This is a genomic window from Mucilaginibacter mali (genome assembly GCF_013283875.1).
GTDB classification, from domain to species: domain Bacteria; phylum Bacteroidota; class Bacteroidia; order Sphingobacteriales; family Sphingobacteriaceae; genus Mucilaginibacter; species Mucilaginibacter mali.
Window position 1 is genome coordinate 5,701,736 of the sequence record NZ_CP054139.1, and the last position, 230,686, is coordinate 5,932,421.

At 46.4% G+C, this 230,686-nt stretch carries 178 protein-coding genes, 3 tRNA genes and 3 rRNA genes (2 of these 184 cut by a window edge); 96 read left to right on the top strand and 88 right to left on the bottom strand.

Translation table 11 applies throughout. From position 1 onward, the window contains the following. Nucleotides 1-344 carry the 3' portion of a TfoX/Sxy family protein gene (locus tag HQ865_RS24255; RefSeq protein WP_173417387.1) on the top strand. The gene continues 25 nt to the left of window position 1, outside the view, so 344 of the gene's 369 nt are visible here — the last part of the coding sequence; its start codon lies beyond the left edge, outside the window; its stop codon occupies nt 342-344. Here the strand turns inward: HQ865_RS24255 and HQ865_RS24260 are convergent. After that, nucleotides 341-670 (bottom strand): hypothetical protein, encoded by a 330-nt coding sequence (locus tag HQ865_RS24260; RefSeq protein WP_173417388.1) that lies wholly within the window; start codon nt 668-670, stop codon nt 341-343. The two genes, HQ865_RS24255 and HQ865_RS24260, sit on opposite strands and share 4 nt — an antisense overlap. Nucleotides 671-928: 258 nt before the next feature. Between HQ865_RS24260 and HQ865_RS24265 the strand changes: the two genes are divergently transcribed. Further along, the gene (locus HQ865_RS24265; protein WP_173417389.1) at nt 929-4,240 is read left to right on the top strand and encodes a vitamin B12-dependent ribonucleotide reductase; all 3,312 of its coding nucleotides are present in this window, start codon (nt 929-931) and stop codon (nt 4,238-4,240) included. Between the two features lie 224 nt (nt 4,241-4,464). On the opposite strand, the gene HQ865_RS24270 is transcribed toward HQ865_RS24265, so the two are convergent. Continuing rightward, nucleotides 4,465-4,896, bottom strand: a complete 432-nt coding sequence (locus HQ865_RS24270; protein WP_173417390.1) for an SPW repeat domain-containing protein — start codon at nt 4,894-4,896, stop codon at nt 4,465-4,467. Nucleotides 4,897-5,071: 175 nt separating this feature from the next. Between HQ865_RS24270 and HQ865_RS24275 the strand changes: the two genes are divergently transcribed. Beyond that, nucleotides 5,072-5,866 (top strand): DUF3108 domain-containing protein, encoded by a 795-nt coding sequence (locus tag HQ865_RS24275; protein ID WP_173417391.1) that lies wholly within the window; start codon nt 5,072-5,074, stop codon nt 5,864-5,866. Nucleotides 5,867-6,062: 196 nt separating this feature from the next. On the opposite strand, the gene HQ865_RS24280 is transcribed toward HQ865_RS24275, so the two are convergent. From HQ865_RS24280 to HQ865_RS24290, 3 genes are all read right to left on the bottom strand, one after another. Further along, nucleotides 6,063-7,958 (bottom strand): tetratricopeptide repeat protein, encoded by a 1,896-nt coding sequence (locus tag HQ865_RS24280; protein WP_173417392.1) that lies wholly within the window; start codon nt 7,956-7,958, stop codon nt 6,063-6,065. A 140-nt stretch (nt 7,959-8,098) separates the two neighbouring features. Further along, nucleotides 8,099-9,058, bottom strand: a complete 960-nt coding sequence (locus tag HQ865_RS24285; protein ID WP_173417393.1) for an EamA family transporter — start codon at nt 9,056-9,058, stop codon at nt 8,099-8,101. Nucleotides 9,059-9,175: 117 nt separating this feature from the next. Continuing rightward, on the bottom strand, nt 9,176-9,892 hold the full coding sequence (locus HQ865_RS24290) for a DUF4397 domain-containing protein (RefSeq protein WP_173417394.1): 717 nt from the start codon (nt 9,890-9,892) through the stop codon (nt 9,176-9,178). A 298-nt stretch (nt 9,893-10,190) separates the two neighbouring features. Between HQ865_RS24290 and HQ865_RS24295 the strand changes: the two genes are divergently transcribed. The 5 genes from HQ865_RS24295 (at nt 10,191) to HQ865_RS24315 (ending at nt 15,295) form a co-directional block, all read left to right on the top strand. Continuing rightward, complete coding sequence (locus tag HQ865_RS24295) at nt 10,191-12,050, top strand: PAS domain-containing protein (protein ID WP_173417395.1); 1,860 nt, start codon at nt 10,191-10,193, stop codon at nt 12,048-12,050. 79 nt (nt 12,051-12,129) lie between these two features. Then, nucleotides 12,130-13,197, top strand: coding sequence for a sensor histidine kinase (locus HQ865_RS24300; protein ID WP_173417396.1), 1,068 nt, complete (start codon nt 12,130-12,132; stop codon nt 13,195-13,197). Next, on the top strand, nt 13,194-13,940 hold the full coding sequence (locus tag HQ865_RS24305; RefSeq protein WP_173417397.1) for a LytR/AlgR family response regulator transcription factor: 747 nt from the start codon (nt 13,194-13,196) through the stop codon (nt 13,938-13,940). Before HQ865_RS24300 ends, HQ865_RS24305 begins: the two co-directional genes overlap by 4 nt. A gap of 280 nt (nt 13,941-14,220) precedes the next feature. Continuing rightward, the gene (locus HQ865_RS24310; RefSeq protein ID WP_173417398.1) at nt 14,221-14,661 is read left to right on the top strand and encodes a hypothetical protein; all 441 of its coding nucleotides are present in this window, start codon (nt 14,221-14,223) and stop codon (nt 14,659-14,661) included. A gap of 31 nt (nt 14,662-14,692) precedes the next feature. Then, a complete protein-coding gene (locus tag HQ865_RS24315) occupies nt 14,693-15,295 on the top strand; it encodes a class I SAM-dependent methyltransferase (RefSeq protein ID WP_173417399.1) in 603 nt (200 codons plus the stop codon). 148 nt (nt 15,296-15,443) lie between these two features. Here the strand turns inward: HQ865_RS24315 and HQ865_RS24320 are convergent, their stop codons facing one another. After that, a complete protein-coding gene (locus HQ865_RS24320) occupies nt 15,444-17,420 on the bottom strand; it encodes an alpha-ketoacid dehydrogenase subunit alpha/beta (RefSeq protein WP_173417400.1) in 1,977 nt (658 codons plus the stop codon). 71 nt (nt 17,421-17,491) lie between these two features. On the opposite strand from HQ865_RS24320, the gene HQ865_RS24325 reads away from it, so the two are divergent. Continuing rightward, a complete protein-coding gene (locus HQ865_RS24325) occupies nt 17,492-18,346 on the top strand; it encodes a DUF4198 domain-containing protein (protein ID WP_173417401.1) in 855 nt (284 codons plus the stop codon). Between the two features lie 101 nt (nt 18,347-18,447). On the opposite strand, the gene rimM is transcribed toward HQ865_RS24325, so the two are convergent. The 6 genes from rimM to HQ865_RS24355 form a co-directional block, all read right to left on the bottom strand. Then, nucleotides 18,448-18,972, bottom strand: a complete 525-nt coding sequence (rimM, locus tag HQ865_RS24330; protein ID WP_173417402.1) for a ribosome maturation factor RimM — start codon at nt 18,970-18,972, stop codon at nt 18,448-18,450. Nucleotides 18,973-19,143: 171 nt separating this feature from the next. Further along, a tRNA-Val gene (locus HQ865_RS24335) sits at nt 19,144-19,218 on the bottom strand. A 138-nt stretch (nt 19,219-19,356) separates the two neighbouring features. Beyond that, a complete protein-coding gene (locus HQ865_RS24340) occupies nt 19,357-20,685 on the bottom strand; it encodes a right-handed parallel beta-helix repeat-containing protein (protein WP_173417403.1) in 1,329 nt (442 codons plus the stop codon). A 180-nt stretch (nt 20,686-20,865) separates the two neighbouring features. Next, a complete protein-coding gene (locus tag HQ865_RS24345) occupies nt 20,866-21,297 on the bottom strand; it encodes a hypothetical protein (protein ID WP_173417404.1) in 432 nt (143 codons plus the stop codon). Between the two features lie 303 nt (nt 21,298-21,600). Further along, a complete protein-coding gene (locus tag HQ865_RS24350; protein ID WP_237073577.1) occupies nt 21,601-25,566 on the bottom strand; it encodes a Pls/PosA family non-ribosomal peptide synthetase in 3,966 nt (1,321 codons plus the stop codon). A 144-nt stretch (nt 25,567-25,710) separates the two neighbouring features. After that, complete coding sequence (locus tag HQ865_RS24355; protein WP_173417405.1) at nt 25,711-26,037, bottom strand: hypothetical protein; 327 nt, start codon at nt 26,035-26,037, stop codon at nt 25,711-25,713. Nucleotides 26,038-26,388: 351 nt separating this feature from the next. On the opposite strand from HQ865_RS24355, the gene HQ865_RS24360 reads away from it, so the two are divergent. The 6 genes from HQ865_RS24360 to HQ865_RS24385 all read left to right on the top strand — a co-directional run bounded on the left by HQ865_RS24360 (nt 26,389) and on the right by HQ865_RS24385 (nt 31,158). Beyond that, nucleotides 26,389-26,868, top strand: a complete 480-nt coding sequence (locus HQ865_RS24360; protein WP_173417406.1) for a helix-turn-helix transcriptional regulator — start codon at nt 26,389-26,391, stop codon at nt 26,866-26,868. A gap of 111 nt (nt 26,869-26,979) precedes the next feature. Next, nucleotides 26,980-27,507 (top strand): DUF4199 domain-containing protein, encoded by a 528-nt coding sequence (locus HQ865_RS24365; protein ID WP_173417407.1) that lies wholly within the window; start codon nt 26,980-26,982, stop codon nt 27,505-27,507. A 150-nt stretch (nt 27,508-27,657) separates the two neighbouring features. Further along, complete coding sequence (locus HQ865_RS24370; RefSeq protein WP_173417408.1) at nt 27,658-28,110, top strand: SRPBCC family protein; 453 nt, start codon at nt 27,658-27,660, stop codon at nt 28,108-28,110. After that, nucleotides 28,091-28,414 (top strand): ArsR/SmtB family transcription factor, encoded by a 324-nt coding sequence (locus tag HQ865_RS24375; RefSeq protein ID WP_173417409.1) that lies wholly within the window; start codon nt 28,091-28,093, stop codon nt 28,412-28,414. The genes HQ865_RS24370 and HQ865_RS24375 overlap by 20 nt, the downstream gene beginning before the upstream one ends. A gap of 5 nt (nt 28,415-28,419) precedes the next feature. Then, on the top strand, nt 28,420-28,872 hold the full coding sequence (locus tag HQ865_RS24380) for an SRPBCC family protein (RefSeq protein WP_173417410.1): 453 nt from the start codon (nt 28,420-28,422) through the stop codon (nt 28,870-28,872). A gap of 174 nt (nt 28,873-29,046) precedes the next feature. Continuing rightward, nucleotides 29,047-31,158, top strand: coding sequence for an ATP-binding protein (locus HQ865_RS24385; RefSeq protein WP_173417411.1), 2,112 nt, complete (start codon nt 29,047-29,049; stop codon nt 31,156-31,158). Here the strand turns inward: HQ865_RS24385 and HQ865_RS24390 are convergent. Continuing rightward, complete coding sequence (locus HQ865_RS24390) at nt 31,141-31,890, bottom strand: LytR/AlgR family response regulator transcription factor (RefSeq protein WP_173417412.1); 750 nt, start codon at nt 31,888-31,890, stop codon at nt 31,141-31,143. The two genes, HQ865_RS24385 and HQ865_RS24390, sit on opposite strands and share 18 nt — an antisense overlap. A 388-nt stretch (nt 31,891-32,278) precedes the next feature. Here HQ865_RS24390 and HQ865_RS24395 point away from each other — a divergent pair, with 388 nt between their 5' ends. Continuing rightward, complete coding sequence (locus tag HQ865_RS24395; protein WP_173417413.1) at nt 32,279-33,448, top strand: DUF1624 domain-containing protein; 1,170 nt, start codon at nt 32,279-32,281, stop codon at nt 33,446-33,448. 86 nt (nt 33,449-33,534) lie between these two features. Further along, the gene (locus HQ865_RS24400; RefSeq protein WP_173417414.1) at nt 33,535-33,747 is read left to right on the top strand and encodes a hypothetical protein; all 213 of its coding nucleotides are present in this window, start codon (nt 33,535-33,537) and stop codon (nt 33,745-33,747) included. A gap of 95 nt (nt 33,748-33,842) precedes the next feature. Here the strand turns inward: HQ865_RS24400 and HQ865_RS24405 are convergent, their stop codons facing one another. Continuing rightward, complete coding sequence (locus HQ865_RS24405; RefSeq protein WP_173417415.1) at nt 33,843-36,683, bottom strand: M16 family metallopeptidase; 2,841 nt, start codon at nt 36,681-36,683, stop codon at nt 33,843-33,845. Between the two features lie 191 nt (nt 36,684-36,874). Then, nucleotides 36,875-38,260, bottom strand: coding sequence for a methyltransferase RsmF C-terminal domain-like protein (locus HQ865_RS24410; protein ID WP_173417416.1), 1,386 nt, complete (start codon nt 38,258-38,260; stop codon nt 36,875-36,877). 734 nt (nt 38,261-38,994) lie between these two features. Here HQ865_RS24410 and HQ865_RS24415 point away from each other — a divergent pair. The 8 genes from HQ865_RS24415 to HQ865_RS24450 all read left to right on the top strand — a co-directional run bounded on the left by HQ865_RS24415 (nt 38,995) and on the right by HQ865_RS24450 (nt 51,754). Further along, a 16S ribosomal RNA gene (locus tag HQ865_RS24415) occupies nt 38,995-40,516 on the top strand. 203 nt (nt 40,517-40,719) lie between these two features. Then, a tRNA-Ile gene (locus HQ865_RS24420) sits at nt 40,720-40,794 on the top strand. A 92-nt stretch (nt 40,795-40,886) separates the two neighbouring features. Continuing rightward, nucleotides 40,887-40,960 (top strand) — tRNA-Ala (locus tag HQ865_RS24425). A 275-nt stretch (nt 40,961-41,235) separates the two neighbouring features. Further along, nucleotides 41,236-44,112, top strand: a 23S ribosomal RNA gene (locus HQ865_RS24430). Between the two features lie 203 nt (nt 44,113-44,315). Then, nucleotides 44,316-44,427 (top strand): 5S ribosomal RNA (rrf, locus tag HQ865_RS24435). The 16S, 23S and 5S rRNA genes sit together here with 2 tRNA genes alongside, the layout of an rRNA operon. A gap of 334 nt (nt 44,428-44,761) precedes the next feature. Further along, the gene (locus tag HQ865_RS24440) at nt 44,762-45,400 is read left to right on the top strand and encodes a hypothetical protein (RefSeq protein WP_173417417.1); all 639 of its coding nucleotides are present in this window, start codon (nt 44,762-44,764) and stop codon (nt 45,398-45,400) included. Between the two features lie 165 nt (nt 45,401-45,565). Continuing rightward, nucleotides 45,566-51,448 (top strand): alpha-2-macroglobulin family protein, encoded by a 5,883-nt coding sequence (locus HQ865_RS24445; RefSeq protein WP_173417418.1) that lies wholly within the window; start codon nt 45,566-45,568, stop codon nt 51,446-51,448. Between the two features lie 117 nt (nt 51,449-51,565). Next, a complete protein-coding gene (locus HQ865_RS24450; RefSeq protein WP_173417419.1) occupies nt 51,566-51,754 on the top strand; it encodes a hypothetical protein in 189 nt (62 codons plus the stop codon). A 1-nt stretch (nt 51,755) separates the two neighbouring features. Here HQ865_RS24450 and HQ865_RS24455 read toward each other — a convergent pair whose 3' ends face one another. The 3 genes from HQ865_RS24455 to HQ865_RS24465 all read right to left on the bottom strand — a co-directional run bounded on the left by HQ865_RS24455 (nt 51,756) and on the right by HQ865_RS24465 (nt 55,548). After that, a complete protein-coding gene (locus tag HQ865_RS24455) occupies nt 51,756-52,910 on the bottom strand; it encodes a CapA family protein (RefSeq protein WP_173417420.1) in 1,155 nt (384 codons plus the stop codon). Nucleotides 52,911-52,962: 52 nt separating this feature from the next. Next, on the bottom strand, nt 52,963-53,541 hold the full coding sequence (locus tag HQ865_RS24460; protein WP_173417421.1) for a C40 family peptidase: 579 nt from the start codon (nt 53,539-53,541) through the stop codon (nt 52,963-52,965). Between the two features lie 339 nt (nt 53,542-53,880). After that, a complete protein-coding gene (locus HQ865_RS24465) occupies nt 53,881-55,548 on the bottom strand; it encodes an LIC_10190 family membrane protein (RefSeq protein WP_173417422.1) in 1,668 nt (555 codons plus the stop codon). 120 nt (nt 55,549-55,668) lie between these two features. On the opposite strand from HQ865_RS24465, the gene HQ865_RS24470 reads away from it, so the two are divergent. The 7 genes from HQ865_RS24470 to HQ865_RS24500 all read left to right on the top strand — a co-directional run bounded on the left by HQ865_RS24470 (nt 55,669) and on the right by HQ865_RS24500 (nt 64,920). Continuing rightward, on the top strand, nt 55,669-56,148 hold the full coding sequence (locus HQ865_RS24470) for a hypothetical protein (protein ID WP_173417423.1): 480 nt from the start codon (nt 55,669-55,671) through the stop codon (nt 56,146-56,148). A 213-nt stretch (nt 56,149-56,361) separates the two neighbouring features. Beyond that, on the top strand, nt 56,362-56,919 hold the full coding sequence (locus HQ865_RS24475; protein ID WP_173417424.1) for an alpha-amylase family protein: 558 nt from the start codon (nt 56,362-56,364) through the stop codon (nt 56,917-56,919). Between the two features lie 54 nt (nt 56,920-56,973). Continuing rightward, nucleotides 56,974-58,809: a rhamnogalacturonan lyase gene (locus HQ865_RS24480; protein WP_173417425.1), complete on the top strand. Its 1,836-nt coding sequence runs from the start codon at nt 56,974-56,976 to the stop codon at nt 58,807-58,809. Between the two features lie 253 nt (nt 58,810-59,062). Beyond that, complete coding sequence (gene thiL, locus HQ865_RS24485) at nt 59,063-60,112, top strand: thiamine-phosphate kinase (protein WP_173417913.1); 1,050 nt, start codon at nt 59,063-59,065, stop codon at nt 60,110-60,112. Nucleotides 60,113-60,307: 195 nt separating this feature from the next. After that, entirely contained in the window at nt 60,308-62,203 is a 1,896-nt protein-coding gene (locus tag HQ865_RS24490) for an alpha-L-fucosidase (protein ID WP_173417426.1), read from the top strand. Nucleotides 62,204-62,294: 91 nt separating this feature from the next. Next, nucleotides 62,295-63,482 carry a glycoside hydrolase family 88 protein gene (locus HQ865_RS24495; RefSeq protein ID WP_173417427.1) on the top strand — a complete coding sequence of 396 codons (1,188 nt, stop codon included), beginning with the start codon at nt 62,295-62,297 and terminating at the stop codon, nt 63,480-63,482. 73 nt (nt 63,483-63,555) lie between these two features. Further along, nucleotides 63,556-64,920, top strand: coding sequence for a polysaccharide lyase 6 family protein (locus HQ865_RS24500; protein WP_173417428.1), 1,365 nt, complete (start codon nt 63,556-63,558; stop codon nt 64,918-64,920). A 4-nt stretch (nt 64,921-64,924) separates the two neighbouring features. On the opposite strand, the gene HQ865_RS24505 is transcribed toward HQ865_RS24500, so the two are convergent. Further along, complete coding sequence (locus tag HQ865_RS24505) at nt 64,925-66,085, bottom strand: MFS transporter (protein WP_173417429.1); 1,161 nt, start codon at nt 66,083-66,085, stop codon at nt 64,925-64,927. 212 nt (nt 66,086-66,297) lie between these two features. On the opposite strand from HQ865_RS24505, the gene HQ865_RS24510 reads away from it, so the two are divergent. Next, entirely contained in the window at nt 66,298-66,993 is a 696-nt protein-coding gene (locus HQ865_RS24510; RefSeq protein ID WP_173417430.1) for an ankyrin repeat domain-containing protein, read from the top strand. A gap of 91 nt (nt 66,994-67,084) precedes the next feature. On the opposite strand, the gene ftsH is transcribed toward HQ865_RS24510, so the two are convergent. Next, entirely contained in the window at nt 67,085-69,208 is a 2,124-nt protein-coding gene (ftsH, locus tag HQ865_RS24515) for an ATP-dependent zinc metalloprotease FtsH (RefSeq protein WP_173417431.1), read from the bottom strand. Between the two features lie 69 nt (nt 69,209-69,277). Beyond that, complete coding sequence (gene rsfS / locus HQ865_RS24520) at nt 69,278-69,652, bottom strand: ribosome silencing factor (protein ID WP_173417432.1); 375 nt, start codon at nt 69,650-69,652, stop codon at nt 69,278-69,280. Between the two features lie 45 nt (nt 69,653-69,697). Between rsfS and HQ865_RS24525 the strand changes: the two genes are divergently transcribed. The 3 genes from HQ865_RS24525 to HQ865_RS24535 are packed head-to-tail and all read left to right on the top strand — an operon-like array spanning nt 69,698 to nt 72,642. Next, nucleotides 69,698-70,468: a biotin--[acetyl-CoA-carboxylase] ligase gene (locus HQ865_RS24525; RefSeq protein ID WP_173417433.1), complete on the top strand. Its 771-nt coding sequence runs from the start codon at nt 69,698-69,700 to the stop codon at nt 70,466-70,468. Between the two features lie 19 nt (nt 70,469-70,487). Continuing rightward, nucleotides 70,488-70,937, top strand: a complete 450-nt coding sequence (locus HQ865_RS24530; RefSeq protein WP_173417434.1) for a protein-disulfide reductase DsbD N-terminal domain-containing protein — start codon at nt 70,488-70,490, stop codon at nt 70,935-70,937. 7 nt (nt 70,938-70,944) lie between these two features. Beyond that, entirely contained in the window at nt 70,945-72,642 is a 1,698-nt protein-coding gene (locus tag HQ865_RS24535) for a protein-disulfide reductase DsbD family protein (RefSeq protein ID WP_173417435.1), read from the top strand. Between the two features lie 66 nt (nt 72,643-72,708). On the opposite strand, the gene HQ865_RS24540 is transcribed toward HQ865_RS24535, so the two are convergent. After that, the gene (locus tag HQ865_RS24540; RefSeq protein WP_173417436.1) at nt 72,709-72,891 is read right to left on the bottom strand and encodes a DUF5808 domain-containing protein; all 183 of its coding nucleotides are present in this window, start codon (nt 72,889-72,891) and stop codon (nt 72,709-72,711) included. A gap of 392 nt (nt 72,892-73,283) precedes the next feature. Between HQ865_RS24540 and pfkA the strand changes: the two genes are divergently transcribed. Then, a complete protein-coding gene (gene pfkA / locus HQ865_RS24545; RefSeq protein ID WP_173417437.1) occupies nt 73,284-74,261 on the top strand; it encodes a 6-phosphofructokinase in 978 nt (325 codons plus the stop codon). Between the two features lie 8 nt (nt 74,262-74,269). Here the strand turns inward: pfkA and HQ865_RS24550 are convergent, their stop codons facing one another. After that, entirely contained in the window at nt 74,270-74,716 is a 447-nt protein-coding gene (locus HQ865_RS24550) for a DUF4920 domain-containing protein (protein WP_173417438.1), read from the bottom strand. Between the two features lie 155 nt (nt 74,717-74,871). On the opposite strand from HQ865_RS24550, the gene HQ865_RS24555 reads away from it, so the two are divergent. Then, on the top strand, nt 74,872-76,263 hold the full coding sequence (locus tag HQ865_RS24555; protein ID WP_173417439.1) for an NHL repeat-containing protein: 1,392 nt from the start codon (nt 74,872-74,874) through the stop codon (nt 76,261-76,263). 277 nt (nt 76,264-76,540) lie between these two features. Here HQ865_RS24555 and radA read toward each other — a convergent pair whose 3' ends face one another. From radA to HQ865_RS24570, 3 genes are all read right to left on the bottom strand, one after another. Beyond that, nucleotides 76,541-77,995, bottom strand: coding sequence for a DNA repair protein RadA (gene radA / locus HQ865_RS24560; RefSeq protein WP_173417440.1), 1,455 nt, complete (start codon nt 77,993-77,995; stop codon nt 76,541-76,543). 459 nt (nt 77,996-78,454) lie between these two features. Then, complete coding sequence (locus HQ865_RS24565; RefSeq protein WP_237073579.1) at nt 78,455-79,717, bottom strand: alpha-1,2-mannosidase; 1,263 nt, start codon at nt 79,715-79,717, stop codon at nt 78,455-78,457. A gap of 70 nt (nt 79,718-79,787) precedes the next feature. Then, complete coding sequence (locus HQ865_RS24570; protein ID WP_173417441.1) at nt 79,788-80,327, bottom strand: hypothetical protein; 540 nt, start codon at nt 80,325-80,327, stop codon at nt 79,788-79,790. Between the two features lie 253 nt (nt 80,328-80,580). On the opposite strand from HQ865_RS24570, the gene HQ865_RS25890 reads away from it, so the two are divergent. The 3 genes from HQ865_RS25890 to HQ865_RS24580 all read left to right on the top strand — a co-directional run bounded on the left by HQ865_RS25890 (nt 80,581) and on the right by HQ865_RS24580 (nt 82,188). Continuing rightward, nucleotides 80,581-81,426 carry a hypothetical protein gene (locus HQ865_RS25890; RefSeq protein WP_202020427.1) on the top strand — a complete coding sequence of 282 codons (846 nt, stop codon included), beginning with the start codon at nt 80,581-80,583 and terminating at the stop codon, nt 81,424-81,426. Beyond that, nucleotides 81,347-81,958: a DNA/RNA non-specific endonuclease gene (locus HQ865_RS25895; RefSeq protein WP_202020428.1), complete on the top strand. Its 612-nt coding sequence runs from the start codon at nt 81,347-81,349 to the stop codon at nt 81,956-81,958. The genes HQ865_RS25890 and HQ865_RS25895 overlap by 80 nt, the downstream gene beginning before the upstream one ends. Nucleotides 81,959-82,035: 77 nt before the next feature. Continuing rightward, nucleotides 82,036-82,188, top strand: a complete 153-nt coding sequence (locus tag HQ865_RS24580; protein WP_173417442.1) for a hypothetical protein — start codon at nt 82,036-82,038, stop codon at nt 82,186-82,188. A 201-nt stretch (nt 82,189-82,389) separates the two neighbouring features. On the opposite strand, the gene HQ865_RS24585 is transcribed toward HQ865_RS24580, so the two are convergent. From HQ865_RS24585 to HQ865_RS24600, 4 genes are all read right to left on the bottom strand, one after another. Then, nucleotides 82,390-83,916 (bottom strand): IS1182 family transposase, encoded by a 1,527-nt coding sequence (locus HQ865_RS24585; RefSeq protein WP_173413881.1) that lies wholly within the window; start codon nt 83,914-83,916, stop codon nt 82,390-82,392. A gap of 111 nt (nt 83,917-84,027) precedes the next feature. Then, nucleotides 84,028-85,578, bottom strand: a complete 1,551-nt coding sequence (locus HQ865_RS24590) for an Rne/Rng family ribonuclease (protein WP_173417443.1) — start codon at nt 85,576-85,578, stop codon at nt 84,028-84,030. A gap of 220 nt (nt 85,579-85,798) precedes the next feature. After that, the gene (locus tag HQ865_RS24595) at nt 85,799-86,647 is read right to left on the bottom strand and encodes a tetratricopeptide repeat protein (RefSeq protein WP_173417444.1); all 849 of its coding nucleotides are present in this window, start codon (nt 86,645-86,647) and stop codon (nt 85,799-85,801) included. Between the two features lie 12 nt (nt 86,648-86,659). Further along, nucleotides 86,660-86,959, bottom strand: coding sequence for an HU family DNA-binding protein (locus tag HQ865_RS24600; protein ID WP_173417445.1), 300 nt, complete (start codon nt 86,957-86,959; stop codon nt 86,660-86,662). Nucleotides 86,960-87,116: 157 nt separating this feature from the next. Here HQ865_RS24600 and mutY point away from each other — a divergent pair, with 157 nt between their 5' ends. After that, nucleotides 87,117-88,160 carry an A/G-specific adenine glycosylase gene (gene mutY, locus HQ865_RS24605; protein ID WP_173417446.1) on the top strand — a complete coding sequence of 348 codons (1,044 nt, stop codon included), beginning with the start codon at nt 87,117-87,119 and terminating at the stop codon, nt 88,158-88,160. Nucleotides 88,161-88,183: 23 nt separating this feature from the next. Next, nucleotides 88,184-88,606: a single-stranded DNA-binding protein gene (locus HQ865_RS24610; RefSeq protein ID WP_237073591.1), complete on the top strand. Its 423-nt coding sequence runs from the start codon at nt 88,184-88,186 to the stop codon at nt 88,604-88,606. Nucleotides 88,607-89,397: 791 nt separating this feature from the next. Here HQ865_RS24610 and HQ865_RS24615 read toward each other — a convergent pair. Genes HQ865_RS24615 through HQ865_RS24625 form a run of 3 tightly spaced genes read right to left on the bottom strand, consistent with a single transcriptional unit; the run spans nt 89,398 to nt 91,756 of the window. Next, nucleotides 89,398-90,543, bottom strand: a complete 1,146-nt coding sequence (locus HQ865_RS24615; RefSeq protein WP_173417447.1) for an NAD(P)/FAD-dependent oxidoreductase — start codon at nt 90,541-90,543, stop codon at nt 89,398-89,400. Nucleotides 90,544-90,554: 11 nt separating this feature from the next. Further along, nucleotides 90,555-90,947, bottom strand: coding sequence for a hypothetical protein (locus tag HQ865_RS24620; RefSeq protein WP_173417448.1), 393 nt, complete (start codon nt 90,945-90,947; stop codon nt 90,555-90,557). Nucleotides 90,948-90,973: 26 nt separating this feature from the next. Beyond that, complete coding sequence (locus tag HQ865_RS24625; protein ID WP_173417449.1) at nt 90,974-91,756, bottom strand: S1/P1 nuclease; 783 nt, start codon at nt 91,754-91,756, stop codon at nt 90,974-90,976. Between the two features lie 274 nt (nt 91,757-92,030). On the opposite strand from HQ865_RS24625, the gene HQ865_RS24630 reads away from it, so the two are divergent. The 21 genes from HQ865_RS24630 to HQ865_RS24725 all read left to right on the top strand — a co-directional run bounded on the left by HQ865_RS24630 (nt 92,031) and on the right by HQ865_RS24725 (nt 126,056). Then, a complete protein-coding gene (locus tag HQ865_RS24630; protein ID WP_173417450.1) occupies nt 92,031-93,158 on the top strand; it encodes a FecR family protein in 1,128 nt (375 codons plus the stop codon). Between the two features lie 135 nt (nt 93,159-93,293). Beyond that, nucleotides 93,294-96,656, top strand: coding sequence for a SusC/RagA family TonB-linked outer membrane protein (locus HQ865_RS24635; protein WP_173417451.1), 3,363 nt, complete (start codon nt 93,294-93,296; stop codon nt 96,654-96,656). Between the two features lie 6 nt (nt 96,657-96,662). After that, a complete protein-coding gene (locus HQ865_RS24640; RefSeq protein WP_173417452.1) occupies nt 96,663-98,102 on the top strand; it encodes a RagB/SusD family nutrient uptake outer membrane protein in 1,440 nt (479 codons plus the stop codon). A 21-nt stretch (nt 98,103-98,123) separates the two neighbouring features. After that, nucleotides 98,124-98,927 (top strand): DUF4843 domain-containing protein, encoded by an 804-nt coding sequence (locus HQ865_RS24645; RefSeq protein WP_173417453.1) that lies wholly within the window; start codon nt 98,124-98,126, stop codon nt 98,925-98,927. 26 nt (nt 98,928-98,953) lie between these two features. Further along, a complete protein-coding gene (locus HQ865_RS24650; RefSeq protein WP_173417454.1) occupies nt 98,954-100,507 on the top strand; it encodes a PKD-like family lipoprotein in 1,554 nt (517 codons plus the stop codon). A gap of 76 nt (nt 100,508-100,583) precedes the next feature. After that, on the top strand, nt 100,584-101,960 hold the full coding sequence (locus HQ865_RS24655) for a TlpA family protein disulfide reductase (RefSeq protein ID WP_173417455.1): 1,377 nt from the start codon (nt 100,584-100,586) through the stop codon (nt 101,958-101,960). Nucleotides 101,961-102,052: 92 nt separating this feature from the next. Then, entirely contained in the window at nt 102,053-103,231 is a 1,179-nt protein-coding gene (locus HQ865_RS24660; RefSeq protein ID WP_173417456.1) for a retropepsin-like aspartic protease, read from the top strand. Between the two features lie 238 nt (nt 103,232-103,469). After that, complete coding sequence (locus HQ865_RS24665) at nt 103,470-104,048, top strand: RNA polymerase sigma factor (protein ID WP_173417457.1); 579 nt, start codon at nt 103,470-103,472, stop codon at nt 104,046-104,048. 97 nt (nt 104,049-104,145) lie between these two features. After that, nucleotides 104,146-104,457 carry a hypothetical protein gene (locus HQ865_RS24670; protein ID WP_173417458.1) on the top strand — a complete coding sequence of 104 codons (312 nt, stop codon included), beginning with the start codon at nt 104,146-104,148 and terminating at the stop codon, nt 104,455-104,457. Nucleotides 104,458-104,548: 91 nt separating this feature from the next. Further along, nucleotides 104,549-104,863: a DUF6660 family protein gene (locus HQ865_RS26165; RefSeq protein ID WP_394353364.1), complete on the top strand. Its 315-nt coding sequence runs from the start codon at nt 104,549-104,551 to the stop codon at nt 104,861-104,863. Nucleotides 104,864-104,940: 77 nt separating this feature from the next. Further along, complete coding sequence (locus HQ865_RS24675; RefSeq protein ID WP_173417459.1) at nt 104,941-109,308, top strand: CusA/CzcA family heavy metal efflux RND transporter; 4,368 nt, start codon at nt 104,941-104,943, stop codon at nt 109,306-109,308. Nucleotides 109,309-109,310: 2 nt separating this feature from the next. Then, the gene (locus tag HQ865_RS24680; RefSeq protein WP_173417460.1) at nt 109,311-110,495 is read left to right on the top strand and encodes an efflux RND transporter periplasmic adaptor subunit; all 1,185 of its coding nucleotides are present in this window, start codon (nt 109,311-109,313) and stop codon (nt 110,493-110,495) included. Between the two features lie 33 nt (nt 110,496-110,528). Continuing rightward, complete coding sequence (locus HQ865_RS24685) at nt 110,529-112,553, top strand: heavy metal translocating P-type ATPase (protein ID WP_173417461.1); 2,025 nt, start codon at nt 110,529-110,531, stop codon at nt 112,551-112,553. Nucleotides 112,554-113,267: 714 nt separating this feature from the next. Further along, nucleotides 113,268-114,290: a hypothetical protein gene (locus tag HQ865_RS24690; RefSeq protein WP_173417462.1), complete on the top strand. Its 1,023-nt coding sequence runs from the start codon at nt 113,268-113,270 to the stop codon at nt 114,288-114,290. Between the two features lie 23 nt (nt 114,291-114,313). Continuing rightward, entirely contained in the window at nt 114,314-117,286 is a 2,973-nt protein-coding gene (locus tag HQ865_RS25990) for a hypothetical protein (RefSeq protein WP_237073593.1), read from the top strand. Between the two features lies 1 nt (nt 117,287). Further along, nucleotides 117,288-119,279: a hypothetical protein gene (locus HQ865_RS24700; protein WP_173417463.1), complete on the top strand. Its 1,992-nt coding sequence runs from the start codon at nt 117,288-117,290 to the stop codon at nt 119,277-119,279. A 116-nt stretch (nt 119,280-119,395) separates the two neighbouring features. Continuing rightward, the gene (locus tag HQ865_RS24705; protein WP_173417464.1) at nt 119,396-121,081 is read left to right on the top strand and encodes a hypothetical protein; all 1,686 of its coding nucleotides are present in this window, start codon (nt 119,396-119,398) and stop codon (nt 121,079-121,081) included. 5 nt (nt 121,082-121,086) lie between these two features. Then, entirely contained in the window at nt 121,087-121,431 is a 345-nt protein-coding gene (locus HQ865_RS24710; protein WP_173417465.1) for a hypothetical protein, read from the top strand. 8 nt (nt 121,432-121,439) lie between these two features. Next, complete coding sequence (locus HQ865_RS24715) at nt 121,440-122,714, top strand: Ig-like domain-containing protein (protein ID WP_173417466.1); 1,275 nt, start codon at nt 121,440-121,442, stop codon at nt 122,712-122,714. Between the two features lie 916 nt (nt 122,715-123,630). Further along, a complete protein-coding gene (locus HQ865_RS24720; protein WP_173417467.1) occupies nt 123,631-124,257 on the top strand; it encodes a hypothetical protein in 627 nt (208 codons plus the stop codon). Between the two features lie 572 nt (nt 124,258-124,829). Then, a complete protein-coding gene (locus tag HQ865_RS24725; RefSeq protein WP_173417468.1) occupies nt 124,830-126,056 on the top strand; it encodes a hypothetical protein in 1,227 nt (408 codons plus the stop codon). A 3-nt stretch (nt 126,057-126,059) separates the two neighbouring features. On the opposite strand, the gene HQ865_RS24730 is transcribed toward HQ865_RS24725, so the two are convergent. From HQ865_RS24730 to HQ865_RS24815, 18 genes are all read right to left on the bottom strand, one after another. Then, entirely contained in the window at nt 126,060-126,344 is a 285-nt protein-coding gene (locus HQ865_RS24730; RefSeq protein ID WP_173417469.1) for a hypothetical protein, read from the bottom strand. A gap of 2 nt (nt 126,345-126,346) precedes the next feature. Continuing rightward, nucleotides 126,347-126,619, bottom strand: coding sequence for a helix-turn-helix domain-containing protein (locus tag HQ865_RS24735; RefSeq protein ID WP_173417470.1), 273 nt, complete (start codon nt 126,617-126,619; stop codon nt 126,347-126,349). A 17-nt stretch (nt 126,620-126,636) separates the two neighbouring features. Beyond that, nucleotides 126,637-126,933: a hypothetical protein gene (locus HQ865_RS24740; protein ID WP_173417471.1), complete on the bottom strand. Its 297-nt coding sequence runs from the start codon at nt 126,931-126,933 to the stop codon at nt 126,637-126,639. Between the two features lie 13 nt (nt 126,934-126,946). Then, entirely contained in the window at nt 126,947-127,813 is an 867-nt protein-coding gene (locus tag HQ865_RS24745; RefSeq protein WP_173417472.1) for a hypothetical protein, read from the bottom strand. A gap of 55 nt (nt 127,814-127,868) precedes the next feature. After that, entirely contained in the window at nt 127,869-128,978 is a 1,110-nt protein-coding gene (traM, locus tag HQ865_RS24750; RefSeq protein WP_173417473.1) for a conjugative transposon protein TraM, read from the bottom strand. 12 nt (nt 128,979-128,990) lie between these two features. Further along, nucleotides 128,991-129,608: a conjugative transposon protein TraK gene (gene traK / locus HQ865_RS24755; protein WP_173417474.1), complete on the bottom strand. Its 618-nt coding sequence runs from the start codon at nt 129,606-129,608 to the stop codon at nt 128,991-128,993. Nucleotides 129,609-129,610: 2 nt separating this feature from the next. Further along, nucleotides 129,611-130,741, bottom strand: a complete 1,131-nt coding sequence (gene traJ / locus HQ865_RS24760; protein ID WP_173417475.1) for a conjugative transposon protein TraJ — start codon at nt 130,739-130,741, stop codon at nt 129,611-129,613. A gap of 3 nt (nt 130,742-130,744) precedes the next feature. Further along, the gene (locus tag HQ865_RS24765; RefSeq protein WP_173417476.1) at nt 130,745-131,392 is read right to left on the bottom strand and encodes a TerB family tellurite resistance protein; all 648 of its coding nucleotides are present in this window, start codon (nt 131,390-131,392) and stop codon (nt 130,745-130,747) included. A 26-nt stretch (nt 131,393-131,418) separates the two neighbouring features. Continuing rightward, nucleotides 131,419-132,072 (bottom strand): hypothetical protein, encoded by a 654-nt coding sequence (locus tag HQ865_RS24770; protein ID WP_173417477.1) that lies wholly within the window; start codon nt 132,070-132,072, stop codon nt 131,419-131,421. A gap of 11 nt (nt 132,073-132,083) precedes the next feature. Continuing rightward, nucleotides 132,084-132,764, bottom strand: a complete 681-nt coding sequence (locus HQ865_RS24775) for a conjugal transfer protein TraI (RefSeq protein WP_237073595.1) — start codon at nt 132,762-132,764, stop codon at nt 132,084-132,086. Between the two features lies 1 nt (nt 132,765). Further along, nucleotides 132,766-135,216 (bottom strand): TraG family conjugative transposon ATPase, encoded by a 2,451-nt coding sequence (locus tag HQ865_RS24780; RefSeq protein WP_173417478.1) that lies wholly within the window; start codon nt 135,214-135,216, stop codon nt 132,766-132,768. A 37-nt stretch (nt 135,217-135,253) separates the two neighbouring features. After that, complete coding sequence (locus tag HQ865_RS24785; RefSeq protein WP_173417479.1) at nt 135,254-136,048, bottom strand: hypothetical protein; 795 nt, start codon at nt 136,046-136,048, stop codon at nt 135,254-135,256. After that, a complete protein-coding gene (locus tag HQ865_RS24790) occupies nt 136,038-136,379 on the bottom strand; it encodes a DUF4133 domain-containing protein (protein WP_173417480.1) in 342 nt (113 codons plus the stop codon). Before HQ865_RS24790 ends, HQ865_RS24785 begins: the two co-directional genes overlap by 11 nt. Then, nucleotides 136,360-136,902 carry an RsmD family RNA methyltransferase gene (locus tag HQ865_RS24795; protein WP_173417481.1) on the bottom strand — a complete coding sequence of 181 codons (543 nt, stop codon included), beginning with the start codon at nt 136,900-136,902 and terminating at the stop codon, nt 136,360-136,362. Before HQ865_RS24795 ends, HQ865_RS24790 begins: the two co-directional genes overlap by 20 nt. Continuing rightward, the gene (locus tag HQ865_RS24800) at nt 136,899-142,538 is read right to left on the bottom strand and encodes a helicase-related protein (RefSeq protein ID WP_173417482.1); all 5,640 of its coding nucleotides are present in this window, start codon (nt 142,536-142,538) and stop codon (nt 136,899-136,901) included. Before HQ865_RS24800 ends, HQ865_RS24795 begins: the two co-directional genes overlap by 4 nt. A gap of 30 nt (nt 142,539-142,568) precedes the next feature. Continuing rightward, nucleotides 142,569-143,000, bottom strand: a complete 432-nt coding sequence (locus HQ865_RS24805; RefSeq protein WP_173417483.1) for a DUF1896 family protein — start codon at nt 142,998-143,000, stop codon at nt 142,569-142,571. An 11-nt stretch (nt 143,001-143,011) separates the two neighbouring features. After that, a complete protein-coding gene (locus tag HQ865_RS24810; RefSeq protein WP_173417484.1) occupies nt 143,012-143,341 on the bottom strand; it encodes a DUF4134 domain-containing protein in 330 nt (109 codons plus the stop codon). Nucleotides 143,342-143,558: 217 nt separating this feature from the next. Beyond that, the gene (locus HQ865_RS24815; protein ID WP_173417485.1) at nt 143,559-144,038 is read right to left on the bottom strand and encodes a hypothetical protein; all 480 of its coding nucleotides are present in this window, start codon (nt 144,036-144,038) and stop codon (nt 143,559-143,561) included. A gap of 227 nt (nt 144,039-144,265) precedes the next feature. On the opposite strand from HQ865_RS24815, the gene HQ865_RS24820 reads away from it, so the two are divergent. Next, a complete protein-coding gene (locus HQ865_RS24820; protein WP_173417486.1) occupies nt 144,266-144,562 on the top strand; it encodes a hypothetical protein in 297 nt (98 codons plus the stop codon). A gap of 28 nt (nt 144,563-144,590) precedes the next feature. After that, nucleotides 144,591-145,121, top strand: a complete 531-nt coding sequence (locus HQ865_RS24825; protein WP_173417487.1) for a hypothetical protein — start codon at nt 144,591-144,593, stop codon at nt 145,119-145,121. 40 nt (nt 145,122-145,161) lie between these two features. On the opposite strand, the gene HQ865_RS24830 is transcribed toward HQ865_RS24825, so the two are convergent. The 15 genes from HQ865_RS24830 to HQ865_RS24900 all read right to left on the bottom strand — a co-directional run bounded on the left by HQ865_RS24830 (nt 145,162) and on the right by HQ865_RS24900 (nt 164,125). Continuing rightward, a complete protein-coding gene (locus HQ865_RS24830; RefSeq protein WP_173417488.1) occupies nt 145,162-145,407 on the bottom strand; it encodes a hypothetical protein in 246 nt (81 codons plus the stop codon). Between the two features lie 801 nt (nt 145,408-146,208). After that, the gene (locus HQ865_RS24835) at nt 146,209-146,838 is read right to left on the bottom strand and encodes a TetR/AcrR family transcriptional regulator (RefSeq protein ID WP_173417489.1); all 630 of its coding nucleotides are present in this window, start codon (nt 146,836-146,838) and stop codon (nt 146,209-146,211) included. 6 nt (nt 146,839-146,844) lie between these two features. After that, the gene (locus HQ865_RS24840; RefSeq protein ID WP_173417490.1) at nt 146,845-148,101 is read right to left on the bottom strand and encodes an aminotransferase class I/II-fold pyridoxal phosphate-dependent enzyme; all 1,257 of its coding nucleotides are present in this window, start codon (nt 148,099-148,101) and stop codon (nt 146,845-146,847) included. Nucleotides 148,102-148,225: 124 nt separating this feature from the next. After that, on the bottom strand, nt 148,226-149,116 hold the full coding sequence (locus HQ865_RS24845; protein WP_173417491.1) for an RteC domain-containing protein: 891 nt from the start codon (nt 149,114-149,116) through the stop codon (nt 148,226-148,228). A 409-nt stretch (nt 149,117-149,525) separates the two neighbouring features. Next, nucleotides 149,526-150,476: a TlpA family protein disulfide reductase gene (locus tag HQ865_RS24850; RefSeq protein WP_173417492.1), complete on the bottom strand. Its 951-nt coding sequence runs from the start codon at nt 150,474-150,476 to the stop codon at nt 149,526-149,528. A gap of 116 nt (nt 150,477-150,592) precedes the next feature. After that, a complete protein-coding gene (locus HQ865_RS24855) occupies nt 150,593-151,945 on the bottom strand; it encodes a protein-disulfide reductase DsbD family protein (RefSeq protein WP_237073597.1) in 1,353 nt (450 codons plus the stop codon). 53 nt (nt 151,946-151,998) lie between these two features. Then, the gene (locus HQ865_RS24860) at nt 151,999-152,247 is read right to left on the bottom strand and encodes a hypothetical protein (protein WP_173417494.1); all 249 of its coding nucleotides are present in this window, start codon (nt 152,245-152,247) and stop codon (nt 151,999-152,001) included. Nucleotides 152,248-152,249: 2 nt separating this feature from the next. Beyond that, the gene (locus HQ865_RS24865; protein ID WP_173417495.1) at nt 152,250-153,284 is read right to left on the bottom strand and encodes a PLP-dependent cysteine synthase family protein; all 1,035 of its coding nucleotides are present in this window, start codon (nt 153,282-153,284) and stop codon (nt 152,250-152,252) included. A gap of 372 nt (nt 153,285-153,656) precedes the next feature. Then, on the bottom strand, nt 153,657-154,118 hold the full coding sequence (locus HQ865_RS24870; RefSeq protein ID WP_173417496.1) for a protein-disulfide reductase DsbD domain-containing protein: 462 nt from the start codon (nt 154,116-154,118) through the stop codon (nt 153,657-153,659). 9 nt (nt 154,119-154,127) lie between these two features. Further along, nucleotides 154,128-155,153, bottom strand: coding sequence for a Gfo/Idh/MocA family protein (locus tag HQ865_RS24875; protein WP_173417497.1), 1,026 nt, complete (start codon nt 155,151-155,153; stop codon nt 154,128-154,130). Beyond that, nucleotides 155,140-156,501, bottom strand: a complete 1,362-nt coding sequence (locus HQ865_RS24880) for an alkaline phosphatase family protein (protein ID WP_173417498.1) — start codon at nt 156,499-156,501, stop codon at nt 155,140-155,142. Before HQ865_RS24880 ends, HQ865_RS24875 begins: the two co-directional genes overlap by 14 nt. Nucleotides 156,502-156,523: 22 nt before the next feature. After that, the gene (locus tag HQ865_RS24885; protein ID WP_173417499.1) at nt 156,524-157,888 is read right to left on the bottom strand and encodes a TlpA family protein disulfide reductase; all 1,365 of its coding nucleotides are present in this window, start codon (nt 157,886-157,888) and stop codon (nt 156,524-156,526) included. Between the two features lie 100 nt (nt 157,889-157,988). Continuing rightward, nucleotides 157,989-159,401, bottom strand: a complete 1,413-nt coding sequence (locus HQ865_RS24890; protein WP_173417500.1) for a RagB/SusD family nutrient uptake outer membrane protein — start codon at nt 159,399-159,401, stop codon at nt 157,989-157,991. A gap of 20 nt (nt 159,402-159,421) precedes the next feature. After that, nucleotides 159,422-162,688, bottom strand: a complete 3,267-nt coding sequence (locus HQ865_RS24895; RefSeq protein WP_173417501.1) for a SusC/RagA family TonB-linked outer membrane protein — start codon at nt 162,686-162,688, stop codon at nt 159,422-159,424. A gap of 300 nt (nt 162,689-162,988) precedes the next feature. Further along, nucleotides 162,989-164,125 carry a FecR family protein gene (locus tag HQ865_RS24900; protein WP_173417502.1) on the bottom strand — a complete coding sequence of 379 codons (1,137 nt, stop codon included), beginning with the start codon at nt 164,123-164,125 and terminating at the stop codon, nt 162,989-162,991. Between the two features lie 223 nt (nt 164,126-164,348). On the opposite strand from HQ865_RS24900, the gene HQ865_RS24905 reads away from it, so the two are divergent. Beyond that, nucleotides 164,349-166,943: a hypothetical protein gene (locus HQ865_RS24905; protein WP_173417503.1), complete on the top strand. Its 2,595-nt coding sequence runs from the start codon at nt 164,349-164,351 to the stop codon at nt 166,941-166,943. 13 nt (nt 166,944-166,956) lie between these two features. On the opposite strand, the gene HQ865_RS24910 is transcribed toward HQ865_RS24905, so the two are convergent. The 4 genes from HQ865_RS24910 to HQ865_RS24925 form a co-directional block, all read right to left on the bottom strand. Beyond that, complete coding sequence (locus HQ865_RS24910; RefSeq protein ID WP_173417504.1) at nt 166,957-167,565, bottom strand: RNA polymerase sigma factor; 609 nt, start codon at nt 167,563-167,565, stop codon at nt 166,957-166,959. Between the two features lie 83 nt (nt 167,566-167,648). Continuing rightward, the gene (locus HQ865_RS24915; protein WP_173417505.1) at nt 167,649-167,834 is read right to left on the bottom strand and encodes a hypothetical protein; all 186 of its coding nucleotides are present in this window, start codon (nt 167,832-167,834) and stop codon (nt 167,649-167,651) included. A 300-nt stretch (nt 167,835-168,134) separates the two neighbouring features. Then, entirely contained in the window at nt 168,135-168,914 is a 780-nt protein-coding gene (locus HQ865_RS24920) for a competence protein CoiA (RefSeq protein WP_173417506.1), read from the bottom strand. Nucleotides 168,915-168,984: 70 nt separating this feature from the next. Then, the gene (locus tag HQ865_RS24925; RefSeq protein ID WP_173417507.1) at nt 168,985-170,688 is read right to left on the bottom strand and encodes a DUF262 domain-containing protein; all 1,704 of its coding nucleotides are present in this window, start codon (nt 170,686-170,688) and stop codon (nt 168,985-168,987) included. A gap of 170 nt (nt 170,689-170,858) precedes the next feature. Here HQ865_RS24925 and HQ865_RS24930 point away from each other — a divergent pair, with 170 nt between their 5' ends. Together HQ865_RS24930 and HQ865_RS24935 are read left to right on the top strand one after the other, a co-directional pair. Continuing rightward, entirely contained in the window at nt 170,859-171,938 is a 1,080-nt protein-coding gene (locus HQ865_RS24930) for a hypothetical protein (RefSeq protein ID WP_173417508.1), read from the top strand. 237 nt (nt 171,939-172,175) lie between these two features. After that, nucleotides 172,176-172,910 (top strand): DUF6615 family protein, encoded by a 735-nt coding sequence (locus HQ865_RS24935; protein WP_173417509.1) that lies wholly within the window; start codon nt 172,176-172,178, stop codon nt 172,908-172,910. A gap of 10 nt (nt 172,911-172,920) precedes the next feature. Here the strand turns inward: HQ865_RS24935 and HQ865_RS24940 are convergent, their stop codons facing one another. Then, the gene (locus HQ865_RS24940) at nt 172,921-174,024 is read right to left on the bottom strand and encodes an HNH endonuclease domain-containing protein (RefSeq protein ID WP_237073599.1); all 1,104 of its coding nucleotides are present in this window, start codon (nt 174,022-174,024) and stop codon (nt 172,921-172,923) included. 76 nt (nt 174,025-174,100) lie between these two features. Between HQ865_RS24940 and HQ865_RS24945 the strand changes: the two genes are divergently transcribed. Both HQ865_RS24945 and HQ865_RS24950 read left to right on the top strand, forming a co-directional pair. Next, a complete protein-coding gene (locus HQ865_RS24945; protein ID WP_173417510.1) occupies nt 174,101-174,967 on the top strand; it encodes an RES domain-containing protein in 867 nt (288 codons plus the stop codon). Nucleotides 174,968-175,366: 399 nt separating this feature from the next. Further along, nucleotides 175,367-175,684 (top strand): OB-fold nucleic acid binding domain-containing protein, encoded by a 318-nt coding sequence (locus HQ865_RS24950; protein WP_237073601.1) that lies wholly within the window; start codon nt 175,367-175,369, stop codon nt 175,682-175,684. Nucleotides 175,685-175,747: 63 nt separating this feature from the next. Here the strand turns inward: HQ865_RS24950 and HQ865_RS24955 are convergent, their stop codons facing one another. After that, nucleotides 175,748-178,957 carry an ATP-binding protein gene (locus HQ865_RS24955; protein WP_173417511.1) on the bottom strand — a complete coding sequence of 1,070 codons (3,210 nt, stop codon included), beginning with the start codon at nt 178,955-178,957 and terminating at the stop codon, nt 175,748-175,750. 265 nt (nt 178,958-179,222) lie between these two features. Between HQ865_RS24955 and HQ865_RS24960 the strand changes: the two genes are divergently transcribed. Together HQ865_RS24960 and HQ865_RS24965 are read left to right on the top strand one after the other, a co-directional pair. Beyond that, nucleotides 179,223-180,284, top strand: coding sequence for a hypothetical protein (locus HQ865_RS24960; protein ID WP_173417512.1), 1,062 nt, complete (start codon nt 179,223-179,225; stop codon nt 180,282-180,284). Next, entirely contained in the window at nt 180,271-181,047 is a 777-nt protein-coding gene (locus HQ865_RS24965) for a TauD/TfdA family dioxygenase (RefSeq protein ID WP_173417513.1), read from the top strand. The genes HQ865_RS24960 and HQ865_RS24965 overlap by 14 nt, the downstream gene beginning before the upstream one ends. 484 nt (nt 181,048-181,531) lie before the next feature. Here HQ865_RS24965 and HQ865_RS24970 read toward each other — a convergent pair whose 3' ends face one another. Further along, nucleotides 181,532-186,982 carry an RNA-directed DNA polymerase gene (locus tag HQ865_RS24970; protein ID WP_173417514.1) on the bottom strand — a complete coding sequence of 1,817 codons (5,451 nt, stop codon included), beginning with the start codon at nt 186,980-186,982 and terminating at the stop codon, nt 181,532-181,534. Between the two features lie 370 nt (nt 186,983-187,352). On the opposite strand from HQ865_RS24970, the gene HQ865_RS24975 reads away from it, so the two are divergent. The 3 genes from HQ865_RS24975 to HQ865_RS24985 are packed head-to-tail and all read left to right on the top strand — an operon-like array spanning nt 187,353 to nt 192,388. Continuing rightward, on the top strand, nt 187,353-187,676 hold the full coding sequence (locus tag HQ865_RS24975; RefSeq protein WP_173417515.1) for a helix-turn-helix domain-containing protein: 324 nt from the start codon (nt 187,353-187,355) through the stop codon (nt 187,674-187,676). Then, nucleotides 187,666-190,737 carry an Eco57I restriction-modification methylase domain-containing protein gene (locus HQ865_RS24980; protein ID WP_173417516.1) on the top strand — a complete coding sequence of 1,024 codons (3,072 nt, stop codon included), beginning with the start codon at nt 187,666-187,668 and terminating at the stop codon, nt 190,735-190,737. Before HQ865_RS24975 ends, HQ865_RS24980 begins: the two co-directional genes overlap by 11 nt. 4 nt (nt 190,738-190,741) lie before the next feature. Further along, nucleotides 190,742-192,388, top strand: coding sequence for an Eco57I restriction-modification methylase domain-containing protein (locus HQ865_RS24985; RefSeq protein ID WP_173417517.1), 1,647 nt, complete (start codon nt 190,742-190,744; stop codon nt 192,386-192,388). 123 nt (nt 192,389-192,511) lie between these two features. Here HQ865_RS24985 and HQ865_RS24990 read toward each other — a convergent pair whose 3' ends face one another. Then, the gene (locus HQ865_RS24990) at nt 192,512-192,796 is read right to left on the bottom strand and encodes a hypothetical protein (RefSeq protein WP_237073603.1); all 285 of its coding nucleotides are present in this window, start codon (nt 192,794-192,796) and stop codon (nt 192,512-192,514) included. Between the two features lie 117 nt (nt 192,797-192,913). Here HQ865_RS24990 and HQ865_RS24995 point away from each other — a divergent pair, with 117 nt between their 5' ends. The 11 genes from HQ865_RS24995 to HQ865_RS25045 all read left to right on the top strand — a co-directional run bounded on the left by HQ865_RS24995 (nt 192,914) and on the right by HQ865_RS25045 (nt 209,901). After that, a complete protein-coding gene (locus tag HQ865_RS24995; protein WP_173417518.1) occupies nt 192,914-193,864 on the top strand; it encodes a toprim domain-containing protein in 951 nt (316 codons plus the stop codon). Nucleotides 193,865-194,048: 184 nt separating this feature from the next. Then, nucleotides 194,049-194,438: a plasmid mobilization protein gene (locus tag HQ865_RS25000; protein ID WP_173417519.1), complete on the top strand. Its 390-nt coding sequence runs from the start codon at nt 194,049-194,051 to the stop codon at nt 194,436-194,438. Continuing rightward, complete coding sequence (locus HQ865_RS25005; protein ID WP_173417520.1) at nt 194,426-195,718, top strand: relaxase/mobilization nuclease domain-containing protein; 1,293 nt, start codon at nt 194,426-194,428, stop codon at nt 195,716-195,718. The genes HQ865_RS25000 and HQ865_RS25005 overlap by 13 nt, the downstream gene beginning before the upstream one ends. A 40-nt stretch (nt 195,719-195,758) precedes the next feature. Then, on the top strand, nt 195,759-197,735 hold the full coding sequence (gene mobC / locus HQ865_RS25010) for a conjugal transfer protein MobC (RefSeq protein WP_173417521.1): 1,977 nt from the start codon (nt 195,759-195,761) through the stop codon (nt 197,733-197,735). Between the two features lie 181 nt (nt 197,736-197,916). Beyond that, nucleotides 197,917-200,193: an ATP-dependent endonuclease gene (locus HQ865_RS25015; RefSeq protein ID WP_202020429.1), complete on the top strand. Its 2,277-nt coding sequence runs from the start codon at nt 197,917-197,919 to the stop codon at nt 200,191-200,193. After that, nucleotides 200,175-202,088 carry a UvrD-helicase domain-containing protein gene (locus HQ865_RS25020; protein ID WP_173417522.1) on the top strand — a complete coding sequence of 638 codons (1,914 nt, stop codon included), beginning with the start codon at nt 200,175-200,177 and terminating at the stop codon, nt 202,086-202,088. Before HQ865_RS25015 ends, HQ865_RS25020 begins: the two co-directional genes overlap by 19 nt. A 30-nt stretch (nt 202,089-202,118) precedes the next feature. Then, the gene (locus HQ865_RS25025) at nt 202,119-203,600 is read left to right on the top strand and encodes a DUF3375 domain-containing protein (RefSeq protein ID WP_173417523.1); all 1,482 of its coding nucleotides are present in this window, start codon (nt 202,119-202,121) and stop codon (nt 203,598-203,600) included. A 5-nt stretch (nt 203,601-203,605) separates the two neighbouring features. Then, complete coding sequence (locus HQ865_RS25030; protein WP_173417524.1) at nt 203,606-204,196, top strand: DUF4194 domain-containing protein; 591 nt, start codon at nt 203,606-203,608, stop codon at nt 204,194-204,196. Between the two features lie 82 nt (nt 204,197-204,278). Further along, nucleotides 204,279-207,587 (top strand): ATP-binding protein, encoded by a 3,309-nt coding sequence (locus tag HQ865_RS25035; RefSeq protein WP_237073604.1) that lies wholly within the window; start codon nt 204,279-204,281, stop codon nt 207,585-207,587. A gap of 2 nt (nt 207,588-207,589) precedes the next feature. Then, the gene (locus tag HQ865_RS25040; protein WP_173417526.1) at nt 207,590-208,732 is read left to right on the top strand and encodes a Wadjet anti-phage system protein JetD domain-containing protein; all 1,143 of its coding nucleotides are present in this window, start codon (nt 207,590-207,592) and stop codon (nt 208,730-208,732) included. Between the two features lie 101 nt (nt 208,733-208,833). Beyond that, the gene (locus tag HQ865_RS25045; protein WP_173417527.1) at nt 208,834-209,901 is read left to right on the top strand and encodes a hypothetical protein; all 1,068 of its coding nucleotides are present in this window, start codon (nt 208,834-208,836) and stop codon (nt 209,899-209,901) included. A gap of 39 nt (nt 209,902-209,940) precedes the next feature. Here HQ865_RS25045 and HQ865_RS25050 read toward each other — a convergent pair whose 3' ends face one another. The 3 genes from HQ865_RS25050 to HQ865_RS25060 form a co-directional block, all read right to left on the bottom strand. Beyond that, a complete protein-coding gene (locus HQ865_RS25050; protein WP_173417528.1) occupies nt 209,941-211,182 on the bottom strand; it encodes a site-specific integrase in 1,242 nt (413 codons plus the stop codon). A gap of 532 nt (nt 211,183-211,714) precedes the next feature. Then, nucleotides 211,715-212,572, bottom strand: coding sequence for a nucleotidyl transferase AbiEii/AbiGii toxin family protein (locus tag HQ865_RS25055; protein WP_237073606.1), 858 nt, complete (start codon nt 212,570-212,572; stop codon nt 211,715-211,717). Then, the gene (locus tag HQ865_RS25060; protein WP_173417529.1) at nt 212,559-213,206 is read right to left on the bottom strand and encodes a type IV toxin-antitoxin system AbiEi family antitoxin domain-containing protein; all 648 of its coding nucleotides are present in this window, start codon (nt 213,204-213,206) and stop codon (nt 212,559-212,561) included. Before HQ865_RS25060 ends, HQ865_RS25055 begins: the two co-directional genes overlap by 14 nt. Nucleotides 213,207-213,522: 316 nt before the next feature. Between HQ865_RS25060 and HQ865_RS25065 the strand changes: the two genes are divergently transcribed. Together HQ865_RS25065 and HQ865_RS25070 are read left to right on the top strand one after the other, a co-directional pair. Continuing rightward, the gene (locus tag HQ865_RS25065; RefSeq protein WP_173417530.1) at nt 213,523-214,128 is read left to right on the top strand and encodes a ParA family protein; all 606 of its coding nucleotides are present in this window, start codon (nt 213,523-213,525) and stop codon (nt 214,126-214,128) included. Nucleotides 214,129-214,186: 58 nt separating this feature from the next. Beyond that, on the top strand, nt 214,187-214,459 hold the full coding sequence (locus HQ865_RS25070) for a hypothetical protein (RefSeq protein WP_173417531.1): 273 nt from the start codon (nt 214,187-214,189) through the stop codon (nt 214,457-214,459). On the opposite strand, the gene HQ865_RS25075 is transcribed toward HQ865_RS25070, so the two are convergent. Further along, nucleotides 214,439-214,624 (bottom strand): hypothetical protein, encoded by a 186-nt coding sequence (locus HQ865_RS25075; protein ID WP_173417532.1) that lies wholly within the window; start codon nt 214,622-214,624, stop codon nt 214,439-214,441. The genes HQ865_RS25070 and HQ865_RS25075 overlap by 21 nt on opposite strands. Before the next feature lie 303 nt (nt 214,625-214,927). On the opposite strand from HQ865_RS25075, the gene HQ865_RS25080 reads away from it, so the two are divergent. The 4 genes from HQ865_RS25080 to HQ865_RS25095 all read left to right on the top strand — a co-directional run bounded on the left by HQ865_RS25080 (nt 214,928) and on the right by HQ865_RS25095 (nt 220,185). After that, nucleotides 214,928-215,101: a DUF3606 domain-containing protein gene (locus tag HQ865_RS25080; protein ID WP_173417533.1), complete on the top strand. Its 174-nt coding sequence runs from the start codon at nt 214,928-214,930 to the stop codon at nt 215,099-215,101. A 66-nt stretch (nt 215,102-215,167) separates the two neighbouring features. After that, a complete protein-coding gene (locus HQ865_RS25085) occupies nt 215,168-215,389 on the top strand; it encodes a hypothetical protein (RefSeq protein WP_173417534.1) in 222 nt (73 codons plus the stop codon). Nucleotides 215,390-215,392: 3 nt separating this feature from the next. Then, nucleotides 215,393-218,248: a DNA ligase D gene (gene ligD / locus HQ865_RS25090; protein ID WP_173417535.1), complete on the top strand. Its 2,856-nt coding sequence runs from the start codon at nt 215,393-215,395 to the stop codon at nt 218,246-218,248. 62 nt (nt 218,249-218,310) lie between these two features. Then, complete coding sequence (locus tag HQ865_RS25095) at nt 218,311-220,185, top strand: PAS domain-containing sensor histidine kinase (protein WP_173417536.1); 1,875 nt, start codon at nt 218,311-218,313, stop codon at nt 220,183-220,185. On the opposite strand, the gene HQ865_RS25100 is transcribed toward HQ865_RS25095, so the two are convergent. The 7 genes from HQ865_RS25100 to HQ865_RS25130 form a co-directional block, all read right to left on the bottom strand. Next, nucleotides 220,182-220,547, bottom strand: coding sequence for a response regulator (locus HQ865_RS25100; RefSeq protein ID WP_173417537.1), 366 nt, complete (start codon nt 220,545-220,547; stop codon nt 220,182-220,184). The genes HQ865_RS25095 and HQ865_RS25100 overlap by 4 nt on opposite strands. Nucleotides 220,548-220,747: 200 nt before the next feature. Beyond that, complete coding sequence (locus HQ865_RS25105; protein WP_173417538.1) at nt 220,748-221,290, bottom strand: YciE/YciF ferroxidase family protein; 543 nt, start codon at nt 221,288-221,290, stop codon at nt 220,748-220,750. Between the two features lie 55 nt (nt 221,291-221,345). Then, nucleotides 221,346-221,831: a DUF421 domain-containing protein gene (locus HQ865_RS25110; protein ID WP_173417539.1), complete on the bottom strand. Its 486-nt coding sequence runs from the start codon at nt 221,829-221,831 to the stop codon at nt 221,346-221,348. Beyond that, nucleotides 221,815-222,306 carry an inorganic diphosphatase gene (locus tag HQ865_RS25115; RefSeq protein ID WP_173417540.1) on the bottom strand — a complete coding sequence of 164 codons (492 nt, stop codon included), beginning with the start codon at nt 222,304-222,306 and terminating at the stop codon, nt 221,815-221,817. Before HQ865_RS25115 ends, HQ865_RS25110 begins: the two co-directional genes overlap by 17 nt. Further along, nucleotides 222,296-223,495, bottom strand: coding sequence for a DUF2252 domain-containing protein (locus HQ865_RS25120; protein WP_173417541.1), 1,200 nt, complete (start codon nt 223,493-223,495; stop codon nt 222,296-222,298). Before HQ865_RS25120 ends, HQ865_RS25115 begins: the two co-directional genes overlap by 11 nt. Beyond that, nucleotides 223,492-223,950: a low affinity iron permease family protein gene (locus HQ865_RS25125; RefSeq protein ID WP_173417542.1), complete on the bottom strand. Its 459-nt coding sequence runs from the start codon at nt 223,948-223,950 to the stop codon at nt 223,492-223,494. Before HQ865_RS25125 ends, HQ865_RS25120 begins: the two co-directional genes overlap by 4 nt. Continuing rightward, on the bottom strand, nt 223,947-226,148 hold the full coding sequence (locus HQ865_RS25130) for a glycoside hydrolase family 88 protein (RefSeq protein ID WP_173417543.1): 2,202 nt from the start codon (nt 226,146-226,148) through the stop codon (nt 223,947-223,949). The genes HQ865_RS25125 and HQ865_RS25130 overlap by 4 nt, the downstream gene beginning before the upstream one ends. Nucleotides 226,149-226,328: 180 nt before the next feature. Between HQ865_RS25130 and HQ865_RS25135 the strand changes: the two genes are divergently transcribed. From HQ865_RS25135 to HQ865_RS25145, 3 genes are all read left to right on the top strand, one after another. Continuing rightward, on the top strand, nt 226,329-227,264 hold the full coding sequence (locus HQ865_RS25135) for a manganese catalase family protein (protein ID WP_173417544.1): 936 nt from the start codon (nt 226,329-226,331) through the stop codon (nt 227,262-227,264). An 86-nt stretch (nt 227,265-227,350) separates the two neighbouring features. After that, nucleotides 227,351-227,935, top strand: coding sequence for a DUF4142 domain-containing protein (locus HQ865_RS25140; protein WP_173417545.1), 585 nt, complete (start codon nt 227,351-227,353; stop codon nt 227,933-227,935). Nucleotides 227,936-228,065: 130 nt separating this feature from the next. Continuing rightward, nucleotides 228,066-228,473, top strand: a complete 408-nt coding sequence (locus HQ865_RS25145; protein WP_237073612.1) for a CinA family protein — start codon at nt 228,066-228,068, stop codon at nt 228,471-228,473. On the opposite strand, the gene HQ865_RS25150 is transcribed toward HQ865_RS25145, so the two are convergent. The 3 genes in view from HQ865_RS25150 to HQ865_RS25160 are tightly spaced (each overlapping or abutting the next) and all read right to left on the bottom strand, a layout consistent with a single transcriptional unit that may run on beyond the window. Then, entirely contained in the window at nt 228,460-229,188 is a 729-nt protein-coding gene (locus HQ865_RS25150) for a DUF3891 family protein (protein ID WP_173417546.1), read from the bottom strand. The two genes, HQ865_RS25145 and HQ865_RS25150, sit on opposite strands and share 14 nt — an antisense overlap. Continuing rightward, nucleotides 229,185-230,165, bottom strand: a complete 981-nt coding sequence (locus tag HQ865_RS25155) for an SDR family oxidoreductase (protein WP_173417547.1) — start codon at nt 230,163-230,165, stop codon at nt 229,185-229,187. Before HQ865_RS25155 ends, HQ865_RS25150 begins: the two co-directional genes overlap by 4 nt. Then, nucleotides 230,162-230,686, bottom strand: the 3' end of a protein-coding gene (locus HQ865_RS25160) for a glycoside hydrolase family 130 protein (RefSeq protein WP_317170041.1). It continues 534 nt past the right edge of the window; only the last 525 of its 1,059 coding nucleotides appear in the window; its start codon lies off the right edge, out of view; its stop codon occupies nt 230,162-230,164. Before HQ865_RS25160 ends, HQ865_RS25155 begins: the two co-directional genes overlap by 4 nt.

Below are 230,686 nucleotides of genomic sequence, written 5' to 3' on the forward strand. Positions count from 1 at the left end.
ACCAGGTACGCGAAATGATAGCCGAACGTACCGATAACGTAGTTGAAAAAGTGATGTTTGGCGGCTTGTGCTTTATGGTGGAGGATAAGATCTGCATCGGCGTTAAAAAGGACACTCTGCTGGCCCGTATAGCGCCCGAAGTTTATGATGCTGAGGTAGAAAAGGATGGCCGCGCGCCCATGATACATGGCGGCAAACCGGTAAAAACCTATCTGTTTGTAAATTTAGATACAATACACAACTACCAGGACCTGGCCTGGTGGGTAAAACAATGCCTGGATTATAATCCCATCGCGCCGCTATCGCAAGCTAAGCAAAAAGCTAAAGCAAAATCAAAGGACTAAATTTCCCACAAGGATGGGTTTTCGCGGTAATGAGTTATCGTTTCTATGATCTCCTGTACCTCGCCGCTGTTCAGGTCCTGCTGCCCATCGGCCGTATAACTGAACAGTTTGCCCGGCTCCTCGAAAGTAATATAACCCATATAATCGGGATTGGAGGATTTGGTTAACTGCATATCCTGCTTTATTGGGCCGGCCTTCCCGTGTTTGCCGTTTTTAAATATGTTATAGGTATAAGTTAACACAGGATGCCCGTCAAGATGTGTTTTAACATCAGGCAATATCATTACAGGCATACCGGAGCCAACATTAAAGTATAAGGGCTGCATGCATATACTACATTCATCGCGCGGGTAAAGTTTTCTTTAATAACATTTGGTGGTGGGTTTGCCAGTCTCGCTGGTGTTTTTTCCACAAGTGCTAAGCGGCGGTAAATCAATTTATACAGGAGGCCCCCATCCACCTGTTGATATGTGGAAAAGTCTGAATTGATGCGTGTTTTTGTGTAACATAAATTTGACTTCAACCCTCCTTCACAATTCCTTAACGGCCTCTTGATTATTTATTTATAAAGACACGGAATACCTATGAGCAAAAAACCTACCAACAAAAAAGCCGCTGCAAACAGTAAGGGTTTAAAACTGAGCCGTTACTTTACCAGGGATGGTATACCCGTTTACAATTTGTTTAATTATGATAAACGTTCATCAGTTATCCGCAATCCCTCGGGCGACGCGGTTTTTGAGATGAACGATGTGGAGGTTCCCTCTACCTGGTCGCAGGTGGCAACGGATATCCTGGCGCAAAAATACTTCCGCAAGGCAGGTGTGCCGCAGCCCAACGGCAGCACCGGGTCCGAGAAAAGCATCAAGCAGGTAGCCCACCGCATGGCCAACTGCTGGAAGGAGTGGGGGCAGAAATACAATTATTTTGCTTCTGATGCCGACGCGCAGATTTTTTACGATGAGATCGTTTATACCATCGTCGGTCAGCTGGCAGCGCCAAACTCACCGCAATGGTTCAATACCGGTTTACATAGCAGTTACGGCATAACCGGCAAGCCGCAGGGGCATTATTATGTAGACCCCGTTACCGAAAAGCTGTGCAAATCCACATCAGCTTATGAGCGCCCGCAACCCCATGCCTGCTTTATCCTTTCGGTTGATGATGATTTGGTGAACGATGGCGGCATTATGGACCTGTGGGTGCGCGAGGCCCGCATTTTTAAATACGGATCGGGCGTGGGGACCAACTTTAGCAAGATTCGTGGCGATAACGAGAAGCTTTCGGGCGGCGGGTATTCATCGGGACTGATGTCGTTCCTCAAAATCGGCGACCGTGCCGCCGGGGCTATCAAATCGGGTGGTACTACCCGCCGTGCAGCCAAAATGGTTTGTTTAGATCTGGATCACCCCGAAATAGAACAGTTTGTAAACTGGAAGGTAGAAGAGGAGAAAAAAGTAGCCGCGCTGATAGCTGCCGGTTATTCATCCGATTATGAGGGTGAAGCCTACCGCACGGTATCGGGCCAAAACTCAAACAACTCGGTGCGTATCCCCAATGCGTTTTTCCACGCACTGAAAGGGGGCAACGCCTGGGACCTGATCAGCCGGATGAGTGGTAAGCCCATCAAATCAATCCAGGCGCAAAAACTTTGGGATGATATTTCCTTCGCGGCCTGGGCCTGTGCCGATCCGGGTGTGCAGTTTGACACGACCATCAACGAATGGCATACTTGTCCGCAGGGCGGCCGCATTAACGCATCGAACCCATGTTCGGAATATATGTTTTTGGATAACACGGCCTGCAACCTGGCCTCCATCAACCTCGAACATTTCTTCGATAAGCAAACCCGCGCCTTTGATGTAAAAGGCTTTGAACACGCCTGCCGCATCTGGACCATCGTGCTGGAAATCTCGGTGCTGATGGCGCAGTTCCCGTCAAAGGAGGTGGCGCAGCTATCGTACGATTACCGTACGCTTGGCTTAGGTTATGCCAATTTAGGTTCGGCGCTGATGGTGAACGGCATCCCTTATGATAGTGATAAGGCCCGTGCTATTGGCGGCGCTATTACGGCCATCATGACCGGCACTGCCTACGCAACCTCGGCCGAGATGGCTAAGGAGCTTGGTGCCTTCAGCCGTTACGAAGAAAATAAAAAGCACATGCTGCGCGTAATGCGCAATCACCGCTACGCGGCTTATAACTCTACCGAGAACTACGAGGGGCTGGAGATCGCCCCTCCCGGCATCGACCCTAAATACTGCCCCGATTACCTGCTATCGGCCGCTTGCAATGCCTGGGATAAGGCTTTGGAGATGGGCGAGCAATACGGCTACCGCAACGCGCAAACCACCGTTATTGCCCCAACCGGCACCATTGGTTTGGTGATGGATTGCGATACCACCGGCATCGAACCCGATTTCGCGCTGGTGAAGTTTAAAAAGCTATCGGGTGGTGGCTATTTCAAGATCATTAACCAGGCCGTGCCCGAAGCGCTGCGCAATTTGGGCTATGCCGAACACGAGATCACCACTATTGTAAACTACGCCAAAGGTGCCGCCACCCTGCAAGGGGCGCCGCATATCAGCCTGCAAAGCCTGAAGGCCAAAGGCTTTACCGACGGCGAACTGGATAGGCTGGATAAAGCCATGGTTTCGGCTTTTGAGATCAGTTTTGGCTTTAACGTTTGGACCGTTGGTGAGGACTGCCTGAAGCGCTTAGGCTTTGCCGCCGACCAATATAACGCGCACGACTTTAACCTGCTACGCGCCCTCGGCTTCAGCAAACAACAAATTGCAGAGGCTAACGAATACATCTGCGGTACCATGACCATTGAGGGTGCGCCCTATCTAAAAGATGAGCATTACGCCATTTTTGATTGCGCTAATAAATGCGGAGCCAAAGGCGAGCGCTACATCCATGCGCACGGGCATATTAAAATGATGGCCGCCGCGCAGCCGTTCCTTTCGGGAGCCATATCCAAAACCATCAACCTGCCCAACGAGGCTGTGGTTGATGAGATCAAAGACTGCTACGAACTTTCGTGGGCACTGGGATTAAAGGCTAACGCGCTGTATCGTGATGGCTGTAAGTTGTCGCAGCCGTTGTCTACCAAATCGGATGTAAAGGAGGAGGTTGACGACAAGCTGGAAACCGTGGAAGAAGTATTGGGCGAAGCGGCCAACGCAAAGCTAAGCGACCTGACACCCGAGCAGGTGATAGAAGCTGCCATGGCCATTATGGAAAAATCGAAGGATACGATGTTTATGCGCGAGCTTTCGCGCGTGGTGCAAAAGAAGAGCCTGCCGGCCAAACGCCGCGGCTTTACGCAAAAGGCCACCATCGATGGGCAAAACGTGTTTGTGCGCACCGGCGAATACGAGGACGGCACCCTGGGCGAGATATTTGTAGATATGCATAAAGAGGGCGCTACGTTCCGCTCGCTGATGAACTGCTTTGCCATAGCGGTATCGGTAGGGCTGCAATACGGCGTACCGCTGGAGGAGTATGTAGAGAAGTTTACCTTTACCCGCTTTGAGCCGGCAGGTATGGTGATGGGGCACGATAATATTAAAAGCGCCACCTCCATTATCGATTACATCTTCCGCATGCTGGGTTACGAATACCAGAACCGTACCGACCTTGTGCATGTAATTACCGAACAAAACGGAATTACCGGCAATCCGCAGCTAAGTAACGATGATTTTAACCCCGATCAAAGTAATGTATACGAACCGGTTGCCGTGAATGCCGCCCCCGCTAAAAAGTTAAGCTTTGATGTAAGTATGGGCGTACAAAGCGATGCGCCGGCTTGTAATGTGTGCGGGCATACAACAGTTCGCTCGGGTACCTGCTATAAATGTTTGAACTGCGGTAGTTCGATGGGATGCTCCTAAAAAGGAGAAAGGTTAAAGGCAAAAGGTTTTAAGCCTTTCGACTTCCCCTTTAACCTTTTGCCTTTATTTATATTTTTAGTTTAATGTTTGGGGCCACGGGTTACCGTGGCCTTTTTTATGTTGGGATACTTAAGGCTTGTTTTCTATACCATATCAAATAAAAAGGCCACGCGTAACGTGGCCTTTTTGGTATATCTTTTTTCAGGCTTGTGCCTTTAAATTTATTAGTGCATTAAGCGGCTTTCGTGCGAATCGATAGATTGCATGCCGTGCTCTTCTTCCATTTGGTGTGGCTCGTTAATGATCGGCGAGTTCTTAGTATTGGTGCCTAAAATAAGGATGATCAGGCCGAAGATCACGTGTGGTGCCCAAACGCCTTTACCTGCAAAGCCGTACATCCATGGAGTGATCATCAGTACAAAACCGGTAACGGTATCCAAAAAGCAGTGCATCTGGATTGGGAAGATACCTACCATACCGCCTTTAGCTTTGCTGAAGATAGCCATCAGCAACTGGTGCCAGCCGAACATGAACGGAAAGAACAAGGCAGCGCCGCCAACATGTACAAAGCCGAATAACCATGGCGATACCATCATGAGGATAGCCAGCAGGTAGTTAAAGTAGCCGAAGAATGTAGTTGAAATAGAGCCTTTCATATAAATGATGATTTAGAATAATCTTTTTTTTGCAAAAATATAATTTTGAATGGATTTGTCCACCAATAAGTTTGATTTTATAAGTCAAAATCACTTTTTGTTGGATATCGACTTATCGCGCTGTAACAAAGTGCGATACCTATTGGTCTCAACATCCTAACCAACACAAAGTTTTATGCGCAATTACTTTTACGCCATTGCCACCGGCATCCTGTTATCGGCGGGCCTTTCAACCGCCCAGGCACAAAAGATCGATACCATCGATTTCAAAAACCACGGGTTAAACACCTCATACCTGAAACCAGGCTTGAAGCAATATATGGTGTACTTTCAGCAACCGGCACAGAAAAAGGTATTACGCTTTTGGCTTTGGCTGCGCGATATCAAAACTGGCACGCGCGACGGGCACCAGGTGTTCAATATCAGCCAGCATTGGTATGGCAGTGATACGCTAAGTTATCGCACCGTGTATTCGGTAAACAGCGCTACTAATTTCGCGCCGCTTTATCATGCCGAAACCATTGGCGGCAAGACTAAGGCTTATAACTGGGCAGCTAATAAAATAACCAGCGCCGATACCGTTGCCAACAACCTGGCCAAAGCATTCGCGCTTAACTTTGATCAGCCTAATTTTAACTGGAACCTGGATATAGAAACCTTCGAGATGCTACCGTTGCGCGAGGGTAAAACCTTTGCCATTAACTTTTACGATGCCGGCTTGTCGCCGCCCAAATATGTACTGTACAAAGTAACCGGCAGCGAGGTGATCACCCTGCTGGATAACACTAAGGTTGATTGCTGGAAGCTATATGAAGAGGGTAAATCGCCCAACGGCAGCACCTATTCCGAAACATTCTGGATCAGTAAAAAAGGCCACGAGTTTTTAAAGGAAGAGGATGAGTTTGGCGGATCGTATCGTTACAAGATAAAAATGCCTGCTGCTACGCCCGATGTGTTGAAGAAGTTTTGAGTATTACCACCAAGTTGTCATTGCGAGAGGCGGAGGGAGGAATTGTGTAGTGGCGCGACGCGGCAATCTCGTAGCTTGAACTGCGAACGACGAGATTATTAATATTTTAATTGTTTTTTTAAGGCATTAATGAGCTCCCGTTGGTCGGTTGTCCGCGCTATCGCTCGCAATGACAAACTGTTTTAAAATATCGGCACTACTTCTTCGGAAACGAAAAATAAAACGTAGTACCCTCGCCCTCCTTGCTTTGCAGCCAGATGCGGCCGTGGTTGGCAATCATAAACTCTTTGATCAGCAGCAGCCCCAGGCCGCTGCCTTTTTCGCCGCCGGTGCCGAAGCTTACGCTCAGGTTACTTTTTAAAAATGCCTTTTGTTGCAACTCGCTAATGCCTATGCCGGTATCGCGCACGCCAAATATCATTTCCTTATCGTTTTCGGTCGAGCTGATAAAGATATGCCCGCCGATGTAAGTAAATTTAATGGCGTTTGATAACAGGTTGCGGATAATGAAATCAAAATGGTTAGGGTCGGCAAATACTTTAGTGTCGGCAGGCGTATCATCAGTTATGTTGATGTTTTTTAAACCCGCCTGTTGCGATAACAGGGTAATGTTTTTGTTGATGATGGATTTGCTGTTCAGCACTTCGGGCTGTACGCGTACCCCTTGCAATTGCGATCGCCCCCATTCAAACAGCGAGTTCAGCAAATCGAACGACGCGGTGGTTTGCGCCCGCAATTCGGATAACATCACCCGCAGTTCCTCCTCGCTAAAATCGCCATCCTCCATCATGCCGAACAATTGAGCGGCGCTTCCGGCCGGCCCTTTCAAATCGTGCCCGATGACTGAAAATAGCGTGTCCTTTATTTTGTTTGATGCCTGCAACTCGCGGTTAAGGCGGTTTACCTTGCGCGCGTAGAAATACAGTAATACCAGGATCACCAGCGCGGCGGCCAGTATCACAATGCCCAGGCTAATTTCATTGCTTTCCTTTTTATTTACCTGTTGTAGTTGCCCCACCTTTTCGCGTTGACTCTCGAGGGCGTAGCTGCTGTCTAACTCGGCAATATCCTTGGTGGTATCGGCCCCCAGCAGGCTGTCCAGCAGGCGGTGATGCTCTTCCAGCGCCTCCATCGCCTCTTTATAATCTTTTTGCTGTTGGTAAACCGATGCCAGTGCCTGGTAAATATTGGCCTCCAGTTTGGGTTGGTGCAGGTCGCTGGCAATTTTTAGGGCTTGCTTTAAATCGGCCAGGCTTTGTTGGGCGTTTTGCTTTTTCAGTATGCCGGCAATGTTGATCAGGGCCTGCGCTTCTTCCTGTGGGCGGTTATATTTTTTGGCTTCCTGCAGCGCTTGTTTATAGGCAGATAGCGCGCGCACCCTTTCGCCCTCTTTTTCAAAAACTTTGCCCTCTTCATCAAGCAGGGTAATTTCGGTGTCGCGGTCTTTTTGTATATTGCTGTTGCGCACACCTTCCTCCAGGTAACGCAGCGCAGTTTTGCTGTCGCCTTTCTGCACATATAAATGGCCAATGCGTTCCAGCAGCACAAAATAAGCTTCGGGTTTAATGGCGCGGTGCTCGTACTGCACCAGGGCGCGCAGGTAATAGGTGAGCGCTTTTTCTATTTCGCCTTTTTGCTCGTAAACGGCGCCCATGCCGTGATAAGTTTCCAGTATCCCCGATGTATCGTGCGAATCCTCGTAAAACTTCATGGCCTTGGCCATATCCGTAGTGGCCGATGTGATATCTTTTTGCAGGCCATCCAGCAAGCCCAACTGATCGTAAGCCATGGCAATACCATCGGGTTGGTGCAGCGTACGGAATATTGAAAGCGCCTCGTTGGTGAAGCGGCGGGCCAGGTCGGCGTGGTGGTGCAGTTCGTTAATGCGGCCCAGTTCAAGCAGTATCAGGGCTTCATCGCGGCGGTTGTTTTGCTTTTGCGCAAGCCGCATGGCCCGGTTGCAATAATCAACGGCCGAATCGGGTTGGGCTTCAGCATAAATTTTACTGATGGCCAGGCAGGTTTGTATCTTATCGCTATCCGCGCCCGATGCTAAGCGGGCATGTAATTGGGTTACCGTTTGCTGTGCCATGGCAGCAGTGGTAAAAAGGAAAAAGAATATGTAAAAACTGTAGCGCATAATAAGGCCGGGAAAGCTTTTAACGCTGAAAGGGGTAAAATTGTTCAGCGGGGGATGAACTAATTAAACACTAAGGTATGCTTTTCCGGCTGTTATGCAGCATCCGGGTGGAATTGTTCGGCAGTTTTTTTACGGAACGAATATTTGCTGAAGTTAACCAGCAACACACTGAACAGGATAACCAACAAGCCGCCCAGTTGCAGCAGCGAGATACTTTCGTGCGCGAACAATACGCCCAATATTACGGCTATTACAGGGTTTACATAGGCATGGGTGCTTACCTGCGCGGCCGGTTTTACAGATAAAAGCCAAACATACGCGCTAAATGCTACAATTGAACCAAATATCACTAAATAAGCCACAGCCAGCCATGCCTTTAACGGAATACTGCTAATGTGAAAAGCATTCAATTCGCCATGCATAACTGCAAGTGGTATATAAAATATGCCCCCTATAAGCATTTGCCAGCCGGTATTTAACCGGGCGGGGATATTGCTTCCCTTATATTTTGAATACAACCCGCCTGCCGACCATACTATAGGTGCAAATAATACCAAAATTAACCCGGTTATTTGGCCTTTGTCCAATAAGCCGTTTATTGATCTATTTACAGCTTCGCCAAATAACAGGAACACACCTCCAAACCCTAAAATAAGCCCGGCTATAGTTGTTTTACTTTTTAGGTTTATATGCCAGTGAGCTTTATCAATTATCACTATCCAAATAGGCCCGGTGGCCGCTATAATGGCCACCATGGCGCTTGGCACAGTTTGCTCGGCCCATATTACTATCCCAATACTACCAAATAGCATTAGCAAGCCACTGATACCGGCCGGAACAATATCTTTTTTTTGCCAAATATTATCGCCCTTAATTTTACACCAGCTTAGCATCAGCACACCCGCAATTAAAAAACGGGTAGCGCCCATCAGCATAGGCGGAAAACCGTGGATGGCCATCTGTATAAAAAAATAAGTAGAGCCCCAAACCACATACACAAGGGCGTAGGCTATAACAACAAGGGCTGGCGATACGGGTTTTGGACTGTTCATAAGGGATAAGTCAAAGATAGCAAATCGCTAACAATTTTAGCTAAACTTTGCCAGGTATCACCAAAAAAAATCCCGGCTGGAGTAATAGCCGGGATCTGAAAAAACAAACAAGAGCAGTTAATAGTAGTAAACGTTTTGCTGTAAACCCGCCGCCAGTTTAGTTTGATCGGTAGCGTTTTTTAAACCCTGCAGCCAAACGGTATAAACCGAGTTGGCGTAAATGCCTGCTTTAGTTAAGGTGGCCAATACAGTGGTGGTGCCTGCCTGGCGTATCTCAAAATCGTAGTTGCCATTGCCGCTGATGCTTACAAAGGCCGAAGCATCCTTGTAATTCATGCCTGAAGCCAACACTGTGTTGTTGCTAACCAAGTCAACCGCGCCAACATCCGGACTTAGGTTAACCAGGCGAATGGTGGCCTTACCTAATTCGGGCTGGCTGATGGCATCCTTAATGATAACAATATCAGGATGGGCAACCACATTGGCCAGGTAAACCGAGTAATACTTGTTGGCTACAACAGTAAGGGTGTCTGACTTGGTTAGCGTTTGGGTACCCGCGGTGTAAAAATTAAGGGTGCGCTTGCCGGTGTAGGCGCCAGAATAATCGAGGCCATGGCCGTAAGCAATTGGGTTAAGATTTACCTTGTTGTTGTTCAGGTAAAAATCCTGCGCGGGTGCATCGGGCGAGGTGTTGATGACCGTAATCAAACCGGCCGGGGTAACCACATCATCACTATTGTTGTGCTTTAAACATGAGCTGAATAAGGCTGCTGTCAGCAAACAAATCATCCCGATCATGCCTGCCTTTCCAAAAATTTGCTGAATTTTTTTCATACTGGTAAAATTAAATCTCAATTGGCTATACGCAGCGAACAGGCCATTCGCTACTTATTGATTAAAAAAATAATTCGGGGTTTTGTTTTAAGGTTAAAACATTGCCAGTGTGTGCTTTTGACTGCCGTTTGCAGCCCGGGTTTAAGTATCCGTTAATTTTTTATAGAACTATAGGTTGGTTTTTGTGTTTTAAAGGTTACATTAGCATAAGCCAATTATTCTCTGAACCTATTCATTGTGCATACGTAAAAAAGAATAAAAAATATTAGCCGACACCATCCCTGATCACAAAGCAGCCATGGAATACACGCAGCAGGAGTTAATGAATTTTTTTAACGCGACGGATGATGTGTTCTTTTCGGCTGACCGCATAACTTTTCGCTTAACAAAGATCTCTAACGCCTGTAAAGCCCTGTTTGGTTACGAGCCAGACGAGCTGCTGGGCGACCTTGAACTATGGTTTAACCTGGCCCATCCCGAAGACAGGCACCTGGCTGTACACAGCCACGAACAACTTTTGCGTGGCGAACAGATAAAAAGCCGCTACCGCATTATCCGTAAAGATGGCGCCATCCGCTGGGTAGAGAAAAAGGTGATCCCTGTTTTAAATGATAATGGTGAGGTGATACAGGTTGACGGCATGGTGCGCGATATTACCGAGAGTAAAATAGCCGAGGAGAAACTGCGGGAGAACGAAGCCCGTTACCGTCGTATTGTTGAAACATCGCAGGAGGGGATATGGACCATAGACGAGCATAACAAAACAAACTTTGTAAATAAAAAGATCTGCGAATTACTGGGTTACACTCCCGAAGAAATGCTGGGGCGCAGCCTGTTTGATTTTTTTGATGACGAGGAAAGAATATCGGCCGCAACCCGTATGGACAACCGGCGAATGGGCGTAAAAGAGAATATCGATATCCGTTATAAAACCAAAAGCGGCGAAAACCTGTGGACCAACATATCGGCCAACCCTATATTTGATGACACGGGGAGATACAAGGGATCGTTAGCCATGATCACCGATATCAGCAAGCGCAAAAAGGATGAGGAGGCGTTGAAAATATCGGAAGCCAATTTGCGTACGCTTTTTAACAATACCGATTCATCGTACGTATTGTTCAATTCCGATTTGAAGATCGTTTCGTTCAATAACCTGGCACAGCAGTATTCCATCGCCCAAAACAATAAAAAACTTGAGGTAAACCGGTCGGTTAAGGATTACTTTACCGAAAAGCGCTGGCCTTTTATACAGGAAATACTGGATAAGGTAAAAAACGAAGGCAGCGCCGAGTACGAACTAAGCTTTATTAGTAACGGCGCGGCTAAATGGCACCATGTGCGCTGGCTGACGGTAAAGAACGATGACCAGGAAAACTGGGGCTTTATATTAGCTAATAAAGATATCACCGAAGCCAAAACAGCCGCCCTTGAGCGCGAACGCATCACTACCGACCTGATACAGCATAATAAGGACCTGGAGCAGTTTACCTATATCATATCGCACAACCTGCGCTCGCCGGTGGCAAATATTTTGGGCCTGGCCGAGTTGCTGAATGCCCGCACCACATCGGCGGCCGAAAAGGATATGGTGTTTGAAATGGTGGCATCAGCCGTGAGGAACCTGGATACCATCATCCGCGATCTGAACCATATTTTGCAGGTGCGCGAACCAATGAACGAGAAAAAAGAAATGGTGCTGTTTAAAGATGTGGTGGAGAGTATAGAGACCACCATCCTGAACTCCGCTATAAAAGAGAACGTGCTGATAGATTGCGATTTTGCTGAAATAGAGAGCATGTATACCATCCGCAGCTACCTGTATAGCATTTTTTATAACCTGTTATCCAACAGTATCAAATTCCGAAAGCCGGGCATCCCCGCGCGTATCAGCATTAAAAGCCATCGCTATTTATTGAATGACAGGTTAGAACTGCGTTTTAAAGATAACGGCAAGGGGATAGACCTGGCTAAAAACACCGCCAACCTGTTTGGCCTTTACAAACGCTTTGATACCAGCACCGAAGGCAAAGGCATGGGCCTTTTTATGGTGAAAACGCAGGTAGAGGCATTGGGTGGCACCATCCACATTGAAAGCCAACCCGACGAAGGTACCGAGTTTATTGTGCAGTTTGGGTTACAGGCGCCAATACACTAAATCAACCAAATATCCGCCCTATTATACCATTCATCTTTTTTTATACGGATATTCACATTGCTTTATTCAGTTTTGAAGCATGAAGGAAACCGTATTCAGGGAGAAGAACCGCAGTTATTTAAAAAGCAATATTCGCCACGCTGTTATAGGGGTAGTGGTGGGCCTGGTGATTGTTGTTTTTAAATCGGCTTTTATAGGGCAGTTCCTAAATATCCAGGCGATACTTATTAACTGCATGTTTGCTGTGGTAATTACCCTCAGCATTGCTAACAGCCTTTTTATATTCGAGATGCTGCTGCTGAAAGAAAAAGTGCCATCGTGGCAGCTGATACTGGTTTACTATAGCTGCAATGCGGTTGGTATGTTAATAGGGATAGAGATATCGTACGGATTGGTATCTCTCATCTTTCAGGAACCCTTCCGTTTTTTACAACATTACCAGGAGTACCGCTTTAGCGGGGTGATTGTTTTGGTGGTGGGTACGCTTATTTATTTTTATTATGCCCAAAAAGGCCGGATGGAAACCCGCCTGAAAGAAAAGGAGATGGACATGGCCAAAATGATGCACCTGAAAACCCAGGCCGAACTGCAAACGCTGCAATCAAAAATTAACCCGCACTTTTTATACAATTCACTAAACTCCATTGCCAGCCTGATACACGAGGATGCCGATAAGGCCGAGGACATGACGCTGAAGCTATCCAGGCTTTTTCGTTACAGCATCAATTCGCAACAGGAAAATATGGCCAGCGTTGCCGATGAAATAGAGATCGTAAACACCTATCTTGATATTGAAAAGGTACGCTTTGGCGACCGCATCAACTTCATCATCCAAATAGCGCCCGAAGTAAAAGGCATATATATCCCCCGCTTTTTGATACAACCGCTGGTGGAGAACGCGCTAAAGCACGGCCTGAATAACCGCGCTAACGATGGCATACTGCAAGTCGCGATCGCGCTTGAGGATGGCGAGATCGCTATTACCATCAGCGATAACGGACAGCCATTCCCCGATGATATTAACATGGGCTATGGCCTGCAAAGTACCTACGATAAACTGGCGCTGTTGTATGGCGATGCCTATCGGATCCAGATCAGCAACCATCCGCAAAAAAATATAAAAATAAACATACCGGCAGCACGATGAGCAAAGTTTGGAAAACCCTGATCATAGACGACGAGCAACTGGCCCGCCAGCGCCTGAAGCGATTGCTAAAGCCTTACGACGAACTGGACATCATCGGCGAAGCCGCAAACGGCGCCGATGGCCTGGAGCAAATACAGGCCCTGCAACCCGACCTGATCTTTCTTGATATTGAGATGCCGGTATTAAACGGTTTCGAAATGCTGGCCAAACTGGATAAGCAGCCAAAAGTTGTTTTCACCACCGCTTACGATCAGTATGCTATTAAAGCTTTTGAGGAGGATTCCATCGATTACCTGTTGAAACCCGTGGAAGCCGAACGCCTGGAAAAAACCATTAAGAAGCTGCATCAAACCCAACAATCGGCCCCGTTGCCACTGGAGGCATTGATGAAGCAGCTACTGGTGAAAAAGGATATCAAAACCCTCACCGTTAAGATCGGCGACCGCATCCTGCTCATCAAGCTCGATGATATCCTGTTTATCGGTGCCGAGGACAAATACGTTTTCCTGCATACGGCCGATGGCAAAAAGCACTTAACCGATTTTACCATCAGTTCGCTGGAAGATAAGCTGCCCGGGCAATTCCTGCGCATCCATCGCGGTACCATTATCAATACCGATCAAATTAAAGAGATACGCAAGGGCTTTAACGGTGCCCTGGTGTTTTACCTTAACCATACCGATGCCAAAGTAACATCCAGCAGATCCAACGGGGATATGCTGCGCGATAGGTTTGGGATATAGATTAATAAGGCTGTCATTGCTGCGAGCAGCATGTGCGGGGGAGCGAGCGAAAGCGCAACGTGGCAATCTCATAGTGAGCAGGGCAATGCGAAGAGGTTGCCACATTGCCCCACCTCACATTCCCTCCCTGGGCTCCTCAATGACAAGTTGTGTTACACAAGCCCACCTTTTATTATTTTAGCCTAATGACCACACCCGACGATCTGGGGGCAACTACATCTTTTTGTTTTAAATATGAAGCTTTCGGGGGGTATTTGATATTTTTACAGATATTTCACAGATGAAAGCCAAACCTGTCATTTTTATCACACTTGTGGCGCTTGGTCTCGCCCTTAGTTCGTGCAAAACATATTTTATACCTGTTGATAGTTTTAAACAACAATTTGCCGGCTTAGATCAGAACCGCAGGGTACATACAAAAGACCCATATGGCGCTATCGAAGCTTATGAGACCTACCCTATAGATAGCATTAAATGTGTTGATGATAAAGGCACGTGGTATTTACTGGGTAACAGCCCATCGATAGAGATACGCTTTAAAGAAATAAGCGGCAGACGGACCACTTTTTATTTCGACAGGCTCATCTTCGGCAAAACATGGGTCTCGGGCCAGCGGTCGCATTTCTTTCCTTCGCTAACCCGAACGATACAGTTAGATTCGGTTAAATTAATAGAGGTACAGGATGGGCGAAAAAGATACAGGTATATTAAAATAGAATAAGCATGCGTGGCCTTTTTATTGTTTTAGCCAAATGAGTACACTCGACGACTCTGGCGCGATATTTCGTTATCACCGGGATATGGCGGCTTTACATGGTGCAGATAGTAGTTATGCGTTGGGCTGGCGCAGCGATCATGATCAGCAGATAAGGTTTGTTGCATTAGCCAAGATCGCCCCGCTTAATGGCAAGACCATACTGGATGCAGGCTGCGGCTATGCCGACCTGTTCAGCTACCTGCGCGATCGCTTTGCCATTACCCATTATTACGGTGTTGAACAAATCCCCGAATTAGTGGATATCGCTATCAGCCGTTACGGCCATTTGCCCAATGCGCGTTTTATATCCGGAAGCTTTTTAAGCCGGGAATTGCCTGTATGTGATTATGTTTTTGCCAGCGGATCGCTCAACTACAGCAGCAGCGACCCCGCCTTTATCTATAAAGCCATCAGCAAGCTTTACAATTACTGCAGCGAAGGCCTGGCCTTTAACCTGCTCAGCACTGTTTCGGCTCCGGGATTTTTAACAGCTTATGCGCCGGAGGATATTCTTGCTTATTGCCGCACTTTGAGCCGTCGGGTTACGTTGGATGATTCGTACGCGGCTGAGGATTTTACTGTGTTTATGTACAAGTAATGCTATGTCTGTTATTGCGAGGAGCCTGTGCGGGGAATGAGCGAAAGCGCGACGCGGCAATCTCGTAGTGGATAAGGCAGCTCGACGAGATTGCCGCGTCGCCCTACCTCACATGCTCTCGCTGCTCCTCGCAATGACAAAAGGCTGGTCAGCAACTCAGCAAACGCTGCATCGTTTCATCCAATCTTGCCTTAGCCAAAAAATCGTTCTCCAAAACAATATTCATCGGGATGGCGGTATCCAGGCTGGCGCAGCGCATCACCGGGGCGTCGAGGTGATAAAAGCAATGCTCGGCAATGTGCGCGGCAATCTCACCGCCGAATCCGCTGGTTAGCGTATCCTCGTGCAGTACCAGTACGCGGCCGGTTTTGCGCACGCTGTCTTCCACCGCCTGTTTATCCCATGGCTGCAAACTGCGCAGGTCGACGATCTCTACCGAATACTGTTTATGCTTTTCGGCCCATTCCAAAGCCCAGTGCACGGCCAGTCCGTAGGTAATGATGCTGGCTTGTGTGCCTTGTCGCACAATGTTAGCCTTGCCTATCTCAATCAGGTGGTCATCGTCGGGCACATCGCCGCTCAGGCTGCGGTACAGATATTTATGCTCAAAGTACATTACCGGGTTCGGGTCTTCAATGGCCGCCATCAGCAAGCCCTTGGCATCGGCAGGGAAGGCGGGGTATACTATCTTTAGTCCAGGGGTTTTGGTAAACCAGGCCTCGTTACTTTGCGAGTGGAACGGCCCCGCGCCGGTACCCGCGCCCGTAGGCATACGGATCACCACGTCGACATTTTGCCCCCAACGGTAATGCGTTTTAGCCAGGTTGTTGACTATCTGGTTAAAACCCTCGGTTACAAAATCGGCAAACTGCATTTCCATTACGGCCTTATAGCCGTTCAGTGCCAGCCCCATTGCCGTACCTACAATGCCCGATTCGCAAAGTGGCGTGTTGCGCACACGCTCCTTGCCAAACTTTTGCACCATGCCGTCGGTAATTTTAAAGGCGCCGCCGTATTCGGCAATGTCCTGGCCAAGCAATACAAGGTTGTTGTACTTGTTCATGCTTTGGCGCAGCGCATCGCTAATGGCATCAATAAAACGCTTGCTGGTAAAGTTGGTGGGCTTTTTTATGCGTGGCTGTATGTGTGGCATAAACATGTCGGCCACTTCGCGCGCGGCATTGGCATGTATTTCCCGCTCACGGAAGGCCGATTCAATTTCCTTATCAATCAGCGGCGCGAACTCATTCTTCAGGTACGGGATCCATTCCTCGCGCAAAATGTATTCGTTCACCAGGTATTGTTCAAAGCTTTTCACCGGGTCTTTGGCGGCCCATTCTTCAATCAACTGTGGCGATACATATTTGGTGCCCGATGCCTCCTCGTGCCCGCGCATACGGAAAGTGATGCATTCTAACAAAACCGGCCGCGGTGTTTCGCGCATGGAGGTGGCCAGTTCGTTTACCGCATGGTAAACTTCCAGTATGTTGTTGCCGTCAACCGTGCGGCCCTCAATGCCGTAGCCGGCGGCCTTACCGGCCAGGCTGCTGCATTTAAACTGCTCGCTGATGGGTGTCGACAACGCGTAACCATTATTTTCTATCAAAAAAATGACCGGCAGGTTCCACACGGCGGCAATGTTTACGGCTTCGTGAAAATCACCTTCGCTGGTGGCGCCTTCGCCGGTAAACACCAGCGTTACCTTTTTTCGGTTGGCCAGCAGATCGGCCAAAGCAATACCATCGGCCAGCGACAGTTGCGGGCCTAAGTGGGATATCATCCCGATGATCTTATGCTGCTGCGAACCGAAGTGAAAGGAGCGGTCGCGCCCATTGGTAAAGCCGCCGGGTTTGCCCTGCCACTGTGCCATTAAGCGCGACAGCGGGATGCCCCGCGAGGTGAACACGCCAAGGTTGCGGTGCATGGGTAAAATATACTCATCTTTTTGCATGGCCAGCGTAGCGCCCACGGCAATAGCCTCCTGGCCTATCCCCGAAAACCACTTGCCAATACGGCCCTGGCGCAGCAGGATCAGCATTTTTTCTTCGATAGTGCGGGGCCACAAAAGCGCCTTATAAAAAGACAAAAGGGTGTTTGAATCGAGATTTTTTCTGTCAAAAATCATTAGGCTAATCTAATCAATTTTTAAAACTTTGTATGTTTGAGCATCCGTATCGTTACATTTACGATAATTTTATGAAATATAGGAACCTGCTACCCCTTGCCATTTTATTGTTAGCCGTTTTACGGGTTAACGCCCAGGATAGTTACTTATCTACCCGTACTTATTTTTTGCACAAAGGCGAAAAACTGGACGTATATCTTATGTATGGCGACCAGTTTAAAGATATTGACGAGTACAAGTACGACGCGGCCAAAGTGAAGAAATTTATGCTGTACGATGGCGGCAAAAAGATAAATCTGATGACTGCGGCGAAAGACAGCGCATCGCCGGTGATGAGTAGTGTGATGAACAACCCGGGGATCTCTGTAGTGGAAATGACCTACGATATCCCGGTTACCGCTATCGACCGCGAGGTTTACGGCCAATACCTTAATAACGAGGGCCTCACCAAACTGGCTGAGACGGTAAATAACAGTAACCAATCGCGCTTTCGCGAAAAAAAGACATCGTATGTAAAGCTGGCAGTGATGATAGATAAGCCAGGCAGCGGCGAATTTGATAAACAGCTGGGACAGGATTTTGAAATTGTATTTAAGCAAAACCCCTACAAGCTTAACTACGGCGATGATTTTACCGGTACACTTTATTACAAAGGCAAACCGTTGAAAGGCGCGCCGGTAGATATATTTTTAAAGGTGCCATCGGGCAATATCTACCCGGATAGGGTTACCACTAACGATAAGGGCGAATTCTCGACCACTGTTACCCGCGAGGGCGTTTACCTGTTCCGCAGCGTGCGTACCGAAGCATCTAAAGGTACCGATACCGATTTCGAGACCATCCAAACGGCGTTCACCTTCCTGTTTAACAGCAGCAACACCCGCACCATGGATTTTAAAAGCTTTGGGTTAAGCGACAGGCATTAACGAATGTGCAAGTGTGCGGATGTGCAAATATGCAGATGCCGTCCGCTTTTCATTTGCGCATCAAAATCATTTGCACATCTGCATATACACACATTTGCACATTATTCTAAGTAAATATCCAGCAAGCCTTCGGGCAGGTCAACTGTAACTTCGTTTCGTGCTACGTCGATGCCTTTAATGGTGCTTTCATTTAGCGGGAACAGGATCTCGGTGCCATCATAATCGCAGGCGGCAATGATCTGTTGCGGGTATTCGTGCACGGCGGTGATGATGCCCAGTTCGCCCTCGTCAATATCAACAGCCAGGAAGCCCTCCAGATCGAACAGGGTGAAATCTTCTTCATTCTTTACCGGTTTTAATTTATTGGGCAGGTAAACTTCCTTTTTTAAAAGCGCGGCGGCCTTTTCAATGGTATCCACATCTTCCAGGTAGAGGTAAGCCGTGTTTTTGATGGATGGTTTATACGATGCCACAAAATAGGGCACCAGCTTACCGGCAATATCAATAAACAGGGCGTTGAATTTGATATCCTCCAAACCCGCAAAATCAACGTATAACTGCATCTCGCCCTTAAGGCCCTTGGTTTTGCCAATGGTGGCCACTTTAAAATGGTCGGGGAATTTCATATGATCATCAATCAATATTTAACCACAGAGGGCACAGAGGTTTGCACAAAGAACACAGAGACAAGTATTAAAGTATAAAAAGCGCTGTGTTCTCTGTGATTTTTCTTTGTGCCCTCTGTGGTTGAAATTTAAATATAAAACAAAAAAACCTCACATTTCTGTGAGGTTTTGTGGGAGTTACTGGGTTCGAACCAGTGACCCTCTGCTTGTAAGGCAGATGCTCTGAACCAGCTGAGCTAAACTCCCTTTGCTTTGCTTATCTTTATCAGATAAACTTCCCTTTGTTTTGGGACTGCAAATATAGAAGTAACGATCTATTCTTCAAAAAATATTTTAAAATAATTAGCAAGTGGCTTATTTCAAGCTAATTATTTTTTAAAAGCTTTATTTACCCGATTCGAAAGCACCTAAATCCGGCGCTTTACCTTTAAAGGGGAAGCCAATATCAACACCTTTATCTACAAACTGGCTGCCGGGTTTTAGTTTCATAAAGCCGTTATCGGGCAGGCTGCCGTCGGCTTTGCGGGGGGCGGTCAATAGTTTTTCGTCCAGGCTTACAAAGTCATCCGCAGTGGCGGTCAGGTTCATATCAAAGTAATTGTGGCTCAGGTCGCACTTACTGACATCCAGCATATCGGTTTCCTTCCTGCCTGCAAAACCCAGGTTATTGCGCATTTTATGACCATAACCGGGCACATCGGCGTTCACTTCATCCTTCAGGCGGTTTAGCATGTTGAAGTTAACGGTGTTCTTATAGGCGCTGTTGTTATACCAAAAGCTGCCCACGATGTGGTGATTTGAATAAAAGCCATTGGCCTTATTGCCAACCGACAAACAAAACTGTATGGTATTTTGCGGAATGGGGTTAGGCAATTCGCTGGCCGGGCGACGGGCATAACCACCGGCCTTAAAGCCGTTACCGTCACCAGCGCTTTTAAAGTTGCTGTCCATGCCGTTGTACATGGCCCAGCAATGATCAAAAACTGTCGCCTCGTAAGCGTTGATGCAGTCGTAACCATCGTCGCTGTTAAACCAGGCGCGGCAGCCCCTAAAGATATTACCTTTACTGCCGGGCTGCGGATGGTTACCAAAACCATCGGTATTGCCACCGCGGCCGTTCTCCGAAAAATTATCGTAGTTGCGGTAAGCATCGCAGTTCAGAATCAGGTTGTCCGATCCATGCAGCAGGTAAAAGCCAATGGCCATACCATCGTGCATGCTCAGTTGCTCGTAAATATTGTTGCTGCCGTGGTTCTCAAAGCATTCTGACTGGGTATGCGTTTTAATGGTTACCTGTACGCCGGTTACCTCGAAGCCTTTCAGGTGTATCCACGATCCGGTCACATAAAAAGCGGCCACACGGAAATTAGCCGGCTTTACGGCCGAGTATTCAAACACCGGTTTTTCTTTATCTTTTGTATACGCCCAGTAGTTGATGCGTTTGCCGGGTTCGCCGCTTTTATCAAGAAAGCTAACACAGGCATAACCCCGCAGTTTCTGGCTGATCTGGTCTTCGGTCATGTGATAAACCCCGCCGCGTATATAAACCGTATCGCCGGGGGCTACCAGCGATTGTGCCTTTTGTATAGTAGCCAGCGGCTTAGTGATGGTGCCGGGATTATCGTCCTTACCATCGGTGGCCACATAATAAACCTTGGCGAAGGCAAACACGCATTGCGCGCTAAATAAGGCCAGCAGTATCAGTTTTTTCATTTTACAGGATAATTGGTAAAGTAAATTACCGCCTTTCAGGCTGATTGTCCATCCTGTTGCATCCTGATTTTGAGGTAACAAACGTGATAGGAAAAGCAGTAGAGACACGATACTTCGTGTCTTTCATCGATATATAAAAACAGGTGGGATACAAAGTGGGAGGCACGAGGTATCGTGTCTCTACAGATCGAACCGGTGGGTAGCGTCTTTAATGGGATGCAATTTAAAAAGAAACACGCATGCCGGGATGGCTACGCTGCCTATCAGTATAAAATCAAAGCACGATGACCAGGTAGTGGCCCTGTCGCCCAAACCGTGGATAATAACGGCGAACAGCACCAGCATTAAGGTTTGCAGCATCCCCCAGGATATCAACTTTTTGGTAGACATGGGTAGCTCCGTTTTGCAAAGTTTGTCGAGCATCAGCCAAAACACAAACCAGCCGGGCAGGGTAATCAGCAGGCTCTCCAATATCAGCACCAGGTAAGCGCCCATGGGCAGGTAAGCCCCTATACCCCGCGAAGCGAAAAAATACATAATGTATACATGCGGCACTACAATGGCTGTAGTAAACCATATCCGTAACGAATATTGAAATGAATTGTAATACATTGGCAGGTTGCGTTATGCAAATATAATAATGATAGTGTTTTAGCGCAAATTATCTCATTCCGTCATCGTGAGCGATAGCGAACGATCCCAATTAGGCAGAGCAAACCTGCATCCCGGGGATCGTTCGCTATCGCTCACGATGACATGTTTGTTTTTCCGCTGAAGCCTCACCCTGCCCTTTCCAGAGGAGAGGGTTCCAAAGTCTCCCCCTTTGGGGGAGATTTAGAGGGGGCTTTCATCGGCAAGTCATAAAAACCATTAGAGGCCGCCGGGATTATATTACTCAGCATGACGTATTTTTTACTACACCGCATTAACCGGGCTACCCGCCCAGCTTGTACCCGGTGCCAGACGTTCGCCCTTCATCACCAGCGATAGTGGCTCGATATTGTTATCGTTACCTACCTCGCTATCGTAAAGGATAATGGTACGTGCGCCTACATTTACCCGCTCGCCAATTTTTACATGGCCTATCTTCATCACCCGGTCTTCAAAAAGGTGCGTTTGCGGGCCGCAATCCTCGTTAAGGGCGGTGTCGTCGCCAATCTCTATCATGTCGTGCTCGGTAAAATCGGTGGTGTTTAGCCAAACGCGCTTGCCGGTTTTCATGCCCATCAAGCGCAGGGCGATGGGGAGCCATGGAGTGCCTTGCAGGTATTCCAGTAAAAAGGGAACGGCTAATGCCTCGTATGTGGTGGTAATGGCCTCACTGCGCCAAACCTTCCAGGTCCACATGGGTTTTTGCTCGGCTTTGTATTTGCCAATGAAGACCCACTTCAAAGCTACGGTGAGCAAAAAGGCAGGGATCCCCATTATCCCCAAATAGTAGATCGGGAACCAAAAAAATCCCTCCCAGAAAGATTTATCAACGATAATGTCGTGCCCATAGGCAATGAACAGGATACTAAAGCAGATGATAGCAGTTTCGGGCAGAATGATACGTACCAGCTCCACCGAGCCACGGGCCACTTTGCGTTTAAGTGATGGTTTGGACACCAGCGACGCATCGAACGCATTACTCTCCTGCCGGCGCGGGATGGCGATGGCAGGTGAACCAAACCAGTCGCGGGCATCGTTACCGGCCATTTGTTCGGGCGTTGGCGGGGTGGAAAGTACCCCGATCAGCATATTTGGCGGCAAGGTATATCCTTGTGGGATAAGGGCGCTGTTGCCTACAAAGCTGTTATTATTGATGGTTGTTTTAGCCAGTATAAGTTGCTGTGCACGTACGTCGGCCTCGCCAAGGGTAACCGCATCGGCCACAAAGGCGTTATCGCCAATCTCCAACAGGGGGTGGGTAACGCTACTTGCGGTGGATACCTCGGTGTTTTTGCCCACTTTAGCGCCTAATGCCCTGAAGAACGAACCGATATAAACCGTAGCGTAAATAGGGTGCATCACCACCAAACTTAGCGACATCAGCTGATCGGCAAACCATTTGCGCACATACATCAGGCTGTAAACCGGATATTTGCCGGGCTTGATGTTGTGTTGCAGCAGGCGGGTTAGCACAATGGTCTCCAGCGCGAACAAGGCGATATAAATAGCTGCCAGCCCCGGCACGTGGATCATATAATTGAAATTATAATCGGGTGCGGCATTATCCAGATTGTTAACGGTAACAATGGTAGGCAGCAACGGCACCAGGATAATGAACGGGAACACAAATATGGTAAGTGTATAAAGCAGCTTATATTTAACGCGGGTAGCTTTGCTAACCGGCAAGGGCTGCGGCAGATCGGCAATATTTTTGGTTTCCTTTAAAACCGCCGGGCTACCCTGCCAAACTTCGCCGGGTTTGATGATTTTACCGGTTTGCAGGTAACTCAAGTCCTGCAATTCCGACCAGTCCTCCATTCGCGCGTCGCCGGCTATCAGGGCGCTGCTGCCAATGTATGCGTGATCGCCCAGGCTAATACGGCGCAGCTTCAGCCAGCCATCTTCAACAAAGGCATTGTTCAGCACCGCGCCCGAACTGATACTGACATCGCTGCCGATGCTGATCAGGTCTTCGGCGCCAATGGTCATGGCGCTTAGCTGTGCATCGGGGGCAACTTTGGCGCCCATTAATCGCAAATAAGTTGGGTAAAGCGGGGTGCCGGTTAAAAACTGCACAGGCAACAGGTTTTGCAGCGTGCGCACAAACCACCACCTAAAGTAATAGCTGCCCCAAAGCGGATAATCGCCCTCCTTCATGCGGCCTATCAGTATCCATTTTGATATAATAGCGATGAGTGTAAAAAACGGTGGCAACAGGCAGAACAAGCCCAACGCGGTGGCAATGGCGTATACCTTGCTTTCCAGATCCTGCTCTATATAATAATAACCCAGGTAGGGGATAAACACCTGTATGGCAAACAAACCGTATATGATAGGCAGCGATAGCGTTTGCGCAACCCAGCAGGTGTAATAGCGCCAGGTTTTTACTTTATTATATTCCCTTGGGGCTTTTTCTTCGATAACCTTGCTCTCCCAACTGGCGGCCAGTGCGCTTAAGGGGCGGTGCATATATACATCCTTTAGTGATGCCTGGGGCATACCGGCGTCCCTGCGCAGGCGCGAAACAAAGGCGGCGGCAAGCAGCGAGTGGCCGCCCAGGTCGTTAAAGAAATCCTGTTCGGGCGATATGGTTTTGCCGGGAAATATCTTGTTAAGTACCGCATAAAATCGGTCGGAAACCGGGGCGTTCATGTCGATGGCATCGGCCAAAGGGTTATCGTAACTAACCAGCAATTGCGGCGGTACGGGCAGGGCCTTGCGGTTGATCTTGCCGCTGGGCATCCGGGGCATTTCGGGCAGGGTAACAATAACGGCAGGCACCATGTACGATGGCAGCACTTTTCCCAGTTCGGCGCGGAAAAGGCTTTCTTCGATATTCAGCATATCCTTCAGCACTACATAACCTACCAGATGCTCTTGATCGGCGGCATCCTTTTTAACCGCCACCACGGCTGATGCCACGCCGTCGAAGGCGTTCAGGCGTACTTCTATCTCACCCAGCTCAATGCGGTAGCCACGCAGTTTTATCTGGTCGTCAAAGCGGCCATGCAGGTCGATGCTGCCATCGGGTTTAATGCTGGCCGCATCGCCGGTACGATAAATGCGGTCGCCGGGCATATTTGCCAGGCCTGCGGGTTTATCTACAAATTTTTCGGCGGTTAGCAGTGGCAGGTTCACATAACCAATGGCCAGTCCCGGTCCGCTGATGATGAGTTCGCCCTGCTCGCCTTGTGGTACCAGGTTCAGTTGCTCATCAACCACAGCCAGGTTATAATTAGGCAACGGATCGCCGATGGTGATCTCATCACCTGCCTGTAAACGGGCAATGGTGGCCGTTACTGTAGTTTCGGTAGGGCCATAGCTGTTATAAAATGCCCGGTTGGGGTTTGCGCCCCAGCGGTTAAGTACCTGTTTGGTGCAGGCTTCGCCACCGGCGTTTATTAATCTTAGGGTCGGTATATCATCATCCATCACCGCCAGCAGGCTGGGCACGGCGTGTAATATGCTGATGCGCTGCTCTTTTAGCGTAGCGGCCAGTTCGTCGATAGCCTTGGATGTGGTATTGTCGGCTACCCAAATGGTAGCGCCTGCAAGATAGCTTACCCAGGTTTCCTCGCACCACATATCAAACGAAACCGAGAAACCCTGGTAAACCCGGTCGGAATCTGTTATATTGAAGACGCTCTGTTCGGCACGTATTAAATGGCAAATATTACGGTGGCTGATGGGGATCCCCTTGGGCTTGCCCGTACTACCAGAGGTATACAGCACATAAGCCCCGTCATCCGGCTGCGGACCGGTAGTTAATTCGACCTCTTCGTCATCCGCAGGCATAGGCGGCACGGTGAATAGCGGGCAGCTTAAGTTCAGCAGGTCTTCGGTAAAGCAAGCCGATGCGCCAACCTCGGTCATTACCAGTTCGGCACGCTCGGCCGGTTGTTCACGGTCGATGGGTACGTAGGCAGCTCCGGCTTTTATGATACCTAAAATAGCCACATGCAACTCGATACCGCGCTTATGCCAAACGCCAACCGTGTTTCCTGGTACTATCCCGATTTGTGCAAGTTGCAGGGCTACAGCATCGCTCCAGCGATTAAGTTGGGCGTAGGTTATGCTTTGATCGTTAAAAATAAGGGCGGTGTTGCCCGCGTGTTCTGCAGCGCTTTGCCTGAAAAGAGAGGCCAGCGTTTCTTCGCGCAGCAGATCGGGCCGGTCATCACCACGGATGATGCCGGTATGGGTAGCCAATAGCGTTAAATCAGGGTTCACAGCGGGGTATTTAAGGTTTGCCTGGTTATGACACTCAATAGTAAGCAATGTTTAACGCCAAAACTATTTTTAACAAAATTTTAACAAAAAGGCCTTTCCTTAGCCTCTCTCCGAAGAAGAGGGGGACTTAAAGATAATAGTATCTTATTTCTGCTTATTGGCCGCCACGTTGCGGCCCGCGCGCGGGTTTTCGGGCAGGATCTCCATTTCGGGATAATCGATATAACTGGCATACCATTGTATGGCGTCAATTACATCAAGGGCGTCGTCGGGGGTAACGTTAATGGTCTCGAAAGCGTATAGCTTGCCGTTGGCGTAGGCGTATAGCTGTATCTCGTCGGTATCGGGCGTAAAAGGTTCTTCGTCGATACAGAAGACATTCATTTTCAATCCGGTATCCCGCGAATGTATCACATCCCGGCAGGGGTTCCGGGGGTCGGTAAGTAACAGGTATACATTGTGGTCCATCATACCAGTTTAACAACATATTTACAGGTTGGTTTAAAATATCTGCTTAATTTCCCGGGATATTCTTTTAATTAAAAACTCTGCTTTTTAACTAAATTTAATTGTTCTGTTATCAATGTGTTAAAACTTCCACAGGTTGTGGAAGTTTTTCCATTATGGGAATATGGCAGGAAAACATGAAAGCCTGTTTTAATAGCATTCAGGGTTGTTTTTATAATTGGCACTACAATTGGATATAGCTAAATGCCCTTCCAAAAGGGCTGTTTTTCATAGGTAGATGTAGGGCCGGTAATACTGCGAGAGTGTTTCCGGTCTTTTTTTTGCCCCGGCATCCCTGTATATTTGAACAAGCTAATGACGTTTATAAAAAGCATATACATTAAAACAAGGCATATCACCTTCTACGCCTTGCTCATGGCCGTTTTAGTGTTCGCGCTTAAATGGCTGGAATGGAAATTCCTGCTGCTGCAAAATGCTATCGAAATTTATATCGGGTTGATTGCTCTTGCTTTTACCGTGCTGGGCGTATGGGTAGCCGGTCAACTGGCCAGGCCAAAGGTTGAAACGGTGGTAGTTGAACGTGAGGTATACCTGTCGCGACCTGGCGAAACTGAAATAAACGAAGCCGAATTAAAAAAACTAAATCTCAGTAATCGCGAGTATGAAGTGCTGCAACTGCTAAGCAAAGGTTATAGCAATGCCCAAATTGGCGAGCACCTGTTCCTCTCGTTAAGTACGGTTAAAACCCATGCATCAAACCTGTTTGTTAAGATGGATGTAAAAAGCCGGGCGCAGGCGATCGAGAAGGCCAAAAGATTACGGATCACGGCGTAAGGGCATTCGTACTTTGGTACCGAAACACCCCGGAAATGCAAATTGGTACTAAAGTATGAACGGCGTTTGCTGCCCGGTTTTAGTTTTGCAGCATATTTAAACCATAAAAAAATGAAAAGGAACGTATTGATCTTTGGCCTGGTACTGGGGGCCATACTGTGTGGAAATATGATCTACATGGTTCACTTGTGTTATACCAATCCCGATTTTAAAAGTAACGATGTTGTTGGCTACGCGGCCATGATCGTTATTTTTTCGCTGGTGTTTTTCGGGGTGCGGAATTATCGTAATAAGGAGCTGGGCGGAATGATCTCCTTCGGGCAGGCGTTTAAAACCGGCGCGCTGATTGCCCTGGCCGGCGCTACCATGTATGTGCTGGTTTGGTTGTTTTATTATTATTTGTTTGTGCCCGATTACCTGGATAAATACATAACCCATGTACTAAAAGAGGTGGCACAGGAAAAACCTGCCGAACTTGCCGCGAAAACCAAAGAGATGGCCGGCTTTAAGGATATGTATAAAAATACCTTTTTTGTAATTATCATCACCTATGCCGAAGTATTGCCCGTGGGATTGGTGGTGGCACTGGTGAGCGCCCTGGTATTAAAAAGAAAGAACAAAGCTGTGGTAACCGCTTAAGCAGATCATTGCCAACTTTGTAGTAGAAAGCGCTGTCAGAAAAACAGCGCTTTTTTTTATGCCGTAAAATATTTCATCAAAAAAAGTGAAAATAAATTTGTGTAACTCATAAGTTACGCATACATTTGAGTAACTTCAAAGTTACGTATTATGGCAAAAATGATCCAACACCAATTTTTTTACCCTCACCCGCCCGAGCTGGTTTGGGAGTACATGACCACTGCCGAACTGATAGCGCAATGGATGATGAAAAACGATTTTAAACCCGAAGTAGGGCACAAATTTCAATTCACGGCTAAACCCATGCCCGAAATGGATTTTGATGGAAATATCTACTGCCAGGTTTTAGAGTTAACCCCGTTTAAAAAGCTATCCTACTCGTGGATGTTTGGTCCGGGCGATGGTGCCCCGCAAACCGAATCGATAGTACACTGGACGCTGACCGCTAAAGAAAACGGCACCGAATTGCTATTGCAGCATCGCGATTTTAAAGGGCTGAACTTCTCGGCCATGTTCGATTCGATGAACAAAGGCTGGCAGGTGCTTATGGAAAAGATACTGCAAACCATAAACGCCGCCAACGATGGAACAGCAAAGGCTTGACGCGTTCCAGGTAATAGCCGACCCCAGCCGCAGGCAAATATTGTACCTGCTATCTAAAGACAGCCTGACCATTAACGCCCTGGCCGAGAACTTTGATATGAGCAGGCCGGCGGTTTCCAAACACATTAAAGTGCTGGATAATGCCGGCTTTATATCGATACAGGATGTGGGCCGCGAGCGTTACTGCAGCCTGAAGCAGGACGGCTTTAACGAACTGAACAAATGGCTGGAATATTATGATAGCTTCTGGGAGCGGAAACTGAAGAACCTGGGGGCATTATTAAACGAACGGAACAAAAAATAAAAAACATGGAAGATCAGAATTTCAGTAAAACCTTTACGGTAGACAAAACACCGGAAGAGGTATTCAACGCCATCAGCAACGTGTGCAGCTGGTGGACAGAAAATTTAGAAGGCGCATCGCAAAACCTAAACGATGAATTTGAGGTGCGCTTTGGCGATGTGCATTATTCGCGGCAAAAATTAAGCGAAGTGATCCCCGGCAAAAGGATGGTTTGGCTAATTACCGATAGCAAACTAACTTTTGTGGAAGACCATCACGAATGGACGGGCACCGAAACCGTTTTTGAAATATCAGCAGTTGATAACAAAACACAACTAACGTTTACGCACAAGGGCCTTACCCCTAAATTTCAATGCTACAACGGCTGCTCATCGGGCTGGACCTATTATATCAACAGCCTGCACCAGTTTATTGAAACCGGGAAAGGTGTGCCTGATGAGCGGGTAATGACTGTATAATATGCAGATATAACCTTTTAATTATATTTTTTTACAGACCGGCCCGGTTTATACCGGCCGGTTTTTATATTCCTGCCAGTTTTAATATCTTTAGGGCCTCCCGGGCCCTTATATCACAATTTTATAATCTTTATTAAATTTTTTAGTGAACTATGATGAAAACGCGTAGCGGTAATGTATATAAATAAAACAGGTACTTCATTTTTTAATTTAAAAGTACTGCCGGCTTTTTGCGCCGGTGTTTTGATCATCACCGCTATTTTATCATCGTGCAGGCAAAGAGGCGACCTTGACGCGCGTATGGACAAGGAAGCAGACAGTATATTTTTCCCCAGTCATGATCTATTGTCAAAAGGGCCGGACAAAGCCCTTATTTCGGCCAAGGCCGTTTACAAAGGCCAAAAAACAAAAAACATTGCATTAAAGCTGCATTACTACAACTATGTGGCTTACTTATACAGTTTGTTAGGGAAAACTGACAGCGCGGTGCTTTATGCCGATTCGGGTATTTTAATTACCGATAACCATTCGTTAACCGACAGCGGGTGGGAGCTTAAATATACATCAAGGCACTTTACAAAGGCCAACATATTGTATAATGGAGGCCGTGTACAACCCGCTATCGATGAGTTTTTTAAAGCGAAAGACCGGGCCGAAAAATTTAAAAACCAGTGCGACGCGAATTTAATATATCATTTGTTGGGGCTTGCTTTATATAAACAACAGCGTTATGATGTTGCCAAACAATACTTTCAACGCACGCTAAATATTGTAAAAGGCTGCGATATTCCATCTAAAAATCAATACTTCGACCTGGAGGTACAGGAACTTATAAGCGATATAGCACTTTGTTATCATAAACAGCATATTAACGACAGCGCACGTATTTACTATTCAAAAGCGCTAAAACAGATAAGCCTGTCTGAAAGCAGGCACAGATACAACACTGATACAATGGTTAACAGGGTAGTGGCCCGTCGTAACCGGGGCATCGTATACGGAAATATTGCGCAGGTAATGGTGAAGGAAAACAAGTTAGATTCGGCCGAACTGTATTTCAAAAAAAGCCTCAATATAACCAACAGTACAAGCTGGGGAGAACTGTATGACGCCCAGTTAACGCTGATGCACCTGGGCGATATGTACCTGCAACAGCGGCAATTGCCCAAACTAAAGCAAACGCTGGATAGCCTGGACAAAACATTAAAAGTAAACAAATTTAATAACGAAGACGCCATACTGGGCTGGAAACGCCTGATGTACCAATATGCTGCCGCTTATAACCTGCCCCTGCAGGAGCTAACCTATTATAAAAACTACATTGCCATGCGCGATTCGATGGCAACTGCTAAAAGAGAAAAAACAGATACCGACCTGAATAAAGAACTGAATGCCAGGAGCCAAAAGCTGGAGATCAGCCTGTTGAAAAAAGACAATCAGCTCAACAGGATCTACCTTTGGATAGTGATCTCGCTTTCGGTAATGGCCGTTGTTATTATTGTATTGGTGTTGTATAACTATCGCCGCAGCCGCCGGAACGTGAAAGCCTTAACCCAATTAAATAACCAGGTAAGCAGCCAAAAAACCGCTTTAGAGAAAGCCAATAAAGATAAAGACCGAATATTGAACGTGGTAGCGCACGATTTGCGCAACCCGGTAGGCGTAACCGGCTTTCTGGCCGAAAGTATGCTGATGGAGGAAAGCGTAGATGAAAGAACGGCCGAATCGTTAACCATGGTAAAGCGCGCATCAGAAAACGCGCTTGGCCTGATTAATGAATTGTTGAGCTTACGCGCTGATGATAGTGAAAATATGGTGCGGGAAACAACAGATCTCAACCAGTTGATAAAAAGCGCTGTTAACTTGCTGGAGTTTAAGGCGGCAGAAAAGCAACAGCGGCTCGTCTTTAATCCATCACCCGGGCTGTTGCCGGTATTGGTTGTTCCGGAACGGGTATCCCGGGTGGTCAGCAATTTGGTTACCAATGCTATCAAATTCAGTTACGAAGGGAAGGTAATTGAGATTGACGTAAAAAGGGAAAATAAGCGGGCTTTATTTACAATACGCGACAATGGCGTAGGTATCCCCCAAAACTTGCAGGCCAATGTATTTGATATGTTTACCACTTCTAAACAATACGGTACATCGGGCGAAAAATCCTTTGGCCTGGGCTTGTCCATCTGCAAACAAATTGTTGATGAACATAGTGGCGATATCAGCTTTGAAAGTAAAGTTGGGCAGGGCACTACCTTTACCGTCAGCCTGCCTTTAAGCGATAATGTTTAGCTGCTTCTTCAGGTCCCTGATGTAATTCTCGCTAACCGTAAAGGTTTTATATGGCGTGTATACTTCATCAGCAATTAATTCGGTTATGAAAGATAACTGAACAGTTTCGGCACGGTTAACCTGTATAAACTTGCCTTGCAAATGTTTGGGTACAATATATTGCAGGGTACGGTTCATGGAACTGCGGATATAATATTCGGTACCGTCAACAGCATTAAATATTACCGTATAGTTTTTGTCGGATGTTAGATAAACTACGTCTTTCCAGTTTATTTTTTTGTACTTATCGCCCAGCTTCACAAAAAACGAATCGCTATCGGTTTCGCCTGGTTTAGCGGCAATGGCTACTGTTTTATTGTTGAAGTTATTAATAGCGCTTTGTATAGTTACATACAGCGAAACCGGGTTTACCGGTTTGGTTAAATAAGCCGATGGTTTGGCTTCAACAGCCTGGTCCATCGTTTGTTTATCAAAGTTGCCGGTGATAAAAATAAAAGGCTTGCGATATAAATTGGTTAGCATCTTCCCCAACTCTATCCCCTCGTTCCGGGTATGCAGGTTGATATCCAGCAAAGCGATATCATAGTTAAGGCTATTTAACGCGGTTATGGCGTTTTGGAAAGTATTAGGAGTACCAACTACAGTAAAGCCAAAATCAACCAGGTTGTTTTTCAGGCTTTGCGACCACATGGCATCATCTTCAATAATCAATATCGAAATATCATGCTGCATGGTAATAGTTTAATAGTTTTAATGTGATAAATAGGGGCATTGTTATGTTGATATAGCAATGCGATAAAAGTACTGTTTTTTTTTAATTTACAATTAAACCTGTTTCATCATCACAAACACCCTCGTTCGTCCCCACAATGGCATATCAGCCCAATATTTTTTAAATATTTAACTATTGATTTTCCGATCGGCCAACCTAAACCTTATCGGGGAAGATAACACAATTCATCCAAACCAAAACACAATTAAACAAGGCAGGGCCGCCAGGTTTAATGTGCCCTCCTGTTCTGCCGGGAGGGCTTTTTGTTTTTATAAACCCAGGCAGGTAAAGTAATTAGCTGCGTATTCCGTAATTTATTATCTTCATACTTTCATCAAATTAATATATATGGAAGCAGCTATACCACAACAAACCGCCCGTATCCACGCTATCGATATCCTGCGGGGTATTATTATGGTGATCATGGCGCTTGATCATGTGCGCGATTTTTTTTCGAACTCGCCAGTCGACCCGCTCGATCTTGAAAAAGCTTCAACCCTGCTTTTCTTTACCCGGTGGATCACGCACTTCTGCGCCCCTGCATTTGTTTTCCTGTCGGGCGCCAGCGCCTTTCTGTCCTTATCTAAAAAGAAGACAAAAAAAGAGGCCTCGCTTTTTTTATTGAGCAGGGGTATATGGCTGCTGGTTTTAGAACTGACCATCATTGGCTTCGGCTGGCAGTTTGATATCGGCTTCCATACCATATTCGCGCAGGTGATCTGGGCCATCGGCTGGAGCATGATCATCCTTTCGGCGCTGATATTTTTAAAGCCGGTTTATGTGGGTGTGTTTGGCTTGATATTGATATTTGGTCATAACGCCTACGATTATGTAAAGGCCGATAGCTGGGGGGAGTATAAGTTTTTTTGGATGTTTTTACACGAAACAAACTTTTACAAAATAAACGATTACGAATCGATATTCCTGCTATATCCGCTGGTGCCCTGGGTAGGGGTAATGGCCGCCGGGTATGCTTTTGGCACCCTATTTAAACTTGAACCGGCAGAGCGCCGCAAAGCCTTTATCAGCATAGGTATCAGTAGCCTTATCCTTTTTATAGCGTTCCGCGGGTTTAATGTTTATGGCGACCCGATACCCTGGCAAAAGCAAGCCACCCTGTGGCGCGATGTGCTGGCCATTATTAAATGCCAGAAATATCCGCCATCCCTGGCCTACCTGTTAATGACTTTGGGGATATCCATACTGGCGCTGGTTGCCTTTGATAAAACCGATAATAAACTGAGCCGGTTCTTTACTGTATTTGGCCGGGTGCCCTTGTTTTATTACGTATTGCATATTTACTTAGTGCATAGCGCCGAGATATTTGTTGCAAAGCTGGAGCATCTTTCGGCAAAGGATTTCCAAACAGTGGGGCTTGGTTCGCTTGGGCCGCATGGCTTTGGGCTTGTGGGGGTTTACCTGGTTTGGCTGGCCGTTATAGTGATACTGTATTTCCCTTGCCGCTGGTATATGAAGTATAAACAAACGCATAAGCAGTGGTGGCTGAGTTATTTGTAAAACCGGTGGTGTAAATATTACACAAAATAAAAACTTGTTTTTATCGTTCAATACTATTATCTTACCTAACATTAAAAACGCACCGCATGAACAAGAGATCGATAGGGCCATTTATCACCGCCATCTTGTGCCTGGTATTTGATATCGGAGTGTTGATACAAGGCATTATGCAGCAGCAAAAAGGGCGCATTGTGCTGGCTGGCTTGGCCCTTGTGGGTATCATCGGCTACATATATTTTCTGTTGCTTTGCCATAACACCAACCGCCTGAAGCCGGTACGTGTGCGCAGCAGAAATTAAAGATGTTTGAAATAATTAAGATCCGGATTTAAGCAAATCCTTAATAAAAAAGCCTGTTATTTAAATAACAGGCTTTTTTATTAACTGCGGATCAATTATAACTTACTGATCATATTCCCATCAGCATCCAGCTCAATTAACTCGTAATTGTGCTTTTTCAGATCGGGCAGTATGCGGGCCTTATCGCCTACCAGCAAAATATTCAACTTATCGGTTGGGATGTATTTGTTAGATATCGCTTTTAACTGAGCAGCCGTAACATTCTTCAGTATCGCAGCCTGCTGCTCCAAATAGTTTGGCTGCAGGTTATAGTTTAACAGGCGCGATGCGAAGCTGGCTTTTTGCGCGCCGGTTTCGTAACGCAGGGCATTACCCTGGCCAATGGCCTTTTTCAGGAAGCTCACCTCATCGGCAGTTGGGCCGGTGCTATTGTAGCTGTTAATGCCATCAATCAGGGCCACCAAAGCGCTATCGGTAGATGGCGCACGGATCCCCGAGCTAAAGGTAAACTCGCCCGAGTACTTATCGTTAGTAAAACGGCTGCTGGCGCCATAGGTCCAGCCCTTGGTTTCGCGCAGATAGGTATTTAACCGGCTGGTAAAATCGCCGCCCAATGGGTAGTTAGCCAATACGGTAAGATACGAATCGCCAATCGGGCTATAATGCAGATCGGTACCGTAGCCTACATAAAACTGGGTTTGCGCGGCCTTAGGCACATCAATCAAATAAATTTTGGTTTTGCCTACAGATACAGCAGGGCCCGGGATTTGCAGATCGATCTTTTTATTAGGCAGTTTATCCAGAAAAGCCAGTTGGGCCAAAGCTTCGGCTTCGGTGATGTCGCCCACAATTACCACTTTGGCACCGTTAGATGTGATATAGTTTTTGCAATAGTTCTCAATATCGGCCAGTGTGATGTTGGCTACCGTTTTTTCGGTACCACCGGCAGATACACCCAATACGTTATCAGGCCCGTAGTTGATCTTGTCGTAAACCACCGGCGCGATAGAAGCCGGCGCCGCTTTTTGCGATTTGAAAGCTTCCAGTTTTTGTTTCTTGTTCAGGTCGAATGCCTGCTGGGTAAATTTAGGGTTGAAGATGCGCTCCTGAAGCAAGGCCATGGTTTTACCGAAATTGCTTTTCAACGATTGTACCGAGAAGGTAGTACCATCCGTACCACTGCCCACACTAACACGGCTGCCCAGCTTTTGCAGTTCTATCGAGAACTTTTCGGCCGTGTAGTTTTTGGTATCCTCGTTCATCATGCTGGCAAAGAAAGATGCCAGGCCAGCTTTAGACATATCCTTAGCATCAGACAAATGGCCACCAGGCATCGTAAGCGAGAAGGTAACCAGCGGGATCTCGGTATTTGGCACACCGATCACCTGCGCGCCGGCAATATCCTTGCGCCAGAAGACCGGTGTTTTCACAACCGGTACAGGGCCCAGCGGTGGAGTAATGGCGCGGTTAAAGTTATCCTTAGCTTTTACGTATTTCAGTTTATCATAGCCATAGTTTGGCGCTACGTAATGTGTGGTGTCAACGGTATAGTTATCGGGTTTAGCCGGGCTAACGTTGCCAGTTTTGGTCAGTACGCTTACAATAACCGAATTTTTATTTTTAATGTAAGTGTTATAAACCCGCATTACATCGGCCTTGGTAACCGAGTTGTACATTTTAATCAGTTCGGCGGTTTTGTTAGGGTTGCCGGTGAAAGTTTGAAATTGGGCCAGTTGCGATACTTTGCCCGATACGCTTTGTAACCCGTTTACAAAGTTAGACTGTACACTGCCTTTAAACTTGGCCAAGTCCTCGTCGGTAACGCCACGGCGCTCAAAGGTATCAAGCGCGGCACGGAACATGCCCTCCATATCGGCCAGGGTTTTACCCGGCACCGGCACAAAACGGAAGGTCATCACACCGGCTAATTCGGCCTGGTCGCCAAAAGCGCTCGCCTGTAATGCCTGCTGTTTTTTAACCATGGTTTGGTACAATACCGAGTTTTTACCCTGCCCCAGTATTTCGGCAAGGCAATCAAGCGGCACCATATCCTTATCATAATCTTTTACGGTTGGGTATGTGATAGAAAGTAAAGGCAATCGCGCGTAGTTATCGGTGTACGATACATAGCGGTCGGCAGTTAGGTGTACAGGTTCAACCACTACCGGTTTCACTTCCGGGCCGCGCGGTATAGCACCGAAGTATTTCTCTACCATTTTCATGGTAGCCTGCGGGTTAATATCGCCGCCGATGGTTAGTGTAGCATTGTTAGGGCTGTACCAGCGCATAAAGAAGTTCTTCAAATCGTTTACATTGCTACGGTTCAGATCTTCGATATAGCCGATGGTCAGCCACGAGTATGGGTGGCCGTAAGGGTACAGGTTTTTGTTGGTATACTGGCCAACCAAGCCATACTGACGGTTATCATAGTTTTGGCCGCGTTCGTTCTTTACGGTGGCGCGCTGTACTTCAAACCTGTCCTGTGTTACCTGACCAAGCAGAAACCCCATACGGTCGGCTTCCAGCCAAATACACTGTTCCAGTACGTTTTTTGGTTCGGTCTCGTAGTAGTTGGTCCGGTCGTTATTGGTCGATCCGTTATTGGTACCACCGTTACCCAAAGTAATTTTATCGTGGATGCCTTTATGCGCATGGTCCGACCCCTCAAACATCATATGCTCAAAAAAATGCGCGAAGCCCGATTTACCCACCTGCTCGCGCGCTGAACCTACATGGTAGGTTACGTCAACATGTACAACAGGGTCTGAATGATCTTCGTGCAGGATAACGGTCAATCCGTTAGGCAGCACATATTTTTCGTAAGGGATCACCAGTTCGGTACCTTTTTGGGTAACCTTTTGCACCAGTTTGGCCTGTCCGAAGCCAATACTTGCAACAGCGCACAATGCGGCAGTGGTAAGGATAAGTTTTTTCATTGTTTAGTTTTCTGTTGCGATAAAGATAGTTATTAATCTTGGTGTCTCGAACGAACTTCGGGGGATGAGCTTTGGGTTGAGGAGAGGTCTTATACGCGCAGTTGGTTGCAGATATATATCCGGTCAAGAGATAGTTCTCTTTCGCCCGCCTTCAGCATCCCGCCACATGTGCTATCGGAATGACAAAATAGTTAGAGGGCCGGGGGGCTTGCCAGTATCCGCATTTCCTTAGGATAATAATTATTTATACGATTAGGCAGCAGTTTAGCCCATCCCAAAGGTTGATTTTCGAAAGTCATCAAACTCCAGCCTTTTTCGGTAGGATCCAGATCGGGGATATTGTCGCGCCTTAAATAAGCGATGGCCTGTTCGCGGGTTAGTCCGGTTTGCAAAACAGCATCCTTATTAATAATAAGGCTAAGTGCCAGTTCATGATCGGGCACCAGGTCTTTACCGGCGATGCTTCCCAGGCGCACCCCCGATTTTTTCAGATACAGGTGCTGCTGTAAAATACCCAGCGCGTCTTTGTGTTCACGGTCGATGGCCAGCCAATCGTCGCCCACCTTAAAATAATAGTAGTTGTCGGCATCCTTTATATAAGGCTTCAATAAGTCTATCGATTTATAGTCGGGCTTTTGCGTGTTCTTGTTCTTATAGTTTGATGGATTGCTTCCTGTTGCTGTCGTTTTACGCAGACATGCCGCAAATAAGCCTTCGCCTTGTACCTTACCGGGATAAAAGCGATATCCCCATGCTTTGTGCCGGTCGCTCTGACTTTCTACAATCCCCCATTCCTTATTTATAGATATCCGGATACTTTCCAGATCAAATTCGGTACAAAGCCAATCAAGCACGGCCTCATTCTCGGCTACCGAATAAGAGCAGGTACTATATATAAGGTATCCATCGCCGGCCAGTGCGGGGTAAATATCGGCAAGGATGCGTTCCTGGCGCTGGTGGCAAAGGTTAACATTGGCCTCGCTCCATTCGTTCATCGCATCGGGATCCTTGCGGAACATGCCCGAGCCCGAGCAGGGCGCATCAACTAATATGATATCGAAGAAACCCTTCAGGCGGTTAAAATCCTTCGGGTCGTTATTGCTGGCTATGATGTTTGATGGCCCCCACTTGGTCAGGTTATCTGTTAATATCGGTACGCGGGTTTTGATGATCTCGTTTGCTACCAGCAGATCATCGCTGTTTAAAGCCGAACTAAGCAACGTGCTTTTGCCTCCGGGAGCAGCGCATAGGTCAAGCACCTTTAGCGTATCATCATTTTCACTCCTTATATATTGTAGTATATGGGCGATGAACATGCTCGACGCTTCCTGCACATAATAGCAGCCGGCATGAAAAAGCGGGTCGAAAGTGAACGACGGTCGCTCGGCCAGGTAAAAACCCTCCGGGCACCAGGGTACCTGCACACCTTTATATATAGGTGCAGGTTTATATGGATTGGCGCGTATGGTAGTAGGCGAGGGCGAATTTTGATGCGCCGCGATGAATTTTTGCGCGTCGAAACCGGGGGCATTGCTTAACGAGTTAATAAAATTTGCAGGAAATTGGATATTGCTCATACAGTATCAAAGGTACAAAATAATGCTGCAGTGCGTTGCAGGAGCCGATCGTGCAATTTTTAAGCAAAATAGGCGACTTAGTTATCAGTGAGTTAACAAATAGTTTTCATTATTTTAAAATACTTTTTTGCAGGTGTCAAAAATCTCCTTACATTTGTGTCCGCTTTAGAAAAAGGCGTTGTTTTTTAACATATTTAAGAGGTAAAAATAAAGTTTTAAAAAAGTGAAAATAACACTTGACAAAACAAAAAATAATCCTCACCTTTGCAACCCGCAAACGAAGGAAAGAAAAGGCCGAAAGGCTTTGAAAAACGAAGAAAACGGGAAGTGAAAAAAAATAAAAAATAAATTTTGAGAATGTAAAAAAGGTTTCTACCTTTGCAGTCCCAAAAGGAAAACAAAACCGAAAGCAATTTTCGGTTCACAAAATCAGAAAAGTTTAGCATCGCAATGATGGAAAACATACAGCCGGTACCGGGATGGGAAAGCGAAAAAGTTCTTAGAAAGATAAAGAGACAAAAATAAATCATGAAGCAAAGCGGGGCTTTGAGTAAGATCAAAGTAACTGTCAATTTAACTCGGAAGCTTGGGATTTGTATAAAGATAACATAGCTAAAAGCGCAAAGCTAAAAGCAAAAAGCTGTCAAAGGCTTTCAGCTTTAGTCTTTCAGCTTTCAGCTCAAATACAGATTTCTATTTTGAGTAATAGGGTCTGGATACAAACAAAACATTTTACAATGGAGAGTTTGATCCTGGCTCAGGATGAACGCTAGCGGCAGGCCTAATACATGCAAGTCGGACGGGATTTGGGAGCTTGCTCCTAATGAGAGTGGCGCACGGGTGCGTAACACGTATGTAACCTACCTTGTTCAGGGGGATAGCCTCTCGAAAGAGAGATTAAGACCGCATAACGTTATGATGTGGCATCACAATATAACCAAATATTTATAGGAACAAGATGGGCATGCGGAACATTAGCTAGTTGGTAAGGTAACGGCTTACCAAGGCTACGATGTTTAGGGGATCTGAGAGGATGGCCCCCCACACTGGTACTGAGACACGGACCAGACTCCTACGGGAGGCAGCAGTAAGGAATATTGGTCAATGGGCGGAAGCCTGAACCAGCCATGCCGCGTGCAGGACGACGGCCCTATGGGTTGTAAACTGCTTTTGTACGGGAATAAACCTTGATACGTGTATCAAGCTGAATGTACTGTAAGAATAAGGATCGGCTAACTCCGTGCCAGCAGCCGCGGTAATACGGAGGATCCAAGCGTTATCCGGATTTATTGGGTTTAAAGGGTGCGTAGGTGGCCTGTTAAGTCAGGGGTGAAAGACGGTAGCTTAACTATCGCAGTGCCCTTGATACTGATGGGCTTGAATGGACTAGAGGTAGGCGGAATGTGACAAGTAGCGGTGAAATGCATAGATATGTCACAGAACACCGATTGCGAAGGCAGCTTACTATGGTCTGATTGACACTGAGGCACGAAAGCGTGGGGATCAAACAGGATTAGATACCCTGGTAGTCCACGCCCTAAACGATGAACACTCGATGTTGGCGATATACGGTCAGCGTCTAAGCGAAAGCGTTAAGTGTTCCACCTGGGGAGTACGCCCGCAAGGGTGAAACTCAAAGGAATTGACGGGGGCCCGCACAAGCGGAGGAGCATGTGGTTTAATTCGATGATACGCGAGGAACCTTACCCGGGCTTGAAAGTTAGTGAATGTGGCAGAGACGCCACAGTCCTTCGGGACACGAAACTAGGTGCTGCATGGCTGTCGTCAGCTCGTGCCGTGAGGTGTTGGGTTAAGTCCCGCAACGAGCGCAACCCCTATGTTTAGTTGCCAGCATGTAAAGGTGGGGACTCTAAACAGACTGCCTACGCAAGTAGAGAGGAAGGAGGGGACGACGTCAAGTCATCATGGCCCTTACGTCCGGGGCTACACACGTGCTACAATGGTCGGTACAGAGGGCTGCTACCTGGCAACAGGATGCCAATCTCTAAAAGCCGGTCACAGTTCGGATCGGGGTCTGCAACTCGACCCCGTGAAGTTGGATTCGCTAGTAATCGCAGATCAGCAATGCTGCGGTGAATACGTTCCCGGGCCTTGTACACACCGCCCGTCAAGCCATGGAAGCTGGGGGTGCCTGAAGTCGGTAACCGTAAGGAGCCGCCTAGGGTAAAACCGGTAACTGGGGCTAAGTCGTAACAAGGTAGCCGTACCGGAAGGTGCGGCTGGAATACCTCCTTTCTGGAGCAAGTCCGTAAGCCTATAGGTTATATAGACAGACCTGCTTTGCCCATGTTTATTTTTGTCGCTTTAATAAAGATAACCCAGGAAAGATGAAGCCATCGGTTGGGCCTGCCAGGGCAGGGACAATAAGTGGCAGTAGCAGTAGTAAGTAGCAGAAATAAAACGCTGCCACTGCAACTAAATACTGCAACTTATAATAAAGTCCCGTAGCTCAGTTTGGTTAGAGCACTACACTGATAATGTAGGGGTCAGCAGTTCAAATCTGCTCGGGACTACAGTGCAGCGAAGCTGCAGGTTAAAAGAGAGCGGTTGAATAAGTTAAGTAGTTAACTACTCACCAATCAACTACTCACTAATCACTATCCTTGGGGGATTAGCTCAGCTGGCTAGAGCACCTGCCTTGCACGCAGGGGGTCAACGGTTCGAATCCGTTATTCTCCACGCTGTTTAGGTAAAAGGCCAAAGGCGAAAGGAAAAAGGTATCAAAACCTTTCACCTTTAAGCTTTCACCTTTCACCTCAAACAAAACGTTCTTTGACATATTGGAAGAAGTAATTGAAAAAAAGAGAAAACAACAGTAGGGACGTTGTTGATCAGAATCAAGAGTACAGAATCAGGGATCAGGACTTGTCTTGACTCTTGGCTCTAAGAATCCTGAATCTGTGAAATGACTCTCAATAAAGCATACGCTGCCGAGCAAAAGCGGCAGATGTAGGAAGAAAGTAAATAAGGGTACACGGGGGATGCCTTGGCTCTCAGAGGCGATGAAGGACGTGATAAGCTGCGATAAGCCGCGGGGATCAGCAAATATGAATTGATCCGCGGATTTCCGAATGGGGAAACCTAACTATCTGAAGGATAGTTGCAATAGCGCGAACCTGCTGAACTGAAACATCTAAGTAAGCAGAGGAAGAGAAAATAATAATGATTTCCAGAGTAGTGGCGAGCGAAATGGAAGAAGCCCAAACCCATAATGTTACGGCATTATGGGGGTTGTAGGACCACGACATTGGATATTAAACTGAACCGGAAGGGGGTGGGAAACCCCGCCATAGAGCATGACAGCTGCGTACGGGTAAGGAATAATAACATAGTGGTATCCTGAGTACCGCGAGGTCGGAGACGCCTTGTGGGAATTTGCCGGCACCATCCGGTAAGGCTAAATACTCCTGAGAGACCGATAGTGAACCAGTACCGTGAGGGAAAGGTGAAAAGAACCCCGAACAGGGGAGTGAAATAGAACCTGAAACCGTGTACTTACAAGCGGTCGGAGCCTGGCAACGGGTGACGGCGTGCCTTTTGCATAATGAGCCTACGAGTTACTCCTCACTGGCAAGGTTAAGTGTTTCAGACACGAAGCCGAAGCGAAAGCGAGTCTGAATAGGGCGTGCAGTCAGTGGGGGTAGACGCGAAACCTTGTGATCTACCCATGGACAGGTTGAAGGTGCCGTAACAGGTACTGGAGGACCGAACCGATAAACGTTGAAAAGTTTCCGGATGATCTGTGGGTAGGGGTGAAAGGCTAATCAAACTGGGAAATAGCTCGTACTCCCCGAAATGTTTTTAGGAACAGCGTCGTGGTAGAGTTAAATAGAGGTAGAGCTACTGATTGGGTGCGGGGGAGTCAAATCCTACCAAATCCAGACAAACTCCGAATGCTATTTAATATACACGGCAGTGAGGCTATGGGTGCTAAGGTCCATGGCCGAGAGGGAAAGAACCCAGACCATCAGCTAAGGTCCCCAAATTATTGCTAAGTTGAACTAACGAGGTCCGATTGCACAGACAGCTAGGATGTTGGCTTGGAAGCAGCCATTCATTTAAAGAGTGCGTAACAGCTCACTAGTCGAGCGATCGGGCATGGATAATAAACGGGCATCAAGCAGTATACCGAAGCTATGGATTTGCAGCAATGCATCTGGTAGGGGAGCATTCTAACGCCGGTGAAGCAGGAGCGACAAGCAACTGTGGAGGTTTTAGAAAAGCAAATGTAGGCATAAGTAACGATAAGGCGGGAGAGAAACCCGCCCACCGAAAGACTAAGGTTTCCTGATCAACGCTAATCGGATCAGGGTTAGTCGGGGCCTAAGGTGAAGCCGAAGGGCGTAGCCGATGGACAACTGGTTAATATTCCAGTACTTTTTATAACTGCGATGCGGTGACGGAGTAGTGAAACTGACGCGAACTGACGGAATAGTTCGTTAAAGGCCGTAGGTATAGGATCTGTAGGTAAGTCCGCAGATCTTGCTGAAAGCCGATAGTACTCGGAACCTTCGGGGGATGGGATAGTTCAGGTAATCAGACTTCCAAGAAAACCCGCTAAGCTTCAGGTTATAAAAACCCGTACCGTAAACCGACACAGGTAGTCGAGGAGAGAATCCTAAGGTGCTCGAGTGAATCATGGCTAAGGAACTCGGCAAAATGGCCCTGTAACTTCGGGAGAAGGGGCGCTGTCAGCAATGGCAGCCGCAGTGAAAAGGCCCAGGCGACTGTTTAACAAAAACACATGGCTTTGCAAAATCGAAAGATGACGTATAAGGCCTGACACCTGCCCGGTGCTGGAAGGTTAAGAGGGGATGTTAGTCGCAAGGCGAAGCATTGAATCGAAGCCCCAGTAAACGGCGGCCGTAACTATAACGGTCCTAAGGTAGCGAAATTCCTTGTCGGGTAAGTTCCGACCTGCACGAATGGTGTAACGATCTGGGCGCTGTCTCAGCCATGAGCTCGGTGAAATTGTGGTATCGGTGAAGACGCCGGTTACCCGCAACGGGACGGAAAGACCCCATGCACCTTCACTACAACTTAACATTGATATCGGATACAGGATGTGTAGGATAGGTGGGAGACTGTGATCCGGCTTCGCCAGGAGTCGGTTAGTCAACGTTGAAATACCACCCTTTCTGTATTTGGTGTCTAACCCTGCAAAGCGGGGGACATTGTTTGGCGGGTAGTTTGACTGGGGTGGTCGCCTCCAAAAAGGTAACGGAGGCTTTCAAAGGTAAGCTCAGTACGCTTGGTAACCGTACGCGGAGTGCAATAGCATAAGCTTGCTTGACAGTGAGACAGACAAGTCGAGCTGGGTCGAAAGACGGATATAGTGATCCGGTGGTTCTGCATGGAAGGGCCATCGCTCAAAGGATAAAAGGTACGCTGGGGATAACAGGCTGATCTCCCCCAAGAGCTCATATCGACGGGGAGGTTTGGCACCTCGATGTCGGCTCGTCACATCCTGGGGCTGGAGAAGGTCCCAAGGGTTGAGCTGTTCGCTCATTAAAGTGGCACGCGAGCTGGGTTCAGAACGTCGCGAGACAGTTCGGTCCCTATCTGTTGTGGGCGTTGGAAGTTTGAGTGGGGCTGACCTTAGTACGAGAGGACCGGGTTGGACTAACCTCTGGTGAATCTGTTATGCCGCCAGGTGTACTGCAGAGTAGCTACGTTGGGAATAGATAAGCGCTGAAAGCATCTAAGTGCGAAACTAGCCACGAGATGAGACTTCCTTATAGGGTCGTAGCAGACTACTACGTTGATAGGTTACAGGTCTAAAGGTAGTGATATCAAAGCCGAGTAATACTAATAGCCCGAAGCTTTCTCATAGCAGGTAATTAAGGGGCCTGAGCTAACGCTCGGCCCCGAACACAAAGCTGTTGTTTTCTCTATATTCAATTCCTTCTTTCAATACTTGTCATAGATTAGCTAAAAGCAAAAAGCGTAAAGCAGAAAGCCGGAAGCCTATCTAATACCGAATTGGCTAAAAAGCTTTATGCTTTCGGCCTTGAGCTTTCAGCTCAAAAGAAATTCAGGTGCCTATATCGGCGGTGTCCACCTCTTCCCATTCCGAACAGAGAAGTTAAGCCCGCCAGAGCCGATGGTACTGCAGTAAAATGTGGGAGAGTAGGTCGGTGCCAAACCTTATCGTCTGACCGACGTTAATGTTAAGCCCCTCATTATTGCGATGAGGGGCTTTTTTTGTGCGCTAAATTCTCTGCGAAGAGCGATATTCCTGAAATAGCGGCTACCGATCATTATAAACCCGATAGCAGCGGAAAACCAGTAGCTTGGGCAGACCGCGTTCGGGCAAGCGAGGCTTTGCAGCGGATAGCGGGACTGAACCGCCGACATTGGCATAATCGTTCATTTTCAAAACAACCTATTTTGCTTTTCATACCGGGCCATTAGGTAGAATTTACTTCGCAACTAATATCAACTTATTGGTGTTGTTTGCTAAATGTGTAATTTACGGTTATGATAATAAAAAGAAAGACCGCCCTTTTTTTCGCAGTTATTAATTTTCTTTTTTGTGCTTACAATGCAGGTAGGTTCTTTTTATTGCATCAAATTATTTTAGAGGATTTTTCACATCTGCCTGTACGAATGACCAATGGGGATGTCGTATTATTTATGGTTATACCTGGCTTGGTAGCAATTATATTATACGTAGGTCTCTTTTGGGTAATGCGAACTTTTAAGGAACAAAAGTGGATGCAATCGGGGCTTATTGTCTTTTTCTTATGCAGATTGCTTTCAATTATCGCACCCTGGATAATTCTTGCTCTAAATTGGAGTGCCCGATATTTCATTGTAGGATCTTACTTAATGAATTTTAGCCTGCTTTATATGGTTTTCACATTTGTGTTTGTCCGCACAAGCAGTATTAGGAAATACTATTGGGCATTTGCAGGGCTCATGTTTTTTTGTTTGGTGCGCATCTATGCTGCGCCTGCTTTATATGGGATGTTTAGGTATCGTTGGCTGTTTATTAATCAAGAGTTGTTGTTTAGCTTGCCATTTTTAGCATCTCTTATGTTGTTTGTTGATGTTTATTATCTATCGTTCAGAACAACTTCCGATAATGAGGCAATGCGTGTAAGGGACAACTACTAATCAGAAAACGCTCTATAGAGTTCATTAATCGCATAGGTTTTATTAAAAGCCAACTCCGATCCTGTAATAAATCGACCATCCACCCCAATAAATCGACATCACATTTTTTCTGCGATATTTTATGGAATAATTTGGCTCTTGTCATCTTAACCTAAAATATCGCTTATGAAAAAGCTTTTACCAGGCTTATTATTCTTCCTTACCTGTACCACATCATGGGCACAAAAGCCGCTTAGCAATAGTATCAATCGCAGTACTTATACCTATCTCTACCGGCTGAATGACGCGGCCGTAAAACTATTCTATACCAACGGCAGGCAAAAGCCCGATGACAAAGTTTTGGGCAGCCCTATCGATTCCTTCCGTACCGGCCATTATAAGGCGTGGCAGGTGTCACCGGGTAATTATATTGAAGTTTACGCGGGTAATAACCAACTCAATTATGAATTGATCGAGCGTCGCTCCGCATACCTGAAACTACTGGATGATAAACGTGAGCTGCATTTTGTACTACTGGATACAAATGACCATGAAATTAGCAATGCTGTTGTATTGGCGGGTAAGCGTCGCATTCCGTACGATACCGACATGCACCTTTATCATGCGGCCCGGCATAAAAAGGATAGCCTGCTGAACGTGAAGTACGCGGGGGTCAGCAACTTTTATAAGGTAAAACCCGATAACGAACTGCGGCCGCGCAGGTATTTCAATAATCAAAACTGGTTGAAGCGATTTTGGGTAAGCGTTAAAACGAGATTCCGAAGGATGTTCGCGCATAAACCTGTTAACAATTTATCGTACCAAAGGCCGAACCCGGGATATACAGTTTTTAATAAACCAAAATTTAAACCTGGTGACACCGTGAAGTTTAAATCATTTCTGCTGGATCCTAAATCGCTGAAACCAATTAGTGATGAGCGCCTGCAGGTCCGCCTGTTGCAAAATACCTATAACGATGCCGGTAAGGTATTGGGCTATGTAAAAGCCTATAATAAGGGTGGATTTGAATACAGCTTTGTTTTAGCCGACAGCCTGAAGCTGCAACTGGACCGTTATTATTATATCAGCCTGGAAACTGCCGATAACCCGTACGACCTGGTTAAGGAAAAAGAGGCTTATATGGCTCATCGCAAGGTATACGAAACCGCCAACTTCTATTACGAAGATTATGAATTGAACGGCACCAAATTTACGGTGCGGGCAGATAAAACCGATCATAGCATTGGTCAGCCGGCTTCTATATATCTCCGTGCTACCGATGCCAATGGGCTGGATATCCCCGACGGGCGTGTAAAGGTGCTTTTACGAACCAGCAGCGTATCGCAATTTACCGGGAAGCACGTTTTTGTACCCGATACCCTTTGGAACTATGAAACACGCTTAGACCCGGTTGGCGAAACCAAACTGGTAATTCCCGACAGTATTTTCCCCAATGCCCGCATCAGGTATATGGCCGATATCACTTTATTGACCAGCAATAACGAGCGCCGGCAGGAAACGCTATACTTTAATTATGATAATGATGCTTTTCAAATAACGCACCGGTTAGACGTGGATACACTGAAGCTGGATTATTTGGTTAAGGGTAAATCGCAAACTAAACAAGCAACACTTTATCGGTTGGATGACTATAACGATACGCTTTATCGCAGCCGGATTATGTTGCCTGCTAAATTAAGGATCGACCCAGCGGTGGCGCAGTACCAGGTGGAGGCAGATAGTGTGGATGAAAACATCAATATGGAAGAAGCGCAATCGCCATTACACGGTACGGCCGAATACAAAGGTGATACCCTGCTCATCAACGTAAACAATCCAGCACGCCTGCATTTTTGGTATAATGTGTTTTATGGGGATAAAGTGATTGATAAGGGTGAGGGCACTGAATTAAATTATAAGAAGCTACAAATGGGCCATGCGGCAACCGTAGTCTTAAATTATGTGTGGGGAGGCAAAATGCGGTCGGATGAGTTGACGGCTTACCTACAGGAAAAGCATTTGCAGATAGATGTAAAACAACCGCCGCTCGTTTACCCCGGCCAGCAGGCTGATATTAAGATACATGTAAGCGATGCCATGGGTAAACCGGTTGCTGGTGCCGATTTGACGGCCTACGCCATCACCACCAAATTCGAAAATTATCATCCACCCATGGTGCCTTATCTTGGCCGTAACTATCCGGGCCGGAAGCCGGGCATTCCGTTGGGAGTTAACCGGCTGCAATCAACCGGGCAGTTTAAACTCAACTGGCAGCGCTGGAGCAGGCAAATGGGTTTGGATACCATCGAATATTATCGCTTCACGCATCCCAATAATATTTACAAAATGTATGAGGCTACGCCCGACAGTACCACCCAGGTGGCGCCTTTTGTAGCTAAGGATGGCGACATTATCCCGGTGCATATCTTATATGTGGATGATGTGCCGGTATACTTTAGTAAAACTACCGATGCGCAGCGCTATAGCTTTATGGTGAAGCCGGGCAGCCATGATTTTCGCTTCCGTACGGCCAATCAAAATATCGTGATGAACGGTGTTTACGTTGAACTAAATCATAAGTTGATCTTATCATTAAATGCCGATACCGTGGCTAACAAGCAGGCCCGGTTTAAAGCCATGCCCGATACGCTGACCACTTATGAAGCCGACCTCATCAACAAATATCTAATAAGCGTTGTCCCCAATTTTGGCGACAGGCTGGCCACCATCAGTCAAAATGGGCGCATCTTTTTGTTGGGAGGGGCAAACCTTAACAACACGGGCACTACACCTTACTACATCACCCGTAATACCACAAATTATGTTGTTGCGGGCCCGGTGGCCGATAATTACCTCACTTATAGCGTAAGGGGCGAAGAGCCGCGCATTTTTATGACCGAACCGGGCTATACATTCCAGTTCGAACCGGGATTGCTTAAGCAAAAATCATTACTGGTAAAATATCCTTTCACTAAAAAACTGTTTAATCAACCAGGGATAACCGATTACCGGCAATATGCCCTTACACAAAAAGGCATAGATACACTTTGGCAAAACTACCTGGATATGCGCAGCCATAACACCGACCTGTTTGGTTATAATTATGATTATAACCGCAGCTTTGCCAACCTTACCATAGGCGTTGGTAAAACCGCCGATGGCAAAACACCGTTTATAAAAAGCATCATCATCTATAAAAATGATGAACCCGATTATGCCAAAATATTTGCCGGTATCCGTACCGATCTCGGTAATTATGCCCCCGGCAAATATCGCCTGATGTACCTGTTAAAAGATAACAGTTACTTTTTGCAGGAGGGAGTTGTCATCAAACCGCATGGACGAAACTATTACCACACGGGTACTATTGTTCCGCACGCTAAGGATTCTACCAGTTTAAAAATAGCGGCCATTATTGATAATTATCAGCCCAACAGCTATAACAAACAGGATATTCAACAAATAAAGGAAACGTTTAACCAGCAATACCTGGATGCGGGCGCGCTAACCGGTGAAATGACAGGCCATATTTATGCAAAAGACGATAAACAGCCGATAATCGGTGCTTCGATAAGGGTACGCGGAATTGCATCGGGGACGATAAGCAACGTTGATGGCTTTTTCAGGTTAAAGGTTCCCGAGACCGGGAGGCTGATCATCACTTCGCTTGGATATACGTCGGAAGAGGTGGTTACACACCCGGGCCAGGATATTAAAATATATATTAATGCGGCTAAGGCTATGCTAAATGAAGTGGTGATTGTGGGCTATGGCACACAAGCCAGGCGTGCACTGACTGGATCTGTATCAACTGTTACTTATAAAATGGATACTGTAGCCTATTCTTCCAGTGCTTATAAAGTGAGGGATATTAGCCAAGCCTTAATGGGGCGGGTGCCAGGGTTACAGGTAAATGATGCCGGCGAATTTATATCTGCTGGCCGGGCGTTAAAAGAAGTAAGGATAAACGGGAAACAGTTTGCAAACGTTAACGGTATGTTGAAAAACCTGCCCGCTGATATCATTGAAAAAGCAGAACTAATTGATGATTACGGCGATCAGGCCAGTTTTACTGGCAGTAAGGGAAAAATACTCAACATTATCCTCAAGTCAGATCCGTCATTAAACGATCCGGCCTTGCTGGCTATGCAATCCATCCGCAAAAACTTCTCAGATTATGCTTACTGGCAGCCTAAGCTTATTACCGACGCGCAGGGTAACGCCAGTTTTAAAACCACCTTCCCCGATGATATTACCGGCTGGCAAACCTTTGTGCTGGGGATGACCGGCAACCGTGAATCGGGGGTTGTGGCGGGTATGGTTAAATCTTACAAACCACTGAGCGCTAACTTCACCGCGCCGCAATTTGCCATCAGGGGCGATGAGTTACATCCTATCGGCAAGGTGATGAATTATACTACCGATACTGTAAAACTGAAGCGCACCTTTAAATTTAACGGCGAATTACAGGGCGAGAAGGATATCGTGCTGAAAAATTCGCTGATAGATACCTTTAAGGTGACTGCCGCCGGAAAGGACAGTTTGAATTTCGAATATACCGTGCGAAAATCGAACGGGTATTTTGATGGCGAACGGCGCTCCATCCCGGTATTCGAGCAGGGATCGCTGGAAACCAAAGGCACTTTTGCCGCGCTGGAAAAGGATACTACGCTTACCATTAAACTCGATCCCAAACTGAAAGAGGGCACTTTCCGTGCCGAGGCATCGGTGCTGCCATCATTGTTAAGTGAGACCGAGCACCTGCGCGATTACGAGTACCTCTGTAATGAGCAACTGGCGTCGAAGCTGATCGCTTTGTTATCCGAAAAAAAGATACGTACCTATTTAGGTGAGCCATTTAAGTACGATAAAAACATTGGCGAGATCATTAAAAAACTACAGGAAGCCCGTGGTGCTAAAGGTACCTGGGGCTGGTGGAAGGATACCGACGAGGAACTTTGGATCAGCCTGCACGTAACCGATGCGTTATTGCAGGCCGAGACACAGGGTTTTAAAACCCAATTGGATAAGCAACGCCTTACCGAATACCTGCTTTACCAGGCCGCGGCCTATCGTGGCGAGGATAAACTGACCGTAATGTTGTTACTACAAAAGCTGGGCGCCAAAGCCGATTACGATGGGTTTATTAAGGAATACCTGAAGCAGCTGGATCCGAAGGTGAAACCATCACATTACGATCAGTTGCGCCTGATGCTGATACGTCAGCAGAGCGGGCAAGCCCTGCAAACCGACAGCCTGATGAAGTGGATGAAGTACACCATGTTTGGTAATGTGTACTGGGGGCAGGATAGCTACAGCTTCTTCAATAATTCGATACAGGAAAGCGTGCTGGCCTACCGGATATTGAAAGCGGACGGTAAACACCCTGAACTGCTAAGCAAGCTGCGTAACTACTTTTTAGAACAGCGCAAGGATGGTTACTGGCGTAATACCTACGAGTCGGCGCAAATCCTGGAAACCATCATGCCCGATCTGCTCATCGGTAATAAAAAGCCTGAACCGTCAGTAATTACCCTAAGCGGCGATAAAAACGAGACTGTTACACAATTCCCTTACACCGGCACATTAACAGGCGGCGGGCAGTTAACGGTTAAAAAAACGGGCACCATGCCGGTATACATTACCGCTTATCAAAAATTCTGGAACTCAACTCCTGAAAAGGTAAGTAAGGACTTTACAGTGGATACCAAATTTGAGAAAAGCAGCAGTACGGTAACAAAAGCTAAAGGCGGCGAAACGATTACCCTGCGGGCCGAAGTTACCGCCCGGGCCGATGCCGATTTTGTAATGATAGAGATCCCCATCCCGGCAGGCTGCTCGTACCAGGATAAAAGCCAGGCTTACGGTAACGGCGAGGTGCACCGCGAGTACTTTAAAAACAAGGTGAGTATATTTTGCCGTAAACTAACACAGGGTAAGCATACGTTCTCGGTTACGTTAACGGCCCGTTACGGTGGCAATTACCACGTAAATCCTGCCAAAGCAGAGATGATGTATTTTCCTGTGTTTTATGGTAGAGAGGGGATGAAGATGTTTGTGATTGAGTAGTTTCTACGTGTTTATCGTCATGCTGAGCGATAGCGAAGCATGATGATGGGGTGAGGAGAGCGCATTTTGGTTTGCAATTTGTATTACTACCTCAACAAATTCAAATAAACTGAAACTATGAACTTAAAACGAACTTTCGGCGCTATACTTACCGTGTTAGGTATCGTCGGTTTGATCTATACAGGGGTTGGTATTGTACAGCATAGCGTACAATCTGTCACCCTGATTGTAGTAGGTATTATCTCGATATTGTTTTTCTTTCAGGGTATTAGCCTGGTGCGTAATACGGCGGATACCGCCAAGTAAATTATTGTATCCCTGCTGCTACGCCTACCTGCTGTGGCAGCGGGGTTATTACGCCATCAAGCGTGATGGTAAGTCCCGAGGCCGGGAAGTCGGCATCGGTAAGTTGTTTGATCTTGTCAATTACCCGAAAGGTACTATCGCGCGTTAGTCCGTCAGCGTGGGTTTGTTTAAAAGGAATGATCCGGGCTGATAGAAATTCGCCCTTTTTATTCAGATAAACTTTTAGCAGGGGCGCAAGACCGGATACGCCCTCAACACTTACGCATTTATAAGTGCAAAAATTACCAAGACTATAGGCAATCAACCGGCCGTTGTACAGTTCTACCGCGCGGTTAACATGCGGGCCATTACCCAGAACCAGGTCGGCGCCGGCGTTAATAGCGGTATGCGCAAACTCATACACATTTCCCCGCCTGGCGCCCATGTAGGTTTCCATCTGCCGGGGCACATGTTCGAATGTTGGCCCCTCGCCGCCGCCGTGAAAGGAAACGATAACGACATCGCAACGGCTTTTCAGGCTACGCACCTCTTGTTTAACAAATTTCAGATCGGTAATGGGTAAGGTTTGCGCATTTGGGGCAAACGAACAAAAGCCATATTTCACGCCACTGATAGTGATCACTGTATCAGGGCGACTGATCTGCCCCGCATAGGCAATGCCTATCGAATCTAATACGCGCATGGTATTGAGCCGCCCCCGGTCGCCAAAATCGCCAATGTGGTTGTTGGCCAGGCTGAGCAGGTTGAACCCCGCATTTTTAAATATCCCACTGTAAACAGATGGCATACGGAACAAGTAGGCAGTGCTTTTTAAATGCATTTTAAAACTCGCGGGCGCGCCGCCATCAAGTAATACGCCCTCCAGGTTGCCAATGGTGATATCGGCTTGCTGCAGGTCGGTTAGCGCGGCATCAAAGCTATGTAAAGCGCTGTCGGGGGGGAGCGTGCTATTATTGGGGTATGATGTACCTAACATGATATCGCCAACGGCAGCTATGCAAAGCGTATCGTGTGTAGTTTTAACTAAGTGTTTTTTTTCAGCGATGAGATTTTTTGACGGCTTTTTAATAGCGGTTGCCATCTCCGGTTGCTGGAAAACGCAGGAGGATAAGGCGAATAAAAAAAGCAGGCCGGCCAGCGGCGCACGAATGTTCATTGCAAAAAAAATCCCTCCGCTTTTACGGAGGGATCAAATATCTTGTTTTTTCTTATTTACTATCCTGTTCTTCCGTTTTGCCCGACATCAGCTCGTCTTTAAACGATGCCAGCATGCGGCCTCCGCGGTAGAAGTAACGGCTGTAATATGAGTCGCCAATATTGTTTATCGCTACCCCGCGCGATGAAGCGTGGGCAAAGCGGCCATCGCCAAGATAAATACCTACGTGCGATATGCTGCGGCTATGGATCTTAAAGAATACCAGGTCGCCCTGTTTCAGGTCGTCTTTAGCAACCGGGGTAACCATGCTGAAAATATCGCGCGAATTGCGTTTAATATCCAGGTTGAAAACCTTTTCGTAAAGCTCTTTAGTAAAGGCCGAGCAATCGATACCTTTTTTTGATGAACCGCCAAAACGGTAAGGGGTACCGATCCAGTCGTAAACAAATTGAAACAATTTCACATTAGAGGTAGCATTTAAGGCCACACCCATAATTTGCGACATGTAATCTTTGGCTAAACTTTCCTGATCGTCCTCTTTTTCAGGAGCTTGTGCTGGAACGGTTTTTGTTTGCGCGTGTGCAGCTAAAATGCTGAGAAATAGCGCAATAACAAGAGAAAATTTCTTCATTAATCCTTAGTTTGTTCGGGTTAACTGTACACAGTGTTTACTAAATAATACACCCCATCTTTAATCGAACACAAAACTATACAAATTATCCGGATTACCAAATGTTGAAAAAAAATTTTTTCGTCGTTAAATTGCTAATATTTTTAAACTATTGTTAATAAAGTTTCTCTAAAGTGTGTGTTTTTGATTGGTGTATTTCTTGTTTATTTGGAATAATATCCTGCAAAGAAAATGACTTTTTAAACATCACTTACAGGCCGGTAATAATTATTAAGCTATGCAATATTAATGTTACAAGATGCTTATTTGTTCAAAATGAAGGGCTTACGCAGTTTGCATTTATTTCCTTTCGATCCGGAAACCCTCCGTGATAGTTTTGCCGCGTAAGGTAAGGGCCGAGTCGGGAAATACGGAACAGGGGATGTTGCAATCGCCTATTTCCCAATGGTCTTCGCCGGGGTTATTATGTACAATATTTATCTTCAGCCCCGACCTTGTGGTAAATATCCCGGGGTTATTTATTTTCGGCACATCGCCTATGGGCTGCATATCTAAATTGCGGTTTTTGTACATAACAGCACAGGCGCAAATAAAGATCACCACGGGCATAGCCTTTAACCACTTGTAGTTAAAACCTGCTATTAAAAATGCCAGCGGGGCCAGTCCCAGCGCCCAAAAGGTAAACGGCGCGAAGCGGATATCGGGCGCCATAAAAAACCAAAACGCCAGCGTAATAAGTACAGGTATCAAAAACAGGTTCAGTTTACGGGTGTTGGTGCGCCTGATCCTAAACCATACAATAAGCCCGATGCATAAACACACAGGCAGCACGGCGCCGAGGGTGCTAAGCATGCGGATAATCCAATCGTGTACCCAGCTATAGTTATGTGCTGCTTCAATAGCCGGCGGCCCATGCAGGTGCGAGCGGGCAAAGCCCTTAATATAATCGGCAAAATTGATTACGTTTCCTTTAAGTATTAGCCAATCTACCGGTAGCGGGAATAGTGTCAACGGGAAGCCAAGGTACCCCGAGGCGATGCCGCCCCTTACTATCCATGGTAGCACTAACAGTGCGTATATGCCAATGGAGGGCCATATTTGCGCGGCCTTCCACCGTTTGGTTTTGATGAGCCAGTAAAGTGCCATGAACAACAATCCGAAGCCAATCCCGGCGAAGCTTAGCTTCATGACCATTCCAAACAAGGCATAAAAGGCCAATAGGAAGATATCCTGGAAGGTAATTTGTTTGGCTTCAATGCAGCGGATCACATCGCACAAAACTTTAAACGTAAACACATTCACAAAAACATCGGGCGTGGGGCTGCTTAGGTTTTGTACCCCCGCGTTAATACAGATAGGCAGGAACAATAACTGGAAGGCCGACAGGAAATCTACCTTTTTCTTGCCACTGAAACAGGCTTTTGTGTTACAAATAATTTCGGTGCAGATGGCGATGGTCAGTAACCCGTTGGATGCGCAGGCGCCGGCGTAATGCCCCCATAAACCATTGAGAAAAGCGGCATATAAAAAGTACGATTGGTTAACGGCAAGGTAAATGTACAGGTTGGCAGCTCCCGGTGTAGATGGATAATGGTTAGCCCAGTTGATACAATAAAAATGATAAACAATGGTATCGTAAATAAAGGAGTTATCCAGGCTCGAGGTGATCAGGAATACGGCGACCAACAGCATCAGCACAACAGTTATCCAGCCGGGAAATTTTACCGAACTGAAGAACCTGGCTTTTATCATTTCCCTTAGTCCATCTAAAGCGATGGGTAAAAGAATAGCCCAACAAAAAAAATTAACAGGCGCGAATAAATTCCATAGCTGAAGAAATAAAATACACTTGCCCAGGCCGTACCAAAAATAATTGAACTTGTTTTCGGTCAGCACCCCGTTTTGCGTGCGGAAGGGAATGCGTGCAAAACCTATGGCGGTAATAAAAGCGAAAGCCAAAAGCCAGAATGCCAGTAAGGTGATGGATTGAAGCAGTAAGTGTGGCATTTTAAAATAATAGGCTTGCTAATTTAACACTACCCCAAATATACTGCATTTGCATTATTGATTTGCGCCCCGTAAACCAGGTGCTTTGTACCAGTAACAAGTAACAAAAAACACATCATCATGAAAAAACTCATTACCTTAATGGCCCTGGCAGTTGCATTTTGCAGCGCCTGCAAAAAAGACAAATCAGAAACAGCATCTGGCGATAATAGCTGGACACTTGCCGGTACTACCTACAAAACCGCCATTACTTATAAAACCACTACATCGGGTGGTACGGCAACCATCCTGTATAACTTTTGGGATGCCACACCATCGGCCACGGTAAAAGTGAACTCGCTGGCTTTAAGCTTTGTGGAAGCGCCGTCGGCAAGCGGTACCTACCAGTTGGTGGCAACCGGGCAGGCCAAAACCGCCAGACAGTTTGAAATATCTGCAGGCACCACTGCGCCTTTGTACTATGCCTATATCGGTACTTCGGTTGATGTGCAGGTTACAGTAAGCAGCGGGAAAATAAAGGTAACCTTACCCGAAGTAAGCCTGAAATGCACCACATCAAGCCCCGACGCTAAGTTGACAGGAACTGTGCAGGAAATGTAGGCCTTTCCCTAACTTCCATCTGATGGAAGGGAGCCTAAATATTAACGCTCTCGCCTTGCCGAATTACGGCAAGGCTTTTCTGTTTATTAGGCAGGATGCCTACCAGTATGGTGTAATTTTGTTGTGCGGCAAATAAATACAAACTTGTAAGCTGATAACATTTGTAAACCATATCGCCGCTAAACGCCTGTCGCGCGGTGTAACCCAGCTTTAATGAAACGCATTTTTACTTTAGCGCTTGTTGCCGCGATGTTTGGCGCAATCCATTTGAAGGCGCAGGATAACAGTCTTAAAAAAGCGATACAGGACCTGGTCGTTGCTGTATGCCAGCAAGGAAGCCAGAAGCTATCGCCCGAACAAAAAACGCAAATGGCCGATTGGCTGAAGGTAAACGGCGAGGCTATTGCCGATGTGCATCCATCCGAATTTAAAGGAGAAGGCCCGACCATGACCGACCCGAAAGCCGCCTATAGCTGGCGCGATGTGCGTTTTGCCGAATCGAAAGACGCGCTATATGTGTTTGTGATGGATGTGCCCCAGGGCGATATGAAGATAAAGGAATTATGTACCCGCATTGGCGGGCGAATCATCGGAACGGTGAAGCTGTTAGGTTCGGACGAGCGTATGTCGTGGGAAATGGAGGAGCGGGAGCTTAACCTGGAGAAGCCGCATGTGCTGCCAAAGGATGGGGTAACGGTATTTAAGATCACCTGGACCGAATACTATAAGGAGCGCCCGGTTGACCCCTCCATTAAAATTTTGAAGCCGTAAACGATATCCCTTACAACCAATTGTCAGATCATTATTTTCTTCGCAACGCATTGTATGAAATTAAAATATACCTTATTAACAGCCCTGATAATATTAACCGCCAACGCCCTGATGGCTCAGCGCATGATGGAAAAACTATCGCGCGGCATCGTCGCCGTACGCAAAAGTACCGATACAGCTTTTGTAAGCTGGCGCATGCTGGGTACCGAACCTGATGCTATAGCCTTTAACCTGTACCGCAGCGCCGATGGGCAAGCGCCGGTAAAGCTGAACGCGCAGCCCATTACCGACGGCACCAATTTTAACGACACCAAAGCCGATCTTTCTAAAACCAATACCTACACCGTAAAGGCGGTGTTGAACGGCAAGGAGCAGGAGGCAGGTAAGCCCTTTGTATTGGCGGCCAACTCGCCGGTGCAGCAATACCTTAATATCCATTTGCGTACGCCGCAGGGTTACCAGCCTAATGATGTTTCGGTGGGCGATTTGGATGGTGATGGCGATTATGAGTTGATCGTCCACATGACTGGCCGTGGCAGGGATACCCCGTCAAACGGTGTTACCGATCCGCCGATATTCCAGGCTTATAAGCTGGACGGCACCTTTTTATGGGAGATAAATTTGGGTAAGAACATTCGCGAGGGTGCGCATTATACGCAATTTATGGTAGCCGATCTGGATGGTGACGGCATAGCCGAGTTTGCCTGCAAAACCGCCGATGGTACTACTGATGCTAAAGGAAAAGTGGTTGGCGATGCCAGTAAAAACTGGGTGAACGATCGTGGCAAAATTGGCGATGGCCCCGAGTATTTCTCGGTGTTCAGTGGCAAGACCGGCGAAGTGCTGGCCACCACCGATTATATCCCAAGCCGTTACCCTACCGGTGGCTGGGGCGGTTGGGGTGGCAATGCCGGTAACGATGATAACCTGAACCGGGTTGACCGATTTTTGGCCTGTGTAGCTTATTTAGATGGCAAACTACCAAGCGTAGTAATGTGCCGGGGATATTACGGTCGCACCGTGTTGGCCGCCTGGGATTTTCGTGGTGGGAAGCTGACCTCGCGCTGGGTGTTTGATAGCAAGGATGGCAAGAATATCTTCTCGGGCCAGGGTTATCATAATTTAAGCGTAGCCGATGTGGACGATGACGGTAAAGACGAGATCATTTACGGATCGATGGTAATAGATGACAACGGCAAAGGCCTTTACTCAACCATGCTGCGCCATGGCGATGCCCTGCACGTTGGCGATCTTGACCCTGATCTGCCCGGACTGGAAGTATTTGGCATCCACGAGAATGAGACGAATAAGACCGGTGCAGGAGCGGCCTTGTACAGTGCAAAGACCGGTAAAATTATTTGGGAGGGATCGATGGGTGAGGATATCGGGCGAGGCGTAGCAGAGAATATAGATCCAACCAGTCGCGGTGCTGAAGTTTGGTGGAGCGGGTCGGGCGGTTTGCGCAATATTAAGGGCGATATCATTGGCCCTATGCCGCCGTCAACCAATTTCCTGATCTGGTGGGAGGGCGATCTTACCCGCGACCTGCTGGACGGTAACCATATCGATCGTTACCGCAAAGGCCGGGTTTTCACCGCCGAGGGCTGTACCTCAAACAACGGTTCCAAATCTACCCCGGCCCTTAGCGCCGATATATTTGGCGACTGGCGCGAGGAACTGATCCTGCGTACTACCGATAACCAAAACCTGCGGATCTACACCACTACCATCCCAACCAAACACCGCTTTTATACACTGATGCACGATCCGCAATACCGAAACTCTATCGCCTGGCAAAATGTGGCCTATAACCAGCCACCGCACGTGGGCTTTTATATTGGCGAGGACATGAAACCGGCGCCGAAACCTAATATTACGACGAGGAAGTAAGGTACGTATATTATTAATTTCTTGTCATTTCGATAGAGCCGGGTGGGAAATTGTGTGGGCGCGAAAGAGAAATCTTGTACGCGCGACAAGTATGTTGTATAAGATTTCTCCTCATACCCACCGTTTCTTCCCCTGCTGATTCGTTCGAAATGGCAAACTTCTTTTAGTATTGCGTGGGACATGAGCATAGCAAACAGCAGGACAAAGCTCCCGCTCAATTCCGCGCATCTTTTTGTATTTTTGCGGCATGGACATGTTTGATAATAAAGAAACAACAGGGATAAACCATTTGGGCGAGTTTGGCCTGATAGATCACCTGACCAAAAATATAGAACTAAAACAGCCTGGCACCTTAAAAGGTATTGGCGATGATGCCGCCGTGTTGGATTTTACCGGCAAAAAAACATTGATTTCTACCGATATGCTGTTAGAGGGTATTCACTTCGATCTGGCCTACACCCCCTTCAAGCACTTAGGCTATAAAGCCATCCAGGTAAACCTGAGCGATGTTTACGCCATGAATGCCACACCGTCGCAGGTAACGGTATCCATAGGTGTATCCAGCAAATTCCCGCTGGAAGCCATTGAAGAATTGTACCAGGGTATTTATGTAGCCTGCGAAAAATACAATGTTGATTTGGTGGGCGGTGATACCTCGGCATCGAAGCAGGGCCTCATTATTAGCGTAACCGTTTTAGGTTATGCCGATGAAGCGGACATTGTTTACCGCAACACCGCGCAGGAAGGCGACCTGATCTGCGTATCCGGCGATCTTGGTGGCGCTTATACCGGTCTGCAACTATTGGAGCGCGAAAAGCTGGTTTATTTGGAAAACCCAAACATTCAACCCGATCTGGAAGGCAAGGATTATATTGTGGAGCGCCAGCTGAAACCGGAAGCACGTAAAGATATAGTTGAACTATTAAAAGCCTGGAGCGTAACACCTACCGCTATGATCGATGTATCAGACGGCCTGGCATCCGAGGTATTGCATATCTGCACTCAAAGCAATAAGGGCTGCAACCTGTACGAAGAGAAGATCCCTATCGACCCGATGACCTACGAGACCGCCCGTGAGTTCAACCTCGATCCAACCATTTGCGCTTTAAGCGGCGGCGAGGATTATGAGTTGCTATTCACCATTAAACAAGCAGATTACGATAAGTTGAAGAATCATCCGGATATCAGCATCATTGGCCACATTACCGAAGCATCGGCCGGGCGTAACCTGATCACTAAAGCAGGTGCGGTACACGAGTTGAAAGCGCAGGGTTGGAACGCGTTTAAAAATTCGCAGGGCTAACAACCGTCATACCGAAACAAGTTCGGCATGACCATTTATTTTGTTCCTTGTAATTTATCAGCCCTATTTACACTCATCCTATCAAATGACTGTTCCGTACGTTAATTTAGCTGAATGTTTAGCCAAATGGCCGAAAAAATAAGCCGGGAAATAATCATCTATTAGCGGTACCAATTTAGTTTACCAACAACAGGTATGATGATCAACTACAAGAAACTGCTCTACGGCGCCCTTGTGCTGTCGGTGGCCGGCTTATGCTTACCCGCCAAAGCTCAAAACACCGGCGATGAAGCCGGCATGCAAAACCAGGCTAAAGCCCGCGACCAAAAACAAATAGACAAGGCTGTGAACGGCTGGTGGACCGCCAGTATGAAAAATCACGATGCCCGAGTAGCGTGGTGGCGCGAAGCCCGTTTCGGCATGTTTATCCACTGGGGTATCTACTCGCTGCCCGGTGGCGAGTGGAAGGGCAAACAGGTAACCGGTTATGCCGAACACCTGATGCGGAAAGAACGCATTCCCCGTGCCGAATACCTGGAGCTGGCCCACAAGTTTAACCCTGTAAAATTTAATGCCGATGAATGGGTGCGCACCGCTAAACGTGCCGGGATGAAGTACATGATCATCACTTCAAAGCATCATGATGGCTTCGCGATGTATAATTCGGGTGTTACGGATTATAACGTAGTAAAACAAACCGCCTGGCACCACGACCCAATGGCCGACCTGAGCGCGGCCTGCAAAAAATACGGCCTGAAGTTTGGCTTCTATTACTCGCACGCCTTTGACTGGGAGCACCCTGATGCGCCGGGCAACGATTGGGAATACGGTAACCCCGGCGGCGATCAGAAACTGTTCGGTGGCGATAACTGGTACGATGTGCACCCCGAGCTATTGCCAAAAGCCATTAAATATGTAAACGAGAAGGCTATCCCCCAGGTGCAGGAGTTGATTCGTTTATATCACCCCGATATCCTTTGGTTTGATACGCCGGGCAAATTGCCTTTCAGTGAGAATTTGCGTGTATTGGAAGCTATTCGCGCTATCGACCCAAATGTGGTAGTGAACGGCAGGCTGGCCCGCAACGGCAGCATGAATTACGGCGATTATCAAAACACCGCCGACCGCCCTGCCGAGTTCTTTCCGGTAGAGGGGGATTGGGAAGCGATACCGACAACTAACGAATCTTACGGGTATTCTAAATACGACCATAGCCATAAACCGGCCAGTCATTTTATCCGCCTGGTGGCTAACTCGGCTTCAAGAGGTGGAAATTTGTTGCTGAATATCGGTCCGAAGGGCGATGGCGAGTTCGATGCTAAAGACCAACAGATCCTGGACAGCATCGGCAAATGGATGGACGTAAATGCAGAAAGCATTTACAAAACCACCAAAACGCCGCTGCCGTTCCAAAATTGGGGTGTATCTACACGTAAAGGCAACCTGCTTTACCTACAGGTATTCAACTGGCCTAAAGATGGTAAACTGGTTATTGGTGGCTTAAAAAGCGATATCAAAAAAGCATATTTATTAAGCGATGCATCCAAAAAACCGCTGGCCATTAAACGTGTCGATCCGATGGATGTCCAACTGAGTGTCCCGGCCAACGCGCCTGACCAGGTAAGCAGCGTCATCGTTGTGGAAACAAGCGGCGATATTGTAACTGACCCGGTACGCGTTTTGGATGCAAAGGACTATGCCAACCGCATGCTGGCGTTCGATTCGGATATGAGGCCGGGCGAGTTCCATTTTGGTGATGGCAAAACCGGTAAGTATTTTATCGACCGCTGGAACAAAAAGGACAAGGTGGTAAAATGGCAGTTCAGGCTGCTGACAGCAGCAAAGTATAAAGTGATCATCAAGTACGCTGCCGATGCGGATAACGCTGGTACTTACGAATTAAGCCTGGGCGATCTGAAGAAGACCGGGACCGTAGCCACTAATGATAAAGGCGATAAGATCATCGACCAAACCATCGGCGAGGTGAGCCTGCAGCCGGGTACGCATACATTGAAGATCACTCCTGTAGAAATTCAAAAGCAGGGATTGATGAAAATATTGGAGGTTGCTTTAGTACCTTTGAAAAAATAGAAATACACAGTCAGCCCCCTCTAAATCTCCCACGGGAGGGGGAGACTTAAGAAAATAGCCCTCCCTACTGGGGGGGGGTGGGGCTTAAATTATGAAGAAAAAATATATACTCCCTATCCTGTTTGTGGCCTTAACCGGCACTACAGCCATGGCGCAGGACCAAACAGCCAAAGGCTTTGCCTTTGCCGCCAAACAAACCGACCTGATGCTGAAAGAAGTGGCCGAAGCAAAGAAAACCGCCAAGCCCGATATGGCATCGCCCCGCTCGCTGGAGAAAGGCGAACTGGTGCTGGTGCCATCAAAGGACTGGTGCAGCGGCTTCTTCCCGGGCGAACTGTGGTTTTTATATCAATACACTGAAGATCCAAAATGGATGACTGAGGCCAAAGCCTATACAGCCAACATCGAACAGGAAAAAACTAACGGCGGCACGCACGATATGGGCTTTAAGGTTTACAGCAGTGTAGGCAACGGCTATAAACTAACCAAAGACCCGCATTATAAAGAGGTATTACTGGAAGCCGCCAAAACCCTGGCCACCCGTTTTAACCCAACGGTAGGCTGTATCAAATCGTGGGATAACCGCAAGAACTGGAAGTTCCCGGTGATCATTGATAATATGCTGAATTTGGAGCTACTGTTTGAGGCCAGTAAACTATCGGGCGATAAAACGTTTTATAACATCGCAGTTAGTCACGCCAATACGACCATGAAAAATCATTTCAGGGAGGATAACTCATCGTTCCATGTGATCGATTATGATCCGGAGACCGGCAAAGTGTTGCACAAGCAAACACACCAGGGCTACGCCGATGGTTCGGCCTGGGCGCGTGGACAAGCCTGGGGTTTGTACGGTTATACCATGTGCTACCGAGAAACCAAAGACAAAGCGTATTTGCAGCAGGCCGAAAAGATCGCCAAATTCATTTTTAGCAATCCTAACTTGCCTAAAGACCTGGTGCCATACTGGGATTATAACGATCCGGCCATTCCAAACGCTCCGCGCGATGCGTCGGCTGCTGCGGTAACTGCTTCGGCTTTGTACGAGTTGAGTACCTACAGCGCAAATGGCGCGACATACAAATCGCTTGCCGATAAAATTGTAAAGAACCTGACCGATAGCTATCAGGCAAAGCCCGGCGAAGCCAAAGGTTATATCCTGCTGCACAGCACCGGCAACAAACCGGCCAATGGCGAAATTGACGCGCCGATAAGCTATGCCGATTACTATTACCTGGAAGCCCTGTTAAGGCAAAAGGGCGGGGTGAAATATCAATAAAGATGACCGATAGTTTGTAACAAAAACACAAATTAAAATCTAATATCTTAGCCGATCATTTTTGGTGCCCCGAATGAACCGTTATTGTTTAATTATTGTATCCGCCTTTATCGCTTGTGTCAGCGCATCTTTTGCACGGACGCGTGGGCATGATCATACCATCCGTTCGGCTGCTGAGTTAGCCGCGCTTAACCTGCAGCCCGGCGACCGCGTGATTTTGCAAGCGGGCGACTGGAACAGTCAGCAATTGGTGTTTAAAGGTAAAGGTACTAAGGAAGCGCCGATCACCTTAATTTCGGCAGAGCCGGGTAAAACCATCCTAAAGGGAAACTCCAACTTACTGATAGACGGCCAGTATCTGATAGTGGACGGCCTGAACTTTACCCAGGGGGCATCGCAAAAAAAGGATGTTATTCTGTTTAGTAAAGAAACCTCCTACTGTCGCCTGACCAACACGGCTATTGTTGATTTCAACACGCCCGATAAAAAACAGGATTACAAATGGGTATCGCTCAACGGCGATCATAACCGGGTAGACCATTGCTATATCAAGGGTAAAACCCACCAGGGTACCACGCTGGTTGTTTGGGTGGCCGATAAACCCAACTATCACCAGATAGACCATAACTTTTTTGATTACCGCCCAGATCTTGGCGTTAACGGCGGCGAAACCATCCGCATAGGCACCAGCCAGGTATCCATGGACGATTCGTACACCACGGTAGAGGATAACATCTTTTACCAGTGCAATGGCGAAATGGAAGTGGTCTCTAACAAATCGGGTCATAATACCATCCGTAATAATTTGTTTTACGAGTGTGTGGGCACCCTCACCCTGCGCGAGGGCAACTTTGCCGATGTGTATGGCAACTATATGGTTGGTAACGGCGTTAAGGGCACAGGTGGCATCCGCATTATTGGCGAGGGGCACCGGGTGCATCATAATTATTTAACCGGGCTGACGGGCACAGGACTAAAAGCAGCTATAAGCGTAATGGATGCCATACCCAATTCGGCATTGAACGGATACATGCAGGTGAAGGGTGCGGTAATCAGGAACAACACCATTGTTAACTGTGCCGAGGCCATTGAAATAGGCGCCGGCAAGCGCGACGACCGTGGCCTTCCGCCCATGAATATCGCTATTATTGGAAACGTTGTTTTGGCGTCGGACCCGATAGTTTATACCGATCAGCCGCAAGGGATCAAAATAAAAAGAAACCTCCTTTATAATATCAAACTGCCCGGAGATCTGCCTGATGGCTTTGACATGAGGGATCCGAAACTGATTCGTGATGGTTTGAATATCTATCAGCCCGAGGATCTCCGTAAGATCGGTGCGCCGGCCTTAAACAACGAGCAGCATCAGTTATTTGATGGTCTGGGCATTGGCCCAACCTGGCATAAGGGCGTTCCGCCGATCAGGGTGAAGTTGTAATTGGCTATTCTTTATCCCTAAATAAGGCGATCAATCCCAGCACCGGGCCAATACCCAGCAGCATATAAATGTATTTCGCGTTAGCATCGGTACGCAGCGCGTTGATCAATTGTATACTGATAATGGTAATGGCAAAGCCGATACAATTTACAATAGTAAGCGACGTGCCTTTGGTTTCGGCGGGGGCAGTGCGGGCTACAATAGTAGAGAACATAGGCGAATCGGCAATGACCGATGTTGCCCAGATAAACATAAAGCCGATAAATACAGCCGTTGCCGGAATGAAAAGCACTAAGGGCGACAGGATGCAGCAAATGCACGATATCGTTAATGCAACAGTCGCCGTTCGCTTTGCACCAATACGCTGCGAGATCCATCCGCTGAAAACACAAGCCAAACTGCCCGATGCGATGATGAAAAAAGCTAACAGCGATACATTAAATCGCGCCGCGGGGTAGTTGATTTTATAAGCCGCTAATATCACCGGCACAAATACCCAAAAGGCATACAACTCCCACATGTGCCCGAAGTAGCCAAATGCCGCGGCGCGGAACCGGCTATTGCGAAAGCCATTTAAAAAACCGGTAAAGTTGAGTTTTTGTCCGGCTTTACGATAGGGGCCGTCGGGTACCAGTAATACCATGGCTACGCCGCCCAATGTAGCTAATGTTGATGTGGCATAGATGACGTATCGCCAGGGTAGGCCAGCGGTCATGCCTTTTAAAAAGTGCGGAAATGCTGTACCCAAAACCAACGCGCCTACCAAAAACCCTAATGATTTACCCAGGCCCTGTTCGTAATGATCTGCTGCTATCTTCATGCCTACGGGATAGATTCCGGCAAGGAAGAAGCCGGTCATGAAGCGGATAGTGATCAGTTCGGACGAGTTGATGGCGCGGGTGCATAAAGCCATGTTGATCAGCGCGGCAATGATGGCGCAAAAAAAGAATACGCGCGAAGGCGAAAACCGGTCGGCGATACTCAATATGGCAAATATGAGCGTACCTGTAATAAAGCCCGATTGCACCGCGCTGGTAAGATGTGCAAGGTAGCCGGGCTCCAGGTTGAATTGTCGGGCAATATCGCCCATAATAGCATTCCCCGCAAACCATAGCGACGTACAGAAAAACTGGGAGATAACAATTACGGGTAATATTCGCTTCATTCAGATCAGTAGTTTAAGCCGTTTTCTCGTTTTAATTAGACTGTGGTAATGCGCATTTTGTTGCAAAGCTAATGGATAAAAATTTGCATAGCGGCGTTCAAGTTGCTTTTACGATAAATCCGTACCCGAAGTTGCTTTGCCGATCACGTAAAAGGTTATATTTAAATTAGTTTGAAAAAAATGTACCTTGAATTATGCTATAACGTAAACCAATGAATAAGTTTATACAAGCGATCAGAAATTTAGATCATCCTGCAGTGGAGGTATTGCTGGAAAAGGATGATAAATGGTTAAACTATGCCGAGGATGGTAGCAAGAACGCACTCCATTATTTGGGCGGCGTAGCAGTAAGCGACGAGGCAAAAGCCGATACCAGTTTACAGATCCTAAAATTACTTTTAAGCAAAGGGATGGATATGAACAGTGTTCATCAAATTAAGGATGGCGGCTGCTTTTTTCCGGCTACGCCGCTTTGGTATGCTTACACCCGCGGACGTAATAAATTACTGTATGCTTACCTGCTGTCGGCAGGGGCCAACCCGCAAAACTGCATGTTTGCCATTGCCTGGTATAACGATGTGGAAGCCGCCGCGTTGTTTAAACAGCACGGCGCCGATATTGAAGCATTGGCAGGAGAGGATACACCATTCCTCGGGGCTTTTCACTGGCGGCGATTTGAGGTAGCAGAATGGTTTTTGCAAAATGGGGCCAATGTAAACCATCCCCGCGGCGACGGCAATACCGCGCTGTTTTATGCTGTTAAACGAAAATATAAACCCGAACAGGTGCAACTGCTGCTGCGGTACGGCGCCGATCCCGACCATGAAAACCATGCGGGCATATCTCCCCGCAAACTGGCGGAAGCTAACCGGCAAATGAAGTTATTGGGGATGTTTAATGCGAAGTAGTTTATCACAACGTCATTGCAATGACGTTGTTGTATAGAAGCGAAAAGCCGCACCTTTTGGTGCGGCTTTTCGCTTCTATGTTTAATGCTGATTACTCCGCAGCATTGGCATCCTTTTCTTCAGGATTGCGGTTGAAGGTGCCGGAATGATCCCCCACCCCTTCGTGCACTAAGTTTTGCGCGGCTAAGTCCTGGTTACCCGGGTCATCGGTGCCGTTTACAAACTCATCGTAAGTGGTGCGGTTTTCAAACGGACGCTTGCCTAAAATTTCCTCTAGGTCGCTTTGGAACAGGATCTCTTTTTCAAGCAGCTTGTTGGCCAGCTTTTCTAAACCTTCGCGTTTCTCTATCAGCAGCTTTTTGGTAGTGGCATATACATCATTTATCAGCGTGCGCACTTCAGAGTCTATCAGTTCAGATGTTTTTTCTGAATATGGTTTGTTAAACTGGTACTCGCCCTGTGTATCATTGAACGATACGTTGCCTACCTTGTCATTCATACCGTAAACGGTAACCATGGCATAAGATAGTTTGGTGATACGTTCCAAATCGTTTTGTGCACCTGTTGAGATACGGCCAAAGGTGATATCTTCGGCAACACGGCCGCCCATGGTCATACACATGCCGTCGATCAGTTGCTCGGTAGTGTACAGGAACTGTTCTTTTGGCAGGTACTGCGCGTAACCTAAAGCGGCAACACCACGCGGAACGATAGATACTTTCACCAGCGGATCGGCATGCTCAAGGAACCAGCCTGCAATGGCATGACCAGCCTCGTGGTAGGCAACGATACGTTTTTCTTCAGGAGATATGATCTTGTTCTTCTTTTCCAAACCACCAATTACACGGTCGATAGCGTCCTGGAAATCCTGCATATCTACCGCCTCTTTATTTTTACGGGCGGCTATCAGGGCCGCCTCGTTACAGACGTTGGCTATCTCGGCACCGGCAAAGCCCGGGGTTTGGGCAGATAGTTTCTTGGCATCAACACCCTCGGCCAGTTTAACCGGTTTTAAGTGTACTTTAAAGATCTGCTCACGACCGATCAGATCTGGCTTATCGATACTTACCTGGCGGTCGAAACGTCCCGGGCGCAATAAAGCCGAATCCAGTACATCAGGGCGGTTGGTAGCAGCCAGGATGATAATGCCCGAATCGGTACCGAAACCATCCATCTCTACCAGTAACTGGTTCAGCGTGTTTTCGCGCTCATCGTTACCGCCTACAATATTATTCTTGCCACGGGCACGGCCTATGGCGTCAATCTCATCAATAAAGATAATACATGGCGCTTTATCCTTAGCCTGGCGGAACAGATCGCGAACACGCGATGCGCCCACACCCACAAACATCTCCACAAAGTCGGAACCCGACAGCGAGAAGAAAGGTACCTGCGCCTCGCCGGCAACGGCTTTGGCCAACAAGGTTTTACCTGTACCCGGCGAACCTACCAGCAATGCGCCTTTAGGGATTTTACCGCCCAGGTTGGTGTATTTTTTAGGGTTCTTCAGGAAATCTACAATTTCCATCACCTCCTGCTTGGCTTCTTCCAAACCAGCCACATCGTTAAAGGTAACGCTTACCTGCGCTTCCTTATCAAACAGGGTGGCTTTAGATTTACCGATATTGAAGATCTGACCGCCGGGACCGCCGCCCGCGCCACCGCTCATGCGACGCATAATAAACATCCACACGCCAATAAACAGGATCACCATTACCACCGCCTGGAACAGCCAGTTGGTAAAGATATTATCGCGCACTATAAAGTTCAGCGGGGTTTTTTGCGTGTCGGGTACATCCTTTTCGGCATCGGTGATCGATTTTTTCAGGCTTTCATAAGTAGCATCAGTAAAAGTATATTGCGGGCCCGCAGCGTTTGGCACACCAAAACTGCGCTGGTCGCGCACCTTGGCATATTGTGGTTTTTTCTTTAAACTGTCTTGTTTAATATAAACTTCTACAACTATCAGGTCGCCGTTTTTGTAGGCTACCAGTTTTTCCACGTCATGCTGCTTCAGCATTTTGGTTTCAAATTCCTGGTACGATATTTCCTGCGTGCTGCTAACGCTTAAGAATTGTGCAGCTAAAAATATACCCAAAATAATAACGGCATATATCCATACGAAATTGAATTTCGGTGGTTTAGGGGTTATCTTTTTATTGTTGTTAGGTATCTTACGTATCGGTTTTGGTTTTTCCAATTGATTATCTTTCATTTTGTTGTTAGGCTTAAACGCATCATCACGTTTATAAATTATATTAGGGATACAAAATCGACAGATTGTTTAAGCGCTTTTGTAATTTTTAATTTCGGCATCCCCCCACAAATCCTCCATCCCGTAAAACTCCCGTTTGTCGGTCCTGAAAATGTGGACTACCACATCTACATAATCCAGCAGTATCCATTCGGCATGTTCCAGGCCTTCCTTGCGCCACGGCTCCTGTTGGGTGGCTTTATAAATTTCCTCTTCCACACTGTTGGCTATTGCCTTTACCTGTGTCCCCGAGTCGGCGTTGCATACCACAAAGTAATCTGATACAGAACTGAAGATATTTCTAAGATCCAGCCTCACAATATCGTTCCCCTTTTTCTCCTGCATGCCATGTATGGCTAATTCCGACAAGTATGCCGACTCTTTTAACGCTTTATTTTTTACCATTAAAAAGGTTTAATTTTGACCCAATTTGATAATTGCTAATATACATTGCAAAATAACATATTTTCATCATTATTTGTTGGACAAAATTTAGTTACACTAAAAGAAGCCGACTCTACAAATAACTATTTAAAGGAATTACTGTCAAATTCCAAGCCAGTTGCCGATGGAACGGTCATTATGGCAGAAAGCCAGTATGCCGGGCGCGGCCAGCAGCAAAATAAATGGAATAGCGAACCGGGTAAAAACCTGACATTCAGCGTGCTGTTAAAGCCTTCGTTCCTGCCCCTGCAACAGCAATTTTACCTCACACAGACAATCAGCCTGGGCGTAGTAACTGCCATGCAGCAGGTAACCGGTTTGCCCATCCAAATTAAATGGCCCAACGATATTTATTATGGCGATAAAAAGCTGGGCGGTATACTGATAGAGAACATGGTGCAGGGTAGCGGTATCAAAAATTCGGTAGTGGGTATCGGGCTTAATATTAACCAGGAAGTTTTCCCCGATTGGGTACCCAACCCTGCTTCGGTAAAACAGATATTACATAAGGATTATGAACTATCCGCATTATTATTACAAATTTGCGGAAGTATAGAAGCCTGGTATTTAAAATTAAAGGCCGGGCGGCTGGATGAGATACACCGGCAATACTTAGCCAATTTATACTGGTTAAACCAGGAGCGGGATTTCATGTCAGACGGTGTAGCCTTTAAGGGCCGCATTACCGGTGTAAGGAATACCGGCTTTTTGGTACTAAGTACCGAAAGCGGGGAAAAAGAGTTTAATTTGAAGCAAATCGTATTTTTAAACAAATAACAAACAAGCATATCATATAATGAAAAAGTTACTGTTAGTATTAATTGTGATGTTTGCGGGCCGCGGCGCTTTCGCGCAGATTGAAGGTCACGTGAACTGGGCTTACGCTGCTAAAAAGGTAAGCGCTACCGAGGCCGTAGTTTTATTAAAAGCTACTATTGACGACGGCTGGCATATCTACTCGGCTTATATTAAAGAAGGCGGACCGATAAAAACATCGTTCAAGTTTGCTAAATCGGGCGACTTTACGCCGGAGGGTAAAATTATCGAGCCAAAACCTATTAGCCAATATGATAAGAACTTTGGCATGACCCTTACCTATTTTGAAAATGCGGTAGTGTTTCAGCAAAAAGTAAAACTGAAAGGCAAAAAAGCCACTGTTAAAGGTACACTGGAGTTTATGACCTGTAACGATCAGAAATGTCTTCCGCCCGAAACTGTTGACTTTTCGGTTAACGTAGCGCTGTAAACCACCAATGAGGAATTTCATTAAGCGTGGTTTAAAGCCACTTGTTTTATTAATCGCACTGCTGGCTTTTACAGCCAGTGGCGTTGCCTTTGCGCAAACAGATACGATAAGCACCGCCGATGTGCAGTTTACCAGTATCCCAACCAAAGCCGATAGCATCAAGGCTTTTAAAAAGAAACAGGACAGTATTAAGAAGGCCGATGCCGCAAAGGTTACTACTGCTCCAAAAAAATCGGATGAAAAACCGAAAACGCTTTGGCAGATCTTTATCGCCGGCTTTTTAGGAGGCTTCGCGGCGTTTTTAATGCCTTGCGTTTACCCGATGCTGCCATTAACGGTGAGCTTCTTTACCAAAAAGGGAGGCAGCAGGAGTAAGGCCATCGCGCAATCGGCGCTTTACGGCCTGTCTATCATCGTGATCTATGTGGCCCTGGGCTTTCTGATCACCTTGTTGTTCGGTCCGTCGGCCTTGAATGCGCTGGCAACCAACGGGATATTCAATTTCTGCTTCTTCCTGCTGCTGGTGGTGTTCGGCGTGTCGTTTTTAGGCGCGTTCGAGATCACCCTGCCAAGTTCGTTGGCCAATAAAATGGACGAGAACTCGGATAAGGGCGGTTTGATCGGTATCTTCTTTATGGCGGCTACGCTGGTGGTGGTATCATTCTCGTGTACCGGTCCCATCATTGGTTCGGTACTGGTTGAGGCCGCTACCAAGGGCGAGCGTTTGGCACCTGCTATTGTGATGCTGGGCTTCTCGCTGGCGCTGGCATTGCCGTTTACGATATTCGCTATGTTCCCGTCGGCGCTGAAAAGCCTACCAAAATCGGGTGGCTGGCTGAATAGTGTTAAGGTTATACTGGGCTTTATCGAGATCGCTTTTGCGTTGAAATTTCTTTCAAACGTCGACCTGGCTTATCATTGGAACTGGTTCGACCGAGAGGTGTTCCTGTCGCTGTGGATAGCCATTGGTATACTGATGGGCCTTTACCTGATCGGTAAGATCAAGTTCTCGCACGATAGCGACCTGGCTTATATGTCGGTGCCGCGTACCTTCATCGCCATGGTGGTGTTTGCCTTTGTGGTATATATGATCCCGGGCTTATGGGGCGCTCCCCTGAAATCCATCAGCGCGTTCCTGCCTCCGTTGAGTACACAGGACTTTGATCTGTCTGGTGGGGCCGGTGGTGGCAGCGCTCCTGCCGCAGCAAGTTCGTCATCCATCAAAATCAAAAAATACGAAGAGATATTTAAGCGGATGCCAAAGGTTAAGGGTATTGACGACTGGTACGATTACGACCAGGCCGTTGCCGTTGCCAAAGAGCAGCACAAGCCCATCCTGATAGACTTTACCGGCTGGAACTGTGTAAACTGCCGAAAAATGGAAGCTGATGTATTGCCATCGCCCGAGGTGCTAAAACGTTTAAAGAACGATTTTGTAGTAGTGCAGTTGGTGATAGACGATAAAACCGTTTTAGAACCGTCAGAACAATTTACATCGGCGCTTACCGGGAAAAAGATCACCGAGTTGGGCGCTAAATGGCTGGACCTGGAGATATCTAAATACAATTCTAACGCGCAGCCGTACTACGTAATTATTAACGAGAAGGGCGACGCGCTGGTACCGCCGCAAGGCGCCAATTTTCATGTTGATGAATATGTAAAGTACCTGGATAGCGGAATTGCCGCCTATAAAAAAGGTAATTAAACGTGATGTTTTGCGTTTTAAAGGCGATGCGGTTAGCATCGCCTTTTTTGCATTTATAAAGGGGGGTTAAAACTTGATCTCGCCTTTGCGGTATAGCCAATGGGCAATAACCAGCAGCCCAATAACGCCGATTATCACAAACGATTCCCAGCGGGCAAAGTTCAGTGTATAGCCAAAGCCGATGCTTTTGGGGACGAAGATGGGGCCTTTGGGATGCGGTTCACGTTCGGTTTTTTGTTGTTGGGGCATATTGAATAATTTATAGAAACAAAGTTAAGGCGATTTTAATTGATTAAATAATTCAGGTTGCGTAATAAATTGTTGGTGATTTAACCACGAAGGTCACGAAGACTTTCGTGGTGTTGATTCCACAAAGAGCACAAAGCATTAAAAAGAAAACAAGATACAAAGGTAGCAATGGGTTTTGTGACCTTAAAAAACTCGAAATCTAAAACTAAAATCTTTGTGCCCTTTGTGTTTTTCCCTTTGCGGCCTTTGTGGTTAAGTAAATAACAAATAGGTTGAATAATATCTGCAAGGAGTAAAAAATTATACTAAATTCGCACACCTAAGCGTAATACTTACACTAAGTGTTTGCGCGTTATAAACGGCGGTTTTTGCCGCCTATTTAAGAAAAACACATGGCTGAAATTAAAAAAATAGGTGTTTTTACATCCGGCGGCGATGCCCCGGGTATGAATGCTGCCATCCGCGCGGTGGTACGCAGCGCCTTATATTATAACCTGCAAGTTGCCGGCATCCGTCGCGGATACGAGGGCATGATCAGTGGCGATATTTTTAATATGGACCGTAAATCGGTTGCCAATATCATCCAGCGCGGGGGCACCATCCTAAAAACCGCACGCAGCGATCAGTTCCGCACACCTGAGGGCCGTAAGATTGCTTACGAGCAGTTGAAGGCGAATGGTATAGATGCCCTGGTAGCTATAGGTGGCGATGGTACCTTTACCGGCGCGCGCATCTTCGGGCACGAATATGATATCCCTGTACTTGGCTTGCCTGGTACCATAGATAACGATTTACTGGGCACCGATTTTACCATCGGCTACGATACCGCTATTAATACCGTGGTTGACGCGGTGGACAAGATCAGGGATACGGCCGAATCGCACGACCGCCTGTTTATTGTAGAGGTAATGGGCCGCGACTGTGGCCTGATCGCACTCCGTACCGGTATTGCAGCCGGTGCCGAGGCTATCCTGATCCCCGAAAGTAAAACCGACTTGAACGCCCTTTACGAGCGTTTGGAAAAAGGCCGTAAGGATAAATCATCAAAAATTGTAATGGTGGCCGAAAGCGGTGAGGCGGGCGATGCCTTCGAGATAGGCAGGCAAATAAAGGAGCGCTATCCACAGTACGATACCCGCATCTCCATCCTGGGCCATATCCAGCGTGGCGGTCGCCCAAGTTGTATGGACCGTGTATTGGCCAGCCGTATAGGTGTGGCCGCGGTTGAAGGTTTATTAGCAGGCCGCAGGAACGAGATGGTGGGAATCATCAGTAACGAACTGGCTTATACTCCGTTTGAGCATGCCATTAAGCACAACATCGAAATAAACGATAACTTTTTGAAGATCGTAGAGATATTGTCGCTATAGTTTCACGCCTATCGTATTACTTCAAGTCCGCTAACCTCAAACAACAATTGCCGGTTGTTAATGCCATGCTGTTTTGCATCGGCCGTTGTTTCACCGGCAAAATGCTGCATGTTTGCCGCGTCGCGCTGTTTTTGGGCAACGCCTTCAATCATCACAGTGCGGCCTTTTAACTTAGTTGGGATATTGATATTTTCCATTTTGAAATGCGCGGCTATGGTGCGCCCATGGCCGGCATCTATGGTAAACCAGCCACCTTTACTTTTGGTAACCGCCAGTATTTTGCCTTGTGTAGTTGTACTAATGCGGGTACGCTTACTCATATAAGTCTCCAGTTTTTCGGCAGGAATTAAACCAACACGGCTGGGTTTATGGCCATAAACAGTGCCATGCGGCAGGGGCTGCGCATACAGCCAAACCTGCAAAAAGCAAGCAGCAAGCAACAAAAGCTTTTTCATACACCTGGGGTACTGATATTATTTATTACAATTTGCGGTTGTAAAGGTTTGTGGGCTTAAGCAGCTTATTGTTAAATAGTGTTAAAATATCGGCTTAGGTTAATATCTTTGCAGATAAAGCTGTTATTTTAAAGTTTTATATTCATTATCAACAAATGAGGTCTTCTCTACGTAAATTAAGTATAGTTTTATTGATGCTGGTGCCGTCGGTTTTAGTGTTTACGGGCTGCAATAAATCATCAGACGACACTGGCCTTCAGTTTGTGCCGGCGGTAACTACAAACACGCTCATTACCAATTTAACAACAACATCGGCGCAAAGTGGCGGCTATATTACCAATTATGTTACCAACACGGTTAGCGAGTATGGTGTATGCTGGAGCACTACCAACAAAACCCCGGTTACAACCGATTCAAAAACGGCGTTAACTACAGCCAATATCGTTCACTTTTCGGCAACAGCTACCGGCCTGACACCTAATACGCTTTATTATTTGCGTGCTTACGCTATCGATACTAAGGGGGGGATTACCTATGGTGGTGTAGTACAGTTTACTACGCCTACAGCTACATTTGCCATTGCAGGCACAGCCAGCACTTATGCCGGCAGCGGTACAGCAGCTTATACTGAGGGCCCTTTAAAAACAGCTTCGTTTAACAGCCCGCAGGGGGTTGTGGCCGACGCTGCAGGGAATATCTATGTTGCCGACGCCTTTAATAATGCCATCCGCAAAATATCAACAACCGGTACGGTAAGCACGCTGGCCGGCAGCGCTACACCGGGTAATGCTAACGGCACCGGGGCAGCCGCCAGTTTCTATAGCCCGCAATATATCGCTATTGACGGTTCGGGTAATCTTTATGTGTCTGATGTGGGTAATAACGCTATCCGCAAAATAACATCGGCGGGTGTAGTAAGCACTTTAGCCGGTGGCGCTTATGTTGGCTTTGCCGATGGTACAGGTGCTACGGCCAGGTTTAACAGCCCGGCAGGCTTAGTGGCCGATGCATCGGGGAATATCTACGTAGCCGACAGGGGTAACAGTGCTATCCGCAAAATAACGCCGGCAGGTGTGGTAACTACTTTTGCGGGTACAAACGTTGCCAGCTATTCGGATGGGTTAACCACCAGTGCCCGGTTTAATAACCCATGTGGCATCACCATCGACGCGGCGGGCGTGCTTTACGTAGCCGATCTTTCTAACAATGCCATCAGGCAAATTGCTACTGATGGTACAGTAACTACCATTGCAGGAAACCCAACCACTTTAAACGATGCCGTTAACCTGCCGGTAGGTATTACTACCGATAAGGCAGGCAATATGTTTATTACTGATGAATCGGGCCGTATATTGGAAATTACCGCTACTAAGATATTATACACTATTGCGGGTAGCGCCAATGTAAGCGGTTATACCGAGGGCAAGGGAACAGTGGCCAAATTTAGCAATCCGCAAGGTATCACCACCGACGCGGCAGGCAATGTTTATGTGGCCGATTACAATAATAATGTAATACGCAAAGTAGTGGTTTCAGCTACTCCATAAGCCGGTTGATAACAATAAAATCAAAAAGGGCGCGACTAAAATCAGTCGCGCCCTTTTTGATTTTATTGAATTTGTATTTTCAATAATATATAAAAATTTATTGAAAAATACAAATTGAAATATTGAACATGATTTGAACAAAAATTGGCTTGTAACTATTTGATAGATAGTTTATTTTGGGGTTTTGTTCATTTTTTCAATTTTACTGCTTTTTTTTATTATGTTAAACAGGGTCGGTATTAAAACGCGGGCTTAGCGCTTCGCCTACCCACTCATCTTATCCGAATAATAGGGTGAACACCTCCTCGATACTACCCACCGTTTTCACCGCTATTTCATAGCGGCTCAGATCGATGCGTTTTTTGTCGTTACCGCCGGTTGGGAGATTGTACTTGGAGATGAAGATCTGCTCGAAGCCAAGTTTTTGCGCTTCGGCAATGCGTTGCTCTACCCGGTTAACGGCGCGGATCTCGCCCGAGAGGCCCAATTCACCGGCGAAGCAGGTTTTAAAGGGGATAGGGATATCCTCGTGCGATGAGATGATGGCAGCGGCAAGACCCAGGTCGATAGCCGGGTCTTCTACCCGGATGCCGCCGGTAATGTTCAAAAAGACGTCCTTAGCGCCTAATTTAAAACCGCAGCGTTTTTCCAGCACGGCCAGCAGCATATTCATCCGCCGGGTATCAAAGCCCGTAGCCGAGCGTTGCGGCGTCCCATAGGCGGATGTACTCACCAGCGCCTGGGTTTCTATCATCATGGGGCGCATGCCCTCTAAAGTAGCCGAGATGGTGATGCCGCTTAACTGCTCTTCCCGTTGCGATAATAAGATCTCTGACGGGTTAGACACCTCGCGCAAACCTGCGCCCAGCATCTCGTAAATACCCAATTCCGACGCTGAGCCGAAACGGTTCTTCACCGCGCGGAGTATGCGGTATACGTGGTGGCGGTCGCCCTCAAATTGCAGCACCGTATCTACCATGTGTTCCAGTATCTTCGGACCAGCTATCATGCCGTCTTTGGTAATATGACCGATCAAAAATACCGGCGTACCGCTCTCTTTGGCAAAGCGCAATAACTCGGCCGTGCACTCGCGCACCTGCGATACACTGCCCGGAGTAGATTCGATATGCGCCGAATGCAGCGTCTGTATCGAATCGATCACCACCAGTTCGGGCTGTAATTGCTCTATTTGTTTAAAAATGTTTTGGGTTGATGTTTCGGTGAGGATATAGCAATCGCCGCCAGCCCCCCCACCCCCTAAAGGGGGAGTTGCTTGGCTTCCTGCTCCCCCTTCAGGGGGCTGGGGGGCTAATCGCTCTGCCCGCATCTTGATCTGCCGGTCGCTTTCCTCGCCCGATACATATAGTACCCGCAAGCCAGGCATATTGAGCGATAGCTGCAGCATCAGGGTAGATTTGCCGATACCCGGTTCGCCGCCTATCAATACCAGTGAACCGGCTACGATGCCGCCGCCCAGCACGCGGTTAAACTCTTTATCGGGCGTGAGGATGCGGTGTTCCTCATCAAATTCTATTTTATCAATAGGCACAGCCTTATTTGCACGCTGTAGCGAGGTAGACTGTGGCTTCCAGTCGGGTACTGATGGGTTTGCCCGTTCTACAATTTCTTCAACAAAGGTATTCCACTGGCTGCAGGAGGGGCATTTGCCCAGCCATTTTGGTGCCTCGAAGCCGCAGCTTTGACAGAAGTACGATACTTTAGTTTTTGCCAATTTTTGATGTGCAAGTATGCCTGTATGCAAACATGCAGCTGATTCAAAAATGAGGATTATTTTTTAGATGAGCAATGAAAATGCTAAAAAAATTAGGAATTTGGTTGGTGGCGATTAACCACAAAGTTCACAAAGGAATTTCAAATTGGCAAATCCACAAAAAACACAAAGGGGTTTAAAGGATTTTATGGCCGAGCACAAAGACAGCTTGTTCGTTGATTAGTATAATACGTCGATTTATCATCACGTCATTGTTGTAAGTCTCTTTTCGACGATCATCTACATCCCCGCTCATGCTGCCGCAGGTTTAGCGCAGCGTAACCTGTGGTTATTATCGCGGAAGTTTCAAACTTCCGCGAACCCAGGACACAAGTTGAGCCACCACACCACCAACCCTTAAACTTGCGCCAGCTAATTTTTTTATTTGCACATCTGCATATACACGCATCTGCACATCCTTTACATTCCCGCCTTAAACCGCTTATTCTTTAACCACAGCAGCCGTGCGGTGATCTGCGGCGATACGGCTATCTTTTTAGCGGCCTGCTCTATCTCGCCAACTTTATTGAACTGGTCTTTGCGGATATCGGCCAGGTAAATGTATTCGTCGCGCACGTAGTTATCGCCGCCGGCGTGACCGGTGCCGGTGCTGCCGTCTACATTACCGGCAAATTTGCCGTCCTTAACAGTGGTCAGTACTACATCAAAATAGGTGTTGGCCATAATGGTCATATCCTGCAGGGTAACGCCGCATTTGCCATTGATGTAGGCCAGGTACATGCCCTCACTGTCGTAGGCAAAATGGTTGGTATCTTCCATGCGGGATATTAAGGCGTACTTGAATTTCCATACCGGCGTACCCGCTGCTGACGTACCGTGAACAACGGTGGACTTAAACCAATCGAAATTAACTTTTACCAGATCGGTGTAAAGCTTCGATTTTTCGGGAGCGTCTTTCAACAGGTCATGACATTCGGCCAGGCGTACCAGTCCGTTGGTGAACATGCAAATCTGGTTCCAGGGTACGGCCTCGCCGGGTTTATAATCGTTCGGTGGGCCGGGGAAGTAGAATTTTTTATCGGCACGGACAAAGGTGGGCAGCATCCAGCTATCCGCCACATAGTCGCACTCTTTTACATATTTAAGCGCGCGTTCTTTATAGGTAGCGCCAAAACTATGCGGGTTGCCTGAGCCGACAGTCTCGTTCCAGATAGTAGGGTTGGCCAGTATAACCTTAGCGCCGTATAAAATATGCGCCAGTACGCTGCCAACGGCCACACCCGCGCTGGCCGGTTTAACCCCCGCTTTTGATGACGGCCAAACCGGGTCTATCTTCCCCGACCAGGTAGGCCGCTGTCCGCCATCTTTTTCGCTGGCCAGGTCGTTACGGCCGGCAAGGGCGGCATCGCAGTAATACAGCATGCGGTCAAGTATCGCCTTGTCGCCGGTAGCCTCGTACATCAGGCCGCATGCTTCTATTATCTTACCGGGATTGCCGTATACCCAAATGTTGCCATCGTTATGGTCGGGCACATTAACAGCGGCTATATGGGCTTTAAAAGCGGCCAGTTCGTTCGGGGTGATCGGCCCTTTCAGGCTTTCTACGATCATCTTCGGGCCGATGGATGGCTTCTCGGTTTCCTGTACAGGGACGGTGGTTTCCTGGGCATACAGTATAGCGCAGCTGAGGAGGCCGGTAAGGGTCAGTATGATTTTACGCATAAGGGTTTTAACGGGTTCGATAGCTAAAGTACAGTCTTTGCAGTTTAAAAAAGCAGGAGATGTTTACTATTTAATATCCTGTTTTGGCGTGAGGTGGCCGTATACGATTTAATGGTAGTGGCGGGATGGGAGGTGGGTTTTGATAGGTAGTTTCAAAAAAAACAGGTTTATTAAGTGGCACCAGCCTGATGGTATCCGCATTTTCCTTTATCCATTTAGAAACCTTAACTACCGCGCTTGTATCATGGTATATACGTATAATGCGTTTTTTGCGACCATTGTAACGGATAACCAACTCCATAAATATCATATCTTGACCGCCCATGGATGTCGAATCGGGAATTGTTTGATATTTTATCGCGTCGAAATGGCGGTTAAGGCTATCCCAAAATGCCTGGCTTATCTTGCCCTGATAGTATAGCTGTTTACGGCTCCCCGTGTTTTTTAAATAATGGTAGGCCAGGGTGCTATCTATACACATTGCATCGCCATAAAAACTCCATGCACCGCTTCGGGCCAAGGTTATTTTGCTGATGGTATTAGCTGCCGGATTTGGTCGCTTGCATGATAACAGCAGGATGGCAGTAGTGAGAAATAAAAGGTAACGCATAATGGGTTCGTAGAACAAGATACAAAAAAGAGCTTGTTTTGGTGCCTCTTACTTATGATACGAATGCCCCGCCCCGACACCTAAAAGTACAGGGTTACCCTTATGTTACCCCACCATTAAATATTGCATTTGTGCCTAATTGTTTAAACCCCGGCGTTGTAAAACGATAACATTGCCTGGCTATATTGCGTAATAGTAAATGATATTTTACTTAATACTCCTATTGTTTATTCGAAAACTAAAAAACCATCTTATGAAATTAAAAAAACTGTTACTGGTAATGCTGGCGGCCATGGTATTGGCTTCCTGTTCTAAAGACGCGCTGATCGATACGCAACCCCCTGCATCGGGTACTGCCCCGGTCGATATGGCGAAGCTGGAAGTGAACACTATCACCCAAACTTTTAGCGAAACTTTTGAATCGGGCACTAAAACGGCTTATGCCATCGGCAACGTTACCCTGTCATCAGGCACCTGGAGCATGGACGATGCCCTGATCGGCAACACCACATCCGACCCGAAGAACGGAACCAAATCGGTACGCATCCGCAATACCGGTAAACTGACCATGGGCTTTAACGTAATTACCGGCGCATCTACCGTAACCATTAAACACGCGGTTTACGGCAGCGATGGCAGTTCGGCATGGCAGCTTTGGGTATCGAGCAACAGCGGCAGCAGCTATACGCAGGTAGGCAGCACTATTACCACCAGCAGCAGCACTTTGGCTACCGCTACCTTCACCGTAAACCAGGCCGGTACGCTGCGCTTCGAGGTGCGTAAAACTTCGGGCGGCACTAACCGCATCAATCTTGACGACTTTACCGTTAATAGCTACGATAACGGCACAGGCGGTGGCGGGGGTACAGCTACCGATAACTCTAACCTGCTGCTGGGCAACCCAAGCGGGGCAACCAACAGCATTGTTTTCACTACCAATTACCTGATGGACCAAACCTACTTCACCGAATCGTACAACCGCGACCAGGGTAAACCAAACTGGGTAAGCTGGCTGGTATTTGGGCAGCACATCTTTAGGTTCTACGGCCCGCCAGGACGATTTCCGCGCGGATACCTCATTACCAAGCGGATGGTATGAAGTAGGCTCAACCAGCTATTCGGGTTCGGGTTTTGACAGGGGCCACAATTGCCCGTCGGCCGATAGGACCAGCACCGTTGCTGCTAACCAGGCTACGTTCCTGATGAGCAATATGATGCCGCAGGCGCCGAACAATAATCAGCAAACCTGGGCCAACCTTGAAAATTACGAGCGCACACTGGTGAACGCAGGCAGCGAGCTGTATGTTGTAGCCGGATCGTACGGAAGCGGCGGTACCGGTAGCAATGGCGGCACTACCACCACTATTGATAACGGCCACATCACCGTGCCAGCCCGCACCTGGAAAGTAATTGTGGTGCTTGCCAACGGCAATAACGATTTAAGCCGTATCACCACCAATACCCGTGTGATAGCTGTTGATATGCCGAATATCAACAGCATTAACTCTGACTGGACGCAGTACATTACCACGGTAGACGCGATAGAAGCCGCTACTGGCTATGACATCATGTCGAATGTATCGAGTACCATACAGGCCACTATCGAGGCCCGCAGGGATGCGGGGAATTGATGGCACAAACTTTTGCAAAAGCAACAGGTCATCCCGGACTTGTTTCGGGGGGGGCATTTGCATGGTTTAAACCTTGCATGCCGGACCTGTATGATGGGATGCTGAAAAAAGTTCAGCATGACGTGTTTGTTTTTCCGCTGAAGCCTCACCCTGCCCTCTCCAGAGGAGAGGGTTCCAAAATCTCCCCCTTTGGGGGAGATTTAGAGGGGGCTTTCATCGGCATGTCATAAAAACCATTAGAGGCCGCCGGGATTATATTACTCAGCATGACGTAATTTAACCAAAAGAGGCCGTCTCATAAGTCAATTATGAGGCGGTTTTTTCGTTGATGCCGATTTAGATGAGTTATTAGGAAAGCGGGACTGTATCAGCCTGCTTTCGATTTTTTTGAGTTGGTTCAGGTGTTTTTATCGGATAAAAAGCCTTTTTTATCAGGCTTTCCACTTTCTGAGGTTATGTGCGATGGATAATAACCCTATTTCGACCTCGGTTTTGGACATTCCCTTCAGCAGGAATCGCCTGAAGCCGTGATTATGCTTCAGGTTGGCGAACACCGGTTCGACATCTGCGGGCCGTCGCTTTCGGTATTTGATGCCCTGTTCGGTATTCAATCTTTCTTTCGCTATCTGCTTGTGTATTCTAAGGCTGTGGTTGATCTCCACCACGCGGTTACCGGCTGCTTGGTGACAAACGCCCCGCATGGGGCAGTTTTCACAATTCTGCGCCTGATAGCGGCTGATCAGTTGCACATAGCCGGATGTGGAGACCCGCTGCCCGGTGCCGATATGCTGCATGTGTTGTCCCATCGGACATACCAGGTAATCTTCCTGTTCATTATAGTGCAAACTGTCATTACCGAATGCTTTGATGCCTTTATTTTGTTCCTGGTCGAACGTGTTGTATTTGATATAAGCTTCAATGCCTTTTTGCTGTAATACGCCATAGTTCTCGTCCGAACCGTAGCCCGCATCGGCCACTACCGCTTTTGGAAGTGCATGATATAAAGTTTCGTATTGTTCGATGTGTGATGGAAGGGTCTGGTAATCGGTTGTGGTTTGGTGCAGGCTATAGTTCAAGATGAACTGCTCCTGGGTGGAGATCTGCAGATTGTATCCGGGTTTAAGCTGCCCGTTCAGCATAGGGTCTTCTTTCATCCGCATGAAGGTGGCACCCGGGTCGGTCTTCGAAAAGCTGTTGCGACCGCCTAACAGCTTTTCCTGCTCGTCATACCGGGCCAGGTTCTCCGGCCAGTGCTTTTTGGCATAGTTCAGCTTCTGCCTTACTTTCTTATCGACATCTTCCTTATCGTCCAGGGCGGCGTTGATCTTTGAGATCGTTTCTTTTACTTTTTCCGGGTTGATCTCGCTGTATTCCAGCGGTGCGGTGTCTTTAAGTTCTTCGGCAGCGATGGTTTGCGCATAACTCCACAGTTCATCCAATTGGGCTTTCATCTTCTCCTTGCTGTTCTTAATGCTTTTGCCCCATACAAAAGTGTACTTGTTCGCTACCGATTCGATCTTGGTACCATCGGTAAAAACAGCTTCTTTCAGCGAGACGATACCTTCCTGCTGTAATAACAATACGATCTGTGAGAAGATCTCCTTTAAAACACCCGACAGCTTCTCGCTCCGGAAACGGTTGATGGTATTGTGATCAGGCTTTTTCATGCCTAAAAGCCACATGAAATGTACATTCTGCGCGGCCTGGTCTTCCAACTTCCGTGAAGAATACGTGTTGGTCAGATAACCGTAGATCAGCAGCTTGAGCATCAGCCGCGGATGAAAGCTGGATGCCCCGCCGCCTTTATACTTGCGGTTAATCGGTTTAACATCTACCTGATCGACCACCTTCGATACAATACGTACCGGATGACCCTGCGGTACCAGTTCCTCCAGTTTATACGGTAAAAAGGTTAACTGGTCAGGATCATATTCCTTAAAGACTACTTTTCCTCCCATGCCTTTAAGTTACTGAAAATTACGCTCAAAAACAAAGAGGCTGCCTCGCTTTTGAGACAGCCTCTTTTGGTAATGCCTTTTCTGTCTTCCGGACTTTACCGTCTTTCCGGACTACAATTTGATCTCCTCGTCCTTAGTGTTAAAGAAGTGGAACTCGGTGATCTGGTAATTTGGGTTCGATTTAACTTTTATCCACTGGCTATACTTAAAGTACCATTTCATCTGGCGGGTGATCAACCCCTTTTTAATATAAGCCTCGATATAAGGGTGAACGGCAAGCGTGATATTCTTTTCGTTCTGTTCAACCAGTATATAGTTAAAGTTATTCTCGATATCGTCCATCAATAATATCGTAGGGCGGATGGCGCCTGTGCCGTGGCAGGTAGGGCAAACCTCGCTGGTAACGATATTCATTTCAGGGCGCACACGCTGACGGGTGATCTGCACTAAACCAAACTTGCTCGGTGGCAGGATGGTATGCTTAGCCCTGTCATGCGACATTTCGGTGCGCAGGTAATCGAACAGGTCCTTGCGATTGGTTGGCTTATGCATGTCGATGAAATCGATCACTACAATACCGCCCATATCGCGCAGGCGCAACTGGCGGGCTATCTCGCGGGCAGCCTCCTTGTTCACCTGGAAGGCATTCTCCTCCTGGTTCTCTTTGTTGGCTGTTCGGTTACCGCTGTTCACATCGATAACGTGCAATGCCTCGGTATGTTCGATAACCAGGTAAGCGCCGCCGGCCAGGTTAACCGTTTTGCCGAACGCGCCCTTGATCTGCTTCTCGATGCCGTAATGCTCGAAAATCGGGTCCTTATGTTTATGAAGGCGTACAATGTTCTCCATTTCGGGAGAGATATCGTGCACGTACGATTTTACCTCTTCAAAAATCGAGGTCTCGTTTACATAAATGTGCTGGAAATCCTTATTCAGCAGGTCGCGCAGGATGGTGCTGGTGCGGTCAATTTCGCCCAATACCTTTTTAGCCGGCTCGGTTGATGGCAAACGGGTGATGAAAGTCTCCCATTTGGTAATCAGGTCAAGCAGGTCTTTTTGCATTTCGGCCACGCCCTTTCCCTCGGATACGGTGCGGATAATTACGCCAAAATGCTTAGGCTTAATGCTCTCAATGATCTTACGCAGGCGGTTACGCTCGGTATTGCTCTTTATCTTTTTCGATATGGATATCGCTTCAGAAAAAGGGCAAAGCACCACGTAGCGCCCGGCTATAGATATATCCGAACTTAAGCGGGGGCCTTTAGTACTGATAGGCTCCTTTGCAATTTGTACCGGGATCAGCTGGCCCTTGGTTAATACCTCGGATATTTTACCCGATTTATTAATGTCGGCTTCCAGTTTGAAATTATCCAGCAGTTTGGCCTGGTAGCCGCCGCTTTTAACCTGTTTGGTTAATTTAAGCAAGCTTTGTACCTGTGGACCAAGATCTAAATAATGCAAAAAAGCGTCTTTCTCGTAGCCAACATCTACAAAAGCAGCATTTAGGCCGGGCATAATTTTTTTAATGCGGCCTAAATAAATATCACCAACAGTATAATTGTTGTTGATGTGCTCTTTATGAAGTTCTACGAGTTGTTTATCCTGTAGTAAGGCAATAGTAGCCCCGTTGGGGGTCGAATCGATAATTAATTCTTTTATCAACTGCTACTCCGTTTCTTAAACCAGGCAGGTGCCCGGTTATTGAAGGTAAACAATAAAATAACAACCCTTAAAAGCAGGGAAATAAGCTATTTATAAAAATAGCTTATTTCTTTTTGTGCCTGTTTTTTCTCAAACGTTTTTTGCGTTTGTGGGTGGCCATTTTATGTCTTTTACGTTTTTTACCGCTTGGCATAGTGTTAATTTTTTAAATGTTAAATACTTAATTTTTTAATTCTTTTATAAAATCATCGATGCGCTTGCCGGCTGTCGGGTCCTGCATCAGTTCTTTACATTTTTGGTAAGCCTCAATCGCTTGCTGCTTTTCGCCTAATTGCTTGTAGCTTTCGGCCAGGTAGAAATAAGCCTCTACCTCAGGCTTTTGCTCAAGAATGGTCTTGAACCTGTTAACGGCCTTATCATACTGTCCCGATTTAATAGCGAACATCCCCAAATTGAAGTTCGCGTTACGGTTTTTCGGATCTTTAGCTACCACCTCAAGCAACAGGCCTATACCTGTCATTGGCGATGGCGCGCCGCCGTTTACATCAGCCACACCTAAACCGGCTTTCGCGTCAAGGTTATCGGGCTGCATTTTGGTGGCATGCTCAAACGCTTCAACCGCATTAAGCACCATAGCCGCCTGTATGGTCGAATCCTGGGTGAACTTGTAGGCATCGTTAAAACGGTTGCCGGCGTTCAGCCAGTCTTCAAATTTGTTTTGCTTGCGGGCAAGCTCCATGTAATAATAACCTGCAGGCGCGGGCTGATTTACATCGTCCCACTTGTGGGCCAGTTGCCTTTGCAGTTCCTGTAGCTTTTCGCCTTCGGCGTTTTTTAATTGTGTTTCAAGGTCGGTTATCTGTGCCGATAATTTATCGCCGATAGCTGTTTTGGCCGTGGCCGATAACATCTCTACACTTACATTAACCGCGGGTTTGGCCGATCCGGCAACCATGCCGTTGTTCGGTTTTTCCTCTTTGGGTTTTACTAAACCCTTAACAGGCAGCGAAAACAAATAGCCAACAATAACAACTACTGCTGCAATTACGGCTATTTGTTTCCCTTTCATACCTGGTTAAAATTATTTTGCTGATTTGGTTTTGTTACCGGTGCGTACCTTTTCTACAAAGGTTTTAGCCGGTTTAAAGCTTGGCACAAAGTGCTCGGGGATGATGATGGCAGTATTTTTTGAAATATTGCGGGCTGTTTTTTTAGCACGTTTTTTAACAACAAAACTACCGAAACCTCTTACGTACACATTCTCACCACTCACCATAGAGGTTTTAACTACTTTGAAGAACGCCTCAACAGTTTCCTGAACGTCTACTTTCTCAATACCGGTCTTGGTCGAGATTTCAGCTATAATTTCTGCCTTAGTCATATCTGATTTTCCTTTTTATTTTATGTAATTACTTAACTGTTTTGGGGTTGCAAAAGTATTGCTTTAATTGGAAAGATTGAAATAAAAGATGATTTTTTTCAACATGCCCCGCAAAACGTTACAATAGGCTGTTTTTGATTGCGTATTTTTGTTAGCTATGCAGCTTTCAAATCAACTGGTACAATGGTATCATCAACATAAACGCGACCTGCCCTGGCGCCACACAACCAACCCTTATGTGATCTGGTTATCCGAGATCATCCTGCAGCAAACCCGTGTAGAACAGGGCTTGCCGTATTTCAATCGCTTCCTTGAAAAGTACCCAACCGTCAGCGATTTTGCCGCCGCAACCGAAGACGAGGTGCTTGCCCTGTGGCAGGGCCTGGGCTATTATTCGCGCGGGCGCAATATGTTGGTAACTGCCCGGCTGGTGCAGGAATTACATGGCGGCGTGTTTCCATCAAGCTGGGAGCAACTCATCAAACTAAAAGGCATAGGCGAGTATACGGCCGCAGCCATCGCGTCGTTTTCGGCTAACGAGGCCAAAGCGGTTGTGGATGGTAATGTGTACCGTGTACTGGCGCGTTACTTTGGCATCAGCGAGCCTATTAATAGTACTCAAGGCAAAAAAATATTTCAGCAGATGGCTGATGAAATGCTGGACCGTGAGAACCCGGCGCTGCATAACCAGGCCATGATGGAGTTTGGCGCTATGCTGTGCAAGCCTAAAAACCCCGCCTGCGGTATTTGCCCGGTGCGGGAGGGATGTTACGCCTTTAAACATAATGCTACAGCGACATTGCCGGTAAAAATTAATAAAACAAAAATCCGCGAGCGGTATTTTAACTATTTATTAATAAAAAACGACAATGAAATACTAATGCACAAACGCGGTGCAGGTGATATATGGGCTAATATGTATGAGTTGCCACTGATTGAAACAGAACAACTTATGGAGGTTCATCACGTGCTGGAGACGCCATCGGCGAAACCATTTATCGGCGGAAACATACGAATTAAGGCCGTATCGCAAGTTTATAAGCATGTGCTTACCCACCAGCGCCTGTACGTAAGATTTATAGAATTGGATGGTTTTGAAAATGAGTTAGAACAAGATTATTTTTTCACAGAAGTAAAAAAATTAAAAAATTTAGCGTTACCTCAAATCATTTTTATATTTTTAACTAAATTTTTAAATTAAAAACTAATTCCCTGTTTTAAACTATGTCTGGAATAAATAAAGTTATCCTTGTTGGGCACCTGGGTAAAGACCCCGAAATTCGTCATTTGGAGGGAGGGGTTGCCGTAGCAAGTTTCCCGCTGGCTACTTCAGAGACCTTTAATAAGGATGGCCGTAAAGTAGAGCAAACCGAGTGGCACAACATTGTGATGTGGCGCGGACTGGCAGATGTGGCTGCCAAGTTTTTGCAAAAGGGTAAGTTGGTATATATTGAAGGAAAGATCCGTACCCGGTCGTTTGAAGACAGGGAGGGGGTGAAAAAATACACTACCGAAATTGTTGCCGAAAATTTTACCATGCTGGGCCGCAAAAGCGATTTTGACGATGCCCCGCAGCGCGCAGGTGCAAAGGCCGACGGCGCTGTAACTGATTTTGGCCCCGCTGCCGATGATGACCTGCCCTTTTAATTAAAGTATTACCAATTATTACCCCAAAGAAAACGCCCGGCAAAAGCCGGGCGTTTTCTTTTTTACTACATCATTGCGAGGTATGAAGCAATCTCTACACTCAACAATTTGTTATTGCGAGCGATAGCGTGGCAATCTCATAGGATGATTGGTCTGTGCTATAAATTAACGTCCGTCTGCTCATAGCCGCAGGGGCCTAGTTACTTTTTTCGTGGTGTTTTTTGTTTTTTAAAGCACTCAAGAGGGCTACGCCGTTTGGCTTAGGCCCAAAAGTAACCAAAAACCCAAGTCATAAAAAAGCTTCAGCCCGCCCTGCGTGAGCAGCTTTACGCCGGAGGCGGCTGCTCACGGCATTCCCGCCAGCGCTGGCCCGCTTTTATGACAGCCCCACGCTCTTTTTTAGAAACAACTCCGAGCGAAGCAAAGCTCCGCTCGGAGTTGCACCGTGTCTTCTCCATCCCGACAGCAAAACGGCTTCCGGGCGAAAACGGGCAGAACATGGTAGCCTGTGGGCGGGAAAGGGCATTAGCCTGGTGCTGAAGCGTAGGCTTGAGAGCGCGATAGCGGGGCATCAGGGTTCAGCCCTGTGGTTCTGCTTGTTTTGCAGGGCAATGGCCCTGTGCGGCAAAGGAAGCATTTTTGCTGTCTTGACTTTTGGTTACTTTGTGTCGAAGACAAAGTAACTAGGCCCCTGCGGCTATGAGCAGACGGACATTAATAAGGTGCCAACAGAACATTAAAACACAGACCTTAAAACGAAAAGATTGCTTCGTCCATACAGAACGAAGCGGTTAAACACCCATCGCCAGCAGCGCCACTTCTTCCCCAACCAAACTCCCCATCGCTACACCCATACCATTACAACGTACAGCGCAGTAAATACCGGGTTGTATTTGTTTAATAATAGGGGAGATATCATCGCCAAAGCCCATAATGCCGCTCCATCGGGTGTCCACTTCGAATGGCTGCCCGGGAATGATCACCTCGTGCAGGTATTTTAGCAGTTGCTGCTGCACGGCATCGGTATGTCCAAATTCGGGGGTCTCCTCGGCAGCGAAATCAAGATTGCGGCCGCCGCCGAACAGGACGCGGTTATCAATATTGCGGAAATAGTAATAGCCCCGGTTAAAGTGGTGGGTGCCCTGTAGCTTTAGATTAGGGATGGGTTTGGTAACCAAAACCTGCCCACGGCCTGGTACAACATCCAGCCCGGGGAATAATTGCCGGGCAAAGGCGTTGGTGGCCAGTATTACTTTTGCGGCGCTGAAGTTACCATGGCCGGTTTTGATAACTACACGGGCATCTTCGGGCAGCACTTCGGTAACCGGGCAATTATTTAGTACAATGGTACCGGTTTGATAAACCTTATGTAGCAACGTACGCATCATATGGCCGGTATGGATCTGCCCCTCGAAGGGGTTATAAACGATATGCCTTATCCCCTTAAAGCCAAATTGATCTATCCTGTCATCTGCAACAGAATAAATATCATTTTGCCCGATAACGGGTTGCAGCAGATCGTTGATCTGATCGATCTGACTGATGCAATCGGCGGCATGGGCGGCCTCGTTATCCATAAAAAGTTCGTGGCCGCCGTATTGGTGGTAACGGATATTGTCGTCGCCAAGGTTTTGGCGCAGGCGTTGCAGGCCCCGCCATTTATAATTGGCCAGGCGCGCGGCTTCATCCGGGCCAGCCTTGCGGATATATTCCAACTGTTCGGACAGTGTACCGAAGCAGGCGAAGCCCGCGTTTTTAGTACTGGCGCCGCTGGGCAAAAAGCCACGCTCCAGTACCAGTACATTAGCGCCCGGCTGCTGCTTTTTAATGGTAAGCGCGGCGCTTAGTCCCACCAATCCACTGCCGATGATGATCACATCGGCATGGCCGGTAAAAGCGGTTTGCTCCCAGTATGAGAAATTATCAATCACAGCCATGGGCCGTTGCGTTAAAAACCGGCTTTTGTTTTATTAACATTGTCGATCATTACCAGCTTTAGCTGTTTCGGATCGTTCACTATAATTTCGGGCTTGCCTTTATAGTCGATGATCTTGCCGGTAACGGTAACATCCTTGCCTTTGTAATCGGCTTCGGGGTTGCCTTTAAATTTGTCCTTATCGGCGCCAGGGATCATAATGGTGAGTACCTGGTTGGGGTTATAGCCGCCCATATCAAGCAAGGTCATTTTGCTGTTCTCGAAATATTTACCGCCGAATATTTTATCGGTAATGCTGACGGTTTCGCCAATATGTTTGGCCGCTTCCTTAGCGGGGATAACGGTTTGTGCCCCGGCCTTGCCGGCTAATACGGCGAATAACGCGATGATGATCAGTTTTTTCATAACGTAAAGATACAGGATTTAGCCTTTTACTTATATATGCTGTTTAACACCCCGGCAAGACGGATGCCTGCCTGTAGTAATCGTTTTTGTACAACGGGCATGGCAATGTTATAATAATCGTCGGTAAACTTTGGGTTTTTGGCAGCAGCAGCGTAGATCTGTTCGCTCACCAGGTAGCTTTCGTACAGCCACTTCATCATATCGTCGGCCTGCCATTTGGCAATTTCCTGCGGTGTAGCTTTGTCGTATTCGGTAACCATCGTACTTACCGGCAGGGGATGACGCGCGATCAGGCGGCTATCCCACAAGCTGTGCAGGTTGGTCGGGTCGCCGTTGAAGGTTACCTGCACCAGGTTACCGCCTTGATCTTCGGCATGGCTTACGTGCATGGGTTGATGCAGATCGCCCACCAAATGCACCACAAACTTTAAGGCCATGCGCCTGTAACGTAACGAGGTGGTATCGCTTTTCAGATCGCCGATGCACTTTTGCAGGGCCGTATATACATTAGGTGCCTTTGCGTTGTTCACCGCAGTTATAAACTGATCGTAATTATAACCTGCCGGGAGGTTGATATAATGCCATGGCCCGGTACTGGCAAAAGCCGGATCGGCAGAACGTACTTCATCGGCCCAGGTGCTGATATCGGCCAGCGAGGTATCGCCGATTAATTTCCGGATACCGGCCTGGGCGGCAGGTGTTAAATGGTTAGTTGCGATTGTAGCGACGGTGCGGTGGCCAACAACTCCCCATGATACCAGCACAAGCACGGCGATGACGGTTATTGTGGTAAGAAATATTCTTTTCATGATTGTAAATATCGGCATAAGTAGATTAATATATTATGAAGACGCCCGGCTATTATGTTATTTAAAAAGCGCTGTCATTTTTATAATTTGCAGCATTTCCATATCGCAAGCGATGATGTGTGCCCCTGTTTTCTTCTTTTGTACAAGTACATTGAGCCGGTATTTTGAGGTTCCCACCCCTTTTTAATTTTTTTCAGTTTCATCTACCCCCTACGCGCTGCTTAGCCGTCTTAATACTGTTTTAACACTATATCTACCTTTTATTAATAATTACATGAGTAAAAAATATAATGCAGAAGAGTTACTGGTTAAGTATGCCGAGGGTACCTGTACCGACGAGGAGCTGGCTATGCTGGAAAACTGGTACCTGCAAACACCGCCAATATCAGACAAGGTTACGCCTGAAGCTGTAGCCGCGGCGAAAGAAGATATCTGGGCAAAACTGCCGGTGCACCACAACACACAGGCAAAGGTTATTAAGTTAAACCCGGGGCTTAGGATATTATATAAAATCGCTGTTGCCGCTTCTGTAATTTTAATTTTAGGTGTTGGCTACTGGCTATTAAAAAGCCCGGATAGTATACAGGTAGCTAAAAACGAAAATCCCCTGGTAGTGCCGGGCAGCCAGAAAGCTACGCTTACATTAGCCAACGGGAAGCAAATAGCGATTAACCGTTCTAAAAAAGGATTGGTAGCCAATACCGAAGGCGCCTCGATTGTAAAAACCGGTGATGGAAAGATAGCCTACCAGGCCGAAGAAACAGCAGTGAGCTGGAATACCTTATCCATACCGGCAGGCGGGTACTTTGCCGTAACCCTTAGCGACGGTACCCGGGTATGGCTTAACTCGCGGTCGAGTTTGAAATACCCTACAAGGTTTACCGGTAACGAGCGTAATGTGATACTTACCGGCGAAGGCTATTTTGAGGTAGCCCATGATAAAGCGCATCCGTTTACGGTAACCACCGACAAGCAAAAGGTAGAAGTACTGGGTACGCACTTTAATATTAATGCCTACACCGATGAAGACGCGACAACCACTACGCTGTTGGAAGGAAGCGTGAAGGTTACCAATGCCAACAGTATCAGTAAATTACTAAAACCGCAGCAGGCCGCTACAGTAGCCGGCAACGATATACTGATAAATAATTGCAATGCCGAAAACGCGATAGACTGGGTAAGCAACGATTTTGTGTTTGCCAATAAAGATCTGGATGCGATCATGCGCAAAATATCACGCTGGTACGATGTTGATGTTTCTTGCCCGAAACGCCTGGAAGACCTTCAGTTCTCCGGCTCAATTTCGCGGACAAAGAATATCCAGCAGGTACTGGAAATAATGGAATCGACCGGAATGGTGAAGTTCAAACTTGAAGGGAGGAGGGTTACGGTTATGCAATAAAACCTCTACTTAAAAATCACCCAAATACAGTATATAACAAATATGCCCGGAAAAACGGTATACCGACCGGGGTGGGATTGCCATGCCTCATATTTAACAGGAATGTATATAAAAAACCTTTAACTCAATTCGTATATGATTTTTTACAAGACATCAAAAAACAGATGTAAAGATCGCTTTTATACCAAAATACTACTGATACTCACCCTCGTAATTACACTTTTGTTTGAAGTAAGGGCCGACAGCTACGCGCAAATTACGCTTAACGAAAAAGCCGCGTCGCTGGAGAGCATCCTTTTAAAAATAAGGAAACAAAGCGGATACGACTTTTTCTACAGCAACGACATGATGAAAAACGCCAAACCGGTTACCATCAGCGTAAGCAATGCAAGTGTAGAAGAGGTTTTAAAAATATGCTTTAAAGGCCAGCCGTTAACCTATACTATTAAAGATAAGGCCATTTCGCTGAAATACCTGCCCCAGCAAACAACACAGCAAAACAACGAAGCCGTATTAATAACGGGCAAGGTTTACGACGAAACCAATAAACCAATGCCCGGGGCCTCCGTGCGGGTGAAAGGCAATAATACACTCCTGGCTATAACCGACGCCAATGGCAATTTTCGGATAAATGCCGACCCTGATAACGATATCCTTGTAGTTACCTTCATTGGCTATAAACCGCTGGAGTATAAGATCGGTGGTAAAAAAATGCCGCTTAGCATTACCATGGAGATGGCGCAGACCATGCTGAAGGACATGGTGATAACGGGTATGTTCGAGCGTAAAAAAGAATCGTTTACCGGGGCAAGCGCCACCTATACGGCCGAACAGTTAAAGGCGGTAGGCAATCAAAACGTTATCCAAAGCTTACGCACGCTCGATCCATCTTTTATACAGATAGAGAACAACGCTTTAGGATCCAACCCAAACGTATTACCCACTATTGAGTTGAGGGGCCAAACCAGTATCTCCACCACCACCCTGAAAGATCAGTTCTCTACCGACCCCAACCAACCCCTGTTTATACTTGATGGTTTTGAAACCTCGCTGCGCAATATTGTAGATCTGGATATGAACACCGTAGCGTCCATATCCATTCTGAAGGACGCGGCTTCGACAGCCATCTATGGTTCGAGGGCGGCTAACGGCGTAATTGTTATCGAAACAAAAAAGCCCGTGCCCGGCAAGATCAGGTTGAGCTATACCTCGGATATGAAAATGGAAATGCCCGACCTGTCATCATACAATATGATGGACGCCTCCGAAAAGCTACAGTTTGAAAAACTGGCCGGGCGTTATAAAGAATTTAATGGCAATGTGATCCGCCAGCTGCAACTGGACGATGTGTACAACACCCGCTTAAAAAGTGTATTAAAGGGTGTGGATACCTATTGGTTGAGCCAGCCCCTGCAAACAGGCTTTTCGCATAAACACTCGGTAAACGCATCGGGTGGCGATTCGCTTTTGCGTTATGATATAGGCGGCAGCATCCGCAAGAACAACGCAGCCATGATAGGCGAAAAACGTGATGACTGGGGCGCCAACATCGGCTTAACCTATCGTTCGGGGATTTTCAATTTTGGCAACAGGACCTATATCAGCGGGTCTTCATCGGCCGAATCGCCTTATGGCAGCTACGCCACCTGGGTACAAACTAACCCATATTATCAATTGCTGCCGGCATCCGAAAAATATCTTGAAGTGGCTATTTCGCCAACGGTATACGCGTCGGACCTGGATGGAAGCTACAATGAGCTGATCCCTAACCCGCTTTACAATGCATCGCTGGCAAGTTTTAACCGTACCGGCTACTTTAACCTGACCAACAACCTACAGGCTATTGCCGATCTCAGCCGTTCGTTAAGGATACAGTTTAACGCGCAGATCAGCAAAACCACTTCTGAAACCAAAGTTTTTGTATCGCCGCTAAACACCGCTTACGATGCGATAACGGACCCTACGTTGAGGGGGAGTTATACCTATTCGGGCACCAACGCGGTTGGCTATAACGTTAACTTTAACGTAGCTTATACCAATACTTTCGCCCAAAAACATATCCTAACCGGTAACCTGCGCGCGGAAGCCGAGCAAAATAACCAAAGCTTAAATGGTTATAAGGCCGTTGGTTTTCCAAATGCCAGCAATGGCAACCCCGCTTTTGCTTACGGTTTTGCCACAGGCTCGACACCTAACGCGGCTAACGCTTTAACACGCCGGAATTCGCTGGTGGCATCGGTAAACTACTCGTACGATTATCGCTACAATGTGGATTTAAGCGGCAGCATGGACGGCAGTACCGCCTTTGGATCGAACAAACGGTACAAGCCTTATTACGCCGCCGGTGTAAGCTGGAATGTTAATAAGGAGCAGTTTATGAAGGCTATGAAATGGCTCAACCTGCTGAAGCTAAGGGGCAACATCGGTATCAATGGCAACCAGAATTTTGGTAACGTAAGTCAGTCTGTTTACAGCTACTACTCCACCATCAACAGTATAGGCCAGGGCGTCTACCTGTCGGCCCTTGGCGCGCCCGATCTGCAGTGGCAAACCACCCAGCAAATAAGTTTGGGTTTAGATGCAAAAATGTTTAACAACAGGCTAACTATACAGTTAAACGGCTATCGCAAATATACCGACCCATTGGTAGTGGCTATCACCCTGCCGTCATCAACAGGCTTGAGCGATTACCCCTTTAACGCCGGTGTTTCTACCACAAAGGGTATGGAGGCGACTATCAATTTTTCGCCCATATACCACCCGGGAACTGTGGTTTGGACACTAGGCCTAACCGCAAGTTCATTAACACAGAAGTATGCCAATTTTGATAACAAGCTGTCATCGCTAAATACCGAACTAAGGGCGAGCAACTCGTTAACCCGTTATCGTGATGGCTACAGCAGCTACGATTTATGGGCAGTACCTTCGTTAGGTATCGACCCGGCTACCGGGCAGGAAGTGTTTTTAAAGAAAAACGGGCAATATACGTTTGATTACAGCACCGACGACCAGGTGGTAGTAGGCTCATCAAGGCCACGTGCCGAAGGTGTGATCAGTACTACCTTAAACTACAAGGGCTTTAACTTCGGCGCCTTTGTGCGCTATATCTGGCACCGCGACCAGTTTAATACGGCCTTGTACAATAAGGTAGAAAATATCTCCTACCAATCATTAAGATACAACCAGGATAAACGCGCGTTGTACGACAGGTGGAAAAACCCGGGCGATGTTTCTCAGTTTAAAAGTATTGCTGTAAGCGCTACCACGCCTATTTCGTCAAGGTTTATCCAAACCGAAAATTCCTTTAGCGGCGAATCTATCAACATAGGTTACGAATTCAGGAACAGGGCCTGGCTAAGCAAATGCGGCCTGTCGGCACTTAACCTTAATGCCTATTCAAACGACTTGTTTTACGCATCTACTATAAAAAGAGAACGTGGTATCGATTACCCCTATACCCGGTCAGTATCAATGAGTGTCAGACTTACCTTTAAATAAACCGTTATGAAAAATTTCAGATCTATATATCTACTTTTTGCCCTGGCTACCATAGGTATCATCAGCGGCTGCAAAAAATGGCTCGATGTTAAGCCCGAAAGTAAGTTTGTTGAAGAAGACCTCTATTCTAAACCACAAGGTTTTTACGATGCCCTTAACGGTTTCTATATCAACAACGGCAGCAGCGATTCGTATGGTGGCCGATTGACCATGACTACCATGGATGTATTGGCCCAGTATTACCTGGTCAACGCGTCAAACAGTCAGTACACCATGTCTACCTACAATTATACCGATGATGCTTCCAAAACCATTATTGATAATATCTGGTCTAAAACGTATATCAATATCCTAAACCTTAACAAATTATTTCAAAGCATCGATACCTATGGCAGCGTACTTAGTGATGCGGAAAGAAAACGCATCCAGGGCGAAGCCTACGGTTTAAGGGCGTTCTATTATTTCGACCTGATGCGGATGTTTACCAAGCCCTATACTGCCGATTCGTTAACCAAAGTGCTGCCTTATTACGATAAGCCAACTAACGAGATATCGGAATTTAAGCCCACCAATTTTGTAATGCAAAAGGTGTTGAGCGATCTGGCACAGGCCGAGGCGCTGCTATCAGCAAGCGACCCTGCCATGACCCAAACACAAGTGAGCAAGATAACAAACGCTTACGGAAGGGACGGCAGAAATTACCACATGAACTATTACGCGGTAAAAGCGCTGCAGGCCAGGGTTAATTTATGGAAGGGCGATAAAGCCGCCGCGCTTTCGGCTGCCAAAGTACTGATAGACAACCAGGCCAAATTTCCGTGGACGGCACCGGCCGACCTGAATACTGTGATATGCAATAAAACCTTCGCTACCGAAATGATATTTGGCGTTGAAAACCCAAAGCTGAACGATCTGTATCTGAAAACCTTTGCGCCGGGTTTGTTTGATACCGACATACTGGCACCAAGCACCAATGGTAATTTTATTAATAGTACCGTTTTTGAAGGCAATAACGCTACAGATTACCGCTGCCTGTACATCTGGAAGGTTAACGGCAGGCCTTACCCTACCTTTTTTAAATATAACGATGAAAGTAACGTTAACTCTTCCATTAATTTTTACCGGACGGTGCCTTTGATCAGGATGAGCGAAATGTACCTGGTAGCCGCCGAGTGCGAACCTGACCTGACCACCGCTGCCGCTTACCTTAACCTGGTGCGTACCAAACGGGCTATTGCAAGCATTACCATTGCCAATACGGCGGCTTTAAATACCGCGATAATGAAAGAGTTCAGGAAAGAATTTGCCGGCGAGGGGCAGCTCTTCTTCTATTACAAACGCACCAATGCTTTAACTATAGTGGCAGGCGGTACTAATGCCAATCTTTCTATGACAGATAGTAAGTACACATTCCCTGTTCCATTATCCGAAACCATGCCAAGGTAATTAACATAAAACAAGTAAATTATGAAAAAGATATCATTTTACATTTGCTTATGCACCCTGCTTGTTGCAAGCGCCTGCAAACAAGAAACAATAGGCACTTACAATAACGACAACAGCAAAACAGCCATTTATTTTGCCGAAGCCAAAAGCGTGAGTAACCAAAAGTTCGTTTCGTTCGGTTATTCAAAAACCACGGTTGCCGATTCTGTTGTAACCTTTATTGTAAGGCAAATAGGCGAACCGGTAAACCACGACCGTGTATACAACCTTACCATTGCCGATAGCAGCGGTTTAAAAAAAGGAACCGATTATCAGATATTAAACACCGCTTTAGCCATTAAAGCCGGTAAAGTGGCCGATACCTTGAAAATCAAACTGCTGCGCAACCCCGCTATGCGCGCCGCGGCACGCTCGCTGTATATGGACCTGAAGCCAAATGAAAACTTCACCAACGATTATTTAAGCTATAACACTACTACTAACGGGGTTGTTAGCACCAATTACTATACCCGTATGGCGCTTAAGGCCGATGATATCGCCGGTCCGCCGCCTTTTTGGACAGTGGGCAGTTCCTATTATTCGTACACATTTGGCTACCTGGGCGCGTTCAGCATGTTGAAATTCCAGTTGCTGATAACCACCTATAACCTTGATGTGAACGAACTGATTGTCCCCACATGGTTTACAGCTAACGGCAACTACGTTAGGCTGGGCGGCTGGGCCGATGGATTGAAATCGTACCTGACAAGGATGGCCGCTGCCGGCACACCGGTATACGAAGCCGATGGCGTAACCCTGATGACCATGGGCGTAAACGCAAAATAGTTTGATAACCGATACACAGCAACAAAATGAAGAATAAACATTTAACCTATATATGCTGCCTGCTTGCAGTAGTGCTGGGCCTGTTATCTGCCTGCCGTAAAGATTTGGGTAACTATCAGTACCATGATATCAACGAAGGGCAGATCAGCAATATTAACGATAGCTACAGCGCGTTCCGCGGTACGGCGCTTGCCATTAGTCCAACCTTAAAATTTACCATGGACGATGGGGCCGACACCACTAAATACACATACGCCTGGTATATAATTGACCAAAGCGTGCTGCCGATAACTAAAAAAACGGTGGCTAAAAGTAAAAACCTTAACTGGTCGGTCAACATCGCTTCATCAACAACGGCATACACCCTGTTGTACGAAGTAACAGAAGTAAGCACCGGCGCTATATTCCGCAAAAGCAGTTCGCTTACGGTTGGTACCGAGATAGCGGATGGCTGGTTGATATTAAATGATATTGGCGGTAAGGGCAGGCTCGATTTCCTGAACTATCTATCAGCAAGCAGCACCTTTAAACCTTATACCGATATCCTTACCACGTTCAGCACCCTTACGCTGACCGGCGCGCCTAAAATGGTTTACTATTATTACCGCAGGGATCCGTTCTCGGCCTTAACCTATAAAGCCATAGCGGTTGGTACCGATCAAAGCACTTCTGTTATCAATACCCAGGATGGCACGTTCACCAAGTTTGCCAACATCTCTACTATGATGAGCTCGTACTCGCCGCCGCCATATTACGCGCAAAGCATCGCCGCGCAGGCAAGCTCTAACCTGGCCTATCTTTTTGACAGTAATGGCGCCCTGTATTACGAAAACGCCACGCAAAGGTATGCCTGGGGAACCAGGGTTAATAAAACAAGCGCCGGTGTCGAATTTAAAATTTCGCCCTACTACGCGGAAGCGTATAAGAATAGCACCACCTACGCCCTGATGTTCGATACAGACAATAAACGTTTTATGGAGCATAAAAGCACTAATAACTCATCGTCGGTACCGGTGCCGGTTTCGGGGAACAAAGTGTTTTCAGATAACGGTATCGATGCGGGTAACTTAAAAATGGACCTGCTGTATATGGCAAGCACCCCCGCTGCCGGCGGCCGTACCTACGCCTTGTTTAAAAACAGCGCCAGCGAGGTGTTCTTAACCATTATTCAATGCGACTATAGTTCGTTCAACCCGCAAACGTTTGAAAAGATCACAACCGCGCCCGATATGATCAACGCGACACAGTTTGCTATCGACCCAACTTCGGGGTATATCATGTACCTGGTAGGTTCAAAAATATACCGCTATAACCGCGCCGATCAAACCAATGCCATGGTATTGGATATGGGCACCAAAAAGGTATCGCTGATGAAATATCAGAAGCTAACCTACCAAACAGGAACAGCCAGGTATATAGAATATGCCAGCAAATTAATTGTATGCACTTACGATGATGCCAGCCCCAATACATCGGGCCAGATGAATTTATATACGGTGCCAGGCCTTAACGCCGCTTTAAGCCTGTATCAGTCGTATACCGGCTATGGCAAAATCGTATCCGTATCATACAGGGAATAAAAAAATAGCTAATACCACCAACAGCCTAAGTTTTGCTTAGGCTTAATTAAAAACTTATATACAAACACATACACATATGAATTTCAAAAAAGTATTTGCACTTGCAGTAGCGGCATCGCTAAGCATAAGCGCCTTTGCCCAAAATGCAGTTAAAGTATCCGGACGGTTGGAGATATCGAAAAGGCCGGTAAAGCTATTTAAAATTAAAGAAGGCAAGCTTGCCGAAATTGCCAGTTCAATTCCCGATAATGGTAAATTTGGCTTCCTCTTTTTCCCCGAGCAGGAAGGCTTTTATGTAATTGGCACCGGGACTGACGTAAACCCGGCCGATAACTACACTTTTTATTTTAAAAGCGGCGACCAACTGGATCTCACCTTAATAAATAAGGGATACGCTTTAAACGGCACCCTTAATTCAAAGGAAAACATGGTGCTTAAACAATGGCACGACCTTACAGATCCCTTATACCAAAAGGCCATCAACTTCCCCGGCTCGATGAGCACCTTTGTCGATTACTTTCCGCAGCAGGAAGAAATTGTGGCCAAATCAAAAACCTTTTTGATCACCAACAAATCGGGCAATGCCAAATTCGACCGCGAGATGAAGAACCTGATGGAAATGGACCTGATCAACTACGCTACCAATTTCCTGAACACCCCACGTACAGCACACCCAAGCGTTGAAGAGTACAGTGATTTTTACGGCACTATTAAATCAAAAGAAATTGCACGCACCACGGGGATGGTTTACAATTATCCGTGGGGGCAACGCGTACTAACATCGTTAATTATGGTAAATATGCGCCAGGACCGTCAAAGCTTTGGTGCAGGCGATAGCGGCCTGACCAACATGCTGGCTTATGTGCCCAACGATACCCTGAAGGGCAACATCGTGTTAGATAACCTGGGCAGGTACAAAAGCGCCGAAGCTTATACTGCCACCGCCAGTAAATTTGACAAGTATATTATCACAACAAGCCAAAAAGAAAAGGCCAGCGCTTTACTGTCACCACTGTTAACCTACAAAGCAGGCACCGAAGCATTACAGTTTACCTACCCCGATAAAGAAGGCAAACAGGTATCATTTGCCAGCATGAAGGGTAAAGTAGTATTGGTAGATGTATGGGCAACCTGGTGCGGCCCCTGCCGCCAGGAACTGCCATTTTTAAAACAGCTTGAAAAAGACCTGGAAGGCCAGCCAATTCAGTTTGTAAGTATTTCTGTTGATGCAGAAAAAGATAAGGATAAATGGCTGAAGATGATAAAAGACGACCAACTGGGCGGTACACAGTTGTTTGCCGGCGTGAATAACGAGTTTTCAAAGTATTACAAGATCAATGGCATCCCGCGTTTTTTAGTATTTGATAAGAACGGAAAGATAGTAGATGTTGATTCTGCCCGTCCGTCAAATGCCAAACTAAAAGAGCTATTAGTAAAAGAAGCTGCCAAATAATTTCTCTTGCCCGCGTAGCAATTATTATATATGGTTGCCGCGCGGGTTACTCCATTGCCCAATAACCAACCAATTAGCTTTACCAACAACCTATGTATTTCCGAAAGACCGGTTTTATTACCCTTTTTATAACCACCCTTATTAGCCCGAATACTTTTGCGCAAAAGCCGGTTACTACTATCCCGTTTACAGTGGTCAACAATGCCATTGTGCTGCGGGTAAAAATTAACGATAACCCAAAGCCGCTGATGATGCTTTTTGATACCGGTGCTGATGGCATGGCATTAAGCAAAGCAGCCGCTGCCGATATCGGCCTGAAGGTAGACAAAGTGCAAAACACATCGGTAGTGGGCGGCAACATGAAAATTGAACTATCTGCCGGGAATAAATTTCAATTTGAAAATGGGTTTGAATATCCCAACCAAAGCATCGCCCTGTTTAATGATATGGGCAAAGGGCTTGACGGCATTGTTGGCAATAACATCACCCGTTACTATATCACCCGTGTTGATTTGAACAAGTGCGAAATAACGCTTTACCCACCTGATAATTACACCTACGAGCCGGGTGGTACCGTTGTGCCCGTCACGATACCGCAGGGCGTATTCATTATACCGGGGAATGTTGAGGTTACTCCCGGGAAGGCTTACGCCGGCGATTTTGTATTTGATACGGGTGCATCATACAACCTCATTTGTTTCAGGCCATTTGTGCGCAAAAACAAACTGTTGGTTAGCGGCTTTGTGCCCGATTTTACGGCAAGCACGGTAAGTATGGGAATGTCATCGCCTACGTTTAACGGTAATTCGGTCAGCTTTTCCTTTGCCAATACCCAGCCGGTTAAAAATATGCCCGTTACGCTGATGGCCGGTGGCGGGCAAAACGAAAATTGGAATCCCGGCTTTGATGGCTCAATCGGCATGGGCATTATTTCGAGGTATAACTTCACTATCAACAGACCAAAGAACGAGATCTACTTAGTACCTAACCATACTTATGGCTATCCAATGTCTTTTGCCCTTGGCGGTCTGCTCTTTGCCTTTAACCTGAAAAGCGAACTGGAAGTTACAGGGTTTTACCAGTTGGGTAATAATAACCAAGCCGCTTTAAACACCGGGACAAAGATCATTAGCATAAACAACATTAACAGTGCCGAACTGGTGAAAGACGCGGCTAAAATAGCGGCCCTAAAGCAATTGCCCGCATCAAGCCCGGTTAAAATCGACTACCTGGAAGGAAATGTTAAGCAAACAATCACCTTAAACAGATGATGTTTGCCGGCAAAAACATTGACAATTATTTTGTTAATACAGATCAAATAGTTTAAAAACAGAAGCCAGCTCGCGAGGGGCTGGTTTTCCTTTTTTTATATGCTTATTAATTTCACCATCAAATCACCTCAATCGCGCTATTTTATTAAAATTTGGATAATTGCCATAGTTTTAGCATATTAGTTGTTAAACTATTAACTAAATCCCGTTGCTGTAAAGAGTAGCCGTTACTAATACAATGCCGTCTTATAGCTCATTTTCTGACACAGAACTTATAGCGTTGCTAAAAGATGGCGACACAGCGGCATTCACGGTTATCTATAACCGTTATTTTGATATCCTGTATATACACGCCCTCCAAAAATTAAACGATACTGACCATGCAAAGGACGTAGTGCAGGAATTGTTTACCTACCTATGGGTTGGCCGGGAAAGGGTAGAGATCCGGTCGAGTCTTTCTGCCTATTTGTATACAGCCGTAAAAAATAAAATACTGGATTTTATTTCGTACCAGAAAGTGCGAAGCAATTACATTAATTCTTTCCAAACTTATATCGATAATCATCAAAGCGTTACCGATCACCGCATTCGTGAAAAACAGCTTGCTGAACAAATTGAAAATAGTATAGCCTGCTTGCCCGATAAAATGCGTGCTGTATTTGAGCTGAGCCGCAAACAAGCGCTCAACCATAAACAAATTGCCGAGCAACTTAATCTATCCGAAGAAACGGTAAAAAAGCAGGTAAGCAATGCCCTTAAGATACTACGCTCGCGATTGGGCAGCACAATTATATTGGGAGTGATGTTTTTGAAATAACTTTCCACACCTGTAGATACGAAATAATCTATACAAAGATCTATATATCATCGTCCGAAAATAAGTGCACTCATAGGGCTGGAAATTTTTATTTACCATGAAGCAAAATGAATATTTTGTGTTCCCCTCGGCAGATTTTGACCCATCGGCAATAGATCTGCTTGATCCGGCAAATAACAGGTTAATTAGTCCCAATTTGTTTCGTGTACAAAAGTTCTCAAAGTTGTTGTACGGCAATTCATTTGTTAGGGAATACGTTTTCAGGCATCATTTTGAAACATCGGTAGAAGATAAAAAGGAGTTGAAAGATATTACCTACAAAGCAATAAAGAGCCTGGCGTATTTTGAGGGGATTGTAAAGGTAAGAATTAACCATATTGGGCAGATTGTTAAAGTTGGGGAGTATTAATAAATTATCAAGAATTATGGATAGGGATAAATTGCTTGCCCGCTTTCAGCCTTCAGCTATTTTGAATAAAAAATTCCTACATTTGCTCTGAATGAAGTTGTTAACCAGCATTTGGGGATTATATATATGCCTGCTGTCTGTGCTTCCATGCCATGACGGAGAGCATAATCCTGCCCTGAATCAAGTAACATCTATCACTAACCATACCAATGATAACGGACAGCTGTCTGATATCTGTTCGCCATTTTGCATTTGCTCCTGCTGTTCGTCAGTGCGGAATATTTCCAGTCCGGTCATTATTAAGATCCGGCCTTTGTTTAAAAGTCAAATCAAATACCAGGCATATAAAGCCCCCTCCCTTCTAACTTCCAATTCAGACATCTGGCAGCCGCCGCAATTAAGTTAATACGCCTTTCATTTTGAACTGAAATGGGCCGGGGCTTCGCTCCGCGCCTTATTGTCGTATTTATTTATTGAAAATTCATGTTTGACAGAATTATCTCGTTCTCTGTGCAGAACAAGGTGACGGTCGGCATCCTGACGCTTCTATTGGTGATCACAGGCGCATGGTCTGCAATCAACCTGCCTGTAGATGCGCAGCCCGACATCACTAATAACCAGGTACAGATCATTACCCAGGCACCAACTTTAGGTGCACAGGAAGTGGAGCAGTATATCACGGCTCCAATTGAACTGGCAATGGCTAACATTGCCGGTATTATTGAAAAACGGTCGATATCCCGCTCAGGGATCTCCGTGATCACTTTAGTTTTTAAAGACAATATTGATATCTATTGGGCGCGTCAGCAAGTGGGCGCGCAATTAAAGGAAGCCGAAGACAATATCCCGCAGGGTGTCGGTGAACCATCGCTGGCCCCCATCACTACAGGTCTCGGTGAGATCTATCAATATAGTATCCACGCAAAAAAAGGTTACGAACAAAAATACACCGCCACCGATCTGCGTACTTTACAGGATTGGCTGGTAAGAACGCAACTGGCCGGTACCGTCGGTGTGGCGGAGGTTAGTGGCTGGGGAGGCTATGTGAAAGAATATGAAGTAGCTCTTGATAATGACAAGCTAAATTCATTTGGTGTAACGATCCCCGATGTTTATGCAGCGTTGGAAAAAAACAATGAGAACACCGGCGGCTCGTACATCGAACAACAAAGCAATGCGTATTTTATACGTGGGCTGGGCCAGGTTAAAAACCTGGATGATATCCGAAAAATCGTGATCAAAGGCAGTGGCGGTACGCCAATATTAGTGCGTGATGTGGCTGCGGTTCAAATGGGTACAGCAACGCGATATGGCGCGGTAACCCGTAACGGAGAGGGTGAGGTAGTTGCCGGGGTAACACTGATGCTAAAAGGCGAAAACTTTAGCCAGGTGATCAAAAACGTAAAAGAACGAATGGTTCAGATCCAAAGATCGCTGCCCGAAGGTATAGTGATCGAACCATTCATAGACCGTACAGAACTGGTGGGACGGGCTATCGATACAGTCAAACGTAACCTGCTTGAAGGCGCGCTTATCGTGGTCTTTGTACTCGTATTGCTTTTAGGGAATTTGAGGGCCGGTTTGGTAGTGGCTTCAGTTATTCCATTGTCTATGCTATTTGCCTTTATGATGATGAAGTTGTTTGGTGTATCGGGCAACCTGATGAGCCTCGGTGCTATCGATTTCGGCCTTATTGTGGACGGTGCAGTTATCATCGTAGAGAGTGTGGTGCATCATATCACTGCCGGACGGTACACAAAAGAGAATATCGGGGAACTCAGCCGCGACCAAATGAATGAAGAAGTGCATAGCAGCGCAGGTAAGCTGATGCAATCAGCGGCCTTTGGGCAGATCATTATTTTGATCGTGTACCTGCCGTTGCTATCACTGGTCGGTATCGAAGGTAAAATGTTCAGGCCGATGGCAGAAACGGTCGCTTTCGCTATCCTCGGCGCATTTATTCTTTCGCTTACATATGTGCCAATGGCCAGCGCCTTATTCCTGAGCCGTAAAACAACGCATAAACCTAATATTTCCGATCACATTATCGGTTTTTGCCAGCTTGTCTATCATAAGGCCCTCGTTGGTGTGCTTCGTTTTAAAGTGCTGACCGTCGCTATCGTGTTCGCCATATTTGCAATCGCCATCTGGGCGTTCAGCCGTATGGGCGGCGAGTTTATTCCCACGCTGGAAGAAGGCGACCTCACCGTAGAAATATCGATGATGCAGGGCACATCGCTTTCTGAAGCAGTGAAGAGTTTTAGTAAGGCTGAGAGATTGCTGCGCGCAAATTTCCCTGAGATCAAACAGGCGGTAACCCGGATCGGCAGTTCCGAGATACCTACCGATCCCATGCCAATGGAACGCGGGGATATGATGCTGGCAATGAAACTTAAAAGCGAATGGAAAACGGCAAAAACGCGCGGGGAAATGACTGCAAAAATGGAAGCGGTATTGTCAGGGCTACCCGGTATCCATGCCTCCATATCACAACCTATGCAGATGCGCTTCAATGAATTAATGACGGGTATCCGGCAGGATGTGGCTATTAAGATATATGGAGATGACCTTGATGAACTGGCTGCGCAGGCCGATAAGATCGCGGCATCGATACGTTCGGTGAAGGGGGTTGCCGATCCTTTTGTGGAAAAGGTGAGCGGTTTACCGCAGATTCAGGTGAATTATAACCGTGATAAAATGGCGCAGTATGGGCTAAACATAAGTGATGTAAATACGATCCTGAAAACAGCCTTTGCCGGAAGCGTTGCAGGTGTAGTGTTTGAGGGCGAAAAGCGCTTTAATATGGTGGTGCGTCTAAACCGCGGCCTGCGGGAGAATATCAGCAGCGTTCAAAACCTGCTCATTCCGCTGGCATCGGGAAATAAAGTACCGCTGAACCAGGTAGCGGATATTGATTTTCGTGAAGCTCCTTCGCAAATATCACGCGAAGATGGCAAGCGCCGGATCTATGTCGGCTTTAATGTCAATGGGCGGGACGTACAATCAACCGTGACAGAGATACAGCAAAAGCTTGATAAGAATTTACAATTGCCATCGGGCTACTATTTATCATATGGCGGACAGTTTCAAAACTTGCAGGCAGCACGCGCACGCCTGTCGGTAGCTGTACCCGCTGCTTTGCTGTTTATACTCATCCTTCTTTACGTGACCTTCCGTTCGGTAAAGGAAAGCCTGCTCATTTTTACAGCCGTGCCACTTGCCTCTATTGGCGGTATAGCGGCCTTACTTATCCGTGATATGCCTTTCAGTATTTCTGCGGGTGTTGGCTTTATCGCCTTGTTCGGTGTTGCCGTGTTGAATGGCATTGTACTCATCGGCTATTTTAACCAACTCAAAGCTGAAGGGGTAACTGATATTTATCAACGTGTTTTGGAAGGTACAAGAACGCGTTTGCGGCCCGTACTAATGACTGCTGCAGTAGCGTCATTGGGTTTCCTGCCTATGGCACTTTCCTCAAGTGCTGGTGCCGAAGTGCAGAAACCGCTGGCAACGGTTGTGATCGGTGGGCTGATCACTGCCACGTTCCTTACATTATTCGTTCTGCCTTGCCTTTATCTGTTGTTCAATAGCAAAGCTGCGGCTACAGGCAAGATCAAAAGGATAGTTGGTATATCGGTCATTGGCCTTTTCCTTTTTTCGGGTAATATTAAAGCACAGACCAAACCATCGTTAACACTGGACAGTGCGATCAGTCTCGCCCTGCAAAATAACCTCCAGGTACGCTCAGCAAACTTATCTGTCGAACAGTACAGGGCGGCAAAGGGGATCGCTTTTGACTTGCCTAAAACTGAACTCATGCTGACACAGGATCCGACCAGCGGAGGGAATATTGATAACGGATTAAGTGTAAGCCAAAATATTGCCTGGCCGGGATTATATAACAACCAACGCAAACTGGCAGATCAGCAGATCAAGCTTGCAGAGCATTCGGGTCGGGTGACGAAAGCGGAGATCACCCGCCAGGTTAGGAGCGCCTGGTATGCTTATCAGCTTAGCCGTGAAACTATGCGTGTGCTGAATTTCCAGGATAGTATTTACAACGGATTTGTGCAAAGGGCAGCAATACGGGTAAAGACTGGCGAGGCATCTAATCTCGAATTGATTTCAGCAAAGAATAAGTATCAGGAAGTGCAGGCTCTGAAGATCGGGGCGCAGGCAGATCTTGGTATTAATGAGCTGGCTTTACACCGTTTGATGAATACGGCTGAACCACTACAGATTGCGGAAGGTAATTTAGCGATGACCTTACCGGGGCTGTCCGATACCATTAATACTGCTGCCCATCCGCAAACAGTATTAGGTTTACAGGAAATCGAAGTCGCCAAAGCTAAAATAGCGGTGGAACGTTCGAAGCTGATGCCGGATATTACTTTAGGTTATACACAGCAATTATTGGTGGGTGGCTTTAACCCGGCTAATATCGACCGTAGTTACTCACCGGGTACACGCGTTGGTGGTTTCCAGGTCGGCTTAGCCTTGCCGGTGTTCAGCGGTTCGTATCGCGCCCGTATCAAGTCGGAGAAGATCGGAGCGCAGATCGCTGAGGTAAACCTGCAGCAAAGCAGGCTTCAGTTGAGTACACAATATCAACAGGAATTGCAGCAATACCGTAAATTCCAGCAAGCAGCCGCTTACTACACGAGTATTGGACTGAAGCAGGCCGATGAGCAATTACGCATCGCCCAGGTTTCTTTCAGGTTGGGCGAGATCGGTTATATCGAATATATTCAAAACATCTCGGCGGCAATACAGACGCGTTTAAACTATCTCGAAACATTAAGCAGGCTGGATCAGTCGGCTATTCAATTACAATTTTATCAGGGAAAATAATTATGAAGATCAGTATATATACAGCGGTACTTGGTGCCGCAATGACGCTGGTGGCGTGTTCAGGGCCATCCGGCAAAAATGAAAACAACGAAACAACGTCAACTGTGAAGGCTGCGCCCAGGGACAGATCCGGCGCACTGGAGCTGACGCAACAACAAATGAAGAATGTTGGGATTGAGGTAGGGCCGATCACATTAAAAAATCTTGATGCGGTGATCAAAGCAAGTGGGCAACTGGCAGTTCCACCGCAAAATAAAGCCGATGTCAGCCTGCTTTCCGGTGGGATGATCAGCCATATTAATGTACTGGAAGGGCAAGAGGTACATAAGGGTCAAGTCCTGGCAACGGTGAATAATCAGGAGCTAATTAAGATCGAGCAGGATTATCTCGCAGCGAAAAACAACTTTACCTATGTTGCTGCCGAGTATGACCGGCAAAATCAATTACAGGCTGCCGGAGCAGGTACAGGCAGATCATATCAATCGGCAACCGCTACTTACAAAGCCGAACAGGCTCGTTTACATGCTTTTGAAAGCCAGTTGCGGCAATTAGGTGTCTCGCCCGAAAAGATCAGCAGCGGGAGCATCGTTTCCAGTTTTCCGTTGTTGTCGCCGATCACCGGAACAGTAGGTAAGATCGCAGCGAACACCGGTGCATATGTGCAGCCTGGCACATCCGTTATGGAGGTGGTCGATAATTCGAAGATCCATTGCGACCTGATCGTCTTTGAAAAAGATTTGATGGCGGTTAAAATGGGCCAGAAAGTTGATTTTCAGCTAACCAATCAACAAAATATGGTTATCACTGGCCGCATCAATGGTATCAATAAATCTTTTGAAAATGAGAGTAAGGGTGTTGTCGTTCATGCAGAGATCGATAACCGGCAACATCAGAATCTCATTCCGGGCATGTACGTGACCGCCCTGATCAGTACCGGCGCTAAGATGACACCTGCCTTACCTGCGGATGCCGTTGTACGCACGGCGGGAAGGCAATTCATCTTCTTGATGACCGGGCAAAATGGAGATCGTTATACCTTCAAAAAAGTTGAAGTGGGTACAGGCGTGAGTGAATTAGGGTACGTGGCAATCCAACCGATAACTGAATTATCACCCGGAACAAAAGCGGTTACTAAAGGTGCATTTTACCTGGAATCAAAATTATCCGGTAGCGATGAAGAAGATTAATTTATAACTATAAACGTACAGCGGAATAAGAGTATGAAAAAGCAAAATAAAAAAACGCAGGCATCTAAAGCCGCGAAAGCGGTATCCGGAAACATTGATAATAAAGCACAGGAGAGCGAAAATAAGCATAACCATAGCGCGATTTTTGGAGAAAGAACTGAACTGATCTTTGCAGCATTAAGCGGGGCTTGCCTGGGTATCGGCTTCGGCCTGTCTTTTGTGGACGGTTTGCCTAAACAGGTGAGTTTGTGTTTGTACATAGCAGGATACTTTTTCGGTGGCTTTTTTACAGCTAAAGAAGCGGTGGAAAGTATTGCCAAAGGGCATTTTGAAATAGACTTCCTGATGTTGGTGGCAGCAATCGGCGCAGCCATCCTGGGGCAATGGGCTGAAGGCAATTTGCTGCTATTCCTGTTCAGCCTGGGGCATTCGCTTGAACATTATGCAATGGGTAAAGCCACCAAGTCTATTGCTGCATTGGCTCAACTGGCACCAAAGGAGGCAATTGTCCGACGAAATGACAATGAAGCTGAGGTAAGCATAGAAGAATTGGTGTTGGGAGATATTGTCATTGTAAAACCGAATACTAAGATACCTGCTGATGGCGTAGTGATCAAAGGTACAAGCAGTGTCAATCAGGCACCGATCACAGGGGAAAGCATACCTGTTCAAAAATCGCCTATTCCGGATGCGGAGAAAGATTACAGCAAGGAGAAAAATCTGAAAGCCGAATATAAGGTCTTTGCAGGTACGATCAATGGCAGCGAAGTGCTGGAAATAAAAGTGATCAAAGTAGCCGCAGATTCTACACTGGCGCGGTTGGTCAAACTGGTGAATGATACCGAAGCGCAGAAATCCCCAACGCAGTTATTCACCGACAAACTCCAAAAATACTATGTACCGGCAGTATTAATATTGGTTGCATTGCTTTTATGCGCACCTTTCGCGCTTAACGAACCATTCGGTAAAAGTTTTTACCGGGCTATGGCGGTACTGGTTGCTGCCAGTCCATGTGCTTTAGCTATCTCCACTCCAAGTGCGGTACTAAGTGCAATTGCCCGCGCAGCCCGTGGCGGCGTATTGATCAAGGGCGGCGGGCCGTTGGAACTATTAGGTGGCCTGACAGCTATAGCTTTTGATAAGACCGGCACACTCACTGAAGGCAAACCTAAATTAACCGCAGTAGTCGGGTTTAATAATACAAAGGAAGAAGATGTATTAAAGATCGCGGTGGCTGTTGAGAAACTGAGCGATCACCCGTTGGCTGCAGCCATTGTGCAGGGTGGCGAAGAAAGACTAAAGCATGAGGTTAAACCCGCAACTCACCTTCAGTCGGTTACGGGTCATGGCGTAAAAGCAGAAGTTAACGGCACAAAGGTAGTTATCGGCAACAGGGGACTTTTTAAGAAACTGGATAAAGAAGCTGACGAGCAGGCAAAGAAACTGGAAAGTGAAGGCAATACGACTATGCTGGTGGAGCGTGAAGGTGAAATCATTGGGATCATCGCGGTGATGGACACTCCACGACCGGAATCGAAAGCAGCTTTAACAAGATTGCAGGAGATAGGAATCCGCCGCATGGTCATGCTAACAGGGGATAATCAGCAGGTGGCCGAAGCTGTGGCAAAACAAACCGGTATAACCGATGCCTGGGGTGGTCTGTTGCCTGAGCAAAAGGTAGATTCAATCAAGGAGCTGTTACGTAAAGAGAAGCAAGTAGCGATGGTAGGAGACGGTGTTAATGATGCCCCGGCTATGGCCAAAGCCACAGTTGGTATTGCAATGGGAGCTGCAGGTTCTGATGTGGCATTAGAAACAGCCGATGTGGCTTTAATGGCCGACAAACTTGATAACCTTCCGTTTGCTATTGCCCTTAGCCGCAGTTCGCGCCGGGTCATCCGTCAGAACCTTTTTATTAGCCTCGGCATGGTAGCAGTGCTTATCCCTTTAACGATAATGGGTATTGCTAACATCGGCCCGGCAGTCATCGGTCATGAGGGGTCAACACTTGTAGTAGTGTTCAATGGATTACGGCTGCTCGCATTCAAAGCAAAATAGAAATTTCAAAAATGTTTTTTATGAAAGCGGTAAACCACAAAAGGCAACCCAAAACGATTGCTGAAAAGCAGCAATACGATTCTTTGGTTAGGTTACTCGCTAAAATTATGGTTAGCATAACCCTGAAAGAGTGAAGTGATAAAGGGATTTATAAGTAGGAAACCTTTGTTTTTTATAGCTTCATTTATAGGTGAGTTTCGATACCCGCTTACTTTTAATAATAAAATTAATTAAGTTGTTTATTTTCAATAAGTTATCAATTTGATGTATCGGGCCCCAAATAGGATTTAAAATTATTCTGCTTGATCCATTATTAGATGATTGCGGGTTTTTAAAAAAGAAAAACGGGAGAGAATTTCTAAAATTCTCCCGTTTAGCGGAATGCCCATGCTAAAGTAATTGTTGGGTATTCATGTATTCGATAAACATTGGAACCTTTCCTACACATTGAGAAACATTGAAGTCGACCCTGGTGGCCTCTGCCTTTCCTTTTTTTGTTGTAACTAAGATCACCCCATTTGCGCCTTGAGATCCATAAATCACTGTCGCGTCAGCATCCTTCAATAAGTTGTTTTCAGAATGATCAACGTATGAATATTCAAAAAAATACCGTGAAAATACGGTATTGCAAATATGATAGCTATTCCTATATTTATTTGATATTAAATAACTGCCCTGCGGCCTGTGCGGGGATGTCCTTAACCTTAAAGCATTATGATCACTAAATTGAGATTCTTCCTTTTTACGGTTTTGTTTTTTGCCGGGCTGGCAGCTTATGCCCAGAACGAGAACGGACGTTTTGTTTGCCTGTACGGGATGGAATACGGGATGATCAGTCATGGCGGGCATGTGGTGATCTATGGTTCGCGCAAGCTGATCGGCTGGGGACCGAGTAATTTTGATGTTTTTTCGGCCAGGTCGGATTATGCCTCGCTGTTCCGGATCGTGGCGGCTGATCCGAAAATGTTCGCGACGCTGGCGCATCCGGCGCAGACGGATTACTCGAATTTGGCGGCGCAGCCTTATAACCTGACAGCGCATCAGGCGGTTTGCGGGGTGGCGGTGAGCAGAGGGCCTGCGTTTTCCAAAAAGGCGGATTATTCGGACCGGCCGCCGATGAGTTATTACAGCTATTATAAGAAACTCCTGTCGCTGGGTTACAGTGTAGGCCCGACGATGGATCATGATAACCACAATACGACTTTCGGGCGGATGTCGGCAATGCGGACGGCGGTGCTGGTGCAGGTATTGAACCGGGACAGTATTATCGCGGCTTATAAGGCCAACCGTTTTTATGCGACGGAGGACGGTAACGTGAAAGTGGATTTTACCATCAACGGGATGCCGCTGGGGAGTTATATCAGGAACAGCGGTAACCTGGTCATTAAGGTGGCGGTTACGGATCCCGGATCAGGGGGATGGGGTAAAATCGATCAAGCTGATGTTCGGGAAGCCGGGCAGTGGGCAGATGCCGGTGGCTTTGGCGAACAGTACGACGGCTACACTGAACAAGCCCCTGTCATTGCAGCCCGGGGAAGCTTTTTATTATTACGCGGAGATTGTCCAGCAGGATGGCGACCGTATTTATACTTCACCGATCTGGGCAAAAAACTAAATGATTTAAAAAAACAAGGTTTGATGAACGATATTCCTTTTTCTGGCATCGTCTCAATAACCGGGAGATCGACCGGAAAATATGCGCGCGACTTGGCCATTTCAACAGGCACCTGTTCCTGAACATTAATTAATTATCACACGATATGAATAAGCCGGAAAAAAACAAGTGGGTCAAGCTCTGCTTTGTATTCCGAAAAACCTACGTCTTTATCAGCTATGAAGATGGCATGGGTAACAAGGTCGAAAAGGCAGGTAAGGAATTCCGCACGGTTGACCTGCCTTTTTTTACTTCCGTAAGGATTAATACCGCGATCGACGCCCATTTGGCGCAGATGCTGGATGCCGAACCGCGTGAGCGCATGACCCCCTATGGACCCAAGAACCTCCCGCTTGCGATATTCGTCGATCAGGAACTTGATTTGCCGCTGAAAACATTGGTCGGCAGGTTGTGGAGCATTCGGAATTTTAATTATTGGCGAGATCTGTTTGGCCATTTGCTTGATCACAAAAATTACCAATTCATTCATCACCGGGTCATCCGTAAACGCCCCGCCTTCGAATTACCCTTTCGGATTGCAATATTCGGGGATAGCGCAGGCGAGATCCGATCAAAGATCGAAGACTGGAACTGGCTTAAAACAGATCCTAATACCCAGGAATATGGCTTGCAGTTAATAAACGCGGATAGCCTCGCCGGCCAGCAACAGGAGGATATAGATATCCTGATCATGAACACGCCGCGTTCCCCGGAGTGGAAGGATATCCCGGCTATTGCTCCCCGTTTTGTCATCTTGCTTGACGCTTTTTATCCGGAATGGACCGGGATGCATACCCATTACCCGGACTCGAGCCTGCTCGTTATCCACGAGATACCCCGGGACAACGGGAGAATATTTTTAAAGGAGCTGCTTTACAGTATTATTCATGATTACCCGCTACATGAAGCTGTGGCTTTTGCGGTCCAGCGCAGCAGCCCGCTTGATGTGGCCCCCGTGCTGTTTACCGATGCCGTCGCCAATCATTCCCTGCGTATTGTCGACGGACTTGACGGCTTTAAAGCAAGCGTTGCGCAATACGCGAGCACCGTAAATCCAGGTGACCTGAACCAATTTATCCAAAAGCTTCCACCTTCGGCGGGAGATAAACTGCGTACTGCCTTTTCGGGCAGTTCAGGATTAGGGGGCTATTTTCATAGCATGAAGTCTTTTGGCGGTGATTTTGGTCGCGAAACAAGCGGCCTGGTACCGCTGTCCGGTGAGATCCAATATTTTAAAACTTATCAGCAGCCGCAGTTTGACCGGTATATTGCCGACATAAAATCATTGTCCAATACGCCTGAAATATTTGAAGCTTTCCGGCAAAACCAGCAGCGGGTCGTCGATGCCACGCTGGACCAGTTGACCGACACCCTGCGCTATATTCCCACGAACCGCTTCAGCCCCCTATTTCATGGCGGGCGCTATCGCCTGAACGTTCAGATCGGGCAGCACTCAGCAGAGAGCCTCATGACCGGCAACATCGGCCCGATCGATCCGTTGCTGCCTGACCCTGATGACAAGGAAGGTCATGAACTGGAGGTTGTTGTCTTTCCCAAAGATTTTATCCTGACTTCGAAACCTCGGAAAAAGATCAAACTGCCTTTACTGGGCGGTTCAACCATTGCACGTTTTTTGCTGGAAATTCCTCCCGGGCGCGACCGGGCCCAGCTGCGGTTTGGCATTTTTCGAAAAAACTACCTGTTACAGGCATTTATACTGGAGGCGGCTTTAGGCGATGATTTTAAAACGCTGGATACGCCGGCCATTACCGTGAGGATGGATCTTGCCACTTCTGCCAAATACACCAATCTGGACCAGGTTGGGCAGCGTGATCTCTATATTGGCATTAATGCCGGGAACGACGGCACCCACTCGCTGTTCATCAAGGATGACGATATTGTCCGGGAAGTACACGGCCTGAATGAAAGCATTTTAAAGGATGCCCAGGATGAATTTAGCAATTTACTGAAAACGGCCTATTTCAATGGAAAATACCTCCGGTTCCCGCTGTTTGCGACCACGGCCGATCATGAGGCTTTTTTTGCAGAGGTGCGTAAGTTCGCCAAGATCGGCCGCCTCTATTATGACCGTCTGTTTTCCAGTAACGACAAAGCTTTCAGAGCCAGCTTGCGGCGGTTGCGTGATCATAAAGACCTGTCTTTCCAGATCGCCCGTCATGAGGTAAACTACGCTTTTCCCTGGGCGCTGATCTATGACTATTATCTTTTGCCACCCGCTGCGGGGGCTGCCGAATACCCGGTTTGCATGGGCGAACGATTGGACGAGGACCTTTATGCTGAATTCAAATGTGCCGACGGAGAAGGCTGCCCGCATAACCCCGGCCTGTCCACGTACTGCATAGAAGGTTTTTGGGGCTTCCGGCACAGGATCGAGCAATTGCTTACTACCGTGGATAAGCCCCTGGACACCGTGCCCGTTGTCGACGGCAAAAATAAAAAGGTATTCTATGTTAACAATTTCAGTGAGCCCTATAGCAATCAGCTGCGCACCAAATTAATGACGGACTATCCACTACAGGAAATTACCCATGAGTGCGACCTTATCGACCTGCTGTGGAACGAACAGTCGCGGCCCTCTTCGCTGGTTGTTTTCGGCCACCTGGAGACAAAGACGATACCAGGCGAACCGCCGGAAGAACGCATCTTAACGTTTCTGCGCGACACCTGGCCCGCTGACGCCGGGAACCTGCCGCTGAATAAATGGCTTTACCACCGGTTGCTGATCAATAAGATCACCAAAGACGACTCCTGGTCGGGGGAGCCATTGCCGGTTGTTTTCCTGATCAGCTGCTATAACGCAACCATGACTGTCAATTCACTCAATTCCATGATCCAGGATTTTCATACTGCCGGCGCATCAGCCGTCATCGGGACCGAATGCGAGATCACCCCGGACCTCGGTGCTGCATTTATCAGCGAAGTGTTGGATTCGCTTTATCTCGACCGCAAAGAACTGGGCGAAGCGATCCAGGCTTTCAATCAAAACAGGTTTCGCTCTTATAACCCACTGGCTTTTGTCTTCACCTGCTTTGGCAACAGCAACCTTAAAATCACCTAACATGAAAAAAGCTCTAACCCTTATCCTGGTATTCCTGGCCGCCGCCGGGTACGCACAGACGACCATCATTGCGCAGGGAAGCCCATTTGAATTGAAAACAGACAAGCCGCAGGTGATACCGGTTACGTTAAGAATGGATAAGCCGACCGAACTTCATTTTGATACGGTGAGCGTGTTTTCAGCGCGGAATGGCAATGTCTCAGCTGAAGCCTATCGTAAAGGAATCGCTATCTCCTGGGACCAGCGGCAGTCCCTGCTGAAACTAACCGTTGACCCGGCATTGCTGGATGCACAGGGTACCTATGATGTCAATTTGCGCTATCATATTGGTAGTTCTACCGATAACTTATACCTCAACCTCAGCCTGGTTCGCTCGCCGGCTGTGCTTACCGTCGATAAAATAAACATCACGGAGCAGGGCACCGACCGAAAAGCCGATTCCTTGATCATTACTGAGACCAGCGGTAAAGCCGGTGCCGGCAGCTTAAAGCTAAGCTTTTGTTATGTTCCTGGTGTGCCTAAAGGCAGGCTGATCACGTTGCCTCAGCAGCCTATTGACGTGTTGCCCGGTGGCCAGACCACCGTAGCCTATCACATCGACGAGGACCTTTTTAAAACACTTCCCATCGGGGAAACGGTTGGCAAGCTACAGCTGACATCCAATTCGATCGCCGCACCCATCCCCGTACAGGTCGATATTTGGAACAAACGCAGCCGGTGGTGGATTGTTCTCACCGTTTTTACGGGCTTGCTGATCGGCACCCTTGTCCGGCATGTGCTTAAAGACAAAAAAGATCGCGAGCAGGCCAGGCTGAACGGCCTGCAGCTGGTCAGGGACATCAAGGATTATACCGGCACGATTGAAGATCCCAAGTTCCAGGCCGCCATGAACGCTATCGTGCAGGATGTGCTTACTGCCATTGCACCTTCCAACAATGCTGTCTTGTTAGCGGGCGTAAGCGCGATCACGGATAAGATCGATGCCGCCCGCAAAAAATACAATAGCCAAAAGGATACCTTTGAAAGCATCCTGAATACCAGTAAGACCAATTATAACAGCCTGAAAGCGGAGCTTTTTGATGACAGCCTGCTGCCCCAGGTTTCCAGGATACTGGCCGCTTCACAGCAAAGCCTGAATAAAGCAGGGGAAAAGCTGGACGCATTTAATCCCACGGAAGCGGAGGTCTGGCTTAGCAAAGCGAAAGACCAGGAAAAAGCAGGACTGCTGAGTTACATCGCCTATATCAACAGCCTCATTTCCTTTATGAATTCTCCTGCCAATTACCTGCCGGCCCTGCCCGCCGGCAATGACACCGCCGCGGTCATCCAGAGTTTTACGCAGGCGGCACAGTCAACCTACAGCGCCTCCTTCAGCATGGGCGTACAGGATGCCAAAAGCGCGCTTCTGGCTGCCAACAGTATCCAGCAGGACCTCAATGCAGCACTTGACAAGCTTGAAACAGGGGTACTTAACTTTTACAACAGCGGCAATGCCCTGGCCGCCAACCACCCTGATTTTATCGCCGCGATCACCAAATGGTTCGATGCGCTCAAGAATATGGTCAATAATACCGATGCCAAATTACAGCCTGTCGCTTATTGGAACCCGGCACTTTTAACTGCGCTGAATGCTGTATGGCCGAACGTGGTTGCCGTTTCGCAAATCACATTGGGGGACGGGGAAAGCCAGGCCGCATTCGCATTTGCAGCGCGTTTTTTCAGCGGATCCGGCATTCCGGCACCCGGCACACCGTTGGCGGACCTGGACCTGGCAGACCTGGACGACTCCTACCGGAGCGTTTACGGGCAATATCTGCAATCCAATATCATACAATTGCTGGCGCTTACGCTACTGATCGGGCTCGGCGGGTTTCTGACCTACGGGAAAAACTTTGTCGGCTATCCCGAAGAGTTCATCACGATCTTTCTGCTGTCGTTTTCGCTCGATATCACGGCCGACAGCATCGCACAGCTAAGAAACAGGCCGGCCTGAGTGATGCTGAGCGCGCAGAGCGCCGTTAGTTATTATATTAATTTGAACATATTTTTATTTATAAAAATAATTAACTTTATCATTATCAGACCTTAACAATTTAAGACGCTTATCACATGGTATTCAAACCGGCTGCTGACCAATTCTTGCCGAATATTACTTTACCACGGGACTTCAAGCCTGCCGGCTACGCCAGGTTTTTTTGCATAGTCCTGTTATTGAAACTGCTGCTTTGTCCCTCAATGACGATTGCGCAGGTCACAGAAGTCAAAAAGACCAAGGAAAAAACCACCACTATTTCCGGGGACAGCGGCGCTGTGCTGATAGGCGACGCCAACGCTGTAACAATGACCCTTGATGGCCATACTTTCGAGGGGGTGCTGCCTTTTGATGTCACTTTTCCGATCATCTGTACACCCGGTGCAACCGACGCGGTCACTTTCGACCAGATCAGCGGCGTGGATTGTTGGTTTGATGTCAAGCAAGACTGGCCGGATATTGAGAAAGTAAAGGCAGATCCGGATAAATATTTAAAGCAACATGTTTCCGGCACCATTGATCTTACCAAAAAACGCTTTACCGTAGTCATTCCCGAACTAAAGCACAGCTCCAATTATTTCTTTGTCTTCGTTATCAAGCGGGTACTAACCCCTACCCAGCAGGGAACATTGACTACGGCGCTGCAGGGCGGTCTGGCAAAAGCCGTCAGCGAGGTTTCAAAAAATGGAACGACAGAGATCAGCGACGCCCAGTTCTCCGCTTTGATGACCGATGCCAAAACTCAGGCGAGCGCCGCGCTGGCCGCTACAGGGATAAAAGCGAAGTTTGACCGGCTTTCCGGCGATCAGCAGAAAAGTATGCTTACGGCACTCCAGGCGATCTCGACTGCTTATGTGATCGCCGCGACAAGCCGCAGATCCGTTACCGATGCAACAAGCAATATCCGCAACTGGGATATCAAGCTGCGGGATTTCGAGGCAGCCTTTGAACAAAAGGTTACTGACCCGGTCCATGATGCCAATGTCCTGGCCTTAAAAGCAATATTTCCTTTGATCCCACCGGTACTCGACTTTAAGGACGGCGCCGACGCGCTGGATGATACGAAAACCAATGCCTATATCACCGCTTGTATTGCGCTCCATGACGCCGTTGACAAAGTCATTCCCGGCAACAGCGATTTTGCAACGCTCCGCTCCAACCTGAAGGATTATACAGATGGCCTGCGGCTAAAATTTCCACGCTTTGTTTCAGATATGAAAGCGGTGCAGGCCCAAAATGCAGCCCAAACCGCCAATTTCATCAGTGCAACCGCCGGCCAGCTTTACAGTACCTCCTTTATCAGCGGCACCAGCACTCCCGGCGATTTTCAGACGCGCGCTAACTGGTATGTCAGCGCTGATCTGGGTGTTGCCCTGATCCCGGACCTCGGTTTACTCACCCCATATATGGGCACGAATATTTACCTGAGACCCGTTAATAAGCGCCACCCGCTCAAAAGCTGGCAGCTTGATGAGCGGTTTTCGTTCCTGGTGGGGGTGTCCGTCACCTCGCTCGCCAAGACCGGCTACCGCAGTGACCTGCTGGGCGGCACTTTCAACCTGATTACGGGCGCCGGCCTGCGCATCGCAGACTTTGTACGCCTCAACGGCGGGGTAGCCTGGTACGGGCAGCATGCCTCCAATCCGCTGAACAGCAACCAGGCGATCGGCTGCTCCTATTTTGTCTCCTTTTCCTTTGACATAGATGTTAAGACCGTCTTCTCCACGCTCTTTGATACAAACAAAACCGGATTAATTCATTAATAATTATGGCTACTTTATCTCTCTCTAACCCAAACCCTAATGCCGGCACGATCAGTACCCCGGGCAGTGTCGCACTCAATTACACCATCAGCGGAAATGACCCCGCTGATGTCAAGATCTCCTATAACCTTAACTCGGGGAACAACGTTTATTTCGATGACGGTGGCAACCTCGTCAAAGAAATCGTACGCAAGATCCATCTAACCAACCCGCCGCTGGCCGTAAGCGAGACCGTTAGGATCGTCAAAAGCGGGCCTAATCCGGATTTCAGTCTTTGCTATATCAACATTGACGGGCTTGACCTTAATAACAATGATTCCGATCACCAGGTTTTTACCCTGCATTTTTAGTTGAGGATATGAAAAGATATAGCCTGTACCTGTTCACTGTTTTCCTGCTGCTGGCTTCGTGCAAAAAGACGCAGCTAAAAACCTCCGGCGTCATTAAATTTGAAAATGCGACCTCGCTCAGCGGCCCTGCCGATAACATTAACACCGTAACCCTAACCGCTACCGTGCCTAATGATTCTGACCCCCAGACCCAGGTCGTTTTTACCACCGATCTCGGCACCTTTGTGAACAGTAACAGTAACACGATCACTACGGGCATTAACGATAATTACCAGTGCGTCGTTCAGCTCAAAAGCGCTGCCGCTGGTACGGCCACCATCCGGGCAAGCGTGCTGACCCTTTACTCAGCAACTACCACCGTTACTTTTACAGCGCCAAACGCAGACAACATATTTACGCTCGCGCCTTTTACGGACAATGTCGCCGCAGACGGCACGACCACCCTGGTGCTGACCGCCGTCATCAATAAGAGCCTGCCAGCCACCGCCCAGTCTATCGTTTTCACCGCAGACAACAGCGCGACCTTCAGTAACAACACCGGCACTATCACCATACCCGCCGATGCAACGGGGAACGCGATCGCCTATTTAAAAAAATCAGCGGAAGGCCCGGTGCACGTCACCATGACCGACCTCGGTGTTACCCGCAGCATTACGGTTAATTTTATAGCGCCCAATGCCGATAATATCTTCACCATCGCTCCTTTTATTGATAACATTATGGCCGATGGTGTCAGCACCATGGTGTTGACTGCCGCAGTCAATAAGAAACTGCCGGTGGCGTCCCAGACCGTAACCTTTACCGCTGACAACGGGGCCACCTTCAGCAACGGCAATCCCTCGGTTACCGCAACCGCCGATGCCGCCGGTAATGCGATCACCTACCTGAAAAAAACTGTCGAAGGCCCGGTGCATGTCACCATGGCCAGCGGCGGGGCAACACGCAGCCTGACCGTCAACTTTACCCGCGCTGTACCTGACAATATGCTGCTGACCAACAACCCGGCCATGACCTCCGGCTTCGGCAATAACCTGTCCATCAACATTAGCCTGTTAAAGACCATCGGCAAACCGGCCACAGGCTATCTTTTCTCGTATAACGCAACCGACAGCAGCGGAAATCTGCTTGGCATATTTAGCAACGGAACCGCCTCGGATGCCAATGGCGCCGCGACTGTCAATTTTACAACCGGGAACTCGCCCTATAAAGGAATAGTCAAAATTACCATAGCCTTGCAGCAGTATCCCGCTATTAGTCAAACCACTACTGTACTGGTCAATTAGATCGCTTGTCAAACCACTACGAATGAAAAGGAAAATGTCAATTATTCTTTGGATGGATAAGCCAACGGGGTCTTTGAGAAAGAAATGGAGTCTGACATTGGTGATGGAATGATCCTGGATATACATTCAGCGGCGCTCTGCCGTCTCTTTGCGATCTTCATCATCCTTTAAACGCCATGCCTTATCTCCGGGCAACAAACTTTGAAGGCGGCTGCCCTTGGTTAATCCTATCGCAAACGCAGCCGCGCTTCCTGTGCGGACATCGTTGTTCGTCTGCATCACCCCCGGAACTGGCTGGAGCCGGAAGAGTCATATGCTGATCATTGCGCCCCAACGACTGTTCTTCAAAAAAGTTTCAATAAATCGAAAAAAAAAGACTTACCCCAGCCTTCGTAAATTAATCAAAACTTTTTTATAAGTTTACTGGTTTTATCTCTTCCTTTCGTTAAATGATTCTTTGACCCTCAAGAATTCCACATTTTCCGTCTAAATCGTTGACAATTTTCGTCTGAAAAAACAAAAAAATATTTTTTTGCGTTTTTATAAATATTTGGTATCTTTAAGTAGAAAAACACAAAAACACGTTCAATATGGGCTGAAAAGCAGAAAAAATCGCACAAAATCGCATAAAATGATATAGTTAGAAAGCTGTAAAAGGTTTCTATTGTGTCTAAAATATAAAATCAGGGAGATTCAAATTCCCGAAGAAAAGACAACTCAAATTTAAAGAGTTGTCTTTCGTGTTTTAAGGGACTTTATGAAATGTGAAAATCGATGAGAGAAAAGACTAGAATTCTAAGACAAAAATTCCAACTAGACTAGAATTCATGTCGCAAGACGTCAAAGACTTTCTCGGAATTTTCAACAAATCGAAAAATAAAAAACTTGGAAAATAAAAAATTAATCACGATATAACATGAAAAAATTCTATATCGGGTTCAATGCGGTGTTGATCCTGATCGTGTCTTCTGTCGCGAACGCCGATGTCAGGACTTACCTGACGCTACATTTACCGCAGTTCTACGGCGCACTCTCGACAGTCGCCCTGTTCGGAAATGCGCTCATCTACCTGATCGGCCAAATCCCGGCTGCTGCCGCACAAACCAGTCGTTCCCTTGAAACCGCGTCCGCGGAGTTTTTCCAAAAATTCAAGAAATACGGATTTTCCATTCATATCCGGACGGTCAAGCGCAGATTCCTCCAATGGCAAATGCCGCCCGCGAACGCCCCCGTTCAAAGGCGCCGGCTCAAGTTCTTCCCGCAGATCTTTTCGGTCCGCTGGTGGCGCGGGGAAACATTCAGCGCGCAATTCGTGCTCGGAAAGGAGCAGGGGATCTACAGCGAAGCATTTCTGGACGGATTTCAGACCGGGATGCACAGTGTCTTTATTGAAGAAGAGCTGGAAGATATCAAAGCCATCTTTAGCGCCAAACAGGTCCAGGTGCTGCAAAAATTCGCTTTCGCCGCGTCCTGCGCCTTTGAAATCATCAATTTTCTATCAATTTTTGCAAAAATCACTGAAAAAGGTTCAAAAGAAAAATAATCAGAATAATAACAGTCTTATTATTAGATATTTAAAGAGTTCGATACCCGTTCAACCCTTTTCTTTTTTCAATTTTTAGGCTCAGGGGTATTTTGTAAAAAACAAGAGTAGCGAGCCAATTTGTAATTGACTATCAGTGCATTAGTATTTAAAATGTTCTTGGAAGCAATTTTTCTATACAGGCTTGGGCAAATTCATATAACTACCTATCGAACTCACATTTACAAATTGAATATAACTACAATTCAATAAGTTACACAAACAAAAAAGCGAAAACAAGCATCGATTTGCTTGTTTTCGCTTTTAGCGGAATGGACGGGTCCTGAACCTTGTAAAAACCAAGCTGTATATCAGCTACTTACAAGTGCCCGTTTTAGAAACGTCACACATGACGCGTTGACCCTAAAAACCGATCATTCCATTGAATTTCTTTAAAATGCCAGCCCTCAACTTATCCCCTTTATCACCAACCGACTAGCTGCATTTCTTAACTCAAAGATAAGAATTTACGTCCATAATATCAAGGCTTGACCCGCAAATTCCTACCTTAGTATTATACAATCCGTTCACCTATGGGACAAAATGAAAAGGTTACGTTTACCCGCCAGCAATTATACGACCTCGTATGGGCAGAGCCGCTGCTCAGCCTATCCCGGAAATATAATATCTCCGATAACGGCCTGCGCAAGATCTGTATCAATATGGGTGTACCGACACCGGTTGCCGGTTATTGGGCAAAGATACAGCACGGGCAAAGCCCGCCGGTAAAGCCATTGCCCCCGCCAGGCCATTACGATCAGAAAGAAACCACCCTTTACTTCCGGGATGAAAACCACCCCGCTTTGGTCGACGGCATGACCCCGGTTGCGGCGATGCAGCAGGCTATTGAGCGCGACCATGCGGCGGCGCTAAAAGTAAACATCAACACGCTAAACGACCCCGACCCGCTGATCATCAAAGCCCGCGCCGCCTTACTCAAAAGAAACGAATATTACCGGGATGGTGACATCCTGCATACGCAAAGCGGGCAGCTCAATATCCGCGTATCTGATGCGCAGATCAACCGCGCTCTGGGCGTGATGGATGCCTTTGTCAAGATCATGCGCCAGCGCGGGCACGACTTTAAATTCCGTAATGAAAGCAGTTACATCATCATTGGCGAGGAAGAGATCGAGGTCGCGCTCCGGGAAACCAGTACAGCAACGGTCAGGGAAGACCGCTGGCAAACCAGAGACCTCAATCCGAATGGTAAACTTGAACTTAAATTTGGTAGTTATGAGCCGACGGTCACCGGCCGGGACGGAAAGGTAGCCATTGAAGAACAACTGTCAAAGATCATCGCCCGCTTGGAATTGATGGCCGAGGAAATGCGGGTAAAAACCATAGAAAGCAAGATCTGGCGGGCGGCGCATGATGAAAAAGAAAGAATAAAGAAACTGGCTGAAGAACGGCAAAAATTGGAGGTCAGCCAATTTCAAAAAGCGATCCGCGATGCCAACCGTTGGCAGGAAACCAATAACTTCCGCAATTATATCCATCATATTGAGCAGCAGGCTTTGACCACAGAACCCCGCGATGAAGAAACCCTGGCCTGGGTGGAATGGGCAAAGAAGAAAGCCGATTGGTACGACCCGCTGATCGAAAGTGAAGACGAATGGTTACAGGGAAAGGACCGGAATACCATCATGGCCCAGGAGCCTCAAAAATCATCCAATTCTTTTTGGGGTTCCGACCCGCCGGCGCTTGCTGCGGAAAAGTCCAAATGGCCGCTGTTGCCCTGGTATATGAAAAATAAGTAGCCATCAAAACAATAAGGTGACCCGGCTGCCTTGTTTGGGATGATAAGAGGGCTGGTAGTGGATATAGCCGTATTCCTGCAATTGCGCAATGCATTTATGGTAAGTGACAATGCTCCGGATATGCGTTAATTTCATGAGGGAAGACCGGCTGACCTGAACCTGCTTTCCCGTCCCATGCTCGGTCCACAGGTAATACAAACTCAGGCAAAGCGCGGTATGCCAGGTGGTGATCCGCTGGTCAGCAGCCAACTTTTTAAATGCTTTCCTTAATGATGGGATAGCTGCCATTGTTATAGGAATTTAGGCATGCCGTTTTCCAGCAGCTTGAGCAGGTCGTGGTAACGGTAATAATAAGTGCCGCCTATTTTGGAGAATTTTAACTGGCCGCTGATGCGCAGGTTTTGCAGCGTTCCGTGCGACACTTTTAACAGTTTTTTGAGTTCCGCACTTTTCATCCACTCCTTGGGCTTTTCGGGAACTTCCCGGATGATCATTCTCAGGTCAGCCAGCAATTCAATTTTAAAAGCCTGCAAATCCTCCTTGGTTATAATCTCTACACTCATCTCGCTTCTCTTTTCGTTCAATTATTCCCGTCAAACCGCAGGTAGATCTTACTGCGGACATTTCGTTTGAAACACCGCTCATAGCGGATATACCCCAAATCATTCAGGTCATTCAGGCACTTGAAATAGGTCGCCCTCGCCGACATCCTCGCCAGTGTCATAATCTCGTGGCTGAAAGCCATTACCGGGTTTTGAAAATCCTGTTCCTGCCAGTACTGGAGCAGCACGGCGTATAAGCCGATGTGGCTGATGGTGATCCGCCCGTCAGTTTTGATCGCTTCAAAAAATCCCGATAATGGCTTAAAGTTTTCCAATGTTTAAGAAAGCCTACACACGAACACCCTGCCTGCGGCGCTGTTCTTGTTTTTGTTCCTGCCCTTCTTTCGCAACCTGGTTTTGCCCCTCACCTTGTTTTTCTTCCTGGGCACGGGCAATAGCCGCCCTTTGCACTTCCTGCGGTGTCATTTCCGTTTTTTGCGTTTGATCGACCGCCTGCTTTTCTATTTTGCGTACCATCAGGATCTGCCCGTTGGTATCATAAAAATCCAAACGCGCCATCTTCGGATTGGCTACCATTTTTGCCGGCATCTCATGTCCATCCCTGACCAGGATCACGTCCACCTTATTACCTCTTTCCAGCTTGGCAAGCAGCCTTTGTTTATCGTAGTTTTCCTCAATTCCCTTGATCGGGTATTTGCCTATTTCTTTCTGATGGTTCCAAAACATCGTTTTAGGTAAAAAATTCCCGTACTTGTCCGCATTCTTGAAATCCAATGCGCGCCAGCCGAAATAGGTTTCGCCCGTCGGCTTCATCCGCGTTTCACCGTTTTCCTCTTTTGGTGCCACTTTAGGCTGCTCGCGGTAAGCCGCACGGCCATCCATCATGTTATAGCGCTCCTGCAGCGTGTAATTATATTCTTTCCCGTAGAAGAAGGTTTGTGTCAGGTCTTCCTTGCCCGGCTGCTTCAGGGTAACATCCGCCCGGTTAAAGAAAGTCATATCCTTATCCTTCTGGTCCCCTTTGGAAAAATGCAACACGGAACTGGTTTCATCCTGCCCAAACTTGCGAGTATGCGGCAGTGTAAACTCCGCCAGGTTCTGTTCCATTTTTACCCGCAGGGGCTTGGCGATCTCTTCGCCGAAACCCAGGTAAAACAATTGGTTCTTTACATAATCAAAACTTTGCTCATTCATAGCTTTTAAATTTTTATGGTGATTACTCTGTTGTTTACAATGGTTAACCAGGTACTTAGTGGGCATTCTTTACTTCCTGGTTGTCCCGCAGCAATAGCGTATGCCCGTCCTTGATCTTTCCTTTCACCCGCTTGATCTTTTTACTAAAAAGCCCTTTCGCGGTATTTAGCCCGGCAGTTGTTAACTGCGCCGTCACTGATGGGTCGAAACTCATGATATCCATATTTTGCACACCGCCCGTAGCACCATCACGGAGCGCATCGCCGGTTACGGCTTCAGGCACGCTGATGCCCTCCAACCCATCGGTCTGATCAAAAACCGTCAGGTCGACCGGGTAGAAATTATAGCCCACATGAATGCTTTTAATGTTCAGCGTATAGCGTTGGTTGGACAGGTTACCGCTGCCGTAGATCCGTTGTCCTTTGGCGTAAAGCTGCCCGCCGAGGGTTACCGTGTCCGTCAGCTTCAGGCAGACGACCGTGCCCTGCACGATCTTTTGAGTGCCGTCCACCACTGCCGGGATGGCGCGGAATTTTTTAACGGCAGTGATGCTGCCCGTTTTTTCAATAGCCGCCTTGACACGTTCGGGATGTTGTATATCCAGGATCTTTTCCAGCAGCCCGTTCATTTGTTTGAGCTCCGGGTCTTCGGTAGTGACCGCTGGTTTCAACAGGGAATCAGGTATGGCCGACACCTGTTTTTTTACCGGCGGGTTGATAGGTTGCGGCTTATTTACCACGGACTGTAATTGCGCAAGCCGTTCACTGATGGCAGCCTCATTAGCTGCCGGGCTGCTGGCGTTCCCGCCATAACCACCAAAGGCGGGCTGATGAGGTGAAAAAGTACTGCCGGGGTAAGTTCCTGTAAGGTGGTTGACCGTATCAGCCTGAGTATAGGGATCGGCTTTGCGCAATTGCTGTTTCTTCAGCGAATCCGCCCGTGCCTGATCATAAAAACTCATTTTATCGCCGGTCTGGTCAGCCGCGATCATAGCAGATGGCAGTTTCAGGCTGAGGCCCTTATGGTCAGTGGCTTTGGCCTGTTCGGGCCGGCCGCCGCCGAGCGCCCAAAATAAAAGCGTGGTAAAACAAAAGACGATGGGCGGCAAGGCCAGGAGGAATTGGCGCTTGCGCTTATCCTGTAAACTGATAGTGTTTGTTTTCATAATAATTATGGTTTAGTGATTGCTCACGGTTAATACTTTGTTTTCTATAGTCACCCAGTGCTCGATTAAAAAACCGAGCAGGTTATTATCGCTGCGGCTGACCTCCCGGAGGTCACCCTCCGTGATGAGGCTTTGGCTGACGTTACTGGTGGCGCGGATCAAATGCAATGTGGCGTAGCAGCGGAAGTGATAAGGTGCATTGGGGGTATCCACCTGCACGCTGTCCACGTTAATGCGCTGGCTAATGTTACCGGCGATGATGCCGGAATAATAGCCGCTAACACTCAGGCTGTCATAAACCTTCTTAGCCGATCCGTCGGCGAGGTACAGTGCTTTGGTCAGGTTCTGTTTGATGACCTTATCATCAGGGTCAAGTGTAAAAAACGCTTCGTGAAAGGCGCGGACGTGGCCGCGCGCCTGCATGGGCAGGTAAGCACTTTTTTCGGCTGCTACGGCTGACCAGGCAGTATTTCCCGACAGGATATAAACCTTGCTTTGCAGGGCGATAGATTCCTGTTTATTCTGCCAGGCCATAAAGCCGATGGTGATAAAGGCACCGACAACGATGGCAATGGTGAAGGCTCGGACGTGCTGGAAAGCGGTTTCCAGGTTTTTCATTTTCTTGAACATGGTTATTTGCTTTTTGGCGGGCTGCCCGACAGTTTACTTTTGTTAAAGTTTTGCGTGTTGCCCGAAGATTGATTGTTGGTTTGTTGACTGTTATTAATGTTGCCTTTGGTAAAACTCTGCATGACCGAGCCGCCGAAATAGCTGACCGCCATCGAAGCCAGCGCGCTGGTTTTATTAAACAGGGCGTGGCCGCCGACATTCATGATATAGTTGGCCACGCTTGGCACCGTGAAATAGCCGACGATACCAATGAGCAGGAAGATCAGGTAAGCCGTGCTGGTATTGCCGAATTCATTGCCGCCGAGGTTCCCGTTCTGGATATTGATGATCATGTTCTCCTGGACTTTGGCGATGATCGCCCCGAAGATATTCGCCACAGGCAGCCACATAAAGACATTCACGTAGCGCGCCAGCCATTGCTTCAGGCTATGCTGGAAGCCCTCGAAAATGCTCAGCCCGAAACAGAGCGGGCCGAGTATGGCCAGCACGATCAGCTTAAAAGTGCGGACGGTATCGAGGCAAAGCGCCGCCGCCTGGAAAAGCACGTTCAGCACTTCCGTGATAAATTTCCTTGCCCAGTTTTTGATACTCCAGCCGGAAAAAGCATCGGAGATCGGATTTGCAGTGGCTATATCGCCGCCTGAGCCATCCGGGTGACTGTATTGATACCATTTGTCGGGATCGCTGTTCTGGTCATTAGGCGAGACTTCGGCCGCATCAGGTTTGCCGTCTGCCAACAGGCGGGCAATGGCCTGGTTGGTATTCGTCACCATCCCTTGGGTGGCAGTAACCACCGGCTGCAATACACCGTTGATCAGCCCCAGTACTGCCGGGAAAGCCAGGATGCAAAAACCGATAGCGAAAGGGCGCAGTAAGGGATAAACGTCTACGGGTTCTGCCGCTGCCAAGTGTTTCCAGATCCGCGCGCCGATATACCACAGGGTAGCGAAACCGGCGATCCCACGGGCGACCCCGATCATGCCGCTGCACAAGGGCAGCATCTGGTTGTAAAGCTGGTCGAGCATACCTTGCAAACTATGCAGGTCATCGGCGATACCTTCCGCATGGGAAAATAGAGGCATAAACGTGGCGAGGATGGCTGCGAAAGCCACCTTATAAATCTTGTTTTTCATAGCTTATTCGTTTAAACCATAAATGGATTTGATCCCCTGCCGGTCGGCCGTCCCCTGCGCCCGCTGCCAGCTGATCCGCGCGGCTTGGTCATTGAACTTGCGCAGGTAACTCAACTGGTTATGGCTCTCCATGTAGATGCGGTCAATGGCCGTCAGCCGTTCCGCATCACTCATGCGTAACCGGCTATCGGTGACGACCATCGACAGGTCATCCAGATTCTTCAGGCTTTGGCTCACCAGGTTATTGTAGATATTCATCATATAAGCCAGCTCATCCGGGCTAAAATGCTGATCCTGGCGAAAGGCACCGGAAGCACTTTTATATTCCCTAACAAGTTGCGCCTGGTCATTGATAATATCGCTTACCCGCGGATATTTGCGGACAGCCGGGCTGACCAGGTAGAGGCCGTCCAGGAAAGCCTCCTGCAAACTGAAGTTGCCCTGGGCTACCCCTTTAACCGCGCCGTAGCCCTTGCTTAGCACGGTATAGCCGGTGTACATCTGGCCGAGGATGTTTTTCAGGCTGGCCAGTTTTTGATAGTCCAGCACCAGTTGCTGGATAACATCCGCCACGGACTGCGCCCGGCCGCTGAACGGTGCGCTTAGCGCAAGGCCAACGCACAACAGGCTGGTTAAAATTGATTTCTTCATCACTATTCTCCTTCACTTTTTTAAGGTTATTGAATCCCGTAGAGCTTCTTAAGCTGGTCGTTGTCCTGCCGGTGCTGTTTCCGGTTCAGCGCCAGTTTGCGGCACTGGGCAGTAAATGACCCGGCAAAAGCATACTTATCTTTCATCCGGTCGTAAATTTTATCGAGCCTTTCCAGCCGCTGCGCATCGGTCAGTTGCAGTTTGCCCGGCGTAAGTACCAGCAGCAATTCGTCCATATCCAGCTGGCATTTGGCGGCCAGGTTATCCCGGACTTTTTGCAGGTAGGTCATTTCAGTTGTGGTCAATAGCTTTTGCTGCCGCTGCCAGTCGGCTTCGTCCGCAAATAGCTTTAAGGTTTGACTGTTAAGATCGGCAATGGCCTTGCCCTTCGGACTGTTTCGGATCAGCGGGTTCACCTGCTCCAGCGAACTGAGATAGGCGTTGTGCAAATGGAAAGTACCGTTCTTCAGGTCATGCGCGGTATTCAGTCCCGTTTCGCTGACATGATAGGCGGTTTTCAATGCGCCGAGGTAGAGTTCGTATTGCGCGATCTGTGCGACCATGATCTTGCGCTGCTGCAACTGCTGGCTGAAAAAGCCACCTAAGAACTGCGCCTTTGCGTGAAAGCACCATAGGCCGGCAAGGAAAAAAATCAAAAGGGTTTTAAACATCGTTTTCATAGCGTGTTTATTTAGTTGATCCCATAAAGTTGTTTCACGTTTTGCCGGTCCTGCGCATCTTTGGCGCGCAGCAAACTCAGGCCGGCGTTCTGCCGGTTAAACTGGCGCAGATGGTCGAGGTTGGTTTGCATGGCCTTGGCCGCCTCACTGATCTTTTGCAGGCGTTCGGCATCGTCCATCCGGGTGCTAAGGTCACTGACGACCAGCAGCAACTCATCGAGGTTGCGCAGGCTTTCCTGTAAAATACCGTTATAGATATTACCCATGTATTGCAATTCTGAGGCTGAAAAATGCGCGTCCCGGTGGAAAAGCGCGTTCGCCTGCTGGTATTCCACGACCAGTTGCTTTTGTTTGCTGATGATACTTTTGACTGCATCGTAATCCGCGATCAGTCCCCTGACCTTGTTGAGTTCCTGGTAATAACCGGTGTAGAGTTCTTTTTCCTTGCTCAGCCAATCGGAGATGCCGTTCAGGCTGGAGAGATGGAGCGAGTTCTCCAATTGCTGTTCTGCGTTTTGCAGCACCAGGGTCTGGTTTTGCAATTGCTGCACTTTCAGGTCGATGGCCACAATCACCTTTTTGATCACCCCGGTAACCAGGCTGACACCGGGGATCTGCGCTTTTACTTCTGTTCCGGTGAGGAAAAAAAACAAACAGATGATGACAGTTGGTGTTTTAATGGTTGTTCTCATATTAAGCTGCTTTTGAAGTTTGTAATTCGGCGACCAGGGCTTTGATACCCTGTTCGACACTGCCATACTTTTCGGCGTATTCGAGCACTTTTACCCGCTCTCGGCCTTCCGTAGTAAAAGCATAGTATTCTTCGGGGCAGAGTTCGTTTTTATAAACCTTCATCACCTGCCCGCCGATATCGATGAAGATCTCGCGGTTATCCTTGTTGACCGAAAGCAGGATGGTTTTGCCTTTGTCGGACAAGCCGAGCGCGTCCTGTAACTTGCTGAACTTGCCCTGGAACTTGCGCATATCCATCAGGATCTTGATATCGGCGTTATTGATAATGGCATCCTTGATCACCGGGGAATTGATCAGGTCTTCCAGTTCCTGGGTAATGACAATGGGGATGCCGTTGAACTTACGGATGGTCTTGAAAGCGTAACGCAGGAACTCAGCCATACCTGATTTGGCAATAGCCTTCCAGGCTTCGTCAATCGTCAGTACTTTACGCAAGCCAGGCAGTTTGCGCATCTTGGAGATGAACAGTTCCATGATGATGAGGGTCACTACCGGGAACAGGATCGGGTGGTCTTTGATCTGATCCAGCTCAAAAACGATAAAGGGCTGGCTCAATAGTTCGAGGTTTTCCGTAGCATTCAGCAAATAGTCAAACTCGCCGCCTTTGTAATACGGGCGCAGCACGTACAGGAAATTATCCATATCGAAATCACGTTCCTTGACCCGGTGGCTTTCCAGCACTTTCCGGTAGTCGCCCTCCAGGTAATCGTAAAAGGAATTGAAGCCCGGGAACAAGCCGGGGTTCTGCGCCAGTTGTTCATAATAACCTTGCAGGGCATTGGACAGGGCGACGTATTCCGCACGGTTGAAAGTTTCATTCTCGCCTTTCCAAAGGGAAACCAATAAGGCTTTCAGGCTTTCTTTTTTCTCCGTGTCCAATACATCGCCCTTGCCCAAATAGAATGGATTGAATCTGATGGGGTTATGTTCTTCATAAGTGAAATAATAACCACCAACTAAACCACAAAGGCCTTTATAACTGCCGCCGATATCGACTGTCACGCAATGCGCGCCCTGGTCATAAAGTGAACGCAGGATATGGTTAACGGTTATGGATTTGCCGCCGCCAGAGGTGCCGCAAACGAGCGTGCCCATATTGCTGGTAATGCCGTTATGCCGCGGGGCATCATAGAGGTCGGCATAAACAGGTTTGCCGGATAAGCGGTCACAAAAACGGATGCCTTCCGCCGGTGGGTCGCTGCGATAATTGCTCTCCAGGTTGAGGAAGCAGGCAGCCTGTTCAGCGAACGTATCAAAGGTATCGTTGAGCGGAAAATCGCCGCCATTGCCGGGGATGCCAGCCCACCAGATCTGCGCCGCGCCGTCGGTTTCGGGCTTACCGGCGGCATCCATCGCTGCCAGCGCGGAAACAACCTTGTTACCGTTTTCCTTTAAACGCGTTTCATTATTAGACCAGATCATCACATTGCAATGCGCCTTCACCGGTAACCGCTGCTGGCTGATCGCCTCGTTCAGAAAATCATTGGTGGCGTCCAGTGAAATGGCGTTTTCGCGGGAATAGGCCGAAAGCGATTGCAGGCGCAGGCGTTTCTTCTCCAGCTGGCGCAGGGTGGCCTGCGCGTCGCCGATGAAAATATACTGGTTATAGATATGGCTGCAATCCAGCAATAGCCCCAGGCCTGCGGCGAAGCTAACGGGGAAGCGGGTCTGGTCAGTAGAATAAGCATCATAGGTCAGGCGGGAGCCGCAATGCGCGGCCAGTTGCTCAGCATCACCCAAAGTATAGACCGCCATTTGCTGGCTGCCGATCCGGACACTATCCGACAGGTTAATATCCTTGATCAGCCGCTGGCTCTCATCTTCGGACAGGAAGCAATAGCGTTCAATCAGCCCTGTTTTATTCAACTGGCTTTGCAGCTCGTTGGCGGTCAGGCGGGTCAGGCTGATCAGGCGCGTATCTTCCAGCAGGCGCTTGAACTGGGTGCAGGTATCCAGAAACTCCTGGCGGGCCTGCACCTGTAAGGTTTCTTTAGGGACTAAAGCCGGGCGCAGCAGTGTCGAAAACAGTGAACTGCTTTTGATACGGCCTTTCGGTTTTTTGGTCAGGTACAGCAGGCAATCATGCGCCAGGTAGGGCCGTCCTTCGAAATACCGTTTGGCCGCTCCCGACAAAAAGCTGTCGTTTTTCTCCGCGCCGGCCAACACTTCCCGCCGGGTGAACCAGTCCTGTTTATGCAGCACGCTGTCTTTGGGCAATACCCGGATAGCTTTGACCCAGGCCTGGTGCATGTTTTCATAATCCTCGTCGGACAGGGTGAATATCTCGGGTAACTGCACGCGGTAGGCGACGGTATATTCCCCCTGTTTGGACAGGATGCAGTCATGCTCGATACCCATAAGGGGCAGTATATTTTTTAATTCTTTTTCCATCTTCACTGATCTTTCTCGCTCGTTAATTGGTTAGGTTTTAAAATTTCGGCCTTTGCCTGGGTTTCATCCGCTGCGCGTTTTCCCGATGCGCCTGCTGAAGCGCTTCCTTATTGCGCTGGATCATGGCGGGGACATGAGCTTCGCTCAGCGGGATCATTTCGGCTTTTAAATCTTTTTGTATAGGGTGGCGGCGCAGCACTTCGCGTTCATCCATGCCATAGATCCGGGCGGTGCCGACCGGATCAAGGCCGAGTTCAGTGGGGATTTTCACCTTGATGACGCCTTCGGGGAATTCCAGCAGCTTGGGGTCAAGCTCCACTACCTGCTTCATAACCGGGTGATAAAAAGCTTCGTAGTGCCAGCCGTCACCGGTCAGCTCAAAACTTTTCAGGCTGATCACCGGGAAGAAGTATTGGGCATGCCTGAGTTCCTGTAAACGCAGGTCGATGATGAATTTTTCACCGGCCAGGTCGATTTGGGGAAGTATGCCCTCATGACGCTGCTTTAAAGCTTCCTGATCCACGATGACTTCAAAATCACGCATGGTTTGCAGCTTTTCTACAGGGATGCCGTATTTTTCGGACATGCCTTCGGAGTCCAGCCAAACCAGTTGATCAATAATCAAGGGTTCGGCTTTTTCCGGGTCATGGCTGACGGTCTGCTTTTCGGTATCCCATGGGAGCAGGTAATGGTCGCCCATATCGGTCATATCCTTGATAAAGGAGATCTCATGTTCGGGTTTATCGGTTTGCCGTAAAACCTGCCTGTCGATATCGATCACAAAGCTGACCTGCTCAAAGCGCAGGATCCGGGGTTCCAGTTTATTTTTCATGGCTGGTGTTTTTAAAGGTGAATTGTTGGAAGATGCGGCGGCTGTAAGATTTCAGTACTTTGGGCAAGCGTTTTTTTGCAGCCGCTTTCATGAGACCGTGCTCGCCGTACTTGCGGCTCAGGCTGAATATTTTAAGGCTGCCGTAAGCGGCTGCGCTGCCGGTAACGGCCAGGCAGATGATCGTTCCGGCACCGATGATGTAAAGCGCGGCAAAAACAATTAACAAGCCCATGACCAGGCCGGCGAAATACCAGATGTACTGCGCCCGCAGGCCGCGGAACTCGATGCTTTTATTAATGCCTTTGTTGATGTTATAGATGCTGTTGTTCATAACGTTGGTGGTTATTGTAGTGGATGAATTGTTCCGGAGAATAGCGTTCTGCAGCAGCGATGGTATCATGAATGGCCCCGCCGTGGCTAAACAGTGCTAAGCATTCCAGCGTAAACCCGCGGTTAACCCCCATCACGATGGAATGATAGCCGAAAGTGATGACCAGGCCGTTTGGTGCGAGGCAGGCAGGGATGGCATCTTTGAGCTGCCGGAATGGGCTGCAAATCATACCCTTGTAGAGTTCCATACTTTTGCGGTAGGCATAAGGCGGGTCCAGCAGGATGGTGTTGAATGCCTCACCTGTCCAGCCGCGCAGGAATATTAGCGCATCCTCATGAAAATCGGCCGGCATGTCCGGATCAAGGTCGTTGCGGACCTCATTCACGTTCAGTCTGGTTTCACCGGCAAAGAGGTTCAGCACCCGTCCTTCGCAGGTTTGTTCCACCCAGTGGCGTATGGCTTTCACCGAAAAAGTATAGCGGTGCAGCGGGCAGCGGATATGGTCAAAGTGCAGCGTTTTCATAAGCGCACCCCCTTTGTTTTTTTGAAGGCCTGGTCGACGCGCGCTGTAAGCGCCTGGCCCTCAGCTACGATATCCACCGCCCATTGTTCCAACGGTGTTTTTGCTTCAACAGCACCTATATTCACTACTTTAGCTTCGGGGACGGTCTCTATTTTCCCCTCACCAGCCCCCACATTTTGTCCGGCAACAGATCCGATTTCCGGCATTAACCCCTGCTCCGGTTGTTCCTGCTGCGCCTCCTGTTTGGCCTTGATATTCTGCGCGATCTCGCGCTCCAGCCTGGCCAGTTCGGATTTCATGGCCTGGAGTTCCGCTTCCTGCTCAAAGGGTTTGGCCTGCATCGCCTTCAATTGCGGCAATTGTTCGGCGATCTCCCTGATCTCTTTTTGGTATTTCAACACCAGGTCGTCCACTTTATCAATCGCGTTGATAAAATAGCGGGCCGCGTTTTTTGGGTTATCCGTATTCGGCGCGCCGGAACTGAAGGTATAGCGTATGGAGCACTCCGGCCGTTCGGCGTACAGGCTGTTATAGGCATTGTTCATCGCCTTGCCATCGAGGTTGCTTAGGGATACCTCGTGCCGGATGTAGAGTTTAAAGCCATAGAGTTCGCCGAGTTCTTTGGGGTTCTCGCTGTTGCTTTTGGGTTTCCAGGCCTGGTAAAGCTTGATCAGGTATTTGCCGATAGCTGCGGCATCGGCGCTCTGCACCTCTTTCAGGCGGATCGGGTTGGATTTGCTGCCGTCTTTTTCCCGTTTCAGTACCGCGTGGTATTGTTGCTGGTCGGCTTCCAGCGCTTTCAGAGTGCGCTGGCTGGCCTCGCTTTCCTTTTCCAGCCTTTCTGTTTGATAGCGCACACGCACGGCCTCTTTGAAGTGCGCCGTCTTCAGGCTCTCCATAACGGCGATTTTTTTCTCCAGCTTGGTTTTCTCCAGCAGCGTGGTATCGCCGGAAAGGATGGCGATGTATTCGGAAAAGTTCATGCCGCTCTTTTCATCCATAGAGCCTTCATCGATGCTGCGCTGGCTGAGTTCGCAGTTCTTCATCTGCGAGATAAAATTCTGCTTGTTCTTCAGCAGGTTGAACTTGTAATTGTCCAGCGACTGCTCGACCGCATAGATAAAATTCTGCACCTTGTTGCCGTAGCCTGATTTCGCCAGTTTATTGCCCTGTCGGGCGCCACGCCCGTTACGCTGCTCGAGTTCACTAGGTTTCCAGGGGATATCCAAATGGTGCATAGCGATCACTCTTTCCTGTACGTTGAGGCCGGTACCGGCTTTCTCGGTGCTGCCGATCAAAATGCGGATATCGCCGCGGTTCATCTTTTTGAACAGTTCGGGCTTTTGCTTATCCGTCCAGTCATGGATATAGGTGACCTGTGCGGCGGGGATGTTCATATCGCGCACCAGCTTCTTTTTCAGCGCATCATAAATATTAAAGCTATCCGGCTTGGGAGTGCCGATATCGCAAAACACGATCTGCGTACCGCGTTCCTTTTGGCTGCCCTCGTACAATTCGGCCAGCTTGCGTGCGCAGACGTTGACCTTAAAATCCGGGTGATCTTCATATTTGTGCGGGTCGATCAGCCGCATATCCGCCGCCATCTTTTTGGCGTAATTGGTGGCGATCAGCATCCTGCCTTTATCTTCATCTTCCGATAGCGGCGGCCGGCCGATCAGCGTGGCATCGCCGGTCTTGGCGAATTGCATCAGGCGTTTGATAAATTCGGCCTGTTCGGGTGTCGGCGGGATGTTGATTAAGTACTCATCCAATGCCGGCTTATCTAAAGCAATATGCTTCGCCGTTTTATAATCCGTGATCTCGTTGTAGAACAGCGCCAGTTCCGGCACCTTGATAAAATGGCGGAAGCGTTCCTTGGCGATGATCTCGTTGGTGACCGAGAACTCGAAGTCGGTGGTTTTCTTGGCGAACACCGCTGCCCAGCCGTCAAAATTCTCGATGCACTGGCGCTCCATTTCGTTCGGGCGCAGGTATTTGAAGATCAAATACATTTCGGTCAGGCTGTTGGAGATGGGCGTACCGCTCAGAAAGGTCACGCAGAGGTCGCTGTTGAAACGTTCCTGCAAGGTGCGGACGGCGAACAGCATGTTCAGCGCTTTCTGGCTGCCTTCGGTATTGCCCAGGCCCGCTACCCGGTCATGGCGGGTGGTGAAGGTGAGGTTCTTGAATTTGTGCGATTCATCCACGAACAGGTGATCGACTCCCATTTCCTTGAAATCAATGCCTTTATCCTTTTTGCCCTCCAGTTCATGCTCCAGCGTTTTGAGTTTGGCCGCGAGGTTCTTTTTGCGGACTTCCAGCCCTTTGAGCATCCGGCGGGAGATATCGCCGCCCTCGTTCAGCAGGGTATCGAGATCCTGCTCCACGTTCTCCAGTTCCTTTTGAAAGATACGCTGCTGTACTTCCGGCGACTGCGGGATCTTGCCGAACTGGTCATGGGTCAGGATGATGCAGTCCCAGTGGTTATTCTTGATCTCATGGAACAAACGCACCCTTTTATCCGGCGTAAAATCATTTTCGCCAGGTGCGAGTATTTTGGCGGCGGGATAAGCCTTGCGGTAGGTTTCGGCGATGGTGCTGACATTGGCTTTCAGCGCCAGGATCATAGGTTTATGCACGATACCCAACCGCTTCATTTCCTGCGCGGCCACGATCATGGTCAGGGTTTTACCTAAACCAACTTCATGATCGATCAACGCGCCCCGGTTCTGCACAATGCGCCAGGCGGCGTTCTTTTGCGAACTGTAGAGATCTTCGATGCCCAGCGCCTTTTTATCCAGGCCGGGGAAACTCAGGTGGCTGCCGTCATATTCGCGCAGGCGGTAGCAGTTGAAGGTATCGTTATACAGTTTTTCGAGCTCTAATTTTTCGTCTACCGGCAGTTCGCCCAGCCAATTGACAAAGCCCGCGCGGATCTGCTCGATCTTTTGGTGCGCCAGCTGGATGGCTTCGTTATCGGGGTAACGTTTGGTTTTGCCGCCGCCTAAGTTCACCTCGTAGCTAAAATAAGGGCTGGTGTTTTCCAGCGCGTGTTCCAGCAGGGTATAACCATAGGTAGTCCGGCTGCTTTCTTTCGGGCTGATGGCGAATTCCCGGCTGATCTTCAGGTTGCTGCCTTTGGTGGCTACTTTGAAACTATCGCTGCCGTGCAGGTAAGCGATGGTGACCGGTAACTGGAAGAAGTCCGAAGCGAAGCGCTCATAATAGTTAAGCGGGAACCAGCGTTCGCCGAGGTTAAAGTCCAGCACCAGTAATTCAAACGGGATGCGTTCGGGTTGCACCCGCGTGATGGCCTGCAGGCTATGTTGCAGTTGTGGGTCATCGGGTGATTCGGCTGCTTTTTGTCCGGCGATGGCGAGTTTCTCCACCACGTTGCCGGACAGGTATTTTTCCAGGGTTTCCCAGGTTTTATTTTCCGGGTTTAAACAAATATGGCTGTACAGGGCGATGGTCACTTCCTCTTGTGACAGACCGGTAGCCGCGCCGATGAAGCCGAGATCCACCGCGCCTTTTTCATTCAGGCAGCGGGCTAAAGCGGCCACGGGGTCATCGGTCTTAAACGCCTCTTTGGTTTTGAATACCGGCCCGTTTAAAATATCTGCCGGTTTGAAATCATTACCTTCCTTTACTTCGATGGAAGACAGCAATTTAAAACCTTCCTTTTCATCGGCCAGGATCAGGCGGCGGTTGGCCGGGCGGTTAAATTCCCCGTAAGCGCGGGTGAATTCGTTATAGGCGATATTCAGGTCGGCCCGGAAAATGGAGTATTCCACCTGGCGCAGGTTTTCGATCTCGGCCAGCGCGAGGTAGGTATCCCGCACCAGGATATAGCGTTCATAAAAGCGGGCGTCTTTTTGATCGGCCAGCGGTTCAAAGATAGCCTGGGTACGGGTTTCGTTGATTTGATGAATTGTTCCGGCCTGTCCGTTCATCGCCACGAGACTGCCTTCCTGGTGAAAAGGTGTGAGCGTGCGGAAATAGATCTCGGCGTTCCTGCCAAAATTAAAATGCTCCTTCAGGCTCTGGTCGCCGGTGAAATAGAAATCATGATTGTATTGTTGAAGGGCGTTAACCAGGCCGTTCAGTTCATGGCTAAGCAAACCGCCGTTCATCCAATTGGCGGAAAAATGGAGTTCTGAAAAATTGGGATAGAACTTATACAGGTATTGCTTGCTGTCCCGGTGTTTGGCGGTGATCAGCACCAGGGTTTCATGGTCTGGCTTATCTTTGGTCTTGATAATCCCGATGATCCGCGCGGTGTCTTTGTGGATGGTGCTTTCGTCGAGGAGATTGATATAATCCATGGCCCGGTTGATATTTTCCACGGGGGCGGTATCAAACAGGCCGAGCTGTACGGTGACTTTTGTCGCCTTGCTTTCCGGCATAGGCAAATAGCTCAGCGATGGTTTTTGTTCGGGCAATATTTCTTTGGCGGGCACTATGGCCTCCTGCGCTTTTAGAAATGCTTCCCGTTTAAAATTGATGGACAAATCGGTGCTGATAATTGCCTTTAGTTTATCGCCTATTTCGTTGATGTCCCCCGGTTGCCAAATGACTTGATGGGCCTGTCCGTATTGGTTCTTCCCCGGCCGGATATCGCTGCCTGTAATTACATCCGGGTAAAGTACCTGGTATTGATTGGTATGATATTCCCCGAACTCATTGCGTGCGGGTATGCTTTCCAGCAGCAGGTCTTCGCCAAAGGCAGGTTCGGTCTTGCCGGTATGCTTTTGCACGATCAGTAAATGACTGGGCGCTTGGGTATTGCCGGTATCCTTCATTAAATTATCCGGCATTACAGCCAGGCTGACAAAATCAGCATGTTGAAAAAGATAGCGCCGCGCTGCTTCATTATCGGGGCTGTCCAGGAATGCGTTGCTGGTAATAAAGGCCAGGATGCCGCCATCCGCCAGTTTGTCCAGCCCCTTAGCGAAAAAATAGTTATGGATCTTGCCGGAAATGTCTAAGTCAGGAAATGCGGGATCAAAGACACGGAAACTGCCGAAAGGAATATTGCTGACGATGAGGTCATGCTGCCCGTTCTCGCTATCATCAGTTTCTTCCAACCCTTTGACATGCACGCTTACGGGAACGGGCAAAGTTGCCGCCAGCGCCTGTAATACCATGCCGGTGACCAAATCTTTTTCGACGGCGGTGACCTGTTCGGTTTCGGGGAAAGCCTTGATCAACTCGGTGACGAAGACGCCCGCGCCGCTGCTGGGTTCATAGGGGCGTTTCGGGCTGATACCCTGTTCCTTTAAAACGGCGAACAAGGTTTGGGGCACGATCTCCGGGGTATAGTAAGCGGTCAGGATGCTGTCGCGGATGGACTGAACCGCGCTGCGATATTCAGCTTCGGGCAGGCGTTCCTGTAGCAAAGTGTACAGTTCCATCATGGAGGGGTACAGCTTCAGGTCATTTTGTGAGGCATTGCGCTTGATCCACTCTTCTTTTTCACCGGCAGGGAAAAGCACGGCTTTAAGTCCGCCGAAGCCGGAATAGGCACGCAGGGTTTGGATGTCATCGCCTCGCGGCACGATGCCTTCGCGAAAATCCAGCGCGATGCGGATGGCAGCGATATTGTCCCTTAAATGCTGTAATGGATTATAAGCCATTGCTGTTCCTTCTTTTCGTCCTCTCTTTGCTTAGCGTTCCAGGTATTCGGCGATCATGCCCATGACGGCGTGTTTCAACTCACGGCTGTCCTCGTTTTCTTCGCCGAAGGCGAACACCTCGAAAATGGGTTCACAGGCACCGATGAGGTTAATGAGTTCATAGGTCAGTATGCCGCTTTGGTTCATCCTTTGGTAGTCCTGCTCAAATTCCTCTTCCAGCAGTTCGCGCATATAATTGAAGCGCGATGGCCGCAGGTCGCGGGTGAGTTCTTCGAGACACAGGGCTTCGATGACATAGGCGGGACGTTGTTCCTCCTGTAGCTGCACCAGCAGGTCACTCACGGATTCCACCTTTTGTTGGAGGTAATGCTCCAGCCGGTGTTCTTCCTGCAAAGCGATGAGCAGGTCGGTATGGTTATGCAGCAGGTAGTGGTGCAGTTGTTTGATCAATTGTGTTTTCATGGCTGCTGTGCTTAGATCCCGAAAAATGATTTGATGATGGTGGCCACGACCACGAGGAAGATGCAGGAGCCGAACCAGGCGGCGGCAACTTTGGAAGTGTCCTGGTCACCCGAGTTCCATTTCTGGTACACTTTGACAGCGCCGATGAGGCCGACAATGGCCCCGATGGCGTACATTAAATTGGTACCGCTTTCAAAATAGCCGCGTACTTGGGTGTTGGCTTGTTGAATGCCGGCGTTGCCATCCTGCGCGCTGGCTTGCAGGATCTGGGTGAGTAGTAATGCGCACAGGGCGCTAAATTTCAGGGCTTTGCCCGCGATGTTTCTCTTGCACTTTTTCATTTTCACTTATCGTTGGGTTAAATATTCAGGGCATGATTTTCCCATACCCGCCCCCGATGCTATCGGGAGGGGTGGGAATTTTGCTGCCACCGTTTCCCCTTTGTCGGCTCTAGCCTGGCGCTATGCACCGGGACGTTCGGTCAGCAAATGCTGTTGGTTGGTTGTCTTCCGTTGCCCGGCCCCGGTTAACGGGCGCGGGTCGGAAGCGGCAGGCCTGCTAACGTTCCCACCACTGATCCACTTCTTCTTCGGTCAGCAGGGCGGTGCCGGTTTTTTCACATTCATTGACGACCAGGTGATTGATCGCGGGCCGCTTGGTGGCGGCGAATGCAGTATATTGTTGCAGTATTTGTTTGAGTTGAGGGATCAGCACGGCGGGCGCAAAGGGTTTGTCGGCAGCTTTGGCGATGCAGGCTTTCAATTGCCCGGTGAGTATGTCGGTGTCGCTGATGCTTTCCTGGTGGTGTATATATTCGCCTTGGCTTTGAACGGGTGCAGGGATTATTTCTTCTTCAGTTGGCTGGTATTGCAGGGCCTGTAAGTAGTTATCTTGTTCTTCACCGCTGATGCGCTTTTGCAGGTTTTGCAATTCGGGGCGGAAGCAGCGTACGATTACGATTAGGTAATAAATAATAGCGGCTACAAGGGCGGCGCTTAGGTATTGGTGCCAGCTGATTTGGTGAAGTAAATGATTCATGATGTTTTGCTTTTTGTTTGTAATGGGCAGGTTCACTGCCGTTTGTTGACACAAAATTGCCGGAATGGGCAACGCGCAAAAACTTCAACTTTGGGCTGCACCCTTTTTGCAGCTTTGGAAGCCTGATGATAATGAGGGAATTAAAATGGAGTTAGGGAAAGATTTTTACAGAAACGGATGAATTTTTCTGTTTATATTTAACAGTACAAATTGAATCTTCACCTATCATGCAAAAAGTTAAATTAAAAATATCGTCGCCCAGCGGCAGTTTTAATTCCGCTATATCGGTCAACAGCGAAAGCAAAGGTGAAATTCAGCGTCACTTTGTATCAGGGAACTCTGAAATTGATCTGGGCAGCCTCGATCAATTAAAAGATGCAGAATTGACCGTAAAAACCAATGCTCGTGTTGCCGAAGCTGTTAATTATCTGATATCATATGATGAAGCTGTTGTTGAAAACAGATCGATAGGTGGCGTTACTGCTTTTTTCTTTAAGTTTTGTCCAAGATTTCCATTCTGCTGATATGTCGGGTACCTCAAATATTCCAAACATGGAAGAAAATCAAAAAAAAGCATTCGATTTTGCATCCGACCTTACTAAACAATTGATTACACTTTCGACCGCGATCATTACTTTATCCGTTACTTTTTCCAAAGATATCATCGGCGGCATAAACCAGCCACTGATCTATTTGCTGATCGCTACCTGGGCGCTCTTTATCATTTCGATATTATTGGGTTTATCCACTTTGGGCGCCTTAACGGGTAACCTTGATCCTATACAAAAGCAGGTGACAGACGCCCAGGGGAATATAGTTAAAGATGCGAACGGTAACCCGGTGCTTGATCCGCCGGGGCCAATACTCACTATTACAACCGGCAATATAACCGGCACCTCCCGTTGGCAGGTAAATACCTTCATTTTGGCGCTTATACTTACCTGCTTTTTTGGTTTTTTCAGTATCAGCAATAAACAAGCTCCTAAAAAGGATAAAAAAGGAATTCCGGTGATCAGGACGTTTAAGATTCAAGGCGATACGACTACTCACCGTGATACCTTATACCTGTCGGAAAAAAGCTAACCTGCGCACTATTAGTCTTTTTACTAGGTTAACCAGTTCATTAGTATTCCTTAATTTTATCTATTAAAGCTTCAAGCGTCTGAATGGCGACGGCTTTATCGCTGCCTTCCATTTTGTAACTGCTGCTGCGGGCGCTTTTCCAGGAGAAGTTCTTAAAACGCTCAGTGGACAGGAAGGGCACGATGCTTTTGAGCACCTGGCTGAAAGATCGGGTGACCACGAGTTTAATATCATCTGCCGCTTTTAAAATAATGGCGATCTGGTCAACGCTAAGGCGGCATAGCACTTTGTAAAACGCGGGGGTGTCAGGGTTTTCCGGTGGCGGCGCGTTCAGATAGGTTTGATAACGCTGATGGACGCTTTGGTTAAGTTCATTTAGATGATCTAATAGCAGCTGCCCGGTTTCACGGAGCGGGCTGTTTACCGGATATTGCGCGAGGTTGATCTGCGCTTGTTGTAGGAGTAAACGGATGGCCTGGTCATAATGGCCGGCTGCTACTTTCAGCTGCTCACTGGAGTAAAGGCAGAAAGCCTGGGTTTTCAGGGTCGCGCTGATCCGGTTGAATTCGCCGGGCAGGCGTTCTCGAATAACCTGGAGTTCGGGAGGCTTTAAGGCTTCAACGTTATTTTATCAGGGTTTAATGTGATTTCGGCCAGTTCGTCCAGCCAATAAAAGGGGTAGGTCGTCTCCTTGTTTAATCTCTTGCTCATTCCCATAGTATTAAGTTTATAATGGCGGGCCGCGAATATTTTGAACATACCTGTACTGTTTCGCTGAAACAGGTTGACTGTCAGTGAACAATTTATTTCTGGAAGGTATGTTGAATCGGGCGGTGCCGCTTGAATTAAGCAATAGTGCGGGTTTCCTTGCCTATGCCTTTAAAGGTACCGCGAAGTGACCCGGAGAACATAGAACAAGTACGCCCGCACTCCTGCGGGCATTGCACTTGCTTCTGGTTCTCATTTTAAAATTCGCGGTTTTATAAAGGCCAAGAAGATCGTGAATGCTATAAATAGCTGATATGTCTAAAAGACTTTACTGTTTCTTATTTTCATTTTTTATCGTTGCTAATATAGGTAAATAAAATTATTGACTTTTCTTTTGGGCTGCGGCCTCCCAGGCCCAGACCAATATTTGCTCAATGGTTTTTAATATTTCCTCCCGGTCTCTCTCCAGGTTGGCATCTATACCGGCAACGGTGCTTTTATTGGCGCTGGCATGGAGTACCACATAATAAATACCGCCCAGCAGCAATGCCGCCACCGCTTTAAAATTGATACCCGAATCCCTGAAATGATCTTCGGTCAGGGCTAATAATTTTGCGCCTTCGGTTTCCCGCTTTTCCGAGATGCTGCGCATCAGGGGATTGACCTCGCTGATCTGCCAAAGGATGAACTTTTGCATTTCAGGCTCCTGGAAAAAGAACCGGAACTGCTCCTGGAACAGGGCGATAAAAGTATCCAGTACCTGGTCTTTACCCGGCGAGGGGTGTGTTTGGATCTTGTCGAACAGGGGCAGCCAGTAATCTTTCGAGTGGATATAGATCTTGACGAGGTTGTTCAACCCCTCAAAATACCGGTAGATCAACTCTTTGCTGACACCGGCGCGCAGCGCGATGCGGTTGATACCTAAACCGGCATAACCTTTTTCTTTCAGTATTTCGCCTACGGCGTCGATCAGCTTGCGCATTGTTTCGTCCCTGTTCTTTTTTCCCATAGATTTTTAGTTCGTGACTCGTTTAGTGAGGTTCAGTTTGCCACCGACCCATTCCCAGGCATTGAGCACCCGGTCCATTTGTTCGCGGGTGTGGGTAGCCATGAGGCTCATACGGATGCGCGCGTTCTTGCGGGCGACCGCGGGATAACCGATCTGATTGGCATAGACCCCGGCTTCGATGAGCAGCCGGCAGGCTTCGGCGTTGAGGTCGGGTTTGCCTGTCATCACCGGGATGATGGCCGATTGGGTATTGCCGGTATCAAAGCCCATTTCGTCCAGGCCGTTTTTCAGGTAATGGATGTTATCCCGTAGCTTATCCCGCAGACCAGGCTCCTCATCGATCAGGTCAATGCTTTTGAGGATGCAGGCCGAAGCGGGTGTAGCGCTGACCGAGAAGATATGCTGTCTGGCCTGGAATTTTAAATAGTTAACCACTTTTGGATCAGCTATCACATAGCCGCCGAGGTGCCCGAAAGTTTTGCTGAAGGTACCGGTGATAATATCAACATCCGGGAACAAATCGTACAGTTCGATCACACCGCGCCCGGTTTCTCCAATTACACCAACGCCATGCGCGTCATCCATCGCGGTATAAGCGCCGTAATGTTTAGAGAGTTTCACCACTTCATCCAGTTTGACGATATCCGCTGGTTGGGAATAAACACCGTCCACGATCACCATGCGGGTGCGGTATTGCCCCTGGGTTTCCTTCAGGATCCGTTCCAAGTAATACATATCGTTATGCGGGAACATTTTGATATTCGTATGCCCGCAACCTTCGTACATGCTGGCGTGGATACCCATATCCACGATAGCCACATCTGGCGCTTTGAGCAGGGACTGAATGGTCGCGCTGTTGGCGGTGTAGCCGGTGGTGAATAATACGGCACTTTCTCGCCGGAAGAAACGGGCGATCTTTTCTTCGATTTGCTGGTGATAGCTGAAATGCCCACCGATGGCGGGTGAGGCGGCAGCCCCCGCGCCGTATTGCTCGATGGCGGCGATAGCGGCCGCCTTGACTTTGGGGTGCTGGGTCAGGCCGAGGTAATCGTTAAAGACGAGTGCGACGAAGCTTTTGCCAGGATGACCGGCGAGTTCGACTTCCGGCTGGCAGCCGTTCAAGCTTTCCTGCCGGTAGTTCCAGTGGCCGCGGCTGTCCCAGTTGTTGACATATTGATCGAACTGGTCCGCCCATCCATAAAAATCCATCCCAGGGATGTCCTCGAAGTCTTTAAAACTTGCATTTTCAAAATTGATGTCCATAGTTTTAATATTTGGTTAAACACTAAAATATCGGCGAAAACACTTCGTGGTGGTCACATCCATGGTCTTTTTTAACTTTTATTTAAAAATTTAGCGATTGGGTTTATGCGGGTTGGTTTGATCATCAGGCGTACTGTTTTTTGGCGGGATCGTAGGCCATATCCTGTTCCACCACGTCCCGGATACATTTTTGCATTTGCTCCAGGAAATAAGTGGGAGTTAGTCTTTTGCGGTCGCGGATATTACCGAAATCCCGGTGTACCTGTTTCAGTTCGATTTGAAATACATCTTCCATCAGCCGGATAATATCATTGAGGGTCGCCTGCCCGTGGTTCAGTTGCCCGGTGTAATAAAGGCCATAGATGATTTCGACCAGGTTGGTGCGGTTGCTTGTCCATTGCAGCCGGCGGCCGGTGAAAGGTTCCTGCCAGCTATCGAGTACGGGGAAACCGTCCATTTCCCTGATCTTTTGTAACAACCATTCCCGCAGGATGTCCAACGCGATAAAGCGCCCGAAGAGGTCACTGACCTCGGTGCTGAATTGCGGGTCGGCCAGGGGTAAATGCGCGGTGCCTTCTGCCGTAATGTTGCGGATAAAATATTGCTCATCGGAAACGGAAAGCTGAAGCTGGTAATATTGGTAGAAAGCGTAATGGTTATCGATAAAATGGTCGGCCTGTTTGATAAAGCAGAGGTAGTGTTGCAGGATACTGCGCGGGCTGCCTTTAGGCTTACGACTGAGGACATGCAGCCATTCGCTGTATAAATAATGCTGGCTACTGTATTTCGGAAGTACTGTTTTCAGGAACCAGATCTCTTCGGTAGGATTTTTAAAACCGAGGCGGATGACTTCCTGCCGTAGTTCCAGTAAATCGCTGCGGATGTGCGCCAGTTTGGCTTGCGTGTTGCGTAGTTCATTTTGGTCTTCTTGCTGTAATAAAGTGAGGTTGTCCTGTAAGAGCTGGTAACGGGTTTCGCTCCACTTGAGCCAGGTTGATTTCGTAGGTGTTTGCATAGGTGTTGTATGGTCATTTTTTATTGCCTATAAGCGGGACAATACCTTGGCCGCTAAGAGGTACTGGAATACCCAAAGGACGACCAGGGCAAGCCCGCGTATCAGCAGGCTGCTGGTTCCCGTCCTTTTTAAAATTTCCAGTTTTCTTATGCGGGGAGCAGTTTGATGTTTTTATTTTGTTTAGGTTGTTATTTTTCTATCTCATCATTTTATTCTTTGTCATCTTCATTGATTTTTATACATAGCCAAATGATAAAAGCCACTATAAATAAAAAGGCGATTACATCGGGATGTTCCATTTCTTTCCTCATGTTCAAAAAGCCCCTGCCGCTCCATCGGCAGGGACAATTGACTATTTAACTAACTATTACTGTTTCTCATAATTGAAAAAACTAAAGAACGAGGAGGTTTATTTTTGCAGGACTTTGTCCAGTTGGTCATAAAAATCGTTGCCTTCGCCTTTGAAAACCTGTATCACTTTGCCGTCTGGTCCGATCAATATCTTGGTCGGGAAAGTTTCGACATAGTATTGCCGGGCGATGCGGTCTTTTTTATCATCCAGCAATTGCGTCCAGGTCATATTTTGTTTGGTAACCATTGCGCGCCATTTAATTTCTTTATCATGGCAGGCAATACTCACAAAAGCGATCCTATCTTTATATTTTTCATAGGCCGCCTTCATCTTAGGCAAGCCCGATAAACAAGGCAGGCACCAGCTACCCCAAAAATCCAACAGGACGTATTTACCCTTTAAACTGGCGACAGTAAATGCTTTTCCTCTAATGTCTATGCCGGAAAGTTCTGGCGGAACATGACCGGGTAACAGGCTCATTTTGATATCCAGTTCTTTCCGGAATTCATGTAAAGGATAAGAGGTCTGAATTAATTGCGGGCTAAACAGCCTGTAGAGTGAATCCGTTTGCTCAATATCCGGCAGGTTGTATAAATAATTAGCTAATACATAACCGCCTACCAGGTTATCCTTATTCTCTTTGACAAACCGTTTTACTCCGGCAAACTGCAGGTCGCTTGCTGCCTCGGTTAACTTGTTTAACGCGGCTTTTTCCTCCCTGGTGATTTCATGTTGAGCAAAATATAATTGGCCTAAATTTGATTTGATAGTCGCCGTCGGCTGGTACCGTTTAGTAAATTCCTGATAGATGTCTTGCAGTTTCGGATCACTCAAAATGATCGTGGTATCGGCGCTGATGCTTGCTTCACCGGTAGTTGCAAAGAATTTACGAACGGTGTTTTGCTTGGTTTTCGCACGATAGAAAGAAAGGCGCAGCAAGGCCCCACAGGTCTGACGGGTAAACTGAAAGCTGCCGTCAACAGTCCAAAGGGTATCGGCTTTTTTCACATCTGCTAAAATGACACGCAGCGAATCTGTACTGTGCAGATTACCTTTTACGGTCACCTGCTGCGCCGACGCAGTTTTGGCGGCTATGAATAGCGTTAATAATACCAGTCTTGTTTTCATAACTTTTTAAATTTGTTGAGTCCGCTCTGTAAATAAGCTGCATAAACGGCGGCATTGTATATCGCGCCTACAGGTTGGGTCAATAACTTACCTTTATTATCCAGCAATACATAGTCGGGCTGGCTGTTACTGTTGAACTTTTCGGCTTGCAGCTTGCTGTTGATCTCGCCAATGGTGGAACTGCCTACTGCCGTTTTATCATCAACATATAACTGGATGAGTACATATTCGTCACGGATAAGCGGCAGTACTTTGGGATCAGGCCAGATGGCTGCTTCCATTTTCCGGCAGTTGACACAGGCATGGCCAGTAAAATCAATGAGTACAGGTTTGTTGACTGACATAGCATAGGCCATGCCTTCCTCGTAATCAAAGAAAGCTGACAGGCCTAATGGGGCATGAAACAAGTCTTTGTGTTTTGTTCCAGCGGCCCCGGCCCTGACTAAACCATACCCGCTTTGGGGCGTCATCTTGAATGATTGTGTGTATAAATCGAAATCTTGAGTATCCTGCGGTGGTAAAAAGGCGGCGATTGATTTTAAAGGCGCACCCCATAGCCCGGGGATCATATACAGGCTAAACGCACCAACCAGTATACCCGAAAACAGCCGGGGTACGCCAATGCCTTTTGTAAGGTGATCCTCTAAATGCAACTTGCCAAGCAGATATAAACCAAAACAACCAGAGATCATTATCCATAAGACGAGGAATACCTCACGGTCAAACCAATGCCAGTGATAGGCCAGATCGACGTTTGATAAAAATTTTAAGGACAAGCCTAATTCTAAAAAGCCGAGCGAGGTTTTAATCGTCTCCATCCAGCCGCCTGATTTGGGCAGGCTTTGCAGCCATGACGGGAACAACGCGAACAGAACGAACGGTAAAGCTAAAGCGATGGAAAAACCGAGCATACCAATGACGGGGCCGAGCCGTTGGCCGCTGCCGGCGGCTTGTACCAGTAGCGTACCGATAATGGGACCGGTACAGCTAAAGGAAACCAGCGCCAGTACGGCAGCCATCATCAGGATGCCACCGAAACCTTTTTTACCGGTATTCTCTTCGGCTTTATTGATCCATTTGCTGGGCAAAGTGAGTTCAAATGCCCCAAGGAAAGAGGCGGCAAATACGACCAGCAATAAAAAGAAACCGAGATTAAATACGCCATTGGTGGCGAGGTTGTTCAATGCGCTGGCACCAAAAACAATGGTGATAGCCATGCCCAGGCCAACATAAATGAGTATGATCGCCAAACCGTAAAGCAGGGCGTCGCGGATACCCTGCCTGCGGTTATGATGGCGTTTGGTAAAAAAGCCTACCGTTAAAGGCAGCATCGGAAAGATGCAGGGCATAAGTAATGCGGCTAATCCACCTACAAAACCGGAAATAAAAGTTACGATTGTGCTCATGCCAGTTCCCTCATTAAACATTCCAACTGATGGTCGCTTTCTTTCAAGGGAACTCTTAACCTTACGCAATCAGCAATGAGTTCATAATCCCGGCAGAGCTTCTGTAAATGAAATAACTGATCCATATACTCACCGTATATTTTTAAAAAGGCCGCTTTAATTTCCTGTGCCTCATCATAGGGCAGGAAGTCGATACGGTAAAGCAGCAGGCTGTGATCAGTAGAGGAAATTTCTTGAAACGCCATGATTATTTATTTACGATACGACAATGGAGCAACCGGATATCAGGTGATAGATAGCCCAGCTTAACGGGCTCTTCTTTCATCAGGTCAGTGGACAGGTATTTCTTATTACTGTCAGGAAATACGGTAATGACTGTTTGGCCTTCACCACCGCCCTTCTGTACTTTGATCGCCCCGACCAGGTTAGCACCGGACGAAATGCCTACGCCTAAACCCAGGTCTTTGCCCAGCTTTTGCGCCATCAGGATAGCGTCTCCGTCATTAACCTGTATGATCTTGTCGAGCATAGCGAGGTCAAGGATAGCCGGTATAAACTCGTCGGAAATACCCTGTATGCGGTGTTTGCCGTTTTTATAACCGGTTGTCAGGGTTGGGCTTTCGGCAGGTTCCAGCGGGTGCAGTTTAATAGCGGGGAACAATTTTTTAAGCTGTTTTCCGGCACCCATAATGGTGCCGCCGGTGCCTACGCCTGCGATAAAAGCATAAGGCTTTTTGATATTGAGCAATAGCAATTGGTTAGCGATCTCACGGCCGGTGGTTTTTTCATGGGCTTCGGCATTCAGGCTATTCTCGAACTGCCTCGGCAGGAACATGCGTTCATCGTGCTGGAGCGTTTCAGCGACTTGGATGCAGCGTTTAAAGCCGCCGTCCGCGGCGCTTATCAATTGGATTTCCGCACCGAGGCTGGTGATGATATCCATACGTTCCTGGCTGAGCCAGTCGGGCATGATGATTTTGACGGGGTGGCCGAGCATGCGACCGATGGCGGCGAACGCGATACCTGTATTGCCGCTGGTGGCTTCGACAATTTTATCGCCAGCCTTGATGGTGCCGTTTTCGTAAGCTTTTTGCAAAATGTAGAGCGCCATACGGTCTTTGATACTGCCGGTAGGGCTGTAATGTTCGTCTTTGACCAGGATGGTTTGGGGCGCACCGTCCTGGTATGTATAGGTGATCTCCAGCATAGGTGTGTTGCCGACTTGTAGCCAGAGTCCGTCGATCTTTTGTTTAAGGGTATGTTTGGTGCTAACTATCGTCATATCGTTCCTATTAATCTTGTAAAACACTGCAGACCTGCAAGCCTGAAGATTTTAACCGTGACACCAACCTGTTTAAGGCGGCTTCATCGTTAACTTTTACCGAAAAGCAAAATCGGCTTTGTTGTTCAGTAAGTTGTTCTTTGATTATGACAGGCTCGATCTGCGTGATGAAGGCGCCTTCTAGTGCAGTAGCCAGATCCATTGGATATTCACCAGTTAAGCCAACCGCGGTTATGCGGTAGGATTTGGCTTCATGCGCTTGATTACCCGATCTTAAAACCGAGCAGGACACACAGTTTATGCAGAGAAATAAGCAAAGGCATGGCCTGACTTTTCGAAAAAAGCTCCGATTTTTCATGATATTTCGCTGTTTTAGTTGACCGGTATGGTAAAATCTATGGTTTTCTCGGCCAGACAATGGTCGTGGGTGCACGTCTGGTAGGTGATGGTGCCTTTCAGTTCTTTTATTCCAGTTTTTATGGTGGCTTTTTGTACAAAATCCACTGTGCCGGCATATTCATAGTTGGTGATGCCAACTTCCTTGACCGTGTATTTTTCCCTTTTACCGACTTCCACTGGTGTGCCTATTAGTGTCAGGCCAGGTGTTTTGGTAAAACCGATCTTGGTTTTGGTGCCGATAAATTCATCCGTTTGCTTTTGGGCATAAATATGCCAACCTTCATCAATAGTACATTTCAAATGTACTTCGGAAATATTACCCGTTAATTTCTTCAGACCATAGGCCCAATGCGCCGGGTCGGGCTGAATTTGAGCTTTTGCTATCCAACAAAAACAGATCAACACCACCACTAAACCAATTCTAATATTTTTCATACGCTATGCTTATAATTCAATGAATTTAAAATCCTTTTCATTTTTTCGCTGAAATGCCTCCATTACTTGCAGGCTTTTTAAAGCGTCATTTGCCGAACAAGGGTTGAGGCCGTTCCCCAAAAAATAATTCACGACTTTCCCAATCATTGGTTGCTGGATGTGGCGCGGGTGGTCATAGTCGAAGCTTTCAATGCCATCCTCGGTTTTCACCGTAAAACGCTTGCCAAACATTTCAAACTTGATGGCACCTTTTTCTCCAATGATCTCGCAGCGGTCCTGTTTTAAATGATTAGGTACAGTAAAACACCAATCTCCGGTAAACAGCACCCCATTCGGGAACTGAATTGTCCCGACTACGGTATCATCGGCTTCATAAAGCCCTGCGTGATTTAACGAGATACCCTGACAGCTCACAGGTTCACCTAACATCCACATTAAAATATCCAACTGATGCGGTGCCAAGTCAAAAAACAACCCCCCACCCGACAACGCCGGAACTACCCGCCAGTTATATTCCGTTTTGGCAATCAGGTCATTGCGGTAAGGTTGAAGCATAGTCAATTTGACCATTTTGACTTTACCGATCGTTCCCTGGTCAAGCATTCCCTTGATTCCGTTGAAATAAGGCAAAGCCCTGCGGTAATGTGCAACACATAATTTGCCCCTAAAAGCATGCTCCGCTTCGACCATCCGTTCACAGGATTCTACCGTCGTAGTTACGGGCTTTTCCACATAGACCATTTTGCCATACTCCAGCGCTTTGATCACATACTCTTCATGGTAAGCCGGTGGTGTAGCCACGTATATCGCGTTGACCTCCGGATCGGCGATTAATTCTTCGGCCTGGCTGTACCATTTGGAAACTTTATGTCGCCTAGCATAGTCTGCGGCCAATGCGGCATTACGCCGCATTACTGCAACTAGTTTTGAGTGAGGCACCTCATTAAAGGCAGGGCCACTTTTCACTTCGGTCACATTACCACAACCAATAATGCCCCATTTGATAGATTTTTTATTTTCATTATTTTTTATCATGATTCACGATTATTCCTGGCACAATATGGCCATCGGGTGTTTTAAATTCTATCCCTAATAAACTGGCTACAAGCGGGGCAATATTTACTACCGCCATTTCCTGAATATGTCCGCTTTTTTTAATACCAGCGCCATAGGCGATAAATCCTGTCCACATATCAGGAATAGCAGGATCGAAGCCGTGGTGACCACCGGCCATGGGTATCAATAAACCATTCAAGGTACTGTTTTGTATAAGCGTGCCCGGACCGCGGTTAACTGCCGGAGCGGCTGCGGTCGAACTACTGAATACTGTACCGGGAACAGCTGCTAAAGCGATTAATGCAGCGCTGTCCGCACCCATTTGGTCCAATTCATTCCGGTTAATGATGCGAAATAGCTTACGTACTTCTAATGGAAGTTTATTTAGACTATCCGTAACACCTTGAATAATATTAGTCTCATCCATTTTTTTGGTATTGGCATAACGATACAAAAAACAGGAGCCTCCCGCTGCAACGAATAGTGCTGGCTGATTTTTTATCAGTAAATTCGGACGCATCACCTGATGGATCGTGCTGAAGCCATGGTCTCCTACGATAATCACCGTGGTGCTGTCCTTTAACCCGCTTTGATCGATAGCTTGTATAAGGTTTCCAATCGCTCTGTCGTTTGCAGAAACGGCCATTCGCACACTATCGGCGTCTCGTCCATGCTCATGTTCTTGTCCATCCACACAGGCAAAATGTAAGGCTAAAAAATCAGGTTTATACTTCTTAAAAACATAGGCTGCCATACGCCCAGCATTTTCATCTAAACTAAAAAAGCTGTCATTCATACTGGTACTATCTAGCTTACCCGTCGCATTCATCTCAATTTCTTCGTACAAACCTTTGGGTATCGCATGTTGCCGCACTACTGTCGCCCGATCATTGGGGTGATCTTTATCCCATATTTCCGAAAGATTGTAAGTGATTGGTCCGTCAACCACGTTCGGCCACATAATAGCAGCGGTAGTTTTGCCTTGATCCTTCAGGGCCTGCCAAATAGTCGGAGCTTTTATCGCTTTATAATACCAATACCATTCCCCTTTACTGCCTATAGGCTGGTTATATGCAATTCTGCTGCGCGCTGGCAACGCACCTGTCTCCATAGCCGCGTGCGCAGGATGAGTATAGGCCGGGAACACACTCAAACAATGATCGGCATAAGTACCCTGTTTCATAAGATATTGTAGATTCGGCGCAGGCCAAGTTTTGTCGAGGTACATATCAGGATGAAGCCCATCGATTGAGATAAGTACTACATGTTGAGCGGATACATATTGTTGAATTAATATCAAACAGCATATAAAGAATATTTTTTTCATTACAATTCACATCAAAAATCAATTAATTAGCAAAGTCAGCTTTTTTATCCCTTATTACTAATACGCGTATTTCCTTTTCTCCTTTTACTAAATTCAATCCGTACTTTTTTTGAAAATAGCCAAGAATTGAGTCAGTATCTTTCTCTCCTTTTAATAGATCTATATCAATCTCCAATTTAAAAGATACAAAGTCATCTAGTCCAGTTTCATTGAAAACAGGCAAGTCGTTGATTTTCGAAATGAGAGCAACTGTTTTACTGAGTCCATATCTTGTAGAAATAAGCTCCTTTGAGCTCGGGATTTCTCTTTGAGCACCCGTGCCTGTTACTAATGAATCGTTTATTATATTTTTAAATTTCGTGTTTAACGTAACCAGTTTCCAATACGGCATTTTTCTTGTCTCTATCGTAACATTAAATCCGAAATAACGATATAAATCTTCACGCATTATATGTGTCTTAAAACTGTAATTTGCATCTTGGATAAGTACTTTCTGACTGTAATTATACAGGGTATTGGCATCTGCGAATAAGATAGAGTCTTTTACCTCTAACACAGGTTTTGGCCAAAACTTCCCGTACAATGTATCTTTTACACCCACATGCCCCTGTCCGGTATAAGCAATCATATAAAGTTCGTTTAGGTTCGCACCTAAGATTTCAAATTTATCCCCATCGGTGCCTACTCCCCTAAGATTTCCAAATTGTCCGGTACGATGACTATTATCCCATTTAGCCAGCAACGATCTACCTTTAAGACTCGAATCGATGTTTTTCCATGACTCCAAAAAATAAGGAGAATTAATATCATCCCCGCTCTCCCTCAGACCTAAAAGAACTGTCTTGTCATTCGTATAATAAGTCCTCAGAGACTTATCATTATCATCTCCTTTTATAATATGAATCATTTGATCTTCGCTAATATTTGGAGTATAGGCCCTGACTATGCCCGATGGATCAATAAAAACATATCTAGGTAGGCTAAATCCTTTCACTGCATTATCAAACGCGCAAGGCATTGTTAGTGAAAGTCCGTTTTTGTACTTTTTATAGGTAATTTCGTTTGCGGATGTGTCAGGGCAAATCATAACAAAACTTGCAATATCCTTCAACATAGCCTGCAGCTTATTGATTTTGGGAAAGGAATTAATACATCCGCTACAATTATATGCCCAAAAATCAAAAATCAACCACTTTCCTCGAAATTCTGAAACACTTAGATTTTTACTTTTATAATAAGCTACTTTAGTAAAAGTATGGTTGGCAAAAGGAGTCCCTACTTTAATTTCTTCTAAAAAATTCAATTTCGTGGTTTTCTGAGCAATCAATTGTCGGCTAAAACAAGAAAAGATTGTTATTGCTATTAATTTGAGTAATTTATTTTTCATGATGACTTTTTTAAATTACCATTAGAAAATAATCGCACGGAAATCGCAGAAACGAGATTGCCTTATGCGTAAATAATTTTTCGTATTGGCATGTTAATACTTAATATCCAGGATTTTGTAAAATATTAGAGTTATTCGTTATATCTGTTACCGGAACAGGATATAGCTGTTGGTAACTTTGCCAGTTTCCTCCTTTTGCTTTACAAACACCATTTGGGCCTCCCATTACTAAGTCAATCATTCCACTCCGTTTGAGATCGAACCAGCGATGAGCTTCACAAAAAAACTCTACTTGTCTTTCGTGATAGATTGCTTTTATTACATCGGGTTGTGTTAGTGTTAAAGGAAGCCCCGACAGCCCGGTTCGTTTTCTAACTGCATTTACATCGGCGATTGCACCGATTAGATCATTTTGCTGTGCACGTACTTCTGCACGTATCAAGTATTGCTCAGCTAATCGAAATACTACAGAATATTCTTTTGGAGCGCCTGTAGCATTTGGCCCAGCTTTGTATTTATTATTGAAGTAGATAGCTGATGCACCTGTACCAAATGTTCCGATCCATTTGGTTCTACGGGAGTCTCCATTTTCGAATGCTGACAACAATAGAGTACTGATTGTTGACGTATTGCTTCCACTAGGTGCAGCAGTCAGAACAAAAAATGATCCCTCGGCAGTAGCGGATGCTGTAGGTGGTTGCATAAGCTGCCAAATCGCTTCAGCATTATTTATCAGAAAAACGCTGTCTAAACTACATAATTTGTAAACTGAATTGTTAATAACGTTCGTTGCCTGTTGCCCAGCTTCGCTGTATTGCTTGTTGTATAGATAAACCCTCGCTAACAAAGCACTTGCAGCTGATTTTGTCGGACGTACACGATCGATAGATGTTTTAACGGAAGAAGCATCAACATAATTTTCGCTCAAAAGGCTTAACGCTTCAGTCAACTGCGAGATGATGTAATTATAGATATCCGTTTGTGTAGCTCGAGAAAGCGATGCATTGACTTTAGGATCAGTTGTTATAACCAACGGAACATTTCCGTATAAATTAACTAACCTAAAATAGAAAAATCCGAGCATAAACTTTGCTTCTCCAGTTAACTGTTGTTTAACACGCGAGCTAATTCCAGTGGATTTTCCTAAATTTTCAAGAATCGCATTTTCTTCGTAAATATAGTTATAGTGACTTTTCCATAAGTTGCCGGTGCCAGTTTCATCCAAAACAGCGCTGAGCGAATTGGTATAGAAATCCTTGGTAGTCTGGTCGGTTGCATATGTAAATAATTCGTCCGAGGAAAGCCCGGTAATTTTGTCTATACTATAATTATCTAACTTCATTTGGCTATAAACAGCAAGTTGAGCAGCAATTGCGACATCGTCCGATGCAAATACGCTGGTTGTGACCAATTGATTCGACGGAGGTGATACATTTAGTATTTTTTTACAGCTTACAAGTAATAGACTTAGAAAAATAAGGCATTGTATTTTGTGTATATTTATAATGTTCATGGTTTTTCGATTTATGTTAATTAAAAGCTTGTTTGAAAACCAATAGTGTACATTCTCATAGGCGGTAACGCCAAACCTTGGTTTTCCGGGTCCAATCCCAGATATTTAGTTATGGTAAATAGATTTTGTGCAGTTAAAGAAATTTTTGTATTCTTTAATTGCGTCTTCGCCTCCCATTTTTTTGGTAAAGTATATGACAATTGGATGTTTTTTAGCCGTGCGAAGGAGGCATCACTAATGATAACATCGCTGCCCTGGAAATTGCTGAGTGCCGTGTTGTAGGTAGCGATTGCCCCCGTTGTTGCTTTGGGCAATTGAGCATTGTCACCCGATGTCCTCCAATGGTCGAGGAGATATACTGGTTTATTAGTATTCTGAGATACCCTCAAAGAGAAATAGTTGATGTAATTATACCCGGTCTGTTTTACAAACTGAAAATCAAAACTGAAGCTAAATGATTTATAGTTAAAATGATTTTCCAAACCACCATGAAATGTTTGTTGGGGCGCAGCTACTAGTCGCTGGTCGTTAGTGTTTATTAATCCGTCATGGTTGAAGTCTTCCATGATCGGAATTCCTGTCTGTGTATCGATACCTACATAGTGATACAACTTACGCAGGGATAACGGCATTCCTACGAGATACTGATTTATATATGTCGTATTTGTTTCTAGTCCAGGAAACGATGCTAGTTTATTTTTGGGAAAAGAAATATTAAAATCACTAACCCATGTAAAATCGTTTGTGTTTATGTTAACGGTATTCAGTGATAACTCAAATCCAGTATTCTGCACAGTCGCAGGGAAATTTGTAATAACGCTGGTAAATCCTGCGATGGAAGGAAGCGGTTGTTGCACTAAAGAGTTATTTGTCTTATTATGATAATAATCTAAAGAAAGATTGACTCTATCATTAAGCATACCAAGTTCCAATCCTACATCTACCTTCTGCACCGATTCCCATGCGTAATATGGATTTGCTATACGGCCAGGCGTTAATCCTGCAATATTCTGATAGATAACATTGCTATTGCTGCCATACGTACTTAAATATTGGTAGTCAGAAATTTGATCATTTCCCGTAACCCCATAACTGGCTCTGAGTTTACCCAAGCTTAACCAGGAAACATTTTTTAAAAAATTTTCTTTTGAAAATATCCATGCTGCACCAATTGAACCGAAATTCCCAAATTGGTTACCTGGACCAAACCGGCTACTTCCATCCCGTCTTCCAACAATGTTAAATAAATATTTGTCTTGCCAATTGTAGCCGATACGGCTATATAAGGCTCCATACCGATATTGAGTATTCGCATTGTAACCAGAGTAGATTGTTGAGGCAAAATTTACGTTCGACAGTAAAGCATCACTGCTGAAACCATAACCACCGAAAGTATAACTATCGGAAATGTTTTTTTGAAAGGTGGCTCCAATAAGAACATTTAGCTGTCCGGATGCAATCTTTTTAACATATTCAATACCGGGTTCAACCTGCCAAATTAAGTTGTATCCGTTGGCAATATCCAATTGTCTAATATCGTTTGTGGGCGCAAAAACTACGCCTGAGAACCGTTTGACTGTTTGGTCAATTTGCTTCCTTGTATATCCTGCACTGGTTTTCAAGGTCAGATCGGAGAAAAGTTTGTAATTAAGATCTATATTTCCCGTCAAACTATTTATATCGGACTGATTTGGGGTAAAAGTTGTGCTTAAAGGATTAGTCCATGTTCCGTTCTGCCAATTTAAGTTGCCATTATTGTCATATATAGCTGGTGCGTCTGGAGCAAGTACTATTTTCGCGGTATAATCGCTCGCATGAACTAGGTTGGATTCGTTTGAATAACGAGCGATGAATTGCATTTTGAGTTTTTGATCGTTGGAAACATAATTCACCGTCATCCCAACGTTTACTTGTGAATCATGATCACCTCCCGGAAAAACTGCGTCCTGACGCGAACTCCCTGCATTAAGTCGAAATTGGGTATTTGTATTCCCCCCACTAACGGAAATCTGCCCATTAGAATATCGTGCAGTTCTCCCTATCATTTCTTTTTGCCAGTCAGTATAACGTGTGGTGTCCCAAGTCCCATTGATATCATAATCTGATGCAATCGGCGTTTTACCATCGTTGGCAAATGCCTCCCGTCGAAGCTTAAGATACTGTTGTGTGTTCAGTAGAGGTAATCTACTAGCTACATTCCCTATACCGCTCGTTAAATTTAAATCTACTTTTGTTCTTCCTGGGCGGCCCTTTTTGGTAGTAATAAGTATTACACCATTTGCGCCCCGGGAACCATAAATAGCGGTAGCATCAGCGTCTTTCAAAATTTGTATATCTTCAATATCGGAAGGGTTTAATGAATTAAAGGGACTTAGACCAGTTGATGGCTGAATAGGGGTTGTGGGGGGAGCCCCTAAAGCTCCGCCTGACAATCCCGGGTTCGTTAATGAGATTGATGAAAAAGGTAAACCATCAACAATATATAACGGGTCATTGCCACTCCCAATACTATTTCTGCCCCGCAATTTCACCTGAACTCCTGCACCAGGAATACCGGAAAATTGAGAAATGTATAATCCTGGCACTCTTCCTTCCAATGCTGCTATAGGATTAATGCCAGGTTGCTTGGAGATATTGTCTCCGGTAACTTTAAAGGTGCTACCTGTGTTTAACTCTTGTTTTACTGAGTAGTATCCTTTGTTAACGATTACTTCTTGTAAGTTCGTCTGAACAGGCTTTAATCTAATAATTGATCCTGACGCAATATCTTTTGCAGCTAATTCTATGGTTTCGTAACCAATAAACGAAAAAACAATAATCGTTTTGTCATCCGGGACCGTAATGGCAAAAGTGCCATTTGCATCAGAAGCAGTCGCCTGGCTGGTGGTTTTGATTTTCACAGTTACACCGACAAGCGGTTGTCCAGTTTCATCTTGAACTTTTCCTGCCACGGTTACCTGAGCGAATATTGCTCTGGCTTTATCAATGAATGTCGGTTCATTTTTTTTTAACAAGATGTTATTACCGACAATTTTATAATCGACAGATGTATTTTTAAAGGCGGCTTTGAGCGTTTCTTCAATGCTTGCATTGCTGACCTTTACAGTGATCTTTTCGTTTTTAAGTTCCTGGTCGGTATATAGGAACACATAGCCGGATTGTTGCTTGATGGTATTGATGACCTTTTCTAAGGGCGCGTTGGTTTCGTTCAGGTTGATTTTCTGGGCGAATCCTTTGGCGCTGGCCTGGACAAGGGCTATGATCAACAGGAGTGTCGTTAGTTTCATAACCTTTATAATTGTTTGCAGCGGCTGTCGGCTGTTAGGTCGCAGCACTGCGTGAATAGCAGTAAAATTCATTACTTTTGTAAAGTTTTGGGTTAATACATGAATAGTTCTCCAAATTATTTATCCTGACTTTGTCGGGAAAGGGTTGACCCGGACTTTGCCGTAAAAGTGCTTCGAACCACTTTTGCGGCTTTTTTGTCTCAGATACCCTCAGTTTCGCCGTTGCTTTATTGTCGTAAAGTTGTTTTCATGGTCTTGGGGGTTTGGTTAATCATTCTGTTTATTGCTATTTAGGTTATGTTATGGTTTTACGAGGATCTTCTTCCCGTCAAATCCCTGTACGATTTCAAAATTGACTTTAAAGAATTTAAGTACTTCCAATACTTGTAAGGCATTGACGTTGCGGTGCATCTCGCCGTGGAATACGGTTCTGGGCGTTCCTTCAGGGTATTCGACATCTACGTCATACCAGCGCGAGATTTGGCGCATAGCATCCGCCAGCGGCATTCCTTCGAAATTAAACAGGCCATTTTTCCAGGCGATGGCCTGCTCGATATCGGCTTTCTTTACTCTGATATTGCCGTTGGTAATTACGGCTTGTTGTCCCGGTATGAGCGTTTTTTCGTTGTTGATTCTTATGCTGCCTTCGATGAGGGTGGTTTTGATATTCGGCTCATCGTCATAGGCGTTGATATTGAAATGGGTGCCTAAATCTTCGATGGTTTGGCCTTTCACACTTACTCGGAATGGCATTTTTGAATTATGGGTAACCTCGAAATAGACCTGGCCGGTGATCTCTACTTTACGTTCGCTGCCTGTGAAGACTACGGGGTAGCGGATAGAGGACCCGGCATCGAGTATGGCGACGGTGCCATCCGATAGGGTCAGCGGGTAATAGTTGCCGCGTTTGGTGGTAATGGTATTGTAGGCGATGGTTGCTGTGCCTGTGTTTTCATTATTGTTGTCGTTGTTGTAGACAATGCTGTTGTTAGCGGTCTTCGTAATGTTGGTGCTGCCCTGCGTGGCGATGGTACCGGCTTTAACCTGGTTCAGGCTGATCTGCTGGCCGTTGGACAATTGCAGGATCGCGGACTGGTTGCCAGGCGGGATATCCGTCTTTGGTATACTTGCGGTTTGCGGTGGTACTGTTGCTTTATTTTTGAACAGGAAGTAACCGCCCGCTGACAGGATCAATAAGATAGACGCGGCGGCGGCGATGCGGCGTGGCCATAGGCTACGGGTCTTATGTTGTGCATGGGCCATGATGGTATGGCGCATCTGCTCATGGGCGGCGTTGATCTCCTGCATGGAGGGGTTCTCGTCACTGTTTTTAAAATCTAACAGGTGCCAGCTTTCTACGAGGGCTTTTTCCTCGGGGGTGCAGTTGCCATCGAGGTAGCGTTTGATCAGTTCTTCGGGTGTATTCTTTTCTGACATGTAATGGCGCTTTTAAGGCGTTTCATATACATGTAAGTTAAGTGGTGATGTGTTCCCGAAGAATTTTGAATTATTTTTTGGAGGGATGCTCCTTATAAATCGCATAAGTGACTTAACACTTTTGATTAACCGGCACCATACTCCTCCTACTCCAGCCGGGGACATGAGTCTTAATAATTTAAATCAACTCATTTTTTGTAGCTTTAATTCCAAACTTTATACAATGCCTTATCAATCCGACAAAATCCTGGATGAAGCGATAGCCATCGCCATCAAAGATACTGACATTCAAAATGGCCTTGCTGAAACCAATTATCCGGCGGAACGATTGGCCGGTGAAGTTAAGGTTCAGGCTTCGGAAGTTTGGGCACCAGTTCTAAAGGACATCGCCGACTTTGATCAAACCGAAGGAAGGATCGATGATTTTATTTTAAAACATCCGTTTTTGTATAAAGCCGGGCAGAAGAGGTCTACCCGAACGTTTTTTAAACCTGTCTGGCTGGTCATTTTATTTGAAGCGTTGTTTATAATACAAGATTTCGGGCCAGTTTTTTTCCCTGATCTTTGGCCCTCATTATTGGTTTATCAACCGATGTATAAACAGGTAAATGATACACTGCTGAGTTTTTTGCTTGCCGCCGGTATTTTTACCTTGCAAAATGTCATATTATTCAATCGCTGGTTAGGTCTTTGGGATCTGACGATACGCTACTATTATCGTTTCGTATTCTTTTTAGCCAGGCGTGACAGCCGGCGGTTGTATGCACAATGTACGATGGATGTCGCGCATCTGGGCATGGTTTCGAACTTACTAAAAGATAGTTTGCGCGAAAAGGGGGTAAAGGAGGTCATGCGTAAGATTCTGAACGAACATATCGCCGTCTCCTATCAAACGACCTTTGACAAGATCGAAACTACCGGCCTGGGCGAAGTACTTGATGCAACGCGTACGATCAGCACGCAGGCACGCGAGCAGATGGACTACCTGCTTAATCATATGCCAGGGGGGAGTATCGGCATAGCGGGTTCACGCGGCGCGGGTAAAAGCACCTTGATACAATTGTACTGCGGCCGCGACCGGATAGTGCCAGAAATGAATGGTCGGCTTGTACTGCCTGTAATGGCATCCGCTCCGGTAAAGTACGAGGCGCGGGATTTTATCCTTTATCTTTTCAAATCGGTTTGCCGGGCTTATCTCAATATTGACGGAAATAATAACCGCTATTTGCAACGGCGTTATGAACGAGGATCAGCGGTGCCCATATCCAGTCTCTGGCTAAACCATTTAAAACCAGTGTGCTTTATCGGCGGCTTGATATTAATAATGGTATCACCACTTCTCCGATGGAGTTATGTTGCCGACCACCCCGGCAAAGCTTCACCCAAGCGGGATACGATCTATATTAAAAATATCACTCAACCCGATAAGGCTACAGTGGTATCCCGCAGCCCGAATACCGACATAGATGCCTTGACCAGTTCTTTCAGCCAGTTGTTCCATTCTTTGGATGAACCCAAAGCTGCAGTGGATACCAATAAAAGTTTTTTCGCCTATTACCGTACCGCTTTCAGCCGATCTTATAACAGCGCTTCGGATTGCTTATTTTATGGTACTGGCTTATTTGTGATTTGGATGTTGCTGGCGTTTATCGACCGGAGAGCACGGCGGCCCCTTGGCTCTTTATTAGGGAGACGATATTTTTCAGAAGAGCAATGGCTTGATGGTACCGGCTCTTCAAGAGATAAATCGCAACTAGCCAAGGATGCTGTCAAATGGCTTGAAAAGATAGATTTTCAACAATCTTTTACCAGTGGCTGGTCTGGCGGAATTAAACTGCCGTATATTGAAAGTGGCACTACCCGGTCAAACACGCTGACCGAAAAGCCGTTATCAAACCCTGAGATCGTCGCAGCTTTCGCCGATTTCCTGAAAGATGCCGCACAAATCTATCAAGTCATCATCGGCATAGATGAGTTGGATAAGTTGGAATCTGCCGCCTCTGCGGAGCAGTTTTTGAATGACATCAAATCTATCTTTGGTATACCGCGCTGTTTTTTTCTAATTTCTGTTTCCGAAGATGCGATGAGTAACTTTGAACGTCGCGGGTTACCGTTCCGGGACGTTTTCGACAGTGCCTTTGATAGTATCGTTTACGTGGAATACCTCGATTTGGAAAGCACTAAACGACTATTACAGCGGCGGGTCATCGGTCGACCAGCTGTTTTCTTCTGTTTAGCATATTGTTTTGCCGGCGGCTTGCCGCGCGATGTAATTCGGTATTTCCGGGACATCGCACGGCTATCAGCAGACACCAACGAACTGGCGGCCATCACAGCCCGGCTTGTTAGTGACGACGTCACGGCTAAATTACGAGCTATTGCCTTTTCAATTAAAAAATACCGGACTCATGAGGCAGCAGGCAAATTGCTCGACCTGCTGTTCGGAGATCCGGCCGAGTTAACCACTGGTAAACTGGAGAGCATGCTCAATAAGTTAAAGCGTCAAATGACTGCGCTTAGCTCAGAAATAAAAAAACAGCAGTCCGCAATAGGAACGGATACGATTCCTCCGACACTGGCCGAACAGTGGGAGTTACTCGGTTTGATGGAGGAAGTATACGCCTACCTGGCTTTCATTACAACGCTATACAATTTGTTTACGTCGGGGCTGGACGAAGCTAAAATCCAACAAATAGAACAAAATAAAGGGTTCGAAGCCTTGGCTGAGGCACGGCAAATACTGGCGGTAGATAAAGTGATCGCCCTCAAAAAGATCAATGCTTGCCGCAGTAAGGAGGGGTTTGCTGTATTTGGATAAATTCGGAGCTTTATTACAGTTTCTTCATCAGTTCGGCAAGTGCTTCGGCGCTAAGGAATAGGCCGGTTAATTGGAGCGCGCCGAGTTTCATTTTTAATTGTTTGACGGCGAGGCTGACCTGGTTCTGCACGGTTTTTTCAGATACGTCAAGGAGTTCGGCGATATGTGCAGTACTCATATTGGCCTTGCGGCTGAGTTCGTAGATGAGTTTAAGTTTTGGTGGCAGGAGGCTGATCTGTTCTTCGATGAGGCGCAGCATTTCGCGTTCGCGCAAAAGGTTGTCGGTTTCAGGGCTGCCTTCCTGCATGTATTTTTTCAGCGAGTCGGCGTAATCCAGCCTGACTTTCTTTTTATCGAGCAGGTTGAAAAATTTATAGCGCACGGCGCTGTACAGGTAAGCTAATATATTATGGTCAAATTCGATGCTGTCGCGTTTGTCCCAAAGGTATAAAAAGACTTCCTGCACGATATCGGCGGCCTCATCTTTGTCTTTGGTAATCTTCCGGGCATAGACATATAGTGTAGGCTGGAAACGGTCAAATAGCTGGGTATAGGCTGCGGCATTCCCTTCCCGTAGTTGGGCGACCAGTTGCTGATCGGTGGGTGTGGTGGGAATTGCCATGACGTTTAATGTAAATACGAATTTACCAAAAAATTTAGTGCAAAGAAAATAAACGATTGTAAATTAAGTGTTAAGCCGTGCATTTAATCTCTCTTGATGAGGTAGCAAATACCGAATACAATAATGGCGCAAACTACCACGAGCGCAATAATTCCTAATGATTTTCCATTCATGATGTTCGTTGTTGCAGGTGAAACCTGTCGTGTTACGTTGATCAATACAATCACCAATCCGATGATTGCGGTTATAAATTCTATGGTTGTTTTCATATCCTATTATTATGTTATATCCTGTTTTGTCAAAATTCAACTATTCACATGGTAGTTTATCGCCGGATCATAGCCGGTTTACCGCCTATGGTAACATAGGCGTGCGCGGATGTCAAGTCTTAGGGTTAAGATAAAATTTGGTGAATTCGTCTGGAAAACGGAAGGCGCGAAAGCTTTGAATGGCCTTTTTATTTCGGTTTTAGGACACTTATTAAATGAGAATGAAAAATAATCTTGTTGAATTACAGCGGGTTAACCTCAATTTCGCATTTAGCTGCAAGTTTTTTTGCAGTTGGAGGATTAGGCCCCGTATTTGGCCAAAAAATCTTTCTTCTTCACGATTTGAAGATAGATCAACGTGGTGATGACTTGCTGGCGCTTTTTGATCCAATAAAGGAATTCATCGCCAAAATCGAGGAATACCGGCGCACTGCAGGTGAGCCAGCCGCGGTGTTTGTATTTCCAGTTGAAAAGCCAGTATTGATGCTGAGCGTTTTTGTGCAGGTCGGCGACGGCTTTGAATTCGGCATCGTGCAGGCTATAAATCCTGACCATATTGCCATCGCCTTTGATATCTTCCTTTTTTATAAAGTGGGCGAATTTGGCGAGGCCATCCTGATCGACAGAAAAATTATAGTCTTTCAGTAATTCGGATTCCGGATCGGGTATGGCGTTATTAAAATCAAAATCTCCTTTGAAGCGCAGGCCATTGACAATCCACAGCAACTTGGGATAAAAAGCGTTGCGGCTTTGCATCTCTTCCGCTGACATAGCCGAGTGCTGGAACTCCAGGGTGATACCTTTGGGGGTATGCACATCCGCGCGGTGAAATTCGCCGCTCTGCTCATCGCGGAAAATAACCTCGCGCCAGGCTTCAGGGAATTTGTTCTGCCAGTCGAGATGCCATTGGGTCATGGGCTCCCACCAAGGGTCGCAGTCGAAGCGTTTACGGTGGGCCCAATGGTGTACCTTTACGCTGCCGCATTTGGCGATAACGGGGTTGCCGCAACCTGGGCATACGCCTTTAAGGCCACTGGCTGGTTCTGTTTTGATCCCGTTAACATTGGCGTAGCGCGTCATTAGCTAAAGATAGACAAATGGGTTGATTAGTGAATTATTGCTTGCGAAGCGAAGCTTTTTCACCCGTGCGCTAAAAATGATCCATGATAAATTTCGTGATTTCCGCTTTCCGTTCAGCGATCAGTTCTTTCGTCCATAAAGGCTCGCCTGGCGTCATTCGCTGGATCTCCAGTTGCTGCTGGAGATAGGTGTACGTACTGCGCTTTTCGGTGAAGGGCCGGTTACCGATAGAACGGTTATGCGAGGCGGATAACAGCAGATAATTACCGAGGCAGTTCACGTACTGGTTCCTGAATTCCTCGTCATAGTCCGGGTAGCCGGCGGCCACGGGTTCGCCGTTAGTAGGCGTTTGCGGCGCTATATGTTCCAGGTCAGGGAAAGCGATATCGGAGTAGCGCATTTGCGCGTAGCCGGCCTTGCCGCCGCTGCGCAAGAAATTCTCATACTTCCATAAAAGGAATTTGGCGGTTGTATGGTTAAGCCCGCCCTGGATGGAGCGTTCGAGTTCCTGCTTGTTCCAATAGGCCCACCACCAGGAATCATAGCTGATATCTTTCATCCATCGGATCCGGCCGGTGATATCGCCGATGCCCGGATTTTCCAGCGTGAACTTTTGATATACGTCGTTCAGCCGGGAGGTGATGTCGGCACGGGTACCGATGAGCCGGTGCCGCAAGACCAGGATTTCCAGCGCTGCGCATAATTCGGTGACCTGCCTCATGGGCAAACCAAAGAGATAAGCTTTGAGGACAAAAGGGACGGCTATGCCGATACCGCCGAGGGTGACGAGTGAATGAATTTCGATCTGTTTTTTTTCATCGGTATTAAAGAAAGCGGTCAAATATTCAAAACATTCGGCCAGCGTGCGGGTAAAGCTTTGGATAAACGCGATAGCATTCCCTTCGGACAATATTTTATCAACCCGCTCCGTGGCGCTAGTCTCCCAAAGAGAATTAAAGAAGACGCGGAGCGTATATACCAGTACATCGTCTTCATTGATGCGGTATTCAATGGAGGATATGGATTTGTAAATCTTCTCGAAACGGGTCTTCAGTTCGTCTACCAAATCCGTTTTATCACCGTCCGCGTGGAGGTGGATATGGAACATGAACTGGGCCTTCATGATCTCCAGGTTGGAAGGCTTCTTGCCACGATTGTTTTGAAAGATGAACATCTGGATCGCTTCAGACTCATTGGCTACAGGATGGGTCGTACAGGAGGCTTCCTGTACGATGGTTAACAGCCGGATTAGGTGGCTGTCGGTTTTATCATTCAGGTACGCGGTAAAAAAGTCAAAAGCGTCTACAATGCGCTGCGCGGAGGAAGTGTCCAGTCCGCTGGTATTCTTTTTGGTTTGATCGATCACATAATCGCGGAAAAGCTGGTGATCGTAGTCTACGGTAGTAAAATGATAAGTGGAATTTCGTTTGATCATGTCCTCGTACAACTCCTGTTCGTGTTCGGTCAGTTTGCGCAAGCTTTTCAGCCGGGTAAAGAGCGCGGCCAGGAAGATGACGATGGAGGTCAGGCGCTGCTGGCCGTCAATGACGCCGAAACGGTTCTGCTCATGTTTCTCAAACAAAAAATGCCCGAAATAATAGGGCGCCCGCGCACTGCTCTTATGATAATCTTCCAGGTCGGCGATAAACTCGTTGATTTGTTTGACCGGTTTACTTTTTTCCTTTTCGGTATCCCAGGAATAAGCGCGCTGGTAAGCAGGTACAAAGATCTTATTGCCGGCAAGTACGTTTCGGATGGTGGTGAGGGTTTCCATGAATGGTATAAGGTTTTTAGGTGACCAGTTGCTGGCCAGCGACGGTAAATGTAGGAGAATGGTATCGGCGAAAAATACTTATTTAAAAATATTTTTTTGCTTGCCTGTTTTCCTGAATAATTAGGGTACTGGTGTAATTGTTAGTGCAGCTACTTTTATTTTGGCGGCTGATGGACCAACTGAAGCTAAGCCGTGAAGAGTTGTATGAGCATGTTTGGAGCAAACCTGTCTCTAAACTGGAACAGGAACTATCCCTGAGCAACTGGGATATCAAACAGTTGTGCAAAAAGATGGAAGTGCCGCTGCCACCGGCAGGTCATTGGTCGCGTATTCAGTACGGCAAACCTATGGAACGCCTGCCCCTGCTGCCGCTTAGTGCAGACGCACAAGCGGTCTTAACTGCCGAACCTGATTTGCGGGAATCCCGGCAGGTGCATGAGCCACCGATCCTGTTTCCCGGCGAAAAGGAACTGTCCTTTGCCGTACCTGATCGGTTGGTCAACCCGGATAAACTGATTATTGCGGCCGAACATACGCTGCGTTCACGGATTACTAAACCTAACCCTGAATTCGGCACAGTTCATACTGAACTGGGGCAATTGAACATCCGGGTCTCACCGGGCAATATCAACCGTGCCTTGCGCATCATGGATACTTTGGTCAAATGCTGGCGGCGGCGGGGTTACCGGATCGAATTTGACGGGAGGGATACGCTGGTTTGCCGGCGCAAAGTCCAACAGCGTGTGCGGCTCTGGGAGATCACCACGAAAAGACCGAAAGAAACGCTGCATGGTTACCAGTTGTATGACCCGACGGGGAAGCTGGCTTTTAAGATGGAATACTATATGGGCAGGGAATGGCGGGACGGCAAACAATTCCTGGAAGACCAGATCCTGGATATCCTGAACCAGATGGAGATAGCAGGCAGACAATTGGAAAAAGGCTGGGCGGAACACGCGGAACAGGTTGCCCGGCGGGAGGCTGAGCAGCAGGAAGCGATTGTTAAGAGAGATAGCTTTGTGGATAAAGAAGAGGTGATGAAAACCGGGAAGGTCAGGAAAAAAAAGAAAAAATTTAAGAAATTACTGAAAGAGGCGAAGCGCTGGAGAGAACTAAAAGTACTGGATGAGTACCTGGCGGCTTTGGTGATGGCGCAATCACCCACACCCTCATTCCTGGAATGGCTGGCCTGGGCGAAGCATGAACGGGAGGCAGCAGACCCGCTGGCCGGTCTAAGCGTTGATGAGTAGCGGCTCGCCGTTGACTATTAGGTTTTATTATTTATCTTGGCTTGAAATCTTTTCCAATTATTGCTTAAACCTAAGCTTATGAGCCTAATCTACTATCTTGACACTACGGTTCCGCCGGACGAATGTGATGTCTTTAAGGCGGCGGCAAAAGACAGCTGGGCGCGGATACGCTTTTCCAGGCTGAAACCGCGTTTGAAGATCCATGAGACCACGATCACGCAAAACCTAGTTTATGAAATGCGCCTGCTGAAATCGCACTTCCCGCATCTGGGCTTTACCCTGTTCGAATCTACGATGGAAGATACCCATGGCGATGACCTGGAACTCTGCATCATACAGGATGATGGCCAGTTGATCACTTATGCGCTACAGGCCAAGATCATTTATCACCAGTCCACACGTACACGGATCAAGATCAGTAATGGAAAATACCCGCAGATGCGGCATTATGTGGGTGCAATAAGACGTGAAAACCAGGTGCAGTTATTATTAGACTATGCGCGCCCGCTGGGTTACGTACCGATGTATCTGCTTTATAACTATGTCTTTCGGCCGAAAATCAAAAGAGGTATACCGAATGATCTGTTTGGCTGTACAGTGGTCACTGCTCAATACCTGAAAGACAACCACGGGCTGGCAGATGGCAACCTGAGCCCCAAAGTTCAATTTACCGACCTGCATCCATCGCCGGCATTTCCCTGGCATGAGCTGATCTGCAAGTTAAGATCGCTGGATCAGGCTGACCTGTTAAGCGAACTTGACCTCGTAGGTTACCCGCTCGTATTACGTGACCCGAATGATGCGCTTGATAACCGGGAATGGGTAGAAGTGGATGTGAGTTCGGATACACCGGATGGCGTAACGCAAAAAGCTTTCGAATCCTTAATCAAGGCAGAGCAGCGGGGTGCCAACGGCAGGGGTTTTCGGCCCAGGTTCCGTCTTTTATTCCGGCCTGGCGGGGATCTACGGTAACTTTTGAAGATCACGTATGACTTAGCTGGCCGGTTTTCATTGGCCTGGTTAGAAATTCAAAACCATTATTGCTGGCAATGGTGATCAGTGGCTGCACCTGTTCCAGAAATTTTTGCTGATCGAGCGGCTGGTTTTCAAGCAGCGGGAACAGGGTCAGATAATCCTGTAACAATTTATTTTTCGGCGCTTTGTATTTGATGATCTCCACAGCCTGGTTTTGCAGGTTGAAAAATGGCTGAAAGTGCTGGTCTAAAATCGGTAGCTTATCGCTTTTACTGCTGTTAAAACTTTGGTCGGCTGGTATGAGGTTCCAGATCAGGTCATGCGACACAAAGGCGTAAGGAATAAAATGCTCCACGGCATAAGCGCCAACTTGTAAACGGCTATTGGTATAGATGCAATCCACGCTGCCGAGTTCGCCGATCACGATATCCCAGAACCTGCGCTGTTCGGTTAGGTTTTTCCTGACCGGTATCCTGATCAGCTTATTGGGAATATCCGGAACATTAGGATTTTTAGTTTGCAGGTACATGGCCAGGTTCCAGTAACAAAAGGCTTTCAAAATACCGGCATTATTTTGTAAATAGACATGCCATTCAGGATTGATCTTGATGTGGTCTTTAAAAACGGCGTAAGGGCAATTATTGGTAAAACTTTGTGAATACTGATAGGCTAAGGGCTTATCGCTGGCGTTGAACCAAGGGCTTAAAAAACGGTGTGGTACTTCGGCATCAAAGTGCTGCAATGTTTTTGAAGTGGAACTGTTGGTTGAACTGGAAAGTTGCTGAATGATAGCTGCCCGGCTGGCATCAATCGTAAGGCTTTCGGTTGATCGGATCCGCTCAATAGCCTGTTGTAATTTATCCTGCTTGCCGAAAGAAACGTGGAAATAATTGACAGTAAACCAGGAATGGGCGACCATTTCGGCAAAAAGATGATGTTTGCTGATGGTGGTCTCTCCCTGTTCTACCCGTCCGATGATCGCCAGGAACCAATAAAATTTATAGGTCGCTACCGTGTTATTGAAACAAGCGGCTAAGCGGCTGATCGGTAAGTTTGTTTGGTCTGGCAGGTTCACCAGTCTAAGATAGCAGTTAAAGGCTAATATCTTCATTCCGGGTAATTTTTTAATTGCATCGGTGTTTAGGGATAATGTTTAAATTAGCGCAAGACCTTGTCCATGTCCAATTATGAATTTCCTAGAGATTTTAAGACATCAAATCACTAACCTGCCAATAGAGCAGCCAGATGGTTTATCCTTCAAACAAACAATTACACATAAAATCAGGGAATTCGGTGAAATTGTCGACTCATCTGAAGATTTGAGCGAACCAGTGAACGGCATGACGCTCAACCCGGAAATCTTCAAAAAGCGCAATAAAATCTTGCGTGAAGGTATCCTGGATACGATTGAGATCTATTATACAGGCAACCTGCACGGTGCTTATAACCGCCTGGCTAAATTCATGAAAGATGCCAATACGGACGGCTACTTAAACAAAGAAATGTTCGCCCAGGTGGACAGTAGCTTTTTTCGGATCAGAAAGCATAACGGCAATTTTCCGTTAACCCGGCCGGAATTGTTTCATATTCCCTTTGATTTGCGGGGAAAGGTCGCCACTCAACGTTACAGTATCCCTGGATTACCTTCGCTCTATATCTCCAACTCTATCTACACTGCTTGGGAGGAAATGAGGCGGCCGGATTTCAACGAGATACAAGCCATCAAATTAAGTAATAACAGGCCATTGCAATTACTCAATTTGCGTTCAGACATCTATTCACGCAATGCTCATGTAACGGATAACGTGTCGTATAACTGGGACCCGTTGTATGCGGTCATGATCTGGCCACTTATCGCAGCGTGTTCGGTCAAGGTTAAAAACACTTTGGATACGTTTAAACCGGAATACATCATCCCGCAGCTACTACTCCAATGGATCAATAAAAGTAAGGTGGACGGCATATTGTATTCTTCCACGCACATCGATCTTTCCAAAAGTAAACATGCGGGGGCATTCTATAATATTGTGCTTCCGTCAAATCGTTTGAGTTAGAACAGGGTTATTGCGGTCACCTGGCAAGCCTTTTTAAAAGTACCAATGTACTGCCGATGCAGTTACGGCAGTTTTCCAGTTACAGCAACCGCTTTCATGACCAGGAAACGATCAGTTCTTTAGTCAATAGTGAGGTACAAGCTATTGAACTTATTGAGGGTAACTTACAACCGTACCATACGACCTATTTTGGCTTATTGGAACACAGCCTGGACTTTTTGGAAATGCACGAAATTAATTGATCCGTCAAGTATTAACAGATTGCAGTTTTTTTATTAAATTATTATGCTCCGGCTTTACCGGATAAAACTTAATTAAGTATGAGTATCATCGCTTGGGCGGCTGGCGGGCTTGATCACGGTGCGGCAACGGCCGGGGACTGCTAAGGGGGTATTATTCATGACACTGGAAGACGAAACGGGTTCGGCGAATTTAGTGGTCTGGCAGGCTTTGTTTGATAAATACCGCAAAGAGATCGTGCAGTCCAAATTGCTGATGGTATTCGGAAAATTGCAAATCGCCAATGGGGTGACGCACCTGGTAGTACGCCAGTGTTTTAACCTAAGTGTGTTACTGCGCAGCCTGACGGAAACTGATCTGCCGCAAACCTTGGCGCGGGGTGATGAAACGACCCAGCCGGTGAATTATGACGGGCGGTCTACGGCACCGGCGGTATCTGCCGAAGGAGCATTTCATAAGGGGCGTAATTTTCATTAAGCAGCAAGATTGAAATATTTGTTTTATTACTTCGTGGTGCTCAAAAGATAGCAATTAAGCAACTTAGCTAACAAATAAATTTTTTATTATGTCCTTCTTTTCTTCTGATAAGATTTCCGGAACAATTTTCTGAAGCTCCCGGTAAGTAATTCTGTATCTCTTAATTAATTGTCCAATCACTTTCTCAATTTGATCCGTCGTCGTAGTTTCAGTTGTAAGAATAAACAAGTTTGTTATAGGATGAATAATAAAACGATCATCTTTCCTTTCCTCCATAGCAGCCAAACAACTACTAATTCCTTCTTGATATAAATGTTCTTTCCTGAATTTGATTATAATATGAGCTATATTATTATAAATTTTCCCTTTGCTCCAAGCATCGTCATTACTAAACTCCAATGCTGACTGATAACATTCATACGCCTTTTCAAAATTGCCTTCTCTACTGTAGCAATTAGCCTTAATATTAAAAAAGTCATTGGGGTAGTTCTCAGGTTTGATGATACTGAGCATTTCAAATGCCGCATTGGTTTCACCCGCCGCTTCAAAAGTCCTTGCGTATAACATGCGAATAGAATCAGCGGGGTCAGTCAAGTCATTTTTAAGATAAGCAAGATTTGGAAAAATAAACCTATCCATAATTTCTTTACCCTTTTCTCCCAGCAAAAGGCAGTCTTTAATAATTGCATTATTTAAATGGTAGGAAAAAATGCTCTCAATACTTTTTCTTTTAAACAATGATTCAAAATAAGGAACAGCTACCTTTTGAACCTTATTGCTAAAAGAGGTAACTGACAAGGAGTCTATTTTAATCGCATTATTTTCAAAAGGTTTAGCATACGATTTATAAGAGAACCCTTCAACTGCTTTATTTTTAAGAATGGAAATATATTCGGCTGCCTTCTCTTTTACCTTTTTTGACTCTGCCACATTCTTTTTTTCCGCAATCAGTTGTGTAACACGTTCTCGCTCACGCTCAAAAAGTTCAACAAACTCAATTAATTCGGGTTCTTTCCTGAAATAATTGAGCCAGGATAAATAATCCGGAGGGTTCAAATTTGCCTCACTACAAGTTTCAAGAACGCCTCTTATGAGACTAAAGTCTTTCAAATCTCCTTTTCGATACAAACCTTTAGCTAAATAGCGAGCGCTCCACAACGCCGCTCTGCGATCTCCAAATGCAATCAACAGGTCATGGGCTTTTTGTAGGTGAGATACGGCTCGATTATTATCCTTTTGTTTAAGGTAAATCATTCCAATCCGAATATGGGCAACGCCAATGATTTGCTGTGAAAGTATAATAGCGTCTTGTAGCGTATTTTCATTAATTTCAAGCGCTTTCTCAAATTCACCGTCGAGGATAAAATAACCTGATAATAAAGAAATTGCATGGAGCCTTAAATTCCATTCCAATTCCCTAGGTTTAAATAGGGCCAGTGTGTGTTCAAGTACCTGCCTTGCAATTTGATGATCAATCAAGGTGTCCAAATAATCTGAATACAACTGAAAAGATTTGATAAAAAAGCTGATACAATCCTGATTTCGCAAATCATAGGGCTTCATTTTTAATGAACGATCAAGACAATGATAAATGTAATCTACTCCTTCATCAAATCTACCCGCAATAAAGGCTGCATGCGCTAAATGATAATCGAGCCATATGTCGTAATAGAAAGGTTCAATCTGGCTTTTTACTTGATTGTCTCTTTGATTTCTAAGAAGAACATCCAATTGGCTGTACATTAGGTTGCTTTTAAAAAGAGCCACTTTGCTTTTTATAAGAGATAATGCCAATTTAAAATTACCAGCCTGCTGAAAATGTGTAATTGCTTTATAATTTCTTTTCGCGACTTCTCCGTCACTATCTGAATCGTTGCTTTCTTTGTTATCGGACAATAAAAATTTGCCAGATAAGGCATGATATTTTACTTTATTCTCAATTGAAATTAGCGGTAGTAAAAACTCCCTGACCGTACCAGACAATTCAAAAAAACCGGCACCTATTGTTTGAATAATATTCTCCTGATATAGTTTATGGATAGTATCGTCGGCAAATGTGTAATTGATTTCGTTTGTAAAAAAGAGCAGGGTGTCAAGTTTAAATGGCTCATTTAACACACATAAAATTCTAAGCAACTCATTTTCACTCTCATTTATGCGTTCAATTATTTCACTTACCTGTCTTTCCATTGTTGTGAAATTTAGTGGTTTCTTATATAGGTCATTTATATCTTCCTGAATGCCAATCTTGTTAAGATATTGCATAATAAAATAGGGCAAGCCTGTTGTCCAGGTCAAGATGTCTTGGATAATCGCCGGAACAATAGGAAATTTTTTGGTTTTAAGAAGTTCCGTAAGCTCTAACCGGTCAAAGGGTGTTATTTCTATTTTATTTGCACCGGTAGAAACATTTAATTTTTCATTTTTTCTTTGGATGATAAACAAGCGTGCTAACCCAACAAAATGTGAAAAGCTATTTAAGAAATCGAGAAAAGTATAAAGGTTAGCTTTTTCAAAATCATCAAAGACGGCAATAAAATCCTTTTCTCGAATGTACTCAAAGGCTTCAGTTATTTTTCCATAATCTGTGGGAGATTTTAAAGTATATATTTCCCTCGAAAAATCTCCCAAAAAGGAAGTTAAAGTATAGTTATCATCACATGTCGTCCATAAGACCCGTCTGTAAACGCCTTTTTCTATGGCTTCTGTAAGAAAATCGCTTACAATAAAAGTTTTACCAGTTTTCGGTGAACCTTCAATAAAAACTACTTTGTTTTTACCTCGTGCATCTTCAAGTGCGTTATAATAAGACTTTCTGCGAAAAGGATGATTAAATCTCCTTAGAGCAAAAGGCTTTAATGATTCCAATTCGGCATGCTTTACCGACTCCAACATTGCGTGCTCCAATTCAAGTTGGATGGTGAATTTTTTTAGATAAGCATCCCAATAGCGTGAGTCACTGATGCGGTTATTTTTTAAATATCTCCTGATCACATCGAGATCATACCCTTCTTTAGAATGATAAAGCCAAACAGCGGCAAGTTGATTTTTATAATAATCTTTTGAACTGAACCCGTGCTCAATATACTTTTTGAGGGTCCGAACACTACAAGCTTTTTCCCAATCTAGTTCGCTCTGGATCTGAAATGAAAAGTCAGCTAATTGTTTATTCGATAACTTGTTCCTATCTAAGTTTTTAGTCTCCAAAAGCATTTCAATCAAGTCATCAAATAACTTGAAAAAGGCAATTTGCTTAACATCAACCTCGAACATAATTGAAAACTTTTCCTGATTTATTGAGATCCGGTGATTTAGGCCCAATACTTTTCCAGCTACAAAGATTAAGGTTATCGAACTTTGTGATAGTGTGTTAGTTAGGCTAATTATTATCGAAAGTATGTGGTTTTTTTTACATTTTCTTACACCTGACAATAATTATTTATATGTCATCAGAGGCTGTACATAGCTAATTGACGGCTATATCAAATAACTATTTTTTTAACATTTAAATTTTCACGAATACTTAAATCCGGGACAAATGAATTCACCAGATAATGATATAAAAAAATTAATACCGTGGGGCGGTGGCTGGGCGGCCCGCTTTTATTTTGACTATTATATTAGCCACCAATTACAGAACCGTTCTTATAATCTACCGCTTGCAAGCTTGATTAGCAAAAATTCTTCCGGAATGGCCGCGGTCAAATATTTCGATAAGATCAATAAGATAACGGGGGCCACTCAAATTCAATATATTTCATCTGAAATCAAAAATTGCCGAAGTGTCGTTGATCTTAGCAACTTAACCAATCAGGCAAATGAGTTGCTTACTTCAGCATATTGGCTGTCGCGTTTAAAAGACCACACTAATTCTAACACGCCGCTAAAGATAATTAAGGCAAAATTACAAAAAGAGCAATTGGCTCCATCTGGTAGCCCACTAAGGTTTCTTGAATTGTGGAGTTTCCCTTTATTATGTGAATTATTTCCATTTCAGAAACCAGTAGTAAATGTTAGATACATTGAAACGGAGTTATCCGGACAGGCCTGGAAAAAATGGTTTGTATCAGACAGTGGGGTTCCAATTTGGATAGATAATAAAACTAAATCAAATTTTCGGCAAAGCCAGTACTTAGTGTGGAAATTACTACACGAGGCGACCCACTTACTACATCTTGCAAATTATCCATTTGCCGGCTCCTTACACGACCCATATTATGCATTACAATTGGAAAGCGTAGCAATGGCTGCAGAATTTCGCTTGCTTCAGTATTTAGAAAGTAATAAAGAGCTTAGCAATAAACATATTTTCCCACTTAACAGGAATAATATCATCAGCGTATTGCTTTTAGGTTTTTTTGAAAGAGCATTACGATTGGAGGCCGATGTTCAACTACATTATCATCGGCAAAGTCCAAATGATTGGCTGGCAGACGGCGGCAGGCAATATGACAGTGAATTATTTCATTTTGTAAATGAATTTCACGGTCTGCCTGGCTTTATGGCAGGTTACCTTATCGGGATGTTTAAATACTTAAATGCCGGCGATGAAAAAAATATTCTCACCAATAAAACCCAACTTTTTTATGAAAACAATTAATACTGTTCATTTACTAAATGAGCCATATAACCTATCAGACCTTGTTACGCGCGTTAGGCACGATTTGTCAACAATAGGCTATATCGTTCTCAAAAATTTCGGTCATGGCCGCCAAAATATATCACAGACCTTCCTTGACTTTTGTAGCAGAATTGCAACACCTGTTCCCCACAATATGGCTGGTAATATCATATGGGATATCAAACCAAGAGTTGAATCGAATAGCTCACTTACTACTTTTTCGGAGCATAACGAGGAAGCATTTTTACACACTGATAGTCAATACAGCAAACGGCCGGAAGATATTTTTGGCTTGCTATGTCTAAGAAGTGCACGCTGCGGCGGTGGAAAATCATTGTTATTGTCATTAAAATCTGTACTCAATGACATGAAACAAACCACTGAAGGCCTTAACTATATCAAAATATTGATGAGTGAAAAATTTCGATTTATTACACCATCAGTTTTTAATGACGGCGTAAATACAGATTATGCAGAGCATTACATTTTAAGTAATCATGGTATACGCTTCAGAGCCGACACCATCGAAAAGGCTTTTGCCCTTTATCCAGATTATTATTCGGCACCGCTTGTTGATGCCTACCGATTTATTAAGAATAAAATTCAAAACTCTAAAGCTATTATAGAGTATAATCTTGAGGATGAAGATCTTATCTTAATCAATAATTCAACCATGTTACATGGCAGGGAAAGCTTCTACGATATGTTAAGGCACTTGCTACGTATTCGTATGATTTTTTGAATTTATATTTTAGTCAATTGCTAAGCCAATGAGAGAAATAGTTAATTATACCGCTGTATAAATAAATTGATCATACATAAAAGCTTCCGCCAATGGTGAAGTATAAATGAAAGTATATTTGTTTAAGCTCGTTAAAGCCGGTTCACCTCCATTCCGCGCGCTTCGCGCACATCATTCCGGTTCACCCGCTTTAACGGCAGACGCAACAGCCGTAGTTTTGGTTACGCTGCGCCAGCGCAGGCGGCTAAAGCCGTCCCTGCGCTGACCAAAACCACGGCAGTTGCTGTTTTATTTTTGAAGCCGGCTATATTTCGTCAGGACGATAAATAAGATATACCCGATCATCCGTATGGATGTAGTAACCATAGTCAAAACAACAACGGTGCTCAAATCCATCTTTATCGATAAAAATTGACGTAAAATATTTGAGATTAAAGCCACATAGCTAAATATCCGCTGCGCGGCTTATGGGATGTATGCCGGATTAATTCTTCCAATTTTCAACATAATCAAAAAGACTTAAATAACCATTTTTTGGCTTTAATGATAATACACGGATATGTTTTGTTGGCAAAGATCCAATCCTTAACAAGATATTAGCTTTGCTGTGGTCCCTATTAAACTCGGTGTGCATTTTCAGATCGGGTATTCGAAATAATTTGTCTAAAAGATCAGTATCGTCGAGCAATTGCATAATGATTTTTTTGTTGTCCATGTTCATATGGTCAGCTCCCAGAGTATAAGAATCACCGGACAACATATCGGTTGACACCCATTCTATTTTTTTTCCTTCAAAAACGGGCAACGCTTCCATTCGTTTGATAAAAGCATCGGTTATCAAAGGCGTGATAAAGATTATTTTCTCTATCTGTTTTAGATTCCTCTGAAATTGCTGGGTTTGCGCAAGCGTAGTAAAGGAAAAATATTTTTCTTTACCCTTATTGGTTTCTACCTGATATTTTTCGAACTCGGCCTGGTCTTTAAACACTTTCAGGTAGTATTGCAGGGATTTATCTGCCTGAGATCCACTGATCGAAGTATCCGCCACGATAACCAGGGTTCTTCCTTTACAATCTTGATTGAAAAGATCAGAGACATTTTTCTCAAAATTTAACTCCCGGTCCTGGAAACCGCATTTCTTTAACATTCGGGAAAGTCCGTTACGATCCCGGTCGGGGTGTTTTAAAGGGAATAGTATGCAATTTTCGTCATTAAATTGCCTAAGACTTTTTTCGAAAGCTGCTAAAGCGGTATCACTCACTGAATAATGGATGCTTATCAATTCCAAGACAGCCCGGTAAAACTTCGTGATATTGATTTGGTTCTCGTTTAAATAAGCGCCGAACTTACTCCCGGCAATACTTTGGTCATTGAACAAACTTAACCAGTAAACAACACGCTCTTTTATATTAATAGTGTTAGCGTAATGATCTTTTAACTTTGATTCTACACCTTGAAAATCATAGCTGTCATACTCTTTTTCAGCTGCTTCGTAATGATCCTGCTTGGGAAATACCTTCACATAATCGTTAGGTTCACTTAAAGTGGCATCCAAAAATTCTTTCCGTTCAGCAATCCTGTTAAAGGCTTTGGCTATTTCAAGTTCCGGCACATAAATCAATAGTTCTTCTTCATTCTCAATAGCAAACACATACTGGGCTCTTGTCCTCGTTGCCAGTTCCTCCATGTTTTTTTTGTAAAAGCCTATAGGATCACGTTCAAATAATAAAATGTGTTTATCCGGAACCGACTGGCCATTAACCAGCAGTTTAACCTGTGGTGTCCTGGAATGCGGATCGAACTGACTTTTAAAGGTGATATCAACTCTTTTTAAATCCGCCAATGTAAATGAACGTTCATTTGTGAAGTCGGAGAGTATGGCCAGCTCTTCGTCCAAAATATCCACTATATCAAAATCGATTGTTTCAACTTCATTCTGGAAATTTGCAAAAGACTGGCGGATTGTTTGAAAAAAAGCAAGCAGGGTGTCGGAAACAATTTCAGTCCTGCTATTGACGGTAAAGAAAATATCATAAGGCATCTCCTTTACTGTTGGGAAATCGCTAAAATGGACGTTCAGGTACTCACTCAAGTCACTCCCGCCTCTTCGTTTTTTAGATAGGGTATTCCATGCGGCCTGGGTCCAGAAATATTGAAAGTCATAGATGGAAGTGATACCAGATGACCCTAAAACAACCAGGAACTCGCCGAGGAAATCGATTCTATCTTCTACAGAATTAATGATCAGCTCTGATTTAGGAAAGAAACGGCTGTCTAACTGACCGATGCTGAAATTAAAGGGATTGTGCATGTCTGCGACAATATGAATATCCGCATTGTTAAAGGCCGAGATGTACTGAATGGTTTCCCAAAAGCCAGCCACATCATTGGCGTGTGTAATTCCTGCCGGCGATACTTTCTGCGAAAATTCGGAATAATAAGGTATTAATGGCTGTTCCTGGAAAGCATAGGGATTTTTGTAATAAACCGGGTATTTCACCTGGTATTTATCCATAAAGGTTGCGGCGTTCTGAACAAAGGTTCTTACCTTTTCCAGGAATTGTTTAAATGACAAAGACCGGTTGTATAAATCAAGCAATTCACTTTTCGCAATTTCAACTTCGTTGTTATTGTACTCAGGGTCGATCTGAAGATAATCGAACCGTTTTAAATCCCCGATCTGGTTTATCGACTTAACAAAAATATGGCTGTCATTTTCCAGCACAATCAACCCGTTTAAGGCTAGGTTCTTCACACAAATATTGTCCTTGACCGGGTACAGTTTTACATTTCCATCCAGCAACCATTTACCAAAAAGGGAATTGGTATCCATATAGGATTTATCTTCGGTTGAGAAGTTTTCCAGTTTGATTTCCTTGGAGAATAGCAGTACCAGTAATATATTTTGAAACTGCTTTAAAAAACCATGAGGGCAATCATACTTATTTAAGGGGGAGCCCTCTTTATTTGACAGTAACAGGGTATAGCTGCTCTTGGAGAAATCCTCACCCGAATGATCGACCGCCCTTGTTAGCCAATCGAAAGAAATGTTTTTGGTAAGGGTTATTGATTTTGACTGCTGAAGCAGGTTTTCCCACGAACTTATTAAGGTCGAGCTTTCAAGGGCATCGTCAAAAAGCGTGAAAAAGCACAAAACGTGATAATACTGTATAATAAGTTCCTCGCTATCCATCAATTCAGCTATCCCTCCTTGCTGGTGCCACTCGCTAAAACGCAAAAACGAATAACCGGCCAATTTCTGAGCAGCTGCTTTTGTTAATGGATGCTGGATGATAATACGATATAGCTCTTTGACAAAGCTGGCTTTGTCTTTATCTCTTAGTTTTTCTTCAATAAATCCATAATCGCGTATGGTATATTGTATTTCTGGAGTCTCCATTGCAGAATTGATCAAAAGTTTAGGACAGGTTTTCAAAAAGATTTCACTTAAAGCAATATCGAACTTCATTGCTATAGTAATGATTAACGACTTATCAGCATAGGTCAGGTCCTGCCTTTTTGTCAAGCTGTCAATCAACATGGCCAGTGTCTGCCGATGAGTATTAACTGGTTCTTCGTTAAAGAGAATCGTATTTAAATAATGTCCAAGCGACAGTCCGGTGAGCCGCTCTTGCTGACTGGCGATTGCCCAGAAATCATCTGGTTGTAACTTGATTAAATCCGCATAAAACATCATATATAAAGTCCCCCTGCCGGTATCACTATAGGGGAGGAACTTGATAAGTTTATTTTTAATATGATTAAGTCGCGGATCACCGGAAAATTGGAAGTAAAAAAATCGCAGATTGTCCTTCAATCCAAACTTAACATCATTCGTCAGGTTTTCCAGTTTTGACAGCGATTCCTGAATTTCAGCTTCCGTAAGGATAGCCTTATTCTTATTTGCCTTATTGATCAGATATTTGGCGTCGTCCTGAAATCTTTTAAATTTTCCTGAGCGGTTATAGTCAGCAACATTGTGTATTTCCGTTTTTGAGAGATTCAATTCCAGGTTATTGATATTTATCCACTTATCAATCTCTTTTAGGACAACGTGCGCTTTATTTTCATCTTCTACAAACACAAAAATGTCATCGACAAACCGGTAATAAAACTCTCTTTTTCTGTCTTTAATGATTTCGCCTTCTATTAATTTATCCAGGCCCAATAAATACAATTCGGCCAGATACCTGGCATAGGCCGGACCTTGTGGCAAACCTTTATTTCCATTGTTGGTCGTCTCAGCGGACAGCTGGATAAGGTAATCAATGATGCTTTTATACCGTCGGGTTTCTGCTTCTGATAGTGTATTCAGTTTAATTTTAATCGCGGTGGGTGCCTCTTCATAAAGTTTTATCCGTAGCCTTTGAAGATCAATACGATCATAAAAACTCCTGATGTCGACTTTAATAACATAATAGTCTTCAAACTCAACATTGTTAAGGATATGATTGACGTTTTTGGAGAATATCGACCAGTTGATAAACCAGTTGCCAAATATGTTTGAGCTGTGAAAACTTGGAGCCAGCCGGTACCCGAAAGAATTTTCTGATATCTCTGTGTAAAATATATTATTCAGTACAAAAAGGAAATAGGTTGAAATAATATTATTTGTAGCATCCAGGCTATATAACTTCCTGATCTTATCGCCTTCATTTCTCTTAAATTCGAAAAATTCTGATTGTGCCGGAAAACTTCCCTTGTATACTTCCGCTATAGCATTATCGATTTCCTTAAAGCTGGTATTTTCAATTTTTTTGAGCAGCGGAAACAGCGGGATTTCATCGTTGATAATCGCATATTTTTTTAACGCGCTGATAATCTTGTTAAAAATATAAATAGAAATATCCGGCAGCACCAGTTCAAAGGACTGTTCTATTTTAATGCCTTGTATCAATTCTACAGGTGATACAATAGGGTTGCAAGTGCAGTAGGCACACTTCCCCAGTTGGCTACAGGTAACCGGAAAATAATATTGAATGAGCTTTAATTTCTCTTCTGTCAATTCTTTGCGAAAGCCCTTAATTCTTGAGAAGAATTCCAGTAAAAGTTTATAGCCCAGTTGATGATCTTCCGGACTTTTTAATTTTCCAAGCAGACCGACCATGAGGCTTCGTTCCTTCCCACCCAGGCCCTTTCGATAGTCGAGTAGTAACTTATCAATATGTTCACACTGGTGAAGATCAGCCAGGACGTTATCCAAAAGGAGTGCCTCTTCAGAAACTGGCGTAAGCTTAATATTACTCAGATACCCTTGTCCCAGGTAAGGACGACTAGCCAATTCTATCAGGTAATTCGCCAACACCTCATCTAGCTGACCGGAGGTTAAAGGGGAATAGGCATCTAAAATAATCAGCTGCTCTGCCAAAAAGGTATCGGTCGGGCGTGAAGGCCAGAACTCCTGATTCAGATTAAATGTATTGGGATCGTCAAGAAAAAAAGATAATTTACCTGACACCTTGTTTTGGGAAAGCGGTAGCTTTACCCCCAATCCAACCATCTTCGTGTTTTTACCAACCCCTCTTGTTTTTGGAAAGCGATCTGCGTTAATCGCTACTTTTAAAGCAACATTGGATAAAATATAGTTAACTAAATGAAAACCCGTCTCTTTTGGTTGAAGTTCTTCAAAGACAATCCAAATATGAAACCCCCGGCGTCCTGAAAATTCCAAAAGGTAAGGAATAGCTAATTCCTTAAGGAAATTAACGATGTCATTTGCTGAAGATGTTACCAGTTCGAGATTAGCTTCATTGACGGCGTTTTCGTCAATCTCGCTCTTTGAAATATCTAAATCAATACATATCCATTTAATAAATGCTTTATTTAAAGAGTGATATTCTTGATAGGTTAACAGGCTCTTTTGATTAAGAAGCATATCATCAATAGTAACCACGGATACCTTTTCGCGAATTAAGCGGTAAGTACCATCCTCCATTTGCCTGCCATATTTGGTATCATCGACAAAAAAAAGATCGAATAGCTTTTGTGATACTTGTTTATAAGATGTATTGGTTAGCATTAACGAGGCGCCCGGGTTATGTAAAACAGGTCAATTTATTCAATTATAATCAAAGTACCGAATAAATCATCACTTACGCACGGTATGTAATGGCATTGCCGACATCTTTTTAGACTTTATTTGGCTGTCGGTAAAAGTTGGCGTGTCGAGATTGCGCAACAAATCATGGACTGGATACAACGGGTTGGTTAGGTCTATGCTGTATTTGTGGATTTCGCTTAAATGTTCATAAATTTATTTCCCATGCTAAAATAATTAGTTTAAACTTGTCAATATTTGACAAGTGATGGCAAATCAGTTCGGCATAAAAATTAGGCAACTTCGTGAAGAGGAAAAACTCTTGCAAAAGCAGGTTGCTGATCAGCTACACATGGATTCGCCGATGTTAAGCAAAATCGAAAGCGGCGACCGCAAAGCTAAAAAAGAACAAGTTGCCTTATTTGCTGATGCCCTTCATGCTGACCCGGAGGAATTACTAACCTTGTGGCTGGCTGATCATTTGTTAGATGTGGTGGCTGGCGAACAATTGGGCTTAAAGGCGATTACATTGGCTGGTGCACATATCACAGATCTTTTAAAAGATAAATTAACCTTGGTAAATGGCTTATAAAGTTACCTTAACCAAAGAAGAAAGCCGCCTGCAATTGGAAACTCTGGTAGAGGCATTTGCCGCTCAGTTCCCAGTTTATAGCAAAACAACTTATAATGAAGCGCAGTTACGCGTGGATTTTATCAGTCCGTTCTTAAAGACTTTTGGCTGGGATATCGATAACGAAGCTGGCAAAACGCAATTCCTGCGCGACGTCATCCAGGAGGAAGCCATAGAAGTTGCCGAGGCGGATGCCGTAGCCAAAAAGAACCCGGATTATACCATGCGTAATCAAGGGAACAGGAAGTTCTTTGTGGAAGCCAAAAAGGTAGCGGTAGATATTGAGCATTCGGTCAAATCTGCCTTCCAGGCACGTCGCTATGGTTGGAGTGCCAACTTGGGAATTACTATTCTGACCAACTTTGACAAATTAGTGGTTTACGATTGCCGTTACCAACCTAATAGCACTGATGAACCGGCGGTAGCCCGCTACAAGGTTTTTCACTATATCAATTTCCTGGCGAACTTTGAGGAGCTCTATGATTTACTTTCGTTTGCCTCGGTTTCGGCGGGTTACCTGGATGAATATTTTTCGCTCAATCATCCTGATTTGACCACCTTTGACCATGTTTTCCTGAAGCAAATCGAAAAATGGCGGCTACAGCTTGCGGCTAATATCATTGCCGGTAGCCCGAACATGAGTGAAGAAACGATCAATATCTTAGTCCAACGGCTGTTAAACAGGATCGTATTCCTGCGTATATGTGAAGACCGTGATATCGAAAAATACGAAACCTTGAGGCAGGTGAAAGATTATGCAGGGCTCAAAGCGATCTTCGTGAGTTCTGATAAAAAATACAATTCCGGCTTGTTCGATTTTATCGAGGACAACCTTTCTTTACAAATTAACCTGGATGCAGCTATCCTGGTAGGTATATTTAACGAGCTTTACTACCCGGAGAGCCCTTATGATTTTTCAGTTGTTGACCCGGCGATACTTGGGCAGATCTACGAACGATACCTAGGCAGCCGGATTGCAATCACCGCGCCCGGTCAAATTACGTTGGTGGAAGAGCCGGAGGTGGCTGCATCGAGTGGCGTAGTGCCCACCCCTAAACTGGTCGTTCGTCACATCATACGGGAGACATTGGAACCGTTATTTGAGGGAAAAACGCTGAAAGAAATACAAGCGCTGAAGATCGCCGATATCTGTTGTGGATCCGGAACTTTCCTGATTGCCCTTTATGACTACCTGTTGGAAAAGATCACGCTGGCCTTAATCGCTAGTGGCGAGCCTGATCCGGAGCTTTTGGCTTTAGACAGAACAGGGGCTCATAGCTTAACTTTAAAAGGCCGGCACGCGGTTCTGCTCCACCATATTTATGGAGTAGACATCAATCCTTATGCGGTTGAAGTAACGAAATTTAGTTTATTTCTGAAGTTATTGGAGAATGAAAACTCCGGCTCTGTTAACCACTTTCTTGCTAACCATGGCAAAAAGGTGTTGCCTTCATTGGACGGTCATATCAAAACGGGAAACTCCCTGGTTGATGAAAGCTATTTTACTTTTGATCTGACAGCAATTAACAATGATGAATTGCTGTATAAGGTGAAACCGTTTAATTGGTCAAATGAGTTTCCTTTCTTAATGGAATCCGGTGGGTTCGATGCCATTATCGGTAACCCTCCCTATGTGCGCATCCAGCACATGGCGAAATACCTGGCCGAAGAAATTAAGTTCTATCAGCATCCAACAGCCGGTTATACTGTAGCGCAGTCGGATACCTTTGACAAATACTACTTGTTTATCCAGCGGGCAGTCCACTTGCTAAAGCCTGAAGGACGCCTGGGTTATATCATACCCAACAAATTCTTTATCGTTAAAGGTGGCCGAGCGCTGCGCCGCTTTATTACTACCAGCAGCGAACTATCCAAGATCATACACTTTGGTGTTACGCAAATTTTTCCAAATCGCAGCACTTACACGGCTGTCCTCGTTTTAGGGCCTACAGGGAATGACCAGTTTAAGTTTAAGCGCATCAAGCACCTGGCCAAGGAGCTATTCGGCGGCAACACCAACTACCGGGCCTACGATAAAGCCAATTTTAGCGGAGAGCCCTGGATCTTCCTGGCTGATGAGACACAGGAAGTCTTTGACAAGCTCTATGCTGCCGGCACGGTACAACTCAATACCATAGCAGAAATTACCGTCGGTCTACAAACCAGCGCGGATAAAATATATATTTTCCAAACGACAGCAGAGACGGATACAACCTATCGTTTCAGAAAAGGAAACGTTGACTTCGAGGTAGAGAAGGCGATTTGTAAACCTTGTCTTTATGACCTGAGTTTTGGCCTGTTTGATACGGTAAAAGCCAATGCACAGATGATATTTCCTTATACGGTTACGGATAAGGCGGAAGTGTTTACCGAAGCCTATTTTCAAGCAAATTATCCACTGGCCTGGGCTTATTTGAACGGCTACCAGGAAACTTTATCCAAGAGAAGCATCAATGGCTCGAAAGAACCAAAATGGTATCAATACGGACGTTCCCAGAGCCTGACGAAATTTCACGCCAATGACAAATTGATTTGGCCTGTTTTATCTAAAGAAGCTAGTTATATCTTAGACGAAGCGAACTTGCAGTTTACGGGTGGCGGTAATGGCCCATATTATTGCCTGCTGAGTCGTACTGACTATTCGCCGTTGTATTTTCTGGCGATTTTAGCCCACCCCTTGTTCGAGGCAATGGTTAAATCTGGGGCCAGTGAATTCCGTGGTGCATATTATTCGCATGGCAAACAATTTATTGAAAGATTACCCATTAAGGCGATTAACTTTGCGGAGCCAGCTGAATTAAAGCTACACAACGATATTGTGGCAGTGGTTAAACAGATCATAGCAGCCAAAAGGACTTATCAAGATGCGGAAAATTCTGCCAAGAGCACCGTACTTGCGCGAAAATTGGCTTTCCTGGAAACAGGTTTGGTGGAACAGATCAATCAATTATACGGAATTACAGCTGCCGATATCAGAACAGCGTTAAGTGACCAAATTTTTATAACAGATTTTGAAGAATAGACAGATGGAACCCACCCTAGAAGAAGCACTTGATTCCAGGAAGCTGCGTGGTGGCTATTATACACCTCAGCCGATTGCCGATTTTATTTGTAAATGGGCAATTACCGAACCTGCTATTCGTGTATTGGAGCCCAGTTGCGGTGATGGCAATTTCGTGGAGGCGGTTATCCAGCGGTTATTAAAAATAGGCGTTCCGGAAACCGAACTATTTGGCCGGTTGAAGGGCATCGAACTACTGGAAGCTGAAGCGCAGAAGTCTAAGGCCCGCGCGGCTAACTATGGCCTTAATTCGACAACGATCACCAATTCTGATTTTTTTAGCTTTTTGGCGACTAACCGCAACGAGCGGTTTGATGTAGTGGTGGGCAATCCTCCTTTCATCCGCTACCAAAATTTTCCTGAAGAACACCGAAAGCTGGCAATCAGTATGATGCAGGAAATGGGTTTAACCCCCAATAAACTGACAAATATATGGGTACCCTTTTTGGTATTGTCGGCAGGCCGGTTAAATCCTGGCGGCAAGTTAGGTATGGTCATTCCTGCAGAATTGTTCCAGGTCAAATATGCTGCTGAGACCCGCGTTTTCCTATCCCGGTTCTTTGCACGGGTGACGATTGTAACCTTCAAAAAATTAGTGTTTAAGGATATACAGCAAGAGGTCGTTTTACTCCTTTGCGAAAAACAGGTAGAGGGTGTTAACGGCATACGCGTGGTAGAGGTCACTTCATTGGAAGAATTGGAAAGCCTCGATATTACCGAAGTACAAAACGAAGAGGTAAAGGTACTGGAACATGATACGGAGAAATGGACGAAATATTTTTTAGACGAGGAAGAGATCTGTTTGTTGCGGCGGATCAAAGCTGATCCGCGCATCCAGCTTGCAGGTAGCCTGATGACGACTAATGTCGGTTTGGTGACGGGGATCAACGAGTTTTTTATGATTACGCAACAGGTTGCAGAAAAATGGAATATTTTGCCTTATACCAAAAAAGTTGTCAGCCGTTCGGCACATTTCCGGGGTATTAAATTTACGGAGCAAGATCTTCTGGAAAATGCAGCAGCCGATATGGACAGTTTTTTATTCCTGCCGCCCGATGAAGATTTTGCTTTATTGCCCCCCGCCTGTCAAGACTATATACGCTACGGTGAATCGATGGATTTTCATAAAGGCTACAAATGCAGGATCAGGAAACGCTGGTATATTACGCCGTCCGTCTATGAACCGGGTGGCTTTGCATTAAGGCAAGTCGGTGATTACCCTAAGCTGATCGTCAATGAAACAAATGCTTCGTCGACCGATACCATCCATCGCGTACGTTTTCAGCCAGCAGTTGATCCAAAAAAGGTCGCACTTTCCTTTTTAAATTCCTTAACGTTCGCTTTTTCAGAAGTTACCGGACGGAGTTATGGTGGCGGGGTATTAACCTTTGAACCGACGGAGATAGGGGAAATCCCTTTGCCATTGTTAACCCACACTCGTATTGATTTTGATCGAGTAGACAACCTTATTCGCCAGAGGAAGATCGAGGAGGTAATGAATATTATTGACCGCGAACTATTGATAAAGCAGTTGAAATTCACGACCAATGAAGTCAAGCAGTTTAGGGACATTTGGAAAAAACTTTCTGGTAGGAGATTGAATCGCAAATAGCATCATGCGCCGGTTGTTATAAATCCCGCATGGCAAGTTTTACCATTCATAGAGATAATATTTGCCAGGATCATCCTAATAAAATTAACTAACACGGCTGGGCTCGCCAGCCGCGTTATCCGGTCAGACGCACAAGCTATTGATCTTCTCACTGAGCGCGGTCAATCCTGCTTTTTTCAAACATTCTTCACCAAACATTTTAAGGTCATTGATGTCTTCTGGTGGAACAATATCTAATAACTCCTTCGCATTACCGCCATCTTTGCTCAGGCTGTTCTCAATTACACTTGATAACAAGAGGATCGCTTTCCTGTTCACTTTGACATCGATCTTCACTGCTTCATTCATACCTGGACTACATAACAAAGTTTCATAGACCTTACTCAACACATTCGTTGCCATATTCATTTCCTTTAAGGGTTAATAATGGCGGTAAAGTTAATTCGCTGTGCTGAAACGATCCTGTTCAAAGTTTAGCCGGGATGGGTGGATGTCATTTGACTGCTCTACTTTTGGTTTTATAATGTGAAAGGGATTGGTGCAATGGATTTTACAAATGAGACGTTTTCGCTTACCCAGATACGGGGATTAGACCTTACTTACCTTTTGGAGATGTTGGGCCATGAGCCAACAGCGAGGAAGAAAAATGATACGGATTGGTGGTATTTGTCGCCGTTGCGGAATGAGCGTACGGCGAGTTTTCATGTGGACCGTACAGACAACGAATGGTACGATTTCGGGCAATCTGTGGGCGGCAACCCGGTTGACTTTCTACTGCGGTATTACGGGTGTTCAATTGCGGAAATGATAGAACGGATCAATGTTTCTTTTTCCCCTCACCAGCTCTATTTATTTCAGCCGGGGCTGCAACAGGAACGTCCGCGTGACAAAGAACGTTTGGCCATCAGGTTTGTAAAACCGCTGTACGCTTACCCACTCAAAAATTACCTACACGAACGGTCTATTCCGATAGCCGTAGCGGATGCTTACTGCAAGGAAGTGGTCTATGAAATTGGCGGGGGAACTTATTACGGCCTGGGCTTTCCAAATAACATGGGTGGCTGGGAGATTCGCAACAAAAACTTCAAGCAGAGCAGTTCGCCAAAAGATATTACTACGATTCGTTTTGGAGCAGATTCGGTGCAGGTTTTCGAGGGCTTTATGGACTTCCTTTCCTATCAAACTTTGCACCCGTACCAGGAGCCGGGTAAGACTGATTTTGTGGTACTGAATGGTGCGGGGATGTTTGACCGTGCACTGCCTTTTTTGGAGCGACACAAACAGGTCGGTCTTTGGCTTGACAGGGATGTGACGGGTAAGGCTTATACGCAATATGCTTTATCGCTTGGAAGCAAGTACCGGGACGAAAGTGGTTTTTACAGCCAGCATAAGGATTTGAACGAATGGCTGATGAATAAGGGCGAAGTTCAAAAACCCCGGTTAAAGCATGGATTGCGGCTGACTTCCGGCGGTTGATGAATTTACAGTTTTTATCTTTTTTCCCACAACAGCCCGTAGTTAGATTGCCTTGTACGCAATCGGCAAGATGTATAGTTGTTTAACAACAACTAAAAAAGACGCCCCCTCCGAAGTCGGGGCGTTTGGAAAGATTGGGTTTGTGGCAGGTTTTGGATGTTATTGAGTAGTGAGATGATAGGTGATGGAAGCTAAGAAAACAGGGCGAATACGGATCATCGGCTTGCGGTTGACGGGCGATGAATATGGAGTTTTGGAAAGCCGGTGGCAAAAAAGCACGGTAAAGAAGTTAAGTGAGTTTGTGCGACGGGTGTTGTTTGGTAAGGTGGTGACGGTTAAAACGCGTAATGCTTCGCTGGATGATTTTATGGCGGAGTTGGTTCTATTGAAGAAAGAATTAAATGCTATCGGGGTGAATTTCAACCAGGCTACGCACCGGTTACATACGCTGGATTATTTGCCTCAAATGGAGCACTGGCTGGTTGGCTGGGAGCATGATAAGGAGGTATTGTTCGGGCAGATTTCTGCGATAAAAGAACAGCTTTCAAAGGTCGAGGAACAATGGTTGCAGTGATCCACCAGAGCGGCAGTTTGCGAAATATTCTAAACTATAATGAGCATAAGCTGGCAGCCGGAAAAGCGGTGTGTTTGGAGGCCTCGGGCTTTATTAAAGATGCTTTTGATTTGAACTTTTTTGATAAACTACGTCGCTTTGAAAAGTTGACGGAATTGAACCAGCGGACAACGGTAAACAGCCTGCATATCTCTTTGAACTTTGACCCATCGGAACAACTTTCGGATGAATGCCTGCGGGAAATTGCAGCGGTTTATATGGACAAGATCGGCTTTGGTGAACAGCCCTATTTGCTATACAAACATAACGATGCGGGGCATCCTCATGTGCATTTGGTGACGACCAATATTAAGGCGGATGGCAAAGCGATTACGCTGCATAACCTCGCCAAAATCAAATCGAAAAACGCACGGCTGGAAATTGAAAAAGAGTTCCGGTTAGTACCGGCAGAGGGTCGTAAACAGCAGCAAAATTTTCGGCTCAAACCGGTTGATGCGGCAAAGGTGGATTACGGTAAAACGGAAACGAAAAGGGCCATCGGCAATGTGTTGAATAAGCTGATTGCCGAGTACCAGTTTGCTTCTTTGCCGGAATTAAACGCGGTGCTGGGCTTATACAATATTGTTGCAGATGCAGGTGGTGACGGTAGCCGGGTCAAACTACATGAGGGGTTGGTATTTCGCATTTTGGATGAGCAAGGCAATAAGGTGGGCACGCCAGTTAAGGCAAGCCTTTTTCATAGTAAGCCAACACTTAAAAATTTACGGAGCCAGTTTGCTGAAAAGACAGTTAAGAAAGAGCCGTTAAAACCGCGCCTTAAAAATATAATTGACCTGATCCTATTGTATGGGAAGATTGATTTGCCAGAGTTCGTTGCGGCATTGAAGAAAGAGGGGATTGATGTCGTGGTACGGCAAAATAAGGATGGGGTGGTTTATGGAATTACTTATGTGGACCATCGGCAAAAGGCGGTGTTTAACGGTAGTGATTTAGGAAAAGGATATAGTGCCAAAGCTATCCTGGAACGCTGCGCAAACATTGGGGCAAGTGAGGAAAAAAAACAAATCGGCGAAAAGGAAAAAATGGGGCAAAGCAGGGCGGCAAAAGAGGGTTGGCGTAGCGTAAATGCGGGTCAAAATATCGCTGGCGAGGGGAAAAATGGTACGGGCATGGGGTTAATTGAAACCTTGCTCGATCCGGGATACCAACCGGAGGGAATGGACTGGCAATTGAAGCGGTCGAAGAAGAAAAAGAACCGGAGGCGCTTGTCGCCGGAGTGATTGTGAGGATAATGTGTGAAAGATTTTGTGAGGGCGATTTATGTCAACTACGGGAGAAAACGATCAGGCGATGCGCAAGATCCTGGATATGACCAGGCTGATTAGTATAGCGGTTTTGGTTATACATTTTTACAAGGAGTGTTACGGGGCTTTTGCGGGTTGGCATTTGGTTGCGCCGCTATCGGACAGGTTGCTGGGCAATATCGTGCGGACGGGGTTGTTCAGCAATTTCTATAAGTCGAAGCTAATAAGCTTGGGCTTCCTGGTGATCGCGTTGATCGGGGTTAAGGGGAAGAAGGATGAGAAGCAGAGTTATAAAACGGCATTGCTGTACCTGGTAACCGGCTTGTTTTTTTTCCTCACCAGCTACTTTTTCCTGTTGGTGAGGGCCAAGTTGGAAGTGGTAGCAGTCCTGTATGTGGGCGTAACGGGATTGGGCTACCTGCTTTTTTTAAGCGGTGGTACGATGGTCTCGCGAATCATCCAGGATAAGCTATCCAATGATATTTTCAATAGGGAGAACGAGACATTCCCGCAGGAGGAAAGGCTTTTAGAAAACGAATATTCGGTGAACCTGCCGATGCGGTACCAGTTGAAGGGTAAGAGGCGAAATGGCTGGCTTAACCTGATCAATCCTTTCCGTTCGGTATTGGTGACCGGGGGTGCGGGCGCGGGTAAATCTTACTTTGTGATCCGCCATATTATCACGCAGCATATCAGCAAGGGATTTGCGATGATGGCCTATGATTTCAAGTTCGATGACCTGTCGAAGATCGTTTACAATACCTTCCTGAAATACCGGCATTTATACCCGCCGCAAACGCAGTGTTACTTTATCAATTTTGACCGGCTTCTAAACCGCTGTAATCCATTGGAGCCGGACTCTATGCTGGATATTACGGATGCGGTGGAATCGGCGCGAACGATCCTGATCGGGTTGAACCGGGAATGGAATAAAAGACAAGGCGACTTCTTCGTGGAAAGCCCGATAAATTTGTTGACAGCAGTAATCTGGTTTCTTCGGAAGTATAACGATGGGGAGTTTTGTACGTTGCCGCACGCCATTGAGCTGATCCAATGTGATTATGATAAACTGTTTACGGTATTGCGTACCGAACAGGAGGTTGACGCGCTGATCAACCCTTTCGTTAGCGCCTATATGCGGGATGCGATTGAGCAGCTAGAGGGGCAGATCGCTTCGGCGAAAGTAACCCTGGCAAGGTTGTCCTCACCGCAATTGTATTATGTGCTATCGGGTAATGATTTTACGCTGGATATCAATAACCCGGAAGAGCCGAAGCTACTTTGCATTGGCAACAACCCACAAAAAATACAGATCTATGGCGCAGTAATTTCCCTTTATATCAACCGGCTCATTAAACTGGTCAATAAAAAGGATCAGCGAAAATGCAGCCTGGTATTTGATGAATTACCGACGGTAGATATAAGTAACATCGATGTGCTGATCGCGACCGCGCGAAGCAACAAGGTAGCGACATGCCTGGGTATCCAGGACTTTAGCCAGTTGCGCAAGGATTATGGCAAAGAGCGCGCGGATGTGATTGTGAACTCAGTGGGTAACGTAGTAGCCGGGCAGAGCACGGGCGACACGGCGAAAAATATTTCAGACCGCATTGGGCGGATCATGCAGGACAGGGAAAGCTTATCGATCAACCGCACAGATACCTCGATCAGCAAATCCAAGCAGTTAGAGGCGGCGGTACCGCCCTCCCGGATTTCTTCTCTCAGTTCTGGTGAGTTTGTGGGGATGGTTGCTGATAACCCGGACTGTAAAATAGAGTTAAAAGCCTTTCATTGCGAGATCGTCAATGACCATGAAGCGCTAAATAAGGAGATCGCGGGCTATATGGAAATACCGGATGTGCGTTTAATTAATAACGCCATTGTGCAGCGGAATTATTTACAGATCAAGCAGGATGTACAGGAGTTGATTCAGGAAGTGATGGAGCAGTTGCTAAGTGATCCTGCTTCAATTCATTTGGTCATCAAAAAATGACTGTATGATCGGTGATGTTGATGCACCGATAACAGCCATTTCCTACCTTTGTGATCGACTTTCCGACTCCTGGAATACTTTTCTCCATGGCCTTAAACCGGGCGATATTATAAAATCGGCATAATATTTAAAAAATACTGTCGATCTTTGATATAATTCTTAATATTACTTTCGTAAACCTATGCCGCCCGGCAATCCGGACGCAAAATTGTTAGTGGTTGGCCCTACGACCGACCGAATCAAATGCGCTTATCACATGAAACTCAAAAAAATAAAAGTTAAAAACTTTCGACTGCTCCGCGATTTTCAAATGGACATGGAGGACGACCTATCGCTTGTGATCGGCAAAAACAACTGCGGCAAAACCTCCTTGATTGCCGTTATGCAGAAGTTTATTGGAGACCGCTCGATTGTAAAAGATTTCTCCTGCGACGATTTTAATATTGATTTCCAGAAATTCTTGAAGGCTGTTGTTGAATCGGCCGTTGATCCGGAAAAAGTGTTCATGGGTATTTCTTTAAAATTATTTATTGAATATTCAGAGAAAGATGATTTATCCAATATCAGCGACCTACTGTTGGATCTCGACCCGGCTAATAAAATAGTTGTGTTGACGTACGAGCTCGTACTTTCTGAAGATAATCTTAAACAATTCCGCGCTGATTATTTAGCCTACCAGGTTGAGCGGATCGTAAAATTAGATGAAAAACTTGTCTTAGATCCCGAAGGTGACGCGGCGGCAAACGAGCTCATCAAAAAATTAAAAGCGCAGAAAAAATCTGCCTTATTCTTTGAGTTTTTTAAAGCTAACCTGCATCAATATTTCAAACCAAAAAGAAAGATACTTTGGTATGACCTGGCCACCGGTACTGAAGTGGAAGACAATTTTATGGATATTACGGACGAGAAGATCAAGTTAGATAAATTGATCAATCTCAGGGTAATTAGTGCACGCCGGGACGTATCTAATAAAGAAACCGACAAGACCTTATCTGTACTTTCCTCAAAATATTATGAAAAAAGAGAGAATCTTAAAGTCGGGGAAGAAGCGATCAAACGATTTAGGGATACGCTAACCGATACAGATGACCAACTGGACGGCGTTTATGAATTGCTGTTTGAAAAGGTCATTGAAAAGGTGGATAAATTCGGCGGCATAAGGCATGGTGATTCTGTAATTAAGATCATATCCACCCTCCAGCAGCGAAATTTATTAAGTGGAAATACGACCGTGATGTACGATCATAATTCGGAGCACGCCTTGCCGGAGAATTACAATGGCCTCGGTTATATGAACCTTATCGGAATGATCTTTGAAATCGAGGTTTTGCTAACGGATTTCCGAAAGGAACAATTTCCGGACGAGAAGCCAGCAGATATCAACCTTTTATTTATCGAGGAACCGGAAGCACATACGCACCCTCAGATGCAATATGTGTTTATCAAGAATATCAGAAATATCCTGATCGACGCCAGTTTGGGAATGGACGGTGGCGGCACCCCATTTAATTTACAAACGATTATCACTACCCACTCCTCGCATATAGCGGCGGAGAGCCGCTTTAATGATATTAAATATTTTACTAAAAATGGTTTAAACCACGTCATTGCAAAGAATCTACAGGATTTGGAAAAAGAGTATGAAAAGGACGGAGAATCGGAAAATTTCAAGTTTCTGAAGCAATACCTCACCTTAAACCGTGCAGAACTATTTTTCGCTGACAAAGCCATCTTCATTGAAGGTGACACAGAACGGATTCTACTGCCGGCGATGATGAAAAAAATTGATCAGGAACATCCGGATAATCCCTTATTGTCTCAGAATATTTCTATTGTGGAGGTCGGTGCTTACAGTCATATCTTTGAAAAGTTCATCCATTTCATCGGCGTTAAATCTTTGATCATTTCCGACCTGGACGCCGGGAAAAAGATAATGGATGATGGCAAAGAAAAAACCGTCAAATGTGCTTTAAATGATCCTGATGTCAGTGTTACCACTAACGCTTCCTTAAAATACTTTCATCGCGGCCAGACCTCGATCACCTATTATTTAAAGCTTACGACTGAATATAAAATATTGCGAAAAAAGCTGAAAGCTGGCATCCCTCGTTGGGTTTCAAACCGTGCAGGCAGCCTGTTAATGGTTTATCAGGTTTCAGAAACCAACCAGGGCGGTTCGGTATATCATCCGCGGAGTTTTGAAGATGCTTTCTTTCACCATAACAGACAGTTTATTGTGGACAATAAAGACAATTTCAAAAGCTTAAAAAACATCAAGTATTTAGGGGATGCCACAAAGAGTAGCTACGAGCTGGCAGAAAGTTGTGTCGGCAGTAAACCCTCGTTTGCCATTGAAGTACTGCTTAATAGTAAGGAGGATGGCCACAAAAAAGAGTTTGCGAATTGGGAAACGCCGGAATATATCAAGGAGGGCCTGCTATGGATAAAGAAAAAATAGAGCCGGAAGTCCTCCAAATTCTTGGTCACATTGAAAAGGGTGAGAATTTCCTGCTCAGCGGCGGTGCCGGGAGCGGAAAGACCTATTCTCTTGTGCAGGTGATCAAGTCGGTCATTGAGGCCGACCCGCACTCAAAAGTTGCCTGTATGACCTATACCAACGCTGCCGTAAGGGAGATCGAAAGCCGGGTGGATCACCCCAACTTACTGGTGTCTACCATTCACGATTTTTTATGGGGTGTTATAGGCAAGTATCAGAAAGAGCTTAAAAAGGAACTGATCAATTTGTTGAACAGCGATCATGCCGGTTTTAAATTACCGGAGGCGCCTGTTCCAAATGACTACTTTGATGCCTTGGAAGACGGCATTACTTACAAGGAATGGACCAGGTTGACCCTGGGGGAAATATCTCATGACGAAGTGTTGGAACTGGCGAATGTGATGTTCAAAAACTATCCGCTTTTGTGTAGCATCTTGAAGGATAAGTTTAAATACATCTTTATCGATGAATACCAGGACACCAGTCCATTGATCGTAGAAACACTGTTAATCCATCTGCAGCAAAGCTTAAAAAAGAATGTGATCGGATTTTTTGGTGATGCGATGCAATCCATTTATGATGAAGATGGGATCGGCAATCTCGATGAGTATCTGGCGGCCGAACTTGTGGTCGAGGTACAGAAAAAACAAAATCGCCGTAACCCCCTGGCGATCATTACGCTGGCTAATGACCTCCGGACGGATGGACTGGAACAAGAACCGTCCAAAGATATGAAAGCACCCAATATGAAAGATGGCGTGGTCAAGCAAGGCTCAATCCGGTTTTACCATGCGGCAAGCTATGATGAGGATAAAATCAGGGCTATTTTAGGCTGGGACTTTGAAAATGCCGAACAAACCAAAGCGTTATTTTTGACCCACAATCTGATCGCGCCCAAAGCGGGATTTGTCGAGCTTATGCTCATTTATGATAAAGATCCCATTATCGGGTTAAAAAAAGACATCCTCAATAAGATCAAGGATAATAACAAGCGCGGCGTAACTAACCCGGTGATAACGGAAGGAATGACATTCGACCAGGTAGTTGATTTATTTCAGCTGAAAAATATCAGGCGGCAGTTGAAAAAGGACATCATTCTTTCATCTGTACCAGACTTGTATAATCAATTAAAAGATCTACACTGGGAGGTGATGCGTAAAATTTACATCGAAAAGGAAGAGCTTATCGATGATAAAAAACAAGATGCCCGGGAGGAAAAAAAGAAGGGCTCCAAAAGAGACAGGCTAATCCGGCATCTGTTTAAAATAGAAGATACCCTGCATTACTATCGTAAGAAGAACTATCGTGAATTCCTAAAGCGTACCGAGTTTCGAATCCGGACGAACAAAGATAAAGTTCAGTTAAAGAATTTTATAGAAACATTGGAAACGATGGCTGACGCGTCTATAGAAGATGTTATTAATTACGCAGCCAAAACCGGCGTTTGTGTGAAGGATGATCATCTCGATCTGTTTATCGAAAACAATAGTTATTTATATGGCAGGGTCAAACAGGTGAAATACGGTCAGTTTAAAGCCCTGTATCAATATCTGGAAGGTCACACACCCTTTTCCACGCAGCACAAAACTAAGGGTGCTGAATTTGAAAATGTTTTGGTCGTGATGGATAATGGTAATTGGAACGATTACAATTTTGAATACCTTTTTACAGACCGGACAGATAAAGAGAGCGTATTGGACCGGACGCAAAAAATATTCTATGTGTGTTGCACCCGTGCAAAGGAAAACCTGGTTATTTTCTATATCATGCCTCAAGATAATATCGCGGTTAAAGAAAAGATCATTAAAAAGGCGCAGCAATGGTTCGGCGTGGATAATGTTATCCCTTTACTATAAACTTATTTTATAATGTTCGTAATTTGATTAATGTTCGAATCCTTCAACTCCATATTGAAAGTAAAATCACAGGTTGATGCTGCGGTGACCTTAAAGTTGCTTCGTGCGCGAAATCTTCCGCTAGTGGTTACCTTTCTATACCGGGAGTTTAAGGAGAATGAACAAATCACCATACGCTATCAGCACCTGATTCAAAAATTGGGCGACTTTCTGGAAGAGATCGAGTATGGAGACGATGACGAGGAGATCAAGTCCGGTAAACTGATTCTGGATTTTGACGAAAAAGCAAAATTATACATTGACCGCTGGATAGAATCGAATTACCTGCGTAATGTGATGGACGATACCAGCAAGGAACCTTTGGTGCTGCTTTCCAAGCATGTAGAAAAAGTCTTCCAGGTTTTTGAACTGCTGAAAGAAAAGGAATTTGTTGGCACCGAATCTAAATTCAGAGACGTATTTCATAAACTGCGGGACATCGTGCAGAACGCTAACCCGGATAAGGAGAAACGTCTGGAAGAGCTTGAAAAGCAAAAACAGGCCATAGATGAAGAGATCAGGAAGATTAAGATAGGTGGTTTTGTGCCGATTTATGAAGACTACCAGGTCAAATCGCGTTACGAAGATGTGAATCGCTTAGCCAATGAATTGATCGGGGACTTTAAAGAAGTAGAGGATAACTTTAAAGAGATCACCCGAAGAATATATGAAAGGCAGCAGCAGGTCAATCTATCCAAGGGGCAGCTGTTGGCAGAGACATTTGATGCGCTCTACGAATTAAGGGCTACAGATCAGGGGAAGAGCTTTTACGCTTTCTGGCAATTTATGCTCGATGATGCCGGTCAGGCCGATTTTCAAAAGTTAACCAAAGAAGTTTATCAGGTATTGGAAGACCGGGGCATAGAAGTCGCCTCCCGTTCGCTGCGAAAGCTCAAAACCCTGCTCCACCTGGCCGCCCGGAAAGTGCTGGAAAAAAATGGGATTTTGGCGGATAAGCTCAGTCGGGAGATTATTGCAAAAGATCAGTTGGAATCCCGAAAAACCAGGGAGCTGATGGCCGCCATCCGCAGTTTGGCTATCAAGCGGCTGGATAGGCCCCTCGAATCGGAGGTCTGCTTGTCGCTGGAGACGAATCCTGAAATTTATTTCCCTTTAGAAAGAAAATTGGGCGAAAAGCCGGAAATCAATACATTTTCCGTGAATGCACAAGGTGCTTCGCTGAATATGGAAGACATCGGGGAATTGTCAAAACTGTTTAATGCGGATTTGATAGACAAGCAAACACTGCTTGCAAATATACAGGAACTGCTGTTGGAACGAAGCCAAATCTCCCTAAAGGAAGTGATCGAAATAAAAGGGATAACCAAGGGACTGTCGGAACTATTGGCTTACGTAACGCTCATCAATGTTTCTAGTAAATTTTTCATGAGTGAAACAGTCAGGGAAGTGATCTGCTTTGATCACCAACTGCATAAATATCTGGAACTGCCGCAAATTATATTTTCCAATTAAAAACCATGGAATTTACAAACCCGAATATCGCCAATTATGCCAAATCAGCCGTCAGGTTATTGCAAGGGCCCGTATTTGAAGACCAACAGGAAATCTGGAACGAAGTGATTAAATATCGGGTGGAGTTAACGCAATATTTTGAGAAAATAGCGGTCAGCGTTATCATTGATAATAGGGACGGATATGCTTATCTTAAACAGCTGGAATTAGACGACTCCGGGTTAACCATAGGGCTGATCAGGCGTATGCCATTAAGTTACGATCTGACCCTGGTATGCGTTTTATTAAGGGAGTGGCTGCATGAATTTGAATCTAATGATCTGGAAACAACAAATCTGTATATCACACCTAAAGAGTTCAGGGACCGACTGGAAATGTTTTTCAAAGAGAAAGCCAATGAGCTAAAATTCATTCGCGAACTGAATAAACATTTAGAGTCTTGTGAAAAGATGGGATTCTTACGTATTGTACATAAAGAATCAACCAATCCTGACGAAGATCGCTACGAGGTGAGACGAATCATTAAGGCCAGAATAACCAACGAAGAATTGACCAGATTTAAACAAATACTCGAAGATGAACTTAAGTCTGTTTAGCACCAAACCGAATGAAACAGGCTTTAGATTACACACGTATGAGGTCTGGAACTGGGGTACATTTGACCACCAAATTTGGACAATGGAACCAGGCGGCGAAACATCTCTACTGACCGGCGCGAATGCGTCCGGTAAAACAACATTGGTGGATGGTTTATTAACGTTACTGGTGCCGGAAAAGAGAATGCGTTTTTATAATCAAACCGCAGGGGCTAAAGGTGAGCGCACAGAGGACAGTTACGTAATGGGTGAGTATGGCGAAACTGAAAATGAACTTACCAATACCCGGGAGATTAAAAAGCTAAGGACAGACAAAGTAAAGGCGCAGTCTATCTTATTGGCAGTCTTTCAAAACGAATCTCAGTACATTACACTGATCCAAGCCCGCTGGTACGCTGGCGGAGAACTAAAAAGAGCATTTATTCTTGCCTATAAACAATTATCGATCAACGCGGATTTGATGCCGTTTGACAGCAACGGCGACTGGAAAAAAAGACTGAAACAAAAATATCCAAAGCAAGGGGCTAAAGAAATTCTTTGCTTCATGGATAGTCCGGGTGATTATGGCCGGTTGATGCGGAAAGTGTTGGGAATGCGGTCTGAAAAGGCGCATACGCTTTTCAGCCAAACCATTGGACTTAAAGTATTAGGTAACCTGGATGAATTCGTTCGGCTGCAAATGCTGGAAGAAAGAGATGCAGAAGCGGAGTTTCAAAAGATCAAAGCCTATTTCAAAACATTAAGTGATGCCCACCGGGCTATTGAAAAGACCAACAAGCAAATAGAATTGCTTTCCCCGATCAGGGACAAAGGGACGATCCTTGCCAAACATAAAGCGGACCTGATGCTCCAGGAGAACCATCATCAAATAGCACCTTTATGGTTCGCCCGGAAAAGCCAGCTGCTGATTGAAGTTTTTATTGCAGATCAAATGATCCTTAAAACAACAGCAGAAACAAAGATTAATTCGCTGAAAGTGGAAATTGATGAGTTAGACGGAAAACGTATAGCTATCGCAGTGCAAATCGAATCTGATGAGGTAGGGCGGCAAATTGGTGACATTGAGAAAGAAAACAAGCGCATTACCCGTGAAAAAGAGGACAAGGAGGCAGCATTAAAGTATTATAACCAATTGGCCGGGCAGCTGGACTTTCAGTTAAACCCGCAGTCTTCTGGTTTATTTGACGAACAAAGAAATCTGGCGAAAGAAAGAAAAATTAGCGCCAACACCGAGTTGTCCAAATTGGACGATGACCTTTATCAAGCCAAAAGGTCGGAGGAAACCCTGAAGGAGCAATTTGAAAATGTCTCCAATGAGTTAAATATACTTCGTTCTCAAAAAAATAACATTACAGGTTCACCGGCAAGGATCAGGAACGAGTTATTGGAATTCACCGGGGCTTCGGAATCGGAGATCCCATTTGTTGCCGAGTTAATAAAAATAAAAGGTGATGCCAGGGATTGGGAATCCGCAATCGAAAGAGTGTTGCATAACTTTGCTTTAAGATTAATCGTGCCGGATGAATATTATCAACAGGTAAATCAATATGTAAACCAGCATGATCTAAAAGGGAGAATTATCTATCAGCGGTTCAACAAGCGGGATGTTTCCACCAGGATATTTCAGCAAACAAATGAAGATGAGCTGATCCACAAGCTGGAATTCAAGCCTTCAATATACACGGAATGGATTAAGAACGAAATAGCTGGCAAATTCAACTATATCTGTACGGATGATATGGAATTGTTTCGATTATCCGACAAAGCACTTACCAGCGCGGGCCTGACCAAAAGTGCCGCCCGGCATGAAAAGGACGACCGTCCAGAGGTTAAAAACAGACAGCAATATGTACTCGGCTGGGACAATAAGGAGAAGTTAACCATACTGAAAGAGGACGCCGTTGAATTAAACCTTAAAATCACGGAGGCCGGTAAAAGGATTACCTATGTAAAAAATCACCAGTCAAGAATTAGGAAGGATGAAGAGGCATTAACGCGGTTTGTTGAACATGACGCGTTTAAAAAAATTGATTGGTGGAGCCTGTCTGCCCAAATTCAACAAAACAAAGGAAAAATTGAGGAGCTGGAAAAAACCAATGATCGGGTAAATACGCTTAAAAAGCAACGCGACCAACTAATTGAAACTTTGTCCCAGCTATCAAAGGATTCAGATTTGATGAAGGCTTCGTTGAACAATATTGAATCCGGGATTAACCAGCAACGACAAAAGTTAAGGGAAACGATTGATACGATCAGCCGGTATCCTGATATGGGTATTGCAGACAACTTACTGTTGTTTGAAAAGGAATTTGTTTCCGAAACGGAATTAGATGTTGATGGTATCGATCACATTAAATCAAAAATCCAACGCAAGATCAATGACGCTATAACAAATTATAAAGATCAAATAAGGATCGAAGAAAGTGCGGTTGAAACCTTAATGAGATCATTTATTAACCCGGAGAGGAGTATCAGCGATCAGTTTGAAGATTGGAATTCAGATACACACCGCCTGAGAGAAAGTGCCGCGTTCATTGATGAATATATTGCTTTACTGGACAGGCTGGAAAAACAGGAACTGGCAGGCTATAAACATCAATTCAAAAAATACCTGAACGAAGAGATGATCACCAAGATGTCTGATTTTCAAACCTGGTTGGAACGGCAGGAGGAAGATATAGAAGAGAATATCGAAACCTTAAATAAATCACTTGCAAAAATTGATTTTAAAAGCAATCCGCCCACATTTATCCGGCTGCATGTTGAAAAAGACTATGCGGTCAGGGTCAAGGATTTTAAGATCAGGCTAAACGACTGGAAGCCAAATCTCATCGAATTTGAAAGAACCAAGGATGATGATATTCTGGAACAAAGTTTCAATAAAATTAAGGCATTGCTCGACTACCTGACGACAGATGAACATGCCAGAAAAGAAGTATTGGATGTGAGAAATTGGCTTAAATTTAAAGCTGTTGAACATCATAAGGAAGACCCTACGAAAATATTCAGAAGCTATACTGGCACCGCAAAGTTATCTGGCGGTGAGGGCGCGCAACTGACCTATACGATACTAGGTTCAGCGATCGCCTACCAGTTCGGTATCCACCAAGAGGGCATGAATACGAACTCTTTCCGCTTCATTTGCGTAGATGAAGCGTTTAGTAAACAAGACGATGAAAAGGCCAAGTTTTTAATGGAGCTTTGTAAGCAGCTGCATTTACAGGTGATGGTGGTATCTCCGGCAAAGGCAGAGGAAGTCGCGATTGTTGAACCTTACATTGCCAGGGTTCATTTTGTACAACGTAAAGATAACAGGCATTCTGTCGTTTACGATATGCCAATCAGGCAATTGAAGGAACACAGGGAGCAATATTTACAAGCATCAGATTAATAGTGATCACCACGGCCGAAATAAGAAAAAAAGCAGAAAAGCTTTATCCAAGTGTGCTGAGATCGGTACTGACTGGCGAAGGCTTTTTTCCTGTGACGCTAAGATCTGACAAGTCGCTTTCAAAAGATTTTTCAGCGATGAGCAGGGAAATAGCCCATATTATGTCTGATTCTAAAGATAGAAAAGGCTTTGGCTACCAGGTTGTTTCTGAAAAAGTAAAACACAGGCAGCACGGCATTCAGGATATTCCCAAGGCGATAGTGTTTGAAACACTGGCGGATTATATCAAATATATTGGAAAGCAGCATGAATTTGACGCTTTTAAAGCTGATGCCGATCGTATTTTGAATTCCATTCCTCAGTTGAAAGATTGGTGTAGCAGCAATCCACTTATGGTCGTGGCGAACAACAAGAGCTGGGAAGACCTTGTAAAAGTTTGTCTTTGGTTTATCTCTTTTCACGAAACGGGAAAATACTATATCAGGGAGTTGCCCATCGAAATTCACACCAAGTTCATAGAATCTCATTTAGGGGTTTTACGACTGCTGCTAGATGAGCTGATACCTCATCTGTCAAAAAGAGAAGAAACATTTTTTCAAAAACGATTTGGCTTAAAACATGAAGAACCCCGCATAAGGATAAGAATTTTAGATCCGTCGCTGATCATTGACAATCGTTTTAGCGATATCAGCTTACCATTAAGCGATTTTTCCAACGCGAATTTTATTTGCCGGAACGTGCTCATAACGGAAAATCTCATGAATTTTCTTACGTTACCGAAGCTGAAAAATACGATCGCTATTTGGGGCGGCGGGTATGCGGTTAAAAATTTGCAGCTTATTGAATGGATGGTCAATAAACATATTTATTATTGGGGGGATATCGATATTCAGGGATTTGAAATACTGTCAATGCTTCGCGGTTATTATGAGCAGACAGTTTCCTTAATGATGGATGAAATAACGTTCAACAAGTTTAATCACTATCACGGCACTGGCAGCGTTTCTAATGTCTGGGGTTTAAATCACCTAACGATTAGTGAGCATAATTTGTATCTCCGGGTTTATGCCGAAAATCAACGACTTGAACAGGAGAAAATACCACAGGGGTATGTAAACGAAATTTTAAGACATCTGGACAATTAGGTGATCTCTATATCGGCAAGTTAACTGTCTAAGTTTTACACTAAGGAAAAAAATAACGAGGTAACTCGCATATTTACACTAGTAGCGAAAAACCTTAACATATGTACAGTAAAAGACTTTTCAACAAACTCAAGCTTTCATTTAGCCCTTTAAGCAACTATGATTATTCCCTGTTAACGTCACAGACGTCTCTAACTGATATTCTGGCGGAAAGTCATATCTATATGATCGTTCAGCGCCCCTGCTTGACTTTTGAGGAGTTATATATTGATCCAACCATAGAAGAAGATCCAATATTAAGATTTAAGATATGTAAAAAAGGGTCGGCAGAATTTTTAGAATGTAGTTTCCCATATCGCCGGGGTATGTTCAAGGAATTATTTAAGGAGAAAATGGGTATGTTATTCACACCGGATTATGAATTTTTACACCATAAGTTCAGTGATCCTCCTTACTATCATATCGCCAACTTCCTGATGTTTGCCGATGAGAATGGGTATGGGAGCTGGTTTTCCCCGGAAAAGTTTTTGTTTGAACGTTGGAACGACTTGTATGAATCCGAAGTTAAAGGTGATGTCCCCGCTTTCCTTAAATACAAAGTGCATTATATCGGTAAAGCCACTGAAGAACACGTAATAAAAAGATTAACGGGCCATGAGCACCTTCAAGATATTCTTTCGGTCGAATTCCCCCTGCATTATGGCAGTCTACCGACTGACGAGATTGCCATATTGTTTTACGAATTCAGCGACAATATACATCTAGCGATGTTTGGCGCCGACGATGAAATGGGGGATGTTCTTATTCAGCAAATGATTGACGGTAATTTACCCATGGTACCTAAAAAAAGAATTTACCTCGATGCTGAAAAAGCTTTGATCAATGCTTTAAAACCCAGGCACAATAAATTATTCTATAAGAGCTATCCGCAAAGTAAAGACGGATTAAAGCAAGACGCATTAGACGCCTATACTTACACGTTCTTTGATCCAATCACTTTAGTTTACAATGAGGGCGAAATTACCGGAAGCGAACATTTTATTGAAGCAGATATGCTGTTGGTCAAAAAGGGGGAACCGCTAGCTATCCTTAAATACGAACGGGAGCATACACAAGCGGGCGCTGACGAAAAGAAACGTACGGCCAAGCGTGCGAAGCCCAAAAAATAAGATACCGATGGCTGCGGCAAGCAGCAGCCATCGGTAATGTTAGGAGACGATAGGCCGCTTTCCCGTTTCCAACAGTTTGCCTTTAAGGGCAAGCATATCCTCACTGATCTTTAGGTCAACGATCTTTGCATAGTGCTGTGTTTGCTTGAGCGACTTATGACCGAGCATTTTAGATACAGTTTCAATAGGGACACCGTTACTTAGCGTAACCGTTGTGGCAAAAGTATGACGGGCAATATGAAAAGTAAGATTCTTGGTAATATCACAGCCGTCCGCAATCTCTTTCAAATAGGAGTTCATCTTCTGATTGGTAAGTACGGGTAACACCAAGCCTTTATGGACGCAATATGGGTCGTTCTCATACCGGGCAATGATTTCCAATGCTGCCGGTAGTAACGGTAACCGGGTTGGTGAGTCCGTTTTCTGACGCGTGGTATTGATCCAACTGCCCCCGTCAATGCCAGTAACGATATCTGTCCGCCTTAGTTGGTAGACATCAATATAGGCCAAGCCGGTGTAGCAGCTGAACAGAAAGATATCCCGCACATGGGCCAGTCGATCTACGGTATATTTTTTTTTGGCAATACGCTCCAATTCTTCCTTCGTCAGCGCTACTCGAATGACCTCCTTCCTACTGGCTTTAAAATCGGCAAATGGATCTTTCTGTAGCCATCCTTTTTTCATACACTCCAGTACGATCTTTTTAAAGTTTCCGATATACTTAACGGCAGCGTTATGCCCACAGGTGCGTTCTGTCTTCAGCCAGAAAACAAACTGGGTGACAAATTCATAATTGAGCTCCTTGATTTCGAGGTCGTCTGTCCCGTATTTCCAACGGATGAAATCCTTTGTATGGCCATGCGCGGTCTTGTAACGCGTGTAAGTGGCTGGCGCGAACTCTTTACCGATCAGCGCTTTCATTTGGTCGTTGTGATGCTTAAAAGCCACAAGGATCATACGTCTTTCCTCGTCCTGCCCAGTCAGCACATTCTTAAGGTTTTCGGCGGTAATAGGTTTGTCTGCTAATTGCAGTTTGGATCTGGCGGAATATACTTGAGCCAACAAACTGTCCAAGTAACCGTTCAAAGCAAGAGTTTCTTCTTTGTTGCCGGTGGCGCGCCCGGCGACAGCATTCCAGCGCTGGTTGTTCCATTGGCGCTTGGTCGCTACATCCTTAGCGATGCTATCTACTGTAATTCTAAGGTACACATACCTCAAATTCCCTTTCTCATTCTTGGGCTTCTTCAAAAAGAAAAAGACACCAAAGCTTTTTTCTAACATAAAATACGCATTAAGAGGTTAAACAAATCTCGAAATGCAGCTTCATCTAATCAAGTCGTCCATCGCATGAATGGGTTCATTGTTAGTTGATTAAGCCCTTTTCAACGCGTCTTTTTTCAGAAAAAAAGACGTCATAGATGACGCGCTGAAATAGTGGTAATTTTTGACAATTCTGGAGGGCTTAAAAACAAAAAAGCCCCTAAATTTGAAATTTAAGGGCTTTTTGACATTTTAAAGATGTACTTAGCGGAATGGACGGGACCGTAACCTTACCCGTAACCAATTAGATCACAAACATTTATGTTTTTAAAAACCTAATAGTCACCGCGGAGGTCACGGGCTATTTTGAGGTTATTTGCGTTGTTTTTAAAGAACTTTTCGTATCCCAAATATACGAACTTGACCCGAACTTCCGGTCATATTTTTTGAACTTTCCTGTGAAAACGAGTTAGTACATTAGATATGTAATTACAGAAATACAAAATTATAGAATTACATAACAGGTAGAGTAAAGCTTCAAGGTGAGCCTATCCTATTCTGCAAACTTTAGCTTCTCGACCAGATCCGTAAAGTATTTGGTGCCCCATATTTTTAAAGCTGAGTCGTCCGGAATAAAGCGTATTACGTCCTCTTTAATATTTTCAAAATTGACGGCGTTTATTTTTTCCTTAAGCAACGTTAATACCTGCTCTTTATTAATGGTCTCTTCCTTCCAGTCCCTGGTATCGCGCGCTCTTCGCAAGAAGTGGTGCAAATCAAGTGGTACGCCTTTTTTGATGTACCATTCCAGGTCATACCAATCTCTGCCTTTCACCCGGTTTTGCCACTTCCTGAATAATAGTGCGTGCATTTTGCCTGCGAAAAGACTCGGCAGGGTAAAGGTCTTTACATAAAAAGAGATTGGCCGTGTAAGTAGCTTTTCCTCCGTAGCGAACCCTAAAGGTGGGTCCCTGTCTACCTCGATCTTAATTTTCATGTGCGGCATTAGCTTTATTCCGGTTTGTGGGACGACCTGTTCCAGCACCAGTTCCTTCCAAACGGTATCTGATTTTAAAAAGGCAGACTCCACATTGGACGCTACAGATTTTTGCTTTTCCTTCAAACTTACGGTAATCCCCAGCGATGCGAACTCATCTACGATCGCCTGAAAATAAGGTTCCAGCGAAAAGCCAGGGTCTTTTTCGAGCAAGGAGAAATCCAGGTCTTCGGAATACCTGTTCAGGCCATAGAATATTCTCAGGGCGGTTCCGCCATAAAATGCCGCTTTTTCAAAAAAGCCTGAACGGCTGAGGCCGGCAAGCGTTATTTCCTGCATGACCTCCCGCAGGGCGTCAAACGCTTCCTGCTGATTTTGGGGATTGTATTCTTTTAACCAGTCAGCTATGATCATAAACTTGCAGTGCTTTAATTAACATTGTTAAGCTGGACTTCTTCGGTGCTTCGTCAAGCCAGGTTGACATCATCTTAAGGTCGAGCCCGGTCAATTTATCATCGTCGATGCGCAGATCTTCGGTAAGCAGTTTAATAACCTGGGGGGTGCTGCGCAGGTGAATGCCGGAGGTCATAACGATTTTGTCGCAAATCGCCTTTTCCGGCGATGCCATCAGAATGTTTTGCTTTGGCGACAGCTGGACACTCTTGATCCCGTACGAATAGTAAGGAAGTGGGCAATGCCTGAAAGTATATCTTCCGGCATTTGTCTTGTATTTTCTGGATGCCTTAATAGTGACCGATGTGATCTCATAAACCCTTTCCGGGATGAACCCCCAGTAGGATAAAGCGGTTTCCATAGAAATATAACTCGGCCCCCAAAGGTGATTCGCGATCAGGTACGGTTCCGGCCTGGCTATCTTGCTGTTGGGGCCGGGTATGTATAAACCGTTCTTGACGCTTGTCAGTTCGCCTGACTTCATGAGCTCACCAATCTTATCATTGGGACGCTTGTAGTCCTTAATCAATGATAAAATGATTTGCCTTGTCAATGGCTCTTCAGCATAATTGGTTAATAAGTCATCAAAACCCATAATGTAAAATTACAACTAATTAATCGGAATTTTTCCGATTAATGTTAAAATATTTTACATATACATGTTAAAAATAATATTAAGAATCGGATATTTTCCGATTCTTAATGAATTATTTTACAATCATAGGGAAGGAACTTTATTCATAATTTCTCCAAGCATAGTTTAGTCGCAAATAAATTTCCTACGATTTTTGACATCCGACTCGGATAAAGTCGGAGTTTTTCCTGCCAGCCTTCTTTGACCTTTGCTATGTAATTCTACAATTACAGAATTGAAGATTTATGTATTTATAACTTTTTAGAAATATGTAATTATGGCAAAGATCATCACCATCGCGCATCAAAAGGGAGGCGTAGGAAAAAGCACCATGGCTTTAAATCTGGCTTTGTGTTTTAAAGACCAGTTAAGTGTGGCCTTAGTAGATTCAGATTTACAAGGTAGTTTATATCATGCCAGGGAGGATTTTCCTGACTTGACGGTTTTAGCAGCTGAAAAGATTAGTGATATCCAGAAAATGGATTTTGACCTCATTATCATTGACACACCGCCTTACTTGTCAAATAGGCTCACAGATTTTTTCTTGCTTTCGGATTTTGTATTGGTTCCAACTAAGGCAGGTTTTTTTGATGTTATGGCTATCCGGTCAACCCTGGCGTTAATCAGGTTTGCTCAGGCTAAAAAGCCAACTTTAAAAGCAGGCATCGCACTAAATATGGTGAAGTACAGATCAGGTGTTACTAAAGATGTTGCCGAACTTCTACGGGATATGGGAACACCATTATTAAAAACTATGGTACATGACCGCGTAAGCATTACCCGAAGTGCAATCACGGCTGGAATTCTAACCGGCACTGATCAAAAAGCCAAAGAGGAGTTTACATCACTTGCGGAAGAGGTAGTAGAATACATAAGTGCATAAATAAAGAAGTACAGATTTATGTAATTGCAAGATTACATAATCACATGACCAAGGTGCAATGGAAGATTATAAGAAGAAATTAGGAGGGTTGGCAGACAAGCTAAAAAAAGATCCTCCTAAAACGCCAATTCAGGAAGTACACCCGGTTAAGAATGTTGAAGACCCTAAAGAAGCCGAGGCCCAACTTAATGTTTGGATACCAAAAAGCCTTCTTAAAAAAATGAAAGGGTATGGCATTGATCATGATCTTTCATTAAAGGATATTAATATCCTGGCATTGCAATCATTCCTCAATACCAACGTAAAGACGTCAACAGAAATAGAGCATTAAATCATCATCCGGCTTATGATCAAAAAGCCGCGCATCGAAGCGGGCAAGCAGTTCAGGTTCAGCTGCAAGCAATTCACGCACCAGGTCTTTCAGGACCAAGGTCAGCCTGTCGAGCTTTGACACCAGGCGAACTAACTGTTCGGCATTTATGTCGTTTCTTTTCATCTCAGCCATAAGCGCTGCTTGGCCGTCAAGCAGCTCCTGTTTGACCAGCAGTACCAATCATAGAGTTGCAGCAAGTGAGCGTCGATCAGTGCCATACCATGAATATACGCGCAATGCTGCGTAAATGTTCATCCCAAATACTTAGACCGCCTCTCCGTAAGAATTAAGTTATATAACGCTTTGACTAATAAGGGCTACCGGCATACGCTTATAGTAGGTTTAGCACGATAATTCATCGGTTTGCCGTTAAAACCATCTGTTTAGGTATTTGTTAATCAAATACATCTATTAAATATTAAAACTATGGCAACAAGAGGCGCAAAAGTGGAAAGAAACTCGGTATCCGAGCAGCCGCACGAACTTAAATACGAAGCAAAGAAAGAAGGCACTTCAGCTAAAAATGTCGAAGCAGCTAAAAAGTCGACCGGTTCCAATCAGCGGAAGACCGTTGAGAAAAGATTGGCAAGTAAAAAATAATAATGCATCTACAGACAGCAAAGCCCCGCCCCCCGGGGCTTTGCTGTCTGTAAAAATTGCCTACCGATGAGCAGCGCATTTGTAAAAGAAGGGGAAAGCGAGCAACTGAAAGATGTCGCGCCCAATATGGCCTCATTAATCCAGCACCTGCAGCGCGAGTACCGTCGCACTGTGGTAGAATTGCATACCCGCCTGCACCCCAAACATTCGAAAGAAGTACATGAAATGAGCGATGGCCTGGGTTATATGCTCAATGATAAGCAGCAATGGCAGATAATATTGGACTAAACCTTGAAGATCGCGACCTATAATATTAATAACATCAACAGCCGTCTTGACGTGCTGTTAAGGTGGCTGGAAGAAGCCGCCCCGGATATCGTATGCCTGCAGGAACTCAAAAGCGAGAAGAACAATTTCCCGGAACAGCAGCTCAAAGCAGCCGGTTATAACGCCGTGTGGAAAGGGCAGAAAAGCTGGAACGGCGTAGCCATCCTTGCCAAAAGCGAAATCAAGGAACTACGTGACGACCTGCCGGGCGGAGACGAAGAATTTACGCACAGCCGCTATATTGAAGCGTTTATCGACGGCCTGGTCATCGGCTGCATTTACTTACCAAACGGCAACCCTTATCCCGGCCCGAAGTTCGATTACAAACTGCGCTGGTTTCAAAGGCTGTCCGATCATGCCAAGGACCTGGTAGACCGCGACCTGCCGGTGATCCTCATTGGCGATTATAACGTGATGCCGACGGAACTCGACACCTATAAACCGGAGAAATATGTGAATAATGCCTTGTTCCGGCCCGAGTCCCGCGAAGCGTATAAAAACCTGGTCGATCAGGGTTGGACCGATGCGATCCGGACATTGTATCCCACGGAGCGCATCTTTACGTTCTGGGATTATATGCGTGACGCTTATGGTCGAAATGCCGGATTACGCTTAGACCATTTCCTGCTCAATAAAAAAGTAGCCGGACGGCTGGCGGATGCCCAGGTCGACAAACACGTGCGCGGCTGGGAACACGCCAGCGACCATGCCCCGGTCTGGATCGAACTGGCGGACAGCGACCTGCCTGAAAAGGAAGAAACGGCTGTTTCTACTGAAACAGAAAAGCCAAAAGCCACCGGCGATCTGGCATCACTGCTTTCCCGCGCACCCAAAGCCAAAATGCCGGCTAAGCTCCAGCCGATGAAAGCGACGCTCGTGCGCGAACCCTTTGATGATCCGGGCTGGCTCTATGAGATCAAATGGGATGGTTACCGTGCGCTGGCGGTCATCCAACACCACCAGGCCGAATTGATCTCTCGTAACAGTATCTCTTTCGACCAGTTTCATCCGGTTGCCGATGCGCTGGGTAAATGGAACGTGAATGCGGTCATCGACGGCGAGATCGTTGTGCTCGATGCAGATGGCAAATCCGACTTCAGCGCTATCCAGAACTGGCAGCGGCGTAAGGACGGCCAGTTGGTGTATAATGTGTTCGATATTCTCTGGTACGAGGGGCGTGACTTACGTGAACTGCCCTTAATAGACCGCAAAGCCATACTGGAAGCGGTATTGCCCACTGATGATATCATTCGGCTCAGCAAAGCCTTCGCTGTTAATGGTATCGAGTTTTTTCATGCCGCCGAAAAAGCAGGGATCGAGGGCATCATGGCTAAAAAAGCCAATAGCGCTTACAGTGCGGGCGACCGTTCCAAAGAGTGGCTCAAAGTTAAAGTCGAACGGCGGCAGGAAGTGGTGATCGGCGCGTTCACCCGCAACGCCGGCACCGAAAAACTATTTAGCGCATTGGCCATCGGCGTTTATGAAAAAGGGGTGCTGCGCTATATCGGAAAGGTCGGCACGGGCTGGTCAGAGAAAAAGCAAAAAGAAATGATGGCTGAGTTCGAGTCGCTCATTACCAATGTCTGCCCCTTTGATGTGGAGCCCGACGTGGACGAACCCTCGCAGTTCAGGCCCCGCCGGCTTGGTGCCAAGCCGTTTTGGCTGAAACCCGAACTCGTTTGCGAAGTCAATATCGCCGAGATCACCAGTGATGGAAAAGTACGCCAGGCTTCATTCAAAGGCATGCGCAAAGACAAGAACCCGAAAGAGGTAGTCCTCGAAGTGCCGGAAGATACCACAACAATGGTAGCCGGGGTCGACGAAACCCAATCACATTTAAAAATAGCGCCTCACCCTAAGAAAGCCATGAGCAAAAAAATAAAGCCCGAAGCAAGTTTCCTGGATGCGGACAAAGACAATCAAACCGTTAAAGTCGATGGTTGCCCGTTAGCGTTTAACCACCTGTCTAAGGTCTACTGGCCCGAGGATGGGATCACCAAACGCGATATGTTCAACTACTATGACCAGGTCGCTGAATACATGGTGCCTTACCTCAAAGACAGACCCATGTCGCTTAACCGTTTCCCAAACGGCATTCATGGCCCGAGCTTTTACCAGAAAAATGTGAAGGATAAGGTGCCCGGCTGTATGGCCACCATGCCACATACCAATGACAAGGGCGAGGAAAAAGAGTATTTAGTAGCGACCAATAAAGCCAGCCTATTATGGATGGCCTCGCTGGGCTGTATCGAGATTAATCCTTGGTTCAGCCGCGTGCAGTCGCCGCACAATCCGGATTTTTGTGTCATTGATCTCGACCCCGATAAGCAGCATTTCGACCAGGTGATCGAAGCGGCGCAGGAGGTCCGAAAAGTTTGTGAGTCAATCGGCGTAAAATGTTATCCAAAAACTTCCGGTTCCACTGGTATGCACATTTACATTCCTATGGGAGCGAAATATACCTACGATCAATCGCAGATGTTCGCCAAGATCATCGTGACGCTGGTGCAAAAGCAGATATCCGCCTACACCACGCTGGAACGTATGGTCAAAAACCGCGACGGTAAAATGTATCTCGATTTTTTACAGAACCGGCCCGACGCAACGATTGCTGGGGTTTACTCGCTGCGGCCAAAGCCAGGGGCTACGGTTTCGATGCCGGTAACCTGGGACGAGGTAAAACCGGGCTTGACGATGCGGCATTTTACCATCCATAATTCGATAGCCAGGCTAAAGGAAACCGGCGACCTTTTCCGGGGTGTGCTGGGGCCCGGCATCGATCTACAGGAAACACTATTGAAAGCTAAAAGCGTTTTTTAGCGCTAACACAACGAATTGTTATTTAATCAGTATTTTGGCAATTATTTTATCCTAATTCAATAATGCAGTTGACGGACGGCGAAAATTTATACCAGACGGTGCTCAGCGCGCCCATAGGCATTTGCATTCTTAATGCAGCCACCTTAACAGCCGAGATCGTCAATGATAAATTTATCGGGATCGCGGGTAAGCCGAAAGAGGCCATACTAAACAAATGGTACTGGGAACCTTTTGCTGAAGCCAGGCCTTATTATGAGGCTGCGCTGGCGGGCGTCGTAGAAACAGGGGAGCCTTATTATGCCGATGAGGTAGAATTGATGCTTATCCGGCATGGCCGCGAGGAATGGATCTTCGTCACCTTCGTTTACGCACCGGTAAAAAATAGCGCCGGCGAGGTCGTAAAAGTCGCTGTCTGGGTCCTGGAAAACACCCGGCAGGTCATCGAGCGGCAAAGGGCAGAAACAGCGAAGGCCGCCATGCAAAAAGAGCGCGACCGTTTCAATTCCTTTATGATGCAGGCGCCTGCAGGCATATGCGTTTTGAACGGCCCTGATCTGGTATATGAATTTGCTAACCCGAGCTATCAGCAATTACTCCCAGGAAGGATACTATTAGGGAGGCCCATTTTTGAAGTACTTCCGGAGATCGCCGGCACGCCTATCGCCAGTATTTTACACCAGGTATATACTACCGGCGAAATGGCGGTGATCAAAGAATTGCTGATACCGCTTGCCGATCACGAAGGCGGACCGCTCCGGGACCGCTACTTTACTTTCAATTACCAGGCACGACTCAATGAAAACGATGAAATTGACGGCATACTCGCATTTGTTTATGAAGTTACCGAATTCGTCGAGTCCACTCACGGCACACAGGCGGCCTATGAACAGCTGCGGCTGTCGAAAGAGGCCGCCGAACTTGGCTTCTTTGATATGGACATGAATAAGGGAACGCTGGAATGGGACGCCCGCTGCCGGGAACTGTTCGGCATATCACACCAGGACGAGGTCACCTATGAGAAAGACTTTGTCAACGGCCTGCACCCGGAGGACAAGGAAAGAATACTGAACGTGATCCGCAACGTTTTTATTAAGTCCGTCAGCAACGGGGTTTACGATGTGGAATACCGGACCGTTGGTGTCGAAGATCATAAGGTAAGATGGGTACGGGCCAAAGGACAGGCTTATTTTGATAAGGAGGACAGGCCGCTACGTTTTATCGGCTCAGTGCTGGAGATCACCGAGCAGAAAGAGGACGAATTGCGGAAGAACGATTTCATCGGCATGGTCAGCCATGAGCTCAAAACGCCGCTGACTTCTTTAACGGCCATCATCCAGGTAGCGAAAGAAAAACTAAAAAACAACACAGACCCATTCATCGCCGGAGCAATGGAAAAAGCGAATGTCCAGGTAAAACGGATGGGTAACATGATCAACGGCTTCCTGAACATCTCACGACTGGAGTCTGCCAAGTTGCTGCTTGACAAGCAGCGGTTCGACCTGGAGACGCTGATCGAAGATCTCGTTCAGGAAACGCGTCTTACGGTAACCAGTCATACCATCAATTTTGAACGATGTGATCATGTCTTTATAGTTGCTGACCGCGACAAGATCGGTTCGGTCGTGACCAACCTGATCTCCAACGCGGTCAAATATTCCCCCAAAGGCAGGACCGTTGATGTGGAATGCAAAGCCGAAGGTGACAAGATCAGGGTCAGCATCACCGACCAGGGGATGGGATTGAAACCGCAGGACAAAGAGCGGGTATTTGACCGCTATTTCAGGGTAGAAAATAACAGCAGCAAAAATATCTCAGGGTTTGGCATCGGCCTGTATCTAAGCGCAGAGATCATTCGCGGGCACAATGGTCATATCGGTGTCGAAAGTGAAAGCGAGAATGGATCCACTTTTTATTTTACGCTTCCGGTAGCGGTTTAGGGAGCGGGCGTTAGCCTGTTGATCGTGTCGATGAGGTCCTCCAGATCAAACGGCTTGGTGATCACGGCGTCAGAGCCATAGACAGTTAATTCATTTTCGGCATTCACATAAGCAGAGAAAAGGACGACCGGAATATGGCTGAAAAGCTTGTGTTCTTTAAGGGCACGGCAGATATCCCCGCCATCACCATCCCGGAGCCGGTAATCCAGCAAGATCAGATCGGGCTGAAATTTATCTGCAACAGCCATAATGTTCTTACTATTATTTACGGTTTGAACTTCGAACCGCTCGTAAAGAAGGGTCTCCCGCACGACATCCAAAATATCGGCGTCGTCATCAATGACAAGTATTTTCTTCATCATAGCATTAAGGTCTGTCGTATACCTAAAGGCAGAGGCAGTACATACGCCCCCGGCCAGACTAAGAATATAATGGCAAAGTTATGTATTATTTATTATTGATCTCTAATTAGAACTAAAATGGCGCTTTCATAAAAGCTAAATTTAACAAAAAAGGGACACCTTTCCGGCATCCCCTTGTCAATCACAAATTTTTCGGATGATTATTCTACTTCGGCGGCTGCGGCTTCGTTCACGTAATTTTCGGCTACTTGGGTCAACAGGGAATCGGCATTTTTTTCTTCGGCTAAGGTCTCATCCAGCAGGCTTTGCGCTTCGCTGAATCCCAAAGTTCCGGCCAGCGTACGCAGCGTACCGTAAGAAGCGATCTCGTAATGTTCCACTTTCTGCGCGGCAGAAATAATAGCGACATCGCGTACCTCGGTACCTTTGTCGGTATCTTCCAGTAACTCGGTCGCTTCTTTCAGCAAACCTTCCATCGCCAGGCATTTCTTTGCGGCGGCTTTTTCACCAATCGATTCAAAAACGCTTTCTAAGCGGGTGACCTGACCTTTGGTTTCCTCCAGATGCGTGCTGATGGTGTTTTTCAGGTCTTCCGAGGTGGCGCCCTTGATCATTTTCGGTAAGGCGGTCGCCAGGTGTTTTTCCGCCCAATAGATATCTTTTAATTCGTCAACGAATAATTCCTTTAACGCACTCTCTGCTTCAGGGGTGCGGCTCACATTTTTGCTTGCTTTTGTTTTCATGGTATTCAGATTTAATAATGTACACAACCTATGCAAATAGCATTCCAAAGCGTGGCTATTTCCGGATCGCGCTGATCTCCCCGTTGCGCTCCATGTAAACTTTTTTTATTGTTTCCATATCCTCGGTCAAAGCCGATTTTCTCACCCCTTGCATTAGGTCTTCTTCGCAGACCAAAGCCCGTTTCATGTGCTCTTTTAGGAACACACCGTCTTCAAATAGCAAGATCTTTTCGCCTTCCACCATGCGGCTGAATTTCTTACTGGCCGCGATCAGCCGACCTACGGCGCGGTGCAGCAGCACGATCACCAGGCAACAAACAACGACCGGGATAAGGGGAGAGGCGCCGACCACGGCCCGGCTCATGATGGCGCCCAGCGAAACGGCGATAATGTTATCCAGCGCCGTCCGCATCCCGAATGACCGGCGGCCCGAAATGCGGATCAGCACCAGCATGATCAGAAACATCAGGGCGCCTCGGCTGCTCATTTGCAGCACGTTCAGTTTTTCGCCCTCGCCAAATAAATTAAGTAAGAGTTCCATCTTCAATCAGTTTTTGGGCCTGTGCGGCAGTTAGCCGGGCGATCACCCGGAAATGCTTGCCGGCCTGTTCATTATAATTTTTAAAAAAATGTTCCAGTTGGTTTAAAATGGACTCCGGTAATTCCGCCAACTCTTTGATCTCGGAAAACAATTGCGATACGTCAGGGACGCCGACAATACGGTCATTGCGCATCCTTTTGCCGTCCCGCTCGGTCTGTTCGCATTGGAAAGCGCCAATGATCCGGCAATCCATCAGGCAACGCGGGAAGGTCCCTCGTTCCTCCAGGACGATGATATCCAGCGGATCGCCGTCCTCGCCTTTGGTATGCGGGATCATGCCGAAATCATAGGGAAAGACCAAACCGGCCGGCAATATCTTATTCAGCCGGAAACGGTTTTCTTTTTCATCAAAGTCAAATTTCTGACCGAAGCCTTTCGGGCTTTCGATCATTACCGTGATCGTGTTAGTCTCCATACTTACCGGCTTTAAAATCCTTCACAAACTCGTTATAATATTGATTGATCTTAATAGCATACCGCTGCGCATAGGAGATCACCGCTTTCTGCCAGCCCTGGTCAAGCCCGAAGGCCATCAGGTCGTCCAGGGTGCCTGAACCTTGCATGCCGCCACTGCGCAACTGCGCGGAAGCAGTGAGTGCTGCCATATCATCAACGACCTGATACATGTCCCGGTAATCTTTCAGTAACTTGAACTTGATGCTGTCCTTCACCGGTTGCAGTTCCTGGATAATAAACGCATCGCCCTGAAATTCGGTTGTGCTCAATAAAGCCGAGGGCACGTTCTGCATCCGCTGTTGTACGCCGATCACCCTGGCCGCCTCAGTATCCCAGGCCAATTGCTGCACCGGTACATAGGGCTGCACCGAAGAAGCCCGCGCCTGTTTCATATCCAGTAGTAAATAATGATTTTTCGTGTTGGTGCTTTTCAGTAAGAACAAATAGCGCTTAACCCCAATGCTGCCCGTGCCGGCCAGACGAAATACCGAGCCGATCACTTTATAATTATAGGGGCCGTCACTGCTGGTTTGTATCCATTCCTGGATATGCGCTTTCAGTTCTTTTCGCAGTGGTCTATCCAGCTTAAAATGCCGTTCATCTTCCAGCGAAAGCATAATGCTTTTCTTTTTGCTGACCGTGCGCTTTTTGAGCAGGTCTTTATAAGTGCTTTTGGTGGCTCTGGTCAAGAAATCACAGACGATGCCCTTGGCTGTCCTCGGTTCTATGCTGATCGCTTTGCCTTTGGCGAGCGTCGCCGAATAGGTCTTTAAAAATAGTTGCGCCATCTTCAGCGCCTTTTCTTCTTCAAAACCCAGTTTATCAAACGCGATAAAAATACTGGTCACCATCCGGACGGTTTCGTAACTGGCCGGCGCGAGCAGCGCTTCGTCGAAATCGTTCAAGTCAAAATACACCAGTTTGTTATCACCCTTGTAACTCCCGAAGTTCTCGATATGGAGGTCGCCGCAGATCCAGGCCAGCGGCGACAACGGCAGCGGTTCGGCAGCTGCCAGGTCTTCATAAAACAAATGGCAGGTGCCACGGAAAAACCGAAAAGCATTTTCGGCCATCGCCTCATACTTCAGTTGCACTCTGTCGGGCAACAAGCCTTGATTAAAATTTTTCAGGCGTTCTTCGAGTTTCATTTGTTTTTTGATTGGCGGCTACCGGTTTTGCGATGGTGGTTTTCTTCCGCGGCATCGATCGAATGCGTCTTCGTTATATCGTTTTCCTTTTCGGCAAGTTCCGACAGCCGGATATAGAATTTATACAAATGGTCAAGTTCCGCCTCCGTCAGGTCCTCGATATTGACCATCCGGTTACTGGTCCCTTCGTGCGAGGCCAGCAGTTCATTTAATTTCAAGTGGATCGCCTTGGAATCTTTGTTCTGTGATTTTTGGATCAGGAATACCATCAAAAAAGTCACGATGGTCGTCCCGGTATTAATAACCAGTTGCCAGGTTTCCGAATAGTGGAACAGCGGTCCGGTCACTGCCCAGACGACCACGGTCGCGGCGGCAATGATAAAAGCCGCCGAGCTGCCGGTAGCTGCAGTGGCCCAGTTGGAGAAGCGCTCAAAAAAACTTTTTTTCTTTTTCATGACCAATAGATATGAATCGAACTGTGACCCGGAACGGTGAATTCGCGATGACCGTTTTTTACTTTTTTGCCGACGAGTTCCCCTGCTGTTGTTTTTACGGTGAATGATGGCAAGGCTTTTTTACCTATTTTTAGGATCAGCATGCGGCAGTTTAAGCGCCCATCGCCTTTAACTTTAAAGCTGAGCTGCCCGCTGCTGTGGCGAAAATGCGCGGTCGGGTAATCCAGGAAGATCCAAAAATCCTCACCGGGTACGCGGTAAAAATGCCGGGGGATGATCCCGAAAGCTACGCCCGCCCCATAAACTTCCTGCCCCACCGTGCCCGACTGTTCCCAGCCGTCATGGATATCCTCGATCGCGATCCATAGTTGATGATCTACCTGCCCGGTCTTCACCTTTTCGGACAGCATTTCCTTCGGCAGGTTGGGCGGATAATAATAAGGCGCGCGGTTGACCACATAGCGCAGGAACTCCGGCACCAGGATGTTTACTGCCGGCAAGACAGGCTGGTTTTCGGCATACAGTAAGAAATTATGAAGCGCTGCAAATACTTCCTGCTCTTCGTAAGCCGCCGTGTAAGGCGCATCATTCAAAGGGAACATCGCAAAAAAGGTAGGGTAATTTTTGGCATAGCCGTAATTACAATCCCATAATTGCATATTCTTCAACAGGTTAGCCAGGCATACATAGGCGAGGTCCAGATACAGCTGTTCTTTGGTTTCCTGGTAGAGCCACAACATCGCATTGGCGCCAAAGGCCGTGTTATTAGCCTGGTAAAACAGGTCGAACCCTTTACCTTGCAGCGTTTTTGCGGCCCGCTTGGCTTCCAGCAGGTACTTATGCTGTTGGGTAAGCTGCCAGGCGTGGAGCATCACCAGCGCGTAGAGCCCGGCGACATCCTTTTCACCGCCCTTGCCCGGCTGGGTCTCCGCTTTGACCGCTGCCAGCGTTTCCAGGTGATATAATACAGGCCATTCATAATTAAAATGCCGCGCTACCCGGATGGTATAATCCAAAGAATCTAAAAACAATTTTTTGCCTTGCCGATCCCCGCGTATCGCCAGGCGCCCTAAATTCAGCAGCGGGTGATGCAAATACCAGGAATCCATTACATTGGGTTGCAACTGCTCCTCCTCACCGCTCAACTGATCTGCTAAAGCCGGCAAAAAGCGGACAACTGTTTTCAGTTTTTTGTTATAAAAAGCGCCCAGCCCGTTCTGGATCTTTTGGATCGCCGGCAGCGCTGTCTTGCACCAGTCATAATAATCGGTCAGCGGCATCAATACGGCAAGCTGTACCATCAATTCCGGAGGCGTCTGGTAATCGGCCACATAGGCGTTCAGGTAGTCCTGTCCCGCGCCATGAGACCAGCAGCCGTGACTGAATTCCAGGTCATGGAGCCCCTTGCCGACCATCTCCGGCCAGGGATAATACCGGGTTTCCGGTTTGGGCAGCACTAAATAGATTTCCGCCAGCAGCTCCAAAAATTGCCTGGCCTGTGCCAGTTCATCTTTGGGGTTTTCCGGGTTAAAAGCAATGTAGGCATCAGACAGCACCACTTCCTGGTGTGCGGGGATCGGTTTATTTTTCAAGGTCGGCGGTAAAGCAAAACCCAGTTCCGGCCAGCTACCACCAACCGTATTGCCCAATGAGGTTTCCGTTAGCCGGGCATAATCGTTTAACGCAGTTAAATTTTGGAAATACAGCAATGCTCCGCTTTGAGGCCGGTCCAGTGCAATATACTGCAAGCCTGAGCGCGTGCCCACCTGACTGACCAGGATGCTTCCCGCTATTTCCCGGCTTTGTCCGTCTGGCCCCGTGATCACCATGTCCCGCGGCCAAAAAGGGATCAGCAGCGGCTTATGGGGTTTGATGATTGTTTGGTAATGGATGATCGGTTTCTCCTGTGCCGGAAAGCTCACCATCACCGTATAATCGCCGATCGAACCCTTGAGATGAAGCGAAATGTCAAGTTCATGCTTGCTTACCCGGGTAATTTCCAGGTGGTCGTTAGGTACGTAAGCCGGACGCAACACGATCTGTGCGCCCCCGGGGCAGGTCACACTTATCCAAAGTGAATTATTGAGATGATAGATATGGGCAGCATACCCCGCTAAATCAAATTTAAACAAGGCCGGAAGATCCTGCCCATGAAATAAATTTTGTACGGCTATAGCCCAGGGTGAAAGTCCTTCCATAATCAGCGCAAGGTTGTAAAGTGTGTTATATAACTATAGCCATAAATTTTTGTTTTTGAAATTTCCTGTTAATTAAATCTTTTAATTAAAAACATATTTCAGCGCCTGAGGTTGTAAAAAGAGCGCGATCCTGTCCACGAAGCCGATTCTCTATTTAATCACCATTAAAAATTTATAACTATGTTTCACCACGTTAAAGACCTACAATTTAATGCCCGGGTATCCCGTCCCGATCCGCGTTTCGCCAACCTCTTACTGGAGCAATTCGGCGGGGAAAACGGCGAACTGGCCGCGGCCATGCAGTATTTCACGCAGGCTTTCGGTGCCAAAGTACCCCATCCCGACAAATACGATATGCTGATGGATATCGCCACCGAAGAGTTCAGCCATCTCGAGATCGTCGGGGCGACCATTCAGATGCTGCTCAAAGGCGTAAACGGCGAGCTGAAAAATGCAGCTGATAGTTCTGAGATCATGCAGGTAATGAACGGGAAAGCGGCGAAAGAAGATATTATTCATCAGGCCGTTTTTGCTAACCCGCAATTTGGGATCATCACTGGCGGCGGGGTTACGCCGCGCAATAGCCAGGGTATTCCCTGGTGTGCTTCTTATATTAATTCTAACGGGGACCTGACGGTCGACCTGCGCAGCAACCTGGCTTCGGAATCCAGGGCGAAACTGGTTTACGAGCACCTGATGAAGTTTACCGATGATCCGTATATCCACGAAACACTATCCTTCCTGATGACCCGCGAGGTGACCCACTATAAAATGTTCGAAGCCGCACTGGACAGTATCCAGCCTAATTTCCCTCCTGCGGTTTTGGCCGCCGACCCGCGTTACCTGCAAAACGCCTATAATATGTCAGCTGGTACCGTACGCGGCCCATGGAACGAGGGTGAGATCAAAGGCATGGGTAAGGACTTTGTCTATGTCGAAGACCCTATCGGGCAGGCGAAGGAAACCGAGGGTCAGACCAAGCTTCCGGATGACTTCACTAAGGAGGTGAAGACCAAAGATAAAATGGACAAGCAAATGAGTGCCGAAAAAAGTGCGGAGGTTAAAAATGCAGAACCCGACGGTGTCGCGCAATGGAGCACCTATAACGGAAAATAATAATAGACCGCAAGAGGACGGCCGTAAGGCCGTTCTTCTAAAACTATTTGCATAAAATGATGTTTTCACTGAAAACAAGAAAACCTATGAAAAAGACCATTTTACTTTTAGTACCCGTAATTGCCGTTAGCCATTTACAGGCTTGTTCCGGCAGCAAAACCGGTTCATCAGGAGACACCAGCACTGTGAAAAAAGACAGTACTTCAATAACAACCGTGGCCTCGGCTGACACAGCATCAGCAATGTCAGACACGGCTTTCGCCAATAAGGCGGCCGTTGGCGGTATGGCTGAGGTTGCACTCGGCAAAATGGCCGCGGCCAAAGGCGCCAGCAAGGAAGTAAAGGATTTCGGCAATATGATGGTGATGGACCACGGTAAAGCGAATGATGAACTGAAAGGGATCGCGCAAAAGAAAAATATCACGCTGCCTGCCGGAATGGATGCCGAGCACCAGGCCAAAAGCGATAGCTTGAGTAAGTTGAGCGGCGCAGCTTTTGATAAGGCTTATGTCGCTGTTATGGTGGAAGGCCATAAAAAGACCTTAGCATTAATGCAAAGTGAAGCCCGCGGTGGTAAAGACGTTGATCTTAAAGGATTTGCAGCCAAGACCGCGCCGGTGGTGCAGCATCATTTGGACGAGATCACCAAGATCCAGGCAAGCTTGAAATAGAGTTTAAAGTGTATAGTTTGATCGCCGCCTCCTACAGGGGCGGCTTTCCTTTTTACGATTTTTTATCATAGAACAAAAGATCGCAGATTGCGCCAAACTGCTGGCGGAAAGGAAATTGAGAATTGCGTTCGTGGAGAGCGCTACTGCAGGCTGGCTCTGTTCGGAATTTGCTTTGACAGAACAATCGGGGCAGGTACTGGAGGGCGGCATCACCTGTTATAATGCTGATCTGAAAAAAAGCCTGCTGGGCGTACCCCACGATCTGATCGAAAAATTTACGCCCGAATCTCAGGAAGTGACCGATGAGCTGGCGCGGCGGTTAGGGAAACTCATGCCGGCTGACATTTTTGTAGCCGTGACCGGACTGACGACGCCCGGGGGAAGCGAAACTGCTGAAAAGCCCGTAGGTACGATGTTTGTTTCAGTTCTCGTCAAAGATCATCTTTTTTCAGAACGCTATGAATTCAAAGGCAACTGCGAAGAGGTCATCAAGCAAACGATCGTTGCGGCGGCGGCCCTGGTGATCAGTCACATTTGAACGTCCAGCGTTTTTCAGTAACCTCTGCTTCCAGGAATGCCGACCGGAACTCCGCCGCATTTTTGAAAGCTAATTGCGGGATGAGCCGCGTTTCAAAGTTGAGCGTAAAACCGGAACGTTCGAAAGGCCAGGGCCTTACCGTCAGCGTTTGATCAGCAAATTCAATAAGCTGGTGATTCCTCCTATCCGGTCCCTTGCTGATCTCAACCGCGCGCGCTTCGGGCTGGTTCTCACGCTGGCAAAGCAGCAGGGATAAAGCATCACACCATTCCAATAAGCGATAATCCCTTTGCGCTTCAGCCAGACTCATACCCAGCTCCTTTTGCCAGCGTTTCTGTAGCTTTTTTTGTTCCTGCAGGAATTCACGGCCTTGCGCATGATGCAAGCACTCCGCGCCGTAAACGAAATCCAGATGCAGGGAACAAAGCAAAGCAATATAACGGCTTTTAGATAAAGCGAAATCCATCGTTTGGGTGCAGTGCCGCTGTTCAAAGACTTTCATTTTAAAGTCCACCGGGCCGCCCTGCGGGGTAAGCAGGTTATCGCGTTCCAGCTCGATCTGCGCATCGTCATGTTCAGCGATGGCCATAAGCAGTTCCGTCCAGCGTTTGGTCCTGGAGCTATGTTTCCATTGCTGGGCGATCTGCGCGGCCAGCAGGCCGTGCGCCCGCTGCGTAATTATTTCCCAGCCGCTTTCGGTATAGTTGACGATCATTTCTTTTTGCTGACCAGATAAAAGCCCAGTGCCATCCCGGCGACCAAAACGCCTGCGATATATTTCCGGTGCGCTTTGGGTTTGCCCGGCAATCCGAAACCACCATGGGTGCTCATGCCGTAATCTAGGGTTGTAAATACATTGCCGTCGCTGAGTGCTATCGGGTCAGCCGACTTCAGGTACCTGCGCATGACCAATCCCGTCATTTTGGTCATGAATTCCGGTAGGAACGCATGCCCTATTTTCAATAACAAAGAGGCACTGCCGACATAAGTATTCGCACTGGGATCAGCCGCCACTTTCACCATCGTTTTTGCCAGCCGGAACGGGTCATAAACCGGGGGCGCAGGCTTTAATACCTTGCCGGTATGATTGCCGGCATGCTGAATGCCGGGAGTATCCAAAAATGCGGGGAACAGGTCGCAGACATAAATATATGGCCATTCCGATAACTCGCCTTTCAAGGCTTCCGACCAGCCGCGTAAGCCGAATTTGGCAGCGGTATATCCTGCGCCGTAAGGCACCGGCAGAAAGCCACCGATAGAGATATTATTAATGATCGTGCCATAACCCTGCGCTTTTAATATCGGCAGCACGGCGTGCGCCCCGTTCATATACCCCAGGAGGTTCGTTTTTATCACCTGCTCGTGTACGGCCATCGGCGTTTTATCGAAATCACCCGCGGCAAGGACCCCGGCATTATTTACCCAGACATCGATTTTTCCGTGCCAGTCATTGGCAGCATTGGCTAATGCGATCATCGCTTTGCTGTCGCTGGTATCGGTCGGTACGATAAGAGCCTGTGCGCCTATTGCTTCGCATTCAGACTTGACCTCTTCCAGTGCTGCCACATTTCTGGCGGCCAACACCAAGTTCGTGTGATATTTCGCAAATTCCAGGGCCGCAGCCCTTCCTGCGCCGCTGGATGCGCCGGTAATAACGATGGTTTTTCCCTGTAATTTTTCTAGCTTGTTCATTGATCGTAAGTTAGTTTGGACAAAATTTCCTGGATCGAAAAACGCGCGCCGCAGACGAATTCATCCGCCGCCCCATAATAAATGGTGAGCTGATCACCATCCACGATATGTCCGTTAGTAAAAACTACATACCCGAAGAAACCGCTGAGTTCATAGGCCTTGGTCGGCACCATGATCGGATCTTTCGTGCGACCAATTACTTTTGACGGATCGTTCAGGTCCATCAGGAAAGCGCCGAGGCAGTATTGGTGCTCGGCGTTGGCCCCATGATAAATTTCCAGCCAGCCTTGTTCGGTGCGGATCGGTGCGGCGCCGGCGCCCACACGGGCGCTGTCCCACATGCCGGAACGGGTTTTGATGATACACTGGTGGTTTCCCCACTGGCGGGTATCAGAAGATTCAGCCAGCCAGATATAATTGCCGCCGATCTCCTTACTGCTCGGGCGGTGGAGGCAATAATAATTATCTTGTATCTTTTCTTCGAAAATGGCGCAGTCTTTATTATGGGGTGGCAGGATCAT

Bases quoted from the DNA above. Each gene is read 5' to 3' on its own strand.
- HQ865_RS25140 (WP_173417545.1), top strand. From the start codon at position 227,351: ATGAAAAAGACCATTTTACTTTTAGTACCCGTAATTGCCGTTAGCCAT.
- HQ865_RS24550 (WP_173417438.1), bottom strand. From the start codon at position 74,716: ATGAAAAAGCTTTTGTTGCTTGCTGCTTGCTTTTTGCAGGTTTGGCTG.
- HQ865_RS24565 (WP_237073579.1), bottom strand. From the start codon at position 79,717: ATGCGTAAAATCATACTGACCCTTACCGGCCTCCTCAGCTGCGCTATA.
- HQ865_RS24910 (WP_173417504.1), bottom strand. From the start codon at position 167,565: ATGGCAATTCCCACCACACCCACCGATCAGCAACTGGTCGCCCAACTA.
- HQ865_RS24835 (WP_173417489.1), bottom strand. From the start codon at position 146,838: ATGGGAAAAAAGAACAGGGACGAAACAATGCGCAAGCTGATCGACGCC.
- HQ865_RS25110 (WP_173417539.1), bottom strand. From the start codon at position 221,831: ATGGAACTCTTACTTAATTTATTTGGCGAGGGCGAAAAACTGAACGTG.
- HQ865_RS24810 (WP_173417484.1), bottom strand. From the start codon at position 143,341: ATGAAAAAGTGCAAGAGAAACATCGCGGGCAAAGCCCTGAAATTTAGC.
- HQ865_RS25070 (WP_173417531.1), top strand. From the start codon at position 214,187: ATGGAAGATTATAAGAAGAAATTAGGAGGGTTGGCAGACAAGCTAAAA.
- HQ865_RS24825 (WP_173417487.1), top strand. From the start codon at position 144,591: ATGGAAGAAAATCAAAAAAAAGCATTCGATTTTGCATCCGACCTTACT.
- HQ865_RS24680 (WP_173417460.1), top strand. From the start codon at position 109,311: ATGAAGATCAGTATATATACAGCGGTACTTGGTGCCGCAATGACGCTG.
- HQ865_RS24470 (WP_173417423.1), top strand. From the start codon at position 55,669: ATGAAAAAACTCATTACCTTAATGGCCCTGGCAGTTGCATTTTGCAGC.
- HQ865_RS24445 (WP_173417418.1), top strand. From the start codon at position 45,566: ATGAAAAAGCTTTTACCAGGCTTATTATTCTTCCTTACCTGTACCACA.
- HQ865_RS24510 (WP_173417430.1), top strand. From the start codon at position 66,298: ATGAATAAGTTTATACAAGCGATCAGAAATTTAGATCATCCTGCAGTG.
- HQ865_RS25005 (WP_173417520.1), top strand. From the start codon at position 194,426: ATGGTTGCAGTGATCCACCAGAGCGGCAGTTTGCGAAATATTCTAAAC.
- HQ865_RS24950 (WP_237073601.1), top strand. From the start codon at position 175,367: ATGACACTGGAAGACGAAACGGGTTCGGCGAATTTAGTGGTCTGGCAG.
- HQ865_RS24870 (WP_173417496.1), bottom strand. From the start codon at position 154,118: ATGAAAAATATTAGAATTGGTTTAGTGGTGGTGTTGATCTGTTTTTGT.
- HQ865_RS24905 (WP_173417503.1), top strand. From the start codon at position 164,349: ATGCCTTATCAATCCGACAAAATCCTGGATGAAGCGATAGCCATCGCC.
- HQ865_RS25080 (WP_173417533.1), top strand. From the start codon at position 214,928: ATGGCAACAAGAGGCGCAAAAGTGGAAAGAAACTCGGTATCCGAGCAG.
- HQ865_RS24295 (WP_173417395.1), top strand. From the start codon at position 10,191: ATGGAATACACGCAGCAGGAGTTAATGAATTTTTTTAACGCGACGGAT.
- HQ865_RS24405 (WP_173417415.1), bottom strand. From the start codon at position 36,683: ATGAAAAAACTTATCCTTACCACTGCCGCATTGTGCGCTGTTGCAAGT.
- HQ865_RS24400 (WP_173417414.1), top strand. From the start codon at position 33,535: ATGAACAAGAGATCGATAGGGCCATTTATCACCGCCATCTTGTGCCTG.
- HQ865_RS24745 (WP_173417472.1), bottom strand. From the start codon at position 127,813: ATGAATGAGCAAAGTTTTGATTATGTAAAGAACCAATTGTTTTACCTG.
- HQ865_RS24900 (WP_173417502.1), bottom strand. From the start codon at position 164,125: ATGTCAGAAAAGAATACACCCGAAGAACTGATCAAACGCTACCTCGAT.
- HQ865_RS24555 (WP_173417439.1), top strand. From the start codon at position 74,872: ATGAGGTCTTCTCTACGTAAATTAAGTATAGTTTTATTGATGCTGGTG.
- HQ865_RS24365 (WP_173417407.1), top strand. From the start codon at position 26,980: ATGAAAAGGAACGTATTGATCTTTGGCCTGGTACTGGGGGCCATACTG.
- HQ865_RS24645 (WP_173417453.1), top strand. From the start codon at position 98,124: ATGAAAAAGATATCATTTTACATTTGCTTATGCACCCTGCTTGTTGCA.
- HQ865_RS25150 (WP_173417546.1), bottom strand. From the start codon at position 229,188: ATGATCGTCAACTATACCGAAAGCGGCTGGGAAATAATTACGCAGCGG.
- HQ865_RS25100 (WP_173417537.1), bottom strand. From the start codon at position 220,547: ATGATGAAGAAAATACTTGTCATTGATGACGACGCCGATATTTTGGAT.
- HQ865_RS24265 (WP_173417389.1), top strand. From the start codon at position 929: ATGAGCAAAAAACCTACCAACAAAAAAGCCGCTGCAAACAGTAAGGGT.
- HQ865_RS24990 (WP_237073603.1), bottom strand. From the start codon at position 192,796: ATGAATATGGCAACGAATGTGTTGAGTAAGGTCTATGAAACTTTGTTA.
- HQ865_RS24715 (WP_173417466.1), top strand. From the start codon at position 121,440: ATGAAAAGATATAGCCTGTACCTGTTCACTGTTTTCCTGCTGCTGGCT.
- HQ865_RS24410 (WP_173417416.1), bottom strand. From the start codon at position 38,260: ATGAGCAATATCCAATTTCCTGCAAATTTTATTAACTCGTTAAGCAAT.
- HQ865_RS24985 (WP_173417517.1), top strand. From the start codon at position 190,742: ATGGAACCCACCCTAGAAGAAGCACTTGATTCCAGGAAGCTGCGTGGT.
- HQ865_RS25055 (WP_237073606.1), bottom strand. From the start codon at position 212,572: ATGATCATAGCTGACTGGTTAAAAGAATACAATCCCCAAAATCAGCAG.
- HQ865_RS25135 (WP_173417544.1), top strand. From the start codon at position 226,329: ATGTTTCACCACGTTAAAGACCTACAATTTAATGCCCGGGTATCCCGT.
- HQ865_RS24580 (WP_173417442.1), top strand. From the start codon at position 82,036: ATGCCGGACCTGTATGATGGGATGCTGAAAAAAGTTCAGCATGACGTG.
- HQ865_RS24440 (WP_173417417.1), top strand. From the start codon at position 44,762: ATGATAATAAAAAGAAAGACCGCCCTTTTTTTCGCAGTTATTAATTTT.
- ftsH (WP_173417431.1), bottom strand. From the start codon at position 69,208: ATGAAAGATAATCAATTGGAAAAACCAAAACCGATACGTAAGATACCT.
- HQ865_RS24285 (WP_173417393.1), bottom strand. From the start codon at position 9,058: ATGAACAGTCCAAAACCCGTATCGCCAGCCCTTGTTGTTATAGCCTAC.
- HQ865_RS24540 (WP_173417436.1), bottom strand. From the start codon at position 72,891: ATGCCCCAACAACAAAAAACCGAACGTGAACCGCATCCCAAAGGCCCC.
- HQ865_RS24885 (WP_173417499.1), bottom strand. From the start codon at position 157,888: ATGAAAAATAAATTACTCAAATTAATAGCAATAACAATCTTTTCTTGT.
- HQ865_RS24260 (WP_173417388.1), bottom strand. From the start codon at position 670: ATGCAGCCCTTATACTTTAATGTTGGCTCCGGTATGCCTGTAATGATA.
- HQ865_RS24855 (WP_237073597.1), bottom strand. From the start codon at position 151,945: ATGCCCTGCATCTTTCCGATGCTGCCTTTAACGGTAGGCTTTTTTACC.
- HQ865_RS24805 (WP_173417483.1), bottom strand. From the start codon at position 143,000: ATGAAAACACAATTGATCAAACAACTGCACCACTACCTGCTGCATAAC.
- HQ865_RS24800 (WP_173417482.1), bottom strand. From the start codon at position 142,538: ATGGCTTATAATCCATTACAGCATTTAAGGGACAATATCGCTGCCATC.
- HQ865_RS24460 (WP_173417421.1), bottom strand. From the start codon at position 53,541: ATGAAGAAATTTTCTCTTGTTATTGCGCTATTTCTCAGCATTTTAGCT.
- HQ865_RS24650 (WP_173417454.1), top strand. From the start codon at position 98,954: ATGAAGAATAAACATTTAACCTATATATGCTGCCTGCTTGCAGTAGTG.
- HQ865_RS24690 (WP_173417462.1), top strand. From the start codon at position 113,268: ATGATCACTAAATTGAGATTCTTCCTTTTTACGGTTTTGTTTTTTGCC.
- HQ865_RS25130 (WP_173417543.1), bottom strand. From the start codon at position 226,148: ATGGAAGGACTTTCACCCTGGGCTATAGCCGTACAAAATTTATTTCAT.
- HQ865_RS24890 (WP_173417500.1), bottom strand. From the start codon at position 159,401: ATGAACATTATAAATATACACAAAATACAATGCCTTATTTTTCTAAGT.
- HQ865_RS24615 (WP_173417447.1), bottom strand. From the start codon at position 90,543: ATGGCTGTGATTGATAATTTCTCATACTGGGAGCAAACCGCTTTTACC.
- HQ865_RS24465 (WP_173417422.1), bottom strand. From the start codon at position 55,548: ATGCCACACTTACTGCTTCAATCCATCACCTTACTGGCATTCTGGCTT.
- mobC (WP_173417521.1), top strand. From the start codon at position 195,759: ATGTCAACTACGGGAGAAAACGATCAGGCGATGCGCAAGATCCTGGAT.
- HQ865_RS26165 (WP_394353364.1), top strand. From the start codon at position 104,549: ATGAAGTTGTTAACCAGCATTTGGGGATTATATATATGCCTGCTGTCT.
- HQ865_RS24935 (WP_173417509.1), top strand. From the start codon at position 172,176: ATGCGCCTGCTGAAATCGCACTTCCCGCATCTGGGCTTTACCCTGTTC.
- HQ865_RS24640 (WP_173417452.1), top strand. From the start codon at position 96,663: ATGAAAAATTTCAGATCTATATATCTACTTTTTGCCCTGGCTACCATA.
- HQ865_RS24960 (WP_173417512.1), top strand. From the start codon at position 179,223: ATGAATTCACCAGATAATGATATAAAAAAATTAATACCGTGGGGCGGT.
- HQ865_RS25065 (WP_173417530.1), top strand. From the start codon at position 213,523: ATGGCAAAGATCATCACCATCGCGCATCAAAAGGGAGGCGTAGGAAAA.
- HQ865_RS24725 (WP_173417468.1), top strand. From the start codon at position 124,830: ATGGGACAAAATGAAAAGGTTACGTTTACCCGCCAGCAATTATACGAC.
- HQ865_RS24975 (WP_173417515.1), top strand. From the start codon at position 187,353: ATGGCAAATCAGTTCGGCATAAAAATTAGGCAACTTCGTGAAGAGGAA.
- pfkA (WP_173417437.1), top strand. From the start codon at position 73,284: ATGGCTGAAATTAAAAAAATAGGTGTTTTTACATCCGGCGGCGATGCC.
- HQ865_RS25060 (WP_173417529.1), bottom strand. From the start codon at position 213,206: ATGGGTTTTGATGACTTATTAACCAATTATGCTGAAGAGCCATTGACA.
- HQ865_RS24490 (WP_173417426.1), top strand. From the start codon at position 60,308: ATGATGATCAACTACAAGAAACTGCTCTACGGCGCCCTTGTGCTGTCG.
- HQ865_RS24840 (WP_173417490.1), bottom strand. From the start codon at position 148,101: ATGGACATCAATTTTGAAAATGCAAGTTTTAAAGACTTCGAGGACATC.
- HQ865_RS25030 (WP_173417524.1), top strand. From the start codon at position 203,606: ATGGAATTTACAAACCCGAATATCGCCAATTATGCCAAATCAGCCGTC.
- HQ865_RS24535 (WP_173417435.1), top strand. From the start codon at position 70,945: ATGAGGAATTTCATTAAGCGTGGTTTAAAGCCACTTGTTTTATTAATC.
- HQ865_RS24270 (WP_173417390.1), bottom strand. From the start codon at position 4,896: ATGAAAGGCTCTATTTCAACTACATTCTTCGGCTACTTTAACTACCTG.
- traM (WP_173417473.1), bottom strand. From the start codon at position 128,978: ATGAAAACAAACACTATCAGTTTACAGGATAAGCGCAAGCGCCAATTC.
- HQ865_RS24290 (WP_173417394.1), bottom strand. From the start codon at position 9,892: ATGAAAAAAATTCAGCAAATTTTTGGAAAGGCAGGCATGATCGGGATG.
- HQ865_RS25000 (WP_173417519.1), top strand. From the start codon at position 194,049: ATGGAAGCTAAGAAAACAGGGCGAATACGGATCATCGGCTTGCGGTTG.
- HQ865_RS24865 (WP_173417495.1), bottom strand. From the start codon at position 153,284: ATGACGATAGTTAGCACCAAACATACCCTTAAACAAAAGATCGACGGA.
- HQ865_RS25085 (WP_173417534.1), top strand. From the start codon at position 215,168: ATGAGCAGCGCATTTGTAAAAGAAGGGGAAAGCGAGCAACTGAAAGAT.
- HQ865_RS24895 (WP_173417501.1), bottom strand. From the start codon at position 162,688: ATGAAACTAACGACACTCCTGTTGATCATAGCCCTTGTCCAGGCCAGC.
- rimM (WP_173417402.1), bottom strand. From the start codon at position 18,972: ATGAAATTCCCCGACCATTTTAAAGTGGCCACCATTGGCAAAACCAAG.
- HQ865_RS24675 (WP_173417459.1), top strand. From the start codon at position 104,941: ATGTTTGACAGAATTATCTCGTTCTCTGTGCAGAACAAGGTGACGGTC.
- HQ865_RS24765 (WP_173417476.1), bottom strand. From the start codon at position 131,392: ATGAAGAAATCAATTTTAACCAGCCTGTTGTGCGTTGGCCTTGCGCTA.
- HQ865_RS24925 (WP_173417507.1), bottom strand. From the start codon at position 170,688: ATGGAAACCCTCACCACCATCCGAAACGTACTTGCCGGCAATAAGATC.
- HQ865_RS24655 (WP_173417455.1), top strand. From the start codon at position 100,584: ATGAATTTCAAAAAAGTATTTGCACTTGCAGTAGCGGCATCGCTAAGC.
- rsfS (WP_173417432.1), bottom strand. From the start codon at position 69,652: ATGGTAAAAAATAAAGCGTTAAAAGAGTCGGCATACTTGTCGGAATTA.
- HQ865_RS24920 (WP_173417506.1), bottom strand. From the start codon at position 168,914: ATGACGCGCTACGCCAATGTTAACGGGATCAAAACAGAACCAGCCAGT.
- HQ865_RS24595 (WP_173417444.1), bottom strand. From the start codon at position 86,647: ATGAAAGGGAAACAAATAGCCGTAATTGCAGCAGTAGTTGTTATTGTT.
- HQ865_RS24495 (WP_173417427.1), top strand. From the start codon at position 62,295: ATGAAGAAAAAATATATACTCCCTATCCTGTTTGTGGCCTTAACCGGC.
- HQ865_RS24710 (WP_173417465.1), top strand. From the start codon at position 121,087: ATGGCTACTTTATCTCTCTCTAACCCAAACCCTAATGCCGGCACGATC.
- HQ865_RS25115 (WP_173417540.1), bottom strand. From the start codon at position 222,306: ATGGAGACTAACACGATCACGGTAATGATCGAAAGCCCGAAAGGCTTC.
- HQ865_RS24505 (WP_173417429.1), bottom strand. From the start codon at position 66,085: ATGAAGCGAATATTACCCGTAATTGTTATCTCCCAGTTTTTCTGTACG.
- traJ (WP_173417475.1), bottom strand. From the start codon at position 130,741: ATGAAAAACAAGATTTATAAGGTGGCTTTCGCAGCCATCCTCGCCACG.
- HQ865_RS24790 (WP_173417480.1), bottom strand. From the start codon at position 136,379: ATGAACAACAGCATCTATAACATCAACAAAGGCATTAATAAAAGCATC.
- HQ865_RS24360 (WP_173417406.1), top strand. From the start codon at position 26,389: ATGACGTTTATAAAAAGCATATACATTAAAACAAGGCATATCACCTTC.
- HQ865_RS24450 (WP_173417419.1), top strand. From the start codon at position 51,566: ATGAACTTAAAACGAACTTTCGGCGCTATACTTACCGTGTTAGGTATC.
- HQ865_RS24340 (WP_173417403.1), bottom strand. From the start codon at position 20,685: ATGAAAAAACTGATACTGCTGGCCTTATTTAGCGCGCAATGCGTGTTT.
- mutY (WP_173417446.1), top strand. From the start codon at position 87,117: ATGCAGCTTTCAAATCAACTGGTACAATGGTATCATCAACATAAACGC.
- HQ865_RS25095 (WP_173417536.1), top strand. From the start codon at position 218,311: ATGCAGTTGACGGACGGCGAAAATTTATACCAGACGGTGCTCAGCGCG.
- HQ865_RS24860 (WP_173417494.1), bottom strand. From the start codon at position 152,247: ATGGCGTTTCAAGAAATTTCCTCTACTGATCACAGCCTGCTGCTTTAC.
- HQ865_RS25125 (WP_173417542.1), bottom strand. From the start codon at position 223,950: ATGAAAAAGAAAAAAAGTTTTTTTGAGCGCTTCTCCAACTGGGCCACT.
- HQ865_RS24875 (WP_173417497.1), bottom strand. From the start codon at position 155,153: ATGATAAAAAATAATGAAAATAAAAAATCTATCAAATGGGGCATTATT.
- HQ865_RS24775 (WP_237073595.1), bottom strand. From the start codon at position 132,764: ATGAGAACAACCATTAAAACACCAACTGTCATCATCTGTTTGTTTTTT.
- HQ865_RS24345 (WP_173417404.1), bottom strand. From the start codon at position 21,297: ATGTATTACAATTCATTTCAATATTCGTTACGGATATGGTTTACTACA.
- HQ865_RS25020 (WP_173417522.1), top strand. From the start codon at position 200,175: ATGGATAAAGAAAAAATAGAGCCGGAAGTCCTCCAAATTCTTGGTCAC.
- HQ865_RS25015 (WP_202020429.1), top strand. From the start codon at position 197,917: ATGCCGCCCGGCAATCCGGACGCAAAATTGTTAGTGGTTGGCCCTACG.
- HQ865_RS24815 (WP_173417485.1), bottom strand. From the start codon at position 144,038: ATGAATCATTTACTTCACCAAATCAGCTGGCACCAATACCTAAGCGCC.
- HQ865_RS24385 (WP_173417411.1), top strand. From the start codon at position 29,047: ATGTATATAAATAAAACAGGTACTTCATTTTTTAATTTAAAAGTACTG.
- HQ865_RS24880 (WP_173417498.1), bottom strand. From the start codon at position 156,501: ATGAAAAAAATATTCTTTATATGCTGTTTGATATTAATTCAACAATAT.
- HQ865_RS24700 (WP_173417463.1), top strand. From the start codon at position 117,288: ATGAAAAAAGCTCTAACCCTTATCCTGGTATTCCTGGCCGCCGCCGGG.
- HQ865_RS24355 (WP_173417405.1), bottom strand. From the start codon at position 26,037: ATGATGGACCACAATGTATACCTGTTACTTACCGACCCCCGGAACCCC.
- HQ865_RS24945 (WP_173417510.1), top strand. From the start codon at position 174,101: ATGAATTTCCTAGAGATTTTAAGACATCAAATCACTAACCTGCCAATA.
- HQ865_RS24480 (WP_173417425.1), top strand. From the start codon at position 56,974: ATGAAATTAAAATATACCTTATTAACAGCCCTGATAATATTAACCGCC.
- HQ865_RS24780 (WP_173417478.1), bottom strand. From the start codon at position 135,216: ATGGAAAAAGAATTAAAAAATATACTGCCCCTTATGGGTATCGAGCAT.
- HQ865_RS25035 (WP_237073604.1), top strand. From the start codon at position 204,279: ATGGAACCAGGCGGCGAAACATCTCTACTGACCGGCGCGAATGCGTCC.
- HQ865_RS25120 (WP_173417541.1), bottom strand. From the start codon at position 223,495: ATGAAACTCGAAGAACGCCTGAAAAATTTTAATCAAGGCTTGTTGCCC.
- HQ865_RS24820 (WP_173417486.1), top strand. From the start codon at position 144,266: ATGCAAAAAGTTAAATTAAAAATATCGTCGCCCAGCGGCAGTTTTAAT.
- HQ865_RS25890 (WP_202020427.1), top strand. From the start codon at position 80,581: ATGAAATTAAAAAAACTGTTACTGGTAATGCTGGCGGCCATGGTATTG.
- HQ865_RS24370 (WP_173417408.1), top strand. From the start codon at position 27,658: ATGGCAAAAATGATCCAACACCAATTTTTTTACCCTCACCCGCCCGAG.
- HQ865_RS24720 (WP_173417467.1), top strand. From the start codon at position 123,631: ATGAAAAAATTCTATATCGGGTTCAATGCGGTGTTGATCCTGATCGTG.
- HQ865_RS24735 (WP_173417470.1), bottom strand. From the start codon at position 126,619: ATGAGTGTAGAGATTATAACCAAGGAGGATTTGCAGGCTTTTAAAATT.
- HQ865_RS24845 (WP_173417491.1), bottom strand. From the start codon at position 149,116: ATGCAAACACCTACGAAATCAACCTGGCTCAAGTGGAGCGAAACCCGT.
- HQ865_RS25105 (WP_173417538.1), bottom strand. From the start codon at position 221,290: ATGAAAACAAAAGCAAGCAAAAATGTGAGCCGCACCCCTGAAGCAGAG.
- HQ865_RS24705 (WP_173417464.1), top strand. From the start codon at position 119,396: ATGGTATTCAAACCGGCTGCTGACCAATTCTTGCCGAATATTACTTTA.
- HQ865_RS24980 (WP_173417516.1), top strand. From the start codon at position 187,666: ATGGCTTATAAAGTTACCTTAACCAAAGAAGAAAGCCGCCTGCAATTG.
- HQ865_RS25075 (WP_173417532.1), bottom strand. From the start codon at position 214,624: ATGAAAAGAAACGACATAAATGCCGAACAGTTAGTTCGCCTGGTGTCA.
- HQ865_RS24670 (WP_173417458.1), top strand. From the start codon at position 104,146: ATGAAGCAAAATGAATATTTTGTGTTCCCCTCGGCAGATTTTGACCCA.
- HQ865_RS24585 (WP_173413881.1), bottom strand. From the start codon at position 83,916: ATGGGAGGAAAAGTAGTCTTTAAGGAATATGATCCTGACCAGTTAACC.
- HQ865_RS24380 (WP_173417410.1), top strand. From the start codon at position 28,420: ATGGAAGATCAGAATTTCAGTAAAACCTTTACGGTAGACAAAACACCG.
- HQ865_RS25155 (WP_173417547.1), bottom strand. From the start codon at position 230,165: ATGAACAAGCTAGAAAAATTACAGGGAAAAACCATCGTTATTACCGGC.
- HQ865_RS24530 (WP_173417434.1), top strand. From the start codon at position 70,488: ATGAAAAAGTTACTGTTAGTATTAATTGTGATGTTTGCGGGCCGCGGC.
- HQ865_RS24455 (WP_173417420.1), bottom strand. From the start codon at position 52,910: ATGAACATTCGTGCGCCGCTGGCCGGCCTGCTTTTTTTATTCGCCTTA.
- HQ865_RS25050 (WP_173417528.1), bottom strand. From the start codon at position 211,182: ATGTTAGAAAAAAGCTTTGGTGTCTTTTTCTTTTTGAAGAAGCCCAAG.
- HQ865_RS24610 (WP_237073591.1), top strand. From the start codon at position 88,184: ATGTCTGGAATAAATAAAGTTATCCTTGTTGGGCACCTGGGTAAAGAC.
- HQ865_RS24770 (WP_173417477.1), bottom strand. From the start codon at position 132,072: ATGAAAACGATGTTTAAAACCCTTTTGATTTTTTTCCTTGCCGGCCTA.
- HQ865_RS24930 (WP_173417508.1), top strand. From the start codon at position 170,859: ATGGACCAACTGAAGCTAAGCCGTGAAGAGTTGTATGAGCATGTTTGG.
- HQ865_RS24730 (WP_173417469.1), bottom strand. From the start codon at position 126,344: ATGGCAGCTATCCCATCATTAAGGAAAGCATTTAAAAAGTTGGCTGCT.
- HQ865_RS24300 (WP_173417396.1), top strand. From the start codon at position 12,130: ATGAAGGAAACCGTATTCAGGGAGAAGAACCGCAGTTATTTAAAAAGC.
- traK (WP_173417474.1), bottom strand. From the start codon at position 129,608: ATGTTCAAGAAAATGAAAAACCTGGAAACCGCTTTCCAGCACGTCCGA.
- HQ865_RS25045 (WP_173417527.1), top strand. From the start codon at position 208,834: ATGTACAGTAAAAGACTTTTCAACAAACTCAAGCTTTCATTTAGCCCT.
- HQ865_RS24665 (WP_173417457.1), top strand. From the start codon at position 103,470: ATGCCGTCTTATAGCTCATTTTCTGACACAGAACTTATAGCGTTGCTA.
- HQ865_RS24570 (WP_173417441.1), bottom strand. From the start codon at position 80,327: ATGCGTTACCTTTTATTTCTCACTACTGCCATCCTGCTGTTATCATGC.
- HQ865_RS24310 (WP_173417398.1), top strand. From the start codon at position 14,221: ATGAAAGCCAAACCTGTCATTTTTATCACACTTGTGGCGCTTGGTCTC.
- HQ865_RS24475 (WP_173417424.1), top strand. From the start codon at position 56,362: ATGAAACGCATTTTTACTTTAGCGCTTGTTGCCGCGATGTTTGGCGCA.
- HQ865_RS24635 (WP_173417451.1), top strand. From the start codon at position 93,294: ATGATTTTTTACAAGACATCAAAAAACAGATGTAAAGATCGCTTTTAT.
- HQ865_RS24500 (WP_173417428.1), top strand. From the start codon at position 63,556: ATGAACCGTTATTGTTTAATTATTGTATCCGCCTTTATCGCTTGTGTC.
- HQ865_RS24280 (WP_173417392.1), bottom strand. From the start codon at position 7,958: ATGGCACAGCAAACGGTAACCCAATTACATGCCCGCTTAGCATCGGGC.
- HQ865_RS24785 (WP_173417479.1), bottom strand. From the start codon at position 136,048: ATGAAAAATAAACTGGAACCCCGGATCCTGCGCTTTGAGCAGGTCAGC.
- HQ865_RS24965 (WP_173417513.1), top strand. From the start codon at position 180,271: ATGAAAACAATTAATACTGTTCATTTACTAAATGAGCCATATAACCTA.
- thiL (WP_173417913.1), top strand. From the start codon at position 59,063: ATGTTTGATAATAAAGAAACAACAGGGATAAACCATTTGGGCGAGTTT.
- HQ865_RS24955 (WP_173417511.1), bottom strand. From the start codon at position 178,957: ATGTTCGAGGTTGATGTTAAGCAAATTGCCTTTTTCAAGTTATTTGAT.
- HQ865_RS24390 (WP_173417412.1), bottom strand. From the start codon at position 31,890: ATGCAGCATGATATTTCGATATTGATTATTGAAGATGATGCCATGTGG.
- HQ865_RS24315 (WP_173417399.1), top strand. From the start codon at position 14,693: ATGAGTACACTCGACGACTCTGGCGCGATATTTCGTTATCACCGGGAT.
- HQ865_RS25990 (WP_237073593.1), top strand. From the start codon at position 114,314: ATGAATAAGCCGGAAAAAAACAAGTGGGTCAAGCTCTGCTTTGTATTC.
- HQ865_RS24275 (WP_173417391.1), top strand. From the start codon at position 5,072: ATGCGCAATTACTTTTACGCCATTGCCACCGGCATCCTGTTATCGGCG.
- HQ865_RS24375 (WP_173417409.1), top strand. From the start codon at position 28,091: ATGGAACAGCAAAGGCTTGACGCGTTCCAGGTAATAGCCGACCCCAGC.
- HQ865_RS24915 (WP_173417505.1), bottom strand. From the start codon at position 167,834: ATGAAAACAACCATAGAATTTATAACCGCAATCATCGGATTGGTGATT.
- HQ865_RS24660 (WP_173417456.1), top strand. From the start codon at position 102,053: ATGTATTTCCGAAAGACCGGTTTTATTACCCTTTTTATAACCACCCTT.
- HQ865_RS24630 (WP_173417450.1), top strand. From the start codon at position 92,031: ATGAGTAAAAAATATAATGCAGAAGAGTTACTGGTTAAGTATGCCGAG.
- HQ865_RS24620 (WP_173417448.1), bottom strand. From the start codon at position 90,947: ATGAAAAAACTGATCATCATCGCGTTATTCGCCGTATTAGCCGGCAAG.
- HQ865_RS24795 (WP_173417481.1), bottom strand. From the start codon at position 136,902: ATGAAAACGCTGCACTTTGACCATATCCGCTGCCCGCTGCACCGCTAT.
- HQ865_RS24940 (WP_237073599.1), bottom strand. From the start codon at position 174,024: ATGAAGATATTAGCCTTTAACTGCTATCTTAGACTGGTGAACCTGCCA.
- HQ865_RS24970 (WP_173417514.1), bottom strand. From the start codon at position 186,982: ATGGAGGATGGTACTTACCGCTTAATTCGCGAAAAGGTATCCGTGGTT.
- HQ865_RS24685 (WP_173417461.1), top strand. From the start codon at position 110,529: ATGAAAAAGCAAAATAAAAAAACGCAGGCATCTAAAGCCGCGAAAGCG.
- HQ865_RS24625 (WP_173417449.1), bottom strand. From the start codon at position 91,756: ATGAAAAGAATATTTCTTACCACAATAACCGTCATCGCCGTGCTTGTG.
- HQ865_RS24395 (WP_173417413.1), top strand. From the start codon at position 32,279: ATGGAAGCAGCTATACCACAACAAACCGCCCGTATCCACGCTATCGAT.
- HQ865_RS25025 (WP_173417523.1), top strand. From the start codon at position 202,119: ATGTTCGAATCCTTCAACTCCATATTGAAAGTAAAATCACAGGTTGAT.
- HQ865_RS24320 (WP_173417400.1), bottom strand. From the start codon at position 17,420: ATGATTTTTGACAGAAAAAATCTCGATTCAAACACCCTTTTGTCTTTT.
- HQ865_RS24325 (WP_173417401.1), top strand. From the start codon at position 17,492: ATGAAATATAGGAACCTGCTACCCCTTGCCATTTTATTGTTAGCCGTT.
- HQ865_RS24600 (WP_173417445.1), bottom strand. From the start codon at position 86,959: ATGACTAAGGCAGAAATTATAGCTGAAATCTCGACCAAGACCGGTATT.
- HQ865_RS24305 (WP_173417397.1), top strand. From the start codon at position 13,194: ATGAGCAAAGTTTGGAAAACCCTGATCATAGACGACGAGCAACTGGCC.